Consider the following 230,686-nt stretch of genomic DNA (forward strand, 5'->3'; position numbering starts at 1 on the left):
ATCAGCCTGGCCTTGGTCGGGAACTGATGCTGGATCGCCCCCATGCTCATGCCCGTGGCGTCGCGGATCACGTTCATCGTCGCGCCCGAATATCCCTGTGCGCACAGCACGTCGCGCGCGGCCGCAAGCACCCGCGCCCGGGTGGTCGCGCGGCGCTCGGCATGGCTGCGCCGGATGGGTGCCTGAACGGTCATCAGCCATCGCTATCACGAAATACAATATGATCAACCTGTTTATGCTTGCGCAAATAAAAGTAGGTTGTATTAAATTTGATTCGCAGGCGAGATCGCCGCAACGCCGCAGGGAGGGCGCCAATGATCAGGATCCGGAAATTTATGGCCGCAGCATCGGTGATCGGCCTGTGCCCGTTCGCGCCGACGCCCGGCCTTGCCCAGCAATCGTTGGAAACACGGGCGGAAACCCCGGCGGACGATGCGGGGGAAATCATCGTCACCGCCAACAAGCGCGCCGAAAGCATCCTGGACGTCGCGGGCGCGATCAGCGCATTCCGCGGCGACGATCTGCTGAGGAACGGCATCACCAGCATGGCCGATTTCGCGGGACAGACGCCGGGTGTGCAGTTCAACGCGGGCTTCAGCACCGGCACGCCCGTCATCCGGGGCATCAACACCGGCGCCGACTACGGCCAGTCGGTGGGCATCACCGTCGATGGTGCACCGATCGGGCCGAGTTCGAGCTTCCAGGCCGGAGGCGCGAGTTCGCTCGATCTCGATCCGATCGATCTGGAGCGCGTGGAGGTACTCAAGGGGCCGCAGGGCACGGTCTATGGCGCCAACACGCTGGCCGGGCTGATTTCCTACACCTTGCGCGAACCCGATCTCCAGACGCCGAACGCGGTTCTGCGCGCCGGGCTGGGCGGCACCGAAGGCGGCGGCACAAGCTGGTCGGCGCGCGGGGCGGTAAGCGTGCCGGTCGTCGCTGATCGGCTGGCCTTGCGCATGTCGGGCTTTTACGATCGCCGCGCGGGCTTCGTCGACAACGAGATCACCGGCGTCACCGACCAGAATCGCTGGCGCAGCCTGGGCGTGCAGGGATCCGTGCTGTTCAGGCCGACCGACCGGCTCCGCATCTTCGCGGCGGGTTTCTACCAGCGGCAGAACCAATATGCGCAGGATCAGGTGATCTATGGGGCGGACCGCACCCCGCGCGACAGCGATCTCGTCTATAACGATTATCTGGTGCCGGGCACCAATCGCCGGACCAGGCTGGCGATCGGCAAGGTCGATTATGATCTCGATTTCGGGAGCCTGACCTCGGTCACATCCTATCAGCATCTGAACGCCAATCATGTCGTCCCGCAGAATAGCGGCACGCTGAACCTGATCTTTGTGAACGTGCTGCCGCTGCTCGGCGGCGTGACGATCCCGGCACCCGGGCTGCTCAGCAACGATACAAACAACGATTTCAGGAAGTTCACGCAGGAAGTCCGGCTGGCGTCGACAGGCGGCGGCCCGCTGAGCTGGCTGGTCGGCGGCTATTACACGCGGGAGCGCAGCCGGCAGGAACAGTCGGTGAATGCGCGGACGACCGATGGCGCGCTGGCGTCCGCGATCAACCCGACCCTGATGGTCACCGTGCCCACCCGGCTCGCCGAATATTCGGCCTTCGGCAACCTGACCTATGCCTTTTCGCCGGCGTTCGACCTGACCGGCGGCATCCGCGTCGGCCGGATCGAGCAGGTCAACCGAACCTTGCTCGGCGGCGCCAATGCCGATGCCTATCGGCTGTTCTTCGTCTTCAACGGCCTGGGCGCCGGGCCGCCGGCCGATACCGGCGCGCAAAGGGGCGCGAAGACGGTCGCGACCTATCTGGCGACCGCGCGCTATCATTTCTCGCAAGACGGCATGATCTTCGCGCGCTTCGCGACGGGCTTCCGCCCCGGCGGCCCCAACTTCCCCGTCCCCGGGCTCACCCCGGTCTATGATCCCGACCAGACGTACAATTACGAACTGGGCCTCAAGACCAGGTTCTGGGGCGGGCGCGGTTCGATCGACGTCACCGGCTATTATCTGGAATGGAAGAATTTCCTCGCCTTCGCCAGCGCGGGCGGATTGAACGGGCTGGCCAATGCCGGCGATGCGCGCGTCCAGGGCGTGGAGGCGGCGGCATCGCTGCGGCCGATCGCGGGATTGAGCCTGTCGGGCACGCTCGCCTATTCGGACAGCCGGATCACCCGGGTCAGCCCGGCGGCGGGCATCGCCGCAGTCGGCGATCCCCTGCCCTATAATCCCAGATGGAGCGGATCGCTTTCGGCGGAATATCGCGCCCCGGTCGATGGCCGCTGGCAAGCGGTGGCGCGCGGCACCGCGCGTTTCGTGGGCGCGCGCAACAGCTCGCCGCGATCGAGCCTGGCCTTTCCCAATTATGTTCTGCCCGCCTATTCGCTGTTCGACGTCCATGCCGGGCTGGAAAGCGACCATGTCGATATCGACCTGTTCGTGCGCAACCTGACGGACAGGCGCGCGCAGCTCGCGGCCTTCACGCAGCTCGGCATCAACCAGGTCACCGTGCAGCAGCCGCGCACCATCGGCGCGGCGATCACCTTCAAATATTAGGATGGGCCGCTACACCATGACAGCAGGGAGCAGCGCATGACGGATAACGCCATTTCCTCCATTCCGGGCATCGAGAACTTCATCGTCACGCCCGACGGCCTCTGCACCGGCCTGCGCATTTCGATCGCGCGGCCGCCGCTGTCCGCGACCGGCGGGGCAGCCGTCCCGTCCGCGACCGTCTATGTGACCGACGCCGATTATTGCTTCGGCACCGTCGTCGAGGCGGCGCGGATGGGGCATTATGGCGGGGAGGTCAGCCCGGCGGTGATCGTCGGCATCGGCTATGCCGAGGAACGCGGCGATTATGCGTTCGTCGGCCGACGGCGCGGGCTGGATTTCTATCGCGGGCCGCGCCGATCGCTCGACCTGCCGGGGCTCGGAACGCTCGAGCTGGGTGGCGCCGACGCCTTTCTTGCAGCTCTGATCGACAGCGTCGTGCCGGAGGTGGAGCGCCGCGCGCCCGAAACGGCTGGCACGCGGCGCATGATCTTCGGCACATCGGCGGGCGGGCATTTCGCGGCGTTCGTGCTGACGCAACGCCCGGATGCCTTTGCGGGCTATGCGATGATGAGTCCCGCGCTGCTCGATTTTCCGCCCATGCCCGGCGACGCCCAGATGGTGGAGGCGGTGCAGGCCCTGCCGCCCGGCACGCTGCCGCCCGGCATATCGGTGTTCCTCTCGGCTGGCGCGCGCGAGGAGGAGCCGGGCGAAGCCGTCTCCGCCGCATCGATCATCAGCAATGCCTATCGCATGCGGACTGCCCTCGCCGCGCATGGCGTCGCGACCGAACTGGCGCTGTTCGCGGACGAGACGCATATCTCGGTGATGGGCGCGGCCATCGCGCGCGCGTTGCGCTTCCTTGTGCCGGCACAGGAGGCGCCGTCCTGGCAGGCCGCGCTCGAACGGACGCAATAGCGCGCCAGCCACCCGCGCACCTCGAACCCGGGAAAATCCCATGACGAAGAGCTTATCGGTCGCCCGCCCGGCGAACGACATGATCGACATGCGCTCGGCGCTTGCTGACGGGCGCACGACCCAGGCCGCTTTGGTGGAGCGCGCCATCGAACACGCGGACGCCGCCAACGCCCAGCTCAACTTCATCGCATGGCCGGCCTTCGAACGCGCCCGCGCCCAGGCGCAGTCGCCGCGCTCCGGCCCGCTCGCCGGCATCCCGACCTTGATCAAGGACATGATCGACGAGAAAGATATGCCGGCAAGCTGGGGCGCCACGGTGCTGCGTGAACATGTGCCGCAGCAGGACGGTCCCTATACACAGGCGATCGCCGATGCCGGGCCGATCTCGATCGCGCGCTCGACCATGCCCGAACTGGGGCTCAACGTCGCGACGGAATCGCCGCTGGCCGGGCCGACGCGCAATCCCTGGAGCCTCGATCACGCACCCGGCGGATCGTCGGGCGGGGGATCGGCGGCGGTGGCGGCGGGCGTCGTGCCCGTCGCGCATGCCAGCGACGGGCTTGGCTCGATCCGCCATGGCGCCGCGCCCTGCGGTCTGGTCGGCCTCAAGCCGTCGCGCGGGCGCAATATCGGCGACGAGGCGATGCACGGCTTCACCGATCTGGGCGTCAATGGCTGTGTCAGCCGCACGGTGCGCGACAGCGCCGCCTGGCTGGAAGCGACGCAGACGCGCGATCCGGCCGCAGCCTTCCCGCCCGTCCCGTTCGTCACCGAACCGGTCGACAGCGCGCTGCGCATCCATTGCCATGCCCCGGTCATGCGCACCGGCGCGGCGCCCGACGCCAGCGTGGCCCGCGTCTTCGCGGAGACAATCCGCCTGCTGGAGCGGCTGGGTCACCATGTCGATGACGGCCGATTGCCGTTCGACGGCCCCGTCACGATCGCCGCGCTCAACGACTTCATCGAAGGCCGGTTCACCCGCCAACTCGATGTGCTTGCCGCGCATATCGGCATTCCGATCACACCCGCGGATCTCGAATATCGTTCAGCCACCCTGGTCGCGGCGGGCAAGCGGATCGACGATGCGCGCTTCGCCGACGCGACACGCACGATGGAACGCGCCGCGATCGCCTATCTCGCCGGCTTCGAGACATGCGATATCTGGATGACGCCGACCTTCGGCACGGAGATCGTGCGCATCGGCGTGTTCGGCCCCGATGGCGCATGGCAGGACCAGCGCGATCACCTGGTCGATTATGCCGGCTATTGCTGGATCGACAATTTCGCGGGCACCCCGGCGATCAGCCTGCCCATGGGTTTCAGCGACACTGGCTTGCCCGTCGGCATCCAGTTCGCCACCCGGCCGGGCGGCGAGGCGCTGCTGCTGGCGCTCGCCCTTCAGCTCGAAGCCGCCCTCCAATGGTGGCGCCGCACGCCGCCGATCTGGTTCGGGGATGATCCCTATTAGTTTCCTTCAAGAGAAACTGTCTTGACGCCGCGCCGGAGCCTGATAGTTTCCACTAACCGAAACCATCAGGCTCCCGACCATGCTTGCCCAACCCCTTGATCGCATGTTCTTCGCGCTCGCCGATCCGCAGCGCCTCGCCATGGTCGAGCAATTGAGCGCCGGCCCGGCCACGGTGAAGGCGCTCGCAGCCCCCTCGGGCATGCGGCTGCCCTCCGCGGTCAAGCACCTCAAGGTGCTGGAGGATGGCGGCATCGTCGCATCGCGCAAGATCGGCCGCGCCCGCACCTTCAGCATCAGGACCGAGGCGCTGCACCTGATCGGCGACTGGGCGCGCGATCGCGAAACCGCGTGGAACAAGGCGTTCGACCGGCTCGCAGCCGCGATGCTGGAACTACGGCAAGAGGAGGATGGAGAATGACGACCGACCCTGTCGCGCATCACAGCTTCGTGATCGAGCGCGAATTGCCTGGATCGCCGCGCCAGGCCTTTCGCTTCTGGAGCGATCCGAAGCTCAAGGATCGCTGGAGCGGATGCCATGCCGACTGGACGATCCTGGAGGATGCGTTCGATTTCCGGCCCGGCGGCCTGGAGATCAAGAGATGGCGCACACCCGAGGGCGAAGAGCTGACCTTTCATGGCCATTATCTCGATATCGTGCCCGAACGGCGCATCATCTACGCCTATGAAATGAGCTTCGGCGGCGTGCGCCTGTCCGCTTCGCTCGTGACCATCGAACTCAGCCCGGGCGGAAGCGGCACGCAAATGAAATTCACCGAACAGGCGGCCTTCCTGACGGGCGACGGCGCGCGCGAGCAGCGCCACCTGGGCACGCAGGACGGCATCGACCGGCTGGCCGATGCCGTCGCCACGAGCCTGCAAGATGCAGCATAATGCCCGCCGGGCCGTTCTCGCGGCGGCGGCGATCCTGTCGCTGCTCGGCGCCGCGCCCGGCCGGGCGCAACCTGCGCCGGGAAGCGGTTATGCGCAGGTCGGCCCGCTCCGCCTCTATTACGAGGTGCACGGCAAGGGAAAGCCGCTGCTGATCCTGCATGGCGGCGGATCGACGATCGACACCAGTTTCGGCGCGATCCTGCCGATGCTTGCCGCCCGTCGCCTCGTCATCGCGCCCGAACAACAGGCGCACGGGCATACCGCGGATATCGATCGCCCGCTCTCGTTCAGCCGGATGGCCGACGACACCGCCGCGCTGCTGCGGCAATTGGGCATCGACAAGGTCGACATTCTGGGTTTCAGCAATGGCGGCAGCGTCGCGATGGAGTTCGCGATCCGGCACCCGGAACTGGTCGATCGGCTGGTGCTGGGATCGGTCTATTATCGCCGTGACGCGATCCGGCCGGAATTGCTGCGATCGTTCGAAACCGCCGATGCGCGCAGCATGCCGGACATCTATCGCCGCGCCTATCTGAAGGTCGCGCCCGATCCACGCAGCCTCGATATGCTGACGCCCAAGCTGATGCGCAACCTGCTCGGCTTCGAAGGATGGAGCGACGCGCAGCTCGCTTCGATCAAGGCGCCGACGATGATCGTGCAGGCCAATGACGATGTCGCCCCGCTGGATCATGTCGCGCAGATGGCCCGGATCATCCCCGGCGCCCAGCTCGTCGTCCTGCCGGGCGGCCATGGCGCCTATCTCGGCGAGGCGATGGCGGCGATTCCGGAGAGCGAATTGCCGGTCCATGCGATGGAGATCATCATGGAATTTCTGGACGCGAAACCAGGATGATAAGCAAAGTGGACGGGCGAGCGAAAAGCCCGGCAAATAGCCCCTCCCCCTCCATCTGGCGGTAGCTGGAGGCGCGACTTTTCCGCAGTGACCGGCCATGACATGGCTTCATTCCTGCCCATCGCGCATGGGCGTCGCTACCGCCGGGGATCACGGGCTCGGCGCGGTTCGCGCATGACCGGCACCGGATCGCTGTTCGACCCGTTCGATATCGGCGGACTCAGGCTGCGCAACCGTTTCGTCATGTCGCCGATGACGCGCAGCTTCTCGCCGGGCGGCGTGCCGGGCGAGAATGTGGCCGCCTATTATCGCAGGCGGGCCGAAGGCGGCGTCGGGCTGATCGTGACCGAGGGCACCGGGATCGACCACCCCGCCGCGATCGACCATGGCGATATTCCCAGGATCGGCGGCGACGCCACCGCCGGCGGCTGGAGCATGGTCGTGGAGCAGGTCCACGCGGCAGGTGGCCGCATCTTTCCGCAGCTCTGGCACCAGGGCCCGTTGTTCGGGGCGCTCATCGGCGCATCGCCCCCGCAGCAATTGCGTCCATCGGGCCATTGGGGCTCGCCCGGCGTGCATTCGCTCGATCCCGATTATGTCGAACGCGCAGGGCCGCCCGGGCGCGCGATGAGCGAGGAGGATATCGCCGATGTCGTCCATGCCTATGCCCGCAGCGCCCGCGCGGCGAAACGGATCGGCTTCGACGGCATCGCGATCCATGGCGCGCACGGCTATCTGATCGACAGTTTCCTTTGGGAAGATACCAACCGGCGCGACGATCGCTGGGGCGGCGACCTGACCAGGCGCAGCCGCTTCGCGGTGGAGACGGTGCGCGCCATTCGCGAAGCGGTGGGCGAAGGCTTTCCGATCCTGTTCCGCTTCTCCCAGCACAAGTCGCAGGATTATCGCGCCCGGCTCGCGCAAGACCCGGATCAGCTCGAAACCCTGCTCGGCCCGATCGCCGATGCCGGGGTCGACATCTTCGATGCGAGCACCCGCCGCTTCTGGGACGCCGCCTTTGCGGGACCCGACCTCAATCTTGCCGGATGGGCGAGGAAATTGACGGGCCGGCCCGCGATGATGGTCGGCGGCGCCGGCCTGCCCCCAGGCCCGGCTGACGGGCAATGGCCAGCGGGCGCATCGGGCGCCGACACGATCGCGCGCGCCGCCGAATGGATCGCACGCGGCGATGTCGACATGATCGGCGTCGGCCGGGCACTACTGGCCAATCCCGATCTGGTCCGCCGCGTGGCGGAGGGTCAGCCGCTGGAACCCTTCGATCCTGTGCTGACCCGCACGCTTGTCTAAAGCAGGGATGGGTAAAGCAACGCCAAGGGTCCAGGCGGAACAAGCCCCCTCAGGCGAGCAGCGCCACGCTGTTGAGCACCAGCCTGACGAGATCGGCCTGCCGGCTGACGCCCAGCTTCGCGAACACATATTTGCTGTAGGTCCGCACCGAGCTTTCGGCGAGGCCGAGCGCCGCCGCCGCTTCGGCCAGGCTCATGCCGTTGGCGAGGTGCATGGCGAGCCGCGCCTCGGTCGGGCTGAGGCCGAAGATGCGCCCGACAAGCTGGTCCGAAGCCAGCCGGCGCGTCGCCGCCTGCGAGACATAGACGATGACGGCCGGGTAGACGTCTCCGCGCGTCTGGTCGGAGCATTCGACGCTCCGCACCAGCAGGCCCAGGTCGCTTTCCTCTCCCTCCACCTTCAGCGCGTCGATGAAGCTGGCCGCCCCATTCCGGCTGCGGTGATCCAGCGCTTCCCTGACGAGCGCCTGGAACTGCGCATTCGCCTGGCTCGACGATATGGCCAGCCGCCCCCGGTTGATCAGAAGCTGGGGAATGTCCTCCACCATCCGGCTGGCTTCCATGATCGCGCCGGTACCGTCGAGGATCACCGTGCCGATCGACATCCTTTCCAGCGTATCCGCCAGCACCATTTCACGCGATCGTGCCTGTTCGAGCTTGGCATAGGTTTCCAGCGCGCGTTCCAGATGGGGAATCAGCCGCTGGAGGCAGGCCTTGTCGGCGCGATCGAAATTGCGCTTCGACGGGCCGTTCATCAGCCCCATGCCGCATTTCCAACCGCTTGGTTCGGATACGAGTATCCCGAGCTGATATTCGATGCCGAACGGCGCCATCAATTCGGTGTAGAAGCTCGTCTTCACCAGCTCCTCGCGCGCAATCACCTCGTCCAGGATGCGCACGTCGCCCGAACGCGTCAGCGCCTTGCCCAGCGGATCCAGGTCGCAGAGCCGCAGGCGCGAACCGCGCACCGCCTCCGCATCGTCGCCCTGCCCGCCGCTTTCCCAGATGACGAGTTGCGGCAGGTCTCGGGAGAAGTGGCGCAGGGTCATGGCGGCGACATCGCTGCCCAGATGACTCCGCAGCCGCTGGAGAAAGCCCTTCCAGGGCTGTTCGTCGAGCGGCCCCTGATAGACGAGCGCGACAAGCTCCTCATAGGCTTGCGACCAGTCCTGATCCGGGGCGGCCGCCCCCGCGCCCGCAATGTCGTCGTCCGTCATCGGCCTGGCTCGTCGCGCGCGATCGTCTGCTTGCGATCGGCAACGCGGCATGGTGCCGCCGCCGATCGTCGCAGGACTGATCCGTGGCCAGCCCGATGTCAACCGATGCGCCGAACCATCGGCGCTATTGCGCGAGATAGCCGCCATCGATCGCGAGTTCGGTGCCGGTGACGAAGCTGGCTTCGTCCGATGCCAGGAAGAGCACGCCATAGGCCACTTCCTCGGGCTCGCCGAGCCGGCCGAGCGGCGTCGCCTCGATCGCCCGGCTCGACCCGGCCGCCACGCCCCTGTTCTCGAGCGCGCCCTGCGACATCGGCGTGCGGATCCATCCGGGAAGGATCGAATTGACGCGGATGCCGTTGCGCTGGGCGGCGCAGTGGAGCGCCGCGGACTTGGTGAGCAGGTGGACGCCGCCCTTGCTCGCCACATAGGCGGCGGTGTTCGGGCTGCCGACCGCCCCGAGGATCGACGAGAAATTGACGATCGAACCGCCGCGCCCGTTGCGGCGGATCGCGCCGATGCCATGCTTGATGCCCAGGAAGGTGCCGTCCAGATTGACGCGCATCATCGCGCGCCATTGATCCAGGCTCAGCGCCTCGACGGTGCCGAGAGGTTCGCCGACCGCCGCATTATTGATCAGGATGTCGAGCCCCCCGAATGCGGACACGGCCCGATCGAGAACCGCGATCCAGCTATCCTCCTCCGCAATGTCATGCCCTGCGAAGATGGCGGCGCCGCCCGCCCCGCATATATCGGCGGCGACCCGTTCGCCGGCATCCGCGCGGATGTCCGTGACGACGACGGCCGCGCCCTCGCGGGCGAGCAGCCTAGCCGAGGCCGCCCCCATTCCCGATCCGGCGCCCGTCACCAGCGCGACCTTGCCCTTCACGCGATCAACCATCGATATCCGTCCTCGACAAGGTGGAATGAACCATCGGCTTCATGCGCACTGCGCGCGCGAAACGGCGGTGATCGTCGCCCCGCCATCGACGGTGACGATCTGTCCGGTCATGCCGCGCGACGCGTCGGAGGCCAGGAACAGCGCCGCCGATGCGATATCGGCCGGATCGATCAATCCCAGCAAATGGCGATCCATCCAGCTCGACCGGATCTTGCCATCCGCCGCATATTGCGCGACGCGTCTTGTGCCGGTGGCGCCCGGCGCGATCGCATTGACGCGGATATTGTCGGCCGCGAGCGACACCGCCATCGATCGTGTCAGCGAAGCGACCGCGCCTTTCGCCGCGGTATAGGCGTCATAGCCCGGATGGCCGGCCAGCGCGGCGGTCGAGCTGGTGTTGACGATCGCGCCGCCGCCGCCACGGCGCAGCACACCGATGCCGTGCCGGCAGACCAGCCAGGTGCCGAGCACATTCACCTCATAAGCGGTCCGGAACACGTCCAGCGGGGTTTCCGTTACCGGCCCGTCGGCGGCCGAGGATCCGCCGGCATTGTTGTAGAGGATGTCGATGCGGCCGAATTGAGCCTCCGCCTCGGCGATCGAACGCGCGACGCCGTCGTCGCTCCGCACATCGGTTTCCATGAACAGGCAGCGATGGCCCGCCCCGCGCAATTCCTCCGCCAATGCCGATCCACCATCGGCATCGACATCGGCGATCACCACCGCCGCGCCCTGCCCTGCAAAGGCCCTGCACGCCGCCTCGCCGATGCCCGCCGATCCGCCCGTGATATAGGCGACCTTGCCCCGAAGCGTCATGCGCCCGGCCGATCGTAGAAACCCGGCGAACGCTCCAGATGCAGGCGCGTCAGCTTGCGGAAGGAGATCAGCCACCGACCATCCACCTTGCGGTAGGTCTCGTGATAATGGCCATGGCCGTGCATCATTTCCCGGCGCTCTCCATCGCTCCACCACAGCCGGTCCTCCATCGCCCAGATGCCGCTGGCCTCGGTTTCGGACAGCAGGGTGATTTCCGGATTATGGCCGTGATGACAGGTGGTGAGCGGCACCGGCCCCTCGATGAAATCGCGGATACGGGCGATCATCTCGGGAATGCCGACATAGTCGTAGACCGGGGCATTTTCGTCGGGCGTCGCGGCGCCGGGATGGTCGCCATAGGTCTGCCCGCGAACATCCCCGGTGTGGCAGGCGGCGTAGAGATCCCAGTCCTTCATATCCAGCGCGCGCAACCGCGCCGCGAAAAGCTGATGGATCTCGACAATGTCGGCTAATCGATGCGGTTCTATCGTCACGCGCCCTCTCCTGGATTGTGCGGGATGATTGTCGCGGCCGAAGCGCCTTCGATATCCTCAAACGGGGATGCCCGGTTCAAGCGGAGCCGCCCTGTGCTTTCATCCATAAATGGGGATTCTTGCCCCGCCCTTGCCCGCATAGGCTCGAATCGTGGCGCCCGGTCCGACCGGGCAGCAGAAAAGAACAAGGGGAGAGGGAAATGAGGTCGAGCCTGTTTCTAGCGTGCACGGCACTGATCGGCGCGATGCCCGCGCCCGGCCGGGCCGCGACGGATCCGCCCGGCGGCGATGCGCCGGAGCTGGAGGAGATCATCGTCACCGCGCAGAAGCGCGTGGAAAAGGCGCAGGACGTGCCGATCCCGATGAACGTGCTGGGCGCCGCCGCGCTGGAACGCATCGGCTTCACCGACATCACCGATCTTGTCAAGGAAGTGCCGGCGCTCCAGTTGCAGCCCTTCAACTATTCGAGCAGCGTGGTGGACCTGCGCATTCGTGGCGTCGGATCGCTCAACACGATCTCGGTCAGCAACGATCCCGCCGTCGGCCTCTATATCGACGACGTCTACGTCGCCCGCTCCGCCGGGATCGTCATGGACATGGGCGATGTCGAGCGGATCGAGGTCCTGCGCGGGCCCCAGGGCACGCTGTACGGCCGCAACACCATCGGCGGCGCGGTCAAGTTCATATCCGCCAAGCCGACCGGCACGTTCGGCGTGAACGGGACGTTCGATTTCGGCAATTTCGGCCATGCGCGCGCGCTCATCAACGTCAACCTGCCCAAATTCGCCGAATTCTCGCTGAAGCTGAGCTATCTGCGATCCGGTTTCGAAGGCTGGGTGAAGAACCCCGGCACCGGCCGGGATTTCGGCCGGCGCGATCGCGAGGGCGTCCGGGCCGCGCTGCGCTGGACGCCCGATCCGGACATGACCGTCGATTATGTCTTCGATCGGGGCACGCAGGACGGCACCGCCAATCTCTTCCAGACCGGTTTTCCCCGCAAACGGGTCTCCCCGCCGATCGCGACCGCGATGCGGGACGATTTCACCGCGAGCGGGCACGCGCTCACCATCGACTGGCGCGCGGGCGCCAACATCGCGCTCAAGTCGATCACCGCCTTCCGGAAGATCCGCACGAACGCGGTCACAGACACTGCGGGCGCGTTCTTTTCGCTACCGATCACCGGCTATACCGCCGTCCACCAGAAACAGTTCAGCCAGGAATTACTGCTGACCGGCGATGCCCCGGACGCGTCGGTGCGCTACACGCTGGGCGCGCTTTTCTTCAAGGAAAGCGGGCGGACGCGGTTCGGCATCGCCACCGGCTTCCCCACCCCCTTCTTCTTCCTCGATCCCGGCCGGGCCCGCAATGTCGCCGCGGGCATCTATGCGAACGTCACCTGGACGCCGCCGCTGCTCGATCGCCGGCTCGACATCACAATCGGCGCGCGCGCATCCTATGACGATCGCGAGGCCGCCGGCGGCGTGACCGCGTTCAGCCGCGCATCGACGCATTCGAGCAGCTTCGATCCGTCGCTGACGCTCGACTATCGCTGGAGCGACGACATCCACAGCTATGTGAAGATATCGCGCGGCTATCGCACCGGCGGCTTCTCCTTGTTCGACGAGGATCTGAGCGCCTTCGATCCCGAACATATCGTCAGCTATGAAGCCGGCCTGAAATCGACGCTGCTGAACAAGCGCCTGTTGCTGAACGTCAACGCTTTTCACAATGATTACAGCGATATCCAGGTTTCCGATATCGTGCAGACGCCGAACTGCCCGTTCGGATGCGCGTCGACAGTCAATGGCGGCAGCGCCGATTTCGACGGGTTCGAGGGGGAAGTGGAGATCCGTCCGGCCGCCGGCCTGCGGCTGCAGGGCAACCTTGCCTATCTCCACACCAGCGGCAGCGTCATCTTCCTCAACGCACCGAAATGGAGCTACACGATCGGCGGCGAATACAGCGTGCCGCTGGCATCGCTCGGCACGCTGTCCGCACTCGTCAACTATGCCTATGCGGGCGCGCAGGTCAGTTCGACGACCGGGGCGATCGCGTTCCCGAACAACGGCCGGGGGCTGTTGAATGCACGATTGGGCCTGTCCGATATCGATATCGGCGGCGTCAGGACCAACATCGCGCTCTGGGCGAACAATCTCACCGACAAGGATTATACGGTCTATTCCAACAGCGGCGCGCTCATCTTCGGCGCGCCCAGGACCTATGGCCTGACCGTGCGCATGTTCTATTGAGAGGGCGGTTGCGATGATCGACGACATGGGAACGATCCGGGTCCGGCCGATGACGATACCGCTGCCCGGCTGCCTGAGCGCGGCGGCGAAGGCCCAGTGGATCAAGGCCGTCTTCAACCCGCCGCCGCTCGATCCCCGGCTGCCCATCGCCGAGCAGCGGGCGGCGATGGACCGGATCTTCTACGCGCCCCGGCTGGAGGCGGCGAAGGCGCTGTATCCGGCGCGGATCACGCCGGCGGAGATGGGCGGCGTCAGGGTCGACATCGTCGAACCGGACGGCGCCCCCGGCGATCGTCCGGACGATCGCGTGCTGATCTGCCTGCATGGCGGCGGCTTTCGGATCGGTGCGGGCATGGGGGCGCTGCTGGAGGCGATCCCGGTCGCGGCGACAAGCGGGATCAGGACCGTCGCCATCGATTATCGCATGGGCCCGGAACATGAATTCCCCGCCGCCAGCGAGGATGTCACCGCCGTCTACCGCGCATTGCTGCAATCCCACGATCCCGGCCGGATCGGCATCTACGGCAATTCGGCCGGGGGCGTGCTCACCGCCATGTCGACCGCCTGGTTCGCGGAACAGGGCCTGCCCGCCCCCGGGGCGCTCTGCATCATCTCGTCGCCCGCCGACAATGTCTGGGGCGGCGATTCCCGCTATACCGTCCTCCCGCTGGTGGGATGGCCGGCGCCGGCGGCCACCCCCAACCCGCCGTCCACGGGCATGCCCTATGTGCGGACGGAGGATCTCCATGCGCCGCTGGTGTCGCCCGCATTCTTCCCGGAGATACTGCGCGGCTTTCCCCCGACACTGTTCGTCTGCGGCACGCGCGACGGCGCGGTCAGTTCCGCGATCGCCTCGCACAGCCGGTTCGTCGACGCCGGCGTCGATGCCACGCTCGAACTCTGGGAGGGCATGGGGCACGGCTTCGTCTTCGATGACGTGCGCGTTCCCGAGGCGATCGAGGCGCTTGAGCTGATCGTCCGCCATTTCACCGAACATCTGGGGCCCGCGCGGCCTCCCGCCCCCGCCGGATCGGACCGGACATGACCGACGAAACCCAAGCCGGAACCGCGCCCGCCCTGTCGCGCGTGAACGAACAGGGCGCCGCCCATATCCAGCCCTTCGACGTGCCCGTTTCCAGCTATTGGAGCGACGAGGCGCGCCGGGCCTTCATCGCGCGATATCGCGATCCGCCCAAATGGATAGGCGACGATATCGGCGCGACACGCCAAAGGGCGGATGAATTGCTCTATACGCCGCATCTCGCGCGCCACCGCGAACGCTATCCTTGCGCGATCGACGAAGAGATGGTCGGCGGCGTCCGCGTGGCCGTGGTCACGCCCCTTTCGGGCATATCCGCGCATAATGAAGGCCGCATCCTCGTCAATCTTCATGGCGGCGGCTTCGAGATCGGCGCCGGGCTTGGCGGGCTGGTGGAGGCGATCCCCATCGCCGCCACGGCGGGCGTCAGGGTGATGACGGTCGATTACCGCCAAGGGCCGGAGCATCGCTTTCCGGCCGCAAGCGAAGATATCGCCTCACTCTACCGGGCACTGCTCGAACGCCATCGCGCCCAGGATATCGGCATTTTCGGATGTTCGGCCGGCGGAATGCTCGCCGCGATGTCGGTCGCGTGGTTCCTGGAACAGGACCTGCCGGTGCCGGGCGCCATTGCCCTGCTGTCCGCGATGGCCACCACCCGGTGGTCCGGCGATTCCCGCTTCTGGGGCTTCGCGCTGACCGGGGAAGCGCCCGATCCGGGGAACAGCGATCACTGGTCCAGCTATCTGGAGGGCGTCGATGCCGAAGACCCGCTGGTCTCGCCGGATTTCTTCCCCAAGCTATTGGCGCGATTTCCGCCGACGCTGATCGTCGGGGGCACGCGCGACTTCGCCTTCTCCGCCGCCGTCGAGAGCCACCGCCGCCTCCGCCGCGCCGGCGCCAGGGCCAGGCTGCATATGTGGGAGGGCATGTGGCACGCCTTCTTCAACAATTCGGATCTACCCGAATCCCGGCAGGTCTACCGGGTTGTCGCCGACTTCTTCGCGAAGGAACTGGGCGGGCGCTGATGCCGGATCGTGATGAGCCGGGCTTATCCAGGCTTGCCAGGCACCAGCATCGTCCGCGCCCGCACCACCGCGTCGACCGCCCGCTTGCTGAAGGGCAGTTTTTGCATGCGCCCGGCGAGCCAGGGGCCATATTGGTCGCGATAATGCGGCGATGACGGATCGGCGGACTGGCCGGGCAGATTGACGTACAGGCTCTCGTCCCAATTGCCGACATCGATCACCTGGAGGTAGCTGGCGCCGCCCGAGGTGCGATAGCCCTGCTTCGCCGCCACCCAGCGCGCATTGACCGTGAAATTGTCGCCGGGCGATTCCCCGCCCTCGATCGGCGGGAAGGCGGCGGCGATTTCGGGCAGGCGCGACAGGGGGTGCGCGATCCGCACCCTGTGCAGCGCGCCCCAGCGCCAGCGCGCGGGATCGTCGCCCATCAGCTTTTTCGCCTCCGCCCAGGCCGCCGCCAGCGCCTCGCCAAACAGCCGGTCGCGCGTCGCTGCCCGGTCCGGCCCGAAACGCGCATCGGGATCGCGCATCAGCCGGATCAGCTCGCCCGCCGCGATCGACGGCACCAGCGCGCGCGCCTGTGCCGGCACGATCGCGTCGAGCACGCGCTTGCCGAGATCGGCCCACAGGATCTGGAACAGCGCCGCCTGCCCGCTGTCCGCGTCGAGCCGCCCGTTCCAGCCGCGCAGCATGTCCGCCGCCGGTTTCGCGGCGGCGGGGGGCGCCGGCGGGATCAGCGCGCAGAGCTGGCGCGCGGGCGTGGACATCACATCCTGCTGCAAGGCCGCGCTGTCGGCCAGCGTGTGACGCGACTGATCCTTCAGCACCGCGACGATGCGTTCGTAGCGATAGGGTTCGCGGAAGGAGAAGGCGAGCGGCCCCTGCGTCTTCGAATAATCGGCGGGCAGATTGTCCTGGTTGGCCGTCGCGAACCAGCCCTTGGCGGGGTTGTAGTCGCGCGGCAGCTTCTCCGCGCCGTAACGCCCCGTCCAGTCGTAGCGGCCGTCGCCGGGGGCGGGCAGCAGCCCGTCATGCCCGCCGCCGCGGATCGGCGCCGCGCCGATCACCTGCCAGCCATGATTGCCGTCGATATCGGCATAATGGAAATTGGTGGGCGACGGATGCCATCTGAACGCGGCGCGCAGGCTCTCCCAGTCGCGCGAGATGTTGATCGCGATCATCGAGAAGCCGTCCATCGCGCCCGGCATCATCGTCACGCTGGCGAGCGCGGTCGCCCGCCGCCGCTTGGGATCGTGAAGCAGCACCGGGCCATGCACCGAATAGCGCAAGGTCACACGGCGCGGTTCGGCGCCCTTGATCGCGATCGCCTCCTCGACGATGTCGAACCGTTTCCAGCCGCCGCCATGGCGGTAGCGTTCGGGATCGGCGGGATCGAGTTCGAGCACGAACAGGTCGCTCTGGTCGTTGTGCGAATTGGTGCGGCCGAAGGCGAAGCGATCGGTATGGCCCTGCATGATGCCCGCCAGTCCCGGCGATCCGCCGCCGATCACGTCGAGCCCCGGCGCGGTCAGATGCGCGACATGGCGCGGCGCGAAGCCGCCGATGCCCAGATGCGGATCATTGGCCAGGATCGGCCGGCCGGTGGCGCTGCGCCCCGGCCCCACCGTCCACGCATTGGATCCGGCATTCGCCCCCTCAATCCGCGCACCCGCCGGATCGCGCACGTCGCGCACCGGGCTGGGCGTGGCGCCGAACGGCAGGCCGCCTTCCACCTGCGCGAGTATGCCCAGATCCGCCTCCGATATCGCCGCCACGTCCAGCCCTTCGGGCACGCGCAACGTCCAGGCCGGGCGCAACGGCGCGACGAGCGTATCGAGTTCGAGCATGTTCAGCGCCGCCAGCCGCGCGCGGCGGATCTCGTCATCGACATTGCCGATCGAAGCGCCACGCTCGGTGACGATGTCGCGCACGTCCCAGCGCATCGGCGCGGCGCCCAGGATGCGATATTCAGCAGGCAGCAGCGCAGGATCGGCCATCACCTCGTCGATGCGGGCGTTGATGCCGGCGACATAGCCCCTCGCGCAGGCCAGGACCTCGGCGGGCAGTTTCGCCAGTTCGGCATCCAGGTCGCCGCGATAATGGAACAGCCGTTCGGAGTGATCGTGTGCGGCAAAGGCCGGGCCGAACGCCTCGGCCAGCCGCCCCATGCCGCGCCTGTGCCCCAGGTCGAGCTGAAACAGCCGATCACGCGCGACCACATAGCCCTGGCCGAAAAAGGCATCGGCCTTGCTCCGGGCGCGGATGTGCGGAATGCCCCATTGATCGTCGAGGATCTCGATCGGCCCGGCCGCGCCCGTCACCGTCCGGGTCTTCACGCCCGCGTCCACCTTGCCCGCGCGCAGCGCCGAAAGCGGCATCAGCGCCGCCAATGAGCTTCCCGCCAGGAAGGCGCGACGGTCGAATTTCATGGCTGGTCCCTCCAATGGCCGGCGCGGCGCGCCGGTCGATGGACGGGCTTCGCGCCGGGCCGACGCTATCCAAAGCGCCCCGGCCATCCCATAACCAAGCACTGGCAAACCTATGCAGCAGGGCTATCGCGCCGCGGGCGCGGAACTCGACTCATGCAGGATCCGCGATCGGCCCGCACCGCGCTCTGGCGAGCCGATTGCGGATGCATGCGCATCCTCCAAATAGCGTTTTGCGCAATTATGTTGCCTTTTTGCATCGGTTTCGGCGTAGTCCATACCCCCGGGTTATGGATGATGTAACGCAAAGAAACCCCTTCGGCTTGACTTGACCTGCCCGGGGCCGGACCATCGGGGCGGGACAGATGCCACGCCGACATAAGGGAGAAATCCGACGGCCCGTCCCGCCGAAACGGCGCGGCGGACAGAGGAGAGAGATCATCGGGCTGCCGCCCGTAAGAAATTGCAAAGAAATGCAAATCAAGAAGCGGCAGCGCACCCATTGCGACTCCGGCAAATGGCCGGGCGCATCGTGTCAGTATCAAGGGGGATTACCATGCAGTTTACCACGCACCATGCCGGCCGTCAGGTCCGCCGCCTCGCAGCGCAGGCCAGCCTGGCCGCGATCGCGCTGGCCGGGCTGATGCCCGTCGCCGCCCAGGCGCAGACCGAGGAGCCGCAGGCCGAAGCCGCGCGCGACGACATCATCGTCACCGGTTCGCGCATCCGCCGCGACGGTTTCGAAGCGCCGACGCCGGTGACCGTGGTTTCGCAGGAAGAATTGCAGAACCAGTCTCCGTCGAACAACATCGCCGATATCGTCAACCAGTTGCCGGCCCTCGCGGGCTCCACCCGCCCGTCCAACTCGCGTCTCAACCTGTCGAGCGGTCAGGCGGGCATCAATGCGCTCAACCTGCGCAACCTGGGCGAGACGCGCACGCTCGTGCTGCTCAACGGCCGCCGTTCGGTCGGCTCGACGATCACCGGCCTGGTCGACGTCAACACCATCCCCCAGGCGCTGATCAAGAGCGTCGAGATCGTGACGGGCGGCGCTTCGGCCGCCTATGGTTCGGACGCCGTCGCCGGCGTCGCCAACTTCATCCTCGACAATAAATATACCGGGCTGAAGGTTTCGGCCGACAGCGGCATCACCACCTATGGCGATGGCTTCAACTATTCGTTCAGCGCAGCGGGCGGCATGTCGTTCGCGGACGGGCGCGGCCATATCCTGCTGAGCGGAGAAGTCGCGCATCGCGACGGCATTTTCGAGGTCGATCGCCCCTGGAACCATACCGGCTATGTCCGCATCCAGGATCCGAACTGGACGGCGAGCAGCACCACGCCGCAATTCCTGATCCGGCGCCAGGTGGGTGCCGCGAACTCGACGCCCGGCGGCCTGATCACGGGTTCCAGCGGCGGCGTCGCGAACCGGCTGCGCGGCATCTATTTCGGCGATGGCGGATCGATCAACCAGTTCGTCTATGGCGGACTGACCTTCCCGTCGCCCACCGGCAGCGCCGCGCCGACGCTGACTCAAGGCGGATCCTGGCGGGTCAATGATTCCGGCCGCCGCATCGGCCTCGATCCCGAAGATGACCGCTACGGCCTCTTCGGGCGCCTGAGCTACGAGGTCACCGACAATATCGAGTTGTTCGCCGAGGCCTCGTACAACAAGCAGAAGGTCTTCTTCAACGCGGGCCCGAACCTGTCGACGGGCATCACGCTGCAGGCCAACAACGCCTTCCTGATCAACACGCTGGGCGCCGCGCAGCTGGCTGGCATCAACACAGTGACCCTGGCGACCACCGCCGCCGACCTGCCCTTCCGCGCGGTCGACAACCGGCGCGAGGTCCAGCGTTACCTGATCGGCGCCGAAGGCAAGTTCGAGGCATTCGGCAAGACCGCAACCTGGGATATCTACGGCCAGTACGGCCGCGCCAAGATGCGCGAGCAGCTTCGCAACATCATGCATGTCAACCGCATGAACCAGGCCACGGCGGCGGTGTTCGCGCAGGCGGGCAATCCCGGCGGCTATGCCGTGGGATCGATCCAGTGCGCGATCAACGTCGATGCCGATGCGACCAACAACGATGCCAATTGCCGGCCGCTCAACCGGCTGGGCATCGGCGTCGCCGATCCCGCGGCGATCAACTATGTGCTCGGCAGCCCGTATCGCGACGAAGTGGCGGAACAATATGTCGCGGGTGGCAACCTGACGCTGACGCCGTTCGCCACCTGGGCCGGCGATGTCAGCATCTCGACCGGCGCCGAATGGCGCAAGGAGAAGATCAGCGGCTTCGTGCCCGCCGAATTCCAGCCGATCATCAACGCCAACGGCACCACCACGAACCGCTGGTCGGTGGGCAACTATCTGCCCACCAACGGCGACTACAGCGTGAAGGAAGCCTATCTCGAAACCGTGGTGCCGCTGGGCCTCGGTCTCGAATTCAACGGCGCGGTGCGCGCGACCGATTATTCGACCGCAGGCTATGTCACCACTTGGAAGCTGGGCGCGACCTGGCAGCCGATCGAGGACATCCGCGTCCGCATCACCCGGTCGCGCGACATTCGTGCGCCCAACCTGAACGAATTGTATCAGGCGGGTGCCGCGAACAGCGACTCGGTTCGCAACCCGGCCTATAACCCGGCCGATCCGTCCAAGGGGCCGGCGACCTTCGGTTATTCGGCGACGGTGACCGGAAACACGGCGCTGAAGCCCGAAAAGGCGGATTCGTGGAATATCGGTGCGGTGGTCACGCCGCGCTTCATCCCCGGTTTCGCCTTCTCGGCCGATTATTTCCGTATCGACCTGAAGGACGCGATCGATACCCTGTCCGCGCAGGAAATCATCAATCGCTGCTATGAAGGCATCCAGGCCTTCTGCGATGCCATCACCGACGATCCGGCGCGCTCGGCACCCGGCCAGCCCTACAAGCTGTTCCGCAGCCAACCGTTCAACTTCGCGAGCAAGCTGGTGCGCGGCATCGATTTCGATGCCTCGTACCGTCTGCCGCTCGATCAGTTGTTCGACAATGCCAAGGGCATGTTCACGCTGCGCGGCGTGGCGACCCGCTATATCGACAACATCACCGATACGGGCGTCGCCGGCGTCGTGCCGCTCAACACGGTGGGCGTGAATGGCGGTCAGTACAGCACGCCCAAGTGGATCTTCCGCGCCAGCGCCAGCTATGACGACGAAAGCTTCTCGGCAACCGTCGTCGGTCGCGGCGTCAGCTCGGGCAAATATGCCGCCAACGGCATCGAATGTCAGACCGGCTGCCCGCTTTCGACCACGCAGTTCCCCACCTATGACGACAATCATGTGAAGGGTACGTTCTACGTCGATCTCAACATCGCGCAGAAGGTGAACATGTGGGACAAGGGCGAAGGCCAGTTCTTCATCAACGTGACGAACCTGTTCAACAAGAGTGCGTTGCTGCTTCCTGAAACCGGCCTTGCCGCGAACAGCACGTTCTCGGATCTGCTCGGCCGCAGCTTCCGCGTCGGCTTCCGCGTACAGCTCCGCTGATACGACTATCGCGGCGCGTTTCGCCAAACGCGCCGCGGATTGCCTTACGGCTCCGTTCCGCACGGAACGGGGCCGTTTCTTTATCCGCGCTTGATCGGCAGGCGGCATCCCGACATCCTCGTGCCGAAACCCGACCCCGGAGATCACCGATGCTGTCGTTCCTGCTTGCGCTCGCCGCGCAGCACCCCGCCCCGCCGGTAGAAAGCCAACCCGTTCCCGTCGTCAGCGAGAATGCGGACACCGGTGCCGAACTCGCCACATTGCGGCTATTCTTCGCTGATCTAGAAATTTGCCGGAAATTTCGCCTCGATCATGCAGAGGGCAATCGGCCCATCTCGCGCGAAGCGCTCGGCGCGATGGGGTATGACAAGGAGAAGCGCGAACAGATGTGGAAGCTGTGCGTGGCGTTCGACACCGGCTGGTTCGCGGCGCGCGAACAACCCGCCAAGGAGGAATGATCGGGACAGGGCCGTATCGCTCCCACGCTCCCCGCCTCATTCCCCGTCTTCGACGGGCACTTTCCAGATGATCGCATTGTCGGCGTCGATCGGGCGCCCATCCTCGGTCCGCACGTCGAGCCGGACGGGCTGGCCGGTATCGCGTTCGACCAGCCTGGAATGCGCTTCGCCAGCCGCGAACAGGTGGCGCTCGCCCCATTGCCGCAACGCCACCATGACCGGGAAGAGGTCGCGGCCCATGCCGGTCAGCCGATATTCCTGATGCGCACCGCCATCTGGCGCGGGGATCGCCTCCAATATGCCGCGTTCGATCAGGGTCCGCAGCCGATCGGACAGGATGTTCCGGGCAATTCCAAGGCTCTTCTGGAATTCGCCGAAGCGCGCGAGCCCGTCGAACGCATCGCGCACGATCAGCAGGGACCACCAGTCACCGATGGCGTCGAGCGATCGCGCGCTGGGGCAATAATCGCCCTTGAAGCTCTTCCGCCTGACCATGCCATTCCTTCCTGAATGCAATCATGGTTGCATGATAAAACCATTCTGCTATCGATCAAATGGTTTCATAATTAAACCGATTCGAGGCTGATCATGCCAATCCAGGACGGCGCGGCGTGCGTCGCCGCCGATGCGAACGCGTGCGTGCGAAACATCGCGCCGCCTCCCTCCAGCCGGGTAACCGGCCTTTCTCCGGGGCTGACCTTGCTATTCGCGGTCGCCAGCGGACTTGCGGTCGCCAACGCCTATTTCGCGCATCCGCTTCTCGACGTCATGGCCGCCGATATCGGCCTGTCGCCCGCTCATGCCGGGCTGATCGTGGCGGTCACGCAATTGGGTTACGGCCTGGGGCTGATCCTGCTCGTTCCCATTGGCGACCTTATCGACCGCCGCCGGCTGGTGATCGCCCAGTCGCTGCTGTCGGTGCTCGCGCTGATCGCGATCGCGTCCGCAGCCAGCCCGGCGATGTTGCTTGCGGCGATGGCGACGATGGGCCTGTTGGCGGTCGCCACCCAGGCGTTCGTCGCATTTGCGGCAAGCCTCGCATCACCCACCGCGCGCGGTCAGGTCGTCGGGGCTGTCACCAGCGGCATCGTGATCGGCATTCTGCTCGCACGGACCATCGCGGGGATGCTCACCGATATCTGGGGATGGCGCTCCGTCTATATGGCATCCGCTCTGTCGACGCTTCTGATCGTCGCGCTGCTTCACAGGGAATTGCCACGGCTGCCGAAGCCAGCATCGTCGATGCCCTATGCGAAACTGATCGCATCCCTGTTCGCACTGATCGCAACCGAACGCGTGCTGCTCATCCGCGGCCTGATCGCGATGCTGATCTTCGCCGATATCACCACGCTGCTGACGCCGCTGGTGCTGCCGCTCAGCGCCCCGCCCTTTTCGCTGTCGCACGGCGCGATCGGCCTGTTCGGCCTGGCCGGTGTGGCGGGCGCGCTCGCCGCCGGCCGGGCGGGGCAATGGGCGGATCGCGGTCACGCGCAGCGCGTGACCGGCATGGCGCTGCTGCTGATGGTTCTGGCCTGGGGAGCGATCGCCATGCTGCCACGCTCGATCCTATGGCTCGTTATCGGGGTCGTGATCATCGATTTCGGGCTTCAGGCCGTGCATGTCACCAACCAGGCGATGATCTATCGCACCCGTCCGGACGCGCAAAGCCGGCTGACTGCGGGCTATATGCTCTTCTACGCGATCGGCAGCGCGCTCGGGTCATCGTCCTCGACATTCGTCTACGCGCATGCCGGCTGGAGCGGGGTATGCACGCTGGGCGCCGGCATCGCGCTGGCGACGCTGCTCCTGTGGGCCGCAACGCTGCGCGCGATGCCCGCCGGCGCCACGCACGCGCTTTAACCCGGCATGGAAGGCCGCGTTACGAAATGTTACACAGGTATTCGCGACACCAGGGCCCCCAGATGGTAACGCCTTGCCGATGCATCTCTCTACTCTTCGCCTGCCGCTTGCTTGGCTGACAGTCGGTGCGGTGATCGCCGCCCCCGCGATCGTTCCGGCCGCCATGTCCCCCATCCTTGCCGGCCTGCTCTTCATCTGGCTGCTCGGCATCATCTTCTGGTCGGCCTTCGGCGTCGTCCATGAAGCGGAGGAACTGGCAGAAATACTGGGCGAGCCATTCGGCACGCTGGTGCTGACGCTGTCGATCGTGATCATCGAAGTCGCACTGATCTCGGCGGTGATGCTCAGCCCCAATGCCGTGCCGACACTGGGGCGCGACACGATGTTCGCGGTGCTGATGATCGTGCTCAACGGCGTCGTCGGCCTGGGGCTGCTGGTGGGCGGGCTGCGCCATCATCAGCAAAGCTTTAACCTGCAAGGCGCCAGCGCCTATCTGGCAGTCACAATCCCGCTCGCCGTCATCGCGCTGGTCCTGCCCAATTTCACGACATCCAGTGCGGGCGGCACATTGTCCCCTCTCCAGTCGGGCCTGTTCTCGCTCCTCACCATCGCGCTCTACGGCCTCTTCCTCTGGCTCCAGACCGGGCGGCATCGCGGCTTCTTCCAGCCCGAAGGCGTCGGAGAGGAATGGCAGGATGCAAGCGCGCTTCCGCATGTCGAGCATTCCGGTTCGCCAGGCCGGCACGTGCTGCTGCTGATCGCGAACATCCTGCCGATCGTCATCCTCTCCAAAAGCCTGGCGAAGCTGCTCGATGCGGGGATCGAGGCATTGGCCGCGCCGACCGCGCTGGGCGGCATCATCATCGCCATGATCGTGTTCACGCCAGAGGGGATATCGGCACTACGCGCGATCGCGGCGAACCAGTTGACCCGCGCGATCAACCTCTGCCTGGGCGCCGCCACCTCCACGCTGGGGCTGACGGTGCCGGCCGTGCTGCTGATCGGCCTGCTCAGCGGGCAACCCGTCATCCTCGGCCTGTCCGCCGCGAACATGGTGCTCCTGGCGATGACGCTTGTGCTCAACGGCGTCACCTTTTCAGGCGCGCGCACCTCCATGCTCGAAGGTGCGGTCCATCTCTCACTGTTCGCGACCTTCCTGATCCTCGTCTTCAGCCCTTGATCCGGGGCTCAACGTCACCAGGCGTAGCGCACCGATGCCATCACCGTCCGCGCCGCACCGTAATAGCAGCTATTGTTGAACGGACAGGCCGTCACATGCTTCTTGTCGAGCAGGTTGGCGGCATTGACCGCCAGGGTGACGCCCTCCATCGCCGATGAGAGGCGACCGAGATCGTAACCGATCAGCGCGTCGACCAGCAGGAAGCTCTTGGTGGTGAAGCGCTGGAACGTGGTGACGTTGTTGATCACCGCATAGCTGGTCGTGCCGTCCGATCCGCCGACATAGCGCGCGCCACCGCCAAGCGTGAGGCCGGCGAGCCCGCCCGAGACATTGCCCGACTTGCCGAAATCATAGGACAGGAAGGTTGACGCGATCCATTTCGGCGTGCCGAGCTGGCGGGTGCCGGTGGTGGTCGGCGTGCCGCTGTTGGTAGCGGTCGGCGCCACGGCGGGCGTGCCCTGGGTGATGATCGCGTCGGTATAGCTGAGCGCGGCCACCACATCGAAGCCGGGCACCACTTCGCCCCGCCCTTCCAGTTCAGCGCCGCGCACGCGGACCTCGCCGATCTGGATCTGGGCATTGGCCGGAATGCCGCCGGTGCCCGCGCGCGGATCGCCGACCGGCACGTTCTGGCGGCGCAGGTCGTAGACCGACAGGGTGAACAGCGCATTGGTGCCGGCGGGCTGGTATTTGATGCCCGCTTCATATTGGCGGCCCGTCACCGGATCGAAGGGTTCGCCCAGATAGGTCGTGCCCGCCTGCGGTTCGAACGATTCCGAATAGCTGACATAGGGCGAGACGCCGAAGGGGAATTCGTAAAGCGCGCCCAGCCGCATGGTGAAGGCGGTCTGCGACAAGGTCGTCACCGCGCTGTTGCGCTTGTTGAGCGTGATCTGATCGTACCAGTCGTAGCGGCCGCTGGCGATGAGCTGGAGGCGACCGATCTCCATCTGATCCTGGATATAGATGCCGGTCTGGTCGCGCTTGCCGAAGGTGTTCACATAGGCGGAGGAGAGCTGGGTCAGGTCGAAGCTCGGCAGCACCCCGCCATAGACCGGCGCGAACAGCTTTAGATTGGGGATGCTGGTCAACGGATTGGCGGAAACGCCGGTGTTGAACTGCTGGACATTCTCGCCCGCGATATGCTGGTAATCGACGCCAACCAGCAGATTATGGCGGATTCCGCCCGTCTCGAACTTGGCGTTCAGATTATTGTCGAGCGTCAGCGTGTCGAAATCCTCGTCGGCGCCGCCACCGCCGCGGATGATCGTCGTGAAGTCGCTGTTGCGCGCGGCGCCCGTGCCCGTCGTCGCGAAGCCGCCGACATAAAGCTGGCGATAGCTGAGCTTGTTGTTCTGGAACCGCGCGCTGGACCGGAATGCCAGATGCTCGTTGAATTCATGGCGGAACAGCGCGGCGATCGATTTGGCGCGGTGGTCGTAACGCTCATAGCCCGGATCACCGGTGTTGATGTTGCGCGGCAATTCGCCGCCCGGATTGGGCAACACCGATCCATAGGCGGGCACGCCCGAATAGCCGCCGCCGCTGGGCGAACGCTGATAGGTTGCGATGATCGTCAGGCTGGTCGCCGGATCGGGCGCGAAGGTCAGCATCGGGCTGACATGCCAGCGCTCCGCGAAAGTGCCCTGGGTCAGACCGTCGCTCTTCTGCCAGCCCGCAACGATCCGCGACAGGATCCGCCCTTCGGCATCGAGCGGCAGGTTGATGTCGCCCGCCGCGCGGAAACTGTCGTAATTGCCCGCCTGCAATTCGAACCGGCCCGACGCCGTCGCCTCCGGCATCTTGCTCGTCAGGTTCACGAGGCCGCCCGGCGTGGAATTGCCGTAGAGCACCGATGCCGGCCCCTTGACCACGTCGATATGGTCGATCCGGTTGAAATCGATCTGCGGCATCGAATAGGGTCCGGCGAGCAGGCGCATGCCGTCCAGGAAGACGCCAGGCGCGAAGCCGCGCAGGATCAACTGGTCGTACCGCGTCACCATGCCGCCGCGCTGGTTGGGCGAGACGCCCGCGACATAGCCCAGCGCCTGGTTGATCGACTGGACGTTGCGGCGCGTCAGTTCCTCACTGTCGATGATCGTGATCGTCTGCGGCGTCTCCATCAGTGGTGTGTCGGTCTTGGTGCCCGCGCCGGTCTGCTTCTCGCGCAAGCCGGTGACGATGATCGTGTCTGGACGCGACGTCTCGTCGGCGCTGTCGTCGGGCGCCTGCTGCGCATGAGCCGCGATCGGCGAAAACAATGCCAAAGCGGCAATCAGCGCGCGGCCCGAATGGACAATTCGCCGCCCCCGGTTCGAATTGACGATCACGATGACACTCCATGTTGATAACGATTCGCAGTTGCTGCTAAAGAGCATGATGTTGCGACGCAAGAGTCGAAACCGAACGGGGCGGGAAAAGGCGTGAGAAGCGCGGGGACATCGAAAGGGCAGGCACAATCGCCGCGCACCGGCGCGGGCTGGGCCATGGCCGCGCGCGCGATCACGGCGCTGGTCGGCAGCTATGCCGCGGCATCAGGGCTTGCCGCGCTGCTCGCGCGGCTGCTGCCGGTCGCACGCGTCGAAGCGACGGGCTGGGCGTTGATCCTGTCCTTCCTCTTCTATGCCGTGATCGGCCTGTGGTGTTTCCACGAGCCACGCCTGGCGCGTGTCGCCGGGCTCGTCTGGGGGCTGGCAGCACTTTCGACAGGCGGCGCCATGCTGCTGGGCGTGCGGCCATGAGCGGCAAAGCGGGCAAGGAAACCGGCCTGCGCCAGTCGATGGCGTGGATTCACACCTGGCTGGGGCTGCTTGCAGGATGGATCCTGTTCGCGATGTTCCTGACGGGCACCGCCAGCTATTTCCGGCCCGAGATCACGCGCTGGATGCAGCCGGAGATCGCGCTCCAGCCCGCATCGCCCGAGCACGCCGCCAAGACCGCGATCATCCATATGCAGGCGATGCATCCGCATGACGAGCAATGGACGATCTACCTGCCCGACGCGCGGACCACGGGCACGCGGATCTTCACGCGCGCCCGCGAAAATCCCGATCCCAAGGCGCCCAAGCCACCACGCACGCCCGAGATCCGGCTGGATCCGGCAACGGGCGCGACACTGGTCGCCCGCGAGACGCGCGGCGGCGAACATTTCTACCGCTTCCATTTCCAGCTCCAGATTCCGCACCCCTGGGGCCGCTGGCTGGCCGGGCTGTGCGCGATCTTCATGCTGACCGCGATCGTCTCCGGCGTGATCACGCACAAGCGCATCTTCGCCGATTTCTTCACCCTGCGCTGGCGCAAGGGGCAGCGAAGCTGGCTCGACGCGCACAATGTCTCAGCGGTGCTCGTGCTGCCCTTCCACGCGATGATCACCTATACCGGGCTGATCACGCTGATGCTGATGTACATGCCCTGGCCGATCGCCGCCAATTATGCCGAACCCTCCTCCTTCACCGCCGAGGCCTATGGCCGCGACGAGGAGACCACGGCTTCGAGTCGGCCCGCTCCGCTGACCGACATCGCGTCCTTGGTTCGTGCAGCGACCCGCGAATGGCATGGCGGCCAGCCGTCGCGGATCACCGTGCTCAATCCCAATGACGCGGCAGCCAGGATCACCGTCGCGCGCGACGGCGCGGACACCCTCAATGCGCGCGGCCAGTCGATCATCTATTCGGGCGTCACCGGGGAGCGCCTCTCCGCCTCCGCCCCGCCCGGCCCCGCGATCGAGACTGCCGGCGTGATGCTGGGCCTGCATCTCGGCCATTTCGCGAGCCCGGTCCTCCGCTGGGCCTATTTCCTGCTGGGGCTCACCGGCACCGCGATGGTCGGCACCGGACTGATGCTGTGGACCGCCAAACGCGGCAAGCCGGGCGCCCTGCCCTTTTTCGGCTACCGCCTGGTGCAGCGGCTCAACATCGGCTCGATCGCCTGCCTGCCCGCGGGTATGGCGGCGTTCCTGCTCGCCAACCGGCTGATCCCCACGACACTGCCTGGCCGACAGGACATGGAGGTCGCGGCGATGTTCTGGGTGTGGTTCGGGCTCGCCGCGGTCTCGCTCATCCGCCCGGTGCGGCGCGCGTGGATCGAGACGCTGACGATCGCAGGGGCGATGTGCGCGGCGGTACCGGTGGTCAACGCGCTCACCACCGATCGCGGACTGATGCATTCGATCATGGCCGGCGACGGGCTGTTCCTGGCGTTCGACATCGTGATGCTGGCGAGCGCCGCTCTGCTTGGCTTCGCCGCATGGCAGGCGGCGCGCAAGCCGGTCGTGATACGGCGAACGCGCCGTGCGCCGGCCTCCACCACACCACGTGAGGTGGCAGATGCCATTTGAGATCGCCTGTCTGGGCTATGCCGGCCTTGCCAGCTTGGCGCGTGCCAGCCAGCGCCACCGCAAGACCGTGCCGCACGGCCCACGCGCCTCGCAGCGCTCCGCGCGGGCCATGGGCTGGGCGCTGATTGCCGCCTCATGCATCGCGGCGTTCCTCCGCTTCGGCCCCTTTCAGGGCAGCGTCGCCTGGATCGGCCTGCTCAGCCTGAGCGGTATAGCCCTGGTCCTCGCGATGTCGCGCTGGCCCGACAAGGCACTGCAGGCCTGGCTGCCGGCGCTCCTGCTCGCGATGCCGCTGGCGCTGGCGTAGACGCGCTCGATCTCCATCCCACCCGTCACCCCAACGCAGGCTGGGGTCTGCCAACCAGATCGGGCTTGATCCTGTGAAAGGCCCCACCAGCCTATGCTGGGGTGACGTGCTGGATGTGGAAGGGCAAACACCGTCGCTCCAGCCTTCGCTGGAGCGACAGGAAGGAGGAGGTGTGAAAGCCCCCTCCCCGGCCCACATCAGGCCGCCGCTAGCGCCTGCTCCAGATCCGCCACCAGGTCGTCCGGATGCTCGATGCCGATCGACAACCGGATGGTGGATTCAAGCACGCCGATCCGCTCGCGAACCTCCACCGGCACCCCCGAGTGCGTCATCGTCGCCGGATGGCTCGCGAGTGATTCCGTGCCGCCCAGGCTGACCGCCAGCTTCATGATCCTGAGTGCATTGAGAAAACGGAACGCCGCCGCCTGGCCGCCGAGGATATCGAAGGCGAAGGTCGATCCCGCTCCGGTGCATTGCGCGGCGAAGGCGCGGCCGGTGGGCGTGTCGGGCGCCGCGAACGGCAGATAGTGGATCGCGGCCACCTTCGCATGGCTGGCCAGATATTCCGCCACAGCGCGCGCGTTCACCGCCGCGCGCTCCATGCGGATTCCGAGCGTCTCGAGCGAACGACCGAGCATCCAGCAGCTATGCGGATCGAGCTGGGTGCCGATCGAGCTGCGCAACTGCTTGATGCGCTTGACCAGAGCCGCCGACCCCAGCGCGGCGCCCGCGATCAGATCAGAATGGCCACCGACATATTTGGTCAGCGAATAAAGCGAGACATCCGCGCCATGCTCGATCGGGCGCTGATGGACGGGGCCGAGCAAGGTATTGTCGCACGCCAGCACCGGACGATGGCCCTGGACTTCGCCGATCCGGTCCGCGATCCGCGCCATCATCGCCAGGTCGACCAGGCTGTTGGTGGGATTGGCCGGCGTCTCGATCAGGATCGCCGACACCCGCCCCTTGGCGCAGGCGGCATCGGCAGCGGCCTGGACCGCCGCCTCGTCGAGCCCGTCCGAGAATCCGACGCCCGAAATATCCATCTCCGCCAGCGTCTTGGCGATCAATGTTTCGGTACCGCCGTAAAGCGGCTGCGAATGGAGGATGACGTCGCCAGGGCGCACGAATGCCAGCAGCGTCGTGGCGATCGCCGACATGCCGGAAGAGAACAGCGCGCATGCCTCGGTCCGCTCATAGACCGCCAGCCGATCCTCGACGATCTCGCTATTGGGATGGTTGAAGCGCGAATAGACCAGGCCCGACTGGCGCCCCGCCGGCGGTTCCTTGCGGCCCGACGCATAGTCGAAGAAATCGCGACCCTCCTCCGCCGAACGGAACACGAAGGTGGAGGTGAGGAACACCGGCGGCTTCACCGCACCTTCGGACAATTGGGGATCATAGCCGTAATTGAGCATCTGGGTTTCGGGATGCAGCGGATGATCGCCGATATGCGTCTCGTAAGGGTGCGGCGCGGTCATACTCTCTCCTGGAGTGGCTAGTGGACGATGCGCGCAATTTATCGACGATCCTGGCACAGGTGCTTGCCAATTCGGCCAATCATGCGCATGGATTGAGCAACGTCCATCAACATTAGGCCGAATATGCAGCAGAAAATTGCTGATCCGATCGATCGCCGAATCCTCAAGGCGCTGATCGCCGATGCGCGGATCAGCAATGCCGATCTCGCCGAGCGCGTCGGTCTGTCCCCCTCGCCCTGCCTGCGCCGCGTCCGCCGCATGGAGGAAGCCGGCGTCATCCGCGGCTATACCGCCCGCGTCGATCCCGCGGTGGAAGGCTGGACGATGAGCGCGATCCTCGTCATCCGGCTGAGCCGCCAGCATGAGGACGAGATCGACATGTTCGAGGATGCGGTGCGCGGCTGGGACGAAGTGATCGAATGCCATCTCGTCGCCGGCACGCCCGATTATGTGCTGAAGGTGATGAGCAGCGGCCTCGACAGCTATGAGCGCTTCATCAAGGAAAAGGTCGCCCGGCTGAAATGTGTCGCATCGATCGAGACCAATTTCGTGATGAGCACGATCAAGGAGCGGCGGGTTTAGACGACATCATAACTGACTGTAATAATTATCCATCCCACACGCGTCACCCCAGCGCAGGCTGGGGTCTACCAACCAGATCGCGCCTTATCCTGTCGCAGACCCCAGCCTGCGCTGGAGCGACAGGGTAACCCGAGCTCTCCGCCAATCGCCTGCCCCTGCTGTAGACACCACCGCAATCTCGCTTATCCTCCCGGCCATCCACCCAACGGAGCGCTTGCCATGATGCGTTTCTCCAGCATCCTTAAAGCCCTGCTCTGCGCATCGCTCGCCACGGGCGCCCACACCGCCATCGCCAAGGCACCGCCCAAGAAACACGTCGTGCTGATAGGCGGGCGGGAAAGCCACGCGCCGGGTGAACATGCCCATCCCGACGGCATCCGCGTGCTGAAGGCGCTGATCGAAACCTCGCCCGACCTTGGCGGCGTCACCGTCGACGCCTATCCCGAGGGTTGGCCGGACGACCCGGCAGTGCTGGAGCGCGCCGCGACCATCATCTGGTATTTCGACGGGCTGGCGCGCCATCCCCTCAACGATCCGGCGCGGCGCGAACAATTCGGCCGGCTGATGCAGAAGGGCGTTGGCCTTGTCACGCTTCACCAGTCCTCCACGCTTTCGCCCGATGACCGCGCCATTCCCTTGCCCGCCTGGCTCGGCGCCGCACGCTATGGCATGCTCAACCGCACCGACGAGCTGGCCGAGTTCACCCCCGCCCGCCATCCAACCACGCAAGGCGTGCGCCCCTTCCGCTACAAGGACGAATTCTATCCCACGCTGCGCTTCGACACCGGCCATGGCCGCTCGGTGCCGGTGCTCAGCGGCCCGCTCGGCATCCAGTTCCAGTCGGGCAAGACCGTCACGATCGAGCCCGAAACGCGAACCGTCGCCTGGGCCTATGAGCGCGACGGCGGCGGCCGCGCCTTCCTGTTCACCGGCGCCCATTATCTGAGCGCATTCGACGAACCCGACCTCCGCCGCATTCTGCTCAACGCGATCGTCTGGACCACCGGTATGCCCGTGCCCGAAAACGGCGTCCGGTCGCTCGCGCCCGCGCAAACAACGGGCTCCGCTCAGCCGCGATAGGGCGTCCCGTCGCGGTGACGATAGCCCGGCTCCCCCGGCCGGGCGACCATGTCGATATCGGGATAGTCGCACGCATCCACGCCCGGCCGGCGCGAACCGAGTTCGAGATAGATGGCATCGCGCTCTCCCCGGTTCTGCAGGCAATGGCCGTTGCGCACCCCAGCCTTCCAGCCGATGCAATCGCCAGCGACAAGGCGGTGATCGCCATCCTCCTCGACCGCGACCACCTCTCCCTCCAGCACCATCACGAATTCGTCCTCATGGCTGTGCCAGTGGCGCTGGCTGGACCATGTGCCCGGCGGCAGGCGGACGAGATTGACGCCGAAATCGGCCAGCCCGACAGCGTCGCCCAGCCGCCGCCACGTCGATCCCAGGCAGATCGCGCGAAAAACTTCGGGATAGTCGCATCCGGCTTCCACGGGCACCGATGCGATATCGATCCTGGGCATTGCATATCGCTCCTCTCCATATCGTCGACATCCAACCCGCAACGGCGCGATCGGATCCGGCGCCGGCGATGATCAGTAGCTGGTCGTGAAGCCGATCAGGCGAAAGGCGAATGCCGTCCATAGCAGGATCGCGGCGGACATGACGAGGGCGACGTTCCACAGCCGCATCGGCCAGGCGTGGTCGCGCGCCCATGCCAGTCGCAGATTCCAGAGCGACGCGGCAAAGGCGGCCGGAAAAACGAGCAGGCTGGCGATCTGCATGAACCAGAGGATGACGTCGATATCGATCGGCAATGACTGCGCACCATGTTCGTTGACTGCGGCGCTGATCGCCACGCCCCATCCAACGAGCGTCAGCAGCGCCAGTGCCGCCATGATCCGGATCGTCAGATAGGCGCGCCGTTCGGTCGGCTGCAGATCGAGCGATGCGCCATGGCGGCGGCGGACCAGCGCGGCGACGGGCCAGAGGATCAGCATCGCCGCGAATGCGCAGAACGCGCCATACAGGCCGGGGACAAGCCAGGCGGCCGATGCCCACCATGGCGCCCGATCGAACACGGTGATCGGCGCGGCGCCATCGATGCTGAAGCGCACGGGTCGCCCCGCCTCCAGCTTCGCCGCCAGCCGCTCGTCGCTATCGGCATCGCGCCAGACGAAAGGCGCGATCTCGATCCATTTGCGTGGGGCGCCGTTCGGTCCCTTGAACGGGGCCTCGATCGATCCGTCATGTCCGGCGTCGAGCGTGAGCTGCGAGAAGAGATTGACGATCCTCATGAAATTGCTGTCCCAGCGCCTGGAACTGATCCAGTTGCCCGCCATCATTCGCGCGTGGAGCGCCGCCGTGCCCGGATCGATCGGCCTGCCGCCCGCCTGCCGGGAGAAATAGCGATCGGCGAAGCCCGTTCGCACCGCGTCGATCAGCGCCGCCGAACCACCCGCGACGCCATTGCTGTTCACCGCAACGAACACGCCGATGTTCTGGTCGAGGAACAGATTGAGATCGGTATGGAAAGCACCGGTATCGCCGCTATGCGCGATCACCCGCTGGCCGTTGATGTCATTCTCCCAGAAACCCAGCACCATGCGGTGCAATGGCGGCAGCAACGTCATCGGCGTGCCATGCATCGCCATGGCGGTTTGCGGGCGCAATATCGTGCGGTCACCCAAAGCTCCGTTCTGGAGATGCGCGATCATGAACCGCGCCATATCGCCCGCCGTGGCAGTCAGCGCGCCCGCCGGCGGCAGCCCGATGATCTCGAAAGGTTTGGGCATTCCGTCGCTGGTGTCATAGCCTTGAGACATGTCGCCGCGCCAGGCTGGGGGAAGCGGCTGGCGGAAGGTCGCGTGAGTCATGCCCAGCGGCGCGAAGATATGGCGCTCCACATAGGATTCGAACGGCTCGCCCGAAACGCGCTCGACGATATAGCCAGCCAGGGCGGCGCCATAATTCGAATAGGCGGGGGTCGTACCCGCCTTGTAGATCCGCCGCGGCTGAATGGCCTTCAGTCGCGCGCCAAGCGGAACGATATAGGCGGGATCGGTGAAGACGACGCCCTTGGCGGTTTCCTCGAAACCGGCGCTATGTGTCATCAGATGGCGCAGGGTCACGGGCCCGTCCGGGCGCCGCGAAATCCGGAAGTCGAGATAGCGATTGATATCCATATCGAGATCCAGCCTGCCCTGCTCGACCAGTTGCATGATCGCGGTCCAGATGAACGGCTTGGCGAGTGATCCCATGCGGAACAACGTCCGTTCCGGCAGCACCGGCCGTCCCCTGGCGACGTCGCCATGGCCGTAGCCCTTCTGGATCAGGACCTGGCCGTCCTTCACGATCACCACCACCGCACCGGCGACGCCGCCCCGTTTCAGCGCGATCGGCACCAGTCCGTCGAGCCAGGCCTCCGCGTCGATCCGGTCGAGCGGCCGCAACATGCCCGGATGCACGGGCGCAGGCGTGGGCAAGGCCTCCGCCAATGCAGGCTGGGCGACGAGCACCAGCATCCAGAACAGGACGGACAGGATCTTCGACATGATGCTCACTCGATTTCCGCAAGAGCCCCGCCAAGCGAGGCTGGAACGGCGACGCCGGCAACCGGCATTGCCGCGATGGGCCGGGGCCGTTTCAGAACGACGCGCGAATACCAGTCGTGAAATAGCGGCCGACAATGTCGTAATGCACCGGATTAGGGTTCAGCGGCGGCGCGCGGTCGAACAGGTTGTTGACGTTGCCGAACCAGCTCAGTCGACGCTTGGCATCCGAAAGGATCCGATATTCGAAGCCGAGATCGACATAGGTCCGGGCATCGATATGATTGTTCGCGATCGAGAGGTTCTTGTCGATCGCGCCGCTGCCGACATAGCGTGCGCGCAGATTCACCGTCAGGTCGCGATCACTGTAGGTGGCGCTCGCTACGCCGCGCCAGCGCGGCACCGCCAGCACTTCGGATCCGAGATCGCCCAGCGCATCGATCCGCGAAACACCGTCGTCATTGATATATTTATCGACATGATTGGCGATCAGCCGGAATTGGATGCGCCCGGGGAGCGTTGACGACAGGGCCGTGAGGTCGGTCTCGTAGGATAGCTCGAAATCGATCCCACGCGCCTCGAAACGGGCGAGATTGATGAGCGCGGCATTGGTCGAAACGATGTTCCCCGCCCCGTCGCGCGCGATCAGTCCGCACAGATCGGCATTTCCGCCCACGCAGCGATTGACGATATCCTGCGCCGAGATCGCCTTGATCGCGCCGCTGATGTCGATCGAATAATAATCCACCGACAGATTCAGGCCCGGCGCCCATTTCGGCGAATAGATGGCGCCGAGCGTCAACGTGTTCGCGGTTTCAGGCTTCAGATCGCGGTTGCCGCCGGTGAACTGGACGATCTGGACCTGCGTGTCCTTCACCGGATCGAATATGCTGGTATGCAACGTATCGCGTGCCGAGAAGAGTTCGGAGACGTTGGGCGAGCGAATATCGCGTGACCGGGTCGCGCGCAGCCGCAAATCGTCGGTCACCTGATTGGTGAGGCCGATTTTCCACGAAAAGATACCGCCGCTGGTGGAATAGTCGCTGAAACGGACCGCGCCGTTGAGTTCCAGCGCCTTGAGCAGGGGCGCGTCCTTGACGAGCGGGACGACCGTCTCGAAAAATCCTTCGCGAACCGAAACCCCGCCCGAAAGCCCCGAGGCGTTGATCGAGGCGAAGCGCAGCCCGGCCGACAGCGGATCAATGGTCAGCCGCGCCGATTCCCGTCGCCATTCCGCGCCGGCCGCAATCGAAACCGGCCCCGCCCAGAGCGAAAACGGCTCGCCGCGGATGCTTGCGGCCGCGACATGGAGTTGTCCCCTGGTGTTGGCGAACAGATCCCCCTGGATATAGCGCAGGGCTTCAGCCGATGGAGCGCCCTCGCCGAACAGGTTGATGGGCACACATGCGGTGGAGGGCACGGTCAGCGCCGAACGGCAGATCGGCTGCCCCGTCATCGGGTGGATCACCGAATCCACCGACTCCAGGAAATTGGATGCGATCCGCAGTTTCTGAAGCTGCACGATCGATCGTGTCACGCCATAGGTGTAATACGCGTCCCATTTCCAGCCTTCGCCAAGGCTGCCGTCGAGGCCGATCGTGCCCTGCGTCGATCGGCGCCGCGTATCCGCGCGCACCAGTCCGAAATCGGCATTGTATCGGCCCATGATGAATCCCGCCTCCGTCGGATCCTGGCCCGGTGCGACGATCGCCGCGCGCACCGCGGCCGGCAGGAAAGCATTGTCTGCGCGGATGAGCAGATCGGCGAAGTTGGAATCCGGCCGCGTGTCGGAGACGCTCCTGACATCGGCATGCGACGCATCGAAGGAAAGGCGGATATCGTCGCCAAGCGCATAGGTGGCCCGGCCATAGGCTGATATCCTGCGGACCGGCGCGGACAGCGCGGAACCGGTATCGAACGACGGCGCGTCGTCGCTCGTCGTATAGGCACCCGAAACGATCGCGCCATAGCCGAACGGCGCCAGCGCGCCGCCGGGCAGGAACTGCTGGCCCGCGAGCGGCCCCGACAGGATCAGCCCGCCTCGGCTCAGGATCGAGAAACCCACATTGGGCACGGTCACGAACAGCGGCTGCCCATTCTCTTCGGTCGCATCGGGATCGCGGATCAACGCCCAGCGCCCCACCCTGCTCCGGCTGGTCTTGGGCCGGATGGCGCTGGTCTCGACATAATCGGCGGCAACGCTCAGATGACCGCGCCCATCCGCGAAATCGGTGCCGAAGGAACCACCGAGCTTATATTCGTCACCGTCGCCGCGTGACGACACGCCATATTGCGCAGTCAGGTCGAGCCCCTTGCGGCGATCGTCAAGGATGATGTTGACGACACCGGCCACCGCGCCCGACCCCCAGGCGGCGGACGCGCCCCCGGTCACCACCTCGACGCGTTCGACCAGCGAAAAGGGCACGTCGTTCAGGTCGACCGTGCCGCCGCTGCCACTCGATATCGGCCGACGGCCGTTGATCAGCACCAGCGTCCGGACCGAACCGAGACCGCGCAGATCGGCGGTGGCGGAGCCGGTATTGGTTGTGGTCGTCGTCGTGGTCGGAGAGTCGGTCGACCGGAATTGCGGTATGTCCGCCAGCACATTGGCGATATTGGTCCGCCCGCCCTGCGCCAGTTCGGCGGGTCCGACCACGGTGGTGGGGGTCGGCGCGACGAAACCGTCCCGCCTGATGCGCGACGCGGTCACGACGATCTCTTCGTCCGTCTCTTCGCCGCTCCGCGCCTGCGCGGTCTCTTCGATGGATTGCGCCATGGCCGGGCCGGCCAGAAGAGCGCAGGATAGCGGCAGCGCACCGGCCCAGGCGGCTCGTCCTCCACGGCGCATACGGGTCATCGATCTGGTCTTCATGAACCTCTCCCTGTTTTCTGATGTGATCATGCTGATGCGCGGCGCGGCCGTCGGTCGTGGCGAAACACCGGCGTGCGCAAGACTTGCCAGCCATCATCGGCTGGCGCGACAATGATGTGCGAATTTACTTAAGCAGACGCCGAATTTGATTTCGGATCACAGCCTACTCATGCTTTTTTTAGGATAGGTTTCGAGAAAACCGCGCAAATGACGACATGATTTTCCGATCACATATCGCGATCGAAAACATCATCTCGCACGCCTTCTTCTGCAAAGGCGAGAACGTCGCCTCCCCTTTTCTGACATAGGGATTCATCGATCCTCTCCAGGATGAAATTGAACCTTGCCCGAGGCCGCCGAATCTCCCGCCGGGTAGGCCTGATCCTTGTTTACAACCGCCTGCACCATTTACAATACATTTTTGTTGCGTAATGATGGTGGCGTCGCCGATCGGCGATAACGCGGTCCGCGCCTTGGTGGAGCGCCGCCCGGCGCGACAAGGGAGAGCGATTTGAAGATCTATTATGGTGGCCTGTCGACCGAGACGAACGCCTTTTCCCCAATCCCGTGCGGTGTCGAAGATTTCGTCGATTCGGGGCTGCTGACAGCCGACAGGCCCGATACCGACCTCGTCTTCGAAGCCGTTCATGCCGTCGGCGGCACCGTAATAAGGGGCCTCAACCTGATCGCACAGCCCGCCGGTCCGGTGACCGCAGCCGCCTATGAAGCGCTGACACGCGCGCTGATCGACGACATCGCCGCGCTCGGCCCGTTTTCCGGCATCATCCTCAATCTGCATGGTGCCATGGCCGCCGAAACGGTATCGGATTGCGAGGGCGATATTCTGCGTCGCGTGCGCGCGCTTGTCGGCCCCGGCGTCTTCATCGGCGCCGTGCTCGATCCGCACAGTCATCTGACCTCCGCCATGCTGGGGCATGCCGATGTGCTGATCGCCTATCGGGAATATCCGCATACCGACATTGCCGATGCGACGGCGAAGCTGTTCGATCTCTGCGTCCACCGCCTGTGTCTGGGTATCGCCATGCTGCCCTGCGTCTTCGATTGTGCACAGATCGACATCTACTACACCGCCGCTGCGCCGATGCGCGATCTGCTGGCGGAACTCGAGCTGATCGAAGAGGATCCGGAGATCCTCTCCATATCGATCATCCATGGTTTCCCCTGGGGAGACAGCGCCGATCTGGGCACCAAGATCCTCGTCTATGTCCGATCCGACATCGAACGCGGCCGTGCGCTGGCGGCGGATATCGGCAACCGCATGATCGGCCTGCGCGGCACATGCGGCCCGAAGCCGCTGGATGCCGGCCAGGCGATTTCGATCGCGCGCGAACTCGACGGCATCGTCGTGATGGCCGATATCGCCGACAATGCGGGCGGCGGCGCCCCCGGCGACTCCACCTTCCTGCTCAAATCGCTGCTCCAGCATCCCGGTCCGCCGAGCCTGATCGGCGCGATCTGGGATCCCGTGAGCGTCGGCCTGGCGTTCAAGGCCGGCCTCGGCAACCGGATCGCGCTCAGGATCGGCGGCAAGGTCGGCGCCTCGTCGGGCGATCCCGTCGATATCGTCGGCAAGGTGGTCGGCTTGGCGCGGGATCATCGCGAAACCGCGCCCGGCTATGGCGACGTGACCATCGATTTCGGCGATGTCGCGGCAATCCGCATCGATAGAATCACGATCGTGATGTCGACGCTGCGCAGCCAGGTCTTTTCCCCCGATATCTTCCGGGCCGTGGGTATCGCGCCAGAGGAGATGAAGATCATCGCGGTGAAGAGTACCCAGCATTTCCGCGCCGGCTTCGATGCGCTGGCCGATCATGTGCTTTATGTCGATACGCCGGGCGCGCTGTCGCTGCGTTTCGAACGCCTGCCTTATCGCCATGTCCCAAGAACGCATTGGCCCCGGCTGGAGGGCGCGGCATGACAGTCGCACTTCGCGTGCCCAAGCCGTTGATCCCACTGTGCAGCGCCATCGGCATCTCGTGCGGCGTCACCGTCCTGCTCATCACCGTCTTCAGCTATCTTGCCCTGCCGATGGCGCGCGATCTGCGGATGACGCCGGCCGAAATCTCCGGCGCGATCAGCCTGCATATGGGGTTGCTGATCTTTGCGCTGCCGGCCGCCGGCATGATCGCCGACCGGATCGGCGCCCGCGCGACGATCATCGCCTCGGCACTGCTCTATGCTGGCTGCCTCTGGTGGATATCGACACTCCCGCCCGGCCGCCTCGGCATCTATCTGGCCTTTGCGTTCGCGGCGATCCTGGGCGCCGGCGCATCGCCCGTCACCTATATCAGGCCGATCGTGGAACGGTTCGAGCACAACCGCGGCATGGCGCTGGGCATCGCCCTGTCCGGTGTCGGCCTGGCAGCCATGGTGTTGCCGCACATCGTCGAACCGGCCGTCGCCGCACAGGGCTGGCGCAGCGCGGTGCGGCTGCTCGCCGCCATCGCGCTGGCGGCAGCGCTGATCGGTGCGCTGGCGGCGGGCGATATGCGGCGAAAACGAGGCGCCATCGCGGGCGAAGGAAACGGCCATTCACTGGGCGAGGCCGCACGAACGCCCGCCTTCCTCATCATGGCCACCGCGTTCCTGCTGTTCGGCATGGCGCTGGCGGGCGTGATCGCTCAACTGGCCCAGATCTGGGATCGGCTGGGAATCGATGCGCTCAGCGCCTCGGGCTTTCAACTGGGCATCGGGGCCGCGACGATCGGCGGCCGACTGCTGGGGGGCTGGCTCATGGATCGATATCCGGCAAACGCGATCGGGGCGATATTCGGCGTGATCGGCGCCGCCGGGCTACTCATGCTGGCCGGCCTTCCCGACCAGCGCGCGGCCCTGATTGGCGCTTCTCTCGCCTTCGGCCTGTGCATGGGGGCCGAAAGCGACGTCGCATCCTATCTCGTCAGCCGCTTCTTCGGCCTGGCATATTTCTCCCGCATCTATGCGATGCAGGCCGCCGCCTTCATGGCCGGCGCCGCGATCGGGCCTGTGAGCGCCGCAATCCTCGCCCAGGCGCTCGGCTATTCCGCCCTGGTGGTGCTGGCGGCCGCGGCATTGCTGCTTTCGGCGCTGCTGCTCGCGCTGTTGAGGGCCCCCTCCAGCACCAGGGTGGCGACACCGTCGACATAGGCTTCGTCGATCTCGGTTTCGCCAAAGAACTGATGGAAGAACATCGCGCCCGAAATCACTTCGATCAGCATCGGCGCATTCGTGTTGGCACGCAGTTGCCCCTTGTCGATGCCGCGCTGAAGCACCGCCGTGGCGATCGCGCGACGCTGGCGCACGATCTCCATCGTCGCGGCGCGCAAATCCGCATCGACCGCCATTTCGGCGATGAGAAAGCGGAAGACGCGGCCAAGCCGGCGATCCGCCACCAGCTTCGCCATCGCCCGCACCATCTGCCGGAGATCGGTGATCACATCGCCCGTATCGGGCGGTGTCGGATAGGTGTCGGCGTAGACGTCCCTGATCGCCGCGATCACCACTTCGTTCACCGTTTGCCAGCGGCGGTAAAAGGTCGAACGCGGAATGCCCGCATGCGCGGTGATCTTGTCGACCGTCAGTCCGCTGAAACCGACCTCGATCAACAGGTCGATCGCGGCATCAAGCATGCGCTTCTCGACCGCGGCATCCTTCGGCCTGCCTCTTGGCTTGAGTCCAGCGTCCATCTTCCTCGCGCCCGTCCGTGCAGGATTGAAAATTTCGTTTCAGTTCAGTGCAGCCCTAACCCGGCACCGATGTTTTCGCCACTCCTGTGGAGCGAAATTTGACATTTCGCTACTTTAATGTAGCGTAAATATGCTCAGTGCGATCGTGCCGTCGCGGCCCGGCACAGCGGCCCAGACCCCAGAAAAGAAGGAACAGCTCCGTGACGAAAGCCCTCGCAAAACGGATATGCCGATACGCCCTGTTTATATCGGCGATAGCGCTGCTGCTCTTCGCCGTCTGGCTTGTCGGCGCATTATGGACGCGATCGCAGATCCAGAGGATCAATGCCGGCATATCCGAAATCTACCGGGCCGATGGCGTCGCCGATCAGGGCTATGTGACGATCGGCGGCGTCCGCCAATGGATCACGGCGCGCGCCATGTCCAAGGGCCAGCCGTTGCTGCTTTATCTGCACGGCGGCCCGGGAAGCGCGGTCAGCGATTTCTCCTACGCCTTTCAGAAGCCGTGGGAGGATTATTTCACCGTCGTCCAATGGGATCAGCGCGGCTTCGGGCGATCGGCGATCGATCTCGACAAAATGGGCCCCGTCACCAAAGACCAGTTGGTTGCCGACGCGATCGAACTCATCGAAGTGCTGCGCAAGCGCTATCGCCAGGACAAGGTCATCCTTGTCGGCCATTCCTTCGGAACGATCATCGGCGCCAGCGTCGCACGCGCGCGCCCCGATCTGCTGTATGCCTATGTCGGGCTCGGGCAGGTGACCAATTGGCCGACGCTTTTCCAGGACAGCAAGGACGCGATGCTCGCGATCGCACGAGCCTCCGGCGACAAGGATTTCGTCGCACGGCTGACGCGCATTCCTCCCGGCCCGCCCGCCGCCAATGTCGAAGCCTTTGGCGAATGGAGCGGCACAATCCAGGCGGAGGCCGCACCCAAGGGTTATTTCTGGTACAATGCCAGAAGCGGCGAGGATCTCGCGCGGCGCACGTTGAGCTGGCCGCTGCTGTCGCCCAGCGTTTCGCTTCGCGAATTCGCATCGACGCTGTTTCGCGACGACTCACGGAAAACTAGGCTGCCGCTGGTCCGTTCGGTCGCCACCTGGGATTTCCGCAAGGATCTGGGCAGGCGCTTCGACGTGCCGATGATCTTCGTTTCGGGTCGCCATGACCTGACGACCCCCGTCGGCAAGGCGGCCGAACTGGAGCGGGAGATCGACGCACCCTATAAGGCGATGAACATCCTGCAGCATTCGGCGCATGTCATGTTCCTCGAAGAGCCCGCACGACTGCTCAAGATATTGACGGATGAGGTGCTGCCGCTCGCGACGGCTCCGGTCCCTGCGCCGGCGCGACAAAGGACCAGCCAATAGCGAAACTCCGGAAAAGCCGGACGTGCGCGCAACCGGCTCGGCGGCACCCATCATATCTAGGATATAGCCAGCGCTTCTCCCACCCCCGTAAATCCCGACACGTCAGACGGTCCGAAGGCCGCGGCATCGCAGCGGAAATTTGCGAGGAATTGCAGGGAGAAACGAGAATGAACGCGCACGCCCCCATCACGCCGCTGGCCGCGATCGCGCTCGCGGCGCTGCTGCCCGCCACCGCCGCCTCCCAGACGGCGGAGACCGCGCAGGCGGAAGATCCCCTGGGTGGAGAGATCGTCGTCACCGCGCGCAAGCGCAGCGAACGCGCGATCGACGTGCCCGCGTCGCTCAACGTGTTTTCGGGGGAAAACCTCCAATCGAGCGGCGTCACGACGATCGCGGACCTGCAATATCAGACGCCGGGGCTGAAAGTGGCGGTGGGCGGCGGTTCGACGCGCATCTCGCTGCGCGGTGTGGGCACCAATATCGCGGCGGGCGGTCCGTCGGTTGCGGTCCATCTCGACGGCATCTATGTGCCCAATACCCGGCTCGCCATTGCGGAGATGTTCGACGTCGATCGCGTCGAGGTGCTGAAGGGACCGGAGGGCACGCTCTACGGGCGCAACGCCACCGGCGGCGCGATCAACATCATCTCGCGCGCGCCCGGCGACAATTTCGCGGCCGACGGCTATGTCGGCTATGGCAGCCGCGACCTGATGACCGCGCAGGCGGGCGTCACGGTACCGCTGGGCGAGCGCGGCGGCCTGCGCCTCTCCGGCGCCTATGCCGATGACGACGGCTATACGAAGAACATCAACGCCGCAGGTGGCGAGATCGACGATCGCCATTATGCCGGACTGCGCTTGCGCGGCCATTATGCGTTGACCGATACGCTGACCGCCGATTTCACCGCGCAATATGCGCGCGACAAGGGCACGACGGGCTTTGGCGGCAGCAACAATCCCGACTCCCCGGTCTATGCTGGCATCGCGCCGCAGCGTGAAAATCCGCGCCGTGTCAATTTTGACGTGCCGCCGGAATTCGACCAGAAGGCGCTGCTGCTTTCGGGCACGCTCACGCTCGACCTGAGCGGCGTCACGCTCAAATCGGTCACCGGTCATATCGACTATTCCACGCGCGAGCGCAGCGATGTCGACGGCGCGGGCGGGCTGATCGCCTATGTCGTCTCCGAAGTGGATTCCGGTTTCTTCTCGCAGGAATTCCAGATTTCCGGTGGCCGCCCCGGTGCGGTCTCCTGGACGGCGGGCGCCTACTATGCGCGCGAGACCTTCGGCGGATTCGGCACCGAGATCGATTCCGATTATCCCGTCGTCGATCCCTATGTTTACACCGATGTCACGCAGCATCGCGTGAGCAAGAGCCGGGCGCTGTTCGGCGAGGTCACGGTGCCGCTTTCGTCCCGCCTGTCCGTGCTGGCAGGCGCACGCTACACACGCGAGCGGCAGGTGAGCGAAGGCGTCTTCGCCGCGCCGTTGTTCCTGCCCGATCCGATCGCGCTGCGGGCAGTGGCCAAAAGCGACGCCTTCACACCCAAATTACTCGTCGAATACCGGCCCTATGACGGCGGCAAGCTCTATGCGAGCGCGACGCGCGGCTTCAAGAGCGGCGGCGCCAATCTGGAGACGACCGCCACCGTCTTCCGGCCCGAGCGGATCTGGGCCTATGAGATCGGCAGCAAGAACCGCACCGCCGACGGCCGCGCCGAATTCGGTATCGCCGCATTCTATTACGATTATACCGATCTTCAGCTCCGCACGACCTTGTTCACGCCCCAAGGCATCTTCACGCGCATCACCAACGCCGCCAGCGCCTCGATCCTCGGGCTGGAACTCTCGGCGATTGTGCGGCCCGCCGAGGGGCTGTCGCTCGATTTCAACGGCGCCTGGCTCAAGACCAGGCTCAAGGACTTCATCTCGCCGGTCACCGAAGAGAGGGTGATCGGCCTGCCGATGCCGCTGACCCCCAGGCTCAGCTTCACGGCGGGTGCGCAGTACCGGCTGGACATGGGCGCCAGCGGATCGATCACCGCACGCGGAGAGGTCAGCTACCAGTCTTCGGTCAATTTTCCGCAATTCACCGATTTCGAACGCGAGCGCCAGGCGGGCTATGCGCTGCTCAACGCCAATCTGCGCTACGATCTGCCCGGTGGGCGCATGCATGTCGCGCTGATCGGCCGCAACCTGACGAACCGCCTCTACAAGACGCAGCGCTTCTACTACGCCGGCTTTGCCGACACCGAATTCTACGGCGCGCCGCGCACGGTGGAAGCCCGACTGGGTTTCAGTTTCTGAGGGATGACGACTATGGCGATCGCGGCGAAACCCTTCGACTATCCCTATGACGGGCGGCTCGATCCGGCACGGACGGCGCTGCTCGTCATCGACATGCAGAACAACTATCTCGCGCCCGACGGCTATTTCGCGCGCAGGGGCTATGATCCGGCACCGTTGCGCGCGATCGTTCCCATGCTTGCCCGACTGGTCGACGCCACGCGGGCGGCGGGCTGCCGCATCGTCTGGACGCGGCAGGGCAATCGCGCCGACCTGGCGGACGCATCCCCCTACGATCTGTGGCGCGCGGCGCGTGCGGGCATCGTCTTCGACGGCGAAGGCGATGCCGCCGCCTTGCTGCGCGGCACACCGGGCTTCGATATCGTTGACGAACTGCGCCCTGCCCCCGACGACATCATCGTCGACAAGACCGCCAACGGCGCCTTCTGCCAAACCGATCTGGACATGGTGCTGCGCACGCAGGGCATCACTCACCTGCTGTTCAGCGGCATCACCACCGATGTCTGCGTCCACACCACGCTGCGCGAAGCGGTCGACCGCAAATATCAGTGCCTGACCGTCACCGATTGCTGCGCAAGCGGCGACGCCTATGCACACGAAGCGGCGATCCACATGATCACGGTGGAAGACGGCATCTTCGGCACGATCGCCACTGTCGATGCGGTGATCGCGGGTCTCGGTTCGACACACGCGGGATAACGCCGAAACGCTTGCGCGGAGCAGTAAGGAATGACCCACCCAGCGATCGACGCCCCCTCATCCTCTTCTCTCCATCGCCTTGTCCGACCGCAATGCCGGCGCGACGCCGGACTTGCATCAGCCGCAATGCCGAGCTCTGTTCATCGGGCGGGCCATGTCATGGACATGTCGTTCGCGGATGCGGGGACGAAGATGGAGCAGGATCGAAACGAAACGAAGCTCGCTGCGGTGTCCGAAGCGGGCGCACGGCTGATCGATGCGATCGCGACACCCGGCGGTCTCGCCGCGCTCTGCGCGGAACTGGGCGCAATCTGCACCTTCCAGAATTTCATCGTCTATGTCTTCTGTCCTGATGCACCGCCGGTGCTCATCCAGTCCAATCGCGGCATGCCGCTGATGCGCGACAGCATGGCGGGCTATATCCAGGGGCTCTATGCGCTCGACCCCTTCCACCGGCTGACGCTGGAGGGCGCTTCCGGCCTTTACCGGATGCGCGACATCATGCCGGAGGCCTTTCCCCAGTCCGAATATTATCGCCGCTTCTACAAGTTCACCGATGTGTCGGACGAGTTGCGCTACATCGTCCAGCCCGATGCGGCACGCACCGTCCATATCTTCATCGAACGCGAAGGTGGCGCCGCCTTTTCGATGGACGAGATCGCGCGGCTGCACGCCGTCGCGCCCTTCGTTCTACGCTTCGTGGCCGCCCATATCGCCTGGGCCGATCAGGGCCAAGCCGAACGCCCTGCGCCAGCCCCCGCCTTCGACCTGCGCGAAAAGGTGCGGATGATACAGCCGGACGTCCTCACACCGCGCGAAGTCGATACCGTGGAACTGATGCTCAAGGGCCATTCGACCAAGTCGATGGCGCGCGTGCTCGGTATCGATGCCGGCACCGTCGCCAATCACAAGCGCCATATCTACGCCAAGCTCGACGTGCATTCGCAGGCACAATTGTTCGACCTGTTCCTGCGCAGCCTGTCAGCTTGACGGCACCCGGCGCGACGGACATGCCTTCTCCGCCTTGCTGGAGACGATATGAAACGCGCCGCGTTGCTTTTCCTGGCCCCGTTGACCCTGCTCACCGCCGCCACGCCGCAGGCCGCCAAAGGGCCTGATATCCGCACCGACGATGTCACGCGCTTCTATGCGCTTTATGATGCGACGGGCGGCAAACCGACCGCCGAGCAGCTCCAGCGCGGTTATCTGGACAAGGGCAGCGCCGGCCTGGCCGAATTCGCGAAGCTGCGCACCATCACCGGCGAGCGCATCGCCGCCGCGATTGCGCAGAACCCCGCGATGTTCGAGAATGCGCGCCACTGCACCGCAGTGCTGCCGCAGGTGGAAGCGCGGCTCGCGCCCGCGCTGGCGAAGCTCGCGGCGCTTTATCCCAAGGGCGTCTATCCGCCGGTCACGCTCGCCGTCGGGCGCGGCAAGACCGGCGGCACCGCCAATGCGTCGGGGGTGATGATCGGCCTGGAAACATTATGCGCCTTCGATTTCATGGAGCCCGATCCGGAGGATCGCTTCGTCTACGTGATCGCGCACGAATATGCCCATGTGCAGCAGCCCGCCGCGCAGGTGGAGAATCCCGACGAGAGCGTACTGACCGCCGCGCTGACCGAGGGCGCCGCCGAATTTGTCGGTGAGCTGATTTCGGGTTCGGTCAGCTATCGCCATCTGATCGCGGCGACCAAGGGCCGGGAAGCCGAACTGGAAGCCGCCTTTCTGGCGGACAAGGACAAGAAAGCGCTGGGGTCGGACTGGCTCTATAATGGCCGCGGCACGCCCGAACGCCCAGGCGATCTCGGCTATTGGGTGGGGTATCGCGTCGCCAAGGCCTATTATCGGAAAGCGAAGGACAGGCGCGCTGCGCTTGGCGAGATCATCGAAATGCCCGATCCCAAGGCCTTTCTTGCCGCGAGCGGCTGGAAACCCGGCATGAAGCTGGATTAGGAGCCACCTGCCCCGCCATCGCAAGGCGCGGGCTCGCAAGCCTGGCCCTGTTCCGCCATCACGCGCTGGAATTCCGCGGTCAGCCTTTCCAGCACCGGCTCGTGGCCTTTTCGCAAAGGTGTCCCCAGATGGAGATGGCGAAGCTCGTCCATGAACGCCGCCCATAAGGCCGGCCCGCCTTCTTCCAGCAATTGCTGCCGGATCGCCAGCGGCGGCGTCACTGGCAAATGGCGGCGCCCCCATGCGCCCAGGGCGACGAGTATCGGCACCAGTTCGATCGCCTTTTCGGTCAGGCTGTAGACCGCTTTTTGCCGGTGGGTCGGATCGTCGGCACGAGTAAGCAGGCCGTTGTCGACCAGCTTCTTCAGCCGGTCCGACAGGATGTTCGATGCGATGCCCTCGTCCGATCGCGAAAGCAATTCGCGGAAATGCCGGCGATTGCCGAACATGATGTCGCGCACGATCACCAGCGTCCAGCGATCGCCCAGCAATTCGACGGTCAGGTTGATCGGGCAGCCGGAACGGATCACTGTCATACTACTTGCAATATACAACTGGTTGCGATAGCCGCAACTGCTTGCAAAGCACAATCAGTCAGGAGATCATCATGGGCAAGGTCAAGGTCGCCGGTTTCGCGCTTTCGCTCGACGGTTTCGGGGCGGGGCCGGACCAGAGCCTGGAGGATCCGCTGGGCAAGGGCGGCCGATCCCTGCACGAATGGGCCTTCGCCACCCGCACCTTCCGCGAGATGTTTGGCGAGCAGGGCGGCGAAGAGGGTGTGGACGAGCGTTTCGCCCGGCAATCGATGGCGGGCTTCGGCGCCTTCATCCTGGGCCGCAACATGTTCGGCCCCGTTCGCGGCGACTGGCCCGACAATGAATGGCAGGGCTGGTGGGGCGACAATCCCCCCTATCACGCGCCAACGTTCATCCTGACGCATCATCCGCGCGCGCCGATCGAGATGGAGGGCGGCACCGTCTTCCATTTCGTGACCGACGGGATCGAGGCGGCGCTGGAACGCGCGCGCGAAGCGGCGGGAGAGCTGGACGTGAAGATCGGCGGTGGCGCGGAGACCGTCCGCCAATATCTGCGCGCCGGCCTGATCGACGAGATGCATCTGGCGATCGCGCCAGTCCTGCTCGGCCGCGGCGAAGCGCTGTTCGCCGGGCTCGACCTTCCGGCGCTCGGCTATCGCGTCGCCGAAAGCGTGGCGGGCGAACGCGCCACCCATGTTGTGATCACGCGATAGATCCTTATCACAATTTCACTTGACGGCGGGGGCGGTAGACGGGTTTCGACGCGGCATGATCCGCTCTGGCCCAGCCACCGCCATCGGCGCCGTCGCCATCCTGCTCTGGGCGAGCCTCGCCACGCTCAGCATGGGGGCCACCGCCTATGGTCCGCTGCAATTGATGACCGCAGCGTTCGGCATCGCCTTCCTGGCCGGCGCGCTATGGCTCGCCGCCACCGGGCGCACCGCGCTGCTCGATATCCGCCGGCTGCCGCGCGCCTTCGTGATCGAGGCCGGACTGTCGCTTGCCGGCTATCACCTGCTCTATTTCCAGGGGCTGCGCGCTGCGCCAGCCGCCGAGGCCAATCTGATCAATTATCTCTGGCCGCTGCTGATCGCGGTGTTCGCCGATCGCAGCCGGATCCTGCGCACCCTGCCCGGCGCGCTGATCGGCTTTGCCGGGGTGGCGCTGCTGCTGTACCAGCCCGGTGGCTTCGCACGGCCCGAACCGGGCCATGCCGCAGCCCTTGCCGCCGCGATCGTCTGGACCCGCTACAGCATCCGCAACGCACGCTATGCGGCGATCCCGAGCGAAGCGCTGATCGGCATCTTCGGCCTGGTCGCGCTGATCGGCGGCGCCGCGCTAGCGCTGGGCGGCTCGCCCCTGCCCTGGCCGGGCACGTCGCAGGCGCTGATTATCCTCGCCATCGGCATCGGGCCGTTCGGCCTCGCCTTCCTGGCATGGGATCTCGGCACCAAGCACGGCCGCGTCGGCCTGCTTGGCATCCTCGCCTTTGCCGCGCCCGTGCTCTCCACCTGCCTGCTCGTGCTCACCGGCCATGCCGCGGCGAGCGGGCGGCTGGCCATCGCCTGCCTGCTGGTCGCTGCTGGCGCCGCGCTGGCCGCGCTCGCGGGCCGGCGCCCCACCCCTTCGCCTCAAGCCTGAAAAGGGATTCCCGATGCTGCTCCATATGTCGACCTGGCCCGAGATCACCGCCTTTCTCGATCGATCGCAGACCGTGGTGATCCCGATCGGATCGAACGAGCAACATGGCCCCACCGGGCTGCTCGGCACCGACTGGCTCTGCCCCGAGATCATCGCGCACGAAGCGCAGCGCGACAGCGATATCCTGGTCGCTCCCACCTTCAACATCGGCATGGCGCAGCACCACCTTGCCTTCCCCGGCACGATCTCGCTGCGCCCCTCCACCTTCATGGCGGCGATCGCGGACTGGGCCCGATCGCTGGCCGCACACGGCTTCACCCGCCTCTATTTCTTCAACGGCCATGGCGGCAATGTGCCGACGATCGAGGCGGCGTTCTCGGAGATCTATGCGGAGGCGAGCTTCGCCCGCCGATCGCTCGGCTATACGCTGCGCCTGCGCAACTGGTGGGACCTGCCGGGCGTCGCCAAACTCGCCGAACGGCAATTCCCCAAGGGCCATGGCAGCCATGCGACGCCGTCGGAAATCGCGATCACGCAGTGGCGCTACCCCGATCAGATCAAGCAGGCCGCCTGCGATCCGGAGATCGCATCCAGCGGCCCGGTGCGTGAAGCCGCCGATTTCCGGCAGCGCCACCCGGACGGACGCATGGGTTCGAACCCGCTTCTGGCAACGCCCGAAGCGGGTGGCGAACTGGTTGCGACCGCGGTGCGCGGCCTGGCGGAGGATCTGCGCGCGGGCTGGTAGCCCGCGCGGGATTATTTACGGTTCTTGCGGGCGGCGTAGCGCGCGTCTCGCGCCGCCTTCTGTTCGGCTTCACGCCTGAGCGCCACTTCGGCGGCATCGGCATCGGCCTGGACGGCAGCGGCGGCGCGTGCCGCGCGTTCGGCCTTCTGCGCTTCCTCGCGCAACCGCTTCGTTTCGCGCTTCTCGGCTTCCGCCGCTTCGCGCCTCAGCTGTGCGGCAGCGCGCTCGGCAAGCTCCGCCTCGGTCGGGGCGGGCTTTGCGCGTAGCATGTCGAGCGCCTTCTGCTTCGCCTGGCGGGCGAGTGCATTACGTTCATTGAAACCGGGGTCCTTATAGGATGCCATGTTTCTCCTTTCTCTTTCAGCATCATCGTGCACCAGGCGCGCCAAGCAGGCTCGCGTTTGCGATCGGATGATCCGCCTTTGGGATATGTTTTCCGATCGCAACAGCGCACGGAGCCATAGCGCGAGAACAGGCAAACGTCGCTCAAAGAGCGTCATTTCCGTCGCAAGCGACGATGGTACGTCCTATTTAGGCGATTGGGGCCGGAAAGCAACAACGCCGTCCGCCATCGACGGATTCCCGCTACCGGCCGAACATGCCTGCCATCAACCCGGTTAGGATCGAACCGCCCCCCAAAAAGCACCCTTTGTCTGCTGTGACTTCCGCGCCAACAGGTGGTTCCACCTGCCTCGAAATCACTCTAGCGATGCCTGGGTTGCTTGAAATACGGCGCCTCATTGCCAAAAATAACCGCCCATTCCGCCGGCTCAAGCGGCAGTTGCGTACGCAACAGCGCATAATACTGGTCGGGCGTATAGATCGCCGGCCAGTCCGATCCCAGCACGAAGCGGTCCATGCCGATCCGGCGCATCACCTTCACGAAAGACGCCGCTAGCGCAGGATCGGTCTTGTCGTTCACCACAACCAGGGCCAGTTCGATCCGCAGGTTCTTGGTGCCCCTGGCCCGTTTCGCGATCGCATCGCCATAGAGCGACAGCGCGTCGACCGTGGCCTGGTCGAGTTCGCCCCAGCTACCGCCATGCGCGATCTGGACGGGCACGTCGCCCATGCCCGGCAGCACCTGCTCGATAAAGGCGTTCGCATCGTCGGTCGTATAATCCTTGGCATTGCGAACATGGATCGCGATCGGCAGCGCGTTGCGCCCTGCAAAGGCGAAGACAGCGGCGAGTTTTTCGAGATCAGCGTCCGAACGCGGATTGAAGCCGCTATTCGCCAGGTGCAGCTTCAGCCCGCTGACGCCCGGCCGGTCGCGCCAGTAGTTCAGTTCGTCCATCGCGTTGGATGCAAGCGGATTGACCGAGATGAACGCCTGGAGCCGGCCGTGCGAGGCCAGGCCGGCCGCGACATTATAGGCATTCTCCTGCCGCGTCAGTGCCGGCATGTCGGCGGGCGTTGGCTGCATCAGCGGTGACGAGAACATATAGGCGACCGACAACAGGGTGCCCTGGCGGACCCCGGACTTGTCGAGCACCGCCAGAGCGTCGGCCCCACTGCGTTCGCTCATCAGATCGTCGGACATGCCCTCGAACAACTCGGGCTTGGTGGCCTTGATCCGCTTCAGGCTGTCCGTGATCGCCGGCCCCTGGATATGCATGTGATAATCGCCGATCGCCACCGGCGCAGCGGCCGGCTTGTCCTCGGCATGCGCACCGATCGCCCAGGCGGCCGCGAAAAGCGCGACGCCATAGGCCAGGCCAGACCTCATCTTCAATTTCGTCATCGGATTGCTCCCCTTCGATCGCATGTCCCGGCATCCATGGCCATCAGGCCAGAACGCCGATCCAGTTTTAATATTTTACCTAAACAAACCTATTTGGATTAAAATGTCTTCGACAATGAGACACCGAAGGTTCGCGGCTGGATGATCGCGATGCGCTGGATCGCGCCGGTGCCCGAATTGCTGAGAAAGGCGCGTGTATCGCCGACGTTGCGGACATAGATGTCCAGTGCGTAACCCTGGTGCGACAGGCCGGCCCGCAGGTCCACCGTGTCGTAGGAGGGCAGCACGAAGCGCGGGATCGCGGCACTCGCTGTGAAGATCTCCAGCCGGCTGCCGACATGGCGGTAATTGGCGCCGACATAGCCGTTCCAGCTTTCGGCAAGGGCGAAGCCGTATTCCGCGCCGAGCAGCCCCGCCCATTTCGGCGTGTTCGGCAGGCGATCACCCGGATTGGCGAAGGTCGGCGCCGCCGATGCGGAACGCGTATAGGCGTCGGTATAGGCGATATTGCCGTTGATCGTCAGGCCGGTGACAGGCCGGAGGACGAACGATCCCTCCACGCCCTTGCTGCGCGCCTTACCGCCGTTGCGGTAGAAGTTGAGCCCGGTGACCGGATCGGTCCCGCGGATCTGGACATCGTCCCAATCGATGAAGAAACCGGCGAGGTCGAGGCTGAGCATGCGATCGAACAGATCGGCCTTGGTTCCCAGTTCGTAGTTGATCACCTTGTCCGCGCCATAGGTGGCGAACGGGCCGGTCAGCCCGGCATTGGGGCCGCCGGGCCGGAAGCCGGAGGCGACACGGGCATAGACCATCAGCGTGTTGCTGATCCGGAAGCGCGGATTGATCGAGAAGGTGAGCTGGTTTTCCGAGGACGAGGCCGGGATCACGCCCGCACCGGTCAGCAGCCCATCGGTGATCGATTGGGATCGCTGGCTGTTATGGCTGTATCTGAGTCCCGCCTGCACGTCGAAACGCTCGCTCAGGTTGAGCGTCAGATTGCCGAAACCCGCAATCTCCTCGTACCGCGTCGGGCCGTCGACCGACAGCAGCAGCGGAACCGTGGGCAACACCGCCCCCGTCGCGCCGTCCAGATTGCTCGTTTCCTGGTGCAGCGTACTGGTTTCCCGCGTGTAATAGGCGCCGACCTGCCAGCCGAGCAGCCCCGACGCGCTGGAGGTGAGCCGCACTTCCTGCGTGAACTTGTTGGCACCCAGTTGGGAGACGAGCCCGCCCCCCGCCCCGGGCACACCGAAGAATTGCGTGATGAGCGGTCCCAGCACCGGCGAATAATCGACGACGCTGCTGAAGCGCCGGCGGCTGTAGCTGGTGTCGGAGACGAGTTCGAACCCGTCGAAATCCCCCTTGATCGCGAGATCAAACAGCCAGAGCGACGCGTTGGATCTGTCGGTGCCCGGCACCGGCGCCGAAACCAGGTCGCCACCGATCGGCCGTCCGGTGACGGGATCGACATCGATGACCGGATTGCCCCTGATGCGGATCCGCTGGTGCAGCGCGGACAGGTTGACGCTGATCGTCTCGGTCGGCTTCAGCGCCAGCGCCACCCGGCCGCCGTCGTAGAGCGAGCGGTTGCGATCCTTACGCCCGCGCGCAGGATCGTCGAGGAATCCGGGATCGACTCGGTGAAAACCGCTGGCGGTCACCGCCGCCGTCTCGCTCAAGGGCAGGTTGATGCGGCCACGCGCCGACACGCCGACATCGCCGCCGTCGATCGCGGTGGCGCCGATCTCGACCCGGCCGCCGACATTGTGGAAATCGGGCGCCTTGTTGACGAACTTGATCAGCCCGCCAAGGCTGGCCGCGCCGTAAAGCGTGCCCTGCGGCCCGCGCAGCACCTCGATCCGTTCCAGATCATTGGGATCGAGATCGGGGATCGAATTGCCGCCGCCGAAAAAGGTGCTCGTGGTGACCGGCGTGTCGTCGATATAGACGGCGACCGTGGGATTGCCCGATCCGGTGGTGATGCCGCGAATGCTGACGCCCGATTGCGCGCCGCCCGTGGCGTTGTTGGTGACGTTCAGGCCGGGCACGCGCGCGGCATAATCCTCCAGCCGCACTTCGCCGTTGCGCGTCAGCGTATCGCCCTTGAGCGCGGTGATCGAGAAAGGCACGTCGAGCAGCCGCTCGTTGCGCTTGCCGGCGGTGACGATGATCTCGCTATCGGCAAATGGGTCGGCCTCCGCGGTTTCGGGCGCGGCCTCGGCCGGCGCCACCGACGAAGTCGGGCGCTGCGCCTCGCCATATCTGAGGATGATCATCGACCCGTCGTCGCTGGCGATCGACAGGCCGGTGCCCGCGATCATCGCGCGCAGCGCCGCGCGGGCATCCAGATTGCCCTTGATCGCATGCGTGCGCACGCCGCGCAGCCGGCCGGTCGGTGCGGAGATCTGGATGCCCGCCTGACGCGCGAATTGCGGGATCGCCTGGCGCGCATCCTGCGCCGGCACGTCGAAGCGGCGCTGTTGCGCATAAGCGGGCTGGCCCAGCGCCAGAGCCGCGATCGCGCAGGCGGCCGCCAAGGTCGAAATAGTCTTTTTCCGTGTCATATCCGTCCCCCCAGAGCCCGCTTGCTGCGGGCGTTCGGGCCTAGACGCGCGGCCGATTCCAAATCCGCTATCCGCTACTGAAAAAAATTTGAAATATATCCGGGGGCGAACCGAAGGCAGCGGAAATACTCTGGATTGCGCCGCCGCTTCACCCGCAATGCCTCTATCCTGTCATTCCCGCGCATGCGGGGATGACAAGGAAAGACGGATCGAAGCGTCAGCGCGACAGCCTCACCTCGCCCGGCCCGATCGTCGCTTTCAGCTCCAGGCTCGCGGCCGCCGCCTTTGCAAAGGTGACGGGATCGTTCGATGCGAACAGGCCGGTGATCTCCTCACGGCCGATGCCGGGATCCTCGATGATGATCCGCGTATCGCTGTAACGGCCGAATGCGGCGGCGGCCTGGGCCAGCGGCTCGCCTTCGAAGGCGATGCGGCCACTGCGCCACGCGGTCTCGCGATCGACCTCGGTCTGCGCGATCGCGACCGGCTGCGCCACCGCATGGCTGGTGACGATGCGCATGTTCGCGGTCATCCGCACCGGCCGGTGCGTCGCTGGTTGCGCCACCTCGACAATGCCTTCGCGCACCAGCACTTCCACCGGCGCGTCGTTCAGCCGCTTCACCGAGAAGCTGGTGCCAACCGCGCGGACGGAGGTGCCGCCGGCCTCGACGATGAACGGGCGCGCGGGATCCTTGGCGACATCGAACAGCGCCTCCCCCTCCTCCAGCGTCACCGTCCGCCGCGCATCGGCGAAGGCGACGCGGATGCGCGAGGCGGTGTTGAGCGTAACGGCCGATCCGTCCTCCAGCGTCACCACGCGCATCTCGCCCAGCCTGGTCTCGTAAACCGTGTCGCGCATCATCAGGCCGAGCCCGACCGCGCCCAATGCGGACGCCGCGACCGCCGATCCGCCCAGCCAGAACATGCGGCGGCGCGTGATCGGCGTGGCGGCGGACGGCTCCGCCTGCGCAAAGGCCTCGGGATCGAAATCGGGGCCGAGCGCCTTCGCGCTGTTCGACTGGAGCGCGACCGCGCGCATGCGCATGAACGCACCCAGCCGGCGCGCATCGCCCGCGATCCACGCGTCCAGCGCACCCTCGTCCGCCGGAGAGAGCGCGCCGCGATCGATCCGCGCCGCCCAATCGGCCGCGACGGCGTCAATCTCCTGGCTTGTCTCTCTGTGCATAAGTCCCGGCATTTCCTTCCGTTGTTTCCCTAGACGCGCCAGCGTCCGTTTTTCCACCCCTGCCGAGGATATCGGCGAGCCGGCGAAAGCCCTTGCTCATCTGTTTTTCGATCGTGCTTTCGGCGATGCCCAGTTCCCGCGCCACTTCACGCTGCGACATCGCCTTCACCCGGCGCAACACGAACACCTCGCGCGTTCGCGGCGGCAATTGCGCGATCGCCTCGGCCAGCTTGCGCAGTTCGTCGCGATCGGCGGCGACGGTTTCGGGATCGGGCTCGTCGGACACGAAGTCCATCGCCTCGAGCTGCGTCATCGAATGCATGGGCACCACGCGGGCATGGCGGATATGGCTGAGGATCACCGACCGCGCGGTGGTGATGAGGTACGTGCGCGGATTGCGGATCTCCTCCACCGACTGGGTGGTGCTCAGCCGCGCATAGGTCTCCTGCACGATATCGTCGATATCCAGCCCGTCCACCGGCCGCCGCGACAGCCAGGCGCGCAAGGCCGGCTCGTGCGGAAGCACGTTGCGGGCCAGCCACAGGGCGCGTTCGTCATAGCGATGCATAGCCCGCCAATTGATACGAAACCGCGCCCGCCGACAAGAGCATCGGCACGCGCGCATGGACAGCGCCCCCAATGCTATGACAATTAGCCTTTCCGAAAAGCGTCTGGGAAGGATTGATGAGCGAACGGACGCCGCGACGGCGGCTACGCCAGAACGAACCGGTCGGCACCCGCAGCCTGATCCTTGAGGAAGCGATGCGCCTGATCGCGCGCGACGGCGTCGAGGAGATGCGCCTGAAGGATATCGCCGATGCGGTCGGCATCCGGATTCCCTCCATCTACCGCCATTTCGAAAACCGCGAGGCGATCATCGCCGAGCTCGCACGCACGATGGTGGAGGAACTGGCGCAGTTCCTGAGCCCCGATCCCGCGCTCGATCCGGTCGCATGGATGGAAAGCTGGGCGCGCGGCCTCGTCTGGTTCTTCGCGAACAAGCCTGCCTATGGCCGGATGATCCTTCGTGACCTGGCGACGCCGGGCGGTTTCGGCCCGATCTCGACCGCGCTGGGCGCGGTCGAGGATACGCCCCGGCTCGACGGCGTCTCGCGCATGGTCGGCGCGCTGCGCGCCGCGCATCGGCGCGGCACCGCCGATGGTGTGTTCACGGCCGATCCCGATCCCGGCTTCTTCTCGATGATGTTCGGCACCGTGCTGGTGTCGCTCGTCTGGCCCTATTCGGGTTCGGCCACCGCGATCGGCGTGGCCGAACTCGAAAGGCTGCAATCGCGCGCGGCGTCGCTCGCACTCAGCCTGCTGCGATAGCGGCGATCACCAGGCGAGCTTGGACCGGGCGAGGATCATGCTCGTATCCGCCCGGCCGACCGGCACCACATTGGCGGGCCGCGCGGGCACCTTCGCGCCCGCCGGCCAGCCGTCGCGAACCTCGACCAGTTCCACCTCAAGCTGCCCGCGCGTACCCGGTGCCACCGTCAGCGTCACCGGATCGGTCCCACTGGCATAGAATGGGAATTGCGACCATTTGCCCGCGCTGAGCTTGCCCGGCAGCGGCCGGCCCTCCAGCGTCAGGCCCGCCATATCCGCTAAAGGCTTCATGAAGATCTGCAAGTAACGGCCGCCATTGGCATTGGCGACGCGCAGATTGATCCGCCGCGCGGCGCCCTCGCCGGCCATCGACAGATCGAGCATCGGGCGAACGAACGCCGATTGCCGCCCATGTGCCGCCAGCAGCGGATCCTTGAACAGCGGCTCCATCGGCCGGCGCTTCGCAGTGCCGCCATCCTGCTCCAGCACCGATTTCGTCCAGCCGAAGGGATCGAGCTTGGTGCTCACCCAATAGCTGGCGCGCTTGTCGATATCGGTCAGGTAAAAGGCCTGGACCAGTTCGGGCGTCGCCGATGTCGGCGTGCGCCCATGGATGCCGGTGAACACGCACAACAGCACGCCGGCCGCAAGCACGGCCGCCCCCGTCCAGGCAGATCCCCTGAGCGACCAGAACAGCGGCGCCAGCCCAAGCGCGGCCAGAGCGACGAAGGGCGTGACGATCATCGGCAGCATGGGGCCCAGCAGCACAAAGAAGCCATAGCTCTGCGTCGCCATCAGCCCGATGAGCAGGGCGGCCGCAACCGCGATGCCCGCCAGCGCAGACGTGCGCGACGCGCGTTCGGGCGCGAGCACGAGCAGCGCCGAGACGGCGGCCAGCGGCAGCAAGGGCCAGACTAATGCATGCGCGCCATTGGGCAGCGCAATCTGGAGCGCGACGGTGAACAGCGCGACCAGCGCGACCGCGCCCGCGAAGAACCCCGCAAGCCCCGCCGGCCGGCCGAAACTGACAAAGGCGAGCAGGGCCGCGACCAGCCCCACCGCCATCGCGACCAGGCTGAAGCTGCCGAGCACGCCGCACAGCAATCCCGCCCCGAGCAGCCAGAGCGCGGCCGCGCGACGCTTGCCATCGGCAGCCGCGCGCAGCAGCAGCACGCCCGTGCCGCCCGCGATCAGCCCGGCGGCGGCCAGCAGCCAGCCGAATTGCGCGATCAGCGCATAGGGCGAGGCGACGTCCTTCAGCAGGAAGGACGCCAGACGCAGTTCGACGAGCAGCGCGGTGGCGATGCCGAGCAGCAACGCCAGCAATCCGCCGGCACCCCGCGCCGCCTCTTTCCATGCGATGCGGCGCCGGGCAATGCCCAGCCCCAGCGCGCCGAAGGCGGTGCCGACCGCGACGAGCGCGAGCAGCCAGCCGAACCATGAGGGATAGGAGACGAAGGTCAGGCCCAGCAGATCGGCATAGACCATCTCGTCGAGGCTCTTGGGCAGTGTCCCCGCCTGCGCGAAGGCGCGCACCGTCGGCAGCACCTGATCGCCCATATGCTGCAGGCTGCCGACGCTCAGGCTCTCCGGCGTCGAGACCGGGGTGTGATAGGCCATCTGGTTGCCGGCAAAGGCGAAATTCAGCCCAGCATAACCCTTCATCAGCGGGATGGTGAGATCGGTGTCGTTGGGCATCCGCTTGTAAAGCGTCGCGGTGAGCGAATCCGCCGAGGGTGATTGCACGACGTCGCGATAGACCTCGATCAGCCCGCGGCTGTTGGGGCTGGTCTGGAACATCTGGCTGCGGCCATTGTCGCCGCGCGCCTCCAGGTTGATCACCAGACCGATGCGGCCGCGCAAAGGATCGTCATGGAAAAAGGCGCTCGCGCCGAGCAGCCCGGCTTCCTCGCCATCGGTCATCAGGAAGATCACAGAGCGCTGCAGCCCGCCCGACGCCTTGAGCGCGCGCGCCGTCTCCAGCGCGACGGCCACGCCCGACGTGTCGTCGCCCGCGCCCGGCGAATGCGGCACGGTATCGTAATGCGCCATCACCATCACGGCGGGCAGTTTGGGATCGCGACCTTTCAGTTCGCCGACGATGTTGCGCACGCGGCCGGCCAGCGCCAGATCCTTGAAATGCGGATGCGTCGTGATCGCGGTCTGCGTGCGCATTTGCGGATCGAGCCCCAGCGCCTGCATGCGCGTCATCAGATAGGCGCGGGTCTGCTCGATCTCCGCCGAACCGATCGGATGCGGACGCACCGCGATCGCGCGGACATCGTCCATCGCGCGTTCGGCCGAGAAGGCGCTGGCCGGCGCAGACCTGGGCGCGGGCGCCGGCAACGTCGTCGTGCCCCAGGCGAGAGCCAGGCCGATCGCGAGCGCGAGGCCGATCAGCAGCCAGTTGAGCGCCCCGCCCGTTCCGGCGTCCGCCTTCGTTCCCTGAGACACCTGATCCATCTTCCCGTCACCTTCATTGTCGCGACCCGCGCGGCGGATGCTAATCCAACTAGCTTGCCCGCCGGCGATCGTACACCCTACAATACCGGCCATATCGGCCGCCATCGCCGGCGATGGGCGGGGCATGCCATGCGGCTATATGGCCGGGGCCGATCAGCGCCCGCCGTTCGCCCCGGCGTCCGCCTTGGGAAATGCGAATGCGGCGAACGCGAAGCGGATGCCACGTGCCAGCGCGGCGGCCACGGTGCTGACATGGGTTTCGCCCCCGAAAAGCGCGAAATCCGCGACGAAGCCCGATCCGGACGGCAACTTCGCCAGACGGCCGGCCATTTCGCGGGCATTCTCCACGGTCCGTGCCTCGCGAACATATTGGGCATAGCCGGCACGATCGGCCTCGCCCGGCAACGGCAGGTCGAGCACCGTCTCTTCCAGTCCGCCGACGGTGATCAACAGCCTGGGCCCCTTGCCGCCTGCCGCGACGCGGCGCGCGAAATCCTTCTCGCGCGCCAGCAGATCGCCACCGCCCCAATAGATTGACGGGCTCGCCGCGACGATCGTGCGGAAGCTTTCGGGATGGGTGAAGGCAACGTCGAGCGCGAAGCGTCCGGCCAGCGAATGGCCGAACAATGCGGTGTCCGACGCGTCGATCCGGTAACGGCGCGCCAGTTCGGGTTCGAGTTCGCGCTTCAGGAATTGCAGGAAACGCGCAGCACCGCCGACGGGCGCGCCGCCCATCTGGCGGGCGACCAGCGCCTCCGCCCCCTTGGGCGCGTCGGGCGTCAGGTCCATCACCCGCTGCAACCGGCGGCGCTCGCGCGTGGCGGCGGGATCGTCGCCCAGCGGATAGCCAATGGCGACGACCAGCGCACCGCGCGTTTCCATGCCCAGTTCCTGGATGCGCGCCATATCGGTCGCCGCACCGAAATATCCGTTGCCGTCGAGGACATAAAGAACCGGAACGCCCGCCGCAGGCACGCCGGAGACCGGCTCCGCGACCGAGATCCTGTAGGTTGCCCCGGTCGCTTCGGAACGCATGTCCCATTCGGCGGAGCCTGGCACGACCGCGCCGGCCTGCCCCGCCGGCAGTGCGGCCGCGATCGCCGGATCACCGAGTACACACAACTGCGCGGTCATCAAAGCTAATGCGATTCTGGTTTTTGTCTTTGCCACCACCCCAAAAACTCCTCTTCACTGGCCGATTTACGAATTTAAGCTAATTTATATAGCCTAATGCTGGGCAAGCCGATTCGATGCGGCCCGCATGAGCGCAAGACAATCGGGATCATCCGAACCCTGTGCCGATCCCCGCGCCGGCCATCAGCGCGCGCGCACCGGCATTTTCGAAACCAAGGGTTTTGCCGCGCTCGATTGTCGTCGGAGCAGGAGGCACATGGTCGAGCGCAGCGAAGTCAAATCATGGTTCTGCCGGGAAGTGCTGCCGCTCGAGCATGTCCTGACGGCGTTCCTGCGCCGCAACTGGCGGACGGGCGAGGACATCCCGGACTTCCGGCAAGAGGTCTATGCCAGGGTCTTCGCGGCCGGATGCCAGGAACTTCCACGCAATGCCCGCGCCTTCGTCTTCACCACGGCGCGGAACCTGCTGATCAACCATGCGCGCCGCGCGGCGATCATCTCCTTCGAACTCGTGGCGGATCTGGAGGAGGTTCCCGCCCCCGCGGAGGAACTGACGCCTGAACGCCATGCTGTCGCGCGCGACGAACTGCGGCATGTGCGCGCCGCCGTCGCGCGTTTGCCGGCGCGCTGTCAGGAGATTGTGATGTTGCGTAAAGTCGAGGGCATGTCGCACCGCGACATCGCCGCACATACCGGCCTCAGCCTGAAGACGGTGGAAGCGCATCTGACGCGCGGCATGCGCGGCCTGGCGGACATGATGCGCGAGGGAATCGAACCCGCCGATCCGGGCACGGTTCATGGCGCCGGGGCACGGAGCCGGGGCGCATGAAGACGGCCGCGATCATCGAGCAGGAAGCCGCCATGTGGCTGGCCCGCCAGGACGGCGGCGACTGGAGCGCGGGCGACGACGACGCGTTCGCACGCTGGCTGGGCCAGTGCATCGAGCATGAGGTTTCCTTCTACCGGCTCGAAAGCGCCTGGCGCGCGGCCGATCGGCTGACGGCGCTCAGGGCGCCCGCCCGCGCGACCGCTCGCCCCCGGCGCCTGCACGTCTGGTGGCCGATGGCGGTCGCGGCATCGCTGCTCCTGCTCTGCGTGCCGGCGCTGCTCCTCCATCGATCGACGCAGGTCACGGCGCCCGAACGGTTCGCGACGGCGCGCGGCGGCCATTCGGCGGTGCCGCTGGCCGACGGATCGCGCGTCGAGCTCAATACCGACACGGTGATCCGCGCGGAGATCGCGAACGACCGGCGCCGCGTGTGGCTCGAACGCGGCGAGGCCTTTTTCGATGTTGCGCACGATCCGGCCAGGCCTTTCGAAGTGCTGGCGGGCTCGCATCGCGTGATCGTCGTCGGCACAAAATTCTCGGTGCGGCGCGACGGTGTGGATATGCGCGTCAGCGTGCTCGAAGGGCGCGTTCGCGTCGAACCCGTCCAGCCGGCCGTCGCGGGCGTGGCCCCGCTCAGATTGCTCGGCCCCGGCGACCAGGCGATGGCGTCGGGCACGAACGCACTGATCCTGCCCAACTCGCAGGACCGTGTCACGGCCGCGCTGGGCTGGCGGACCGGCACCCTGCTGTTCGACCGGACGGCGCTGGCGGACGCCGCCGCGGAATTCAACCGCTATAATCGCAGGCAGTTGCGCATCGGATCGGGCGCGCTGGACCGGATGACGATCAGCGGCCGGTTCGACGCCGACAATGTCGATGCCTTCGCGCGCCTGCTGGGCAAGGCTTATGGCCTCAGGATCCGCGAAACCGCCGACACGCTGGAAATCAGCGAATGAGGACCAAGGGTAATCCGCCCCTCGCCTGTCCAACCTTGCAGGGCCGCCCTGGAGCCGCCCGTCAAAAGGGGGGAAGACCGATGAATTCCAGCCATGTATTTCGCAACATCCTGGCCGCCGGCGTCGCCGTCATCGCGGTATCGACGCCAGCGCACGCGCAGGACCGCGCATTTTCGGTTCCGGCCGGCGATCTCAAGACCGCGCTCGACAGCTTCAGCCGCCAGGCCGGCATCCAGATCATCTACAAGCCCGACGAGGTGAGCGGCGCCCGGACGAGGGGCATTCGCGGCGTCGTGGCGGCGGACGCCGCGCTCGCCCGGATCCTGGCGGGCAGCGGCTTCGTCGCCGAACGCGATTCCTCCGGCGCGATCGCGATCACTCGCGCCACGGAAACGCAGGCGACGGGCGCGGCCGCCGAGGACGAGCAGGATGCCGCGATCGTCGTGACCGCGTCGCGCGTCGAACGCGCCGGCTTCGCCCAGCCGACGCCGACCACGGTGCTGGGCAAGAGCGAGATCCGCCAGGCCGCGCGCGCCAATCTCCAGCAGGTGCTGAACGATCAGCCGCAATTCCGGCCGACGATCAATCCGGCCGTCACCGTCGGCGGCACGCTGACCGGCGTGGCGCCCGTCGACCTGCGCGGGCTGGGCAATGTCAGGACGCTGGCCTTGCTCAACGGCCGCCGGTTCGCCGGCGAGAACAACCTGAATTTCGTGCCGACCGGCCTGGTCGAACGCGTCGAGGTGGTGACCGGCGGCGCATCCGCCGCCTGGGGATCGGGTGCGGTCGCGGGCGTCGTCAACATCATCCTGAACGACGATCTCGACGGGTTTTCCGCCGGCGCGGCCAGCGGCATCTCGTCGCGCGGCGACGCAGCCCGCCTCAGTTTCGACGCCAGCTTCGGCACGCGCTTCGCCGGCGGGGCCGGCCATTTCATGATCGGCGCCGAATATGTCGATGACAATGGCATAGCGGACCGCAATTCGCGGCCCAATCTCGGCAGTTCTGGCATCGTGCGCGTTTCGCCGGGCAGCCTGACCGATCTGCGCACGCAACTGGCGCGCGACGTCAACGCCTATCAAAGCCATGGCGGCGTCATCGCCAGCGGCATACTGGCGGGGCAGACCTTCAATGACGACGGGACGCTGCGCCCGTTCAGCGGCCCCAATGCGCAGGGCGTCGGCGGCAGCGACGCCGTCGGCCTGTACGACGATCTTTACGCCGCCTCCCCCTTCGAACGCTTCAACGCCTATGCCCGTGCCAGCTACGAGATCGGGAACGCCAAGCTCTGGGCCGATGTCGCTTATGGACGAGCGACCTCCAGCTATGTGTTCTTTCCCGATTTCCTGATCGCACCGCTGACGATCCAGGCAAGCAACCCGTTCCTGTCCGCCGGCATCCGCAACCAGCTCGCCGCCGCCGGCCAGACCAGCTTCACCCTGTCGCGCGTGTTCATGGACGTGTTCCCGATGCGCTTCGGTTCGGTCCGCGAAAACAAGGAAGGCGCGATCGGGATCGAAGGCCGCTTCGGCAAGGACTGGAAATACAGCGCACATTACAGCCATGGCGAAGTGGACACGCGCTCGCGGTTCGAGAATTCCAGGATCGCCGCCAATTTCGCCAGGGCGATCAATGCGGTTTCGAGCAACGGCCAGATCGTCTGCGCGGTGAATGCCGATGCGATCGCGAGCAACGACGATCCCGCCTGCCGCCCGATCAACCCGTTCGGTGAAGGCAACAATACGCCCGAAGCGCTCGCCTATGTGCGCGGCACGCAGGTTTCGAATGTCGTGACGAAGCTGGATTCGGCGGGGTTCGAGATCCAAGGCGACCCCCTGTCGCTCTGGGCCGGCCCCGTCACCATCGTCGTCGGCGCGGAAGCGCGGTGGGAGGAGCAGATCGGATCGCGCGGGACGCTCGACGCCGCCGGCGCCTTCGGCCTGCCGGGTTTCGGCGCGCCCGTATCGGGCGGGTTCAGCGTGAAGGAGGGCTTTGGCGAGATCGTGGTGCCGCTGATCAATGCCGAAGGCGCGGTGAAGGCGGATCTCAACGGCGCGGTCCGCTATTCGGATTACAGCACCAGTGGCGGCATCTGGTCGTGGAAGGCCGGCGCCACATTGCGGCTGTTCGACGATCTGCTGCTGCGCGCCACCCGATCGCGCGACATCCGGTCGCCCAATGTCAGCGAACTCTTCTCCAATCGCGCGATCGGCATCGGGCCACTGGTCGATCAGGATACGGCCGGCCGCACCGGCACGCCGGGCTATAATCCGAACCCGGCGCAGGTGACGACCTATGGCGGCGGCAATCCCGATCTGGTGCCGGAGATCGGCAAGACGCTGACGCTGGGCGCATCCTATGCGCCTTCCTTCCTCAAGGGCTTCGACATCTCGGTCGATTATTACGACATCAAGGTGAAGGGGGCGATCGCCACGCTCTCCGGATCGAACCTCACCTTGGCATGCGCACGCGGCAGCGCTCCCGCCTGCGCGCGCATTACCCGCGACGCCACCGGCACGGTGACGCAGGTGCTCTCCAACGCGCAGAACATCGCGAGCTTCGAAACGCGCGGCCTCGATTTCGAGGCGTCCTATTCGGTCGCGCTGGACCGGATCGAGGCGAGCCTGCCGGGCACGCTCCGCTTCCGCGTGCTGGCGACCTATGTCGACCGCTTCATCTTCGATACCGGCCTCACCCGCGTCGATACGGCGGGCGATGCCGGCGACGCCACCGCCAACGCCATGCCGCACTGGCGGGGTGTGCTCAGCGTGAATTACCAGAATGACCGGCTCGGGCTCGACGCCCGGCTGCGCTATATCGGCGGCGGAAAGTTCAACCACCTCCTGACCACGTTGATCGACAACAGGGTGGATGCGCGGACCTATGTCGACATCGGCGCGCAATTCAAGGTGGCCGATCGTTTCACGCTGTTCGGCAACGTCAGCAATCTGTTCGACGTCAAGCTGCCGATTACCACCACCAGCAGCATCTATTACGACACGGTGGGCACCATGTTCACGGCCGGGGCACGGGTGAGTTTCTGAACGGGCCAGCGCGACCGCAAAACCCAATCGTCATGCCGGCGAAAGCCGGCATCTCCCGCAAGGCAAGGTGCGATCTGGCCGGGAGATCCCAGCGTTCGCTGGGATGACGCGGGTTGGGCGGAGCCCTTCCTCAGCCGGCCTCGTCCGGATCGACGCGCATCGCCACCCCCGGCCGGGGCGTCTCGTTCACCCGCAGTTCGAAGATATCGGGCCGCGCATAATGGCCGACGACATCCAGATCGTAGCGCGCACCGGCCAGTTCCGCGACATCGATCGTCGCGGTGATCAGCGCCGTCTCCATCTCGATCGGGCCTGCGAGCACATCGCCCAGCGGGCCAACGATCATGCTGCCGCCACGGATCAGCGGGCGATCCGCCTCCCATCTGTCGGCCTGCGTGCCCAGTTCTCCGGGCGAGGCCATCACCTGGCAGGCGCTGACGAGGAAGCAGCGCCCCTCATGCGCGATATGGCGCATGGTGCTGCGCCAGACGTCGCGATCGTCGACGGTGGGCGCGCACCAGATCTCGACATTCTTGGCATACATCGCCGCGCGGAACAGCGGCATATGATTTTCCCAGCAGATCGCGGCGCCCAGGCGGCCCGCGCGGCTTTCGACCACCGGCATGGTCGATCCGTCGCCCTTGGCCCAGATCAGCCGCTCCAGCCCCGTTGGCATCAGCTTGCGATGCCTGGCGACGAGCCCCCGGCCGGGCTCGATGAACAAGGCGGTGCAATAGAGCGTCGATCCCGCGCGCTCGATCACGCCGAGAACGATCGCGGCGCCCGTGCGATCGGAGAGGCCGGCCAGCGCCGCCACTTCGGGCCCGTCGAGATCGACGGCATTGGCATGGTAGCGCGCGAACGCCGCCCGCCCCTCGGGCAGGCGATAGCCCAGCCGCGTGCCGAAATCCTCGCCCTTGGGATAACCGCCGAGCAATGCCTCCGGCATCACCACCAGCGACGCCCCCGACGCGGCGATCTCCGCCTCGAAGCCGAGAATGGCCTCCAAAGTGGCGGCCTTGCCGCGCGGGTCCGAGCCGATCTGGAGAGCGGCGACAACGGTGGTTCTCATGTGGCGGGCTTAACTTCGCGGCATATGGGGTCAAGCGGTGATTGGACGGCTTGACGAACTGTGATGCCAGATAGTGGATGCGCGGGATCCACATGCCATAAGGGCATCGTACCGAACGAGATCGATAGCGAACATTCTCAATGAGCCGGAGCGACTGCTGGTCCATCCTGAATCTGGAACCGACCGAAGATATGCGGGCGATCAAACGCGCCTATGCCCGGGCGCTCAGGGCGATCGACGTCGATCGGAATCCCACTGCATTCGGCGAGCTACGCGACGCGTTCGAGGATGCGAAGTTCAGGGCGCTTTATGGCGACTATGACGATTGCGATCTCGAAGACGAACACATGTCGGACACCGAGGATGATCCGTCCGTACCGAATCAGCCCGGCACTCCATATCGTGAAGCCCCAAGGGAACTGATCGATCCGGGCGATCTCGAACTGGCGCCCGCCGGCATCGATGATCGGTTCGCGCGGTTGGACAGGCTGCTGTTCGAAACCGACGAAGCTGCTCCGACCGATATTGACGATGCCGTCCGCTCGATCGTTTCGAACAATCATATGGGCGATCTCGATTTTGCGATCGATACCGAAAATCGGCTTGCGGCCGTGCTCGCCGAGGCGGTTCCGCGATCCGATCCCGCCCTGGCCACGGCGATCAACGCTTTTGGCTGGCATCGCCGCGAGCGCGATTGGAAGCTCAGCCCGGCCGTCGCACAGGTCATGCAGCGCTATCGCGACTGCTTCTATCTGGCGAAGATTGCGAAACCGGACAGTTTCTATCGCAATGCCTATCGACGGCTTGCAAAGCCGCCGCCAGGGCACTGGTCGCCGGCGCACTGGTTCGGCCTGTCCGCTATACGCGACCTGCTCAGCGAGATCAGAAGCGAACACCCCACGGTCGAGCTCTACCTGAACCCCGACTCGGTTCTGTGGTGGGAAGGACGCGCCGCACCGATGGCGTCCGGTTCCAGGACCATGATCGCCGGGCTGATCGCGAAGGCGGCCGCCGCTGTTGCCGGAGCGATGCTGTGGGACACGCATCGATTGTGGGGGGCGCTGATCGGTATCTGGGCAGCCACGGGCTGTCAGAGCCTGATCATATTCCTTGTTCGCACCTATGCGAACGCACGGGTGAGCGCTCTCATCGCCTCGCCGGACGAAGATCGGCGTGCCGTCGCGCTCGACATTTTCTGGCTGGCCGGACTACCGACCATTGCGCTGTTATCGACGGCGATTCCGTTTACGCTGGCGGGTATTCTTCTGCTTGGCCTGATGGCGATCGGGCTTGCCGCGCTGGCAACAATACGCGGCATCGTACCCGGTCGCGCCAATGAGTCGGGCGGAGCGCTCTTCCCCTTTCTCGCATCGACCTGGTGGCTGGCGGCCTATGTCTTCATTCCCCGGCCATTATGGTGGCAAGGCCTGATTCCCGTCCTTGCTCTGTGCTGGGCGGGGTTTTTCGGCATTGGACGGATCGGCAAATATGTCGACACGATGCATCTATGGCATCATCGCACGGCGATTGGTGCTCATATGCTGCTGGCGCCGATAGCCGCCATCGCCGTGCAAGGTTATCCGGCGCTCGGAGCGGCAGCCGTATCGGCGTGGACGGTCGCGCACTATGGTCTTTCGGCCCGGCTCGCGTCCTGGCAGCTCTCGCTGCCCGCCTTCTATATCATCGGCTTCGTCATCTACCAGATCCTGGGCTTTACCGCCCGCGCCGATATGCCTCATCTGACGATGACGATCCTCGCCTGCCTGCTCGTCGGCACCGGCACCATCCGCCTCATTCTGATGTGGCGGGAATTGCGGCTCGCATGATCATCACGCCCGCGCCATCGCCCCGTCGAGCCAGGGCAGGCGCCGGTTAAAGCTAGGCGCAACGATCCAGCAGTGGCGTCGCCTGCCCGGTGCCCGGCGGACCGAAGGGTTGTGCGAAGGTGAAGGCGTCCTCACTCGGCCCGCGTTGGCGCAGCAGCTCCAGCCGCGCCTTGCCTTCGGCCGGCGTCGGGCGATGGCCGGCGGGAACCCACCAGAGCGTCATGAAGAATTCCATGCGCTCGAACCATTCCTTGCGGCGGCGCATGATCTCCAGATGCGCGGGATCGCGATAGGTAAAGGCCGCGAGCGCGTCGATATCGGTCCAGGTCGACATGTTGACGATCATGTCGGGATCGTCGAACGCCTGGATATCGGTGGCGTTGCCGCCCTCCCCCACCAGCCGCCAGACGAAACCGGGGGTCGCTTCCGCGATCGCGTTCACGCGGTCGAGATTGGCGATGAAATCGGCATTGACCGGATCTGCCATCGGCACGCGGAACCGCGCGATGTTGATCTGCGCCAGGTGATGGTCACGGGTTTCGGGCACGGCGTCCTGCTCTCCAGCATCGATGGCGCAGCAATGCACATCCCCGGCGACCTTGCATAGCCGTCCACGTCTGATACCGCTTCGGCCCCCGCAATCATCGCCTGGCCAAACCATGCCGATCGCCGTCTTCGGACTGATCCTGTTCGCCGCCCTTTTGCACGCGACGTGGAACGTGATCGTGAAGCGCGGCGGAGACACGCTGCTGACGACGGTGCTGGTGACGACCTCAGCGGCGCTGGTCGCGGCGGCCGCGCTGCCGCTGCTGGCCGCGCCCGCCCCGGCAAGTTGGCCGTTCATCGCGGTCTCGGCGCTGTTCCAGATCGTCTATTTCATCCTGGTCGCCGCCGCCTATCGCGTCGCGGACATGAGCCAGGCCTATCCGCTGATGCGCGGCGCGGTGCCCCTGCTCGTCGCGCTGGCGAGCGCCGCCTGGATCGGCGAGCCGCTGTCCGCATCCGCATGGGCCGGCGTGGCGGTGCTGTGCGCGGGCATTTTCGGCATGGCGGCGGACGGGCGGCACGGCGGCAACCGGGCGGGGCTGCTGCTGGCATTGCTCAATGCGGTGGTCATCGCGGGCTATACGGTGATCGACGGGCTGGGCGTGCGGCGCTCGGATGCGCCCGCCGCCTATACGATGTGGATCTTCCTGCTGACCGGCCTGCCGCTCGCCGCCTGGGCACTGCTGGCGCGGCGGCGCGCCTTCATCGATTATACCGCGCGCAACTGGCATCTGGGGCTCGCCGGCGGCATCGGCACGCTGGCATCCTATGGCCTGGCGCTGTGGGCGATGACGATGGCGCCGGTGGCGGTGGTCGCGGCGCTCAGGGAGACATCGATCCTGTTCGGCGTCGCGATTTCGGGCCTGGTGCTCAAGGAACGCGTCAGCGCCGCACGGATCGCGGCGGTTTGCGTGATCGCGGCGGGCGCGGCCATATTGCGGATGAACTGAAATGCGGACGATGAAGATGCAGAGATCGATCGCGGTGCTGATCGCACCACTGCTGCTGGCCGCCTGCTGGGAAGGGGAGCCCTGGTACGCCACCAGCGAAGGCCAGGCCGCCATCCCGCCGGGCGACTATCGCCTGGTTGAGCCAGGCGCGCCGCCGGAGGGCGACGAGGTCCTTCGCGTGGCCATGAACGACGATGGCAGCCAGTCGATCACCGCCGAAACGCCGTGGCGCATCGTCAGCGTGCCCTTCGGGCCGGCCGCCGACCGGCGCTATCTCGTCCAGACCCAGAAGATGGACGGCAAGGGACATGACGACGGCGCGCTGTTCCTGCTGCTGGAGGTGCGCGAGGAACGCTATATGGTCACCGTGCTGCCCTGCGGCGGATCGGTGCGCGCCGCGGTCGAGCGCGCGGGCGGCTTCGTGGCGACCGATCCCAACAGCGCATCGACCTGCAATTTCACCGACCGGCCGTTGCTGGAGGCGCAGTTGAAGGCCTTTCTCGTCACGCCGGACCGGAAGGAGCCGGATATGGAACTGGTTCGGGTCGCCCGCTGACCGGACGTGAAGCGGCGCGGCTGCGGAACGCGTTTATTCAATCCATAGCCAATGGTCGATGAACATCAAAAATACACTATTCCGGTCCAAATTCTCGACATGAGCAAGACAGTCCTCAAAATCGTGTTGGCCGGTTGTTCTACAATGCTTTGGACATCGACCCATGCGTGCACGGTAGCGCGCGCGCAAACTTCCAATCTGATGACAACATTGCCGAACAATCTTGCAGTTTTACTAGCGAAGAAACCCAACCCCCTTGTTCTCGATATAGAAGTGACCAGCGTGCAGCCCATCGATGGATGGAAGGCGTTCTTGACGGCGCGCGTCAGATCCGTGCTGCTCGGGCATTTCTCGGGCCGTGATATCACCATCGAACATTCGCGCCCAACAAGCTGCGATCAGACGCCGACGGTCGGTGAGTCCGGCATTATCGGGGGCTGGATGGTCAGCAACAAATCCAGCGGCGTGCGTTTGGTAACGCCAACTCTCGGCGACTGGATCGGCGAATAGCCTTCGCAAACGTCAAGGAACAAGGCTCAAGCTTGGGAATCCATGGCATCGACAGCTTTTCGCGCCGATGCCATATCACCGCCCGGGGAGAATGGACGATGCGGTTTTCAGCGTTTGCGGCAATTCTGGGTTTCGCTTCTCCGGCAACCGCGCTGGCGCAACCTTCGCCGCCCGCGACGCCCGATCCCCTGCTCGCCCCCTATGTGAAACCCGGCATTCTCGCGAAACTGCCCGATGGCCGCCGCATCCACCTGAAATGCCTGGGCAGCGGATCGCCCACCGTGATCATGACGGCGGGGCTCGGCGACTGGGCGCAGACCTGGCGCAACGTCCAGCCTGCGGTCGCGCGCGACAATCGCGTCCGGGCCTGCGCCTGGGATCGCGCGGGCTTCGGCTTCAGCGACGGCAGCAGGATCGAACAGGGTGTCGACACCACCACCTCCGATCTCGAAGCCGCGCTCAAAAGCGCCGGCATCAAAGGGCCCTACATCCTCGTCGGCCATTCGATGGGCGGCTATGAAACGCTGCTGTTCAAGGATCGCCACCCACGGGAGGTGATCGGCATGGTGCTGGTCGATCCCAGCATCCCGCACCAGGAAGCCCGCCAGAAAAAGGCAGCCCCCGCGCTCCCCGTCTTTGCGGAGGAAATCTATGCGGGCATGCGGAAGAAAGCGCGCGATTGCGCGGCGGCGGTGGCGAGCGGCACGCTGACCCCGACCTCTCCCGACCCCGAAGAGTGCCTCGCCTATCCGCCCACTTACCCGCAGGCGCTCACCAAGGCGCTGAAGACGCGCGACATGGATCAGGCGCGCTGGGCAGCGACGATCTCGCTCACCGCCAATTTCGCGCGCAGCACCGAACTGGTCGCCAAGCCCGCGCGCAATTACGGCGCGATGCCGCTCATCGTCCTGTCCGCCGGGAAGATGCAGCAATTGCCACCGAACACGCCCCAGGCCGTATTCGACCAGATCCCCGCCTTCCAGGCCGATCTCGCCCAGGCGCATCGCCAACTGGCGGCGCTCTCGTCACGCGGCGAAAACCGCCGCGTCGCCGACAGCGCCCATTATATCCAGGACGAACGCCCCGATCTTGTGATCGCCGCGATCCACGATGTCATCGCGGGGCACGGAAAACGGCGCGATAACCCATTCAAGGCTGGTTCGCGTACGCCTTGACCAGATCGTAGAGGAATTCGCGGCCGACCATCACCGATCGGATCGCCCGGCGTTCGTTCAGGCCGTGGGCGCCATTGCCGTCGGGATCGCCCCAGCCGCCGGGCACGCCATAGGTGGGGATGCCGATCGGCGCCAGGAACGTGGCGTCGGTGGCGCCCGTCGACATTGACGGGATCAGCGGCACACCGGGAAAATAGCGCGCGACCAGCTTTTCCGCAGGTCCCATGATCTTCGGGTCGAGCGGCGGGGTGACCGCGATCGGGCGCAGCCGCCCGACCAGCGTGACGCTCACCTTGGGATCGCCGATCGCCTTTTGCAGCGCGGCGCGCGTCGTATCCTGGTCCTCGCCCGGTATGATCCGGCAATTGATCGTCGCCTTGGCGCGCTGCGGCAGCGCATTGGCGGCGTGCCCCGCCTCCGCCATGGTCGCGACGCAGGTGGTGCGCAACATCGAATTGAAGCCGCGATCCTTCGAAACGATCGCCTCCGCCGCCTTGTCCGCCGGATCCTGCGCGAGCCGCACCATCGCCTGGCCGAGTTCGTCGCTGCGCGCCGCCCCCGCCTTGGCGAAGAAGGCGCGCGTCGTATCGTTGAAGCGGATCGGGAATTTATGGGCCCGCACCTTCACCAGCGCGTCGGCCAGTTCGTAGATCGCATTGTCGTCGACCGGGATCGAACTGTGGCCGCCGGGATTGGTCGCCTCCAGATCGAAGCTGCGATTGGATTTCTCGCCCACCTGCATCGATTGGGTGACGACCTTGCCCGTGCCGTCGGTACGGCCCCCGCCCCCTTCGTTGAGCGCGAATTCCGCCGCGATCAGGTCTGGCTTGTTCTCCGCCAGCCATTGCGCGCCGTTCATCCGCGCGCCCGATTCCTCGCCGCAGGTGAGCGCCATCTTGATCGTGCGCTTCGGCTTGAAGCCGTCCTTCTTGAACCGCGCCATCGCATCGACCCAGGCGGCGACCATCGCCTTCATGTCCGATGCGCCGCGGCCGTAATAATAGCCATTTTCCTCGATGAACTTGTACGGATCGCGCTCCCAGTCCGCGCGCCGCGCATTGACGACGTCGAGATGGCCGAGCAGCAGCATCGGCTTCGCCGTCTTCGACGTACCCGGCAGCACCGCGACCAGCCCGCCGTCGAGCGGGAATTGGTCGAGCTTGAACAAGGTCAACTGATCGTCGGCATAGCCCGCCGCCTTCAGATGCGCCGCCATCTTCTCGGCCGCCAATGTGCAGCTTCCCGTCGCGACCGACGTGTCGGTCTCGATCAGCTCCTTGTAGAGATCGCGGAACGCGACCTGATCGGGCCGCAGCTCGGGCGACTGCGCCAGCGCCGCACCGGCGGAGGAGATGAGCGCGCATGCGCTGACGGCGGCGAACAGATGCTTCATCGGTATTCCCCCGGATCGATTGGCCGAGCCAAGGGCTATGGGGCGGCCGCGCGGCTGTCAAACGGGTTGCGCGCGCCCTCTTGTTGCCCCCTCCACCTGTCATCCCCGCGAACGCGGGGATCCAGCTATTCCGTGAGACATCCGGAAAAGAAGAAGAAGCTGGATCCCCGCATGCGCGGGGATGACACGGCAAAGAGTAACCCGGACTGTGGAGCGCCGCCCCTCACCCCTCGTAAACCGTCCTGCCCCCCGTCACCGTCCGCAGCACCTTGATGCCGATGATCTTCTCCGGATCCGCCTTTTGCGGATCCTCCGCCAGCATCACGAAATCAGCGAGCTTGCCCGGCGTGATCGATCCCTTGATCGCTTCCTCATGATTGGCGAAGGCGCCGTTCCAGGTGCTGATCCGGATCGCCTCCGCCACGCTCACGCGCTGCTTCGCGCCCCAGGTCTCGCCGTTCCAGCCCTTGCGCGTCACCATGCCCTGGATGCCCATCAGCGGCGCGAACGGGCCGGGGAAATAATCGGAGCCCGCCGCCGCCGGGATGCCGGCATCCAGGAAGGACCGGAACGCCATGCAGTGATCCATGATCTCCGCGCCGTAGAAGCCGAACTTGTCGGTGTTGTAATAGGCATAGCTGGTGAAGGGCGCCGGGATCGCGCCGATGGCCTTGATGCGGCGCACCAGATCCTCGTTCACCATCGTGCAATGCGTGATCTTGGGCCGGCTGTCCGCCACCGGCATTGTGGTGAGCGCACGTTCATAGGCGGTGAGCGTCGCGGCGATCGCGCGATCGCCATTGGCATGGCAGTTGAGCCTTATGCCCGCGCGGTGGACGCGCTCCACCCAGGCGTTCAGAGCATCCTGTGTTTCCACCAATATCCCGTAATTGGGCGGGTTTGATCCGACATAGGGCCTGGACATCGCCATGGTGCGTTCGGAAAAGGATCCGTCCACCGCATGTTCGGCGGTCGCGCCCAGCCGGATCCAGTCGTCACCGAAGCCGCTCTTGATGCCGTTCCGGATCATCCCGTCCAGCAGGTCGCCCGCCACTTCGAAGCTGACGCGGTGGCGAAGGTCTCCGGCGGCGCGGACGGCCTGCAGCGCGACGAGATCGTCATATTGCGCGGTGCTCGATTGCACACTGGTGACGCCGTAGCGGACAAGCTGTTTGGAGAAATGCGCGGCGGCGGCGCGGGCGCGTTCCTCCTTCTGCGCCGGCGTGAATTCGGGCGCCTTGCCGACGGTGTAGAATATCTGGTTGGCGCGTTCGGCGGCACGGCCGGTCAAATCCCCCCTGGCGTCGCGGAAATATTCGCCGCCCGGCGGATTGGGTGTATCGCGCGTGATCCCGGCCAGTTCGAAGGCCTTGCTGTTGTACCAGCAGGTATGGCCGCCGCGATGGCGCACGCGGACCGGATGCTCGGTCGAGACGGTGTCGAGATCCTGGCGGGTGAGCGGGCGCCCATCCTTCACCTTGGTATCGTCGTAAAAGGCGCCGTCGATCCACACGCCCGGCGGCGTTTCCTTCGCGCGCTGGCGCAACCGGTCGAGGATCGTCGCGATCGTCATGAACTCGACCTCGAACGGATTGCCGACGACGACGTCGTACAGCGCCGCATGGCCGCTGGCATGAATATGCGCGTCGATAAAACCGGGCACCACCGTCGCGCCGGCCGCGTCGATGCGCTGCGTTGCAGGGCCGGCATAGCCCTTGATCTCGTCATTGGTGCCGACCGCGACGAAACGCCCGTTCTTGACCGCGAAGGCCTGCGCGCCCGGCTGTTCGGGATCGACCGTCCAGACATTGGCGTTGAACACGATCAGGTCCGGCGCCGCCGATCCCCGCGCCCAGCCGCTGCCGGGCAGGCCGATCATGCCCATGCCGAAACCCGCCCTCGCGATGAAATCGCGCCGGCTGTGGATCAAGTCACCCATCATTGCCCCCTCGCATCCGTGCCCGTGCCATCGCCGGGCCGCTTCGCATCAGTGATAACGCGATCGCGGGCGCTGTCACGTGGCCGTCGCGCCGATCCACGACATGAGCGGCAAAAGCTCAGTCGCTGATGCCGTCGCGTCCGGCGATCACCATCAGTGTGGCGGTGAGATAGGCGACCAGCCGTTCCTTGCCCTCGCTCTCGGCGACGATATCGGTCTGCGCGAAGATCAGCGTCCTGCCCGCCTTCACCACCCGCCCCCTGGCGCGGATCAGCTCGCCCGTTGCGGGTGCAAGCAGGTTGATCTTGAATTCGGTGGTGAGCACGCCGCTGCCCGCCGGCATCACGCTGAGCGCGGCATAGCCCGCCGCCGTATCGGCGATCGCGCTCAGCGCGCCGGCATGGACGAAGCCGTGCTGCTGCGAAACGGACGGCCGTGGCCGCAGCAATATCTCGACGGCGCCCGGCGAGACATCGCCGAGTTCCGCCCCCAATGTGGCCATCAGCCCCTGCTTGGCGAAGCTTGCGGCGACACGATCCGCGGCCTCCGCTCCGCCGTTTCGATCATCTGCCCGATGCGTATCCATCACCCAGCGGTGGCAGGAAGCGCGCGTCGCCGCAATGGCGATGACGCCCGGCGGGACCGATCGCCGCCACGCTCAGAAGCGGACGCCCATCGTCGCCATCACGTTGCGCGGCGCCGCCATGAAACAGTCGCCGCGCGCCAGGCACGACGCGAAATAGCGCTTGTCGAGCAGGTTGGTCGCGTTGATGGCGAAGCGCCATTTGTCCCACGTGATCTCCGCCAGCGCATCCACCGTCGTGCGAGACGGCGTAACGACCGTGTAGAGCGTGCCCGCCGGGATGGCGGGATTGAGCCCATAGGGATCGAGCCCGCCAGTCGACTTGCTCTTGCCGCTATGGACGACGCCTGCGCCCAGCCGCAGCCGCGCGCCGTCGGCGACGCCGAAGCTCTTGGTCGACCAGATCGACGCGGTGTGGCGCGGCATATAGTCGAGGCTGGTGTTCACCTCGGACCGCAGCTTGCTGTATCCGTAATTGACCAGCAGCTCGAAATCGCCGGGCAGCGTATGGCTCGCCTCGATCTCGATACCCTTGGTCTTCAGCTCGCCCGATTGGGTGGTGGCGCCGTTGCTCAGATAGAGTACGCGGTTGCGCTCCTTGATGTGGAAGGCGGTCACCGTCACCAGCGTATTGCGCCCGGGCTGCCATTTCACGCCCCCTTCGAACTGGGTGCCGGTCTGCGGCACGAAGGGGTCACCGATGCTGCCGTCCGGGTTGGTCAGCGAGCCGGCGATCGGCAGGAAGCTTTCAGTGTAACTGAAAAAGGGCGAGAAGCCCGCGCCGATCTCGCCGATGACGCCCGCGCGGAACGTGGTGGCATTGTCGGTGTTGCCCGACGATCCCGTCACATGGTCGCGGCGTGCGCCCAGCACAACGGAGACGCGGTCGAAGAAGCGGATCTGGTCCTGCACATAGATGCCGAGTTGCTTCTGCGACTCGTAGAAGAACGGCCCACTGGGATCATAGGTGAGCAGCGCATCATAATCGATGTCGTAAAGGTCCACGGTTTCCGGCGTCGTGACGGCATAGCGCTTGCCGACCCTGTTCCAGCTATAATCAATGCCGACGAGCAGCTTATGCTCGATATTCGCACCGGTGTTGAAGCTGAACTGCAGGTTGTTGTCGGTGGAAAACACGTTCATCCGCGCGTCGCTGGCGTCGGCGGTCATGCCGATCGTCCGGCCGTCGGTACCGTAGACCGAGAAAGGATTGGTCGGATAGCTGTAGCTGTCCGCATAATGCGTGAAATATTCGAGGTCGCTGTCGATATAGCGCGCCTTCAGGCTCAGCCGCACGGCGTCGGAGAACTGGTGGGTGATGGCGGCGCCGCCCTGCAGCGAGCGGCCGTTATAGCGATCCCACCCCGCCTTGCCGACAAAGGTGTAGCGATCGAGCCGGCCGCCGGGATTGCCCGGGTTCGGGCGGAAGGTGCCGACGATCGGCAGGAACTGCGACGTCGATCCGGTATCGTCCTCCTGATAGAGGCCGGTCAGCACGATGTCGGTCGCGGGCGTGGGCTGCCAGCGGATCGAGGGCGCGAACATCACGCGATCGTCGGGCACGTGATCGACATAGGTGTCTGCGTCGCGGACGCGGCCGACCGCGCGGATCGCCAGCGTGTCGGACAGCGCGATGTTGATGTCGCCCAGCGCCTCCTTGCGGTCGTAGCTGCCATAGACCAGGTTCAGCTCGCCGCCCGTCCGGAACTCCGGCGTCTTGGAAACGAGATTGACGAGCCCACCGATCGATCCCTGGCCGAACAGCACCGAAGCCGGGCCGCGCACGATCTCCACGCGCGAGAAATTATAGGGGTCCGAGGTGATGCTGGCATAATAGGAGAAGATGTCGCGCATGCCGTCGCGGAACTGCAGCGCATCGAGCCCGCGGACGTTGAAGCCGTCGACGCGCGTGTCGCGGCCATAGGGATTGGCGAGTACGCCGGCGGCATATTTCACCGTATCGCTGATGCTGATCGCGCCCTGCGAGATGAACTGTTCCGATGTGACGATGGTGATCGGCTGCGGCAGCTCGACCAGCGGGGTCTCGGTCTTGGTGCCGGCAATGGCGCCGGTGACGACGATATCGTCCTGGTCTTCGCCAGCAGGCACATTGTCGTCCGCCCATGCCGCCTGGCTGACCAGCGCGCCCGCCAGCCCCGCCATAAGGATCATTCTCGCCATTTCGCGCCCTTTTTATTCGCTGAGTCCGGAATTCGGCTCGAACTATATTATTGCGAAGAATTATCAATAGCATTTTTCTTGCTAATGAAACGCATCCGATTTACCCCGGCCACCATGCGCGATCAGATGGAAGCAGTGCGGCCCCGCTCCCGGCGCCGATGGGCGCGGATCCTCCTCGCCGGGCCGGGCGCGATCATCGTGGCACTGACGCTGCTGGCCGGCATGCCGCTATGGTTGCCCGGCGGGGCGGCCGGCATCGACAATCTCGCCTTCCCGCTCGTCTTCGCCCCGCTGATCTGGGCGATGCTGTTCTTTCATGCCTGCCTCGATCGCAGCATCGCCCGCGTGGCGCTGGTCGCCGCCGCGCTTTTCCTGGTTCATGGCGGGCTGATCGCATCGCGCTTCATCGGCCAGGCGCCGGTTACGGAGAAGGCCGGATGATCCATCTCAAGAAGGATGAGACCAAGGCGATGGTCGCGGTGCACGGCTGGTCCGGCATCCTGCTCGGCCTGCTGCTCTATGCCGTGGTGCTGACGGGCACCGCCGCCGTCTTCGCGCAGGAAATCGGTGCATGGTCGGCGGGCCATGTCACCACGCTTTCCGCCTTCGAAAAACCGATCGACGGCAGGGTCCGCCAGCTCTCCGCAATAACGCCGCCCGAATATCGCGAGGCGGTCAACCTGTTCGAGATCGGCGATCATGGCCTGGGCGTGTTCTTCCACCGCGACGAGATCGACGCGAAGGGCATGCCAACGGAGCGTGGCATCTATTATCAGCTCGACACGTCGGGCCACCTCCTCCGCACAGTAAAGGGCTTCAGCGAGGATATCTTCGGCCCGCGCAACGACGATGCGCTCAGCAGTTTCCTGGTCGACACCCATGTCCGCCTGCATGTGCCCAACCCCTGGGGCCTGTTGCTGACCGGCATATTGGGCCTCGCCATGCTGGTCGCTGCGATCTCCGGCCTGCTGATCCACCGGCATCTGTTCAAGGACATCTTCACCCTGCGCCGCCGCGCCAATCCGGTGCTGGTCGACCGCGACAGGCACAGCGTAGCCGGTACTTGGAGCCTGCCCTTCGCCTTCGTCCTCGCCTTCACCGGCAGCTTCTTCTCCTTTTTCGGCACCATCGGCGTGCCCGTGGTCGCGATGGCCGCGTTCGGCGGCGATGTGGAGGCGTTGAGCGAGGCGGTGTTCGGCAACCCCGGCACGCCCGATCCGCGCCCGCTTGCCATCGGTAATCTCGATCGCATCGCCGCCGACGCCGTCCGCCGCACCGGCGAGGCGCCCACCTTCATCGCGGTCGAGAATTTCGGCCGCGCCGATGCGCAGGTGACGACCTTCCACAATCCGAAGGCCAGCGATATCGAACCCGTCTCGCTGCTCTATCATGGCGCGACCGCGACCTTCGAACGCGCCAAGCCGACCGTGGGGACGCGCCCATCGGCGGGCGGAACGATCGCCGGGATCATGGGGCCGCTGCATTTCGGCAATTTCGCGGGCCTGCTGTCCAAGGCGATCTGGTTCGGGCTGGGCTTCGCCGTGTGCTACGTCACCTTCACCGGCATGCGGCTCTGGGTGGTCCGGCGCAGGGCGGAAGCACGCTCGCTCGCCTGGCTGGAACGCTCGCTGACGGTCGTCGGCTTCGGCCTGCCGCTCGGGCTTCTCGCGTCCGCCGCCGGATTCCTGGTCGCGATGCCGCTCGGATCGGCGGTGTACTGGACGACAGCCGCATTTCTGATCGCATCGACCGCCGCGATCCTTGCGGGCTTTTTCGCGCGCTCGAACGAGGCGCTCACGCAGATGCTCAAGGGCGCGACCGGCGCCGTCGCGCTCATCCTCCCCCTGTTGCGTCTCGCGATCGCGGGCGGCCCCGGCTGGAGTGAGGCCGTCGCGGTCGGCCAGCCGATCATCGCCGCGCTCGACATCGCCTTCCTCATCGCCGGCGTCTGGCTGCTCCATGGCTGCTGGACGGCGTTTCGCACGCCGGACCGGCCCTTTCCGGCCATCGCCGCGGCGGCCGACGCATGACGATGATCTACACGGCGCTGGGCGCCCTCGCCCTCTCGGCCATTCCGATCATGCTCCTGTGCATGGGCGATCCGAAGCGTCGGCGGACCATCGGTATCAAGGGCGACGGGATGGCCACAAGGCAGCGGCGTTTGCTCGCGGCGGCCGCCTGCATTCCTGGCGTCGCCTGCATATGGGTCGGCGATGCACCGGCCTTTCTGATGTGGCTTGGCGGATGCGCATTGCTGGGCTGGGCATTGGCGGCCTGTTTTCGGGGCCGTGGCGAGCCCGGATAGGATCATCCGGCGGGAAACCGATGCCCGCCTTTCGAGCCAAGGCCCTAGAGCGGGCTGCGCGAAACATGAACCACGCAGCCGACTCTAGATGTTTGTGATCGCATCGTTTTTACGGAAAATCGGTTCCCACTTTTCCGCACGATGCTCTAATGCGTCCAGTCGAACGTCAGCGTTTCGAAATGCCAGCGCAGCTGCGCGGGGGACGCACCGTCGACATCGTTGACGCGCCGCAGCACCGCCTTGCCCTCGATCCGCACCGGGCGACTATCCTTGTCCTTGCCCGTGATGGTGACGGGCGCGGTGTAATAGCTCGAGCCGGCGGCGCCCTCCATCGTGCCATCGGGAACGGCGACCATGGTTTCGCTCAGATCCGCGAAATTGGCGGCGAACGCCGTTCTGCTCCACTTTCGCTTGTCGGTCGGGCCGAGCATCGCCCAGGCCCGCTCATAATCGCTCCGCTCGATCGCGTGCGCGAAGGCAAGCAGGATGTTGCGCGCACCCTTGACGCCGGCTTCGGCCTCCGGGGTGAGTCTTGGCGGCCCGGCGTCCGCACCCGACGCTCCCGTAACGGCCGGGTCCTCGCGCGACGCCGCCGTTTCCAGGCCGGCATTCGTTTCGGTGACGGGCGGCGCGACGGGTTCTTCCGGGCTTCGGCTTCGCTCGCACGCCAGCAGCAGCAGCGATACGGGCGCGAGCGCCGTGCAGATCTTCATCCTGTCCATGCGCTTCAGAACCACAAAGGCCATCCGGTCGTTCCATCGGCGCGGGCACCCCTGCCCCACCCCGACATATGCCGAACCCTGTCCGCCTTTCGCAGATAGCGGCTTGAGGTCGGCGCGCCTGCTCGCATAGACCAATGCTATCGCAGGGAGGGGCCGGAAATGACGACAAGACGGGATTTCGTGAAAATGTCGGGAGGCGCGGGCATCGGCCTGGCGCTGGCCGCAGGCGCCGCGCGTGCGGCAGCGCCTGCCGGCAAGGCGCGTGCGCCGATGCGTATCCTGATCCTGGGCGGCACCGGTTTCATCGGGCCCTATCAGGTTCGCTACGCCGTCGAGCGCGGCCACAATGTCACCGTCTTCAATCGCGGCAAGCGGCAGGCCGATCTGCCCGCGGGGGTGACGCATCTTCAGGGCGACCGCAACGGGCAGCTCGACGCGCTGAAAACCGGATCCTGGGATTGCGTGATCGACAATTCGGCCACGAACCCGGATTGGGTGCGCATGTCGGCCGGGCTGTTGCGGGGCCGCGCCGGCATCTACCAATATGTCTCGTCCGCCAGCGTCTATTATCCGTTCCTGACGACGAATATCGACGAGAACGTCAAGCCGCGCCTGGAAGCGATCCCGCAGGATCCGGGCAGCACCTTCGGGGTCAGCAAGGCGCTTTCGGAGATCGAGGCCCAGAAGGCCTTCCCCGGCAAGGCGATGATCGTGCGGCCGCATTATATCGTGGGGCCTGGCGACACCACCGATCGCTTTCCCTATTGGCCGCAGCGCGTGGCGCGCGGGGGAGAGGTGCTGGCGCCGGGCCGGCAGTCGGACCGCGTCGAACTGGTCGACGTCCGCGACCTTTCCGAATGGATGGTGCGGATGATGGAGGACCGGACGACGGGCATCTTCAATGTCGCCGGCCCGCGATCGTCGCTGTCGATGGGCGAGTTGCTCGGCGGCGTGCGCGCGGCGGTGAGCACGGACAATCCGCTGCAATTCACCTGGGTCGACGATTACGACTTCCTGGACAAGCACGAGGTGACGAGCGCCGTGCCCTGGGCGCTGCCGCGCGGCAATGCGCTAGGCTTCTCCACCGTCAATTTCGACAAGGCGCTGGCGCACGGCCTCACCCATCGCCCGCTGGCCGAAACGATCCGCGACACGCTGGCCTGGTGGAACTCGGACGCCGTCTCCGCCGAGCGGCGCACAAAGGCGAGCTTCGCCATCACGCCCGAAAAGGAAGCGGCGGTGCTCACTGCCTGGAAGGCACGGGCCGGCGCTTGAGGAAATGGCCGGCAATTCAACCGCCGGCGAAAGATTCCGATTGTGACAACCGCCGCCGGGACCATGTCCCGGCGGCGGCGATCCGCAGGTTTCAGAGACGATCCGGTTCAGATTGAACCAGGTCGTCTCTGAATATCCTTTGTTGACCGTGGTTCCCGAGCCGGCAGATGTTGCCACCTGCCTCGGAACCACTTTAGAAGTTGAAGCGCACGCCGGCCGTGAACTGGCGACCGATCACGTCGAACAGTTGCCGGGGGGCTGCATATTCGTCGTAGCCGGTGATCGGCGGCATCTTGTTGAACGCGTTCAGGACCGAACCGAACAACGCCACCCGGCCATCTTCGCCCGGACGGAACAGCGTCACTTCCGCGCCGAGGTCGAGATAGAAGCGGCCCTTCACCCGGATCGGATCGCTGATCGGCACCAGCGGCTTGTCCGAATCGATGTCGCGGGTCACGCGGCCGCCGCTGACATAGCGGCCGGTGGCACTCACCCGGAACGCGTCGTTGCTGAAGTCCAGGATCGTCGAGGTGCGGATCCGCGAGGTGCCGCTGGGACCGTCGATCGCCACCTGCGCCGTGGTGCCGGCAAGTTCGGTGATCTCGCCCTGCGACCCGATCAGATCGAGTTGGTCGACATAGGTCGCCAGCTGGCGGATGCCGAGCGTCCCGTTGGCAAACGGGAAGCTGTAGGCCGCCTCGAAGTCGACACCCTGCGTCTTGATGCCCTGGATGTTGGCGGGCGCGAGCAGGATGTTGGTGATCCGGCCCGGCGACAGTCCGTTGGTGCTGGATTCGCGCGAGATCAGCGAACAGAGCGCATTGTTGCCGTTGAAGCACTGGTCGAGGATCGCGCCGGTGCCCAGCGTCGAGATCGCGCCGTTGATCTTGATGTTATAATAATCGAGCGAGATCCGCATCCGCGGTGCCGGCGACAGGACGAGGCCGGCGGTGAACGTGTCGGCCTTTTCCGGCTTCAGGCCGGGATTGCCGCCCGAGGTGGTTGTCGCGGTGTAATTGTCCGGACCGACCACGCCGTTGAGGTTGGGGACCTGACGGGCGCGATCGCTGACCGTGAAGACCAGTGTCTGGCCCTTGGCGAACAGCTCCTGCAGGTTGGGCGCGCGGATGTCGCGCGACCGGGTCGCACGGAACCGGACGACGTCGTTCACCTCGTAGTTCACGCCGATCTTCCAGGTCTCGACCTGGCCGGAGGTCTTGTAGTCGGTGATACGGCCGGCGAGGTCGAGTTCAAGGCGCTTGCCGAAGCTCTGGTCAGCGAACACGGGCACCAGCATTTCGCCGAACGCTTCCTTCACGGTTTCCTCACCCTTGAACGGCAGCGTGTTGCCGACGCGCAGATAGGTGCCGCCGGTGGGCGTACGCGATGCCGACAGCGGATCCGAGCGGACGTCGGTCGTGAACTTGCGCCAGTGGACGCCGCCCGCGACGGCGAGCGGCCCGGCGGGAAGCTGGAGAAGTTCGCCGCGAACGATCAGGTCCGCGCTTTGCTGGACCTGATTCCAGTCACGCAACGACGGGGCGAGGATCTTGGCGATCGCCGCCGCCTGTTCGCCGGGCGCGATCGGACCGAACAGGTTCAGCGGAATACAGCCATTGTTCGGATTGGTCAGCGTCGAACGGCAGATCGGGTCGACGACACCAGGGGTGTTCGGATTGTCGATCGCGTCCACCGCATCGCGCCAGGCCTGCGTGATCCGCGTGCCGGCGAAGACCGTCTTGTTGCGGCTCTTTCCGTAGGCATAGGACAGATCGTAGCTCCACGAGCCGGCGATGTCGCCGCGCAGTCCGGCGATCGCCTGCCAGCTCCAGGCCTTCTGGTCGAAATAGCCGCGGCCATAGTCGTTGAGGGTACGACCCATGGTGAAGCTGGTGACGCCCGGATTGGCATTCAGGATTGAGCGAACCGACGCCGGAATGAAGACGTTGTCTCGCTGGATCGTGATCTGATCGTTGCCGATGATGCTGTCGCCGCGCAGCTTGGACTGGCCATAGCTGAAGCTGCCATAGGCGGTGGCGTGCGGGGAGAATTCGAACTCGGTCGCACCGAACGCCGCCCAGCGCTTATAGGGCTGTTCGAGCACGAGATCACCCGTGGCCGCAACGCCGGTGCCGCCATTCTGGGTGCCGCCTGCCTGAAGCGTGCCATAGTCGAAGCGGCGCGTCTGGCCGCCGGCCAGGAATTCCGTACCGATCAGACCAGCGGGATTGCCGCCCGCCACGCTGTTGATCACGCCGCCATAGGCCGACTCGGAAAGGCGTGCGTCATCGACCAGGATATAGGCAGGCTCGTTGTTGGTGAGCGTATAGGCCGGGTTGTTGATGACGCTGTGATTGGACCAGGGGCGACGCGAAACACGCTTGATGCCCTTGTTCTCGGCGATTTCAGCGCCAAGCAGCAGGTGGCCGCGGCCATCGCCGAACTTCGTGCCGTATGCGATCGAACCGAGATAGTTCTTGTGATCTCCAAAGTCGCTCAGACCGTATTGCGCGCTGCCGCGAACGCCATCGAGCTTGTGGTCGAGCCGGAAGTTGACGACGCCGGCGACGGCGTCCGAACCATAGGCTGCGGATGCACCGCCGGTCACGACTTCGACAGAGCCGATCACCGCCTGCGGGATGATGTTGACATTGACGACGCCTTCGGGGCTCGACGGCACATAACGCTTCCCGTCGATCAGGGTCAGCGTGCGCAGATAGCCGAGGCCGCGCAGATCGAGATAGTTCGCGCCCGCCAGCTTGGACAGGTTGGTGGTCGCCGCAGGCGTGATGCTCGGCTTCAGCGCGGGCATCTGGTTGAGCGCGTCGGCGATATTGGGCGCCGCGACGCGCTCGAAATCGGCAACGCTGACGACGGTCACCGGCGTCGGCGTATCGAATCCGCTGCGGGCGATCTGCGAACCCGTGACGATGATGTCTTCGGCCGAAGCGTCCGCCGAGTCACTCGCGGCGGCTGCGTCCTGGGCCAGCGCCGGCGAGCCCATGAAAGCCAGCGAGAGCGCGGCCGTGCCAAGGAGAGCGCGCATCATGTCCCGATGGCGCACCGAATTCGTCACGTTTCTCATTGAAATCCCCTCTTATTTCGGCATTGGGCGATCCGCTGCGCCTCAACCGCGCCTATTTCTCCATTTTGCAATAATTCGCAAGTGAATTTTCCGTCATAGAGAGAATTTTCTGATTAAGAAAATCGCAAGCTACGGCTGTCGACCGTGATAACAGGCTTCCGATGTCCGGCACCTCGCTGGCGGATCGGACAGGCGGCCTGCGTAAGCGATTGTGTTTGTGCCGTTTCTACGGAAAACCAATTCCTGCGCCCACCGTCGTAAAGACAGGCCATTTCCGCGCGAGGGGCGGGACAGGGCAGGTCCGACGCGAAAAGTGCACTAGATGCGCCGGTTCACCGGAATCGATATGCGCGCGATGCGCCGCGCTTCAGCCTTCGGTTCCGTCGGCGTCGCCACCACCAGGAACGCCCGCGCATGCCGCCCGCCCTATGCACGTCGTTCCGGCGACAGAGGTGTCACGATCCGTGGCGGAGGGCAATGTCGCTCTTTCGACCAGCCACCGTCCTCACCCGAATGGCGTCGCGAACTCGATCCGGATCCCACCGGGAATGAAGATCAAGAAATGCCGCGTCGCTGAACCCGGCCGGATCGGGCCGGGCGCTGCATCCACCACCACACCCGGATGCGCGCGCGCCTTGGTCCACACGGCCTCCAGCGCCTCGTCATCCGCTACCGCGAGCGACAGATGGTGAAGCCCGATATTGGCGCGCCGATCGAACGCGCGGGCGGTCAGCGGATCGGCGGCGCGCCACAGGGTGAGCAGGATCCTGCCGTCGGATACGAAGATCGAGGGGTAATCGGGTACCCCGCCGACCTCGTCGAAACCGAGCAGGCCGCAGAAAAAGGCGCGCGCCTGATCGAGATCAGGAACGGTGAGGCCGATATGATGAACACCGCGCGTGAGCTTTTCGGTCAAGGCCGATCTCCTTCCAGTTTTGCGATATGCGCGCGCAGCCGCGCCAGTTCGGCGAACAGCGGCTGGGTGGCGTGGCGGACCTCCGCCTCGGTGAAGCGCGGCGTGATATGCTGCGGGCAATTCCAGTCGAACCCGATCACGTCGATCAGGAAAGCGCGTTCAGGCTCGGCGGCATGATCCGGCGCCATCAGCGCCGCGATATCGGCGGGATCGTCGCTGCCATGGGCATGGCCGATCAGCTTCAGCCGGCGCCGATTGGGATAATCCATCAGGAACAGCGACACCCGGTCGTCGGCGGCCAGATTGGCGGCGGACAGATATTGGCGGTTGCCCCGATAGTCCGCGAAGCCGATGCGATTGCCCGCGATGTGCCGCAGGAACCCGGCCGGGCCGCCGCGATGCTGAACATAGGGCCAGCCATCCTCGCTGACGCTCGCCATATAGAAGCTGTCGCGCGAGCCGATGAAATCGAGCTCTCGGTCGGTGAGCACGTCCATCTCGCCCGCGCCCGCCTCCATCCGCGCATAGGATGTGCGCGATCCCGCCGCCTGTTGCAATGCGCGGGCGCCGTCGCCGAACATGGTGTGGAGATAGGTCTGTGCCATGTCGACGATCATATCGCGTTGCCACACACGCGATAATCATGGAATATTCGTGTTCACTATTTCACCTGGAGAAATAATGGACCGGTTCGAAGCCCTCTCGGCATTTGTCGCGGTGGCCGATCTGCGCGGCTTCGCGGCCGCCGCGCGCGCGCTAGGCACCTCACCGCCCGCCATCACCCGGGCGGTCGCCGCGCTTGAACGCCATCTGGGCGTGACGCTGTTCCACCGATCGACGCGCGCCGTATCGTTGACTGACGAGGGCGCGGCGCTGCTCGATCGCGCGCGCCGGATCCTGGCCGATCTGCGCGAAACCGAACAGGTGGTGACGGGCGGGCGTTCGGTGCCACGTGGGCAGTTGTACGTGACAGCGCCGGTGATGTTCGGACGGCTGCATGTGCTGCCGGTGATCGAAGCGCTGCTTGCCCGCCATGATGGGTTGAGCGCGCGGATGATGCTGCTCGATCGCAATGTTCGCATCGTCGAGGAAGGAATCGACGTCGCGGTGCGGATCGGCGCGCTCGCCGACAGCGCGTTGCGCATGATTCCGATCGGATCGGTGCGGCAGACGATCGTCGCCAGCCCCACCTATCTTGCAGAACATGGCGTGCCCGCCGCCCCGGCCGATCTGGCGCGCCATCGCTGCATCACCGGCAGCGGCGTGCGCGTGGGCGCCGCCTGGCCGTTCGGGATGAAGGGGGAGACCGTGGTGGAGGTGGTCCCGCGCCTGACCGTCAACACGATCGACGCGACGATCGCGGCGGCGGAGGCGGGCCTGGGGCTGTCGAATGTGCTGAGCTATCAATCGCGCGACGCGATCACCGCCGGGCGGCTGGTGCCGGTGCTGACCGACCACGCCCCACCACCCATGCCCGTCAGCCTTCTCTACGATTCCGGTCGCGCGGCAATGCCGGCGGTGCGCGCGTTCATCGAGGGAATGCGCGAGCGCGCACGTCAAAAGGCCTGGGAATAATCCCTGAAGGCACCCTCGTGCCCCTTCAATTGCCCACTGATACCAACCCCTGAAGATTGTCCATCGGCAGCAGACCGCTGGTGACCTGCTGGCGGCGCGCGATGTTGAAGGCGACCAGCGTGTCGATCTCATAGACGTCGATCCTGCCTTTCAGGCCGACAAGCTGGTACAGCCAGCGCCCATTGGCGCTGATCGCGAGATCGACATAGCCGTCGGCATTGGCGAGCGGACTGGCAGAGGCCGGATCGGCGGCGATTCCGCGCGCAACGATCTCGCCGCGCGCGATCGTGCCGTCGTCATGCAGCCCATAGCCCGATATCGTCGCACCCGCCGAAGCCGCGACCCAGAAGGTCGAATAGATCGGCGAATAGACGAGGAAGCCTGCCTGGGTCGGCCCCGAACTGACCGACGGCCCCAGCGGATAATCCTGCGAACGGGGCAGGAAACTCCCATCGGCGGCAATTTCCCAGGTCGAGACCGAAGCGGTCTGCAGCGCGCCGAAAGTGGCGGAGGGAACGCCGGTCGACGACACCGTCCGCGCCTCCGCCGCGATCACGAACTGGCGGCCGCCCACCCGCCAGGTCTCGATTCCGATCGCATTGGGCAGGTGCCGTCCCGCCGCATTGCCCAACAGCGTCGACATGCCGGTGCCCGCAGGCGTCGCGACAAGCGTGCCGTCGGCCTGGATGCGGAAGCTCGATATCTCGGCGGCCGTCGGCTGCGGGATCTGGGGCGACGCGGCGTTTAGCGAGGATGCGATCAGCCATGCGCCATCGGGCGTCACCTCCAGATCCGCCGGACGCGCGCGCAGGCTGAGCGAGAAGCCGGCGATGCGCGTCAACTGGCCGGTCGCGGGGTCCAGGCGCATCGCGGTGATGTTGCCGCTCTGGTTCGGCGGCGCGGTGAAGCTGCCGTCCTCATCGGCATTGGCGACATAGACGACGCCGTTCGCATAGGCGAGGCTGACCGGCGCGGTGCCGCCGCTCGCTTCCACGTCCAGCCGCGACAGGCTGTAGTCATTGTTGATGCGGAAGCTGGTGACGTCATTGGTGCCGGCATTGACCACGATCAGGAAGCGATCGTCGACCGCGATGATCGAATCCTCCGCGATCAGCGAATTCAGCCGTGGCGGTGTGGAGGAAAGGCTCGCCCGGCCGATCCCGCCCGTCTCATAGGCGCCGAGCGGATCGAGCGTTCCGTCCGCCCGGCGGCCGAAACCCACCACCCAATTGCCCCCGGGGCCATTATTGTTCGTGCCCGCATAGACCGCGCCGACATGGGTGACGGGCGGTGGCGGCGGCGGTGGTGGTGGTGGTGGTGGTGGTGGTGGTGGTGGTGGTGGTGGCGTTGGCGTCCCCGGCGAAACGATGGTGCCGCCGCCCGCCGGCGTGCCGTCGCCGCCGCAAGCAGCCAGCAGCAGCGTGATCGCCAGCGCCGCCGCCGGCATGGTCGGGATCGTATCGCGTTGCATGGACACCCCCTGATTTTGCCCCGTCTTGTCAGCGCCGCGCGTGTCAGGCCATGATGGAGAACCGATGATTCCATGATGGACGGAAGGGTTGGGCACGGGTGACGGGGCCGCTCAATCTGAACAGGCTGATGCCGCTGGCAGATTTCTCGCTCGGCGGCGCGACGATCAGTCCGTCGACGCGCCATATCAGCGGGCCGGCGGGCCGGATCGCGGTCGAACCCCGGATGATGCAGGTGCTGATCGCGATGGCGGAGGTTCCCGGCGGCCTGGTCACGCGCGAAAGCCTGCTGCAGCGGTGCTGGGGCGGCGCCGTCGTCGGCGACGACAGCCTCAACCGCGCCGTCGCCGGGCTGCGCCGCGCGCTGGGCGAGGCAGTGGGCGAAGCCGTGCGGATCGAAACCATCTCTGGGGCGGGTTACAAGCTGACCGTCGCGGAGGTCGCCCGTGATACCGCCGACGATGCCGGCGATCGCGCAATCGAGGGCGGCTGGCAATCGTGGAAGCTCGGTCTTCCAATCGTCGATGACGACGCGATCGCGCAGTTGCGCGCGGCAGCGGCGGCCCAGCCCGGTCGTGCCGATGTGCACGGCATGCTCGCCCTGGTGCTGCGCAATGCCGCCGAATATGCCGATCTCGCCCAATGCCCGGCGCTGGTGCGCGAATGCGAACTTGCCGCGGCACAGGCATTGGCCCGCGACCCGCGCCAGATCCACGCTCGCGCGGCGCTGATCGGCCTGCCGCCGCTTTATGGCGACTGGACGGCGCGGCGCGCCGGGCTGCGCGCCGCGCTCGCCGAAAATCCCGATAATTTCGCGGCGGAGCACGATCTTTGCATGCTCGAAATGGCGACGGGGCGCCCGTCCGTCGCGGCGGCGCTCAGCAGCCGGCTGATGACGATCGATCCGCTCACCGCGACGCTGCATTACAAGCAGATCTACCAGCTCTGGTCCGTCGGCGATCTGGCGGGCATGGACCGGATCGGCGATCGCGGCATGCAGCTATGGCCGCGCCATCCCGCGATCTGGCTGGCGCGCCTGTGGAGCCTGGCCTTCACCGGGCGTGTGCGCCAGGCGATGCAGCAACTGCGCGAAAGCGAAGCCCGGCCCGATCTGCCGCAGCCCTCGATCGAAACCTTCGCACTCACGCTCGATGCGCTGGCCAATCCCGAAGACCGCGCGCGGCAGCTCCGCGCGGTCGAACGCAATCTGCGTGCCGCCGAACTCGGCCCCGCGCAAAGCGTCGCCGCGACGATTCATCTTTCCGGCCTTGGCGAGGCCGACGCCGCGCTCAGCGTGGCCGAGGGCTATTTCGTCCGGCGCGGCACGATCAGCGTCGGCGTCTACAAGACCGTGTCCGATCCGTCGGTGACGGACCAGCATCGCCGCGTTACGCAAATGCTGTTCCTGCCCGTCTGCGCGCCCTTGCGCGCGCATCCGCATTTCCTCCGCCTGTGCGCCGATATGGGGCTCGCCGCCTATTGGGAAAGCGCGGGCATCGCGCCCGATTTCCTCGACCGATAAGGTCTGCCGCGCCGGCGCGATTCACAATTCGCGCGGCAGCTTGTAGGACGCCTGCATGGGCGAGCGCATGTTCACGATGGTTTGCGAATATCGCGGCGGCACCTATGTTTCGCAGGTGCGGGCGATCGATCCGCCGGGGGCGATCACGGCCTGGGCAGCGCTTCTCCGCAAGGAGCGCCGCGTGCCGCGTTCGTCAGCCTATCTGGCGCGCGCGGTTTCAGCCAATATCGCGCGGGGTGATCGCCCCGTCGCCATGGATGGGCTCTCAGGCGTCTGGTGCTTCACGGCACTGTGCGGCGGCGACCTGATGATCCTGGACATTGTGGACTCGGTGCCCGCGCCCGAGTGACGGGCCAGCGAGAGGAAATCATGCTCCGCCAGGCCGGATCACCGTTCATCCTTCGGTGCGGCGGCGGCGGCGGCCGCCTTTTCCAGCTCTTCCAGCAGCTTCGCCGATTCCGGATCGTTCCCGGCAGGCCGATAGACCACGCCACCGTCCCAGTTCCAGCGCCCGATCCCTTCCCCGCACAGGCCATTTTCCGCGCAGCCGAGCACATGGTCGATCTGGCTGCGAATACTGCGCACCATCGCGCAGTTGGCGCGGGAATCAACCTCCAATATTGTTGCAGGCTGCGGCTCCATCACCCTGATACGGGACAAATAATCGTCAAGCGTCTCACGCGAGATCACCGCGCGATTCCAGAGTAGCGAACCGTCGGCCCGGATACGCAAGCGGTTACGATCGAGCAGATGCCAGCCGGTGCCAGGCCTTTGCCATCCCGGCAACGGCGTGGAGCACGACGTCGCATAGCCCTCTTTCGTCGCGCCGCCGCCGAGCAGCAACAGGCAGGCGGTGGGCAGAAGGAAGCGGAACACCATCGCATGACGATCGCGCGAACCGGATCAGGATGCAATGGCAACCGCCCGATATGGATCAGTCGGCGCGATCCAGCCTGACGTCCTTCGCCTCGAACATGTCCTCGTCGAAGCTCACGACCAGCATGTGCGATGCGGGCTGATCGATTATGAAGAAACCATCGGGATAGACCGTGCGCAGAAATGCCGCCGATCGCACCAGCGCGGCGCTGCGCACCAACAGGCCCGGCTCCGAATCCATCGCCCAGCCGATCACCACGGCCATGTCGGCGGGCCGTGCGAACGCCGCGATTATGTTCGCGAGCGTGCCCGCAACGGCTCGCCGTTCCCCGCCACGCCGGCGTAGCTCCGCCACCAGCGCCTCATGCCGTTCGTGCGACAATGGCGAAACCGCGACACCCGCCTCCGCCCACCGAGCGACAAGGCCGGGCAACAGCTTTTGCCTGGATTGCCGATCAAGCAGCAATAATATCCGGGCCTGGTTCGCTGTGGTCATCGCCCGAGTCTATCGCAAAGCGCACCCTGGCAACCAGCCGTTAGTGCGGGTCCAGACTGGATATGACGCGGGCACGCGGCAAGGGGCCCGCCGCCAGCCGCTGAACCGGGCGGCGGCGAAGCGCCCCGCCCGGCCCCGGCTTATTTGAGCTGGGTGGTGACCGGCAGCTCGCTCTTCATCGCCGCCGCCGCCTTTTCGGCGCCTTCCATCGCGCGCAGCACATTGCCGCCAGCCAGCTTGGCGACATCGGCGTCCTTCCAGCCACGGCGCAGCATTTCGGCCATCAACGCGGGATAGGTGCTGGCATCGCTCAACCCTTCGGGCAGTTCGTTGCCAGTGCCGTCGAAATCGGAACCCAGGCCGACATTGTCGACGCCCGCCACCTTCGCGATATGATCGATATGGTCCGCGACGTCGCTCAGGCTCACCTTGGGCCGCGGGTTCTGGCGCTCCCACTCCTCCATCGCGGCCTTCGCCTTTTCCGGCTGGCCGATCAGCAGGCCGCCAAAGGGCGGCATGTTGAGCCGGGCGCGCTGGGCGCCACGTTCCGCATCCCAGCGACGGAACGCCTCGGTGACATAGGATGGCGCGTAATTCACCATCACCACGCCGCCATTCTTGGCGACCAGCCGCAACGTCTCGTCGGACACGTTGCGCGGATGATCCGAGATCGCGCGCGCGCCGGAATGCGAGTAGATGACGGGCGCCTTCGAAATGCGCAGCGCGTCCTGCATCGTCTCTTCGCTGACATGGCTCAAATCGACCAGCATGCCCAGACGATTGAGTTCGTGCACCACGGCTTCGCCGAACGGCGTGAGCCCGCCATGCTTTGGATTGTCGGTGGCGGAATCGGCCCATTCGATCGTGCGCGAATGGGTGAGCGTCAGGTAGCCGGCGCCCAGTTCCGCATAGGTGCGCAGGATCGACAGGTCGCCGTTGATCTGGCCGCCGCCCTCGACGCCGATCATCGAAGCGATCCGCCCCGATGCGTGGATGCGGCGAACGTCGGCGGCGGTGCGCGCCAGCGCGAAATCATTGGGGTAACGCGCGACGATATTCTTGACGAGGTCGATCTGCTGGAGCGTTTCCATCACCTGCTCCAGCCCGGGCAGGTTCGCCGAGACATAGACCGACCAGAACTGACCGCCCACCATGCCCTTGCGCAGCAGCGCGATGTCGGTGTTGTACGGAACCGGCTTCTTGTCCCAGCCCTCGCGCAGGTCGAGCGTCCAGCGCGCATCACCCTCGCGCTCACGCATCGTTTCCGGCCAGTCGTTATGGCCGTCGATCAACGGCGTCTTTTTCAGGATCGCCGCGACGCGCGCGCTGTAATCGGTGGAGGGTGCGCCATTGCCGAGAAGCAGCAGCGCAAGCGGTGCGAGGAGCCAAGCCTTTTTCATGGCGCCCTCCATAAGACGCGATGTTACACTGTTGCAATCACCCGCGCGGCCTCGACGAAAATAAGCTGTGCGAGGGCAAGACCGGAAGAGTCTCACCCCCATCATTTCTCCTGCTCGCGCCGCCCCCGGCCTATTCCTTCATATCGATCCTGTAGCTGCATCCCGCCAGCACCTTGCCCGGATGCGTGGTGACGGTGGAGACGTTGAGCGAGATGCGCGTGGTGCCCTGGAACGCCTCCGATCCGCCGTCGAACGCCGCTTCCGTCACCACGCGCTCGCCCATGAACTTGCCGGGCGCGTCGATCACCGGGGGCACATCCAGTTCCTTCGCCAGCGCCTGCGGCGTCACGCCGGACAGCACCGCCATCAGCCCCGAACTGCTGAACGCCACCCGATCGGTCGTGCGGCCGAATATCTCGATCGGCGCGGCCAGCCGATATTCGGAGAGGAAGGGATTGTCGCGCTTGACCGGCGTCATGCCGTAATGCCGCCGCGCCTCCGCATTGTCGTAGAACCAGAGCGCGAAGCCGTTCCATGTCGGCACGTCGGGCAATTCGCAGGCGATGATCTCCGCCAGCGTGTGGCGCGCCGGATCGACGGCCTCCTCCTCGTCCTGCGCGGCGGCAGGCGCCGCCGCGAACAGCGCCAGCGGCAGGATGGAAAGGAGGGGGCGGAATTTCATGACGGTGACGATCCTTGCGGCGATGCCCGGCCCAGCGCGCGGCGCGCGACCGGACCGAAGCGCATTCAGGCGAGCGTGACGAAGATTTCGGCCTCCAGCACCCATTCCCCCCGGCTTTCGCGCCATTTGGCGCTATAGGCGCCGGACGCCAGCATCCGTCCATCGGCGGCGGATACGCTCTGCCAATGGCCATGCTCCATCGCGATGGGCTCGACCGGGGACATCAGGATGGTCTCGGGCGTGCGCGTGTAGATCGCCCGCGCAGGAGCGGCGAATTCGCGCTTCCACGCCTGCAACTGCGCCTTGCGGCCGGACAGGATGGCGCTGTCGGTGCCGGTGACGAGCACCGCATCCTGCGCCAGGATCGGCCCGATCGCGGCCAGGTCGCCATCCGCCAGCGCGCGATTGAACGCGGCGCGGCGCATGCGGATGGCGAGATCGGCGGGAGAGGTCATGCGGAACTTTCGGCGATTGGAGAGATTTCCAGTCAGATGACATCATCTGACGACGCGGAAATAGCGATAAAACAAGAAGCTGGAGGGTTGATCTGATCAACCCTCCAAGCCTGGAGAGCCCCCCCTTAACGCCGTCGCCGACAAAATCGAAGCGTCATTGCCGGGGCACGGCGATCCGATGCCGGCACAATGTCTCGCGGTCAGCCGCCGCTTCAGCCATCAGGCAAGATGATCAGCCAACCAGGCACCGCCCCGCCCGTCAGGTCCAAGTTGCGACGACCGGCCATGATCCGGCCGCGCGCGTTCCTGTATGATGGCGCACCGCTTCGATATCGGAGCCGTTGTCGATTTGAGGATCATGCCGTGTCTCGGCCATCGATGAACATTGGGGCCGCCGCCCCTCCCCTCGCCCCGGAGCTTGCCGTGCGGGGCTTCGTCCGTCCGGCGCCCGGCACGATCGATTGGCTGCCCGCGCCCGGCCCGGATCCGGACTGGACGGACTTTGCGGGCTCATGGGATCGGCTCGGCCTCGATCGCTACATGGCCGATGGCGGCCGCTATCGCCGGCGTCGCCACGCCGCCCTGGCGATCGCGCCCGACGCGATCGTGCGCAAGCCGCACCAGCCCCATTTCCAGAGCCGCGACTATAACCGGCTCAATGGAGACATTCAGCGCTGGTTCGAACCGATGGACGACGCCATCGTCGACAGCCCGATGATGCGGCGGCTGCTGCGCGGCGCGACGACCGCCTTCGAAGCCGCCGAAGCCAAGGCCGGGGCTGTGCACTGGCATGTCGAACTGCACCAGTTCCGGATCGAGGCCACGGCGCAGGAACCCGGCCGCCCCACGCCGGAGGGCATGCACCGCGACGGCGTCGATTGGGTGCTGGTGATGCTGATCGACCGGCTGAACGCCGCAGAGGGCGTGACCGAGATCCAGATCGACGGCCGGCCGGAGATCGACCGCTTCACCCTGGCGGCGCCGGGCGACGCCGTGCTACTCGACGATCACCGGGTGATGCACGGCGTGACGCCGATCCGCCCGATCGACGCGGCGACGCCGGCCTGTCGCGACGTCTTCGTCGCGACATGGCGGGCGGAAGGCGCTGAATTTCGGTGACATTGCGCAATGTTGATGGTCGGCTCTCGTCCGATCTTTTTTTGCATTGGACGACAACAACGGACATGATCAGCACCACGGCCTGAATGACCGGAGCTGGGCCGGGTGCCGAATGGCAGCTTTCAGACCGAGCTGAGCAGAAGCGGACGTTCGAACCGCCGACCCGCTCGGTGTAAACGAGTTGCTCCGGCTATCGCGTAGATTGGAGTCGCGCCGTCGCTGTGGCCTCCTCGCCTGATCAACGCCACCGCTGGCCCGCAGGTTGCGCCAGCAATCATGGCTCGTGATGACATCGACCAATAGCCCAAACAGGACAAGCTTGTCCCAATTGGAAAAATGCTTGACTTGGGAGATTACGACAACCTAGCCTATTTGCAGAAAAAGACGGAGCGAATTGCAACTGGGTTCGCACGGGGAAGCCGGGATTTCGGCAAAAAGGGAGGGCTATGATGATCCGTCGTTACGTTTGCTTGCTCGGCATGCCGGCGCTTATCGTCTTTCCCGGATCCGTGGCGATCGCACAGAGCGCGCCGAGCGCCCAAAGCGCCCAAAGCGCCCAAAGCGCCCAAAACGGACGCTTCGATCTTGCGAAGACGCAAGCGGTTCTGACCACCCTCATCAAGCGATCGCTCGCCGAAAATGGCATTCCGTCGATGTCGATCGCGTTGGTTCGCGACGGCAAGATCGTTTGGGCGGCGGCGTTCGGCTACGCCAATATGGCCACCCGCACGCCCGCCACCACCGATACGATCTACAGCACCGGCTCATCGTTCAAGTCGGTCACCGCGACCGCCGTCATGCAGCTCGCCGAGCAAGGCAAGCTCAAGCTGGACAGCCCGATCAACAATTACCTGGGCGACGACACGGTGCAGGACCGGCTGCAGAGCGAGAAGCCGGTGACGTTCACCAACCTGCTGTCCATGTGGTCCGGGCTAATCGGCGGCGCGAATACCGAGCCCATCTGGGGCCGGAAATTGCCGAAGACCATGGAGGAATTCACCGGCAAGCTCTACTCGATCCGGGCAGCCGAAACGAAGTGGGAATACAACAATTTCGGCTATGGGACGGCGGGTCTTCTGGTGCAGAAGATCTCGGGGGTCGAGTACGAGAAATACGTGGTCGACAACATCCTGAAGCCGATCGGCGTGACGACGCCTCATCCGGTCTACCCCTCGCCCGACATGGTCGAGCGGATGGCGCTGCCGTATTTGGCGGGTGGCTCGCTTGGTCAGCCCGTGCCGGCGGCACAGGTGCATTTCGACGTGTATCCGGCCGGCGACATATATCTGCGCCCTGCCGACATGGCGCGCTATCTCATCGCGCAACTCAATGGCGGCGTCGTCGATGGTCAGCGGATCCTGTCGGAAGAGTCGGTGCGCGAGATGCACAAGCCGCGCTTTGGCGGCGACTATGGCTTCGGGTTCTGGAGCGTGCGTGATCCGGTCTCCGGCCACACCATGATCCATCATGGCGGGGCCATCCCGGGCCAGCGAGCATTCCTGGTCGGCGATCTCGATGCCAAGGTCGGCCTCTATTACATGACCAATTCCGATTCCCTGCCCGATGAGGCTCCGCCCGCCTGGTCGGATGTGACGGATGCAGCCCTCAAGCTGCTGCGCGGAGAGGATTATACCATCCCGGCGGAACGCAAGGGCATCGCCGTGAACGAAAAGCTGCTCGACAGCTATGTCGGCACCTACGACATGGAGCACGGGAGCTTCGTCATCAGCCGCGAAGGTCGCGCCCTCGTCATTCAGCAAAAGGGCAATCCGGGAAAAAATGAACTGCTCGCGGCAACCCCGGAGCGCTTCTTCCTGCGGGGCAGCAGACGCACGGTTACCTTCGAAGGCGATGGCGGCAAGATCGACCGGCTCGTCATGGAGATCGGCAGCAGACGCATGACAGCGACCCGCGCCAAGTAGCTTGGAGCGTTCTGCCCTGCATAATGGAGAGCTTCCAGGATTGGCGGCGGCGGTTCAGCATTACGGTGACAGTGCACTTGATCCATTCAAGCGTAGGGAGCCACAACCTCCTTCGATTGAGTACACTGATGTCCGCCTTGCAGCGCGCCGTATCTCGCGTCGAGAGAGGGCGAATTGCCTCAAGTCTGCAGAGATCGCCATCGGAGTCTTTCCCTCGCCGGACTATTCTGATTCAGGCGTCGAGCATGAGCAGATACGATTTGACCGACTTCGAGTAGCGCATGATTGAGCCGCTGCTGCGACGGGTTGGAGCGGATCTGCAACCCTCGCGCGCCCTCCGCACGGTCGTCGCCGATCTTGCTGCACTGCGAGTGGATGACAGCCAAGGTCATCTTTGGCACTGTGCACATGCCGTTGGTCGCGGCTCGCTGGCTCAAGCCATTGATCCACACTGTCCGTCTCGATAAATTGGGGGCTTCGATGAGGTATAACTCGGCACTTGTCGCCATGGCTGCGATGCTGGCCATCGCATCTCCGGCCGCTGCGGCGGCGCCGACCGCTTCCAAAACTGTCGATGTAGCGCAGGCGAAGCAGAGGCTGGTCGAGAGTTTCGCACGCCTTGCGCAGCAGACCGACGGCACCACCGGCGTCGCCATCCAGCGGATCGGCGGCGGCGACGTGATGACGCTGAACGCGGGTACGCGCTTTCCGATGGCGAGCACGTTCAAGATCTCCGTCGCGGGCGCAATCTTCTCGCTGATCGACAGCGGCAAGCTGACGCTCGACCATATGATCACGGTCGATCCTGCGCTGGTCGTCCCGTCCGACGGGATCGCCGACCAGCTGCCGCATCGAGGCGTATCGCTGTCTGTCCACAATCTGCTCGAGCTGATGCTGACGCGCAGCGACAACACCGCGACCAACGTGCTCTCCGAAACGGTCGGCGGTCCGGCTGCGGTGACCGCATGGCTGCGCTCGATCGGGATCACGGGCATGCAGGTCGATCGCGATACGAGGCGCATCCGTCCTGATGGAACCCCGTTCGACCTCGTCACGAGCAACAACAGCACGCCCGAAGCGATGCTGAACCTGCTGCTCGCCATCCGGGCGGGCAAAGCGGTCAGCGCGACGAGCACAAAGGCGCTGATCGAGATCATGGAGCGCTGCCACACCGGCGAAGCGCGTCTGAAGGGGCTGTTGCCGCCGGGCACCGTGGTCGCGCACAAGACGGGCACGTTGCGGGACGTTGCCAATGATGTGGGTTTCGTGGCGCTCCCGGACGGAAATCAGTTCGCGATCGCCGTATTCGTGAAAGGCGACACCAAAGGGCCCCAGACCCAGGAGCGCGTCATCGCCGAAATCTCTCGCGCGGCATACGACTATTTCATGCTTCTCGGGCGATAAGCCCGCCCCCTCGCCGCGATGACGGACGACAATGCGCCACGCGACGAGCCGCCACTTCTTCGGGCGGTCCGGCATGCGCTTCGGGGAGAATGGAACGAAGCGCACGCGATCGCTCAGGACGACATGACGGCCCCTGGAGCATGGGTTCATGCCTGGCTCCATCGGATCGAAGGCGATCCCGGCAATGCCGGTTATTGGTACCGCCGAGCGGGGCGCCCCGCCTCCGCCGGAACGACAGAAGAGGAGGGACGCGAAATCGCATCCTTCCTGCACGCCCGCGAAGCCGGAGACTGATCGCCACAGCATCACGAGCCGGATGCGACTGAGATATCGGCAGCAAGGCCACCTTCTGCAGCGTTTGAACGCCCCAAGCCATTGGCCAGGTTGCAGGAAGGAAAACGGCCGGTCTGCAAACGCCCCAAGTCCGGTCATCCACTCCCTTGAAAGGCAGTCTAAAAAGCCGGCGTTTCGAAAGCACAATCATGATATGCCGGCACAATGAAGTCAGTCGCGCTCCTTGCGCTTGCCATTGCGCTTCCCTGCCTATCCAGCCACGGGGAGGCACGATCCGCCAACGATGCCGATTGTCGCAGCGGCATTTTTCCCGCTCTGGCGGCCGGCAATTTCTCAGGATCTTTGGACTGCCGCCGGGACGATCTGAAGATCAGTAAAGTGGGCGAAATCATCGCCGGTCGCCATGTCTTCCAGATTTACGATTATCGGTATCGCCTGGCTCCAGCCTGCTCGGAATGCGCGATCCACGGAGGGCAGAGAATTATCATAATGAGCTCCGGTCGTTATATTGGGCAATACAAACCCAACGGCGCTCATGTCGCCGTTGAGAAAACCTCGCTCATTCTATCGCCCAACGCAAAAAGCGATCATCGCATAGCAGTCAATTTTGCCCCGATTGGCCCTCCAGGTCGAGTTTGGTTCGACGGAGAGGAGCTGATTTTGTTCCGCTAGTGCGGGGCAGTCTCCCACTCCGCCCCCCTAGAACCGCCGCGTCAGCACCAGCCCGATCGTGCGCGGATTGGGCGGGTTGTTATAGGGATCATAACCCAGCACGCCGTCCACGATGCGCGGCGGCTGGCGATCGAACAGATTGGCGACGACGATCTGCGCCTCGCTGTCCGCCAGCCAGCGCGCCGATGTCAGGCGGCCGAGATCGAGGCCGAGGAACAAGGACGCCGTGGTGAAGGATCCGATGCTGCGCACCGGCCGGCCCGGCCGGTCGTCGGTGAAGCCGTCGACATGGTTGACCACCGATCCGATCGAGACGCCGCCGCGCCCCCAGGCGATCGTGCCGTTCAGCCGCAGGTCGGCGGGCTTGGCATAGCCGTCCAGCCGCGAAATCGCGGTCGATCCGCCGGCCTTCAGCGACAGGTTGAGGATATACTGCCCGCTCAGCTTCACCATCGCGCTGCCGCCCAGCAGCGGCCCGCGCCAGGCGAGATCGAGATCGAGGCCATCGGTCGCCTCCACCGCGAAATTCTGCGCGCGGATGTCCGCGATCAGTTGCACGCGAGAAAGCAGGTCGGCGGGCACCTGGCCGGCGGAATCGAACATGGTCAGTTCGCCGCCATTCACCCATGGCACCTCCGCAAAGCGGCGGAAGACGTCCGGATTGTCCAGTACCTCGCGCACCGCGTTCAGGCCGGGCTGGGCGATGTTGAAGATCTGCAGGTCCTCCACCGACAGGCTGTCGTCGGGCGAAGGCGTGCCGACGCGCCCGGAGATCCTGATCCGGTAATAGCCCGCCTTGATCGTCAGGCCGGGCGCGAATGCGGGGGCCAGGTCCATGCCCAGCGTGAAGGTTTCGGCATTCTGCGTCTTGAGATCGGGGTTCGCGCCCGCGCGGAACATCACAAGCGCCTGCCCCGGCGCCAGCGCCGGATCCTGATATTTGGGATCGAGGAATCGATAGTCGTACAGCCCGAACGAGACCTGTTCGGCGATGCCGATCGTGCTGCGGAAACGCGGCACCAGGAAGGATCGGGCAAAAGTGCCGCGCAGCGCGATCGCGCGATCGATCTGCCAGCGCAGCCCCAGCTTGGGCGAAAGCGCGGTGTCGAAACCCAGATCCTCATGGCGCGCGGCGACAGACAAGGTCAGCGATCGCATCAGCGGCACCGCCTGTTCCGGCCCGACGACCGGCACGTTCAGCTCGCCGAAGATCGACTTCACCTTGCGCGTGCCGCCGCTGCGATTGAAGAAGATCGTCGCATCGGTGCGCAGCGCCTCCTCCCGATACTGGAGCCCGCCCGCCGCCAGCACCGGCCCGCCCTGCAGCGTCATCAGCGCGGCCTGGCCGCGCAGTTCGGCGACGAACAACCGGTTCGTGGACGCGCGCGTGCTGGGCGGGCGCCCCACCCGGCTGGAACTGCTGTCGGTATGGGTGCGGTGATAATCCACCGTCAGGTCCAGCGCGGTCGCGCCCTGCCCCTGCCAATGCGCGCCGCCATAGATCGACACGCCCGTCGTCCGCGTGCTGAACAGCCGGTTATAGGCGGGTTCGTCGAGGTAGAGCTGGCGCGAACTGCGGTCGCGCTGGAAGCGTGAGGCATCGACCGAGACGGTGAAGTCGCCCGCCTCCTGCCGCACGCCGCCGTACAGGCCGGTCAGCCGCTCGTCGGGAAGCTGGGTGATCTGCAGCCCCTCACCCGCGACATCCACGGGATCGCCGACAAAGGGCGAGCGCTTCTGGTACATCGCCATGCCGTAGACGCTGCCGCTGCCCCAGGAATGGCCGGCGAGCAGGCTGGCCTGCAGGTCCGCCTTGCCCGTCTGCGTCGCGATCGCGCCGCGCACCTGCATCTCCACGCCCTCGCTCGGCCGGCGCGTCACGATATTGACGACGCCCGCCACCGCATCGGCGCCATAGGTGGCGGATGCGCCGTCGGGAATGATGTCGATCCGCTCGATCAGCATCGCCGGGATGACGGAGACCGTCGGCGCCTCGGTCAGGCCCACAGACGGCATGCGCCGGCCGTTGAGCAAGGTCAGCGTCGCATCCGAAGCGAGGCCGCGCAGCGCGAACCCGGCGAAACCGTCGAACTGGTTGAAGCTGGTCGCATCGCCCAGCGGACTGCCGATGCCCGCGCCCGTCGTCGCGAATTCGCTGAGGTCGCCCGTGAAATTCTGTGGAATGGTCAGCATATATTCGGAAACGGCGCCCGATCCCGATCGCACCATATCCATCCGGTCGTGCGTATGGACCGGGCTCGCGACATATTCGCGGGGCAGGCCGCGGATCAGCGATCCGGTGACGACGATATCCCCGCTGTCCGCCCCACCCGCATCCGCTTCCTCACCCGCGCGCCGCCCCGCGCCGTTTTCGCCGGCGGGATCCCCGGCCGCCTGCTGCGCGGCGGCGGGAACGGCGCAGGCGCCGACAAGCGAAAGCGCCGACAGCGCCCGGAAAACCAGTTTGCTCAAGAAAACCCCCGATGAAACCCTGACACGAATCAATGTTATATTATAACATCACATATCCTGAGCCGAGGACATGTCAATCCGGCCTTTTCCCTGTCGGGCGATCGGCCGCGATCGCATCGTTCGGGCCGAACAATATCCGGAATGAAGCGCATCCGCGTTATGCGCTTGCCACTCCCCCGCCGCCGCCATAGCAATCGCCATCCTTCATGCCCAACGATGGAACGTCATGCGCACCCTGCCGATCACCCTCGCCGCCCTTCTTCTCAGCACCACGCCGCTTTCGGCCAAGCCGGCGGACAAGCCCGACGACAATGCCCAGGTGCTGCGCATCATCGATGAAGGCACCAACCGGTCTCAGGTGATGCAGACCGCGCAGCACCTGACCGACGTGATCGGCCCGCGCATGACCAATTCGCCGGGCATGCGGAAGGCGGAGGCCTGGACGCAGGAGAAGTTCCGCGAATGGAAGCTGGCCAATATCCACAAGGAAGGCTTCGCCTTCGGCCGGGGCTGGTGGATCGAGAAGTCGAGCGTGCGCATGGTCACGCCGCGCCCGATCCAGCTGACCGCCATTCCCATCGCCTGGACGCCCGCGACCAAGGGCACGCTCAGCGCGCCGATCATCGTCGCGCCAATGAGCAAGCCGCAGCATTTCGAGAAATGGCGCGGCAAGCTGGCGGGCAAGATCGTGCTCGTCTCGATGCCCGGCGAGGGATCGGAGCCGGGCAAACCGGCCTTCCAGCGGCTGAGCGACGAGGAACTGGGCAAGCTCGACAGCTATGAACAGCCCGACTGGAATCCCGACAAGCTGGCCGAATGGATGAAGCAGGCGCGCTTCGAGCGCGAACTCGCCGATTTCCTCGCGCGCGAAGGCGCTGTCGCCTATGCCACGCGCTCGCGGCGCGACGGCAAGCTGCTCCATGGCGAGGGCTATCTCCACCGCACCGGCGAGACGCCCGCGCTTCCCGGCGTCGAGATCGCGGCCGAGGATTATCGCCGCCTCGCCCGGCTCGCGCTGGTCGGTGACGCGCCGACGCTTGAGATCGACAGCCAGGTCCATTTCGACGACAGCGACCCCCAGGGCTACAACATCATCGCCGACATTCCGGGCAGCGATCCGAGCGGCGCCTATGTGATGGCCGGCGCGCATCTCGACAGCTGGGCGGCGGGCGACGGCGCCGCCGACAATGCGGCGGGCTCCGCGATGATCATGGAAGCCGCGCGTATCCTTTCCGCCATGGGCGTGAAGCCGAAGCGCACGATCCGTTTCGCGCTGTGGTCCGGCGAGGAACAGAGCCTTTACGGCAGCATCGCCTATGTCGAACAACATCTGGCGAAGCGCCCCGCACCCGACCGCAAGCTCGATGCCGGCGAACTCTATTACAGCTGGGCGACGCGCTTCCCGATCACGACATTGCCCGGGCACAGGAATCTGGCGGCCTATTTCAACCTCGACAATGGATCGGGCAAGATCCGCGGCATCTATGCGGAGAACAACCAGGCGGTGGTGCCGATCTTCCGCCAATGGCTGGAACCCTTCGGCCCGATGGGCGCGTCGAAGGTCGTCATCCAGAAGACCGAGGGCACCGATCACCAGTTCATGCAATCGGTGGGCATCCCGGCCTTCCAGTTCATCCAGGATCCGCTCGATTACGGCAGCCGCGTCCATCACAGCCAGATCGACACGTTCGATCACCTGAAGGCGGAGGATATGCGCCAGGGCGCGATCATCCTCGCATCCTTCCTGCTCAACGCCGCCAATGCGGACAGCCCGCTGCCGCGCGGCCCCGTGCCCACCCAGCCCAATGTGACCGATCCCTTCGCCTATCCCGATCCGGATCGGGATCAGTAAAGGGCGGGACATTCGCGAACCCGTTCGGGTTGAGCGCTCACTCAGCCCGAACGGATGTGGGAGTTCCGCTCCCGGCTCGTCAAAGCTCCATCCAGCAACCGTCTGAAAGTCGGGCATTCCATATGGCTCGGCGCCGGGCAGGCGGCGGCGTGGCGGAGGCCGTCGCGCATCGCGGTGAGCCGGCGGATGGTGCCGTCGAGTTCGTCGGCCTTGGCGGAGAGCAGGCCCCGATCGATCCGTGGATTGCCGTCCGGCCCGAACAATTGCCCGATCTCCGCGAGCGAAAGCCCGCCCGAGCGGCCGAGTGCGATCAACGCCAGGCGCTGGAGCACGGCGGGATCGAACAGCCGCCGCAGCCCGCGCCGGCCGATCGAGGCGATCAGCCCCTGTTCCTCATAATAGCGCAACGTCGAGGCGGGCACGCCCGATCGTTTGGCGACCTGTGCTATATCGAGCGTTTCCATGCTTGACCTCAAGTCCACTTGAAGTGGCAGACTGCATCGCACGACTCGCAATGGCAATCGAAAGGATGCGGACAATGGGTGATCAGGTGAGCGTGGCGGCCGACCAGCAACAGCTGTGGAACGGCGTCGCCGGAAAGGGCTGGACCGAGGCGCAGGCGGTGCTCGACGCGATGTTCGCGCCGTTCGAGGATCTGTTGGCGGAGATCGTGCCGGGCACACCCGACGGTCCGCTGCTCGACATCGGCTGCGGGACCGGCGCCACGACGTTGGCGGCGGCGCGCACGGCAGGCGCCGCACGCCACTGCACCGGCATCGACATTTCGGAGCCGATGCTGGCGCGAGCACGGGAACGGGCGCGCGAACACGGCATCGATGCCGATTTCATCCGCGCAGACGCGGAAACCCATCGCTTCGAACCCGGCGCCCATGCGCGGATCGTCTCGCGCTTCGGCGTGATGTTCTTCGGCGACCCGGTCCGCGCCTTCGCCAACCTGCGCGCCGCCTGCATGGCCGGTGCGCGGATGCGCTTCGCCGCCTGGCGCGCACCGGCGGAAAATCCGTTCATGACCACGGCCGAGCGCGCGGCCGCGCCGCTGCTGCCCGCGCTTCCCAAGCGCGATCCCGACGGCCCGGGACAGTTCGCCTTCGCCGATCCGGACAAGGTGCGCCGCATCCTGGACGAAAGCGGCTGGTCGGTGATCGGGATCGCGCCGGTCGACATTCCCTGCACCCTGCCCGTGCGCGAGCTGGACGGCTATTTCACGCGGCTGGGGCTGTTGCCGCTTGTTTTGCCATCGCTCGATGCCGGGTTGCGCGCGCAGGTGATCCGGACGGTCCGCGACGCATTCGCCCCGTTCGTCGATGGCGAGCAGGTGCGCTTCACCGCCGCCTGCTGGCTGGTCGACGCGACGGCATAGCGCCTGGGGAAATCGCGACACACTTGTCACTCCCGCTCGGGATCCGCCCGCCCCTAAACCGCTCGCGCACCCGCCGCCATGGCGGCGCGATCGGGAGGCCGGCGATGACGGGCATCATGGCATGGATGGAACAGCGGGCCGGACGGGCCGCACACGGGCTGAGCCTGGCGGCCGCTCCGGCATTCGCCGCGATGGCCTGGATCAGCGCGATCGGCACGCCGCCCATCCCGCTCTGTTCGGCGTCCGCCGCTCTTCCGATCGACGCCATGGCCTGGATGTACGCGTTGATGTGCCTGTTCCATCTGCCGCCATGGCTGAAACGAACAGCGCGCGGCGCGCACCCACACGCACCGGATCAAGGAGAGAGACAATGACCCATCGTATCGCTTCGCGCGAAGACTGGCTGGCCGAGCGCAAGACGCTGCTCGCCCGCGAACGCGCGCTGACCCATGAACTCGACGCACTGCGCGCCGAACGCAGGCAACTGCCCTGGGTGCGGATCGAAACACCCTATGTCTTCGAGGGGCCGGACGGCCCGGTCTCGCTGGCCGGCCTGTTCGGCGATCGCAGCCAGCTTGCCGTCTATCATTTCATGCTAACGCCGGGATCGGACCATATCTGCCCGGGCTGTTCGTTCACCGCCGACCATATCGATGCGGCGCGGCAGCATTTCGAACAGGCCGATCTCTCCTTCGCTGCGGTGTCGCGCGCATCGATCGAGCGGATCGAGGCGGTAAAGGCCCGGATGGGCTGGCGCTTCCCCTGGGTCTCCTCCGCCGGCAACGATTTCAACTTCGATTTCGCGGTGTCCTTCACCGACCAGCATCGCGCCGACGGCACCGCCATCTACAATTATGGCACGGTGATCCGGAACAGCCCGGACATGTTCGGCGTCAGCATCTTCGTGAAAGACGATGAAGGCGCCATCTTCCACAGCTATTCCACCTATCATCGCGGCACCGAGTTGCTGATGGGGGCGTTCAACTGGCTGGACCTGACGCCCAAGGGCCGCAACGAGACAGGCGGGACGATGAGCTGGGTGCGGCTGCACGACAGCTATTGAACGGTCACCGGCGGATCGGCGGATAAAAGAGGGGCGGCCGGAATGACCGCCCCTCGATGTCGCAGGCACCTCACGTCTCCGTGATCCCCCACAGTCACGCCAGGCAGTCCAGAACCCGGCGCGGGGCCTGCGGCGATCAACCATGGGCTCGGTTGCGCCATAGCCGCAAAGATCGCCGCGCAATCTTGAAATAACGTTAAGATGCAACACTAAATAGTTGATTTTAAAGATATATACCTAAAGATATATTCAGTCGCCGACACGTTTGAGCGCCGTGCCCAACAGCGTCATCGACGCGATCCTGCCATCCGGCCCCATGGTGAAGGGCACGAATTGCGGCCCGGCGACATCGGCGACGCTCGGTTCGGCACGCAGGCGGAACAGCCCCGGTTTCCAGGGTTCGAGCGCCGCCGAAAAGGCGCCCTCGCCTTCGAACGCCAGCCGGAGCCCGCCGCCCTCGGCACGCACCCGGACCACGCCCGATCGCCCGGCCTTGTCCTCATAGGATCCGGCATAGGGCTCGAGCGGTTGCGCGGCAGGCGCCGGGCCGCGCGCCGCCAGCAGATCGCGCTCGCGCTTCGCGATCGCATCCTTGACCGATCGGGCGCGCGCCAGCGCCTCGCCCCGCCAGTCGCGATCGGGGGCCTTGAGCAGGCGGTCCATCACATGAAAGACGATCGCCTTGTGCAACGTATAGCCGTCCCCCACCGACTGGAATCCGTTGGCGAGCACGACCACGCCGATCCTCTTTTCGGGCAGCATCGCGGCATAGGCGGGAAAACCGATGATGCCGCCGCCATGCGCGACATAGCCGAGATCGCGATAACGGGCATTCTGCCAGCCCAGCGCATAGATTTCTCGCTGCCCTTCGAAGGGAAACTGGCTGCGCCCCTTCAGATTCTGCGGCGCGTGCAGTTCCGCGACGGTCTCGGCGCGCAGCACCGCCGCGCCGTTCACACGCCCCTGGTTCAGATGCGGCACCAGCCATTTCGCCATGTCGTTCGCGCTGGAGACGACCGCCCCCGCGCCCGCCGCATTGTCATAGCTTTGCCACGCCATCGGCACCATGGCGCCATCGGCCCCGATACCGTGCGGCATCGCGACATTGCCGTCCTTCGCGCGCGCCAGATCGGCCCTGCCCGAAGGCGCCTTGCCCATGAATGTGGGGGTGGCGTCGGCGGCGTCCCACAGATCGAGCACGCCCGTCCGGCTGCGTGCCATGCCCAGCGGGCCGAACAGCCGCGTCCGGACGAATTCCTGCCAGCTTTTGCCCGACGCCGCTTCAACCACTTTCTGAGCAACGCCGTACATCAGGTTACTGTAGAAGAATGAATTCCGGAACTCGCCGGCTTCGGGCGCAGTGCGCAGCAACGCCATCGCTTCGTCCGGCGTCATGATGCCGAGCGCGAACCAGAAGGAATCGGCGATGCCCGTGCGGTGGCTCACCAGGTCGCGCACCGTGACATGGCTGGTCAGCCAGGGGTCGCGCAGGCGGAAAGCGGGCACATGGTCGATCACCGGATCGTCCCAGCGCAGCTTGCCGTCGTCGACCAGCAGGCCGAGCGCGGCGGCGGTGAAGGCCTTGCTGGTCGATCCCACCTGGAACAGGGTATCGGCATCGACCTTTTCGGTCCTGCCCTTTTGCCGGACGCCGAATCCCCTAGCGTAGAGAACCCTGTCCCCTTCCACCACCGCGACCGCGACGCCGGGAAAGCGCCAGTCGGACCGGACCTGTTCGACATAGCGGTCGAGATCGGCCAGGCGCGGATCGATTTCCTGCGCGGACAGGGGACCGAACTGGACCAGCATCCATGCGGCGAGCACCACCCGCGCGAACCTGCCTGTCGTGACTTGCATCATGCGCTCCACTCCGACTCAAAGAATTTTCGCTATCGAATACGACACTCTCTATGCCCGCAAGGACGCGCGTAAATCCAGCAATTAATCGCAACTATGCGGTGACGATTGCCAGTCCATGGAGTTTCGATTACGAAAATACCAGGATGGAGATGCGATGATGAAGAGTGCGCGTGGCTATGGCTTTCTCCTGCTGTCGGCGATCGTCTATGCGGTGAACATCATCGACCGGCAATTGCTGCCGCTGATGGCCGAAGCGGTGCGCAAAGATATCGCGCTGTCCGACTGGCAGATGGGGCTGCTGACCGGGATCAGCTTCGCGGCCTTCTACGCGCTCTTCACCCTGCCCATCGCCTGGATCGCGGACAGCGGCAATCGCCGCAACCTGGTCGCGATCTGCCTGGGCGTCTTCAGTCTGGCGACCGCAGCCTGCGGTTTCGTCCAGAATTTCGCGCAGCTCGTGATGGCCCGCATGGCGGTCGCGATCGGCGAAGCGGGAACGACCCCCGCCTCGCTTTCCATGCTGGCGGATACCTTCCCCGATCGAAAGGGCTTCGCATCGGGTGCCTTCACCGCCGGCGGCAATCTGGGCCTGCTGGGCGGGGTGCTGCTGGTATCGGGCATGGCGAGCCAGATGGGCTGGCGCGCGACCTTCGCGATCACAGGACTGCTCGGCGTGGTCACGGCCGCGATCTATATGCTTGTCGTGCGCGAGCCCGTGCGGCTCAGCCCGGTCGTGCGGCAGGATTACCGGCAGGTGCTGCGCCGGCTGGGCGGCCATTCCAGCTTTCGCCACACGACGCTTTCCATGATCGGCATCCTGTTCTTCACCAATGCCACCGGGGCATGGACGCCCGCCTTCCTCGCGCGGGCACACGGCCTGTCGATCGCCCAGGCCGGGCTGTTCGTCGGCCTCACCTCCGGACTGATCGGCATGATCTGCGTGCTGCTGACCGGCCCGCTGATCGATCGGCTGGCACGTCGCGACATTCGCTGGATGGGCTGGCTGCCCGCGATCGCGCTGACGATCATGATCGCATCGATGGCGATCGGCGTGCAGATCGAGGACACGCGCATCGCGCTGCCGATCCTTGCCATCGCCCCGTGCCTCGCGCTCGTTCCGCCAACCTGCATCTTCGCGGTGTTGCAGACCGCCATTCCCGCCGGACTGCGCGCATCGGCTACAGCGATGCTGTTCCTCGCAGCCAACCTGCTCGGCATGGGCATCGGGCCGACGCTGGTCGGCGCGCTCAGCAGCTATTGGGAAACGTCGAGCGCGCTCAGCCTGCGCCCCGCGCTGTTCTTCGGCATATTGCCGAGCATCGTCGGAGTCATAGCCTGCCTGTTGCTGGCGCGCACCATCGCCGGCGATGTCCGCACGCTTGCGGATGTGTCGCCCCCCGCACCTTGATATTATTTGTCGGTTTTGTGACCGTCCGTCGTCTACCTCTTGAGCGCACGGGGCATGTCGATCCCCGGCGGCACGTCGGGGGGAGCATATATGACGAAGCTTGGTTCGGTGATGCGGGTCTGCACGGCGATTGCCGCGCTCGGATGTGTCTCGGCCGCCGCCGCGGAGGAGCCCGGCTACAAGCCGGCGCCCGGCGAGCTCGATCGGCTGATCTCCGCCCCGCTCACGCCGCACATCCTGCCTGCCCCCGGAAAGGGTCGCGTCGCGATCGTCGCCCAGCCCTATGGCGTGCGCACGATCACCGAACTCGCCGAGCCTGAACTCCGCCTCGCCGGTTTCCGCTTCAATCCGGACACCTGGGCGCGCGGGCGCGAGCCATGGACCGTCACCTATTATCGCAGCCTGTCGCTGATCGATCTGTCCGATGGCCGCACGCGGGCCATCAGTGGCCTGCCTGCCACCGGCCGCATCACCAGCGTCGCCTGGTCGCCCGACGGCGCCAGGGCCGCGGTCAGCGTCGCCGGTTATGACGATGGCCGCCGCCACGGATTGTGGCTGGTCGATGCCACCACCGCCAGCGCGAAGCGGATCGACGGGATCGACGTCAACAGCGTGCTCGGCGCGCCCTGCACATGGCTGAGCAACAATGTCATGCTCGCCTGCCTCGCCGTTCCGGCGAGCCGCGGGGCCGCGCCGGTCGCCTCGGCCGACACGATCGCGCCCGCGATCGAAGCCAATGACGGCAAAGCCGCGCCGGGGCGGACCTATCAGGACCTGCTAAAGACGCCGCTCGACGAAAAGCTGCTCGACCATCACATGGCGACCGAACTCGCGCTCGTCGGCACCGACGGCACGGTCCGGCGGATCGGGCGGGCCGCGCTGCACGATCGCGTCGCGCCGTCGCCCGATGGGCAATGGCTGCTCGTCAGCGAACGCGTGCATCCTTATTCCTATCAGTTCCCGCTCGATAAATTCCCGCAGCGGCTTTCCGTCTTCCGTCTTGCCGACGGCAGCGTCACCAAGGTCATCGAGAAGCCGCTCGAGTCCGAGGTTCCGATCGCGATGGACGCCGTCGGCCCCGGCCCGCGCGCGGTGGAATGGCGGCCGGATGCACCGGCGACGCTGGTCTGGGCCAATGCGCTCGACGGCGGCGATCCCGCCCGCGCCGTGGCCGAGCGGGACGAACTCCTCACCCTCTCCGCGCCGTTCACCGCCGCCCCGGCCAGCCTCGCCCGGCTCCAGGCCCGCTTCCATGAACTGAGTTGGAGCGCCGACGGCAATGCGCTGATCGAGGAAAGGTGGAGGAAGACGCGGCTGCGCCGTCTGTCGACGCTCGATCGCGCAGGGCTGCGCACGCTCTACGAAGGATCGAGCGAGGACGGCTATGCCGATCCCGGCGCACCGCTGATGACGGTCAACGCCCAGGGCGCGCCCGTGATGGCGGATGCGGGCAAGGGGAAGATCTGGCTGACCGGTACCGGCGGCACGCCGGAAGGTGACCGGCCCTTCGCGTCCCGGCTCGATCTCGCCACCGGTGCGCGCAGCATCGCCTGGCGGTCGGCCGCCGACCGCTATGAGGAAGCGCAGGCGCTGCTTCCCGACGGCCGCCTGCTCGTCCGCCGCGAAAGCGCGACGGTGCCGCCCGATTATTATCTGGTCACGCCCGGCGGCCGCGCGACGCGGCTGACCCATTTCCCCAACCCGTTCGGCACCACCGCGCTCGCCCAGAAGAAACTGCTGCACTATAGCCGCGCCGATGGCGTGCCGCTGACGGCCACGCTTTACCTGCCGCCCGATTATAAACCCGCGGACGGCCCGCTGCCGACCGTGCTTCATGCCTATCCGGCGGAATTCAAGTCGCGCGAAACCGCCGGGCAGGTAAAGGGATCGCCCAACCGCTTCCCGGTCTACGGCTTCTACCAGCTCTACCCGCTGCTCGCCTATCGGGGCTATGCGGTGCTGTTCAACACGGCGTTGCCGGTGATCGGCGAAGGGGCCAGCGAGCCCAATGACAGCTTCGTCGAGCAACTTGTTTCGGGCGCCAAGGCCGCGATCGACGAGGGCGTCCGCTTGGGCGTCATCGACCGGGCGCGCGTCGGTGTGACCGGCCACAGCTATGGCGCCTTCATGACCGCGAACCTGCTGGCGCATTCGGATCTGTTCAAGGCCGGCGTGGCGCTCAGCGGCGCCTATAACCGCACGCTCACGCCCTTTGGCTTCCAGAACGAGGCGCGCACCTATTGGCAGGCGCCGGCGCTCTATGCCCGCATGTCGCCCTTCTCCTTCGCCGATCGGATCAGGCAGCCGCTCTCGCTGATCCACGGCGCCGCCGACGACAATATGGGCACCTTCCCGATCCAGACCGAGCGTTTCTATGCCGCGCTCAAGGGCCATGGCGCCACCACCCGGCTGACCATGCTGCCGTTCGAGGCGCATCGCTACGATGCCCGTGAGTCGCTGGGCCAGGTCGTGTGGGACTGGGATGACTGGTTCGGCCGCTATCTGAAGGACACCAGGTAAACCTGCCCGGGATCCCATAGGAAACCCCGGACAGGCTTCCGCTCGATTGCACCGCGCTTTAGACAATGGTCCAATCCCATATGGACTCGCCGGAGACTCACGCCATGGATCGTCGCAACTTCGTCATCGGCGCCGCCGCCGCATCGCTGGCCGGCACCCTGCCCGTCCGCGCCATGGCGGCCGCGACCACCAGCAAGGCGGACGCCGATCTGCGCGCGATGCTCGATCGCTTCTTCTATGCCCGGCTGGAGGAATCGCCCGAACAGGCGACGCGGCTCGGCCTCGACACCGGCCCGCGTGCGGCGCTCAAATCGAAGCTCGACGACGAATCCGCCTCGGCGCAGGCGCGCGCGCTCAGCCGCGCCAAGGGCGAGCTTGCGGAGCTGGGCAAGGTCGATACCGCCAGGCTCTCGCCAGCCGCGAAGATCGACCATGAAGTCGTCACCTATCAGCTCACCCAGTCGATCGCGGGCGCCGAACGCTTCCGCTACGGCAGTTCCATGGGGCGCTTCGCCCCCTATGTACTGAGCCAGCTCACCGGCCCCTATCGCGACGTGCCGGATTTCCTGGATTCGCAGGTGCGCGTGCGCGACGCGGCGGAGGCCGACGCCTATCTGGCGCGGCTGGAAGCGTTTCCGGGCGCGATCGACACCAGCAGCGAGAGCCAGCGCGCGGATGCGGCCAAGGGCGTGTTCGCGCCCGACTATATCCTCGACACGACATTGAAGATCCTGGCCGCCGCCCGCGAAAAGCCGGCGGACCAGACGGTGATGGTCGCGAGCTTCGCCGCCAAGCTGAAGGCGGCGAACCTGCCGGCGGACCGCGTCGCCCAGGCGACGGCGATCGTCGATCAGAAGGTGTTTCCGGCGCTCGATCGCCAGCGCGACCTTGTCACCGAATTGCGCGCCAGGGCCGTGCATGACGCGGGCTGCTGGCGCCTGCCCGATGGCGACGCCTATTATGCCGCCGCAGCCGAGGCGGCGACGACGGTGAAGATGAGCGGCGACGAGATCCATCGGCTCGGTCTCGAACAGGTGAAGGAGATCAGCGCCAGGATCGACACGATCCTGAAGGGCGAGGGCATGAGCCAGGGCAGCGTCGGCGACCGGCTGGTCGAGCTCAACAAGCGCCCCGACCAGCTTTTCCCTAATACCGACGAGGGCCGCGACGCCCTGCTCGCCCAGCTCAACCGCCAGATCGAGGCGATGCAGCCGCGCCTGTCCGAAGCCTTTTCGGTGCTGCCCAAGGCGCCGGTCGAGGTGCGGCGCGTGCCGCCGACGATCCAGGCGGGCGCACCCGGCGGCTATTACCAGAACGCCTCGCTCGACGGCTCACGCCCGGCCATCTATTTCATCAACCTGCGCGACACGTTCGACCGCCCGAAATTCGGCCTCGCCACCCTCACCCACCACGAAGCGGTGCCGGGCCATCACCTGCAGGTGAGCGTGGCGCTGGAAAGTCCGGAGATCCCGATGATCCGGCGGCGCGGCTTCTTCAGCGGCTACTCCGAGGGCTGGGCGCTTTACGCCGAACAGCTCGCCGACGAGATGGGCATGTTCAAGGACGATCCGCTGGGCCAGGTCGGCTATCTCCAGTCGCTGCTGTTCCGCGCGACGCGGCTGGTGGTCGACAGCGGCATGCACGCCAAGCGCTGGAGCCGCGAACAGGCGACCGATTACCTGATCGCCACCACCGGCATCGCGCGCGGCCGCAGCCAGGGCGAGATAGACCGCTACACCGCCTGGCCGGGCCAGGCGTGCAGCTACAAGGTGGGCCACACCGTCTGGACGCGGCTGCGCGCCGAGGCGCAGAAGCGGCCGGGCTTCACCCTGAAGGATTTCCACGCCGTGCTCTCCGACGGCGCGATGCCGCTCGCCGTGCTCGAACGCGTGGTGCGGCGGCGCTGGTCGATCGCTTGAGTTAAGCCCAGGGAAGGGCGTTCGGTTCTTCGCCGCAAGATTGTGAACTGGCGGCGCCGTTCTCCCTTTTCAGCGGAACGGCGCCGCACCCGCTTCAGAAGCTCTCGCCCACCATCTCCTCGCTCTTCGCCCACAATGCACGGGCATTGTCGGGATCGATTGCATAGCCGCGCACGCCGCCACGGATATCGTCGCCCTCGACGATCTCGGCGACATGGCAATCCTCGCAATAGCGGCCGCCCACCGTCTCCGGCGCGGCGACGATGCCGGCCCAGAGCGACGTCGCGGCCCCTTGCGGGATCGACTTCCAGGTGAAGGCCGGCGCGCTGTCGGGCTGGGTTTCGTCGATCGAAGCGATCAGGCGGTTCAGATCCTCCTCGCTCATATGGCGGGCAAGCTCGGTCTGGATCACGCCGGGATGGACGGCGGCGGCGCGGATGCCGCGATCCTTGTGGCGCCGGTCGAACTCGACCGCGAACAGGGCGTTCGCGGTCTTGGAACGGCCATAGGCGACGAACTCGGCATAGGGCGTGCGTTCGAAATTGGGATCCTCCAGATCGACATCGGCGAAGCGATGCCCGGCCGAAGCCAGGCTGACGACGCGGGAACCGGGCCGCAGCAGCGACGCGATCCGGTTGATCAGCACGAAATGGCCGAGATGATTGGTGCCGAACTGGGTTTCGAAACCATCCGCCGTCTCGCCCTTGGGGCAGGCCATCACGCCGGCATTGGCGATCACCACGTCGAACGGCCGCCCGTCCGCGACCAGCGCATCGGCGGCGGCGCGAACGCTGGCGAGCGAGGCGAGATCCAGTTCGATCAGTTCGATGCCGCCGCCATTGGCGGCCTGGGCACGCACCACTTCGGTCGCGCGGCGCGCCTTTTCCAGATCGCGTGCGGCGCCAACCACCTGAGCGCCATGCGCGGCGAGCGCGCGCGCCGTTTCCACACCCAGCCCGGCCGACACGCCGGTCACCAGGACGCGCTTGCCCGACAGGTCGATGCCCGCCAGCACCTCGTCCGTGGTCGATTGCTCTCCGAAAGTCGCAGTCATATCGGTCTCCTTGATTGCTCGCCGTCATCTGGTTTCGCGCGCCGCGATCCGCGCGCCCGATCGTGTCGAACTCTTGCCCGATCCTCTCAGCGATTGCGCGACGAGTCGGCGAAACGCTTGTTTCGCGCGCGCATCACCCCAATGTTGCGATCATGCAGGAACAGCTCGACCGATTGCGCGACATGGCGCTCCGTCATTGCAGCCCCGGCAAGATGGCGACGCCGATCCCGCGTCTCGCCATCCATATGGGCCAGGAACGCACAATCCTGTCGCCCGCCCTGTGCGAACCCATGCTGTGCCTGGTGCTGCAGGGCGCCAAGACGGTGACGATCGGCGACCGGCTGCTGCGATACGATCCTGCCAGCTATTTCGTCGCGACGCTCGATTTGCCGGTATCGGGCTGCATCATAGAGGCGAGCGCGGACCACCCCTATATCGGCCTCAGCATGAAGCTCGATCGCGACTGCCTGACCGCGCTGATCGCCGAACTACCCGATCCTAGCGATACCCCCGCCCCCGGCTTCGCGGTGAGCGCGGTGACACCGCAGCTTCTCGATCCGTGGCTGCGCCTGCTCACGCTGCTTGACGAGCCCCGCGACCTGCCCGTGCTGGCGCCGATGCTGGAGCGCGAGATCCTGTACCGCGTGTTGCAGGGGCCGCAGGGCAGCATGATCCGACAGGCCGCGATGGCGGACAGCCGCCTGTCGCGGGTGCGCCGGGCGATCGGCTGGATCCGCGCCAATTTCGATCGCCCGCTGCGCGTGGAGATGCTGGCCGAACTCGCGGGCATGAGCCCGGCATCCTTCCATCGTCATTTCAAGACGGCGACGGCGATGAGCCCGCTGCAATATCAGAAATCGATGCGGCTGCAGGAAGCACGCCGGCTACTCATCGCCAATGCCGAAGCCTCGCGCGCGGGCTATGCCGTTGGCTATGAGAGCGCGTCGCAGTTCAGCCGGGAATATGCCCGCATGTTCGGCACCCCACCTGCGCGCGATGCGGAACGCCTGCGCCGGCTGGGGCCGGGCGAAGCGGTTGCGAACCTGTTGGCCGCAAGCTTCGGGAAGCCGCTGCCGGGATGAGCGCCTAGACCTGATCCCCAGGCCGGGATGCACCGGCTGGCCGGAATGAGGAAACACCATGTCGCTTTGCTACAAGACCACCGAGTCGCCTGTCGGCACGCTGACGCTGGTGGCCAGCGACGCGGGGCTCGTCGCGATCCTGTGGCCTAACGACCGGCCGGGCCGCGTACAGCTCGGCCCATTGGCCGAAGATCCCGATCACCCCGTCCTCGTCGAAACCGCGCTCCAGCTCGATGCCTATTTCGCGGGCACACTGACGCGTTTCACAATGGACCTGGATTTCCAGGGCACCGATTTCCAGAAACAGGTCTGGGCGGCCTTGCTCACCATCCCGTTCGGGGAGACACGCAGCTATGCGCAGATCGCGCAGCAGATCGGTCGCCCCGCCGCCGTGCGTGCGGTCGGCGCCGCCAATGGCCGCAATCCGCTCTCGATCGTCGCCCCATGCCACCGCGTCGTCGGATCGAACGGCGCGCTCACCGGTTTCGCCGGCGGGCTCGATGCGAAACGGCTGCTGCTCGACCTGGAAAGCACGCCGCGACTGATGTGAGGGGTTGGACTGGCTTCTCCCCAAGACAAGAAAATCCCCCGAAGCCGAGCTCCGGGGGACTCTCCACTGCCACCTGTTGCGGCGTCGGGCTCAGCGGATGGCGTTGCCGATCACAGCGCCGATGATCCCGCTGACCAGTGCGACCATCACCGCATCGTTACCCGACTGCACCCACTGGTAGCCGCGCGGTGCGGCGTTCAGGTGATAGGCCCGGGGATTGCTGATCACCCGGTAATTCTGTGCCTGGCGGCGGTCGAAGCGCTGGCCCTTGGCCCAGCGATGCTGGCCGTAGCGATAGTCGTTCTGCGCATAGCGGCGATCATTCTTGCGGACGACGGTCTTGTTCTTCACGACCGTGCGGCCGTTGGATCCGTAATGCACCGTCTTCTGTTCGACGCGCTGCTGATAGGGCGCCGCCTGTGCCTGGCTGGCGACCAGCGGGCTGGCGATCATGCTGGTTGCGGCCAGCGCCATCAGAAACTTTTTCATCGTTCGTTCCTCTTGTTCCGGCGCCTTCAGCGGCGTCGAAAACAGAAATAGGCGGCGACTGTCGCAAGGATGTGCCGGGAACGGGCGAATATGTCGGAAAGTGTAACAGCAATTACACCGACAGGAGCAGCCCCCCTCCCGCCGCGATGCCGAGCAGCGGCAGCACACCCAGCCGGAACCGGAAGAGCAGGATCGCTGCGCCGACGCCAAGCAAGCCGGCCCGCCAGTCGAAGCTCGACCAGTCGGGCAGATACAGCCGCAACGGCCCCCATCGGCCTTCGCCGACGGCTGCGAACAGCACATGCAGCGCGAACCACATTGCGAGATTGGCGATCACGCCAACCACAGCAGCGGTGAGCGCAGCCAGCCCGCCCTGCAAGCGGGGCGCCCGCTCCAGCCGCTCCATCCACGGCGCCATCGCGAAGATCCACAGGAAGCAGGGCGCGAAGGTGACCCAGGTGGTGAGTGCCGCGCCGATCATCCCGGCGACGAGCGGGCTGAACGGATCAGGCGCGCGGAATGCGCCGAGGAATCCGACGAACTGCGTGACCATGATCAGCGGCCCCGGCGTGGTCTCCGCCAAGCCGAGCCCGTCCGCCATCTCGCCCGCGCTCAGCCAGTGATAGGATTGAACCGCCTCCTGCGCCATATAGGCGAGCACCGCATAGGCACCGCCGAAGGTGACGATGGCGAGTTGCGAGAAGAAGCTGCCGATCCGCCAGAGCACATGATCCGGCCCCAGCATCAGCAGGATCGCAAGCATCGGAGCCGCCCAGACGAACAGCCAGCCGAGCACGGTACGGATGGTTCCGAGGACGAGCGCGCGACGCGATCCGAATGGCGAGGCGGCCTGCCCGCCATGTTGCGCATGGGCGCCCAGCCAATCGGGGCGCCACGCCGCGACGATCATGCCGAGCGCGCCACTGCCGAGCACGACCAGGGGGAAAGGCAGGTCGAGAAGGAACAGCGCGACGAAGGATGCGATGGCGAGCAGTGCCTTGAAACGCGTATCGAGTGCACGCCGGCCGATCCGGATCAGCGCCTGCGCGACAATTGCGAGCACCGCCGCCTTGATCCCCAGGAACAGTGCCGCGAACCAGCGGAGATCGGCGGCATAAGCGTAGAGGATCGAGAGACCGAGAATGACCAGCGCACCGGGCAGCACGAACAGCAGCCCCGCAGCCAACCCGCCCTTCAGCCCGTGCAGCCGCCAACCGATCCAGGTAGCCAATTGCTGCGCCTCCGGCCCCGGCAGCAGATGGCAGAGGTTGAGCGCGCGCAGATACTGCCCCTCATCGACCCATCCGCGCTTCTCCACGATCTCCTCATGCATCAGCGCGATCTGCCCGGCGGGCCCACCGAAGCTGACAAGGCCAATACGGCCAAAAACACCCACCATGTCCCGGAATTGCGGTTGCGTCATCAATACGTCCCCAACGGCCCAGAAGAGCCGGAAATGCCGCAACGCTTGGGCGGGGACGCCTGATCGGGAGGTTGCCTTGCCCCGAAATGTCATCATAGCAGCGCCGGGGACGCGGCTTCAAGTCGTTGCGACGGCATATTGATCGCAACGCGAAGCTGTGACAAAGACGCTGGCGATGACGTACTTTACCACCTCGCATAAGGGCTATTGGCGCTTCCGGTAGGGAGCGGCGCGTCATCATTCATGACCATCGCCGCCGGGTACGGTGAGCGCATGGGTCCAAGCGAAAATTCACCTGCCGCGGCGGCCTTCGAGAAAGGCGAACCGTGACACATCATCTCGAAATCACCACGCCGCGCAGCACGATCGCGCCGCTCGGCGATGCCGATGCGGACGAGGTCCAGCGCATCACCGACGCGTCGGTCACAGCGCGCGTCTCCTTCCTGCCCACCCCCTTCACACTGGATGATGCGCGGGCGCTGATCGCGGAAAGCGCCGACCGCTGCTTCCATGGCGTGCGAGATCGGACAACCGGTGAGCTGCACGGCGTGATCGGCGTGCATGAACGCCCCTTCGGCGCGGTCGAGATCGGTTACTGGTTCGCGGCCGCCGCGCGTGGCCAGGGACTGGCGACCGAAGCGGTGGAAGCGACGCTCGCCACCCTGGAAGATCTGCCCGGCTGCAACGGGATCGAGGCGGAATGCGAACTCGACAATCGTCCGTCCTGGAGCCTGCTCGAAAAATTGGGCTTCCGCGCAACCGGCGATGCCGGCCAGCGCCCCGAACGCATGCTCATGCGCTGGCATGGCCGGCCCGGGATCAGGATCGATGTATGCTAGGATGATCTCCAGCCGGATATCCGGCTGGAGATCATCTGGATCAGGCGAAAGTGATCTGGTTGATGCTGGAGATGCCGAGCAGGGTGACGGAGCCGCCCTGTTCGAGGTTGAGGCGCAGGTCGACGATGGTGTCGCCATTGGTGTCGGCGGCGACGACGCTGAGGATATCCATGCCGTCGGCGAGATCGACCACGTCCTGGCCGGGCGTATAGTCGGTGATGACGTCGTGTCCGTCCTGGAAGTTGATCAGGAACACGTCCTTGCCCGCCCCGCCCGTCAGCGTGTCGTTGCCCGCGCCGCCGATCAGCGTATCGTCTCCGCCCATGCCGTTCAGGCTCTGGTTGCCCGCGAAGCCGTAGAGCCGGTCCTCGTCCGCCGTGCCGGTGAGCACGCCGCCGCTCCCGCGGCCGCCGCCCACCACTTGCACGCCATCGACGATCGCGGTGACGGTGAAGGTGACGGTGGCGGTGCTGGTGAGCCCGCCCGCGTCGCTGACGGTGTACTGGAAGCTGTCGGTCAGCGTCTGGCCGGGGCTCAGCAGGTCGAACGCCGCTGCGTCCGCGACATATTTGAGCGACTGGCTGGCGGCGTCGAAGATCACATGGCCGCCCGTGCCCGCGCCGTTCACCGAGACGATCGTCAGCGCATCGCCGTTGCCGTCGGTATCGTTGCCGATCAGCGTAGACCAGAGATTGGCGCTGGTCTTGCCCTCGTCGATCGCCAGCGCGTCGGCGACCGCCACCGGCCGGTCGTTCACCACCACGGTCAGCGCCTGCTCGGTGAAGAGCCCGCCGGCATCCGCCGCGCGCACGGTGAGGCTGTAGCTCGGCCGGCTCTCGAAACTCGCGGTCGTGCCCGTGGTCGTGATCACGCCGTTGGCGTCGATGTGGAACAGCCCGGCATCGGCGCCCGACAGCGACCAGATGATCGTGTCGCCATCCACATCGCTCGCGGATGCCGTGCCCACCACCGCGCCTGCCGCCGCGCCCTCGTTCACCCGGTCACTGTCGATGACAAGGTCCGCCGGCTTGTCGTTGACCGCGTTGACCGTCAGGTTGACGGTGGTGACATTGCCGTTGTCGGCACCGTCATTGGGGCGATAGGTGAAGCTGTCCGCGCCATTGTAATTGGCATTGGGTGTGTAGGTGAAGCTGCCGTTCGGGTTCAGCGTCAACGTGCCATGCGTTGGCCCCGTCACCAGCACGGCATTGAGCGTATTGCCCTCCACATCGCTGTCGTTGCCCAGCACGCCCGGACCGCTGACGACCAGCGGCGTATCCTCGTCGGTCGAATAACCGTCATTCACCCCCACCGGCGCGTCGTTCACCGCCGTGATATTGATGGTCTGGTTCGCCGATCCGGTGAGCGCACCGCCGGTTCCCGTATTGCCGCCATCGTTGATGCCGACGGTCAGCACCGTGCTGGCCGGCGGCGCATCGGTGTCGGCGGTGAAGCTGACGCTGCTCGTCGCGTTGGTGCTCAGCAGATCGTTGATCTGCGCCAGCGTGCCCGTGAGCGTCACCGTGCCCGTGCCGCTGCCCGAGACGTTCGCGCCGCTCGTACCCGCGCTCACCGTCAATATGCCGTAACCCACGCCCAGCGTCACCGTCACGTTGCCGCCGCCCACATCGGCATCGGCGACCGAGACCGTGCCCTTCAGATTGAGCGCCACCTGCTCGGTCGCCGCATAGGCGCTCGCCGAAACCGCCGCCGTCGGCGCATCGTTGATCGCAGTGATATTGATGGTCTGGTTCGCCGATCCGGTGAGCGCACCGCCGCTGCCCGTATTGCCGCCGTCGTCGATACCGACGGTCAGCGTGGTGCTGGCAGGTGGTGTATCGGTGTTGGCCGTGAAGCCGACGCTGCTGGTGGCGTTGGTGCCCAGCAGGTCGCTGATTTGCGCCAGCGTGCCGGTGAGCGTAACGCTGTTCGTGCCGCTGCCCGAGACGTTCGCGCCGCTGGTGCCCGCCGTCACCGTCAATATGCCGTAGCCGACACCCAGCGTCACCGTGATGCTGCCGGTTCCGGCATCGATATCGGCAACCGAGACCGTGCCCTTCAGGTTGAGCGCCACCTGTTCGGTCGCCGCGTAGGCGCTCGCCGAAACCGCTGCCGTCGGCGCGTCGTTCACCGCCGCGACATTGACGGTGCTGGTGACCGTCGTCGTGCCGCCATCGCCATCGGTCAGCGTCCAGCTGATCGTGCGCGCGCCGGCACTCGGCGCATCGCCGCCCGAATTGGCATAGCCGATCGTGCGGAGCAGCGCCTGTACCGCGCCGACCGGCGGGGCCGGACGGCCATCGGGATCGTAGAAATTGAAGGTAAGCGCAGAGCCGCCTACGCCACCGCCCGCGACCAGGCCGATCTGGGTGCCGTTATAATAGACCTGGCGATCGCCGCCCGGAAGCAGGGCGCCCAGCGTAATGACCGCATCGGGGATGATCACCAGTTGATCCTGCGCGGTCACGAGGCCGCCGGTGATCGAGACGGTCAGCGTGCCGCCGTCGAAATTGGTGCTGTCGGCATCCGTGATCGCGGCATTGCCGCTCGCGTCAATCAGCAGCGAGCCATTGCCTTCGGTCCAGGTGACGCTGTCGCCGTTCAGGTTCGAGATCACCGGCACATCGTTGACTGCCGTAATATTGATGGTCTGGCTCGCCGATCCGGTCAGCGCACCGCCGCTGCCGCTATTGCCGCCATCGTTGATGCCGACGGTCAGCAGCGTGCTCGATAGCGGCGTATCGGTGTTGGCGGTGAAGCTGACGCTGCTCGTCGCGTTGGTGCCCAGCAGATCGTTGATCTGCGCCAGCGTGCCGGTGAGCGTGACGCTGTTCGTGCCGCTGCCCGACACATTCGCCCCGCTCGTGCCCGCCGTCACCGTCAATATGCCGTAACCCACGCCCAGCGTCACCGTGATGCTGCCGCTGCCGGAATCGTCGGCGACCGACACCGTGCCCTTCAGGCTGAGCGCCACCTGTTCGGTCGCCGCATAGGCGCTCTCCGAAACCGTCGCCGTCGGCGCATCGTTGACCGCCGCGATCGTGATGGTCTGTGTCGCGGGCGTGGAAGGCTCAGCATCGCCGGGTTCCTGCGCGGTCACGGTCAGCACCGTGCTGGCGGGCGGCGCATCGGTGTTCGCGGTGAAGCTGATGCTGCTGGTGGCGTTGGTGTTCAACAGATCGTTGATTTGCGCCAGCGTGCCGGTGAGCGTCACCGTGCCCGTGCCGCTGCCCGACACGTTCGCGCCACTGGTGCCCGCCGTCACCGTCAAGATGCCGTAACCCACGCTCAGCGTCGCTGTCATGGTGTTGCCGCCGATGTCAGCATCGGCAATCGAGACATTACCCTTAAGATTGAGCGCGACCTGTTCAGTCGCCGCATAGCTTGGCCCCGAAAGTGAAAAGGCGGCAGAACCCCCATTCTGTGGCGGTATCCAAGCGGACGGATTGGCGAAGTTGTTGCTCAAATGAACACCATCAACGCCAAGATCGGTGGACGTCTTCATCCACCAGATCTTCGAACCGTCATAGCCGGATCCCCAGGCCCCTTCGTGCAAAGCGATGAAATAGCTGCCGGCCTCAAGCGTCACGCCAAGGTCGATCGTCGCCAGGATGACATCGTCGGTGCTGCCGCTAAAGTTCAGGCCAGTGTCCACGAGGATCGGCGAGCTGTCAGATCCGGTCAGTAGCAGCGTGCCGGGAGCACCGTTTACCGATGAATAGATGCCCCAGCTCAGCGTACCACTAAAACCGTCCAATATACCATTGTCAGGCTGGACATTATCGTTGAGCGCGGCGGTGATCGTCGTCAGCGTGCGACGTTCGGAAAGCGTGAAACTCTCCGCAGTGACATATTCGGACAGATTAAAAGCATCTGTGAGATTGATCCCGCTCTGGTTGAAGAACGTGCCAGGTGCGGCGATATAAATCGAAGGTGCGATGGTCATCCAATGTCTCCGTAAGAAAGCTCAATGGTCGCCATGGCCATGCCCCCCATTGATGCGGCGAGGAATCGGCCCTCGCCGCTTCGCGGGCAACTTCGTATGTGAGATCAATACGTTGGTCGACTGGAATTGAGTATAATATTTACCCAGAAACAGGCACTCAGCACCGTACTGCAAACGGTGCCGCCCACCCGAGCGGCACCGACCATCGGTATCCTCACCCCTTCCGATCGACCCGGATCGACAGCTCGACATCGTCGGCGAAAGGCACCGACAGATAGCCGCGCGCCGGATCGCGCACGCGCGCCAGATAGTCGGGCGACCAGTCGGCATTGTCGGCCAGGATCAGCGCGCCCGGCGCCAGGACAGGTTCGACGAGATCGAGGATCGCGGGATAAAGCCCCTTGGCGCCGTCGAGCAGCAGCAGGTCGACCCGTTCGGGCAGGTCGCGCGCCAGCGTATCGAGCGCATCGCCTTCGCGGATCTCGACCAGATCGTCGAAGCCCGCTTCCGTCACGGTTTCGCGCGCGGCCGCGACCTTGCCGGGTTCGAACTCGCTGGAGATCAGCCGCGCCCCGCCCACTTCGCCCCAATTGTCGCGCAGCGCCGCAGCGAGATGCAGCGTCGAAACGCCGAATGAGGTGCCGAATTCGACGATGTTGCGTGCGCGACTGCTGCGCGCAAGCATGTAGAGCAGCCGCCCCGTTTCCCGCGAGACCGCGAGATGCGCGTCCTTCATCCAGGTGTAGAGATCGAGATAGCCCTCCTTGTCCGCCATCATCGCGGCGCGCTGCGCTTCGGGAATGGCCTGGATCTGGCTTTGCACCCTGGCCGTCGATGCGTCGGCATCGGCGAACAGCCGGTCGAGCAACGCCGAAAGCGGCGCCTGCATAAGCGTGTTCATCATGGATTTTCTTCCTGACTGATTGACGTGCCGGCCGGGCAAGCAGAATATGCGACGAATTCGTCACATTTCCTATTCGCGTTTCGGAAGCAGTCCATGACCGCACCACGAAAACCCCGAATTTCCTCGCGCAAACAGCCGCGCCAGGCACGTTCGACCCAGTTGGTCGCCGACATATTGCAGGCGGCGGTTCAGGTTCTGGCGGCGGAGGGTGCGGCGCGCTTCACCACCGCCCGCGTCGCCGAGCGCGCCGGAGTCAGCGTCGGTTCGATCTACCAGTATTTCCCCAACAAGGCCGCCATCCTGTTTCGCCTGCAGGCCGACGAATGGCGCGACACCACCACGATGCTCCGCGCGCTGCTCGAAACGCCGGGCCAGCCGCCGATCGAACGGCTGCGCGCCGCGATCCGTGCATTCTTCCGCTCCGAATGCGAGGAGGCGGCGATCCGGACCGCGCTGGCCGACGCCGCCCCGCTCTATCGCCACGCGCCCGAGGCGCGGGCGCATCGTCGCGCCGGGCTGCGTACACTGATCGCCTTCTGGCGCGAAATGTTGCCTGACACGCCACGCGAGCAGCGCCGGCGGATTGCCGACATCATCACCATATCGCTGGGCGCGATCGGCAAGACGATCTCGGAGCGGCACTGGCCGTGCGATGCGGTCGACGCCCATGGCGATGCGGCGGCGGACATGGTCGCGGCCTATGTCGATCGGCTTTCGACGGCGCCCCGCCAGGGTTGAGGTCAGCCCGTGCGATCGCCCTCGTCGCCGGCGCTTCCTGCCCGCTCCACCGCGCGATCGGCCGCCGCGATCAGGCGCCGGCCCATTTCGCGCGCCGCGCGCGGCGTCAACGACAGGGCAATACCGTTGGGGCCATCGATCATCACCTCTCCGCCCTCGACGGTAACGGCACCCGACGTGTCGAACGCTGTGTTGCTATGCATCGCCTTACGCTCCACCTGCCCCGGCATGGCGGAAACCTTCGGCGAAACAACAGGTTCCGTCAGCGCGGGAAACCGCCGAGATGGAGATAGAAGGGATCGAACTCGGCGGCGGCGGCCAGCCCGTCGGGGTCGAGGATCTCGACGGTCTTGGTCTTGAACCGCGCCAGCCCCGCCTCGCGCAACTGGCGCAGCACGCGGTTAACATGCACATTGGTGAGGCCGCAGGCATCGGCGATATCGGTCTGGCTGAGCGGCAACTGATAGCTGTTGCCGGTCGTGCGCTCGACCACCTTCATCCGCGCATGGAGTTCGCACAGCAGATGCGCGACCCGTTCTTTCGCGGTGCGGCGCCCCACCGTCAGCACCCATTCGCGGTGAAGGGCCGCGTCGAGCAGCGTGCTCAGCCACAGCATCCGCGCAAGGTGCGGATGCGTCTCGGTAATGGCGCGAAGGCCCACATGCGGGAAGAGAGCGATGCGCACCGGGGTCAGCGCCACCACGTCATGCTCCAGGCTCTGGACCAGGAAGCTGTGGAGATCGACGAAATCGCCAGGCACGTGCAGCGCCACGATCTGCCGCCTTCCGTCCGAAAGCGTGCTCTGCCGCGCGACGATGCCGTCCAGCAGCAAATGACTCTGCGTCTGCGGCCGGCGCTCATGCACGAGCACCTCCTTGGGCTTCGCCTCCCGAAAGCCGGCACAGGCGCGTTCGAGCGCCTGTTCCTCGTCGTCGGATACCACATCGCGGCAACGCAGTTTCAGAAACTGCGCCGCAAGTTCGCCACGGGTCGCCTTGCCTGTCTCGCTTGCCACGCCGCACCATAGGCAATTCTCGGCAGCGATACGAGCATCTATCGCGGGTGAGCGTGACGTCGCAGAATCCCGGCGGAGGGCTTTATCGTGCGGACCTGGCTGGTGCGATCGACATCGACCAGACCGAAACGTTGGCGATAGCCGAACAGCCATTCGAAATTGTCGAGCAGCGACCAGTAGAAATAGCCGCGTACATCGGCGCCGTCGGCGATCGCATCGCCCAGACCCCCCAGCGCGGCCATAATAAAGGCGCCGCGCCGGTAATCATCCTCACCCGGATAGCCGTTCTCGGTGACGATCATCGGAACCGGCCAACGACTGGAAACCCAGCGGCACACTGCACCCAGCGCTTCGGGTCTATCCTCCCATCCCATCGACGTGAGCGGCGCGCCCGCCGCCGGCCCGGTGCCGCCATCGGCACGCGACATGGTACGCGAATAGGTCTGGATACCGATGAAATCATCTTCTGCCGCCGCATCGAGGAACGGCGCGTAGAAATAGGCCTGGCGTGCGTCGCGATAGGCTTCGCCGCCCGGCTCGGCGCTCTCCTCCGAAATCGCCAGCGTCATGCCGACGGGCACGTCGGGCCGCACCGCCTTGATCGCGTCGCGCCCCGCCGCGTGCGCCCTGCGGCCATTGTCGAGGATCGTCGCTTCATCGGCGAACAGGAAAAAGGCGGAGAGCGGTGCCCCCAGCGCCCGTTCCGCCGCGACGCGCTGATCCGCGGTCGCGAGGTTCTGGAAATAACGGCCGGCCATGATCGGCAGGTTGAGTTCGTTGATCGTGCAGGCCAGCGCCATGCCATCGAGCACGGTGGCGGCGCGATGGCAATAATCGCCGAAGCGCTCCGGGAAATCGGGCGCGGCGAAACCGCCCATCCGCGCCAGCCAGCGCGGCTGGGTGAAATGGTGGAAGGTGACGACGGGCGCGATGCCCTGCGCCAGGCAAACATCGATGCAGCGCCGGTAATGATCGAGCGCCGCCGTCGAGAAAAAACCCGGTTCCGGCTCGATCCGCGCCCATTCGATCGAAAAACGATAGGCGCCAAGGCCAAGCGACGCGACGATCGCGACATCCTGCGCGAAGCGATGATAGTGATCGGCCGCATCGCCCGACGGCTCGGCGAAGAGCGAAGGCACGGCATGTTCGAGCGCCCAGCAGTCCGAATTGACATTGCCCCCTTCCACCTGATGCGCGGCGGTGGCGGTGCCCCAGAGGAAATCGGACGGAAACGATGCGCCGCTCATTTGCGGAACGCCGGATTGGCGAAATTGAAGATATAGGCGCGGCGACGGCGATCGGCCGTGCGGTTGCCCGATGTGAAGTGCGGGGTTCCGTAATTATGCACCGTCGCACCGCCCGCGCGCAGCGGACAGGCGACCGCCTGGGCCAGATCGAGTTCGCCCTCGTCGCTGATCGCCAGCAGGCGCTGCGTATAATCCGCCTCGCCCGCCGCGACATGATGCTCGAGCATCGGCGCGTCATGCACGCCGGGCACGAAATGCATGCAGCCATTCTCCTCGTCGACATCGTCGAGCGCGAGCCAGAACTGCACGACCTGATCGCTCGGGATCGCCGCACCCGCCGGCGCGAAGGGCATTTGCGAATAGGAGAAATCCTGATGCCAGGGCGTCACCGCCTGCTGGCCCGGTTCCTTGTAGATCAGCATGTCGAACACCGGCACCGGCGCGTCGACGCCCAGCAACCCCTTCGACAATTCGCGCGCGGCATCGAGCGCCGGATTGTCGCGGAAGATCGGATGATAGGCGGAGGGCAGCATGATCTGCCGGGTGATTCGGCCCAGCGGATTGTCGGTGGCGGTCACATCGATCCGGCCCGCCAGCATATCGTCATAAACCGCGCCGATCGCGGCTACGGTCGCGGCATCCGCCAACCGGGGGATGACCAGGAAACCGTCCCTTCTGAACCTCTCGATCGCGCAGGATTCCATCGTCTTCCTCTCGCCAGCGGGCCCGTTCGATGCGGCAGGCCCTTACCGAATGCGCAAAGACTAAATCGAACCCGTTGACATAATCAAGAATTAGATAGAATTTATGCGTATTCGACCATTCAATATAGAGTTGGCGAGCATAGGAGGGATCATGGGACGGTGCCGTGGACGCGCGATCAAGGCGCTGATTGCTTCGCTTTCCGTCGTGGGTGCCGGCGGCGTTTTCGCGTTGCCAGCCCAGGCGCAGCAGACCGACGAGGATGCGGCGCGCACCGGCGAGATCATCGTGACCGCGCAGAAGCGCGAGGAAGCGCTTCAGGACGTGCCGATCTCGATCGCGGTGGTCGGCGGTGAAACGCTCGACAAGCTTCAGCTCAATGCCGCGACCGACCTGCAATATATCGTACCCGGCCTCTCCTCCCCCGCCCAGTCGGGCCCTCGCAATTTCGGCTTCTTCATCCGCGGGGTCGGCACCAACACCTTCTCGTCAGAAACGATCGAACCCAGCACCGCTTATGTCGTCGACGGTGTGGTGATGGGGCAGAGCGGCGCGACCCTGGTCGACCTGCCCGATATCGCGCGGATCGAGGTGCTGCGCGGGCCGCAGAGCACATTGTTCGGCAAGAATGCGAGCGCGGGCGTGATCAACATCGTCACGCACCGGCCATCGGACACACTCGAATTCCGCGCCGGGATCAGCGCCGCATGGCCAAATGACGATATCCACGCCTATGGTTACCTGTCCGGCCCGCTGGCGGACTCGCTGCGTTTCTCGGTTTCGGGCCGGCGCAGCGTGCGTGAAGGCTATATCCGGAACCTGCCCGATGGCCGCCGTTTCAACAATCGCGACGAATATGGCTTTCGCGGCAAGCTGGAATGGCAGCCGTCGGACAGGCTGCGCGCGACCCTGATCGGCGATTACTGGAAGAGCAACGCCAATTGCTGCATCTGGACGGTCGAGCGCTTCGCGACGCCGGGGCCGCCGGCGACCGCGCCGTTCCTGTTCGAAGCCCCGGCGATCGCCCGGCTCGGCATGAATCCGGGGCGCGGCAACCAGTTCCAGACCATCAACGGCGACGTCTTCGCCAAGGTGAAGAGCTATGGCGCCTCGTTCCAGCTCGACTACGAGCTGGGCGATCACACCCTGACCTCGATCAGCGGCTGGCGCGGCTTCGAGACGCTCGACGGCCTCGATTCCGATTCCTCGACCGACAATTTTCTCGACGTCAATTTCGGCAAGCACAAGCAGGACCAGATCTCGCAGGAGCTGCGCATCGCGTCGCCGACCGGCGGCTTCATCGACTATGTCGCCGGCCTCTATTATTTCCGCCAGACCGTGGACTCGTTCACGCGCCAGCTTTTCCCCGGGCTGTTCTTCCTCCCCTTCTTCAACCGCGAAGTCTATGTCGACGTCGCAACGCGCAACATGGCGGCGTTCGGCCAGGCCAATCTGCACCCGACCGACCGCCTGACGCTGACCCTGGGCGCGCGCTGGCTCACCGAGAAGCAGACGGTGGGTAAGAGCCGCACCGACACGCTGACGCTCGCGACCGACAGCGCGCGCGTCAGCGGCAAGGACGATGCGCTGACCTGGCGGCTGGGCATGGAGTATGAATTCACGCCCGATATCATGGCCTTTGCGGCCGTGACGCGCGGTTACAAGGGCGGCGGTTTCGACAGCAACATCGCGGTCCAGCCGCTGTTGCCGGTGGGGCCGGAGCGTCCGACCAGCTACGAGATCGGCCTGCGCACCAGCGTCCCCGATGCCGGGCTCACCTTCAACGTCACCGGCTTCTATGCCGATATCAAGGGTTACCAGACCGCCAGCCGCGATCCGATCGCGCTCACCTTCCCGCTCACCAACGGCGATGCCAAGACCAGGGGTTTCGAGGCGGAACTGAGCTGGCAGCCGGTGAAGGGCAAGGATTTCTACCTGACCGGCGGCGTCGCCTATACCAACGCCGAATGGGGCGATTTCCCGGGGGCGCCCTGCGCGGGCGGGCAATCCGCCGCGCAGGGCTGTATCGGTGGCGTGCAGGACCTGACGGGCAAGCCCCTGCCCTTCGCGCCCAAATGGGCGTTCAATATCGGCGCGGACTATGCCCAACCGATCGGCGGTGACTTGAAGATCGGCGGCACGATCAATTACAACTACCGCTCGAAACAGATGATCGGCTTCCCCAACGCCGTCGACGCGATCGAGCCCGGCTATGGCCTGCTCGGCGGCGCGATCAGCCTGGGCGACGTGAACGACGCCTGGAAGGTCTCGGTCTTCGGCAAGAACCTGACCGACGAGAATTTCCGCACCTTCGCGTTCAACAGCTCGAACGGCACGCTCAACCAGTATCGCGTCTACGAATCCCGCCGGATCATCGGCGTCGCCTTCGATGTCGCATTCTGAACCGGGCAACACCAGTGACGGAAGCACAAGCGCCACGGCTGCTGGCGGGCATCAGCTTCCTGACGCCCGCCGAACTGCCCGACTGGTTGGCAGGGCCGCGCGGCGACCGTGCCACCGTCTATGCCGCGTTGAAGGCGGCAGGCTATGAGGCGATCCAGACGCTGGAGCCACAGGCGGCGATCGATGCCGGGCTGATCCCGAGCGGGCTGATGCGCATCTTCCGCGACGTCGGGCAGATGCGCGAACAGGCGCGACATTGGCGCGATGCCGGATGCGATTGCTCGACGGTCCAACTCGGCGACGGCTTCGAAAGCGACGACGAGATGCTGCGGCTGGCGGAGGCGATGCTCGATATCGCACAGGTGCTGAACCACCCCATCTATCTGGAAACGCACCGCGCGACGATGACGCAGGACATCAAGCGCACGCTCGACCTGGTCGAACGCCTGCCGGAGCTTCGCTTCAACGGCGATTTCGGCCATTGGTATATCGGTCACGAACTGACCTATGGCGACATGGACATGAAGTTCGAACGGATGCGGCCGGTGTTCGAGCGTACGCGCTTCATGCATCTGCGCGTCTCGTCCAACGCATTCGGCCAATTGACCGCGAGCGACCCGGCCGAAGCACGGCACCTCGACTATTACCGGCGGATGTGGACGGCGAGCTTCGAGGGATTCCTGCGCGACGCGCGGCCCGGCGACTATTTCGCGGTCCATCCCGAACTGCTGCCGGCGCACGCCTGCTATCCCAGGATGCTGCCCGACGGTGGCGGCGGCTGGCGCGAGGAAAGCGACCGCTGGACCGAATCCGCCTTTCTGATCGAGGTCGCGCGCCAATGCTTCGCCGACGCCCAGGCGGCGCTCCGGCCCGGCCGCTGATGCGCGGGCTCGCGATCCTCGCGTTCATGCTGACCGCCGCCTCGCCCCCCGCCCATGCCCGTACGCTCGATGGCGCGCCCATCGTCGCAAGACCGCCCGCCGGCGCATTGGAGGGCCGATCGCGGGACGGGATCGATGCGTTCGCGGGCATTCCCTATGCCGCCCAGCCGATCGGCCCGCTGCGCTGGCGCCCGCCCGCCCCCGCCCCGCGCTGGCATGGCGTGCGCAGCGCGATGGAGTTCGGCAAGGATTGCCCGCAGGTCCGGTTCGAGGGCGACAAGACCCCGTCGACCCAGCCGATGGGTGAGGATTGCCTGGCGCTCAACATCTGGCGCCCCGCCGGCGCGCACAAGCTGCCGGTGATGGTGTGGATCCATGGCGGTGCCTTCGTCGCGGGATCGAGCGCGTCGCCCACGCTCGACGGCGCCGATCTGGCGCGGCGCGGTGTCGTGCTTGTCAGCTTCAACTATCGGCTGGGCCGGTTCGGCTTCTTCGCGCATCCTGCGCTCACCGCCGAAGCGGGCGGCAAACCGCACGCCAATTTCGCATTTCTCGACATGATCGCGGCGCTCAAATGGGTAAAGGCCAATATCGCGGCGTTGGGCGGCGATCCCGGCAACGTGACGATCTTCGGCGAGTCCGCCGGCGGCGCCGCGGTCGATTTCCTGATGGCGTCGCCACTCGCCAAGGGGCTGTTCCACAAGGCGATCGTCCAGTCCGGCGCCAATCGCGAACCCTATGCGCGGCTGGGCGTCGATCGTCCCACGCGCATCTCGGGTGAAAAGGCGGGTGCCGCCTTTGTCGCGCAGGCCGGCTCCCCAAGGGCCGACGCCGCCGTGCTGCGCGCGATCCCCGCCGACCGGGTTCAGGGCGGGCTCGCCATGTGGGATCTCCAGCCCGACCGTTTCAACGGGCCGATCATCGACGGGCGAAGCGTGGTCGACGATCCGGTCTCGCGCTTCGCGGCTGGCAAGGTGCCGCGCATTCCCTTCATCATCGGATCGACCGGCGCCGAACTGAGCCAGGAGGCGTTCGCGCCCGCACTGATGGGGCTGATCCGGGGCCAGGTCGATCCGGCGAACCTGGCGGGGCTGCTGCGCGCCTATGGCGATCCGCCCGAGCCCGCGCTGATCGACGATTATTTCTTCGGGGAAGCCGCGCGCGGCTTCGCGCGGATCATGCACGCACATGGGGCGCCCACATGGCGCTATCTGTTCGATCATGTGACGGCGGCCGAGCACGCGACGCGCCAGGGCGCCAACCATGCCTCCGAACTCGCCTATCTTTTCGGCACGCTGCCCGACGATGCCGCGCCCGCCGACCGCAAGACCGCGCGGCTGATCGGCGACTACTGGACCAGTTTCGCGAAGACCGGCGTGCCGGGCGCCCCCGGCCTGCCCGCCTGGCCGCGCGCGGGCACCGGCGATCCCCTGCTGCTGTTCCGCGACGGAGCCGCGTCCGCCATCCATGACGGCAATGCCGCACGGCTCGACGCCGTCGAACGCACCATGACCGCGCGCCGCGCGAGAGAGGCGACACCATGACCGGGCACCGGCTGAGCACCGCGAAGAAGATCGGCTTCACGCTCGGCGACTATGCCAGCAATCTCTATTGGCAGAGCGTCTCGATCTTCCTGCTGTTCTTCTACACCGACGCGGTGGGCATTCCGGCGGCGACCGCCGGGCTCATCTACATGATCGCCTCGATCGTCGACGCGCTGCAGGATCCGGTCATGGGCAGCATCGCGGATCGCACGCGCAGCCGCTATGGCCGCTATCGCCCCTATATCCTGTTCGGCTGCGTGCCGCTGGGCCTGTCGTTCATCCTGCTCTACTGGCGTCCACCCTTCGAGGGCGCCGGGCTGGCGCTGTGGATGCTCGCCACCCACATCATCTTCCGCACCGCCTATACGGTGGTCACCATCCCCTATACCTCGCTGAACGCGCGGCTCACCGACAGTTCGGACGAACGCTCGACCATCGCGGGCTATCGCATGGTCTTCGGCGTGCTCGCGGCGCTCACCATCGTCTATTTCACCTATCCGCTGGTCAGCTGGTTCGGCGGCAGCGGATCGACCCAGGGCTTCACCTGGGCGGCGGCGGTGTTCGCGGTGGTCGCGACCGCGATTTATCCGCTGGTCTATCGCATCACCAGCGAGCCGCCCGAAAGCGCGGTGGCGGACGTCAAGCTCGACCTTGGCGGCTATTGGCGTGCGCTCAGGAGGAACCGCGCCTTCTGGATCCTGATCCTCGCCACCGTCTCCGCCTTTGTCTGCTCGGTCGCGCTCGGCAAGTCGGTGCTCTATTATTTCAAATATTATCTCGACGACGAAGCCGCCTCGCGGCCCGCGCTGCTCGGCATGTCCGCGGTCGGGCTGGTGGCGATCCCGGCCTGGGTGTGGATCACTAAGTTCATCGGCAAGCGCAACGCCTGGTTCGCCGGGACCGTCCTCAACCTCGTCATGCTCGCGATCTTCGCCACGCACGAATTCGATTCACCCTGGCCGATGACGATCTGGCTGATCGCCAGCAGCATGGGATCGCTGGGGCTGGCGCTCACCTTCTGGTCGATGCTGCCCGACACCGTCGAATATGGCGAATGGATGACGGGCGAGCGCACCGAATCCTTCATCTTCGGCCTGTTCCAGTTCTTCCTGAAAGTGGCGCTGGGCGTCGGCGCGGGCGTGTTCGGCTGGCTGCTCGATTCGGTCGGCTATGTCGCCAACGCCCCGCAGACGCCCGAAACGCTGGCAGGCATCAAGGCGATCATGATCTGGCTGCCCGGCGCCGGCATGATCGTGGCCGGACTCGCCATGTTTTTCTACCCCATCCGCCGCGGCGATCATGAGGCGATCGTCGAGAAACTCGCCGCACGCCGCCGGTCCGCATCGCAAAATTCAGTCGATGATTAGCATTTGATAGAAAATTGATCGAAAATTGGCTTTTCGAATCTGATTCCATATTATAGAAAGGCGTAAAGGAGAGGGCTATGGATGCCGGTGCACGCCTTGCGGCCTGGAATGATCGGGGATTCTTCGTGCTGCGCGGGCTGATCCCGCAGGCCGATGTCAAAGCGGTCGAGGACGAGGTGATCGCGCGGATCCGCGCCAACCCGCCCGAGGATCATCCGGACGAGACCATCTATGCGGCCGGCCCCAACTACGCGATCTTCCCGGAAAAGGAGCCGAGCTCGAGCGCGGTCAATCCCGAGGACCGGATCGCCAAGGTATTCAACTGCCATGCCGAGGGGCTGTCGCGCACGGTCGCAGAAAGCGACGCGATCGTCGACGTCGTCGAAGCGCTGCTCGGCCCCGATATCGATTGTTTCCAGAGCCAGTTCATCTTCAAGAATCCCGGCGTGATCGGCCAGCCCTGGCACCAGGACAGCTATTATTTCCGCTTCGACCGCCAGCCCCAGGTGGGCGTGTGGCTGGCGCTCAGCCGCGCCACGCTGGACAATGGCTGCCTGTGGGTGCTGCCGGGATCGCACACCGGGCCGATCCATGCGCATGTGCCCGATCGCCGGCCCGCCGCGAACCGCGCCTATACCGAGATCGTCGACCAGGACGACAGCGCACGCCAGCCCGCGCTGATGGAGCCTGGCGACGTGCTCTTCTTCCACAGCTATCTGATGCACATGTCGACCGACAATGTCGCCGACGAGCGCCGCGCGGCGATGGTCTATCATTATGGCCGCGCCGGCACCCGCCCGGTGAGCGCCGAGGCCGCCGCCAGCCTGAACCCCGTCAACCGCTGGATCCCCGTCCGCCGCAAACCCGCCGAGGCCGCATGACCTTCCCCGCGCATCGCATCCATCCCCGCAACCATGATTTCTCTTGGCAGGAGGCGTCGGACGACGGGCTGCGCCGCCTGACCCCGGCCGAAAAGGCGCAGTTCGACGCACAGGGCTTCTTCGTGCTGCGCGACGTGTTCAGTCCCGCCGAACTCGACGCGGTGGAAACCGCGATCGATCCGCTGGAGCAGGCGCACGAGCAGCAATTGCGCGCCAATGAGGGACGCAACGCCATCTCGTCCGCCGATGCGATCACCTTCACCGGCCATATCGTCGCCAAGTCCGGCGTCCTGCGCGATTTCGCGGCGCATCCGGCGATCGCCGATGTCTGCCACGATCTGATCGGCGGCGATGTCCGACTCTATTGGGACCAGTCGGTCTACAAGAAATCGGGCAAGCCGCAGGAATTCCCGTGGCACCAGGACAATGGCTATACCTTTGTCGAACCCCAGCAATATCTGACCTTCTGGATCCCGCTGATCGATGTCGATGTGGAGAATGGCTGCCCCTGGATCGCGCCGGGCATGCACCGGCTCGGCACGCTCGAACATTGGGTGACGCCGATCGGGCTCAAATGCCTGGAGGACGCGCCCGATGCGGTGCCCGCCCCCGCGAAACGCGGCGACGTGATCGTCTTTTCCTCGCTCGCACCACACCGCACCGGCCCGAACCTGCGCGCCGGCACCGTGCGCAAGGCCTATATCCTGCAATATGCGCCCGATGGCGCCGAAGCGGTGATGCCCGACGGCAGCCGCATCGCGCAGACCGAGCCGAGCCGGCAATTCCCGATCCTGAAGGATGGGGCGCGGATATGAACGCGGCCGATCTGGAACGCAACGCCGCCGCCTTCCGGCGCGACGGCTTCGTCCATGTGCCAGGCGTGCTCTCCCCCGACGAGCTTGCGCGCTACGGCGCGGCGGTCGACGCCGCCGTCGCCGCACGCAAGGCGGGCGACACCCGCGCGCTCGACGAGAAAAGTCCGTACGAGCAATCCTTCCTGCAATGCCAATATGTGTGGGAGGATTTTCCCGATATCCGCCCGCTCACGTTCCACCCGAAGATCGGAGCGCTGACCGCAGCCCTGCTCGGTGCGAAGCGGGTGCGGCTGTGGCACGATCAGGCGCTCTACAAGGAAGCCGGCGGGCGCGAGACCGAGGCGCATCAGGACCAGCCCTATTGGCCGATCGCCGAGAGCGACACCGCGACGGTCTGGATCCCCTTCGAAGGCGCGGACGACCATACCGGCTGCATGGGCTATGTGCCCGGTTCGCACCGCGGCGAGGCCGAGTTCATCGACATCTTCGGCACGCCGGGCGACGGCAAGCGGCTGGAGGCCAAGTTCGCGGATACGCCGCCCGTCTTCATTCCCTGCGCGCCGGGCGACGTGATCTTCCATCACGGCTATACGGTGCACATGGCGAAGGCCAACCGGTCGGACCGCACCCGCCGCGTCTATACCGCAATCTATTTCGCCGACGGATCGCATCGCGGCGGCGAACGCGCGCACCCTTCGGTCGATCGCGACGGCATCGCGCAGGGCGCGGTGATCGACGGCGGCGCCACGCCGATCACCTGGCCACTGCCCGACGGCAGGCTGCCCGAGCCCGAACCCTGGCCGGAAGCAGGGCTCGAATGGCGCGAACGGGCCGAGCGGCTGGGCATCATTCCGAAGCGCGCATGAGCATCCAGCACATCCGCCAGCAAGGCGCATTCTTCCTCGACGCGGCCGGCGGCCAGATGATGTTGCGCGGCGTCAATCTGGGCGGCGACTGCAAGGTGCCCTGGCCCGACGGCGGCACGCAGTTCCCAACCGATTTTTCCGATCATCGCACGGTGTCGTTCGTCGGCCGGCCGTTCCCGATCGAGGAGGCCGACGAACATCTCGGCCGGATCGCGGGCTGGGGCTTCAACACACTGCGCCTGCTCACCACCTGGGAAGCGGTGGAACATGCCGGCCCCGGCCTCTACGACAGCGACTATCTCGACTATTTCGCAGAGGTCGCGCGGGTCGCGGGCACGCATGGCCTGTATCTGTTCGTCGATTTCCACCAGGATGTGTGGAGCCGCATGTCGGGCGGCGACGGCGCGCCAGGCTGGGCGTTCGAGGCGGTGGGGCTGGATTTCACGCGCTTCGACGCGGCCGAGGCCGCGCACGTCATGCAGGCGCGCTACGATTATGCCAGCACCGAGAAATTGCAGGCCGCCTATCCCCAGATGAGCTGGGAATCGAACTACCGCCTGCCCGCCAACGGCATCATGTGGACCCTGTTCTGGGGCGGCCGGCTGTTCACCCCCGATTTCACGATCGCGGGCGAGAACGTCCAGGATTTCCTACAGAACCGCTATCTCGGGGCGATGGACCAGGTCGCGCGCCACCTGGTCGGCCTGTCCAACGTGATCGGCTTCGACACGCTCAACGAGCCGGGCCTGGGCTGGATGGGCGAGGCGCTGAGCTATCGCCATCTGGCCCCCAGCGAGGCGCGGCCCGATCGCCCGCGCGTCGGCCCCGCGCTGGCGCCTCTCGATGCGCTGGCGATGGCGCAGGGCCTGTCGGTGACGGTGCCGGTGCTGACGCGCGATGCCGGCGGCGCGGCGGTGCCGACAGGCACGCGCAGCTTCAACGAGAAGCGCGTCCGGATCTGGCGCGACGACGCCCCCTGCCCCTTCGAGCGCGCGGGCGCCTATCGCATAGACGGCGACAGCGCGGTGCCGATCGACGAGGATCATTTCCGCCTGCATGGGCAGCAGCGTCTCTCGATGCCCGAGCACGGCTTCGCGCCCTTCTTCCACAAGGTCGCGGCCACGATCCGCCGCCACCGGCCAGACTGGTCGATCTTCGCGGAGATGGATCCCTTCGCGCATGTCGCGGGACGCAACTTTCCCGCCGACCTGCCCGAACGGACGGTCAATGCCAGCCATTGGTACGATGTCGGCACGCTGTACCTGAAGCGCTTTGATCCCGAGAACCATCGCGACGTGATGACGGGCAAGGCCGAATGCGGGCTCGACATCATCGGTGCACGCTATCGGGACCAGCTTGCCGGCCTGGCGAGCGAGGCGGAAAACTTCCCCGGCGGCGCACCGACGCTGATCGGCGAATTCGGTATCCCCTACGACCTGTCCGAAGGGGAGGCCTATGACCGTTGGGCGCTCGGCGAACGCGACGGGTTATGGGAGCAGCACGAAGCCGCGCTGTCGCTGATGTACGACGCGATGGACGCGCTGGGCCTGCACTCCACCCAGTGGAACTACACCGCGTCGAACCGCAACGACCTGACGATCGGCGACGGCTGGAACCAGGAGGATCTCTCAATCTTCTCGCGCGACCAGCGGGACGATCCCGCCGATCTTTCTTCAGGCGGCCGCGCGGTGGCGGGTTTCAGCCGGCCTTATGCGCGGCGGATCCAGGGACGGCTGGGCACGATGCGCTTCAATCGCGAGAGCCGGTCGTTCCGCGTCGATTTCACCGCCGACGCCGCGATCGGCGGCGCGACCGAGGTCCATGTGCCGCGCGTGCATTATCCCGCCGGTTTCACTGTCCGCTTCGAAGGCCTGCCGGGTGAACTGGCGATGTCTCCGGAACGGCAATGCGTTTCGGTTCGGGCGCTGGCATCGGGCCCGGCCTGGCTGGCAATCGAGCCGGTCTGAAGTGCCGCCCCACCCCGTCGTTCCGGTGAAAGCCGGAATGACGGTTTAGCCCGTCTAAGCGGCCACGACCGCACGACGGCGCGGGCGGCGCACCGTTTCCTGGTTGCGCAGCGTCTCGATGATCGAATTGCGGATCGGCTGGCCGGTCGCGAAATAACGATCGATCAGCGCGAGTGTGCGATCCTTGTCGCGCGAGACCAGCGCATCGACAATTTCGCGATGCTCGGCATGATGGTCGCGGTCGCGATCGCTGGCAAGATCGCCGAAGAGATTGACGTAACGCTCCAGCCGGAAGCCGATATCGCCGAGCAGCTTCAGCATCAGCGGGGAATCACAGCCTGACAGGAGCTGGCCGTGAAACTCCCAATAGGCACGCTGCCATTTCTCTCGCGCCTCATGGTCTCCGCCGGGCAGGACGACCTGCGCCTTGGACGAGCGGTGAAGCTGGACGACCACCCGCTCCTCCCATGCCTCGTCACCCACATCCATCGCGACGCCGATGGCCAGCTTGTAGAGCCGCTGATAGGTGGCGAGCACATCGTCGTAATCTGCGAGCGAGACGGGCGCGACGCGATAGCCCTTCAGATGCTCGTGCACCACCAGGCCGCTTTCGGACATCAGGATGATCGCCTCGCGCACCGGGCTATGGCCGACGCCGTAGAATTTGACGAGATGCTCGACCTTCAGCCGTTCCAATGGCTCGAACACGCCACGGACGATATCGCGCCGCAGCCAATAGGCGGCCATTTTCGCGGTGCTGAGCGACGGATCGGCGGGCGCCGCAACACCGGTGTCGCGGAACGTCGATATGGATGGCGTGCTGCTCGTCACTCTGCCCCGTTCGCCTCGGTTTCCCCGGCCTCCACCATCACCCTATGACATCCGATGCGGCTCCGAAAGGCAAGCGCCCACACCGGACATCGCGGAAAACCAGCGCTACAGGCTGGGGTCGATCAGATATTTCTCGCCCGTCGCCTTGTTCTGATAGGCTTGGACAGTTTCGGGGTTCAGTGCCTCGGCCAGGCCGATGGTGCTGGTATAATGGCTGGCGAAGGTGGTCTTGAGCTCGTCGAGCACGCGCTGGCGCATCCGCCCGACCACCTCGGGCCCGGCCTTCGCCATGAACGGCGTCAGCAACCAGCCGCCCACGCCCCAGGACAGGCCGAAGGTCCGGTCGATGATCGTCGGGCCGGTATCGAGCATGCCGTAGATATACACCTGTTTCAGGCTGTTCGATCCGTAGCGGCTGAACGCCGCGCCCCGGCTCGCCACCACTTCCATCGCATGCAGGATCTGGCCCGCGAGCTTGCCGCCGCCGATCGCGTCGAAACCCAGCGTCGCGCCGGTCGCCGCGATCGCCTCGACTAGCTTCGCCTCGAAATCGGGCGCACTGCTGTCGACGATCCATTCGGCGCCGATATCGCGCAGGATCGCGGCCTGTTCCTCGCGGCGGACGATGTTCACCAGCGGAATGCCGTCGGCCAGGCAGATGCGGTTTAGCATCTGGCCGAGATTGGAGGCGGCGGCGGTATGGACGAGCGCCGTGTGACCTTCCGCCTTCATCGTCTCGGTAAAGCCCAACGCCGTCAGCGGATTGACGAACAGCGAAGCGCCGTCCGCCGCGCTCGCGCCTTCGGGAAGCACCACGCAATCGCGCCCGCGCAGCTTGCGATACTGGGTATACATCGCCCCACCGAGCATGCCGACGGTCTTGCCCAGCATGTCGGAAACATCCGCGCCGGCGCGCACGACGACGCCCGCGCCTTCATTGCCGACGGGCATCGATTCGCCCATGCGCGTGCGCACCGCGCCCAGCCGGCGCTCAGGAATCGTCAAGGTCAGCACCGGCCGCTCTGCAGTGCCGCCCGCGCGCATCGTCGCCATGTCGGCGGGGCCCAGCAGCAGGCCGAGATCGGATGGATTGATCGGCGCCGCCTGCACCTGGACGATCACTTCGTCGGCCTGGGGTTCGGAAAGCGTCACGCTTTCCAGGCTCAGGCGCAGATCCCCCTCCTCGGTCACCAGCGACCGGATTTCCAGGCCCTCGAATGCGTCCGTCATATCCGTCTCCATGATCAGTCTCGAATTGCTACTTTCCTCATACGTCACTGACGGGCGAGCGCAAGCGTCGCGCGCCGGGCGGATCGTGTAGCCATTGGAAGCGGAGCGGATATTGGCGGACATATGGCCGCCTGGCATGATCCGGCGATGTTTGCGCAGATCAGCATCGATCCCGTCCGCACGCGCGAGGATCTGGCCGATGTCGCGACGCTGTTCCGTGCCTATGCCGCCTCGCTCGACGTCGATCTCGCCTATCAGGATTTCGCCGACGAGCTTGCCAGACTGCCCGGCAGATATGCGCCGCCGCAGGGCGCATTGCTGATCGCGCGGAACAGCGAAGGCGCGCCGCTGGGCTGCGTCGCGCTGCGGCCGATGCAGGATCCGGCGCGCTGCGAGATGAAGCGCCTGTTCGTCGCCCCCGCCGGGCGCGGCCTTGGCCTGGGGCGCAGGCTGGTCGACGCGCTGATCGGCGCGGCACGGGGCCTTGGTTATCGCGAGATGTGGCTCGACACACTTCCCACTATGGCCGCGGCGCAGGGTCTTTACCGGGCGATCGGTTTCGCGGTCGCCGATCCCTATTATGCGACACCCGTCGCCGGCACGGTGTTCATGCGGCGGATGCTGACGGATTGATGGCAGCGCCGGAACAAGGCTTGCTTTCGCCGCGCATTATTGCAGTCTCCACACCGTCATTGCGGGAGGGCGAGGCTGTGCAATTTTCGGACCCGGCGGTTGCGGCGGTCTTCGCTGATTATGAACGGCGCGCGGCGAAGGATGCCGCGCGCATGGCCGCATTGGGCGACGCCGTCGGCGCGCATATCGACGAGTTCCTTCTGCCGATCGGCCCCGATACCGGCCGTTTCATCCACAGCCTGATCCTGGCCAAGCGCCCGGCGCGCATCCTGGAGCTGGGCACCAGCTATGGTTATTCGACGCTGATCCTGGCCGATGCGGCGCGGCAGGCGGGCGGGCGGCTGATCACCATGGACCTGGCCGACTACAAACAGGCGCATGCCCGCGCGATGATCGAACGCGCCGGCCTCGCCGATGTCGTCGAGTTCCGGCTGGGCGATGCGGTGACGATGATCGCCGACGATCCCGGCCCGTTCGACCTGATCCTGCTCGATATCTGGAAAGACTTGTACATTCCATGCCTGGAGGCCTTTCTTCCCAAGCTTTCGGACGAGGCGATCGTGGTTGCGGACAATATGGTCGAACCCGTCACCGCGCGCGCGCAGGTCCGCAGATATCGCGAGGCCGTCCGCGCCGTTCCCGAACTGCATTCGGCGCTGCTGCCGATCGGCAGCGGTATCGAGCTTTCGGTCCGCTGGGCCGCCGATAGCGCCAAGCTGTGATCGCGCGGCTGCACCGGCTGTCGCGCCGGATCCCCGGCCCCGGCTGGATGATGATCGCGCTGGTGCTGGGTTTCGCCGCCGGCACCGCGATCGGCGCCGGCCGTGCCGAGGTTGTCGCCGCCGCGCGGCTGGTGGGCGGCATCTGGCTCGATGCGCTGCGCATGACGATCGTGCCGCTGGTCTTCGCGCTGGTGGTGACCGGCGTCGCCGACCTGGCGACGAGCGAGGATCATGCCGATCGCCGGATCGGACGACGCCTGCCCCTCGTTCTGGTCGCCATGCTGTTCATGGCGGGCATCGTCGCAGCGCTGATCGTGCCGCCGCTGCTGGCGCTGTTCCCGCTTTCGCCGGACGTGGTGGCCGGGCTGCGCGCGAACATCCCCGCAGCCGCCCCACCGCCCGCCCCCACCGCCGCCGAGGCGATCGCCGCGCTGATGCCGATCAACGTCGTCGCCTCCGCCGCGGCAGGTGCGATCGTGCCGATCGTCGTCTTCGCGCTGATCCTGGGGCTCGCGCTCGGGCGCATCGATCGCGCACGCGCCGCCGCGACGCTGGCGCCGTTTCGCGGCCTTGCCGATGCGATGGTGGTGATCGTCACCTGGGTGCTGCGCGCGGCCCCCATCGGCATCTTCGCGCTGGCGTTGACGATCGGCGCCACCGCCGGGGCGGGCGCCGCGCTGGCGCTGGGCCATTATATCATGATCCAGATCGCGGTCGCACTGGTGCTGACGATGGTCAGCTATCTGCTGGTGCGCGGTTTCGGCGGTGTACCGATCGGGCGCTTCGCCCGCGCCATTGCGCCGGCACAGGCGGTTGCGGCCGGCACCCAATCCTCGATCGCCACATTGCCCGCGATGCTCGCCAGCGCCGCGCGCATCGGCGTCGCCGAGCGCGATGCGGCGGTCATCCTGCCGCTGACGGTCGCGGTGTTCAAGGTGACCGCTCCTTCCGGATCCTTGCTGTTCGGCCTGGCGCTCGCCTGGATGACGGGCGTGCCGGTGTCGCCGCTCCAGCTTGCGGTCGCCATCCCCATCGCCGTGCTTTCGACATTGACGATCCTGGGCATGCCCGGCGTGGTCAGCTTCTTCGCCGCCGCCACGCCCACCGCGATGGCATTGGGCGCACCGATCGAACTGCTGCCGATTCTGCTGGCGGTGGACACCATTCCGGACATGTTCCGCACCACCGCCAATGTGACCGCCGACGTCGCCGTCACCGCGATGGTCGCGCCACCCGATGGGGGGGTTGGGCAGGAAATCTGAGGCCTGTGCGCATCGTCACAAAGCGTCCGATCGAATCCTGCCAGATCCTGTCCTGCCCGGCGCGTATGTTTGCCGGGCAGGTAGAGGAGGTCATGATGAACAGGCTTATCTTCCGGTCGGCGGCCGTTTTCGCGATCGGCATTTCCGCCACCGCCTATGCCGGCACCGTGGTGACCGGCGGACGTTGCACGCAAAAGCAGATGGCGAACAAGCTCACCAACTGCGAAACCAGCAGCTTCACCAACAGCGCGGGCCAGACCGGCTATAAATGCACCTGCACCGACAAGTTCGTGGCGCTCAATCCCGATCGCGTGGAGAATATCCGCGAGCGCAGCGTACCCGACATCCAGCCGCGCTAATCGGAATTTGCCCGGAGTAGAAGCGCTTATCTGACATATGTTGCACAGTCCGGCGAAATTCAGCAGTCTGGCGGCGGACGTGCACGACAATGGCTGACGACGCCTTTCTCCGGGCCGATTACGAACGGCTGCGGCTTACCTTCCAGGCCATGGGCAGCGGCCTGTGGGACTATGACATCGCGAACGACCGACTATTCTGCAATGCGCGCTGGTACGAGATATTGGGGCTCGATTCCAACTCCAGCCCGATCAACTCGATCGCCGAATTCCGGCACCATATCCATCCTGAGGACGTCGATTCCGCGACCGCCGTCGACTATGACAAGGTGGCACAACTGATCGCGAGCGACGGACGCTATCACAATGAATTCAGGATCGTCCGGCCATGCGGCGAGGTCCGGTGGGTGCGCTCGGTCGCCTGCGTCATCCTGGACAGCGCAACGCAGCAGCCCCGCGCGGTGGGCTGCATCACCGACATCACTGAATTCCACGCCGGCAAGGCGAACAACGAACTACCGGCGAAGCAGCCGGCGACCATTCCATCAGCGCCGGCAGCACCGGCGATCAGCGACCGCGAGCGCGAATGCCTGCGCTGGGTGAGCGTGGGCAAGACAGCGTGGGAAACGGCAGTGATCCTGGGCCTCAGCCGGCGCACCATCGAATTTCATCTGAACAATGCAGTGCGGAAACTCGGCGCCTCCAACAAGGTTCATGCAACGACCACCGCGATTCGCTTGGGGCTGCTCTGAACGCCGCTGTCGCCCGTCGGAGGCGCCGTCACCCAAAAACGCCGGGCGATCTCTATTGTCAATAACAGCCGGGATTCACCCCGAAGCCTCGTAAAAATCCGAGTTTCAACCTGACAGTCCGGCTAGGCAGGTGGGTCGTATGGTTAACGAGTATGTGGTGTAGTGTTCGCGCGTTCGATCCGGGATTTAAGGGCGGTTCAGGTCGCGCTTCGCGATGCGCTTGAGCAGGCCGAGCATTATGGCGATCGATCGATCTGGGCCGGTATCGCCACGGCACTCGGCAGCGTCGGCGCCGAGATCGGCCGGCTGGAAGGCAGCCAACGACAGTCGGATGCACCCGCAGCCCCCTCCTCGACCGCATGGCAAGCGAATGGTGCGCCTTCGATCGCCGAACTCGCCGATTTGATCCTGGCGGCACTGGTTTCCGCCGAAGCGTTGGGCCGCGACAATACGGCGTTGATCCTCAACGACGCGCTGATCAGTGTCACCGGCAAGGGGATTTCGCCGGAAGGCTGGCCTCAGGCCTAGAATATCCTGGCCAGATTACGAAAACTCGCAAGAGTGGCCGGCATTGACAGTTGCTTGGCGCTTGCATTGGAGGCGCAAAGCCAAGCATGGCCACCAAGTGGAAGTTCGTTTCCAACCATGCGGGAGAGCCGGATGCGTTTTATTTCTGTCGTTGCGATGACGATATGCCTCTCCGCTTGCGCGGGAACGCCGTACCAAAAAATGGGAATTGGCGGCGGCTATGACGACAAGAAGGTCACGGAAACCAGCTGGGGTGTCGAATTCAAGTCCAACGTGGCCTCGATCGAGGGTTTTGCCGAACAGGCCGCGCTCTATCGCTCAGCCGAGATCGCGCGGAGCAAGGGTTTCCCATATTTCGCGATCACTTCTGCCAGCGTGGGCTTCCATAGCTACGGTTCAGGCGTGGCCGGTGTAAGCGTGTATGGCACCACCAGGGGGCAAACAGCGCGTCTCAGCGCCGTAGGATTGATGAAACAGGACGACATATTCGACTGCGCCACGGAAAACGGGGTGAATTGCGCAGTTCTGGAAACCGAAGCCGTATTGCGGGACTATGACGAAGTCATGAAGATGGCCGGCCGCAAACGGCCAAAGAGCAACCGCTGATCTGCGCGGCCTGATTTCCCGCGAGGCAGGTCGATGGAAGCAGGATCGGCGGCGGATTGAGTTCGGGCTCACCTCACTCGGCCTCGATGTCGGCCTCTCGCAGTTGACGGGCAAGCGCGGCGTCCGGCAGCGCTTCCAGATCGAGCATCGCGCGATAGGGATCCCCGGTCAGGCCAAGCACCGAGGCAAAGGCGGACTCGGTCTTCATGCCTGTGCGACGCCTTGCCATCACCACGCTGCGCAGCCCTTCACCGCCCAGAGCGAGCAGCCGCTGTTCGACGCGGAAATGCCGCCAGCCTTGCTGGTGCGCGACCGGAACAGCCTGCCCGAAGATTTCGAACGGCCAGCCATGAAGCGCGAAGCCGGCAATGATAGCCCGTCCGCCACCTATCCATTGCCGCATCGCGAAGCCCTCGGCATCGCCGAACGCGTGCCATAAGGCGGCGGCGAAAACGTCCGGCGCGGGACAATGACAAAGGATGTCGATATCGCTCGTCGGCAGGTCGAGCCCGAGCGGCAGCGTGCCCGCGACATGCGGATCGAAGGCGGACAACCGCTCCAGCACTCGCGACCGCACGATCGCCTCCCGATAGTCCGGCCTGGTCATGATCCCGCTCTAATCGAGTGACGGATGGTACGAAAGGCGCCGGTTTCGGCGCGTGCCGTCCTGACGATCAACGCTTTGTGCCGTTCGGCAAACCCGGCCCTTGTCCAGCGACGGCGAAGCCCCCTATCACGACAATGACCGAGGACGGCGATGCCGCGACGACAGGATGAGGGGGGATGATGACCGGAACGACCCTGGACGAAACCGAACGGGCGATCGTGGCAAAGGTCGCGCGGCGGCTCATCCCCTGTCTTGCAGTCCTCTATTTCGTGTCGTTCCTCGACCGGGTGAATGTCGGCTTCGCGGCGCTCACCATGAACCAGGATATCGGCCTGTCGGCGAGCGCCTATGGCTTCGGCGCCGGCATCTTCTTCCTGGGTTATTTCATCTTCGAAGTGCCATCGAACCTGATCATGAAGAAGGTCGGCGCGCGACGCTGGATCGCACGCATCATGATCAGTTGGGGACTGGTCTCCGCCGCGATGGCGTTCGCCAGCGGCCCCGTCAGCTTCTGGTGCCTGCGCTTCCTCCTCGGACTGGCCGAGGCCGGCTTCTTCCCGGGCATGATCCTGTATCTCACCTATTGGTTCCCCAAGGAGACGCGCGGCCGGGTGATGGGCGGCTTCCTGATCGCCATCCCCCTTTCAAGCGCGCTGGGCGCACCGCTGTCGACGATGCTCCTCGAAACCAGCCTGTTCGGCCTGAAAGGCTGGCAAACCATGTTCATCGTCGAGGGGCTGCCCGCCGTGCTGCTCGGCATCGCCGTGTTCTGCCTGATGCCCGACGGGCCGCGCGACGCGAAATTCCTGTCTCCCGAAGAACGGGAACGACTGGCGGCCGTGCTCGAACGCGAAGGTACACAGGCGACGCACGCCTCGCTGCGGGACGGGCTGATGAGCGGCGCGGTCTGGCGTTTCGCGCTGATCTATCTCGGCCTGGTCATCGGGCTCTACGGCTTCGGTTTCTGGGCGCCGCAGATGGTCAAGTCGCTGGGCACGCTTTCCACCCTGCAGGTCGGGCTGGTCACGATGGGGCCGTTCGCGCTGGGGGCGATCGCCATGCACATCTGGGGCCGGCGATCGGATCGGTCGGGCGATCGCAACCTCGCGCTCGCGCTACCCGCCTTTCTCGGCGCCGCCGGTTTCGCCGCCAGCGCCGCCTCCACCGACCCCGTGCTCACCATGGCTGCTTTCACCGTCGCGGCGATCGGCATCTATGCGTCGCTGCCCGTCTTCTGGACCCTGCCCACCGCGATCCTGACCGGCACCGCGGCGGCCGGCGGGATCGCGCTGATCAACTCGATCGGCAATCTCGGCGGCTATGTCGGCCCCGTCGCGGTCGGCTGGCTGCGTGATCAGACCGTCAGCTATTCGGGCGGCATGATCGCGCTCGGCGCCGGGCTTGCCTGCGCGGGCCTGCTGGCGCTGACCGGCCGGCGAGCAAGCGTCGCCGCCTGACCACGGCTCACCCCCGCGCGCAGATACCGTCGGGCGCGAGCGCACGGAAACGCGTGTCGAAATCCGCCGCGATCTCGGCAAGCGTTACCCTGCCCAAAGTCTCCATCAATAGCGCTTCCGCCGTACGAAAGGCATCGGCCATCGATGCGTTGACCGCCTGCTCGACCAGGCATTCGGGCGCGTCGGTCGCCGGGCCGATCGCGAAGATGCCGGGCTCACCCACCGCACGGTGGATATCGAGCATGGTGATGGCGCCCAGCGGCCGTTCGAGCGTCCAGCCGCCGCCATGGCCCTTTTCCGAACGGACATAACCCGCGTCGCGCAGGCCCGCCATCGTCCGACGGACGACGACGGGGTTGGTGCCCAGCATCTTCGCCACCGCATCCGAGGTCACCGGCCCTTCCATCCGATCCATGTGGATCAGGACGTGGAGCATCCTCGACAATCGTCCATCCCGCTGCATCTTCCTTCAACCTCCGTCCGATCCCGCCGCACCATACACGCAACTTTCAATGTTGCGAAATTGCAAATGCGATGCAATACGCAACTTCATAAGTGCCATGAGTCGCGCCGCTGGCGTCGACTGAAAAATGGAGGTTCGAATGATCCACGACGTTATCGTCATCGGCGGCAGCTTTGCCGGGCAATCGGCCGCGATGCAGCTCGCACGGGCGCGACGCGACGTGCTGCTCATCGACGCCGGACTGCCGCGCAACCGCTTCGCCGAAGCATCGCACGGCTTTCTGGGTCAGGATGGCAAGGCACCGCAAGCAATCGTCCGCGAGGCGACCTGCCAGTTGCTCGCCTATCCCACCGCGCGCATCGTGCAAGGTGAGGCGCTGTCGGCCATGATCGAGGAGGATGCGATCCAGGTCACGCTTGCGAACGGCGAGGCGCATCGCGCGCGCCGGCTGATCCTGGCGACCGGACTGACCGACGAACTGCCGGCAATCCCGGGCATGCGCGAGCGCTGGGGCGCGACCGTGCTCCACTGCCCCTATTGCCATGGCTATGAAGTGCGCGACCGCCGGCTGGGCATCGTCGCCAACCATGCCAAGTCCGCGCATCAGGCGGCGCTGATCCCCGATTGGGGCCCGGCGACCTATTTCACGCAAGGCGCGTTCGAGCCCGATGGCGACCATCTGGCGCTGCTTGCCGCGCGCGGCGTGACGATCGAGCGCACCCCCGTGGTGGAGCTGCTCGGCGACGCGCCCGCGCTTTCGGCCGTCCGCCTGGCCGACGACCGGATCGTTCCGGTCGAAGCGGTGTTCACCGCGCCGGCGGTGCGCATGACCAGCCCGATCGCCGCGCAGCTCGGCTGCGCTTTCGAGGATGGGCCGATGGGCCCCTATATCCGGACCGACCCCATGGGCGCGACCTCGGTTCCGAACGTCCATGCCGCGGGCGACGCGGCCAGCCCGATGCACAACGCCACGCTGGCCTCGGCATCGGGCGTGCTGGCGGGCGTCGGCGCCCATCAGTCGCTGGTGCTGGCGGCGGGCCGGACCTGATCCGGCCGCGCCGTCAGGTGTCGATCACTTCTTCGCCTGTGCCGCCAGGATCTCGTCGATCATGGCGACGAGCTTGTCGCGGCTCAGCGTATAGGCGGGCTGGCTGGTGTTGAGCTCCAGCGTCCGCTCCATCATCACGCGGATCACCCGGTCGACCGTGGTCTGATCGGGCGCCGCCATGTAGTGGATATAGGGCTTCTCCATCGTCAGGAAACGATAGACCTGTTCCGCGACGTCGGTGGGATCCTTGCGCTTGGCTTCGGCTTCCCGCACGCCCGCGAGGATCTTCTTCTGTTCGTCGTTCAGCGGCTGGTTCAGGTCGTGATGGCCGGTGAGCTGCTGGATCACCACCTTTTCGCGCGCGTGCGACTTGAACGAGCCCGGATCGACGATGCCCGACAGGACACCCGTATCCTTCAGTTCGAGCGCCAGCGTTTCCGCATAGGCCTCCACCGCGAACTTGCTCATGCTGTAGGCGCCGCCCGAATGGCCGACGGCGAAGCCGGAGAGAGAACCGATGATCGCGGTGCGCCCCTTGCTTTGCTTGAGCATGGGAATGAAAGCCCGGTTGAGCCGGACGGGGCCCATCACGTTGATGTCATACTGCCATTGCACATCCTGGTCGGAAACGGTGGCGAGTTCACCCGTCACGGCGACGCCAGCATTATTGATCACGCCGTAAAGCCCGCGCCCCTGCGCCTCGACAAACTTCGCGGCGGCATCGATATCCGCCTGCTTCGTCACGTCGAGCCGGACGGCGGTGACGTTCGGCATCGCGTTCAGCGTCTTCAGATCCTCGTCCTTGCGCGCGCCGCCATAGACGTGGAAACCGCGCGCGGTCAGATATTGGGTGATGGCAAGGCCGATGCCCGAATTGGCGCCCGTCACCAGTACTGACCGGCGCTTGGCGGCGTCCTGCGCCAGTGCCGCCTGCGAAACGGCCAACATGGCAAAGGCCGCCAGAAGAAGTTTCAATCGATGCATCACGCTCCCCTTTTCCTATGGTTGTCACGTCGGCAAAGCGCCTCGACCGGCATCATATCTCCAATCAGGACATGAGCGATCCAGGTAGCCACGGGATTTTCCAGGCGTAAAGGAGTTTGCCCGGCCAGTAAACCGGGCGATCCGGCACGCTTCGTCGACCGAATGGTGCCCGCAGCAATTGTTTGACGCGGGCCATTTCAGGCGTCATGTTTTCCATCTGGGATAAAATTGGGGAGAGGAAGGATGGACCGTCGCGTCTTTCTGGGATCGCTTGCGTCGATCCCGTTCCTGCCTTCGGCCGCGCATGCATGGCTGGCCAAGGCACCTGCCGGCAGCGCCCTGCACAGCCGTGCGATCACTGGAGCCCGCCGGCCCGTGCCGGTGATCGGCATCGGCACCTCGCGCCGCTACAACGATCCGCAGACCGACGAGCAGATGGCGGCGCTGAGCGCCTCGATCGCGCGCTTCGTCGAACTGGGCGGGCAGATTATCGATACCGCCCCTGCCTATGGCCGGGCCGAGGACGTCGTCGGCCGGCTCGTCGAGCAACTGGGCGTGCGCGACAAGCTGTTCCTCGCAACCAAGGTGGGCGTCGATGCGCGCGCCGAAGGCATCGCGCAGATCGAACAATCGTTCAAGAATCTGCGCACGCGCCATATCGACCTGATCGCCGTCCATAATCTGCGTAACCTGACCGACCAGCTCGCGATCCTGCGGGAGCTGAAGACCGCTGGACGGATCGGCGCGCTCGGCGTGACGACATCGTCCGACACACAATATGCCGATCTCGAAGCGGCCATGCGGCGCGAGCCCATGGACGTGATCCAGATCGACTATGCACTCGACAATCGCGGCGCCGCCGATCGTATCCTGCCGCTGGCGCAGGAAAAAGGCATGGCGGTGATGATCAATCTGCCGTTCGGGCGCGGCCGCCTGTTCCAGGCGACCGAGGGCCGCCCCCTGCCCGATTGGGCGAAGGAGATCGGGGCCACGACATGGGCGCAGGTTTTCCTGAAATATATCGTGTCGCATCCCTCGCGGCCGATCGCGATCCCCGGCATGGCGCAGGCGCGCTATGTCGACGACAATCTGGGCGCCGCGCGCGGACCGCTGCCCGATGAAGCCATGCGCCGCCGGATGGAGCACTATATTGGAACACTCTGATGCCCAGGCCCAGCCGGGTCTGCTCGCGCGGCTGATCGTCGCGCGTCGTGAAGAAGTGCCCGCCGTGATCGGCGGCTTCCTGCTCTTCTTCCTGCTCTTCGCCAGCTATTTCATGCTACGACCGGTGCGCGAGACCTTCGGCATCGCCGGCGGCGTCGACAATCTGCAATGGCTGTTCCTGGGCACCTTCCTCGCCACCCTGGTCGTAGTGCCGCTCTATGGCGCGCTCGCCGCCCGGTTGCCGCGCCGCTCGCTGCTGCCGGTGACCTATATCGTCTCTGCCCTGGTGATGTTCGGCTTTGCGATCGGCCTGCTGACAGACCCCGAGAATGTCTGGGTCGCGCGCGCCTTCTATATCTGGCTGTCTGTGTTTAACCTGTTCGTCATCTCATTGGCCTGGAGCCTGATGGCCGACATCTTCAGCGTGGATCAGGGCCGACGGCTGTTCGGCCAGATCGCAGCGGGCGCCAGCGTCGGCGGCCTGACCGGGCCGCTGCTCAGCACCTTCCTGGTCAAGCCGCTCGGCCATGCCGGGCTGCTGATCCTCTCCACCGCGCTGCTGCTCGCGACGCTTATCTGCGCGCGTTACCTGATGAAATGGCAGGAACGTCACGGCGAGCATGACCCGGCCCGCACCTCCACCGGAACCAGCATGGGCGGCAGCATCTGGGCCGGCATCACGCTGATCCTGCGTTCGCCCTATCTGATCGCGATCTCGATCTTCGTCATCCTGTTCACCTCGGTCTCGACCTTCCTCTATTTCGAGCAGGCGCGCGTGGTGGAGGCGACCTTCACCGACAAGGTGCAGCAGACCCAGGTGTTCGGCGCGATCGACGTCGCCGTCCAGTCGCTCACCGTGCTCATCCAGATCTTCTTCACCGGGCGGCTCGCGCGCCGGCTGGGCGTGACGGTGCTGCTGACCGCGGTGCCGGTGACGATGATGTTCGGTTTCGGCCTGCTCGCGCTGGTCGCGACCTTCCCCGTGCTGGCGGCGGTGATGATCGTGCGCCGCGTCGGCGAATATGCGCTGGTCAAGCCGGGCCGGGAGATGTTGTTCACCGCCGTCGATACCGAGACCAAATACAAGGCCAAGAACGTCATCGACACCTTCGTCTATCGCGGCGGCGACGCGATCTCGGCCTGGGCCAACACCGCCATCGTCGCGATCGGATCGACGGGTGCGGCGGCGGTCGCCGGCGCGCTCATCGCCGCGCTCTGGGCATGGCTCGGCCTCTATATCGGGCGGCGTCACGACGGGGCGACGCGTGCGGGCACAGCCGGCGCGGATGGCTGATGCAGGATCGTCCGACGCCATCGCATTCATTCGAGTTGATATTCTCCGATCGGGCCTGCAATTTCCGTATCGGCTGAATCGGCTGTCCGGAGCGCGCGTCATGCGCCGCTCCGGCAACATCAACGAACGGGGCGGACAATGGCAGGATTTGATCGAACGACGACGCGCGCGCTGACGGGAGCGGTCGGCGCCACGATCCTGCTGGCCATGGGGGTTTCGACGCCCGTCATGGCGCAGGTTCCGCCGGCACCACTCACCACCACCGCCGTCCCCTCCGCCCCGATCGCGGACGGTTTCACGCTCGCGCTGGCCGGGGACATCATCTATCTGCGGCCGATGCTGGCGACGCTGGAGCGCCAGGCGCCCGATATCCTGCAGGTGCTGCGCGGCGCCGACGCCACCTTCGGCAATTTCGAGACCACCGCGATCGACCTCGCGCGCTTCAAGGGCAGCCCCCAGGCCGAATCCGGCGGCACCTGGCTGTTCGCCGCGCCATCGACGGTCAACGATATCGCCGCGATGGGCTTCGATATCCTGAGCCATGCCAACAACCACGCCACCGATTGGGGCGCGGAAGGGTTGGCGGAAACGCTCGACCATCTCGACGCCAACAAGCTGGTCCATGCCGGCACCGGCGCGACCATGACCGCCGCGCGCGCGCCGCGCTATCTGGATACCGCGCATGGCCGGATCGGGCTGGTCGCCGCCGCCACCAGTTTCACACCGATGTCGCGCGCCGCCGATCCGCAGGGCGAGGTGCCGGGGCGGCCGGGCGTCAACGCCATCCGCTCGATCCGCGCCGGCGTGGTCTCTCCGGAAAATCTGCGCATGCTCGCGGGCATCGCCGGCAGCGATCCGGCCAAGCCGGTGACGCTGATGGGCAATCGCTATATCGGGCGAGAGGGTGCGCCGGCGAAGCTCAGCTACAGCTACGAGATCAACGAGAAGGACCAGCAGGCGAACATGACCGCGGTGCGCCAGGCGCATCAGAACGGCAATCTCGCCATCTTCTCGCTCCATCATCACGAACCCGGCAACGAAAGCGAGGAGCCCGCCGATTTCGCGCAGCCCATGGCGCACAAGATGGTCGACAGCGGCGCGGACGTCGTCGTCGGCCATGGCCCGCACCAGTTGCGCGGGATCGAGATCTACAAGGGCAAGGTGATCTTCTATTCGCTGGGCAACTTCGCGATGATGAACAATTCGCTCGACCAGTTGCCCGCCGACGTGTTCGACCAGTTCAGCGTCGATCCGGGCGCCACCACGGTTCCCGAACTGCTCCAGTCGCGCAACACGCGCAGCTTTTCCGATCCGCGCTTCTACGAGGCGGTGGTGGCGAAGATCACCTATGCCGGCGGCAAGGCCAGCGAAGTCCGCCTCCTCCCGATCGAGCTTGGCGTGGAACTGGCCGGCGCCGCGCGCGGCGTCCCCAGAACCGCCAGCCGGAGGATCGGCCAGCGCATCCTGGAACGTTTGCAGCGGCTTTCGGCCGTCTACGGCACGAAGATGGCGATCGAGAACGGCGTGGGCATCATCCGGCTGCCCGCCAACTGAGAACCGGGCGCGCATCACAAAGGGGGAAAGCGATGAAAAGGACGATGCTCCGCCTGATACTCGCCGCCACGGCGCTGTCGGCCCTGCCCGTCGCAGCGCAGGATCGCGGGCCCGATGCGCCGCCGATCGCGGATCGCAGCGCGTATCTGCCGCCTTCCGTGCCGACATCGGACGATGTGCTGCGCATTCCGGTTCCCGCCGACCATAACGCACCCGAGGGATCGTTCGTGCTGGTCGGCGGACGGCTGTTCGACGGCACCGGCGCGGCGGCGCGCCCAGCGACGATCGTCGTCCAGGGCAAGAGGATCACAGCGATCCTGAAACCGGGCGAACAGGGCTGGCCCGCCGATGCCGTCGTCTACGACGTCACCGGCAAGACGGTGATGCCCGGTCTGATCGACCTCCATACCCATCTGACCTATGTCGACCAGTTCGATGCCGGCTATGGCGAGGCGGTGTCCAGCGGCGCGGATTCCGCGCTGCGCGGCATCCGGCGCATGAACATCTTCCTGCAATCGGGCGTCACCAGCGTGCGCGACGTCGCCTCGCATGGCGACACGCCCTTCGTGCTCAAGCGCTGGCAAGCCGATGGCCGCATCGCCGGCCCACGCGTCTTCGCGGCCGGCCAGCTCATCACCGCGACCGGCGGCCATGGCGCGGCGCTGAACAAGGCTTCACCCAGCCCGATGGATTCGGTGCGCGAGGCATCCGGCCCCGATGGCTGGCGCGAAGCGGTGCGCGTCCAGTTCAAGCGGGGGGCGGACCTGATCAAGCTGGCGAGCGAATATTCGCAGGCCGAGATCGACGCGGCGGTGTCCGAAGCGCATTCGCTTGGCCTGCCCGTCACCGTCGATTCCGAGACCCAATATATCGACATGGCGGTAAAGGCCGGGGTGGATTCGATCGAGCATCCCCTGCCCCGGTCGGACGCCGCGATCGCGCTGATGGCCAGGCGCGGCATCGCATCGGTGCCCACCCTGATCCCCTATCGCATCATCCAGCGCAGCAGCGGCGGCTATTTCGGATCGACCTCGCGCCGGTTCGAGCTCAACGAGACGACGATCCTGGAAATGCTGCGCAAGATGAAGAAGGCGGGCATCAAGCTGGGCGTCGGCACCGATCTGATCACCAACTGGATCGATTACATGCCGAACGCCTATATCGAGGAGCTGAAGGGTTTCGTGAAGGTCGGCTATTCCAACAGCGAGGCGCTGGTGGCGGCGACGAAGACCAATGCCGAGATCCTGCGCATGGCGGACCGGCTGGGCACGATCGAACCCGGCAAGCTGGCCGACATCATCGTGATCGACGGCAATCCCGACCAGGATCTGGACGCGCTGGCCAAAGTGACGACGGCCTTCGTCAACGGGCGGCTGATGCTGCGCGACGGCCGTCTTTTCATGGCCCGGCACGTGCCGGTTCCGCTTCCTCAACCCGCGCGCTGAACCCGCTCCGGCCATCGCCCACGCTCCACGGGCCGCCGCATCACTTGATCGAGGTCAATGACGGCGGCTCCGTTCCGGGCTAGAAACGGTCATCGGATCAAGACCGAGTCCCGACGGATCGCCAATTTCTGCGGATCGCGCACCGTCCTCACCCGGATTCGAACGATGCTCTGGAGCGGGGGGAACCGCGATGGAGACGATGATGGCCGAAGATGGCACCGAATATTTCCGAAGACGCGCCCGCGAGGAGCGTGAGCGCGCCGATGCGGCCGCCGATTCCTGTGCGCGCCGCGCTCATGAACGCATCGCGGCCGAATATGAGCGGCGCATCCGCCACGCAACCGAACCCAAGCCGCGCCCGGTGGCGGGATGAGCGCGGCCGCACCGGTCCGCGAGACCCGCGCCGTGCTGCTCCAGCGCGCAAAGGAAGCGATGCGCAACGCCGAAGCCGAGACATTGCCGCACCGCGCGCGCATTCACATCGCCGCCGCCGAAACCTGGTTGCGCCTGGCCGCCCGAAAGCCCGCCTCGGACCCCGCCGCGCCAGATCCGATGGGATGATGCCCGCCGCCCCGCCACACCGGGCGGGTGCGGCGGATGAACCACGTTCATCGAAGTGCGCTTGACATTCTCCAATTCGAACAGGACGCTCCCGCTTAGAGAAAATTTCTGAGCAGCAGAAAAAGGGGGAGCGAATATGCTGAAGCAATGGCTCAGCGGGCTTGCCGTCGTGGCGGCGGCCGGCGCACTGGTGGCGCAGGTGCCTGACAACAAACAGCGGACACCCGCCGAACTCCAGTCACCACCTGCCGCAACGCCCGCGGTGCCGGATACGAGCACGTTCAACAAGACCGATGTCGACGCCTGGCTCGACGGTTTCATGCCCTATGCGCTTCAGCGCGGCGACATCGCCGGCGCGGTGGTGCTCGTCGTCAAGGACGGCCAGGTGCTGACGCAGAAGGGCTATGGCTATGCCGATCTGAAATCGAAGCGGAAGGTGGATCCGGAGACCACGTTGTTCCGGCCCGGATCCATGTCCAAGCTGTTCACCTGGACGTCGATCATGCAGCTCGTCGAACAGGGCAAGCTCGATCTCGACGCCGACGTGAACACCTATCTCGACTTCAAGATCCCGCCCTATGACGGCAAGCCGATCACCCTCAGGATGATGATGAGCCATGTCGCAGGCTTCGAGGAGGCGAGCGGCGGGCTGATCGTGCCCTCTCCCGCCAGCTATCCGCCGCTGGGCGACAAGCTGAAGGAATGGATCCCGGCGCGGATCTTCCCACCGGGCACGACGCCCGCCTATTCCAACTATGCGACCGGCCTTGCCGGCTATGTCGTCGCGCGGGTGAGCGGCCAGCCCTTCGACGAATATCTGGAAAGCCATATCTTCGGCCCGCTCGGCATGCAGCATACGACGATGCGCCAGCCGCTGCCCGCGAACCTGAAGCCGCTGATGGCGACGGGTTACGACAAGGCGTCGGGCGCGGCCAAGCCGTTCGAGATCGTCACGCTGCCGCCTGCCGGATCGGGCAGCGCCAGCGCGCCCGACATCGCCAAATTCATGATCGCGCACATGAATGACGGCCAGGGCCTGATGCGCCCGGAAACCGCGCGACAGATGCACAATTCGCCGCTGCACGTCTTCCCCGGCGTGCCGTCCATGTCGCTGGGCTTTATCGAAGTGCTCAATCACGGCCGGCGGATCATCTCGCATGGCGGCGACACCGCCTGGTTCCACACCGGCATGTGGATGATCCCGGAGGCGAAGTCGGGCCTGTATGTCTCGATGAACAGCGCCGGCCGCGACGGCGCGACGGGCGCGATCCGCGAAGCGCTGCTCGCCGAATTCATGCGACGCTACTTCCCCGCGCCCGCGCCAAAGGATCCGCCGCTCGACAAGGCGCGCGCGATCGCGGACGGGCAAGCAATGGCGGGCACCTATGTCGCCAGCCGCCGTTACGACAGCGGGCTGCGCAAGGCGCTGACCTTCTTCTCCCAACAGGTGGTGAGCACCGACAAGGACGGATCGCTGAAGGCGCCCAACTGGCTGAACGTGGGCGGCGGCCCCGATCAATGGGTGCATATCGGCCCGTTGCTGTGGCGCAATGCCGAAACCAACGAGGTGATGAGCGCCAAGGCCGAGAATGGCCGGGTGACGATGATCGCGCAGAGCTTCCCGGCCTCGGTCGCGATGCGCGTGCCCTGGTATGAGAATACGAGCTGGCTGCGCCCAGCGATCATCGCCAGCCTGGTCGTGCTGTTGCTGGCGGCGCTCGCCTGGCCGATGGGCTGGGTGCAGCGGCGCTATTATGCGGCGCAGCGCGCGACCGCCACGGGCCGCACGCTCGGCATCCAGCGCTCGGTCGCCGGGCTGTCGGCGGCAAGCCTGGTGACGATCGGCATCTGGTTCAATTTCCTGACCACGATGCGCGGCCAGCCGATGGGCGGCGGCGTCTATGCGCTGCAGGCGGCGACGGTGATCCTGTTGCCTGGCCTGGCCGGCTTCGCACTCGCGCGGCTGTGGCAATCGTGGAAGGGTGGATCGAAGCTGTCGATCGGCTGGAGCACACTCATCGCGCTGGCCGCATTGATCGTGCTGTGGGGCGCCCTGGCCTTCCACCTGATCCATATCGGCATCGAGCAGTAGGGCACGACCGGCGCGCGTGCTCGCCACGCGCGCCGGCGAGGTGTCAGCGTGTCGCGATCGCCACCGCGGCGCCGGCGATCGCGGTGCCGCTGGCGCGGTTGAGCGTTTTCAGCGCGCGCGGACTGGTGAACAGTCGCCGCGCGCGGACCGCCAGGTAGATGTAGATGGAGAAGACCAGCCCGAGGATGGCGAGCGTGGCCGCGACCAGTTCCAGATAACCGAGCAAGGTGACGCGCGTGAGGTCCATCAAAGTGGGCAGCAGCGCGATATAGAAAACCATCGTCTTGGGATTGCCCATGGTCAGCGCCAGCCCGGCGAAGAACAGCCGCACCGGGTTCTCGCGCCGCTCGTCGCGTTCGACCTCGCCCGCAGAAACCGGCGCGGTCCAAAGCTTGTAAGCGAGATAGGCCAGATAGGCGATGCCCGCCCATTTGATCGCGACGAACAGCCCGTAAAAACTCTGGGCGAGCGCAGCCAGACCGATGATCGCGAACGACAGCCAGACGACGTCGCCCACTGCCATGCCCGCGGTGAAGGGCGCGGCGCCATTGGGGCCGCGCCCCAGAACCCGCGCGATGATCGCCGCGATGCCCGGTCCCGGCGAGGCGGCTGCGACAAGCAAGGCGATCGAGAAGACGGCGAGTCCGGCGAGATCCATGACGATGCTCCATGACGACAGACAGAATGCGGCGGCGGCCCAGCCCATAGCCTGATCAATCCGATTTTGCATGGGCCGATGATATGCGCAAGCATGGCTGCAACGGGCAGCACAATCCGAAAACCTCGCGCCCACGGCAGATCGCGTCAAAGCCCGCGATGCACATCCCGCAGAAACACCGGCAGATCGTTCGCAGGAGAGGCCGCAGGCACCTGATACAGCATGTCGCCCACGAAACCGCGATGATAGGTGCCATGATTGACGATATGGAGCAGGATCTCCTGCCGCGTCATGGCGCCCCGGCCACCACCAACGAACTCGAAGTCGACGGTTTCGTACAGCGCCTGCCCGGTCAGCCGATCCGCATAGGCGACATACCAGCGATCCATCGCCTGAACAGCTTCCCACAGGGCCGAAAGCGGCGGCGTATCCTCGGTATTTCGGGACGTATAACTATGGGGCCGGCCCTCCAGATGGGCTCGGAAGATATCATCGACGACAAGGACGTGGTTCAACGTATGCACCATGTTGCCGAAGCGCGTGGGCCTTGCGCGCAGCGCCTCGCTTTCCGGCAGCGCCATGACCGCGTCGAAGGTGATTCCGTTCGCCCAGGCCTTGTACCGGGTCAGCATACGGACCGTGGCGACGGCATCGTCGGTGCATTGCTGGCCGATCATCGCCGCATCCCTAGATATTTTCGAGGATCGTAGAGAGCGCCTGCAACCGTGCCGGATCGCGGCGATAGAAGGTCCATTGCTTGATGCGTTTGCCGGTCACCAACCCGCAGCCCTGCAAGATGCGCATATGCTCGCTGAGCGTCGACGCGTTGACGCCGAGCTTCTCCGCGATCAATTGACCGCATACGCCATCGTCGACGAGATCACCGTCGCGCTGTGGCGGGAAATGGGCGGCGGGATCCTTCAGCCATTGCAGGATGAGCAGCCGCCGATCATTGGCCAGTGCGCGAAACAGTTCAACCTCAACCATATCGTTATTTTGCCAATCAACGAAATGAGTGTCAATGTGATCGCACCCGCTGAAATCGCTCTCTTTTGTGGGCGCCCAGATACGCGTCGTTAACCGCCGCGACCTAGGATTCGGGCATGACGAGCCCCCATGACCGTCGTTCCGTCCCGCCGCGCGTATCCCGGTGGCGCTGGCCAGGCCCGCAGCTTCCGATCCCGGATGCCGTCTATCGCGAACTGATCGACATGCTGTTCAGCATGCGCTTGCCCATCGTCGCGATGGGCGCGGTGTTCGCGGGTGTCGCGGCGCTGCTGGGGCTGCGGTTCGGCGATCCGGTGATGATCGCGATCGCGATATGCACGAAGCTCGTGGTCGTCGCCCGCTTCGCCAGCATCACGCGCTATCACCGGCCGAACGGCCGCTGGACGATCGACGAACTGCATGTCTGGGAACGCCGCTATGCGCTGGGCAATTATCTGTCCGCGCTGCTGCTGGCCGTATTTAGCGTGCGCGTACTCACATCGCATGTGCCGTTGCAGCAGCTTATCGCGGTCAGCCTGATCTTCAGCTTCGGCGCCGGGATCGTCTCACGGATATCGATCCGGCCCAGGATCTGCGTCATCAGCCTGCTGATCGCCACGGTTCCCACGGTGATCGGCCTGGCCACGCATGCGACCAGCAAACACGACATCCCGCTTCACGCCGAGCTGTTCGCGATAGAGGCGCTGCTGGTCGCGATGATCACCGCGCTCAGCCTCGATACCGTCCGCCATCTCCATCGTTCCACCGTCGAGCATCTGACCACCAAGCACGATCTGGCGCAGCTTGCGACGCAGGACGCGCTGACCGGCCTGCCCAACCGGCTGATGCTGCGCGAGCGCTTCAACGAAAGCATCCTGCCGGTTTCTCGATCGTCGGGTCAACTCGCGCTGCATTTCCTGGATTTGGACGGATTCAAGGCGATCAACGACATTTACGGCCATCCCGCCGGAGACGCGGTGCTCAAGGAGGTTTCCGTCAGGCTTACCGCGATGATCCGCGAAAGCGACACGGTGGCGCGCATGGGTGGCGACGAATTCGTCGTGGTTCAGGGCGGCATCAAGGACGGCAGCGAGGCGGACCTGCTCGCCCGGCGGATTATCCGACGGCTAAGCGCGCCCTATAACGTCGACGGTCAGGAGATGCATATCTCGGTCAGCGTCGGCATCGCGATGGCGCCCGAACAGGGGCTGGACCTGGAACACCTCGCCTCCTGCGCCGATTCCGCGCTCTACCGCGCCAAGCGCGGCGGCAAGGCCCAGCTCCATTTCTGCACGCCTGACGAAGCGCTGGCGATACGCAGCGGCTGATCGTGCCCGCCGCGATGGCGCCATGGAGCCCGCGATGATATCCGTCTGAACCCATGCGCATCGCCGTTTTCGCCACCAAACCCTATGACCGCCGCTTCCTCGATCTCGCCAACGCCGCGTTCGGGCATGAGCTGCGCTATTTCGAGCCGCGCCTGGACGGCGAAACGGCGGGGCTGGCGGCCGGGCACGACGCCGTTTGCGTCTTCGTCAACGACCGGCTCGACGCCCCGACGCTCGAACACCTCGCGACACTCGGCGTGCGCCATGTCGCGCTGCGCTGTGCGGGTTACAACAATGTCGATCTCGCGGCCGCCGGGCGGATGGGCATCACGGTGGTCCATGTACCCGCCTATTCGCCAGAGGCGATCTCCGAATTCACGATCGGGCTGTTGCTGGCGCTCGATCGCAAGATCCACCGCGCCTGGGCACGGGTGCGCGAGAATAATTTCGCGCTCGACGGACTGATCGGCCGCAACCTGGCGGGCCGCACCGCCGGCGTGATCGGCACCGGCCGGATCGGCGCACTCGTCGCCCGCACGCTACGGCTGGGCTTCGGATGCGAGGTGCTGGCCAGCGACATCGTCGAGGATCCGGCGCTGACGGCGATCGGCATACGCTATGTGCCGCGCGACACGCTGATCGCGTCGAGCGACATCGTGACGCTGCATTGCCCGCTGACGCCGGACACGCACCACCTGCTCAACGCGACGAGCCTGGCGACGCTGCGGCCCGATACGCTGATCGTCAACACCAGTCGCGGCGCGCTGATCGACACCGCTGCGCTGATCCAGAGCCTGAAGGCACGGAGGGTGGGCGGTGTCGCGCTCGACGTCTACGAACAGGAAGCCGATCTGTTCTTCGAGGATCTGTCGGACCAGATCGTCGAGGACGACATATTCCAGCGGCTGCTGACCTTTCCCAATGTGCTGGTCACCGGCCATCAGGCCTTCCTGACCGAGGAAGCGCTGACCGCGATCGCGACGGTGACGCTGCAAAGCCTGGCCGATGCCGAGGCCGGGCGCCCGCTCGCCCATGCGCTGGGCGCAGAGCGGATCGTGCGCGCCCACGGGAAAAAATGAGCGCCGGGCGATCGGCATGATCGCCCGGCGCCCCATATTTCGTACCGGCCGTCAGAAACGATAGTTGATCGTCGCCGAGACCGCCGAAGAGTTGAACCGATCACCGGTGCGGCGGAAATCGGTGCCCTTCGCACCGTTGCGTATAAAGGCGTTGCCAGCGGCGCCACCCGCCGCATTCACGCGATATCCGTCATCCTTCAGGCTGGTGTAGATATATTGGAGGCCGAGGGAGAGGCCGCCACCGAGACGCTGCTCGACACCGCCGCCCAGCTTGTAGCCCCAGGCGTCGTCATTGCCGTTGGTAGCATAGGTCGGCGCACCGGCAACGCCGGTATTGGTCGTCTCGAAACGGTTCTTGATCTTGGCCCAGGCGCCGCCGCCTGTCACGAAGAACAATGTGTCGCCCGTCGCAAGACCGGCACGCAAGCGCAGGCCGGCATTGCTGCCGAGCTTGCGCGTCATCACATAGCTGTCGGGTCCGGTGCTGAACGCCGAAACGCTGTCGCGAATGTTCGACATGTTATATTCAGCGACCGCGCCGAGCACGAGGCTGCCCATCTGGACATCGTAACCGGCGTGGACGCCCCAATCGATCTTGTTCCGATCGTCCGCGCAACCATCCTTCGGCGCCCTGCCCTTCGCCTTGCCGCCACAGAAGCCAGGCGAGAAGATGTTGGTGCTGGGAGCGGCGGCGGTCGCGACGGTATCGCCGAACTTGCCGTCGAGATTGGTATCGAACTCGATCTTTTCCTTCTTGTCGTTGGGCTGGAAACGATAACCGCCCTGGACGCCGACATAACCGCCGGTCCAGCTTTCATCCGATTGCGCGAAGGCGGGAGTAGAGGCGGCGGCGCCCGCAACGACGAGCGCGACCGCAAACACGGATACTGATTTCATGATACGCTACCTTTTTAAGCTACAGGGGAACCACGGGGAGCCGCCCTATTCGGCCTGCTCCGTTCCCGGTGCGTAATGAGCGCCATTTTCAATGAACGGAAAATGAATATAAATCAGCATATTAAATGCAAAATACAATAAATGATGATATCAGAAAATATCGAGAATGTCTGTCAAACTCTTCAACCAAATATCGAAGCACCTTATGGACAACGAAAGACACCACACCTCCAAATGATAGACACCAACTTCACGAATACATTTCAAAATCCAGTGACCCCCTCCGATCACCCAGAGTGATTTCGAGAAATCGGTGCGCTCGCGTCACTCGCCGGCAGACAAGCCTGAGCCTGCTCCGGTCACTACGGCGCCTTTCCATGGACATGTATCTCACCAGACCCACTGGCTGGGTCGCACGGAATGCTGCACAGTTCCGTTCATGACGCTTCTCTGGCTCATGCTCGCAATCGCAGTGGCACCGCTGATCGCGGGAATCCTGCTGCTGAAGCCGGCCGGCGCGACCATATCGCACAGCTTCAGGGCAACGGCCACCTCTGCCCTGCTCTGCGCGCTCGCCTTCAATCTGACATTCTTCTGGCAGGAACTCTGGCTGGTCCTGCCCAAGGCGCTGGTGCCGGGGCTGCACCCGATCCTTTATCATAACGATCATAACTGGAGGGGCACGGCCCCGATCGCTGAACTGTTGCAGGGCAGCGGCGCGATCGCGACGCTGACGAGCGGCCTCTTCTTCCTGATGCTGGCGGGTTGGCGGTCGTCGACCACATGGCGCGCCTTCTGCTTCTGGATGGCGTTCCAGGGGCTGTTCCAGGCGCTGACCCAACTCGCGATCGGCACGATCCTGCCCGGCAACGATGTCGGCCGCGCTCTCGCCTATCTCCAGCTCGGCGCCGCTGCCAGGATGGCGCTGCTTGCGCTGGCCGTCGCCGCAACGGCGGCGGCGGGCGTCGCGCTGGCGCGCATCGCTCCGGCGCAGGCCGATGCCGATGGATATGACCGGCGCTTCGCCGCCTGGGCGCTGATCATCGTGGTCGCAGCAATTCCGCCGATCATTCCCTTCCGCCTGCCGCGCAATCCGATCGAGGTCGCGCTGATCCCGCTGATCGTCAATCTCACCGGCGCGGCCTGGCTGGTGCTGGGCGCGGCGCTGACCCGGCGGACGGATGTGGCGGCCGCGACGCCGTCTGCGGGACCGACAGGGCCGGCGCTAGCGCTTGTGCTGTTGCTCGCATTTTTCCAGCTGGTGCTGAGGCCGGGCATCGCCTTTTGATTGAATCGCAGGCCTCGTCGTGCGGATTCTGACGCGGGATTGGGCCTGATCCCGGGCGAGAATTCAGCGAAGCAGATACAGCATGATCGCCAGCGGGAGCGCCAGGGCCAGGCCGCTCCCGAGGATCGCCACGATCCATGCGGCGGCGCGGCCGAAGCGCCCCTCCACCAGTCGGATGACATCCTCCAGCAATCCGATGACCGGGCCGTCCATGGCGCGATCCTGAACTTTTTTTCGCGCCATGTCACGCGCGCCGATCCCCGCTCGTCATGCAATCGGAACCAAGGAAAGGAACACCGATCATGACGACCAAGCTCGACCCGTTCGCCGCTGCCCCCTCGCTCATGAAGACCTGGATGGGCACGTCGCTCGCCGTCGCCGCCAGCCTGGAGCCCAGCCTGATCGAACTGGTGAAGATCCGCGCCTCCCAGATCAACGCCTGCGCGAACTGCATCAACATGCACACGACCGAGGCGCGCGCGAAGGGCGAGACCGAGCAGCGCATCTACCTGCTTTCCGCCTGGCGCGAAGCGCCCTGCTACACCGATCGCGAGCGCGCGGCGCTCGGCTGGACGGAGGCATTGACGCGGCTGTCCGAAGGGCACACGCATGAAGCCGCCTATGACGCGCTCAAAGCGGAGTTCAGTGAGGAGGAGCAGGTGAAGCTGACCCTGATGATCAACGTCATCAACGGCTGGAACCGCCTGGCCGTCGGCTTCGGCCTGTGGCTGGATATGGCGCCCGCCAAGGCCGCCGCCTGATGACCGATATGGACACCGATATGGGGATGGAACACGCGGCGGAAAGTTTCGATCCGCTGCGTCCGCGCCTCGTCCGCGTCGCCTATCGCATGCTCGGCTCGGTCGCCGATGCCGAGGATGCGGTGCAGGATGCCTTTATCCGCTGGATGGGCACCGACCGGGCGCAAGTGCGCGAGCCCGAAGCGTTCCTGCGTCGCACGGTGACGCGGCTCTGCCTGGATCAGCTCAAATCGGCGCGGCGTCAGCGCGAAACCTATATCGGGCCTTGGCTGCCCGATCCGATCGTCGAGGAAGAGGAGGACGAGGATGTCAGCCTGCCGCTGATGCTCGCCCTCGAACGGCTCTCGCCGCTCGAGCGCGCCGCCTTCCTGCTGCACGACGTGTTCGGCCTGGGCTTCGAGGAAGTCGCGGCCACGATCCAGCGCGATCCTGCCGCCTGCCGCCAGCTCGCCAACCGCGCACGCGCGCATGTCCGCGAGGCGCGCCCGCGCTTCAAGCTGGAAAAGGCGCACGGGATGGAGATCGCCAACGCCTTTTTCGCGGCCTCGCGCAGCGGCGACATGACCGCGCTCGGTGCGATGCTGGCGGCGGACGTCAGCGTCCATTCGGACGGCGGCGGCAAGCGCCCGGCGGCGGTGCGACCGGCGATCGGCTATGGCCAGGTGATGACGCTGCACAAGGCGCTGGCGGTGCTGTTCCGTAAATATGGATCGGAACTCGTCCATGCCGGCTTCATCAACGGCCTGCCCGGCTTCGTCACGCGCGAGGCCGATGGCGAGCTCCAGACCACCGCGCTCGATATCGAGGATGGCAAGATCACCGCGATCTACGTGATGCGCAACCCGGAAAAGCTGAAGCATCTGCATTGAACTCCTGGCGGTTGGTACCACGGGTTCTACCCGCTATCAGCGGCTGCATGACGAGGATGCCGATGCCCCAGCGCTTCACCACTCCGGATATACGATCCCGGCTATGCCTGATCGCGGAAAGCCATGAACGGCTGACCGGCCGGCCGCTCGCGCCCGATACAGTCGATCCGACGGAGGCATTATGGATCGCGCCGCGCGTGATCGTCGCGCATGGCACGGAAGCCGATCCGATCTTCTTCTTCGGCAATCGCGCGGCACTCGACCGGTTCGAGACGACGCTCGACGCCTTCACCGCCATGCCATCCCGCCTCTCGGCCGAACCCATGTTGCGCGAGGAGCGCCAGGCATTGCTCGACCGCGTCACCCGCGACGGCTTCATCGACGATTATTCGGGCATCCGCATCTCGGCGGGCGGACGCCGCTTCCGCATCGAACAGGCGACAGTGTGGAACCTGATCGATGCACAGGGCGCGATCCATGGGCAGGCCGCGACCTTCAATCGGTGGATTGACTTGCCCGACACCGCAACCGGCACCACGCATCCCAGCTAAGCGAATTGCGCGACCGGATCGGCGAAGACGAAACCCCTCGATATCGCGGATTCTGATCGGACCATGACGGACGACGCGCACCCCGCGCATATCCGTCGAACGATCGGATCAATGATGAAGCACGCGGACCTCCTGCTCAGACGGGCGATGCTGTTCGACGGATCGGGCACCGCGCCGAAGCGGGGGGATCTGGCCGTGTCGGGGGAACGGATCGTCGGGATCGGCCAGCTTTCCGGCTGGACGGCGGAGCGCGACATCGACTGCGCCGATCTGGCCCTGGCTCCCGGCTTCATCGATACCCATACGCATGACGATCGCGCGTTGCTGGGCGCGCCGGCCGACATGACCTGCAAATTGTCGCAGGGCGTCACCACCGTCATCACCGGCAATTGCGGCGTCAGCCTGGCCCCGCTGGTCTCAGCCACACGACCGGTCGCGCCGCTCGACTTGCTGGGCGACGAGCGCTGGTGGGTGTTCGGCAGCTTCGCCGCATATCGGGATGCGCTCGCCGCCCGGCCGCCCGCAGTGAACGCGCTCGCATTCGTCGGCCATATCAGCTTGCGCGCGGCGGTGATGGGTGACGACCTGTCACGCGCCGCCGATGAAACCCAGATCGCCGCGATGCGGGGGCTTCTCGCCGCCTCGCTGAGCGAAGGGGCCGCCGGCTTCTCCACCGGTCTCGCCTATCCCCCCGCCACCGCCGCCACGACGGAGGAGGTGATCGGCATCGCCGCGCCACTGGGGCCGGCGGGCGGACTCTATATCACACATCTGCGCGACGAGGGTCCGCGCGTGATGGAAAGTATCGAGGAAGCGCTCGCCATCGGCCGGTCACTCGATTGTGCGGTGGTCCTGAGCCATCACAAATGCGTGCTGCGCGAGAATTTTGGCCGATCGCGCGACACGCTGGCGCTGATCGAGCGATCGGCCACCCAACAGCGCGTCGATCTCGACGCCTATCCCTATGCGGCGTCATCGACCGCGCTGCTCGTCGAGTTGCTGAACGACGATCTGCCCGTGCAGGTCACCTGGTCGCTCGCCGAGCCCGATGCCGCCGGCCGGATGCTCGCCGATCTGGCGGCCGAATGGGGGCTCTCGATCGCGGATGCCGCCCGGCGCCTCCAGCCGGCGGGCGCGGTCTATTTCTCGATGGACGAAGGTGATGTACGGCGGATCCTGACGCATCCGCGCACGATGATCGGCAGCGACGGCCTGCCTCACGATCAGGTTCCCCATCCCCGGCTATGGGGCACTTTCCCGCGCGTGCTCGGCCATTACGCCCGTGATCAGGGGCTGTTTCCGCTGCAAACCGCGATCCGCAAGATGACCGGCCTGCCGGCAAGAGTATTCGGCCTGCCCGATAGAGGCGTCTTGCGAACCGGTGCCTTCGCAGATCTCGTGCTGTTCGATCCCGCCACCGTGATCGATCGCGCCACCTTCACTGATCCGACTCAACCGGCGACCGGCATCGTGGAGGTCTGGGTGAACGGCGTCAGCAGCTACACACCGGCTGGCGGCGTCACCGCATCCCCGGCGGGCCGCCTGTTGCGGCGCGAACATCCGGCGTAAGGAAGGCCCGGCGGAGGAGGATTCGCGGAGGTGATCGATCATGATAGCGACGAGACTGACCGATAGCGGCACCGCGCTGATCGGCGACATCATCGATATCTCCGCCGACCTTCTCCGGAGCGTCGCCAGCGATGATGCGCTCGACCGCCTTGGCGAGGCGCTTCAGAAAGTCTGTCCTTTCAACGATTTCATTGTCTTCCTGTATCGGCCGCAGTCACGACCGCTGATCCTGACGACCAATCTCGGCATGGAATGGCTGAGCGATCGTCTGTCCGACTACAGTGAGGGCTTGTATCTGCTCGACCCCTATCAGCAGACGGCGATCGCCGGGGAGAGCGGGTTCCATCGCCTTTCGGACATCAGCCCGGAGGAATATTTCACCTCCGAATATTATGATCACTTCTACAAGCACACCAATATCGTCGAAGAGACGCGCTTCGTCATCCCGCTCGACCAGGGCGGATCGTTGCAGGTGCTCGTCGCCCGCGCGGGCGACGCCGTGAAGTTCCAGGACATCGAGCTGGACCTGTTGAAAACCTTCCATCCGCTTGTTTCGGAATATTGCCGAACCCATCTGAGCCAGACGAACCGGCAATATGGCGGTTCACCGCATGATGCAGCGAGTTTTGACCTGCGCGACAAGATCGCCACCCTGCCCGGCGCACAACTGACCGCGCGTGAGATCGATACGGTGGAACTGATGCTGAAGGGCCATTCGACCAAATCAGTAGCGCGGGTGCTGAGCATCGACGACGGCACCGTTTCCAACCACAAGCGCAATATCTATCAGAAGCTGAACATCCATTCGCAGGCGCAGCTCTTCAATCTGTTCCTGGAGAGCCTGACCGGCGCCTGATCCGCGAAAGCAAAAAAATCCAGGCCCGCGCCGGTTCGGACAAAACCGGTACGAGCCTGGAGTTGGCGCGGACGAATGGCGCTCCGCGCCAGGGAGGTTCAGAAATCGGTGCTCCAGCCGATCAGGTGGTAGACGATCGCCACCCAGAGGATGATCAGCGCTGCGGCGACCAGGACGATATTCCACACCCGCGCCGGCCAGGGCGCCGATTTCCAGTTGCCCGCCAGATTCCACACCGAAGCGGCGAACAGCGTCACGAAGGAAAGCGTGCCGACGAACTGGAGAGCATGGATGATCGGATCGTGCCGGCCGTCGAGCTTCCCGATATTCTCCATCATCGCGGGCAAAAGCATCGCCCATCCGGTCAACACCCCCAGCACCGGGATCGCCGCGATCCGGGTGATGCGCCACGGCAGCGCACGCGACGGGGGATGTTTCGCCGCGACCGCATAATAGCGCCGGGCGAAAGCCGCGAATGCCCAGCCCAGCAGCGTCAGCGCGAGCACGGCAAGGCTGGCGAGCAAGGCCGGGCGCAGCCATGTCGCGGATTCATGCCAAGGCACACGAATGAAGATCAGCATGCCCGCCGACGGATCGACGCCGAAGCGGCGCACCTCGCCGCCCCGCGCATCCGCAGCCAGCAGCACCGCGCTGTCGCGATCCTTCCAGACGAAGGGCGCGATCTCGTCCCAGACCTGGGTCTGGCCGCCCGGCCCCTGGAGGAAATCGGCGCTGATCGATCCGTCCCGGACGGTGACGGTCTGCTGTTGGACGAGTTGCAGCGCCTTGAGGAAGCTGCTCCAAGACCGGCGGCTCATCATATAGGTGCCGGCCATCATCCGGGCATGTTCGGCGGCGACGGCACGAGGCAGCGGCGTCACCTGCCGGACGGGCGCGGGATAATAGCGGTCCATGAACGCGTCGAACACTTGGTCGCGCGCGGCGCCCGCCGCATAGTCGCGGCCGCTGCTGTTGAACGACACGTATACGCCGGTGCGGCTTTCGGGGAGCAGGAACATCCGGCTGTGAAAGGTCAGCGTGTCGCCGCTATGCTCGACGATCATCTGGTCGTTGGTGTCACGGCGGAAAAAGCCGAGCGCGACGGGGTTCAGTCGCGGGAAGATCGGCAATGTCGTGCCGAACATCGCACGCGTCGTCTCCGGCTTCAGCAGCACGTCGCCGGCAAGCTGCGCGATCATGTAGCGGCCCATGTCCCCGCCCGATGCGGCGAGCGCGCCGGCGGGAGCAACACCGATCAGATCGTAAGGCTGCGGTTCACCCGTGGCGAGATCGTAGCTTTGCGACATGTCGCGGCGCAGATGCTCAGGGAGAGGCTGACGGAAGGTCGAGCGCGTCATGCCGAGCGGCGTGAAGATCCGTTCCTCGAGATATTGCTCGAGCGGCTTCCGCACGATCCGCTGGATGATATATCCGGCCAAGGTCGTACCATAGTTGGAATAGGCCGGCGTCGTTCCCGCCGGATAGATGCGGCGGGGAATCCACCGCTTCAGATAGGCTTCGGTCGAAAGCAGCTTCTTCGGATCGTTGGTACCGAGGCCGATCAACGCTTCCTCGAAGCCCGGCGTGTGCGTCATCAGGTTGCGGATCGTGACGGGCTTTCCATCACGATCGGGAATGCGGAAATCGATATAGCGGTTCACATCATCGTCGAGCCCGACCCGGCCGGTTTCGACGAGATGCATCAGCAAAGTGAAGGTGAAGGTCTTGGAGATTGATCCGGGCCGGAAGATCGTCGTCTCCGGATCGACCGGGATCCGGCGCTTCACATCGGCAAAACCATAGCCTTTTTGCGTCACGACCTTGCCGTCGCGCACGACCACCACGACGGCGCCGGCGATATTGCCCTGCCGGATCATGACGGGCAACAGTCCGTCGAGAAACGCGGATGCGTCCTGCGCATCGAGCACAGGCGCAGCCCGGATGACGGGAGACGAGGCCGGTGCGGCTTCAGCCGGAGGCGCCGGAGCGCGGACAGGCGCCTGCGCCATCAGCATCATCGCCCCGGACAGCAGCCCGAACAGCCCCGCCAGTTTTCGCATCCACATCGATTCTGTCTCCCTCATCGCTCCCCCTCTCACCCCGACCAGGTCCAGTCGGTCGCGGATTTGCGGCAGCCGCCATTCTTGTTTCCGGTCCATGCCCGGCCGCGAACCACGCGACCGGTCGCCGCGCCCGTCGCCTTGCCGCCCTCGAGTGCGAAGCGTCCGTTGATGATGACGTCGCGAACGCCGGTCGAAAGCCGGTGCGGATCGGCAAAGGTCGAATGATCCTGGATCGTCGCCGGATCGAATATGACAATGTCCGCGAACTTGCCGGGCGCCAGGCTGCCGCGATCGGTGATCGACAGGTTGGCGGCGGGCAGCGAAGTCAGTTTACGCACCGCTTCCGCGACCGACATTGTCCGGTCTTCACGCACATATTTCGCGAAGATCCGCGCGAAATTGCCATAGGATCGCGGATGGGCGCTGGATTTCAGGAACACGCCCTCGGGCGCGGGCGCGGCGCCGTCGGATCCGAAGCTGACCCAGGGCAACGCGGTCTGACGCCGAACATTATCCTCCGACATCATCGTATAGGCGATCTCGACGCGCGATCCGTCCTCGACGACCAGATCGATCGCTGCTTCTTCGGGCGTGACGCCGCGCATCGCCGCGACTTCGCTCAGCGTCTTGCCCGTCAGCGGCTTAAGTTTTTCGGACTTGAAGGCGAGCAGGCGCGTGCCGTCCGGCCCGGCGGCCAGATAGGCGCTTTCCCAGTCCTTCGGCTTCACCCGCATCTCGGCTGCGACGCGTGCGCGGATCTGCGGATCCTTCAGTCGCCCGATCCACGCTTCCAGCCCGCCATCCTGCACCCAGGGCGGCATCGCCGCGTCGAGGCCCGTCGCGCCCGCGGTATAGGTATACATGTCGGCGGTGATCCGCGTGCCCGCAGCGCGCGCCGCCTCGACCTTGCCGATCACCGCGTCGAGCTTGCCCCAATTGTCGCGGCCCGATTGTTTCAGGTGGTAGATTTCGGCGGGCGCGCCCGAGCCCTTGGCGATCTCGATCGTCTCGTCGACGGCCTCCAGGATGCGATCGCCTTCGCTGCGCATATGCGCGATATACATGCCGCCGCACTGCGCCGAAGTCTGCGCCAGCGCGATCAGCTCGGACGTCGTCGCATAGGAATCAGGCGTGTAGATCAGCGCCGTGGTCACGCCGAGCGCGCCGTCCTCCATCGCCTTGTGGACCAGCCCCTGCATGGCGCGGAGCTGTTCGCCAGACGGCTTGCCGCTGCCTTCGCCCATCACATTGACGCGGACGGTGCCGGCGCCGACGAAGCTGGCGATGTTGGGCGCGATGCCCTTTTTCTCGAGCGTGCGCAGATAGCCGTCGAGCGTGGTCCAGCCGATCGGATATTTGATGTCGCCCTGGCGCTGCTGGCCCAGGCGGATCATCTCGGGCGAAAGCGGTCCCATGCTCCCCTCTCCCATCACTTCCAGCGTGACGCCCTGAGTGATGTCGCTCAGCGCTCGCCCATCGGCGAACAGCGATTCCTCAGGGTGAGCGAGCATGTTGATGAAGCCGGGCGCGACCGCCTGGCCATCGGCATCGACGGTCCGCACCGCCCGTCGCTGCGGCGCGCGCGGGCCGACATAGACGATCCGGTCACCCTTGACCGCGACTTCTCCGGCATAAGGTACCTTGCCCGATCCGTCATAAATCATGGCATCGGTGATGAGCACGTCATAGGCCGGCTTTTCGGCGGCCAGTGCCGGCTGCGCGGCCGCGATCACGGCAAGGCTGGTCATCGCTATCAGGCTGGATTTCATGCGGCATTCCTCTCGACAGGCTGGTGGGCTGCCGGGCATGCGCCTTCGAACGACGCACGCCGCGGCCCTTCCTCGCTTGTCTAATATTCCGCGCCCAAAGTCAGGCCGAACGTGCGCGGGCGAAGCACCGCCGTGCCCATCGCGCCATTCGGATAGCGGCCGACCCCCGCGACATCGACGATACCGCGACTGTTGCCGAGATTCTTGGCGAAGGCCTCGATCGAGAAACGATCGAAACGGACGCCGCCACGCAGATCGACCACTTCGTAGGATGGCAGCATGCGCTGGCGGCCGGTGACGGCGGTATAGGCGGGGTCGAAATCGGCCGGCTGTTTGGACAGGAAGCGCAGCGAGCCGCCGAGATAGGCGGTGGCGCCGCTTCCCAGCGTCCATTCATATTGCCCGTCCAGGCCGATGCTGACCTTGGGCGTGAACGGCAGGCGATCGCCCGATCGGCCGCCGACGACCGGATCGGTATCGTCGGTCAGCCGCGCACGCGCGTAAGCGCCGTTGACCGAGATATCGAAACCCGGCCCCGGCCGGAAGGTGGAGGTGAATTCGAAGCCGTCGCTTTCCGCGCGGCCGCCATTGGCGGTCAGCCCGACGCCGTTGACGCGCGCGAAGAGCTGGATGTCCTTCCATGCGAGATGGAAGGCGGCGAGATCGACGGTGAAGCGGCGATCGGCGGTCTCCGCCTTCACCCCGGCTTCATAGCTGACCAGCGTATCCGCCTTGAACTGCGTCGGCGTGCCGGCCGGCGTACCCGGCGCCAGCACATTGGGGCCGCCCGGGCGATAGCCCTTGGAGACGCGCGCATAGAGCGAGACATTATCGTTGATCTCGAATTTGGGCGCCACCGAATAGGTGAAGACATTCTGCGCCGAGCGCTCTTCAGGATAGCCGATCGAACCGCCGACCAAGGCGCCTTCGAGATCCTGGCTCGCGCTCTGCTCGTTCCGGCTGTAGCGTCCGCCCAGCGTGACGTCGAAACGATCGCCGAAATGGACGGTCGCGTTGGCGAAACCCGCATATTCCTTGTAGATCGAACCGAGCCGGGCCTTGGCGAGCAGCGGAATGCCCGTGATCTGATCGACCGTGCCGGGCGCCGCCGCGATATAGGTCTGGTCGAGCAGGCCGGTTTCGCGCGTATAATAGCCGCCGACCAGCCATTCGACGCGATCGTTCGGATGCGACGACAACCGCACTTCCTGCGTGAACTTGCGCTGTTTGGTCAGGTTGTGCGCATAGACATCGGCGGGCACGCCGAATACCGCGCCGATCAGCGCCCCATATTGCGGCGTCAGTTCCTGCCGGTTGTCGACATCGAGCGTGGACCGGCTCGTCGAGGACAGCAGGTCGGCAAAGCCGAGATCGAGGGTGATCGTCGCATTGTAGATGCGGTAGGACAGGTTGGTGAAGGCGGGCACGTAGCGCGCCTGGGTCAGCCCGCCATAAAGCGGCGAAAGATCGTCGGCATTCGCCTCGACGACATTGTCGGTGTCGGTGCGGATATCCTGGAGCACGGCGGAAGCACGGATCGACAGCGTCTCGCCTGGCTTGAACAGGGCAGAGATGCGGCCGCCATAGCTCGTCACATCATTGATGTTCTTCGCCACGTCGGAGCCCGCGGTGCCGACGGAATCGATATAGCCGCCCGTCTTGCGGTAAAAACCCGACCCGCGCACCGCCAGCGTCTCGCCCAGCGGCAGATTGAGGACGCCGGCCGCGCCATGGCTCATGTCGCCGCCATCGGTGGTCTCGGCCGTCGCCCGCGCACGCGCGGAGAAACGACGGACATCGGGCGCCTCGGTCACGAACTTGACGACACCGCCCAGCGAACTCGCACCGTAAAGCGTGCCCTGCGGCCCGCGCAACACCTCCACCCGCGCGATATCGAGCGTATCGACATCGGCGGCATAGGAACCGCCATCGACCAGCGAGGTGCTCGATCCATAGGGGGTTTCATCGACATAGGTGGCGACCGTCGCGCCACCGCCACCGGTGTTGATGCCGCGCAGGGTGAGCCGCCCCTGCCCCGCGCTGCCGCCGTTGAGTTGCAGGCCGGGAACAAGCTTCAGATAGTCGCGGAAACTGGTCGCCTGCTGGCGTTCGAGCGCTTCCGAAGAGACGACCGACACCGATTGCGGCACGTCGATCAGCAACTGTTCGCGCTTCTGCGCGGTGACGATGATGGTGTCATCGCCGGCGGGCGTTTCGGGCGGCTGGGCCAGTGCCGGCGCCGCACAAAGCAGCCAGCCGAGCGATGCCGAAGCGGACAGGACGGCCTTGATCGTTCGCATTGTCTTCCCCTCTGATCGATGTTGTTTTTCTTGGTCGTTTCACGCGGCCGGTTCGATCGCGGCCGCCAGCCTGGGCTGGGCCGGGAACCAGGCCTTCATCCGTGCGATCGCCTCCTCCACCAGCGGCGTCGCCACCGCGAAGCTGATGCGGATGAAGCGGCCGCCATCGACAGGATCGAAATCCACGCCGGGCGCGGTGGCGACCCCGGTCTCGTCGAGCAGTTTTCTGCAGAAACCCAGGCTGTCTTCGGTCAGGTGCGCGATCGACGCATAGATGTAGAAAGCGCCATCGGGCGGTGCGATCGCGCTCAGCCCGAGCGCCGGCAGCGCATCCAGCAACAGCTCGCGATTGCGCCGGTAGGTCTCCACATGGCCGTCGAGTTCCGCCGCGCACTCGAATGCCGCAAGGCCCGCATGCTGGCTGAGCGAGGGCGGTGTCAGGAACATGTTGCCCATGCGTGCGCGGGCGCTGGCCACATGATCCTCCGGCACCACCAGCCAGCCCAGTCGCCAGCCGGTCATGCAGAAATATTTGGAGAAGCTGTTCACGACGAACGCATCGTCCAGATATTGCAACATCGAATGCGCGGGCTCCCCGAAGCTGAGGCCCAGATAGATTTCGTCGGAAATCACGCGGATGTTCCGATCCGCGCACAGCCGGGCAATACGCGCCATCTCGTCCGGCGCGATGATCGTCCCGGTGGGATTGGCGGGACTGGCGACGATGATGCCGTCGGGCACGGGATCGAGCGCGGCGATCGCATCGGCGGACAGGGTGAAGCGCTGTTCCGCGCCGCATTCGATCTCCCGCACCCGCATATGCAGCGCGCGCAGATTGTTGCGATAGGCGACATAGCCCGGGCGCGCGATCGCGACGGTTTTCCCCGGCTCGAAACCGGTGGTCAGCGCCAGGATCAGCGCGGGCGACGCGCCGCAGGTCAGGATGATCCGTTCGGGGCGGATATCGACGCCATGGGACTGGCGGTAATGGAGCGCGATGCGCTCCTTGAGCGCGGGGCTTTCCCAATAGCCGAGCGGATCGGCGTCAAGCACACGGTGCGCGACCTCGATCGCCGCCCTGGGCGCCCCGGTCGAAGGTTGGCCGAACTCCATGTGGATGATCGATCGACCCGCCGTTTGCAGCGCAATGGCATGGCGGCTGATGTCGATGGTATGAAAAGCTTCTATCGTCGCGGTCACGTCGGCCCTCCCTTGACCATGATCTTTCCGGGGCGACCGACGATCGACAATCTCACAGATTACAGGGGTTCCATCCCGGCTGGAGTTGCCGTTGCCGAGGCGTCTATGGTTTTTTGCACGGTTGTTGCGCGGGCGCCGGCTGGGTAGCTGTCGGCATATCGCGCGCGGCAAGATGCCGCGAGATTGGGGAGAGAGAATGGCATCCGCAGTGAAGGATCCGCAGGCGCCTCGCGCCGCCAGCCTGGACGACAGATGGACCGTCGACAGCGGCCGGATCCTGCTCAACGGCACCCAGGCGATCGCGCGCGTCCTGCTGGCGCAACATGCCATCGATGCGCGCAACGGGCTGAATACCGCCGGCTATATCTCCGGCTATCGCGGGTCGCCGCTCGGCAATGTCGATACGACGCTCTGGTCGGTCGCCAAACGCCTCGAAAAGGCGAACATCGTCTTCCAGCCCGGCGTCAACGAGGATATCGCTGCGACCGCGGTGCGCGGCACGCAACAGATCGGCGCGGTGCCGGGGCCGAAATATGACGGCGTCTTCGCCGCCTGGTACGGCAAGGGGCCGGGCGTCGACCGGTCGGGCGATGCGCTGAAGCACGGGAATTTCGGCGGCGCGCACCGCCATGGCGGCGTCGCCATCTTCTATGGCGACGATCATGCCGGCAAATCATCGACGATCGCGCATCACAGCGAGCAGGCGATGGCCGCCGCCTTCATTCCATCACTCTATCCCGCCAATGCCGCCGAGATCCTCGATTACGGCCTGCTCGCCTATGCCATGTCGCGCTACAGCGGATCATGGGTGGGCATCAAATGCGTAACCGAAGTGGTCGAACAGACGGTTTCGGCCGATATCGACCTGCCCGGCTTCGCGCCCATCATACCACCCTATCCCGCATTGCCGCCCGAAGGCGTGCATGTTCAGTCCGGCGTCTTCAATCCGCTGGGCGAAGAACTGATCGTCGCCGATCATCGCCTGCCGCTGGTGCAACGCTTCGTCCGCGCGAACCGCATCGATCGCGCCCTTTTTCGCGCCAAGGCGCCGCGCCTGGGCATCGTCACCGCTGGCAAAAGCTATAGCGACACCCGCCAGGCGCTGGAACTGCTGGGACTGGACGACCGATCGGCGGCACGGATCGGCCTGTCACTCTACAAGGTCGGCTGCATCTGGCCGCTCGAACCGCAAGGCATCGCCGAATTCGCGGGCGGCCATGAAACCATCTTCGTCGTCGAGGAAAAGACGAGCTTCGTCGAGGCGCAGATCGCGTCGATCCTGATCAACCTGCCCGAGCGCCCGCGCCTGATCGGCAAGCGCGACGAGGACGGAGCGCATCTGATGTCGTCCGCGATGCCATTGGAACCGATCGCGATCGCGCTGGCGATCGCCGAGCGGCTGGAACGGCTGGGCATCGACGACCGGAGAATCCGCGCCGCCCGCGAGGCGCTGGCCCCCAGGGCCGCGACGAGCGCGGGCAATGCGGTATTGCCGCGCCGTGCGCCCTATTTCTGCTCGGGCTGCCCGCACAGCCGGTCGACCAAGATCCCCGCCGGCAGCATCAGCATGACGGGCATCGGCTGCCATACCATGGCGACGTTCGTACGGCCGAAGGAAGCATTGCTGCCCACGCATATGGGCGCGGAAGGCACCAACTGGATCGGCATGGCCCCGTTCAGCGAGACCAACCACATCTTCCAGAATATGGGCGACGGCACCTATTATCATTCGGGCTTGCTCGCGATCCGCGCGGCGATCGCCTCCGGCGTCAACATCACCTACAAGATCCTTTACAACGACGCCGTGGCCATGACCGGCGGCCAGCCCGTCGACGGCCCGATCTCGGTCGCCGAGATCGCGCAGCAGGTGGCGCATGAAGGCGTGCGCACGATCATCCTGGTCAGCGACAATCCCGATGCGCATCGCGGCAATGCCGAATTGCCCGCCGGCATCCGGATCGAGCACCGCGACAGTCTGGACAACGTTCAGCGTGAGCTGCGCGAGATCCCCGGCTGCACCGTGCTGATCTACGAACAAACCTGCGCGGCAGAGAAACGGCGGCGGCGCAAGCGCGGCCTCTATCCCGATCCGCCCAAGCGGCTCTTCATCTCCAAGGCGGTGTGCGAAGGCTGCGGCGACTGTTCGGTCCAGTCGACCTGCGTCAGCCTTGCCCCCGTCGAGACCGAGTTCGGCACCAAGCGCCGCATCGACCAGTCGAGCTGCAACAAGGATTATAGCTGCCTGGGCGGCTTCTGCCCCAGCTTCATCACCGTCCATGGCGCCGAACCGCGCAAGCGCGAGCGGCTCGATTTCGACACCGCCCTGCTCGACGGGCTGCCCGACGCGCCGATCGCCCCCATCGCGGGCGGCACCTACAACATCATGGTCGCCGGCATCGGTGGCACGGGCGTGATCACCGTCGCCGCGATCATCGGCATGGCCGCGCATCTGGAGGGTCGCGCGGCATCGATGTTCGACATGACCGGACTGGCGCAGAAGAACGGCGCGGTGTTCAGCCATATCCGGCTGGCAGACGCACCCGAACGCATCGCCAGCCAGAAGATCGGCCGGCGAGAAACCGACACCCTGCTCGCCTTCGACCTTGTCGCGGCGCTCGCTGACGAAGCCGCCTCCACGCTGGAACCCGGCCGCAGCCGCGCGCTCGTCAATGGCGATGTCACGTCGACGGTGGCGTTCCAGTTCGATCGCAACGCGACGGTCGACGGCGGCGCGCTGGCGCAAAGACTGACCGCCTTGATCGGTGAGGACGCGATCCTGCGCATTGACGCGACCGCGCTGGCGACCGAGATCCTGGGCGACAGCATCGCCGCCAATCTGTTCATGGTCGGCGTCGCCGCACAGCGCGGCCTGCTGCCTATCGGCACCGCCGCGATCGAACAGGCGGTCACGCTCAACAACACGGCGGTCGCCTTCAACTTGACGGCCTTCCGGCTCGGCCGGCTCTACGCCGACCAGCCGGATCGGGTGACGGCGATGCGGCGCGGAGAGGCAACGACGCAGCCCGATCATTCGCTCGACGCAGTGATCGCGGGCCGCAGCGCACATCTGGCCGACTATCAGGGCGAAGCCTATGCCCGGCGCTATCGCGATCTGGTTGAGCGCGTCCGTCAGGCCGAGCAAGCCGCCCAGCCAGGCAGCGACGCGCTGACCATGGCGGTCGCGCGCAATTACGCCAGGTTGCTCGCCTACAAGGACGAATATGAAGTGGCTCGTCTGCTGACGCATCCATCGCTTCAAGCGGAACTCGACCGGACATTCGCCGATGGCGCGAAGCTATCGTTCAATCTGGCGCCGCCGATGCTGCCCGGTCGTACGCCGGACGGCCGCCCGCGCAAGCGCGAATTCGGCGCGGCGAAGCTGCGTCCCTTCCTGAAATTGCTGGCATCAGCCAAGCGGCTGCGCGGCACCGCCTTCGATCCGTTCGGCCACACCGCCGAACGCCGGATGGAACGGCGCCTGATCAGCGATTATGAAGGACTGGTGGAAAGCGCATTGCAGCGGCTGACGCCAGAAAATCATGGATCGGCAGCGCAGTTGCTGAGCCTGGCGGACATGATCCGTGGCTTCGGTCCGGTCAAGGAAGCGGCGGTCGCGACCTATCAGGCGAAGATCGCCGAGCATGAGGCAGCCGCTTGACGTGACAACCGGCGCAGAGCAGGCCGCCCTTCAGCTTTGAGCCGAGGATTTCAGATATGCCCGTCACGATATCGCTTCTGGGCCTTCCGACCGACGTCAATTCGTCGCACCTGCGCGGGCCGGCGACAGCGCCCGCAGCGATCCGGGCGAGCCTTGCGTCCGGATCGTCCAACATGTGGTCCGAAAATGGCTGGGATCTGGAAAGCCAGGGACTGCTGCGCGATCGCGGCGATGCGGCGCTCACCGAAACCCCGGCCGATCTGGATATAATCGCCAATGCGGGGGCCGATCTGTTCGCGGAGGGCGCCGCGATCTTCCTGGGCGGCGATCATTTCGTGACCTGGCCGATCCTGGAGGGACTGCGGCGTGCGGGGCACCCCGCCCCGCATCTCGTCCATATCGATGCGCATCCCGATCTCTATCCCGATTTCGACGGCAACCCGCACTCGCACGCTTCCCCCATGGTGCGGATCATGGAGCGCGGACTGGCGGCGAGCCTCACCCAGATCGGCGTGCGCACGATCAACGCTATACAAAAGGCACAGATCGAACGCTATGGCGTCAACGCCTTCACCGCGCGCCAATATCCTGCGGCGATGGCGGCGCTGCCCAAGGGGCCGACCTATATCTCGATCGATCTGGACGGTCTCGACCCCGCCTATGCGCCCGGTGTATCCCACCACGAACCCGGCGGACTGTCTGTGCGCGAAGTGCTCGATATGATCGACCGACTGCCCGGCCCGGTGATCGGCGCGGATATTGTCGAGCTCAATCCGGTCCATGACATCAACGGCATGACCGCAGCGGTCGCGGCCAAGTTCGTCAAGGAAATCGCGGGACGAATGGCGCAGGATCAAGCGGCCAAGGGCTGACCATTATCGAACTGAGCCAGGCTGGGCTTATGTCGCTACCACCAACAACGCCGCTCGGGCTGAGCCTGTCGAAGCCCTGCCGTTTCTTGTGCTCAAGCAGAAGGACGGGGCTTCGACGGGCTCAGCCCGAGCGGTTCCAGGAATTGCGTGCTATTCCGACGTCGCATAAGCGGCGGCGACAGGCTCAATCCTGCGTGACGAAGCCCGCCTTGCGAATGGCGGGGCGGTTCCTCAGCCGCTCGACAAGCGCATCGCCGGCACCGTCGGCTGCGCGGTCGAATTCGAGCCGCACCCGCATCCGCGCGCCCGCGGAATCGATCGCGATGCCGAGCGGCATCAGTGCATGGGCACGCACCAGATCGAGCAGTTCACCGAGGAAGGGGGCATCACGTTCCCCCTCGACATCAAGGCGCAACAGGCGCTCGCGCGGGATCTTCGGCGGACAGACGGGGGACGGAAAAGCCGGACGCAATGCGCCGGACGCGGACATGACGGTCATGACGGAACTCGCTTGAACGAAGGAAAACGCTTTGGCCCGCTCAGGGGCACATTGATGGCCGGATCAGCCGATCCGACCGCGCATAATTCGGACACCGGATACCACGCACAGCATGCCGGCGCCGATGCTAAGTCGCATCGCGCATCCGTTCACAGCCATGGCAGCGCCCTTCGGCATCAGCTTTCGTCCAAGTCCTTCATTCGAGGAACGCAGGGTCCCTACACCATGCGCACGCAAAAGTGAAAATCAAATATATGTGTCAGCGCGCAACATAGCCATGGCCGAGCGCAAGAAAGGTCTGCCGCCGCCGCACACGTTCGTCCGCGCCGAAATGCCAGACATCGGTGAAACGAACGCGGCGGGCGTCGCCCTCGGCGCCTACCCCGCGAAACTCGCCCAGCGCGACGACGCTCTCGTCATCACCCCAAAGCTGCTCGATGGCATGGACGCCGCGGATCTGCCGTTCCTCGCGGAAGAAGTGCGAAATCTCCGAAATCCCCGAATAGGTGGCGTCGGCGCGCTCATAGACGGCGTCGGGCGCGAACAGCGCGAGCACCCAATCGAGATCGACCCGGTCTATATGCGCATAATAATCCCGGATCACACCTTGCCGGGGTTGTGTCGTGCCCATCTTTCCTACCTGGATTGCGGTTGGTCCTGACGGGATATCTACGAACGGATGCCGGGTAATTGCATCGACGAACATTCGCAATTATCGATGAAATGAGTAATATCATGACCTGATTTTGGCGATTCCAAGCATGACCATATCCCTGGACCAGACCGACCGCGCAATCCTGTCGCTGCTGCAACAGGACGGATCGCTTTCGATCGCCGAACTTGCGGACCGGCTGGGCATGACGCCGCCGCCCTGCTGGCGGCGCGTGAAGCGGCTGAAGGACGAAGGAATATTGCAACGCCAGACCTGGATCGTCGATCCGGAGGCGATCGGGATCAACCTGATCGTCTACGCCACCATCCGGCTGGCCGCGCACGACGCCTCCGCCACCCAGCAATTCCGCGACCAGATCAAGGCCTGGCCCGAGGTGCTGGAATGCTACATCCTGCTCGGCGCGATCGACGTGCTCGTCAAGATCGCGGTCAAGGACATCAAATATTACGAGGAATTCTTCTTCAAGAAGCTGTCGCAGCTTCCGGGCGTCAGGGAAGTGAACTCCAGCGTCGTCGTGTCGGGCATCAAGGACACGACCGCGCTGCCGCTGGATTTCATCTAGAAGGAGCTACCGCCCCTTCCCCCCGAACCGGGTTCGAAGGCTCTGCAACTCGCGTTGCGACACCGGCGCCAATCCGGCGGCGGCCTTCCCCTCGCGGAGCCGCTTCCGGTCCCGTTCGGACGGTTCGACCCGGCGCACCCGCACCTGGGCATGGCCCTGCGCCTTGATGCCCAGCTGTTCGGCCGCCCCGCGTGACAGGTCGATGATGCGCTGCGCCTGCGCGAACGGCCCGCGATCGTTGACCCGGACGATGATCCGCCGCCCGGTATCGAGCGCCGTCACCTCGACATAGGTCGGCAGCGGCAGCGTCGTATGCGCGGCGGTGATCCAGCCGGGGCGGAATTTCTCACCATTGGCGGTGCGGTTTCCGGACTCGCTGCCATACCAGCTCGCATAGCCCAGCACGTCATAGGCGGGCGCGGCGGCAGGCACATAGGTGGTGCCGCGCACCGAATAGGGCGGCCCGATCCGGACCGGCGTATCGCTGACGTCCCGGAAATTGCCGCCTGCGCACGCCGAAAGCATCAGCAACGCCGCTGCGCTCGCAAACCGGATCATCGTCGGATGCCACTCCATCGATCCGCCACTATAGCAAGCCACGCAGAATGTGAATCGCGCGATCAATCCACGGGCATGTCGAGCCGCGCGAGATCGACCGCGAGATGGCGTGACGCCCGCCAATAGGCGAAGATGGCGCAGATGCTGGCACCGACACCGGCGAGCAGCGCATAGCGCAGGGAATCATTACCATAATAGGGTGCCAGCGTATCGCTGAGGATGCCGATCACCTGCGGCCCCAGCCCCAGCCCGATCAGATTGCCGATGAAAAGCTGGATCGCCGCCGCCCGCGCGCGCATTCGTGCCGGCGCCAACATCTGGATGGTGGCGATGCACGGGCCGATATAAACCGCGCTCACCGACAGCGGCACGACCGCCGCCGCGATGGCGACGCCGACATTCGGCGCGAGCAGGAACAGCGGCCAGAACGGCAGGGCGAGCAAGATGCCGACAATCGGCACGCGCATATACCAGCGCACATCGCGCCGGCCGAGCCAATCGACCATCATGCCCGCCCCGAAGGTGCAGATTCCGCCCCCGACCCCAAGGATCAGCGCGAAGACCGTCCCCACCTGCTGCGTGTCCAGGCCATGCGAGCGCATGAGGAAAGCCGGAACGAAAGTCGCGACGCCATAACCGGCAAAGGCACTCAGCCCGCTGCCAAGCACCAGCCAGCAATAGGCACGCTGGCCGCGCATGAAACGGACACTCGCGGCCAGTGTCGGCGTGTCTCGCACGGGTGATGACTGGCGCTCCGGTTCCCGCCCCTTCATGAAGAACAAAGGGGCCAGCATCAGCCCGGGCACCCCCGCCCACAGGAACGCCGCGCGCCAGCCGAAGCGATGCGCGATCCAGCCGCCAACAAGAAAGGCGATCATGATGCCGATATTGACGCCGACGGCATAGAGCGCCTGTGCCCGCCCCCTCGCCTCCGGCGGATAGAGATCGGTGATCATCGACTGGGAGGCCGGACCGGTCCCTGCCTCCCCGACGCCCGTCAGCACGCGCGCCGCCACGAGCTGCCAGAATTGCGTGACCAGCCCGCATGCCGAGGTGGCCAGACTGAAACAGAGCAAGGCCGCGCCGATGATATGCGCGCGGTTGCGGCTGTCCGCCAGGATCGCGATCGGAACACCCATGGTGGCGTAGAACAGCGCGAAGGCCGGACCGGCGAGCAGCCCGAGCATCGCGTCGCTGAGCCCGAAATCACGCTTGATCGGTTCGAGCAGGATGGCGAGGATCTGGCGATCGATATAATTGACAGCGTAGGTCGCACTGAGAAGCACGAGCAGCAGCCCTCGCTGCCCATGCCCGCCTGAGCTCACCGTACCCATATCACCTCTCCGCCCGTTACCGTCTGCCACTCTAGCCCCGCAGCGAGGCGCGACCATGCAGGAACGAGCGCGCCCTTCTCATCGCGGGCCGGGGCGGTGCCGGATGCCGGAACCGTACAGATGCGGATCGCTCCGGCTAAGCGCCGCCATCCCGGCTGCGCCACCAAGGCGGATGATCAGATGCAATCGAGGATCCGAACCATGAACAGCCCCTATCTCCTCTTTCTGGGAGACGCCAATCTCGTCGGCATGGACAAGATGGGCGCCGGCATTCGCCAGTGGCGCGGCGAATTGTGCCTTGCGCAGTTCCGCCTGCCAGGCTGCACCGCCGACCTCGACTTGCCGGAAATGCGGCCGGCCGAAGCGTTCGCCCAGGGCGCCCGAACGATGATCGTGGGCGTCGTCAATGTCGGCGGCTTCATCCCGGAGACATGGATCGCGAGCATCGTCGAGGCGCTCGAAGCGGGCCTCGACGTGGCGTCGGGCATGCACAAGCGGCTCGCCGACATTCCCGCGATCACCGAGGTCGCCGCCCGATGCGGCCGGACGATCCATGATGTGCGTGCGCCGACACGCGGCTTCGCGCCCGGCACCGGCGTGAAACGTGGCGGCAAGCGCCTGCTGACCGTCGGCACCGACTGCGCGGTCGGCAAGAAATACACCGCGCTCGCGATCGAACGGGAGATGCGCGGACGCGGACTGGCGGCGGATTTCCGCGCAACCGGGCAGACCGGCCTGCTGATCGCCGGCAGAGGCGTGGTCATCGATGCCGTCATCGCCGATTTCGTGTCGGGCGCCGCCGAATGGCTCTCGCCCGACGCCGCCGACGACCATTGGGATATCATCGAAGGCCAGGGATCGCTGGCGCACCCCGCCTATGCCGCGGTCACGCTTGGCCTGATCCATGGCAGCCAGCCCGACGCGCTGGTCGTCTGCCACGAGCCGACCCGGCCCACGCTGCTCGGGCTCGATTATCGCGTGCCCGGCATCATGGAATTGGCCGAAATGGCGACAGCGGCCGCCAGGCTGACCAATCCCGCCGTTCGCGTCGTCGGCGTCAGCATCAACAGCAGCGCATTGCCCGCCGAGGAAATCGAACCGCTGATCGCACGGATCGAAGCCGAAACCGGCCTGCCCTGCTGCGATCCGCTTGTCCACGGCCCCGCCAGGATCGTCGACCGGCTGCTCGACTGACCGGTTCAACTCGCGGTTCGCGCCCTGGCGACATCCTGCCGCCTGCGCGCGAACCGCCCCGCCCGTGCGGCATTGCGCGTCGCGATCGGTGAAGAAGCGAACGTCGCCCTGAATGCGCGCGTGAAGCTCGCCGGATGCTCATAACCCGTTTCCAGCGCGATCTCGATCATCGACATATTTGAATCGACGACAAGATCGAGCGCGAGGTCCATCCGCAGCCGATCGCGGACATTGCAGACGGTATCCCCGTAAAGCTGCCGAAAACCGTGCTGGAGCCGCCTGCGCGACAACCCCACCTCCGCCGCCAGATCGTCGACGCGCACCGGCGATTGCAGGTTGGCGCGCAGGATCTGCATGGCGCGCTCCAGTTTGCGAAGATCGGCTGGAGACAGGCGCTCGCCCAGATGGACATGCGCCGAATCCGCCATCGCGGCGAGCACATGACAGATCAATTCCATGACCTTCGATCGCATATAAGCCGTACGGAACGTGCCCTCATAAGGGCATTCCAGCAGATGCACCGCCGCCAGCGACACGGCCGGATGCGTGACCGGCACGTGCCGCGCGCGAAGCTCGGCATCGCCGTCCAGAAACGCCTGCATGTCCGCCGGCAGCTCGGACGGATCGATGCCGGTCTCGTCGCGGAAACGTTCGCAGTCGATGATGATGCTCAGCCAACGCAGATGCTTGCCCGGCTCGTAGAAGGTTTCGACCACGCTCCCCTCGCGCAGGCCGTAGACGGTGCAGAACCCCCTGCTCATCGGATCGGCCGGCGCTGCGCCACGGGGATCGGCGAACGGGATCACGCCGTCGACGATGATCGACATGACGAGATGATCGGTCATGCGATGGCAACGCGGCGTCGGCATCGCCGCCACCATGTCCGTCACGATCAGGCTCAACCCCGGACCGAGTTCGTGAAAATCCCAGCCGCCGCGCGCGATGTTGATGTCGTAATCATAGCGAAAGCCCGCCTCGCCCAGCGGCTTGAACCAGCCGTCGTCGGCGACCGGGGTCCTGAGGCCCGTGTCATGGACCGAGCGGGACATGCGCTTCATGTCCTCGATGCTGCGCGTCACCGGTATCCGGGCGCGAATATCCGCATGCGCCATATGCCATCCCCTGCAGGCCGCCGGTTCCGCCGGCGGCATCATCGCGTCCCGCACTCTCACGAGCCGGACGCCATGTTACAGATTAAGGACGGATCGCGCGACGACTTAACTGAAACGGTCGTCTGGTTTGCAGATCGGCACAAACACGCAGCGCGAACCGCCGGATCACGGCGACATCCTTCACCAATCGGGTCGACGGCTATGCTGGGACCGCACCGCCGCGCGATGCCGCAAATCGCCTGCACGCTTTCGCAAAGCCGGCTACGAAACGGACGCCCAATCTTCAACCATCGCCCAACCCGACTCAACTCAATGAAGCCGGGAAACGGGCGGCCACACCTTTTCAGGGGGAGTAGAAAGATGGTTGTTCGTTCTTCGGTCACCGCGATGGCCGCAATGCTTGCCGCCGGCGCTTCGCCGCCCGTGATGGCGCAGGACGATACATCGCGCGACCGGGCGCCCGCCGCCGAAGACATCATCGTGACGGGTTCGCGCCAGACGCCAGGCAACAAGACGGAGGTTTCGCTGCTGGAAACGCCGCAGAACATCCAGATATTGTCGGCCAAGCTGCTGCGCGACCAGGGCGCCAATCTGCTGGAGAATGCGCTGCAGAACGTGGCCGGCGTGATGACCGGCAGCTATGCGCGCTCATACGACTTCTTCCGCATCCGCGGCTTCGACGCGAGCAGCTACACCTATGTGGACGGACTGCCGCGTGGCGTCGCGATCAATGTCGAGCTCGCGGGACTGGAGCAGGTGGAGGTGATCAAGGGCCCCTCCTCCGTACTCTTCGGCCAGGGTTCACCGGGCGGCCTCGTCAACCTCGTCAGCAAGCGCCCGACGCGTGACGCACATGTCGAGGTCACCGGCAGCTACGGCAGCTACACCTCCTATTCCACGATGGTCGACGTCTCCGGCCCCCTCAACCAGGGCGGCAATCTCTATGGGCGGATCGTCACCAATTACCGGAACGACCGCAGCTTCATCGATTTCCATCCGGCGACGCGGCGGCTGTATGTGGCGCCCTCGCTCACCTGGGACATCGGCCCGTCGACCAAACTGACCTTCCTGGCATCGCTGTCGCGCGACTGGAGTGAGCTCATTCCGGATCAGCCGGCGGCGGGCCTCGTCTATGCGGGGCCGCTCGGCTTCTATGACCGGTCGGTCTATATCGGGGATCCGGACAACAAGGGTAAGATCGAGCAGACCTTCATCACCGCCGGCTTCGAATTCAAGCACAGCTTCAGCGACGCGCTCTCCTACTACAACAATGCGCGCTACTCCTATCTCGACCTCGCCTATCTCAATCTCTACCAGCCGCTCGCCTTTGACCCTGCGACCGGCCTGCAAACGCAATATGGCAACGACTCTTTCGAGAAGCGGCGGATCTATTCGATCGACAACGGCTTCCAGATCGACATGGCGACCGGCCCGCTGCGCCATCGCGCGACGATCGGCATGGAATTCCAGCGCCGCGAATTGCCGTCACGCCTCGCGCTCGGCTTCGCACCACTGTTCACTTTCAACGTCTACAATCCGGACTACAATGTCTTCATCGCGCAACCGCGCAGCTATTCCAGCGCCTATACCGAGTCCGAGGCGTTCGGTTTCTATCTGCAGGACACCATCACCCTGGCGCCCAAGCTCAATCTCACGCTCGGCGCGCGCTACGACACGGTGAAGATCAACGACGCCGACTATGACAAGCTGTCGCCGCGTGCCGGCCTGACCTATGAATTCCTTCCCGGGGCCTCCGCCTATCTGAGCTTCGCACGCTCCTTCCTGCCGCAGCCGGGCTATTATGATCTCGCCGGCGATCCGGTGGTCCCGGAGAATGGCGAGGCCTATGAAGCCGGGATCAAGTTCGCGGCACCCGGAGGCCGGATGAGCGGCACCGCCGCCATCTACCAGATCACCCGCTCCAATGTCGCGACGCCCATTCCGAACATGCCGGGCGTCTATGCCGTGACGGGAAAGCAGCGCAGCAAGGGCTTCGAGCTCGACGGCCAGTTCGAAGTCATGACGGGCCTCCAGCTCATCGCCAGCTATGCCTATACCCATGCCACAGTCGTCGCGGACAATGCCGTACCCGCCGGAGAGACCGTGATCGGCGTGCCTCGTCATCAGGGCAGCCTGTGGGCGCGTTATGCCGTGACCGACGGACAGTTGAAGGGATTGAGCGTCAGCCTGGGCGGCAGCGCATATTCGAAGCAGCAGGCTTCGCTGCCGAACACCTACAAAATCCCCTCCTATGCCCTGGTGAACGGCAATATCGCCTATAATTCCGGGCCGTTCTCGGCGCAGTTCAACATCAACAACATCTTCAACAAGAAATATATCTCGGGCGCGTTCGGCGATCTGTTCGTGGTCGGCGGCGAACCGCGCATCTGGCGCGCGACATTCGGCTGGAAATTCTGATCAACCCCGACGGCTTTGGGCCGCGACAAGGGGCGCAGCGATCACCCGATCACTGCGCCCCTTTCCGTTTTCAGAACAGGATGAAGGCCGAAACCGCGAAACGGGTTCCGCCATGACGAGCACCTTCCAGCCGCGACCGGCCTGCATCGACATTCGCGTCGGACAGGTTCGCCGCCAGGCTGATCCGGCGCAGCTTCGCCGACAGGCCCAGCTTCCAGTCCTGATAATCATCCGCCGTACCACGCGCGTCGAAAGCGCCGAGATGTCCGGAAAGCGACAATGGCACGCCGCGCACTTCACCCAGAGGCAGGCGCGTATCGAGGTAGAAATAGCTGTTCTGGCCCGGCAGATAGTGATGCCAGGAATGGAATATGCCGGCTCTTGCCGTCAGCTTGCCGATGCTGGCTCCGGCCGAGACCGTCAGTTCGCCGAAATCCCTGTCCTTCGCGCCTGGCGATGCACGGTACAGATATCCCGCATCGATGTTCACGCCCCCGAATGTCCGATTGACACCAAAAAAGGGGGTCAGCGCGATACCGGTCTCGTGCGTCTGATCCGAACGATAATTGGCCGCCAGCACGCCGACGAACGGTCCATCTTCATGATTCCATTTAGCCTCGCCGATGATCGACGGATCCCCGGCGGTCTGCGAAAGACCGCGCCAGACCCGATCACTGACCAAGGTGATGCTCGCGGCCGTTTCCGATTCCGCAGCATATGCCGGTTCCGCCAATCCCCACGCCAGCAGCACCGCCGCCGGCAAAAAACCCCTCCCCATTTCCAGATCCTCCTTCTGTCACTTGGAGAACCAAGATTCGCTTAGGATGCGCCACACCGCTTCTCGCATCGGGAATTGCCTTGAGCGCTTCGTTCACGACAGGCTTCGCATCCGGCCCTGCACGTCAAGCCGGGCCACGGTTCGATCAAGCCGATCCCGCAAGATCCGCTATGTTCGGCCATGAGTTCAGGATGGCGAGGTGTTGAATGACGTGTCTGCGCATGGTCATGATTTCGATCGCCACGGCGCTGCTGGCTTGCGCACCCGCGAATGCCCAGCAGGAACGCGCCACGCCCGAACTGCACGACATCATGCTCGATGGCCGGGCCTTGCATCTGGAAGTGCGGCGTGGACGCGCCGATGCGCCGATCGTCGTGCTGGAAGCAGGCGCCACGCTGGATTCGCGCGAATGGATGCCGGTCATCAGCCGGCTGCTGCCCCGAACCGACAGCACCATCATCACCTATGATCGCGCCGGCATGGGCCGCAGCCAGCCGCTGGGCAAGACCTATGACATCAGGAACGAAGTGGCGCGCCTGCGCCGCGCGCTCCGCCGGCTGGGCCTCCGCCGCGATCTCGTGCTTGCCGGGCACAGCTATGGCGGCTTCCTGATCCAGCTCTATGCCCGGCGCTATCCAAAGGACGTGGCGGCGCTCGTCTATGTCGATCCCAATACGGTGACGGGGCTGGACGGGATCGGCGGAGCCGAGCGTTTCCGCACCTCGATCCTGGCGGCGGTGCGCGGCGGCACCAACCGCTTCAACGACGTCCCGCTGGCGGAAGCCTATGTCAGGACGATGACGACGATGATGAAATATCCCGCCCCATGTGGGATACCCGTCACCGTGCTGACGCAGGGCGCGCCGGATCGCGTGACCAACGATCCGGCATTGATCCGCTGGCGGGACGGGCATCTGAGCCTGGCGGAACGAACGAACGCGAAACTGATCTATGCCGCGAAGAGCGGCCATATGATCCCCGACGACGAACCCGAACTCGTCGCCACGGCCATCGCGGAAACGTTGCGAGCGGTGGCTGAAACGCCCACCCGCAAACCGATACCGTGCCCTAACAGACAGCGACCGGCCGATCGCGGCGGTCGATGATATCCGCGATATCAGCGCTTGCGTGAGGCAAGGTAATCGGCGGCCGTCGTCGGCCCTTTCGTGAAGGTGTCGCTATGATCCGCGATGAATTTGCGAATCTCGAAGAAGAAGTCCGCGCCGGATGGCAGGCCGCTCTTCTCCCATGCCTTGTCGAGCGCCGCCGCCTTGTCCTTCGGCGTTTCCGCAGGCTGGATCAGCATGAAATCCCAGCTTTCGCCATCGCTGTGCACATAGAGTTGCCGCGGCGGCAGCCCGGCTTCGACATTCACCGCGTCCGTGCGCGCGATGAATTCCAGGAACGCCGCCTGCTGGCCCGGAGCGATCCGATAAATCTCCACCAGACTTTTCGGGAACTCCCGAGGCGGGGCAGCGGGTTGCGACATCGCGGGTACGGCGAGCATGAGGGCGGCAAGCGCCGGAAATGCGGCGAGGCGCATGATTGGTCTATCCCTTTCGCGGACGGCGCGCCGGAGCCCGTTCAAAGGGCGCCGGCGCAGGTCGTCGGTCAGAACTTGCGCGTCACCGTGCCGATCACCTGTCGTCCGGCGCCGAAGTTGCAGCCGGCCGGCCCCGAGCAGCGCGCCACATAGCGTTTATCGAGGATATTCGATCCGTTGATCGCGAAGCGCCAGTCGGGCGTGTCGTAATGGATGATCGCGTCGAACAGGGTTGCGCGCTCCCCGTAATAGACCACCGGGTTGAACGCGCCCGGCAGGCTGCCCGCGCTCTTGCTGGTGTAGCGGCCACCCAGGCCGAAGCCCAGGCCACCAAGCCCGCCCTGCTGGATCGTATAATCGACGAACAATGACAGCTTGTGCTTGGGCGTTGTCGGCAGCGGCGAGCCGACCTCCCCAGCGAAATTCGCCTTCTTCACTTCGCTATTGTTGTAGCTGTACGATCCGTTGATCGAAATCTGATCGCGGATACGCGCGACCAGTTCGATCTCCCCGCCCCATACTTCCACCTCACCGCTTTGCGTGCCGAACACCGGCGTGATCGAGGGCTGCGTGCTCACCACATTCTTCTGCTTGATGTCGAACATGGCGGCGGTGACGAACAGCTTGATGCCGTCCCCAAGCCCCCGCGCATCATATTTGATGCCGCCCTCGATCTGCTTGCCGCTGCTCGGCTTGAATTCCTGGTTGGTCACGCTGTCGATGCCGAGCACCGGCTCGAACGAGGTCGCATAGCTGATATAGGGCGCGAAGCCGCTTTCGGTGACATAGTTCGCGCCGACCCGCCAGGTGAACTTGTCCTGCTTGGTCGACTGGCTGATGGCCAGATTGGCGATCTTCACCCAATCATAGCGTCCACCCAGCGTAACATAGAGATCGCCGAAGCGAAGCTGATCCTGGCCGTAGATGCCGGTCTGCTTCAGCCGCTGATTGTTGAACGCGGATGGATAGCCCGGTTCATAGGTCGTCTGCGGCGCGTGGACCGGATTGAACAGATCGATGGTATTGGCGAAGATGAAACCGAAATCGGCCTTGTTGTAGACGTTGCGATAGTCGACGCCGATCAACATCTTGTGCGAGATGCTTCCCGTATCGAACTTCGCATCGATCCGATTGTCGGTCGCGAAGCTCGATACATGCTCCTTGTAGCTGAAGTTATATTGCTGAACGGTGCGGTAATAGCTGGGCAGCGCGGCGTTGGTGGTGTTGATCAGGCCACCGCCACCATAGATGCCCGTCGGCGTATCCTCGTCATACGCGCTCCACTTGGTATTCGACTTGAACGCGACCGCATCGGAAAACGCGTGCGAGAAATCCCAGCCCAATGCGTATTGGCGGCGCTCATAGACATTCGCGGGATCGCCGAGATTGGTGCTGCGCTTGACCTTGCCAAGCGGGTTGGACAGCAAGGTGCCGTAAACCGGCAGGAAGCCGTTGGTATCGCCCTTCACCTTGTCATATTGATAATAGGCAAGCCCGGTCAGCTTGGTGCGATCGCCCAGATGCCAGGTGACCGTCGGCGCCGCGGTCAGGCGCTGGGCCGAGACGAAGTCACGTTCGGAATCGCGATCGCGATAAAGCAGCGTGAAGCGAGCATCGAGCGAGTCCGACACCGCTCCGGTGACGGTCGTGGCGAGTTGCTTGTAATCGTCCTCGCCATATTTCAGGCTGATCTCTCCGCCGAAATTGCTCGAAGCCCGCCGCGAAGTCTGGTTGTAGATGCCGCCTGGAGGTGCGTTGCCATAAAGCACCGACGCCGGCCCTTTCAGAAGATCGAAGGATTCGAAAGCGTAGAGATCGACGCCGACCGAGAAGATCGAGGTCGAGATCGGCGCGGCCAGCCCGTCGATATATTGCTTGGGCGTGAAACCCCTGACGGTGAAGAAATCGAAGCGGAGATCAGGCCCGTAGTTTTCGCCGAACACGCCCGAGGTGTAGCGCACCGCCTGCTGCGCATCGATGAAGTTGAGCAGATCGATCTGGTCGCGGCTGACGACCGAGATCGACTGCGGCGTCTCGATGAGCGGTATGTCGGTCTTGTTCGCGGTCGCGCTGCCCTCCGGCACGTAATTGCGCGCGGTGACGACGATGACGTCCTCGCCATCGACGGTGGTGCGCGTCGTCTCCACCGTCGCTCCGCTTTGGCGGGCCGCAGCGTCCTGCGCCATCGCCGGCGTCCAGATGAAACCCGCGAAAGCGACGCCGCCCAATAGCGTCAGCCGCGATGCCCGATAATTAAAAGCCATGCCTACCCCCTTTTGACGATATGTTGTTAGGAGACCTCTCCAGATTATGACGGAAAGATTACGCCTACCGCGCGGGGGCCGCGCTGAATCACAGGTCGAATGCTATAGCGATCAGGCCACGTTTAAGAATCTTTCGCAATAAGCGATTTTCAGCGGCCGTTGACCGCCATTCCCAGCGTGTCGGCAAGCCAGGCCGAAGCCTCGGCCAGCGCCCGATCGGCAAGCGGCGCGATCGAGACGGCTTCGAGGAAACTGTGCGTGGCGCCGGGATAGATGCGCAGCGTCACTGCCGAACCGGCTTCCGACAGGCGCGCGGCCATGATGCGGTTCTCGTCCGCCAGCACGTCGCATTCCGCGATCGCGATGAAGGCGGGCGGCAACCCCGCCGGATCGGCGCGCATCGGGCAGGCGAAGGGATCGTCGAGATCCCCGGCATCGCGCGCATAATTGGCCCAGAAGACCGCCATCTCGGCGGTGGTGAGGTTGTAATCCGGGCCGTCGTAGCGACGATAGCTCGGATGGACCGGCCGGCTGTCGAGGGCACCGTAATTGACCAGCATCGCGGCCAGGACGGGCTCGCCCGCCGCGCGCAGCCGGAGATTTGCGGTGATCGTCATATTGCCGCCCACCGAATCCCCCGCGATGGCGATGCGCGACGCATCCAGGCCCAGCGCCGCACCCTCGGCGCGAAGCCAGCGGATCGCCGAGACGATCTCGTCCAGCGCGACCGGGAACTTCGCTTCGGGCGACAGGCTGTAATCGACCCCAACCACGGCGACCCCCGCGCGTGCTGCATATTCACGCATCAGCCGATCATGAGTGTCGAGGCTGAACATCGTCCAGCCACCGCCATGGATATAGACCAGTATCGGCATGTCGCCCCGGTCTTTCGGCCGGTGGATACGGATACGCACGCCATGCGGCCCAACCCGACGCTCCTCGGTCGAGGCCATGACCGGCCCGCCCGCCGCCCAGGGCGCACGCACATCCTCCGCGATGCGCCGCCGCTCGGCGAGCGGCAGCCTGTCGAAATCGGGATAGCGGCCATAGGCGGCGGCCACGTCGCGCTGGAAACGTCGGATGTCAGGGTCGAGATCGTCGATAATCTGTGAACCGTCATGCATCGATCAGCCCTCGGCGAAGGCGCGACCGAGACGGGAATTGCGAACGCCGTAGAGCAGGTAGAAGGCAAGACCGAAGCACAGATACACTCCCAATATGATGGCGGGCACCCACTCACCGACACTGGCCTTGTGGATGATGTCGAGGATGACCGGACCGATCATCAGAACGCAGAAGAGCAGCGCGAGCACGGGCACGACGCCCAGCCAGACGCCACCGATCCGCACGCCGCCGAACGGCACGCGAAACGGACGCGGCAGATCCGGCTGCGTGGTCCGCAGCCACATGACGCTGATCGCAACCGTCGCGAAGACGAAGCCGGTGCCGATGCTGACGAGATCGCCGAGCATCGAGATCGGCAGGAAAGCGGCGGCGATGCCCGCCGTCAGCGCGACGAACCAGGTGCCGTGGTGCGGCGTCTGGAAACGGGCATGGACGCGGCTGAACAAGGGCGGCAACAAGCCGTCGCGCGACATGGCGTAGCATATCCGCGAATGCGCATAGGTGTTGACCATCAGCACCGAACAGAGGCCGGTCAGCGCGCCGACCTTGATCACCAGTGTAAGCGTCGGCAGGCCGATCGCCTCCACCGCGACCGCCACCGGATCGGGCACGTTGAGCAGGCGATAGGAAACGAGCCCGGTCAGCACCGCCGCCACCGCCATATAGATCAGAGTGGCGATCGTGAGCGCGCCCAATATGCCGATCGGGATATCGCGCTGCGGCTTGCGCGCCTCAAGCGCGGCGGTCGCCACCGCCTCGAACCCCAGATAGGCGAAGAACAGGATCGATGCGCCGCGCAGCACGCCCTGCCAGCCATAGGTAAAACCGCCCTGGTTCTCCGGAATGAAAGGCCGCCAGTTGGCCGGATCGACATGCGGCGCGCCAAAAGCGATGAAGGCGATCAGCACGCCCACCTTCACCGTCACCATGACCGCGTTGATCGCCGCCGATTGCGAGACGCCACGCACCAGGATCAGCGCGAAGAAAGCGAGCGCGCCCGTCGCGACCAGGTTGACGCCGCCGCCGGTGACGAAATGCGTGCCCGCCTCGCCCGCTTCCGGCCGCATGAACGGCGTCGCGATCATCGCGGGCACATGCACGCCGAAATCGCCGAGCAGACTGACCAGATAGCCCGAGACCCCGACCGCCAGCGCCGATCCGGCAAGCCCGAGTTCGAGCATGAGCATCCAGCCCAGCCCCCAGGCGAACGCCTCGCCCAGCGCGGCATAGGCATAGCTATAGGACGCACCCGAAACCGGCAGCGTCGACGACAATTCGGCATAGCAAAGCCCGGTGAAGGCGCAGGCGAAACCCGCGATCACGAACGAGAGCATCACCGCCGGCCCGGCATAATTGGCCGCAGCCGTGCCCGTCATCACATAGACGCCCGCGCCGATGATGCAGCCGATGCCGATCAACACCAGATGTACCGGGCCGAGCACGCGCCGCAGGCCGTGATGCTCGCTGTCTTCGCGGACATCGGCGAGCGGTTTGCGGATAAGGTAGCGATTGCGCGCGCGAGTCATCGATCCCCCCTCAGACTCGGACCGGCTGACCGGCGGTGTCGGCGGGCGCTTCGGCGGGTTCGGCCGGCTTGCCGACGGCTTGGCGCATCGCCTCCACGAGGGCCGGATCGGTCAACCCCGCGACGATCTCGTCGAAGGTGCCCGAGGCTTCGTCCTGACCCAGCTTGAAACGGGCATCCGCCGCGATCACATGCGCGCGAAAGGCGATGATGTGGGGCAGAAGCTGCTCGACGCGCGCGCCCATGCGATCGATGGTCCATGCGCCGGGCGCGGTGCCTTCGAGCGCGGCGGCCAGGCGCATCACCGCGTCACGCGTCTCGTCGGGGACGAACGCGATCTCCACCTCGAACTTCGCCACCGCATAATTCCAGGTGGGCCCCCATGAGGGATTGGAGACGAGGCGTGGCGAAATATAGCCCTGCGGCCCCTGGATCAGGATGATCGCACGCGGATCCGCAACCAGTGCGTCGACATGGCGGTTGGCGCGCGCGAAATGCCCGAACAGCGCGAGGACGCATCCGTCCTCATCAAGCTCGGCCAGCAGCGGCAGCGGCGTCGCGGCGAAGCCGCCCGCTCCGTTCGAGACGATCCAGCCGAGCGGATATGCCGAAATCAGGGCGTGCACATCGGCCGGATCCCGTGGAACGAAACAACTCATGCCTTCCCCCTGCGCATACGACGGCGCGTCACCCAAAGCGCCAGCCCGACAACGACCATCGTGATCAGCCACAGCCCGATCGCGGCGACGGCGATCCTGCCCGCCAGCCCGCCCATCTCTCCGGTGTGAAGCGGAAACAGCCCGTCGACGAACGCGCGGCGCGGCGGCGCCTGGACCGCATCGAACCGCCCGACGACCTGCCCGTTGACCGCGCTGACGAACACGGTCGTCGCGCCATAGGCGCGGCGGGCCTCATCGGGCTGGGTGACGCGAATGCGCCAGACCGGCCGATCGCCATCGGGCGGATAGATCGCGGCAAGCCTCGCTTCGGGGAAGCTGGTCAGCGCCGTCCGGGTGGCACTGGCCAGCCCGACGGTCGCGGCGCCTCCGGGGCTGACGGCGGGCGCTTCGATCGCCGGCGGCGCTACCGCCGCATCGACGGCACCGTCGAAGCTCAGCAACACGCCCGCGCCGATCATGGCGGTCGCGGGCAAGGCCACCCACAATCCAAGCGCGCGATGCCAGCCATAATATCGCACGGCCGGCGCACCGGAACGCGGTGGTCGCAATGACCGCAGCCATTGCCCGCGCCTAGGCCAGGCGACGGCAACACCGGCAAGGATATTGGTCAGCAGAAGCAGGCCGCTGATGCCGAGGATCCGGCGCCCCGTCTCTCCCCCCATCAGATCGTGATGGATCGTGACCAGCGTGCCCACCCAGCCCCCCTTCGCGGCGCCGCGATCGACGTCGCTATCGCGCAGGACAGAGCCGCCGCCATCGATACGGACGCTCCGGGCAAGCGCCGGATCATCCGCACGGATATGAATGTCGTAGCGATCCGGGGCGCCCCCGGTCGTCCAGATCGAACCGATGGTCTTGCCCGATCCCGGCGGCGCGAGATCGACGGCGCGGCGCTCGATCGCATCGAGATCGGTCACGCGATGCGCGCCCGCGATCATCGCGTCCTCGATTTCCCAGTGGAAGACGATCAAAACCCCGGTCAGCGCCTGGATGCCCCAGAACGCCGCGGCCGCCAGCCCCGCCCATCGATGCCAGCGCGCCAGCGCGGCCCTCATCGCGACGCCTCCGCCGCGATGAGGCAGTGCGACCAGCGGCGCTGGCCGCATCCTGTCGATCGTCCTTTCATCGCATCAGGATAGGCGAGCAAAAGCCTTCCCGCTGGTGCGATTGGGCCATTGGCTATTCCATCAGGGCACGTTCGCGTCGATCAACCATCGTCCGAACGAAGCGCGAGCAAGACCTGATGCATCCAGGTCCATTCGTTCGTGGCCGGGGCATCCGCCGCTTGCCCCTGCAATGTCGCCATCAATTGCCGGTAGCGGGCAGTGCGGCCATGATGGTTGTCATATTGGCGAAGATGCCAGTCGAGAAACGCCCCATCCGGTACACGCGCCATCGCCGCCGCCGACCGCCTCAGCCAGTCCCGCCCAATCTCCCGCCCCTGTCCGGATCCGGGATCGATGCCTGCCGCCATCGCCGCGCGGATGGCGCCGTGAATCTGTTCGGCTGCCGCGCGATAGGCGGCAGGATCGAAATCGCCGCTCCACATATCCGCCATTTCCGCCCGCAGTTCCGCGATGAACGCGGGATCGGCCAGCATCGTGGCGAGCTCGCTCCATGCCTCTATCTGTTCGGGTGTCGGATTGTCCGGCAATTCGGGCGTACCGACATCGACCAGGCGGTCGCGCCAGCCATCGTCGATCGCCGCCCCTTCCGAGATCCGCTCGACAAATTGTTCGACCAGCGCGGCCATCCGCGCATTGGACAAGGTGGTCATCATCCATAATCTCCTGAGATCGGCATCCGTGGGATCATGGGAACGAAGCGTGGCGCGCAGCACCGCCGCCACCCGGCGGCGGGCCACGATCTCGGCATCGAGTATCTCGAGGCGCGTGCGCAGGACCTCCGCTAGCGACATTTGACGCGCAAGCAGCTTGCCGATGTCCTTCAACCCGACACCCGCGCCGCGCAACGCGCGGATCAGATCGAGCCGTGCGAGATCGAGATCGGTGTAAACACGGTAGTTGCTGACCGTCCGCGTCGTCGGCGGCAACAGGCCCTTGTCCGAATAGAAACGGATGCGCCGGACCGACAGTCCGGTGAGCCGCGCCAATTCGCCGATGCCGTAACGCTTCATTCCCATGGCGATTCGCTACCGTCTCCACCTGATGGAGGGTCAAGCGCCCGACAGAAACCCCTGGCAGATCGCGCGCATGGCGTCGCGATCACCGGGCAACAGCGTGTCGCAGATCACATAGCTGTAGATCATGAACGCCCGCGCCGGCGCCTGATCGGCCGGCACGCCATTGGCGATTGCGACGGACTCGAAATAGGCGAGCCGCTGGCGATCGATTTCCGCCAATGCGCGCGCGGCACGATCATCGGTCAGCGCCCAGGTGCGCATGGCAAGTTCGATCGAAGCGCCCGTTCTCGCCCGATCGGTCTGCGAGATGGTGAAGAGCCGCGCCAGCCGGCCCTGCGGACTGGCATCCATCGCGCCCAGTTCGGCGACCAGGCCGGTGGTGGTGCGCTGGCGCCAATAATCGATCATCGCCTCCAGAAAGGCGTCGCGCGACTGGAAGCGCGTATAGAACATGCCCTTGGTGACGCCCAATGCCTCGGCGACCAGTTCCACCCGCACGGCATCGATCCCGCCCACCGCCAGGATCTCGAGCGCGGCGATGAACCAGCGCTCCGCGCTCAGCTTGGGCTTCGGCCCCGGCTTGGACCTGACCGGCACACCGGGGATGTCGGGCTGCAAGGGAAGAGGTGGAAGCGGATTCACGGTCGATCCCTGACTGGAAGGCGATGGCCTAGGACGGGCGGTGGCGAAGGTCAATCTTCGCGCGCATATATCATACGTATAAGGATGAATTTATCGACATTTCTCCACTATGATTGACAATATACACAACCAGACGCATTTCTATCTCATACGGTATCGAATCAGATAGAACCGGGAGGGGAATGATGAACCAAGATCGATCGGCGCTGCTGCGCGCGTTGCTTGCAGGCACCGCTATCTGGGGCGGGCTGGGCGCCGCCCCGGCGCTCGCGCAGGCCGAGGCCAGCGATGCCGCCGGCTTCACCGAGGCTGAGGACATTGTCGTCACCGCCCGGCGGCGCGAGGAAAGCCTGAAGGACGTGCCGATCTCCGTCACCGCCTTCAGCGCCAACACGCTCGATCTGCAGGGCGCCCCGGACATCACCGCGCTGCAGCGCTCGACGCCCAACCTGACGCTCCAGGTCTCGCGCGGCACCAATTCGACGCTCACCGCCTTCATTCGCGGCATCGGCCAGCAGGATCCGCTCTGGGGTTTCGAGCCAGGCGTCGGCCTGTATGTCGACGATGTCTATGTCGCACGGCCGCAAGGCGCGGTGCTCGACATTTTCGATATCGAGCGGATCGAGGTGCTGCGCGGACCGCAGGGCACGCTTTACGGCCGCAACACCATCGGCGGCGCGGTCAAATATGTGACGAAGCGGCTGGGCGACAAATTCAGCGGCAAGATCCGTGGCGAGGTCGGCACCTATGGCGAATATAACCTGATCGGATCGGTCGCCGTGCCGCTGGCCGACGGCATTTCGCTGGGTGCGGCGGTCGCCTGGTACAATCGCGACGGATTCGGCAAGAACCGCTTCACCGGCGCCGAAACCAACAACAAGGATGTGCTCTCCGGCCGGCTTTCGCTGGAACTGACGCCGAGCGATGCAATCTTCATCCGTCTCGCCGCGGACCGGACCGAGGACAAGTCCAACACTAATCACGGCCATCGCGAGGTGCGCGAACCCAACAGCAACACCGCCGTGCTGCCCGGCCGCTACGATACGCTCGCCGGCCTGGGCGACGCCAACGAGGTGGTGACGCAGGGCATCTCGCTCACCGGCGAATGGCAGGTTTCGAAGGCGATCACCTTCAAGTCGATCACCGCCTGGCGCGATGGTCATTCGGGCGGCACCGGCATCGATTTCGACGGCACGCCCAAGCCTTATCTCGATGTGGCCGCCAACGGCACCGTCTACAAGGATCGCCAGTTCAGCCAGGAATTCCAGGCGCTGATCGAGACCGATAGGCTGCAGGGCGTGATCGGCGTCTATTATCTGGACGCGCGCGCCAGCGGCGCGTTCGACACGATCCTGGGGCGCGGCCTGGTGCCGGAAGCAGTGCTCGTGCCCACGCCCAGCGCCGCGACCGCGCTCAGCCAACTCACCAGCGGATCGGTGGACACCAAGAGCTTCGCGATCTTCGGCGATCTCAATTTCGACATCAGCGACCGGCTGAAGATCTCCGCCGGCGCACGCTGGACACGCGACAAGAAGGAAGGCGTGGTCTTCAAGGCCAATTATTTCGGGACGATCGGCAGCCCGCTGATCAAGCCCTATGTCCCAGCCCTTCCCGCGCCGTTCAACGTCCCGCAGATCCTGACCGACTATACCAACGAGCGGACCTTCAGCGAGTTCACGCCGCGCGTCAGCCTGACCTGGGAAGCCAGTGACGCGGTCAACCTCTATGCCGCCTATGGCCGGGGCTTCAAATCGGGCGGCTTCGACATGCGCGGCGACGCCACCGCCACGCCCGACACCAGGAACGGCTATGACGCCGAGATCGTCGATTCCTACGAGGTCGGGCTGAAGGGCGATTTCCTCGACGGGCGTTTCCGCGTCAACGCGGCGTTGTTCTACACCGATTATCAGGGCCAGCAGGTGACGACACAGGTGCCCAAGGTGACGCCGCCGCCGGGTGTGGTGAGCTTCGTCGACAATGTCGGCAGCTCGCGCATCTACGGCGCCGAGATCGAGGCGACGGCGATCCTCAGCCGCAACCTCAGCGCCAATTTCAGCTTCGGCTACACCAACGCCAAGTTCAACGAGTTCCTGGTCTATGATCTTGTCACCGGCAAATATGTCGATGTCGCCGATCAGCGCAGTTTCCAGAACACGCCCGAATTCAACGGCAGCGTCTCGCTCAACTGGCAGGCCGACCTGGCCGGCGGACGGGTGGCGGTGGTGCCGTCATTGTCCTTCCGCAGCGACGTGCACCTGTTCGAGATCCCGATCCCCTCGATCGACCAGGACGGCTATGCGCTCGCCGATCTCAGCATCACCTGGACCTCGCCCGACACGCGCTGGCGGCTGGGCGCGCATGGCCGCAACCTGTTCGACATCGCCTATCGCACCGGCGGCTATAATTTCCCGTCCAACCAGTTCGCCCAGTCGGTGATCGGTTTCTACGGGCCGCCGCGCACCTTCCGGCTTTCGGCCGAATATCGGTTCTGAACATGGCGGACTTCGCCGAGCGGCGCTGGCGGTCCGGCGACGGATTGTCGCTCTACGCTCGCGACTACGCCGCCGCCGCCGGCCCCGCCCGCCTGCCGGTGATCTGCATCCACGGGCTGACGCGCAATTCGAAGGATTTCGCGCAGCTCGCCCCCTGGATCGCCGGACAGGGGCGCCGCGTGCTGGCGGTGGACGTGCGCGGACGGGGCAGATCGGATCGCTCGCCCAATCCGATGCGCTATCGCCCCGCAGTCTATGCCCGGGACATGTTCGCGCTGATGGACGCGCTCGGCATGGCGCGCGCGGTGTTCGTCGGTACGTCGATGGGCGGCCTGATCGCGATGACTGCCGCGATGATCCGCCCGCGCGCGGTGGCAGGCATGGTCCTCAACGATGTCGGGCCGGAGATCGCGCAGGAGGGCGTGGACCGGATCGCGGGCTATGCCGGCAAGCCGGTGACGATCGAGAACTGGGACGATGCCGTCGCCTATCTCAAGCGAACCAGCGCTGCCGCCTTTCCCGATTTCACCGATGTCGACTGGCGTGCGGTCGCGGACCGCAGCTTTATCGAGGACGAGACGGGCAAGCCCGTGCTCGATTACGATCCGGACATCGCGATCCCGTTCAGCAAGCGCCCGCCGCCACGGCGGATACCCTTTGGCTGGCTGCTTTTCCGCCATATCGCACGCCGCCGCCCGATGCTGTTGCTGCGCGGCGCCTTGTCGGACCTGATTTCCACCGAGATCGCCGCACGCATGCGCCGCACCGCGCCGCATATGGCATTCGCGGAAGTGCCCGGCGTCGGCCACGCGCCCTGGCTCGACGAGCCCGTGGCGCGTGAGGCGATCGGACGCTTCCTCGAAACCGCCCCCTGATTATCCAACGCCACAAACAAACCGTTCGGACTGAGCCTGTCGAAGTCCTGCCTTTCTCAGCGCTCAGTGCATAAGAAAAAACAGGACTTCGACAGGCTCAGTCCGAATGGGAACTCGGTCATCGAGAGCCTAGCTCCCGGACGCCGCCTTCACCTCGTCGGCGCGCACCTGATCGACCACCTCACGCACCGCCTTGATCACCAAATCCGGCCGCTGATCCTGGACGAAATGACCCGAATCCGGCACGATCTCGTGCCGCGACCGCGTCGACCAGCTTGCTTCCTCCGCCTGCAGCACCTTCCAGATCGCCTGGATCTTGTCGGCCTCGGCACGCGTCAGCCCCGTCCCCGCGAGGATCTTGTCGGAATAGGGTTCGGCGCCGGTCAGCACCACCAGCGGGCGATGGCCCAGAGTGCGCAGCTTGCCCGCCTGCGCGAAGATGTCGTTGAGCGAAGCCGCTTCCTTCATCGATCCGGCAATCGTCTGCGGCTGATAGGCGGCGCTGACCACTTTGGTCCGTTCCGACATGCCCGGAATATCCGACGGCGGCGCGACCGCGCGCAAAAGCCCGGTCCATGAGGTCGAGATCACCAGGTCCTGCAGCCAGTTGCTGCCCGACGCATCCATCTTGGGATTGGCCATCCGCTTCACCTGGTCGGGATGCGAGGTGTCGACGAACACCACGCCCTTCACCGGATCGCCGTATTTGCGGACATAGTTCATGATGTACGGCCCGCCCAGCGAGTGGCCGACCATCACCAGCGGCCCGGTGATGCCTGCCGCCTTCAGCAGGGCGTGGAGATCGTCGGACACCGTTTCGCCATCCTGCTTGCCCGGTGTCGGATCGCTCCACATCACGCCGGCACGATCATAGGCGCAGGCACGCGTCGTCTGCGCGACGACATCGTGAACCCGATCCCAGCTCAACGATCCGCCGCTGTCGAGCCCGGTTTCGAAGATGACGGTGGGAGAGCCCTTGCCGCGGCAATCGATGTGCATCTTGCGGCCGCCGATATCGACCAGTTGGCCACGCGCGGGATAGTCGCGTGTCGCCCGATACCGCGCGATCTGCTCATAGACGATGCCGACGACCAGCAGCGTCACCAGCAGCCCGCCTAGGCCGATACCGATCCGCTTCAGCCAGCGCAGGGCCCGCCGCCCCCTGGTGATTTCCGCCATTGCCCGCTCCCCTTCCTGCATGCCCGCCGCATGCATTCCATCTAATCGGAGCTAATCACGAATTTTCCGGTCGAGCAATTATTTTCTTATCAGGATCAAATCTCCAATATCACGGTCAACTTCCGCGGAATTTGGACCTTTCACAACCGAACTCGTTATCCTGATTTGAAAAGCCACTCCGGACGGGGCAATCGCGGATCCGATGCAATTCCGTCGCCGCTGATCTATACTGCCGCCCACTCGATCGGGAGCGACGACCATTACCGCACGTGCCACACCTTTGCCGACTGGCCTTCGCGATGCGATCCGGAACTTTTGCACGGAGGGCGATGCGCTTGCCGCGAACGGCTATTATGACGAGGCCATCGCCGATTATCGGCGTGCCTGGGCGCTCGTCCCAAGCCCGCAGACGCTCTGGGCCGAATCGGTCTGGGTGATGGGCGCTCTGGCCGACGCCTGTTTCCTTTCCGGCAAGTTCGTCGAGGCTCGCCAGGCGCTGGAATATGCGATGCGATGCCCGGGCGGCCCGGCACAGTCCTTTCTCAATCTCCGGCTCGGCCAGATCCTGTTCGACACAGGCGAAGAGGATCATGCGGCCGAAAAGCTGCTGAACGCCTATCGCAGTGCCGGGCCGGACATCTTCGTGACCGAGGACGAACGCTATCTGGCCTTCCTGAAAGCACGCGGCCTGATCGACTGACGCGGATCAGCCGGCGACGGGCAGACGGATCGCCCCGTCATCCTCGCGTTCAAACGCGCCATAAGCGATCACCGCGCTCAACGGCAGCGCCGCATAGAGATGCGGAAAGAGCTGGCCACCGCGCGACGGCTCCCAGCGAACGGCATCGCCGAGCACGGCAAGATCGACCGCCGCGATCGTGAGGCCATCCTGGCCCGCGAAATGCTTGTCGATCGTCTCGGCAAGCTGGGCCGCCGTCGACATATGGATATAGCCGTCGGCGACATCGATCGGCGCGCCTTCGAAGCGGCCGTCAGTCTCCAGCCGGGCAAGTTCCCCGGCACGGAGAACCTTGTAGGCAATCGGATCGGTCATCTCGTCGAACCCTTCGATCAGATTATCAGTTGCACGCCAACGATGATCAACGTCACCGCCAAGATCAGCCGCAGACGCCCCTCGTCCACGCGCGACGCCGCCAGGCTGCCGATCACGATTCCCGGCACGGAGCCGAGCAGCAGGGATGCCAGTAGCGAAACATCGACATTGCCCATCCACCAATGCCCGATGCCGCTGACCAGCGCGAGCGGCACGGCATGCGCGATATCGGTGCCGGCGATACGGCTGATCGACAGGCGGGGATAGAGCGCGAGCAACACCGTCGCCCCGATCGCGCCGGCCCCCACCGATGTTAGCGCCACCGCCACCCCGATCACCACACCAAGCAAGATGGTCAGCGTCGTCGTCCGCACTTCGCCGCGATCGACGCGATGCGCGCTCGACCAGGCGAGGATCTGCCGTCGGAACACCAGTGAAAGCCCGGTGGCGAGCAATGCCAACCCCAATGCGACTGTGATGAGATGCGCCGTCGCGGCGGACGGTCGCCCCATATGCGACAGGACAAGCAGCGACAGGCAAGCCGCGGGCAGGCTGCCGGCGGCGAGCCGACCGACGATGCGCCATTCGACCGAACGGCGCCAGCCATGAACGGCGCTGCCGACGCTCTTGGTGACGGCCGCATAAAGAAGATCGGTCCCCACCGCCACGGCCGGATGGAAACCGAAGAGTAGCACCAGGATCGGCGTCATCAGCGATCCGCCGCCAACCCCGGTCATGCCGACAAGAATGCCGACGAACAGCCCGGCCAGCGAATAAAGCGGGTGGATCGCCGTCATCGATACTCCCGCCGCCCCCGGTTCACGTCACGCCATGGCGGCAGCGACGACGCCCGCGCGAACCGCACGGGCGCCGATGCTCATAATCAGCGCGCGCGAACGACTCAATGCGCCTTGGGAGCCACGCATTTGACGAACTTGCCATGTCCGTCGCGGCACCGCCCGGATGCGCCGGCGGGCGCGGGCTTGACGGTGGCGCATTCGATGAACTTGCCGTGGGCGTCGCGGCATTGCGCGGCGCTGGCCGCCGCCCCGGTCAGCGTCAGCATTGCGGCGCCGGACAGGATCGCGGCCGAACGGAAGATGCGGTGCAATGTCATGATCTTGTGCCTCCTTCTCCCCCGCCCGGATGATCCGGGCAAGGCAGACATCATGGCAGTCGTCACCCCACCTCATGCTGGCGGCGACATGACCTTTTGTTCATCGGGAAGACGGGACATCACGGCACCTTGCCTTCATTCTCCGCCGCCTTCATCGCGCGGCGTTCAGCGAACCACTGGCTGAGCATCGCGGCGGTGCAGCCGGTCTGGCCGCCCGACCCCACCACCGAACAGCTATTGGGCCGGGTGAAGCGGGTGAGCGTGTTCATCGTATCGACACGACTGCCCCAGGCCATTTCAGCGGGCGCATCTTCGGGTTTCTCGTCGCGGAACCGCTTGGGAATGCGGAACCGGTCGCCCTCCGGCAACCGCGCGCAGACGACTATCTCTTCGGGATCGTCCGATTGCGGGCAGGGATCGTTGCCGAAGACGGTGATCTCGATCGTCTGCTTCTGCGGCGGCGTTTCCGCCCCTGCGCTGGCCATCGCCGATAGCGCCAGGGCGGCGGCAAGCGCGGATGCCGCCGGGCGGCGCAACCTGTCGATCGGGATCATCGCATCACGCTAACGATGCAACATGTATGGGAGATGTCCAATTGTTGCAGCCGGGTAACGCCGCCCAGCGAACCTTCGAGGCTCAAGCGATCGTGTTCACCAGCCCACCCTCCGCGCGCAATGCCGCGCCATTGGTGGCCGAGGATCGCGGGCTGGCGAGATAGGCGACCAGATTCGCGATTTCCTCCGCATCGATCATGCGCTGGATCAACGAGGATGCGCGCGCGCTGGCGAAGAATTCGGCTTCGATCTCAGCGATCGGCGCGGTGGGATCGCTTGCCTGGCTACGCAGGAAATCCTCGATCCCCTCCGAGCGGGTCGGCCCGGGCATCACCGAATTGACGGTGACGTTGGTGCCGCGGGTCAGTTGCGCCAACCCGCGCGCGATCGAAAGCTGCGCGGTCTTGGTCGTGGCGTAGTGAATCATGTCGGCGGGCACGGCCAATCCGGATTCGCTGGAGATGAAGATGATCCGCCCCCAGTTGCGCTCGAGCATTTGCGGCATATAGGCGCGCGACAGTCGCACGCCGCTCATGACATTGACCTCGAAGATATGGCTCCAGTCGGCATCGGTGATGTCGCCGAACGGCTTGCTTTCATAGATGCCGAGATTGTTGACCAGGATGTCGACACGATCCACCGCCGCCGCCAGCGCCGTCGCGCCTTCGGCGGTCGCGGCGTCGGCCAGCACGCCCTCCACCGCCACCCCGCCTGACGCGCGGATATCAGCGATCGCCGTATCGAGTTTCGCCTGTGTCCGCCCCGCCACGATCACCTTAGCGCCCTCGCGCGCCAGCGTGCGGGCGATCTCCAGCCCGATGCCGGCGGTTGCGCCGGTCACGAGTGCGGTCTTGTCGTTCAGTTGCAGGTCCATGGCATGTCTCCGATGCGTGTATCGGCCGCCATGTAGGAAGGCGACGGCAGCAAGACTATTTCACGATCGGGACAAGCATCTGTGCGCCCGGCTCATCAATCGCGCGGCCCGGATCGGCTTCCCTCTCCAGGCCGGAACCGCAACCTGATGCGCGTGCCGCCGGTATCGACTGGCTCGACATCGAAGCCGATGCCATCGCGGTCGCAAAGTCTTTTGACGATCGACAGGCCCAGTCCATGCCCCCCGCTTCCCGCCCCCTTCGCAAAGGGGGTGCCGGCGATACCCGCGAGATCGGGCGCGATGCCCGGCCCGCTATCGGCGATAACCAGCGCATCGCCAGCCATCGCGATCGACAGACGCCCACCCGATGCGTGCTGGAACGCGTTGCCGATCAGATTGGCAAGGATCAGCGATAGGCCGGTCCGGCTCGCCCGGACCATCCGGTCCTCTCCCACCGCGATCATCACGTCGCGACCACCGCCGCCGAACCGTTCGCTGGCATCGAGCACCGCCTTTTCGATCAACGGCAACAACGCGATGCTGTCCGTCGCGGCGCCCACATTCTCCTCGCGCGCCAGTTCGAGCAGCAGGCCGATCGTGCGTTCCATATCCTCGCCGGCATGGGCGATCCGCGACAGTGGCGCGGTCACCTGAGGCGACAAGTCGCGCCCGGTCGCGATCAGTTCGGCCGCGCTCCGGATCACCGCCAGCGGGGTCCGCAGTTCATGGCTGGCGTCGCGCGTGAAGCGGCCTTCGCGATCGACAAAGGCATGGATGCGACCAAATGCGCGCTCCAGCGCACTCGCGAGCACGCCGATCTCGTTGGCGGGAAAATGCGCGGCGGCGATGGCAGGCACGCGATCGGGCGGCGTATCCGAGACAAGGCGCGCCAGCCGGGTCAGCGGCTCGGTCGCGCGGCTCGCCAGCCAATAGCCGATCAGCCCGGTCACGGCGAGCAGCCCCAATGTCCAGACCGCCAGGAAGATCAGCATCTCGCGCCTGAGCGGACGCACGACCAGATGCCGGCTGACCTCCGCGACGGCATAGGCGGGATCCGCCCGGCCCGGCACATCGAAGCGCATCACATGATAATGGCGCCCATCGTCCCCCGGAAATTCGATCCGCTCCGGCTCAACGCCATAGTGGCGGGCCAGATCGGCCGGAAAGGCCGAGGGATCGGCATGGATCGCGATATAGTCGCGCCCCGGCCGGTCGAAACGCCGATGCGCGATCCAATAGGCCTGCTGGTGCGTGGCCTCGCTCCGCAGCGCATCGTGGAACAGGCTGTCTTCCACCGAATATGCGAACAGAAAGGCGAAAAAGCCGAACAACAGGCATGCGGCCCCCGTCGTCGCCAGGAAGCACAGGATGATGCGCCGCCTGAGGCTCGAGGCCTGTCTCACGGCCCGGGCCGCAACCGAAAGCCGATGCCGTGCACGGTTTCGAGCATGGCATGACCGAACGGCTTGTCGAGTACCTGCCGCAACAGATGGACATGCGCGCGCAAGGCGTCGGAATCGGGCGGATCCTCGCCCCAGATCCCGCGGCTCAGCTCGAAACGCGGCAGCGGTCGCGGATGCGCCTCGACGACAAGCAGCAGGATGCGATAGGCGATCGGCGTCAGACGCAATTCCTGCCCCTCTCGCCGGGCGGTGCCACGCTGGCGGTCGATCTCGAGACCGCCGATCGCGATTACATGATCGGCGCCCAGCCGATGGCGCTGCGACAAGGCGCGACAGCGTGCATCGAGTTCGGCGAGCGCGAAGGGCTTGGCCAGATAATCGTCCGCGCCCGCTGCGAAGCCCTGCAGCTTGTCGTCGAGCGTGTCGCGCGCCGTCAGCATCAAGACGGGCACATGCCGGCTTGCCCGCTCCCTGAGCGCCGCGCACAAGGCGATGCCGTCGAGCCCGGGCAAGGCAAGATCGAGGATGACGACATCGCAATGCGCTTCGATCGCCTGCGCCAGCCCATGGCGGCCATCGGAGGCGAAATCGAGCCGATGCCCTTGCGCCTCCATATAGTCGGCGATGTTGCGGGCAAGCGCGTCATTGTCCTCGATCAGCAATATGTCCAGGCCCGGGCCCATGGGCGCGCTCACTCCCCGATCGCGGTCAGCAATGCCCTGGCTTCCTTCATGTCGGGCGATTGCGCCAGTATCTTTTCGACGCGCGCACGCGCCGCCGCCGTCCGGCCCAGCGTCCGTTCGGCCTCCGCCATCGCAAGCTGGAGCCTGGGATGCGCGAAATGCGGCTCGGCCAGCGTCATCACCATCAGGGAATCGGAAAGCGCTTTCTCGCCGGCGCCCGGCCGGCGCGCGCTATAGACCCCGTACATGCCGATCAGCGGCATGTCGTAGAGCGCGGGTTCGCGGGCGAGCGCGGCGCGGGCCTGGTCGGCCTTTCCGGCCAGCGCCTCGACGACCAGCAACAGGCTGCGTTCGTCGGCCCAGGCCGTGCGCGGCGCCGGGGTGCGGCCCATCGCACGGAGCGTCGCCTCCGCCGTGAGCGCGGTCGAATAGGGATTCTGCCCGGTGACGATGCGATCGTCGGAGCGCACGAAGGGCAGCATCATCGGCGCGCCGGCATACAGGCCGCCCGCCCCGCGCAACGCGTCTTCGAGCAGGAAGGGATAGTCTTTCGCCCAGCGCTTGCCGAACATCGCCTCCTCCTCGTTGGTGAAGCCCGTCACCCCCCGCCCCGCGACCAGCCGCGCACCGCCGGGCCGCAGCACCGCGACCAGCGCCGCCGGGCCATGGCAAACCGCCGCGACCACGCCGCCCGCCGCATGGACGCGCCCAAGCAGGGTCCGCAGCGCCGGATCGGCGGGCAGGTCGAACATCGCGCCCTTGCCGCCGATCACGAAGACCGCGGCATAGTCCTCCGGTTTCAGATCGGCGGTGGCGCGCGTCGCGGCGAGCATCGCCATCGCCGCGCCGTCGGCGAGCAGGCGTTTGTTATAGGGCTTGTCGCGATCATGTTCGTCGGCCTCCACCCGGCCGCCTTTCGGGCTGGCGACGTCGATCGCCAGGCCATTGTCGCGGAACACCGCATAGGCCTGGGCGAATTCGTCGAATTCGAATCCGGGCTGGGTCTTGCCACCGTCGCGTCCATGGCCGCTGACGACCAGCAATATCCTCGCCCCCGGCGCGGCTTGGGCGGCGATCGGCAGCATCGTGGAGAAGGCGAGGAGAAGAAAAAGGACAAGTCTGGGCATGGCGCGCTCCGCATTCGGGTGGATGCGGCCGGGCTAAAACGGCGCCCGTCAAATGAGCGTCAAATCAGGGGAGAGGTATTTGACGGTCGCTTGACACGCGGCCGCCTATCGCGGCCGCCATGCGCGGTCTTTTCCTTCGCCTCGCCATCGCGATCATGTTCTCCGCCCTGCCCTTCACCGCGCGCGCGGCCAGCGATCCGGCAATCGAGATCCGCGCCGCGCTCGCCGACGAAGAACTCGCCGGCGCCACCTGGAGCCTGATCGAGAACGGCAATATCCGCACTGCCGACCGTGACTGAACTTACATCCAGCTTTTCCGCGATGGAATCGGCGGATTCGAACGCGATGCCCCCGCGATTGTTCAGGATGAAATTGGCGATCGCCCGCTCCGCCGGAGTGAAATCACGAAGGCTGTTTTCAAGCCGCTGCAACAGGTCAAGCGATGTCCCGGCACCACCATCCACGGATCGTCTCTCCACATATATCCCGATGCTCAACGAGAATATGAGGAAGCTCCTTACCGATGCCGGCACGCTCAAGTCGCTGGAACTGGTCGAACGCGCCGAAAAGGGCGACGATATCGACTATAGCTACAACGCGAGCTTTTCCGGGCGCGCCGCGAAGGTGAGCTATGGTCTAGCGCCAGGCGACCAGGTGACCCACGTCTCAATCCGGTAGGAGAAGCTCGAAAACGAGCATTGCCGGCTCGCTCGCTATCCGCCCTGGGAAAGTCCCAGTTCGGCGAGCGGCGGACGCCCTTGCCGATAATGATCGGCGACGCGCGCGGGATCCAGGCCCAGCGCCGCGAGCTCGCGGACCTTGCGCAGCAGGAGCTGGCTTGGCGGCGTGCTGATCTCGCGTACGCTATCGCTCAGCAGATTGGATCTCAGCACGATCCAGCGATTGCCGGCAAGGCGCGTCACCAGCCCTTCGGCGCGCATGGCCTGCACCTGCCGCCAGGCGGTGGCATAGGGAATTGAAAGCGCCGCGGCCAGTTCGCGCAAGGATGTGCCGATCCGAAGATCGTCGGGCGGGATTTCGTTGGCATATCGCCGGCTCAGAACCGGATCGTGCGTCACATTGCGTACCGCGACCACGGTCAATGCGCCCCACAGAAGGAACGCCAACAGGCTGCGTCCAGTCGGGCGATACGTGTCTATCGGCAATAGCAGTATATCGAGCGCGCGCCCGATGATGTCGCCGATCTCGAAGCGAGGCGCTTCGCCGATCGGAAAGCCGATATCGCAGGTCGCGTGGATGTCCCCGATCAGCCGGAGAAACAGGTCGTGCACGCCGAGATAATAGCATCTCACCAGAACTTCGTTTTCGGCGGTAACGGCGAGCGCGACGCCCTGATCCGACGAGGCCAGCACACCGCGATCGATGAGCAGATTGACGCGGCGGCGCGTCGTTTCCGGAGCGCTGCCGAGCGACAACGCCATTTTCCGCATCGTGATCGCCCGCGTCGGCCGGGCGGGCGGCGCCAGCACCCCACCCGCCGTCCAGTCTGGAAGGCATATCCGCGCGACGATACCAAGATTGACCCCGAGCATCGGTTCGTAGGGCAATAGTCCGGCGGTCAGCCGGTTCGACGCCATCGCCATTTCAGCCCGCAATCGGGTCAATTGTCGCAATGGTGGATCGACGACGGAATCGGGCACATGGCCGGTTTGCCGCATCACCTGCCGAGCGTCCACCGCTGCGCGCCCTTCGAAACAACCAAGCCCGAAACGGGACGCATCGCCCAATTATCCATTTTGGGGCGCTTCCTGTTTCACCTCTCCCTCATCCACAGTTATCCGAACTGACGCGGGAAATGGCGGTGGGGGCCATGCCGTGATCTGGGGGAAGTGGCGGTTTGCTCGCCTGCTGGCGCGAACCGCCCTTGGTGGGGGGCAATGTGTCTGGTCGCGCATGAGTGCCTTGGCGTGTGTGGGGCACGCTTGGCTTTCGCCGCATGATTGCAGATACCGGCGCAGCTCCGGCAGCCTGAAGGCCGCCGGAGCACCCTTCACCCCTGAAACCGGATCGTGACCGACGCGGCGCTGCGGTCCGCCTCGCCATGATGGACGGCCTCGATATTGTTGCCGTCGGGATCGATCAGGAAGGCCGCATAATAGCCGGGATGATAAGTCCGCTCGCCCGGCGCCCCATTATCCTTGCCACCGTTTGCGAGGCCCGCCGCATGAAAGGCATCGACCATCGCGCGGTCGTACGCCTGGAAGGCGAGATGATGGCGCCCGGTAAGCTGGCCTAATGCCGCCGCGCTGTCTGCGGTCGAGACGAACAGTTCGTCCGCCCAGAAATAATCGTCGGCGCTGCCGCCGATCGGCACGTCGAGCACCGCGAAAATCGCTTCATAAAAGCGGCGGCTGGCCGGCAGATCGGCAACCACAAGCTGGATATGATCGATCAACCGACCGCGATGGAGTTCCTGCGCTTCCACGACATGTCTCTCCTTGCATCGCGGCCGGGCGTTTCCGCCCGGCCGTGACGCTTCAACGAGGCATGGAAGCGCGTGTTCCGGCGCGGCTTGCGCCTAGAAGTTCACCTTGGCGCCAGCCGTGAAATAACGGCCCATCTGGTCGTAATGCACCTGCCCCGTCGTGGTGAGCGGCGGATCGCGATCGAAGACATTGTTGATGCTGCCGAACAGCGTGAAGCCGTCCACCTTCACCTGAGCGCCGATATCGAGATAGGTGCGCGCCGAGATCGCGTTGTTCTCGATGTCGAGCAGGTGATTCCACACGCCGCCGCCGACATAGCGGAGGCGCGCATCGGCGCTGAACGCCTCGTCATTATAGGCCACGCTGAACGAACCGCGCCATTTCGGCGTGCCGAAGGGCACGGCCTCACCGACATCGCCGACATATTGAATCTTGGTAATGCCGTCATAGGTGGTCAGGCTGGGCACATAGGTGGCAAGCGCACGGAAGCGCAGCGTGCCCGGCATCGACGCGGAGATATTCTCCATCGGCAGCGAATAGGATGCTTCGAAATCGACGCCGTGAGTCTTGTATTCGGCCAGGTTGACGAAGGTCGCGTACACCTCGGTCACGCGGTTGTTCGGCCCGCCGCGCACGATCTGGCTGCACAATGCCGCATTGCCGTTGAAACAGCGGCTGACGATGTCCTGCCCGCCGAGCGTGGCGATCGCGCCCTTGATGCTGATGTCGAAATAATCGACCGACAGGTTCAGACCGGGAATGAAGGACGGCGAATAGGTTGCGCCGATCGTCGTGGTCTGGCCGATCTCGGGGTCGAGCATGGAATTGCCGCCGCCATAGGTGATGATCTCATAGGAGGATTGCGTCACCGGATCGGCGATCGTCGAGCGCGTGGTCGAGCGCAGCGTGAAGAGCTCGGAAAGGCTGCCCGAACGGATATCGCGCGAGCGTGATACGCGGATCAGCAGATCGTCGAAGATCCGATCGGTGAGGCCCAGCTTCCACGACCAGACGCTGCCGGTGTTGCTGTAATGGCTGTAACGCGCCGCTGCACTGAATTCGAGCTTGCTGAAATCCTGATCGAGCAGCGGCACCGCGATCTCGCCGAACCCTTCCTTCACGTTGAAGGCGCCTTCGAGGTTCGAGAAGTTGAAGGTGGAGAAGGCGCGCGCCGCCGAAAGCGGATCGAGCCCGCTCGACGTGATCGACTCCCAGCGCGCCTCGGCGCCGACCGCGATCGAGACAGGCCCCGCCCACAGCGAGAAGGGATCGCCGCGCAGGCTGACGCCCGCCGTATCGAGCTTGGTCGTGTTCTTGACGTGCGCCGCGTTCGAAAAGGCATAGGCGACCGCCGCCGGATCGGCCCTGCCTTCGCCGAAGATGTTGAGCGGGCGACATGCCGTGTTCGGATCGGTCAGCGCGACACGGCAGATCGGCGCGCCGCCGAGCGGGTTCGCGACCACATCGATCGCATTGGCGAAGTTGGTGGCGACCTTCTGGTTGAGATAGCCGCGATCGTCGCCCAGTTCGCCATGGCCGTAATAGGCGCTGTAGCGCCACTTGCCGTCGGCGAAGGATCCGTCGATGCCGATCGCCGCGTCGATCGTGTCACGCACATAGCCAAAGGTGCGGTACCCATAATCCTCGAACACGCGGCCCATGCGGAAGCTCGTCTGGCCCGCGGCGATCAACTGGTTGCGAACGGCTTGCGGCAGAAAGGGATTGTCGCGCGAGACCGTGATGTTGTTGCGGTTGCTCTCGGCATAGAAGGGATATTGCGCGGACATGCGCGAATAGCTGCCGTCGATCCAGAGCTTCGCATCGCCCACTTCGAAGCTGGCCCGCGCATAGACGTTGATCCGCTCGTGCGGGGCGGCAAGCGCGGTCTCGTCGCGCAGGCTGGTGCCCTCGCCGCCGATCATCACCGAGTCATTGGGTTTCCGGACGCCGAAAACGAAGGGACGCAACGTGCCGTCGCTGTTGAAGGTCTGGCCGGCAAGCACACCCGAGGTGATCAGGCCGCCGATGCTTGCGTCCGCATAATTCACGTCACGGGCGATGGAGTAGACATGCGCCGAACCCGTTGGGTTGGTGTAGAGTGTCGTGCTGCCGAGATTGCGGCGGGAATCGCGATCGAGCACACCCTTGTCGTCCAGATACTGCGCGCCGATCATGAAATGACCCGCACCGCCGGCGAAGCTGGTGCCGAAGCTACCTTCGAAACCGTACCGCTCGGCGTCACCACGTGAGGAGACGCCGGCCGTCGCGCCAAGCGTCAACCCGTCGAGCGTTTCGTTGAGCAGGATGTTGACGACCCCGCCGACCGCGCCCGACCCCCAGGCGGCGGATGCGCCACCCGTCACGACCTCGACGCGCTGGACCAGCGCCTGCGGCACGGTGTTGAGATCGCCGGCGCCAGTGAAGCGACGGCCGTTGAGCAAGGTCAGCGTGCGCGTGCTGCCAAGGCCGCGAAGATCGGCGGGAGAAGAGCCCGAGGCCGTGCCCGAGAAATTAGTGACGGGAGATGTGCTGGCACGAAACTGCGGCAGATCGTTGAGCACCTGCGCGATGCTCGGCCGATTGCCGATGCGCAGATCGGCGCCGCTGACCACCGTGGTCGGCGTCGGCGCGCTGAAGCCGGCGCGGTCGATGCGCGAACCGGTGACCAGGATTTCGGCATTGGCATCTTCATCCGCGCCGTCGTCGACGGGCAGGCTAGCCGGCGTTTCCTGCACGGGCGCGGCGCTCATCCGCGTCGCCTGCGGCGCGACCAGCACGAGCACACCGCGATCGGCGCGGCGGACGGAGAAGCCGGTCCCCGAAAGCAGGATGTCGATCGCGCGATCGGCGGCGTGATTGCCCTTGAGCGCCGCGCTCTTGCGGCCGCGCACCATCGCGCCGCTGAAGGTCACCTGCTGGCGCGAGGTGCGCGCGAAGGTCCGCAGCGCCGACGCCAGATCCTGGGCAGGAATGTCGAAGCTATAGGTCTGTTGCCGCTGCTGCGCCGCCGCGCAGGCAGGCGCCGCCATCGTCGATGCCAGAACCGCCCCGGAAACCGCCCAGAGAAAAATGTGACGCGACATACCCGATCAATCCCCCAAATTCTGCCCGGCAGAGCCCCCGCCGTGGAGGATTAGACGCATCATGCGGAAAACTCCGCCCGCCGGGCACGAAAATTTCCCGATTTCCGTCCGGTTTGGCATGATGGCATAGGCTAATCGCCTAAGCGGATTGATTTTTCCCGACCGCCGCAGCTGCGGGCATTTATCGTTCGGAAGCGATCGCCACGGTCTGACCCTCCGGCGTGATGCGGACGGGCAGCGTCTCGCGCACGCCGACGATGAAGGCATCGACATCACCGGTGTTGAACACGCCGTTGATCTCCAGCTTCGCCGCGCGCGCGTCGGTTAGTTCGATCTTGCGCGTCGAATAGCGATTGACGCGCTCCACCGCGCTGTAGAGCGGTTCGTCGATAAAGGTGAGTTGCCCGACCTCCCAGGACAGCGATCTCGCGAGATCGGTCGGCGCCACCGACGCCGTCGGCTGCGACATGTTGGCGACGAGTTCGCTGCCGGGCCTGAGCAACCGATCCGCGGCGCCCCCCTTGCCCTTCAGCCTGACGGGCACCGCCACTGCGCCCGACGCCGCCTTCTCCATCACCGCGACCTGGCCTTCATAGAGCACGACATGCATCTGCCGGCGCAACAGTTCGACGCTGAACGAGGTACCGGTCGCGACCACCGTCTTGTCGCCCGCCGCCACGCTGAACGGTCGGAACGGATCGCGCGCGACGTCGAACTTGGCGCGCCCCTGGCGCAGCACCAGCACGCGCCGGTCCTTTTCGAGCCGCACATCGACGCGCGTCGCCGCGTCGAGCGAGATGCGTGATCCGTCCGCCAGCACGACGAGGCGGCGCTCGCCGACGGCGGTTCGATAAATGTCGGGCTGGCTCTGCAACCACAGCACGCCTGCGACAAAGGCGAGGACCAGGCAGGCGGCGATGCTCCAGAGCGCGCGGCGCGATCCCGACGGGGCGGACCAGCGCGCCTGGTTGCGCCTGCGATAAGTCGCCAGCGCGCGTTCGCGCACCTCGATGAATTCGGGCGTCGTGGCGGCGGCGCCGAAGCGTTGCCACACGCGCACCGTACGTTCGAACGCATCGAGATTTTCCGGATCCGCATCGATCCAGGCATCGAAGGCGGCCTGCTCGTCGATCGACAGCGCCCCTTCTGACAGCCGAAGGCACCAGGTGCCGGCTTCCTCCAGCCGGGCCTGACGGCCCGTTTCGACGACGGAGAGGCTCATCGATCGTCTCCGAAGCGCTCAGTCAGCAACACCATCGCGCGGGTCAGATGCTTTTCGACGGTGCGCACCGCGATGCCGAAGGTGTCGGCGATCACCTCCTTGCTCATATGCTCCAGCCGGTAGAGCGCGAAGATCGCCTCGGTCGTCTCGTCCATCTCGCCCAAAGCCTGGCGCATCGCGACAATCGAATCGCGCCCCGCCGCGATCCGGAAGGGGTCGATCGGATCGACACCCAGCCCGTCGGCGTCGCTCAGCATCTGGCGATATTCGGTGCGCACCTTCGCCCGCCGCGAACGATCGCGCAGCAGATTGGCCGCGGTCTGGAACAGATAGGCGCTGCCCGATTGCATCGTCATGTCGGGATGGCCGGCCAGACGGGTGAACACTTCCTGCGTCAGATCCTCGGCCTCGGCATGATCGGCGATGCGGCGCAGGAAAAACGCCATCAGCGCCGGCCGATATTCACGGCTCAGCCCGATCACGTCGCGCGCATTCTCCCCCGATATCGCGCCTTCGCCCGGCATGCCCCCAGCCCTTTGCTGAAACTCGTACCGCATTAGACGCGCGGCACGCGGTTTTTCGCACGATGATCGAAAATTTGATCGATCGCCCGCATGGCGGGCCGCTTCCGCGCTACATCACGCGCCGCTCCGCGCGCAAGTCGGCCGGGGGTGCCCCCGCCCCTCAACCTTGCTATGCCGCTGGACATGATCGACAGACGCACCGCAATCCAGGGCCTGGGCGCATTGTCCACCGCGCTTGCCCTGCCCTCCGCCATCGCCGCCGCTCCCGCCCCCACGCGCAAACCGCCGCGCCTGCGCGCGGGCGACACGGTCGGGCTGGTCGAGCCGGCCGGCTTCACCGACGACGAATTCGATCTGGCGCTGATCGTCGAGACCGTGAAGGCGATGGGCCTGGTGCCAAAGCCCGCGCCGCACCTTGCCGATCGCTACGGCTATCTGGCAGGCGAGGACAAGGCGCGCGCTGCCGACCTCAACGCCATGTATGCCGACAAGAGCGTGCGCGCGGTCTTCGCGGTGCGCGGCGGATGGGGATGCGCGCGCATCCTGCCCCATCTCGATTTCGGGCTGATCCGCGCCAATCCGAAGCTGCTGCTCGGTTTCAGCGACATCACCGCGCTCCACCTGGCCTTTGCGGCGCGCGCGGGCTTCACCACCATCCACGGCCCCAATGCCGCGAGCTCCTGGGGAAAACTGTCCTGGGACGCATTTCGCGAGATCGCCTTTGACGGGGCGACGCCGGTCTATCGCACGCCGCAGGGCACCGACGACCGACTGGTCCAACGCAGCGGCAGCATCCGCACCTTCCACCCCGGCAAGGCGAGCGGGCGGCTTCTCGGCGGCAATCTGACGGTGCTCGCCGCATTGATGGGCACGCCCTATCTGCCCGATTTCGACGGCGCGATCCTGTTCCTGGAGGATATCGGCGAGGCCGAATATCGCATCGATCGCATGCTGACCCAGCTCGCGCTCGGCGGCGTGCTCGGTCGCGTCGCCGGCGTCGTTTTCGGCCAATGCACCGATTGCCGATCCTCGGGCGGCAATCTCGGCGGGTTCAGCCTGTCTCAGGTGCTGAAACAGCATCTGGAGCCGCTGGGCGTACCGGCATTCCAGGGCGCGCTGATCGGCCATATTCCAAACCAGTTCAGCATTCCCGTCGGCGTCCGCGCAGAGATCGACGCGACGGCGGGCACCATCGCCATTCTCGAATCCGCCGTGGCCTGAGCACGCATGCACAACGCCGTCGCGACCATCGCCGCTTTTTCGCTCCTGCCGATGCTGGCCGCATGCGGCGGCGGCGCGCCCTGCCCCGGCCCCCGCGCCGAATGGATCACAGCGGCTGCGTCCGCCTCCGCCCCGGCGCCGGACCAGATCGACACGATCACGCTCGACGCCCACGATCGCATCCTCTGGAACGGCGCGCTCATCTCCGAAGAACGGTTGCGCAATACACTCAGCCTGGCCGATGCCGACGGACACACGGTCCGGCTGGTCCCACAGCCTGGCGCCACCTGTCCGATGATCGGCAAGCTGCGCGTGGCCATGGAACGGGCGCTGGCCTGCAGCAAGGGCCGTTGCCTGGAAGTCTCATCGCCCCCCTCCTGATCCGCGCACTGTGGATAAGAATGTGGACAGGTTGTGGATCGATGGCTCGATTGGCTTTCGTGCAGTCACAAGCCTATGAGGCCGCATGCATCCGAGACCGTCCCAGCCCACCGACGCCGACCGCCTGTTCCAGGTCTGGCACGATGCCGTGAAGGCGACGCATCACTTCCTGTCGTCGGAGGATTTCGATGCAATCGCGGGTGACGTCCGCAATTACGTCGCCGATGCATCCTTCTGGGTCATCGACGATGAAGTCGGGCAGCCCGCCGCATTCATGAGCCTTACGGGCGCGCATATCGACGCGCTGTTTGTCGATCCCGTCGCGCACGGACGCGGGATCGGGCGGGCGCTGGTGGTTCATGCCCGGCAGTTCGCCGAGAACGGCGTGGTGACCGTCGACGTCAACGAACAGAATGAAGGGGCCGTCGCCTTTTACGAACGCGTCGGGTTCGTGGCTTTCGATCGCTCGGCAGTGGACGATGCCGGCCGGCCCTATCCCCTGGTTCACCTGCGCCAGTCGATCAATCGCTGATCGCATCGGCGGCAAGCAGCGCGGAGGCGGCCGCGAGATCCTCGCTCGCATGACCGACCGATTTGAAGACGGTGATCTGATCGTCGCCGGTGCGCCCGGGATGACGATCGAGGATCAGATCGGCGAGCTCTCCGCCAAATCGCGCTTCGGTCAGCGCGCCGCTCGCGAACGGTCCGATCAGGTCGCCCGCCTCCCCCCGCGCCGCCTTCGAGAAATCGGCGAAGACGAAGGACGCGCGCCTGAACACCTCGTCATCGGCCTCGCGCATATCGGGCTGGAACCCGCCAACCAGATCGACATGCACGCCCGGTGCGAGCAGCCGCCCGGCAAGCACCGGGCTGGTCGCGGAGGTGACGCAGACGACGATGTCCGCATCCTCGACATCCTCCTCGCGCGCCACACGCGCGGGCAAGGCCTGCCCCTTCAACTCCTCGACCAGCGCTGCCGTGCGCGCCGGCGACCGGCCGAGAATGGCGATGTCGGTGATCGGGAAGTTTGCCGCATAGGCCGATGCGAACTCCTCCGAAAGCCGGCCCGTTCCGATAATCACCAGCCGGGCGGCATCGCGACGCGCGAGATGGAGCGCCGCCAGCACCGAGGACGCAGCGGTCCGTTTCGCGGTCAGTTCCTCGCCGTCGACCAGCGCGATCGCTTCGCCCGAACGCCCGTCGAACACGATATAGGCCGCGTTGATGCGTCGTTCGGCATCGGGAAAGAATGTGACCAGCTTCACCCCGATCAGATGCCCCGCCCGCCAAGCCGGCATCGTCAGCAGCGCGGCATCGGTCTGGCCGGGCACGGGAATCACGTGCCGCTGCCGCAGCGGCACGGTGATGTCCCCGGTTATCCCATCGCGGATGGCCGCGATCAGGGTCGGCCAGCTTAGCGCTGAACGAACATCTTCGGCTGAAAACTGGCGCATATGCAGATCATTCTCCCCAGACGGCGCGATAGAGCGCCATCCAGTTCGCGCCAAGCAGTTTGCGGATCGATGCCTCGTCGAAACCGCGCTCCGCGAGCCGACGGGTAAGATTGATCATCGTCCGTGGCGTCTCGATCCCGGCGGGGTAATAATAAGGCGGCTTGGGATAGGTGTCCGCGCGCCAGATCCCCGCCGCGATCGCCTGATCGTAAATGGCGACCGCCGCCTCGTCGCTCACGATCGGCCACTGCATCGATGCATAGTCGAGCCCGAGCCCGACATGATCGATGCCGATCAGCCCCGCGATATGGACGATATGATCGATGAAATGGTCGAGCGTCGGACGCGCCGAATCATGGACGAAGGCCGGAAAGCCGACGACGCCGACAACGCCGCCATTGGCCCCGATCGCCTTGAGCACCTCGTCCGCGACATTGCGGTTGGAGGGATGGACGGCGGCTGCATTGCCGTGCGAGATCACCACTGGCGAGGACGAGGCCTCGATCGCCTCCAATGTGGTGCGCGCACCAGTATGCGCGCAATCGACGACGATCCTGGCATCGTTGAGCGCCGCCACCATCTCCAGGCCGAAATAGCTCAGACCGGAATCGGTGCGTTCGCTGCCGCCGTCGCCCACCCGGTTGCGCCGATTATAGCAAAGCTGGATCACCTTGACGCCGAGTTCGCCATAAATCCGCACATATTCCAGATTATCCTCGATCGGATCCGTGCCCTGGAAATGAAGCATGATACCGGTCTGCCCGGCAGCTTTCGCCGCGACGATATCGGCCGTGCTGCGGATCAGCCGCATGTCCGCGCGGCCGGCGACGAACGCATGCCACGACGCGATCGCCTTGAACGCGTAGTTGGCGTCCTGCACCCAGGCGACGGTGGGCGTGACCACGGTGACGCCGCCCTCGCGATACCAGTCCACGTAGCGCGTCTCGTAGGTGATCGGGCAGACCGCATCGATAATGATGGTTTCGGCGTGAAGCGCTTCGATATCCATGACGGTCCCTTTCAGCGCCGCCGTCAAATATCGATTTGGAATAATCGATCTGGCCGCACGGCGGATTTAGGCAGCATTTCCCTAATTTACTGCGCCTATCTTGCCGACTCGTCAAGTTTCGATTACGAATTTTCTGGAAAAATCGAGAGGCGTGATGCAAAATAACGGATATCCGGCACGACGGTGCCGCCGCACCGCGCGGGCGCCCGCCTCCGGATCGCGCACGCCGGCGTGCGGCCCGCGCGCCATGTCAGATGATGAGATCCTCGATCACCGTCGGGTAGCTGGCGACCTCCATCTCGATCAGCAGGATCGTGTCGGGCTCGCTGATCGAGATGTAGCGATGCCCCATGCTCGAATCGAAGACGACGCTGTCCCCCTCGCGCAGCCGGATCGGCGCATAGGCCTCGGTCTGGAGTTCGAACTCGCCGCTGAGCACATAAATGAATTCCTGCCCGGGATGGCGGCGGAACTCGACGAGTTCGCGATCGGGATGCTGCTTGATGCGCGCGCGCAGGAACACCTTGTTCATGCCCGCCAGCCCATCGGCGAGCACTTCATATTCGATATCCTGCGCCTGGAAGCGCGGGCCGGTGCCGGCGCGCGTCACCGCGCGGCGGGATCCGCTGGCCTCGACATGCGGTTCGGGGCTGGTGAAGGCGGTGACGGGCAGGTTGAGCCCGCTCGCCAGCTTCACCACGCTGGAGAAATTGAGCTTGGTCAGCCCGTTCTCCAGCTTGGACAGGGTGCCCTGCGAGATTCCCGTGCGCGCCGCGACTTCGGTCAGCGTCCAGCCTTCGCGCTTGCGCAGCGCTTTCAACCGTGCGCCGATCGTGCCGTGCGCGAGCGACGTCGTCATGCCAATCCTCTCAGCGTCCAGAAACGAGCAGAACCTGTCCTGTATCGTTCATTGCGCGCTGATTCCAAATGAAAACACAATCGGGAGCCGAACATGACCCATGATGAATATGTCGCGCACGATGCAATGGGACTGGCGAAGCTGGTCGCCGACCGGCAAGTATCGGCATCCGAGCTGCTCGACGCGGCACTTGCCCGGACCGCCGCGGTCAATCCGGAAATCCACGCGCTCAACCATCTTTTCGAGAACCGCGCGCGCGCGGATATCGCGAACGGCCTTGCCGCGGGTCCGTTTCACGGCGTCCCCTTCGTCCTGAAGGATCTCTACATGGCCTATGCCGGCGAGCCGACCGCGAACGGATCGCGCTTCTGGGCGGGCAATGTGCCGGCACACAGTTCAGAACTGTTCGAGCGCTATCGCCGCGCCGGTTTCGCGATCTTCGCCAAGAGCGCCACGCCCGAACTCGGGTACAGCGCGACGACCGAGCCCGCCAACACCCCGCCGACGCGCAACCCCTGGGATCTTTCGCGAACGGCGGGCGGATCGAGCGGCGGCGCAGCGGCGGCCGTCGCGGCCGGGATCGTGCCTCTGGCGCATGCCAGCGACAGCGGCGGATCGATCCGCATTCCGGCATCATGCTGCGGACTGTTCGGATTGAAGCCGACGCGCGGCCGGATGCCGATGGTGCCGGAGCGCGGCGAATCGAGCGCGGGGCTCGGCACCGCCCATGCCGTCAGCCGATCGGTGCGCGACAGCGCCGCGCTGCTCGGCGTCTCGGCCGGCCCGGATCTCGGAGCGCCTTATGGCATTGCGCCGCCCATCCGCCCCTGGCTCAGCGAAATCGGCGCCGATCCCGGCAGGATCCGCATTGCGCTGATCGTCGACCTGCCAGGCGAGAACCCCGCCCATGCCGACTGCCGCGATGCCGTGCAGGATGCGGCGGCGCTGTGCGAAACGCTCGGCCATCATGTCGAACCCGCCAGCCTGCCGATCGACCGCGAATTGCTTGCCGCCGCCTCCTCGGTCGTCGCGGCGACGCTCGTCCGCGCGCTCGTCGACGGCCGAGCGCATGCGCTCGGGCGTAAGCCCCGCGATGGCGAACTCGAACCGCATGTCGTCGCGCTTGTCGAAGCGGCGCAGACCATCGGCAGCGCCGATTATCTGCGTGCAACCCAATATTTCCAGAAAGTGAGCCGTGACCTTGCCGCCTTCCAGTCGCGCTATCCGCTCGTCCTGAGCCCGGCGCTTGCCCAACCGCCGGTGCCGCTGGGCACGCTGACCGGCGCGGTCGCCAACATCCGGTCGCTCTCGACCAGCTTCGCGCCCTATTCGGCGATCGCGAACATCGCCGGTATTCCAGCCATGTCGGTTCCGCTGTTCCGCAATGGCACGGGCCTGCCGATCGGCAGTCAGTTCATGGCGCGTTTCGGCGACGAAGCCCTGCTCTTCCGCCTCGCCGCACAGCTCGAGGCAGCGCGCCCCTGGAAGCACGTGCTGCCAGCCTTATCGAAAGCGGAAGGATGCTGACGCACCCGCATCTTGCACCGCTCAAGCCCCGCACGGGCTGATAGCTGGATGCGATGAGTCGGGCTCATCGCATCCAGCTATCACTCCCCCAGGAAGGTCTTCAGAATTTGAAGCTCGCGCCGATGCCGTAGGTCGCGGGATCGCTCACCACCGCCGAAACCGCGCCGCCGAAGCGGAAGGCCATGACGATGTAGCGATTGTCGGTGAGGTTGCGGCCGAAGGCATAGACTTCGAGGCCATTGTCGAGCTCGACCCCGGCGCGCGCGTCGAGCCGGTGCCAGCCGCCCGTGCTCACCTGCCGCTCGTTCGCGGCGGTGAAATAGCTGTTCGATTCGAACGCATAGTTGGCATTGAGCTTCAGCTTCACGCTGTCGCTGACCGGCGTCGCATAGTTGACGCCGAAACCGCCCGTCCAGCGCGGCGCCTGGTTGAGCTGGTTACCCGCACGGTCGGCGGTCGGCGCGGGCGTGCCCACGCATTGCGCGTCGTTGTTCTGCGGCGTGCCGGTGGTGATGCCTTCGCAGAAATCGGTGTAGACGCCCTTGGAATAAGTGATCTGGCCCGTCAGCGTCAGCCCCTCGACGGGATTGATGGTCAGGTCTGCCTCGATCCCCTTGACGCTGGCGGCGCCCGCATTCTCGATGCGCGAGATCAGCGAGGTTATCAGCCGGCGCAGCTGCAGGTCCTTATAGTCGTAATAGAAGGCTGCGGCGTTGAGCGTCACCTTGCGGTCGAGGAACTGCGCCTTGACCCCTGCCTCATAGGCCCAGAGCTTCTCCGCGCCGAAGGTGTTGAGCGCGCCGCCCGCGCCCGGCTGATAGGCGAAGCCCGGCGACTGGTAGCCGAGGCTCGCCTTGGCATAGAGCAGCACGTCACGATCGGGCTTGTAGTTGAGGCCGAAGGACGGAAGGATCGCGGTGTCCGAAACCTTGCCGATGATCGGCGGATATTGGCCCGGCGTGCCCGCCGTCGAATAGTCGATCGAGAAATCGCGTTTCTCGTAATTGAGCCGCGCACCGCCGACCACGGTCAGCGTATCGGCAAGATCATATTCGAACTGGCCGAAGGCGGCGAGCGCGGCCAGGTCGCTCTTGGCATGCGGGCGCGGATCGGCGCGCAGCGCCGTCTTGGTATAGGCGACGGGATTGACGCGCAGGAACACCTCCGCCTTTTCATTGTAATAGTTGGCGCCGACGGTGAAACGCAGCGGGCCGGCATCGTAGACGCCGCGCACCTCCTGGTTGAACGTGTCGTTCTTGTTGATGAAGACCGGCTGGATCGACGTCGCCGTCGTCGCGTCGATATCGTAGACCGTGAAATAGTTGAACTTGCGATAGCTCGAGATCGACGTGATCGTGAAATCGTCCGACGCCTCGGCATTGATCGTCAGCGCGACGCCGCCCGTTTGCAGCCTTGTGCGGATCTGATCCTCGAGATTGGTCGACACGGTTTTGGTGGCGAAGACGGCGCGGCCGCCGACCAGCGTCGCCGGGGTGAACAGGTCTTCCGATTTCTTGCTGGTATAATCGGCCGAAAGCGTCGCGTCGAAGCCGCCGCCATTGTCGTAGCGCAGCTTGGCGCGGCCGGTATAGGAAGAGGCGTCGCCGATGCGGCTGCCCGTCACCGTGTTGCGGTAATAACCGTCATGCCCGCTCGCCGAACCCGAGATGCTGGCGGAGAAGCCGCCGCCGATCGGACCGCTCAGATAGCCGCCCACCGCGATGCTGTTGAAATTGCCATAGCTCGCATCGACGCTGCCCTCGAAGCTGTTGCCGGGCTGATGGGTGACGATGTTGATCGCGCCGGCGGTGGCGTTGCGGCCGTAGAGCGTGCCCTGCGGGCCGCGCAGCACCTCCACCCGCTCGATGTCCTTGAGCCCGAAAAAGCCCGCATCGGGCTTGGACAGATAGACTCCGTCCAGATAGACCGCCGTCGCCTGGCTGGCGCCGATCGGCACGGGCTGGCCGGCGATGCCGCGCAGCGAGACGAGATTGGTCGAATTGACGCCGGCGAAACCGGAGATCGAAAGACCGGGCACGCTGCCCTGAAGATCGTAGACCGTCTGGATGTTGCGATCTTCCATCGTGCTGGCGCTCAAGGCGCTGATCGCGATCGGCACGTCCTGAAGCCGCTCGGCACGGCGCTGCGCGGTGACGATGATGTCGCCCTCCACCGCCTCGGGCGCCTGCGCGGCATCGGCCTGCGGCTGGGCGGCATCCTGGGCGAAGGCCACACCCGGCGCGGAGCCGGCCAGCAGCAGGGCCAGCGCGAAGCGGCGGGTCGACGGGCGATGATTCATAGATGTGCGCATTCAATCCTCCCACGCTCGTCTCTCGAGAGCTTGCGCAAACCCTAGTCCCGTCGATCGCGAACCGCCCCATGATGAGTTTCGCTGCCGTCCATCGGAGAAACGCATAGGTGGCATTCTGGGCCCTGCGCGTTGTGCCCGACCAAAACTCTTCGCCGAGGCATGTTGAAGTGGAGAAAATATCGAAAACCCCGTCGCTCCAGCGAAAGCTGGAGCCTATGCGATCCTTCCACCTCAGCGATTGCGGCAGGCACTGCATGGGCTCCGGCTTTCGCTGGAGCGACAAGAAATGGGATCAACGGCGAGTTTCCTCAACCGGCCGCCAGATGATCCCGATACCGGTCGCGCAGCACTTTCTTGTCGATCTTTCCGGTCGCGGTCAGCGGCACCTGGGTGATCACCACCGCATCGGGCATCCACCATTTGACGATGCGCGGCTCGAGAAAGGCGAGCACCGCCGCCTCGGTCACCGTCTCGCCCTCATGCGGCTCGATCGCGAGCAGCGGGCGCTCCTCCCATTTCGGATGATAGACGCCGACGACGGCGGCGATGCGCACGCCGGGACAGGCGACCGCGATATTCTCCAGGTCGATCGAGCTGATCCATTCGCCGCCGGACTTGATCACATCCTTCTTGCGATCGGTGATCCGCATGAAGCCATAGGGATCGATCGTCGCGATGTCGCCGGTATCGAACCAGCCATCGGCATCCGCCGCGTCCTTCTCCGCGCGGAAATAGCGCTGCACCGTCCACGGCCCGCGCACGAGCAATGCGCCGGAGGCCTCGCCGTCATGCGGCAGGTCGCTCCCCTCCTCGTCGACGATGCGCAGTTCGATGCCGAACTGGATCCGCCCCTGGCGCGTCCAGATCACCTCGTCCATCGCATCCTCGCCTTCGGCGGCGAGCTTGGGCGTGGGGGTGGAGACCACGCCGATCGGGCTGGTCTCGGTCATGCCCCAGAGCTGGCGGACCTTGACGCCATAACGCTGCTGGAAACTCTCCGCCATCGCGCGCGGCACCGCCGATCCACCGATGACCAGCGTCTGGAGCGCGCCGGTATTGCCGCCCGTCCGCTCCAGATGCGCGAGATACATGGTCCAGATCGTCGGCACGCCACCCGAAAAGGTCACGCCTTCGGCCTGGATCAGCTCGTCGAGGCTCGCGCCGTCCATCTTGTCGCAGGGCAGCACCAGCTTGCAGCCGTTGATCGGCGCGACGAAGGGCAATCCCCAGGCGGTCGCGTGATAGAGCGAGCTGCACGGCATCACGCAATCGAACGCGGAGAAGCCGAATGCGCCGGTAAGCCCG

General features: G+C 65.4%; 206 protein-coding genes (2 of these 206 cut by a window edge). 110 read left to right on the forward strand and 96 right to left on the reverse strand.

Going from position 1 to position 230,686, the window contains the following annotated elements; translation table 11 throughout:
• Positions 1–194, reverse strand: partial view of a TetR/AcrR family transcriptional regulator gene (locus tag ACODTA_RS06995; protein WP_489065110.1) — the 5' end (the start) only. Its footprint begins 427 nt before the window's first position; the window shows 194 of its 621 coding nt (coding positions 1–194); its start codon is at positions 192–194; the stop codon falls past the left edge of the window.
• A 141-nt stretch (positions 195–335) separates the two neighbouring features.
• On the opposite strand from ACODTA_RS06995, the gene ACODTA_RS07000 reads away from it, so the two are divergent.
• From ACODTA_RS07000 to ACODTA_RS07030, 7 genes are all read left to right on the forward strand, one after another.
• Positions 336–2,576 carry a TonB-dependent receptor gene (locus ACODTA_RS07000; RefSeq protein WP_489065112.1) on the forward strand — a complete coding sequence of 747 codons (2,241 nt, stop codon included), beginning with the start codon at positions 336–338 and terminating at the stop codon, positions 2,574–2,576.
• 36 nt (positions 2,577–2,612) lie between these two features.
• A complete protein-coding gene (locus ACODTA_RS07005; protein WP_489065114.1) occupies positions 2,613–3,491 on the forward strand; it encodes an alpha/beta hydrolase in 879 nt (292 codons plus the stop codon).
• Positions 3,492–3,531: 40 nt separating this feature from the next.
• Complete coding sequence (locus ACODTA_RS07010; RefSeq protein ID WP_489065116.1) at positions 3,532–4,959, forward strand: amidase family protein; 1,428 nt, start codon at positions 3,532–3,534, stop codon at positions 4,957–4,959.
• Between the two features lie 79 nt (positions 4,960–5,038).
• A complete protein-coding gene (locus tag ACODTA_RS07015) occupies positions 5,039–5,377 on the forward strand; it encodes an ArsR/SmtB family transcription factor (RefSeq protein ID WP_489065118.1) in 339 nt (112 codons plus the stop codon).
• Positions 5,374–5,850, forward strand: coding sequence for an SRPBCC family protein (locus ACODTA_RS07020; RefSeq protein WP_489065120.1), 477 nt, complete (start codon positions 5,374–5,376; stop codon positions 5,848–5,850). The genes ACODTA_RS07015 and ACODTA_RS07020 overlap by 4 nt, the downstream gene beginning before the upstream one ends.
• Positions 5,840–6,703, forward strand: a complete 864-nt coding sequence (locus ACODTA_RS07025) for an alpha/beta fold hydrolase (RefSeq protein ID WP_489065122.1) — start codon at positions 5,840–5,842, stop codon at positions 6,701–6,703. The genes ACODTA_RS07020 and ACODTA_RS07025 overlap by 11 nt, the downstream gene beginning before the upstream one ends.
• Positions 6,704–6,877: 174 nt before the next feature.
• Complete coding sequence (locus ACODTA_RS07030; protein ID WP_489065124.1) at positions 6,878–8,011, forward strand: oxidoreductase; 1,134 nt, start codon at positions 6,878–6,880, stop codon at positions 8,009–8,011.
• 49 nt (positions 8,012–8,060) lie between these two features.
• Here the strand turns inward: ACODTA_RS07030 and ACODTA_RS07035 are convergent, their stop codons facing one another.
• The 4 genes from ACODTA_RS07035 to ACODTA_RS07050 form a co-directional block, all read right to left on the reverse strand.
• A complete protein-coding gene (locus tag ACODTA_RS07035; protein ID WP_489065126.1) occupies positions 8,061–9,227 on the reverse strand; it encodes a helix-turn-helix transcriptional regulator in 1,167 nt (388 codons plus the stop codon).
• A gap of 124 nt (positions 9,228–9,351) precedes the next feature.
• Positions 9,352–10,128 carry a glucose 1-dehydrogenase gene (locus ACODTA_RS07040; RefSeq protein WP_489065128.1) on the reverse strand — a complete coding sequence of 259 codons (777 nt, stop codon included), beginning with the start codon at positions 10,126–10,128 and terminating at the stop codon, positions 9,352–9,354.
• A gap of 39 nt (positions 10,129–10,167) precedes the next feature.
• On the reverse strand, positions 10,168–10,944 hold the full coding sequence (locus ACODTA_RS07045; RefSeq protein ID WP_489065130.1) for an SDR family NAD(P)-dependent oxidoreductase: 777 nt from the start codon (positions 10,942–10,944) through the stop codon (positions 10,168–10,170).
• The gene (locus tag ACODTA_RS07050; protein ID WP_489065132.1) at positions 10,941–11,438 is read right to left on the reverse strand and encodes a nuclear transport factor 2 family protein; all 498 of its coding nucleotides are present in this window, start codon (positions 11,436–11,438) and stop codon (positions 10,941–10,943) included. Before ACODTA_RS07050 ends, ACODTA_RS07045 begins: the two co-directional genes overlap by 4 nt.
• Positions 11,439–11,638: 200 nt before the next feature.
• On the opposite strand from ACODTA_RS07050, the gene ACODTA_RS07055 reads away from it, so the two are divergent.
• From ACODTA_RS07055 to ACODTA_RS07065, 3 genes are read left to right on the forward strand one after another with little or no spacing between them, the layout of a single operon-like run.
• A complete protein-coding gene (locus tag ACODTA_RS07055) occupies positions 11,639–13,687 on the forward strand; it encodes a TonB-dependent receptor (RefSeq protein ID WP_489065134.1) in 2,049 nt (682 codons plus the stop codon).
• Positions 13,688–13,700: 13 nt separating this feature from the next.
• Positions 13,701–14,732, forward strand: coding sequence for an alpha/beta hydrolase (locus tag ACODTA_RS07060; protein WP_489065136.1), 1,032 nt, complete (start codon positions 13,701–13,703; stop codon positions 14,730–14,732).
• Positions 14,729–15,754: an alpha/beta hydrolase fold domain-containing protein gene (locus ACODTA_RS07065; RefSeq protein WP_489065138.1), complete on the forward strand. Its 1,026-nt coding sequence runs from the start codon at positions 14,729–14,731 to the stop codon at positions 15,752–15,754. Before ACODTA_RS07060 ends, ACODTA_RS07065 begins: the two co-directional genes overlap by 4 nt.
• A 23-nt stretch (positions 15,755–15,777) precedes the next feature.
• Here ACODTA_RS07065 and ACODTA_RS07070 read toward each other — a convergent pair whose 3' ends face one another.
• On the reverse strand, positions 15,778–18,180 hold the full coding sequence (locus tag ACODTA_RS07070) for a penicillin acylase family protein (protein WP_489065140.1): 2,403 nt from the start codon (positions 18,178–18,180) through the stop codon (positions 15,778–15,780).
• A gap of 553 nt (positions 18,181–18,733) precedes the next feature.
• On the opposite strand from ACODTA_RS07070, the gene ACODTA_RS07075 reads away from it, so the two are divergent.
• Both ACODTA_RS07075 and ACODTA_RS07080 read left to right on the forward strand, forming a co-directional pair.
• Positions 18,734–21,706, forward strand: coding sequence for a TonB-dependent receptor plug domain-containing protein (locus ACODTA_RS07075; protein ID WP_489065142.1), 2,973 nt, complete (start codon positions 18,734–18,736; stop codon positions 21,704–21,706).
• A gap of 149 nt (positions 21,707–21,855) precedes the next feature.
• Entirely contained in the window at positions 21,856–22,164 is a 309-nt protein-coding gene (locus ACODTA_RS07080; RefSeq protein WP_489065144.1) for a hypothetical protein, read from the forward strand.
• 36 nt (positions 22,165–22,200) lie between these two features.
• On the opposite strand, the gene ACODTA_RS07085 is transcribed toward ACODTA_RS07080, so the two are convergent.
• Positions 22,201–22,659: a winged helix-turn-helix transcriptional regulator gene (locus ACODTA_RS07085; protein WP_489065146.1), complete on the reverse strand. Its 459-nt coding sequence runs from the start codon at positions 22,657–22,659 to the stop codon at positions 22,201–22,203.
• A gap of 93 nt (positions 22,660–22,752) precedes the next feature.
• Here ACODTA_RS07085 and ACODTA_RS07090 point away from each other — a divergent pair, with 93 nt between their 5' ends.
• Positions 22,753–24,024, forward strand: coding sequence for an MFS transporter (locus tag ACODTA_RS07090; protein ID WP_489065148.1), 1,272 nt, complete (start codon positions 22,753–22,755; stop codon positions 24,022–24,024).
• Positions 24,025–24,103: 79 nt separating this feature from the next.
• Positions 24,104–25,204: a calcium:cation antiporter gene (locus ACODTA_RS07095; protein WP_489065149.1), complete on the forward strand. Its 1,101-nt coding sequence runs from the start codon at positions 24,104–24,106 to the stop codon at positions 25,202–25,204.
• A gap of 14 nt (positions 25,205–25,218) precedes the next feature.
• Here ACODTA_RS07095 and ACODTA_RS07100 read toward each other — a convergent pair whose 3' ends face one another.
• Positions 25,219–27,534 (reverse strand): TonB-dependent siderophore receptor, encoded by a 2,316-nt coding sequence (locus ACODTA_RS07100; protein WP_489065151.1) that lies wholly within the window; start codon positions 27,532–27,534, stop codon positions 25,219–25,221.
• A gap of 93 nt (positions 27,535–27,627) precedes the next feature.
• Between ACODTA_RS07100 and ACODTA_RS07105 the strand changes: the two genes are divergently transcribed.
• From ACODTA_RS07105 to ACODTA_RS07115, 3 genes are read left to right on the forward strand one after another with little or no spacing between them, the layout of a single operon-like run.
• Positions 27,628–27,945 (forward strand): hypothetical protein, encoded by a 318-nt coding sequence (locus ACODTA_RS07105; RefSeq protein WP_489065153.1) that lies wholly within the window; start codon positions 27,628–27,630, stop codon positions 27,943–27,945.
• Entirely contained in the window at positions 27,942–29,540 is a 1,599-nt protein-coding gene (locus ACODTA_RS07110) for a PepSY-associated TM helix domain-containing protein (protein ID WP_489065155.1), read from the forward strand. Before ACODTA_RS07105 ends, ACODTA_RS07110 begins: the two co-directional genes overlap by 4 nt.
• Complete coding sequence (locus tag ACODTA_RS07115) at positions 29,530–29,847, forward strand: DUF3325 domain-containing protein (protein WP_489065157.1); 318 nt, start codon at positions 29,530–29,532, stop codon at positions 29,845–29,847. Before ACODTA_RS07110 ends, ACODTA_RS07115 begins: the two co-directional genes overlap by 11 nt.
• A 197-nt stretch (positions 29,848–30,044) precedes the next feature.
• Here ACODTA_RS07115 and ACODTA_RS07120 read toward each other — a convergent pair whose 3' ends face one another.
• The gene (locus ACODTA_RS07120; protein ID WP_489065159.1) at positions 30,045–31,328 is read right to left on the reverse strand and encodes a cystathionine gamma-synthase family protein; all 1,284 of its coding nucleotides are present in this window, start codon (positions 31,326–31,328) and stop codon (positions 30,045–30,047) included.
• A 123-nt stretch (positions 31,329–31,451) separates the two neighbouring features.
• Between ACODTA_RS07120 and ACODTA_RS07125 the strand changes: the two genes are divergently transcribed.
• Entirely contained in the window at positions 31,452–31,910 is a 459-nt protein-coding gene (locus ACODTA_RS07125; protein WP_489065161.1) for an Lrp/AsnC family transcriptional regulator, read from the forward strand.
• A gap of 219 nt (positions 31,911–32,129) precedes the next feature.
• The gene (locus tag ACODTA_RS07130; protein ID WP_489065163.1) at positions 32,130–32,990 is read left to right on the forward strand and encodes a ThuA domain-containing protein; all 861 of its coding nucleotides are present in this window, start codon (positions 32,130–32,132) and stop codon (positions 32,988–32,990) included.
• Here the strand turns inward: ACODTA_RS07130 and ACODTA_RS07135 are convergent.
• From ACODTA_RS07135 to ACODTA_RS07145, 3 genes are all read right to left on the reverse strand, one after another.
• Complete coding sequence (locus tag ACODTA_RS07135) at positions 32,978–33,439, reverse strand: cupin domain-containing protein (RefSeq protein ID WP_489065165.1); 462 nt, start codon at positions 33,437–33,439, stop codon at positions 32,978–32,980. The genes ACODTA_RS07130 and ACODTA_RS07135 overlap by 13 nt on opposite strands.
• A gap of 72 nt (positions 33,440–33,511) precedes the next feature.
• Positions 33,512–35,470 (reverse strand): serine hydrolase domain-containing protein, encoded by a 1,959-nt coding sequence (locus ACODTA_RS07140; protein WP_489065401.1) that lies wholly within the window; start codon positions 35,468–35,470, stop codon positions 33,512–33,514.
• A gap of 91 nt (positions 35,471–35,561) precedes the next feature.
• On the reverse strand, positions 35,562–38,339 hold the full coding sequence (locus tag ACODTA_RS07145) for a TonB-dependent receptor plug domain-containing protein (protein ID WP_489065167.1): 2,778 nt from the start codon (positions 38,337–38,339) through the stop codon (positions 35,562–35,564).
• A 511-nt stretch (positions 38,340–38,850) separates the two neighbouring features.
• Here ACODTA_RS07145 and ACODTA_RS07150 point away from each other — a divergent pair.
• The gene (locus ACODTA_RS07150; RefSeq protein ID WP_489065168.1) at positions 38,851–40,281 is read left to right on the forward strand and encodes a M81 family metallopeptidase; all 1,431 of its coding nucleotides are present in this window, start codon (positions 38,851–38,853) and stop codon (positions 40,279–40,281) included.
• Positions 40,278–41,489, forward strand: a complete 1,212-nt coding sequence (locus ACODTA_RS07155) for an MFS transporter (protein WP_489065169.1) — start codon at positions 40,278–40,280, stop codon at positions 41,487–41,489. The genes ACODTA_RS07150 and ACODTA_RS07155 overlap by 4 nt, the downstream gene beginning before the upstream one ends.
• Here the strand turns inward: ACODTA_RS07155 and ACODTA_RS07160 are convergent.
• Positions 41,381–42,028, reverse strand: coding sequence for a TetR/AcrR family transcriptional regulator (locus ACODTA_RS07160; RefSeq protein WP_489065170.1), 648 nt, complete (start codon positions 42,026–42,028; stop codon positions 41,381–41,383). The genes ACODTA_RS07155 and ACODTA_RS07160 overlap by 109 nt on opposite strands.
• A gap of 200 nt (positions 42,029–42,228) precedes the next feature.
• On the opposite strand from ACODTA_RS07160, the gene ACODTA_RS07165 reads away from it, so the two are divergent.
• The 5 genes from ACODTA_RS07165 (at position 42,229) to ACODTA_RS07185 (ending at position 48,359) form a co-directional block, all read left to right on the forward strand.
• A complete protein-coding gene (locus ACODTA_RS07165; RefSeq protein WP_489065171.1) occupies positions 42,229–43,398 on the forward strand; it encodes an alpha/beta fold hydrolase in 1,170 nt (389 codons plus the stop codon).
• Between the two features lie 167 nt (positions 43,399–43,565).
• Positions 43,566–45,704 (forward strand): TonB-dependent receptor, encoded by a 2,139-nt coding sequence (locus ACODTA_RS07170; RefSeq protein WP_489065172.1) that lies wholly within the window; start codon positions 43,566–43,568, stop codon positions 45,702–45,704.
• Between the two features lie 12 nt (positions 45,705–45,716).
• Positions 45,717–46,403: a cysteine hydrolase family protein gene (locus ACODTA_RS07175; protein WP_489065173.1), complete on the forward strand. Its 687-nt coding sequence runs from the start codon at positions 45,717–45,719 to the stop codon at positions 46,401–46,403.
• Between the two features lie 159 nt (positions 46,404–46,562).
• Positions 46,563–47,393 (forward strand): helix-turn-helix transcriptional regulator, encoded by an 831-nt coding sequence (locus tag ACODTA_RS07180; RefSeq protein ID WP_489065174.1) that lies wholly within the window; start codon positions 46,563–46,565, stop codon positions 47,391–47,393.
• A 48-nt stretch (positions 47,394–47,441) separates the two neighbouring features.
• Positions 47,442–48,359: a DUF2268 domain-containing putative Zn-dependent protease gene (locus ACODTA_RS07185; protein ID WP_489065175.1), complete on the forward strand. Its 918-nt coding sequence runs from the start codon at positions 47,442–47,444 to the stop codon at positions 48,357–48,359.
• On the opposite strand, the gene ACODTA_RS07190 is transcribed toward ACODTA_RS07185, so the two are convergent.
• Positions 48,356–48,895, reverse strand: coding sequence for a winged helix-turn-helix transcriptional regulator (locus ACODTA_RS07190; protein ID WP_489065176.1), 540 nt, complete (start codon positions 48,893–48,895; stop codon positions 48,356–48,358). The two genes, ACODTA_RS07185 and ACODTA_RS07190, sit on opposite strands and share 4 nt — an antisense overlap.
• A gap of 71 nt (positions 48,896–48,966) precedes the next feature.
• On the opposite strand from ACODTA_RS07190, the gene ACODTA_RS07195 reads away from it, so the two are divergent.
• Genes ACODTA_RS07195 through ACODTA_RS07205 form a run of 3 tightly spaced genes read left to right on the forward strand, consistent with a single transcriptional unit; the run spans position 48,967 to position 51,281 of the window.
• Entirely contained in the window at positions 48,967–49,608 is a 642-nt protein-coding gene (locus ACODTA_RS07195) for a dihydrofolate reductase family protein (RefSeq protein ID WP_489065177.1), read from the forward strand.
• A 55-nt stretch (positions 49,609–49,663) separates the two neighbouring features.
• On the forward strand, positions 49,664–50,536 hold the full coding sequence (locus ACODTA_RS07200) for a DMT family transporter (RefSeq protein WP_489065178.1): 873 nt from the start codon (positions 49,664–49,666) through the stop codon (positions 50,534–50,536).
• Positions 50,537–50,549: 13 nt separating this feature from the next.
• Complete coding sequence (locus tag ACODTA_RS07205) at positions 50,550–51,281, forward strand: creatininase family protein (protein WP_489065179.1); 732 nt, start codon at positions 50,550–50,552, stop codon at positions 51,279–51,281.
• An 11-nt stretch (positions 51,282–51,292) separates the two neighbouring features.
• On the opposite strand, the gene ACODTA_RS07210 is transcribed toward ACODTA_RS07205, so the two are convergent.
• The 5 genes from ACODTA_RS07210 to ACODTA_RS07230 all read right to left on the reverse strand — a co-directional run bounded on the left by ACODTA_RS07210 (position 51,293) and on the right by ACODTA_RS07230 (position 57,346).
• Positions 51,293–51,625, reverse strand: a complete 333-nt coding sequence (locus tag ACODTA_RS07210; protein ID WP_489065180.1) for a DUF6481 family protein — start codon at positions 51,623–51,625, stop codon at positions 51,293–51,295.
• Positions 51,626–51,984: 359 nt separating this feature from the next.
• Positions 51,985–53,025, reverse strand: coding sequence for an amidohydrolase family protein (locus tag ACODTA_RS07215; RefSeq protein WP_489065181.1), 1,041 nt, complete (start codon positions 53,023–53,025; stop codon positions 51,985–51,987).
• Between the two features lie 98 nt (positions 53,026–53,123).
• Positions 53,124–55,592, reverse strand: a complete 2,469-nt coding sequence (locus ACODTA_RS07220; protein WP_489065182.1) for a TonB-dependent receptor — start codon at positions 55,590–55,592, stop codon at positions 53,124–53,126.
• Between the two features lie 217 nt (positions 55,593–55,809).
• Positions 55,810–56,778 (reverse strand): FecR family protein, encoded by a 969-nt coding sequence (locus ACODTA_RS07225; protein WP_489065183.1) that lies wholly within the window; start codon positions 56,776–56,778, stop codon positions 55,810–55,812.
• Positions 56,750–57,346, reverse strand: coding sequence for an RNA polymerase sigma factor (locus ACODTA_RS07230; RefSeq protein ID WP_489065184.1), 597 nt, complete (start codon positions 57,344–57,346; stop codon positions 56,750–56,752). The genes ACODTA_RS07225 and ACODTA_RS07230 overlap by 29 nt, the downstream gene beginning before the upstream one ends.
• Before the next feature lie 116 nt (positions 57,347–57,462).
• Here ACODTA_RS07230 and ACODTA_RS07235 point away from each other — a divergent pair, with 116 nt between their 5' ends.
• Complete coding sequence (locus ACODTA_RS07235) at positions 57,463–58,107, forward strand: TetR/AcrR family transcriptional regulator (RefSeq protein ID WP_489065185.1); 645 nt, start codon at positions 57,463–57,465, stop codon at positions 58,105–58,107.
• A 6-nt stretch (positions 58,108–58,113) separates the two neighbouring features.
• Here ACODTA_RS07235 and ACODTA_RS07240 read toward each other — a convergent pair whose 3' ends face one another.
• Together ACODTA_RS07240 and ACODTA_RS07245 are read right to left on the reverse strand one after the other, a co-directional pair.
• The gene (locus ACODTA_RS07240; protein WP_489065186.1) at positions 58,114–60,570 is read right to left on the reverse strand and encodes a M20/M25/M40 family metallo-hydrolase; all 2,457 of its coding nucleotides are present in this window, start codon (positions 60,568–60,570) and stop codon (positions 58,114–58,116) included.
• A 153-nt stretch (positions 60,571–60,723) separates the two neighbouring features.
• Positions 60,724–61,704 (reverse strand): alpha/beta hydrolase, encoded by a 981-nt coding sequence (locus tag ACODTA_RS07245; RefSeq protein WP_489065187.1) that lies wholly within the window; start codon positions 61,702–61,704, stop codon positions 60,724–60,726.
• Between the two features lie 127 nt (positions 61,705–61,831).
• Between ACODTA_RS07245 and ACODTA_RS07250 the strand changes: the two genes are divergently transcribed.
• The 3 genes from ACODTA_RS07250 to ACODTA_RS07260 all read left to right on the forward strand — a co-directional run bounded on the left by ACODTA_RS07250 (position 61,832) and on the right by ACODTA_RS07260 (position 66,533).
• Positions 61,832–62,533 (forward strand): RNA polymerase sigma factor, encoded by a 702-nt coding sequence (locus ACODTA_RS07250; protein WP_489065188.1) that lies wholly within the window; start codon positions 61,832–61,834, stop codon positions 62,531–62,533.
• A complete protein-coding gene (locus ACODTA_RS07255; RefSeq protein ID WP_489065190.1) occupies positions 62,530–63,489 on the forward strand; it encodes a FecR family protein in 960 nt (319 codons plus the stop codon). The genes ACODTA_RS07250 and ACODTA_RS07255 overlap by 4 nt, the downstream gene beginning before the upstream one ends.
• An 80-nt stretch (positions 63,490–63,569) precedes the next feature.
• Positions 63,570–66,533, forward strand: coding sequence for a TonB-dependent receptor domain-containing protein (locus ACODTA_RS07260; protein ID WP_489065191.1), 2,964 nt, complete (start codon positions 63,570–63,572; stop codon positions 66,531–66,533).
• Between the two features lie 130 nt (positions 66,534–66,663).
• On the opposite strand, the gene ACODTA_RS07265 is transcribed toward ACODTA_RS07260, so the two are convergent.
• Positions 66,664–67,605: a carbon-nitrogen hydrolase family protein gene (locus ACODTA_RS07265; RefSeq protein ID WP_489065192.1), complete on the reverse strand. Its 942-nt coding sequence runs from the start codon at positions 67,603–67,605 to the stop codon at positions 66,664–66,666.
• Positions 67,606–67,745: 140 nt separating this feature from the next.
• Between ACODTA_RS07265 and ACODTA_RS07270 the strand changes: the two genes are divergently transcribed.
• Positions 67,746–69,431 (forward strand): J domain-containing protein, encoded by a 1,686-nt coding sequence (locus ACODTA_RS07270; RefSeq protein WP_489065193.1) that lies wholly within the window; start codon positions 67,746–67,748, stop codon positions 69,429–69,431.
• Positions 69,432–69,483: 52 nt separating this feature from the next.
• Here ACODTA_RS07270 and ACODTA_RS07275 read toward each other — a convergent pair whose 3' ends face one another.
• Positions 69,484–69,978, reverse strand: coding sequence for a DUF3291 domain-containing protein (locus ACODTA_RS07275; RefSeq protein ID WP_489065194.1), 495 nt, complete (start codon positions 69,976–69,978; stop codon positions 69,484–69,486).
• A 112-nt stretch (positions 69,979–70,090) separates the two neighbouring features.
• Between ACODTA_RS07275 and ACODTA_RS07280 the strand changes: the two genes are divergently transcribed.
• The 4 genes from ACODTA_RS07280 (at position 70,091) to ACODTA_RS07295 (ending at position 73,168) form a co-directional block, all read left to right on the forward strand.
• The gene (locus ACODTA_RS07280) at positions 70,091–70,927 is read left to right on the forward strand and encodes an EamA family transporter (protein ID WP_489065195.1); all 837 of its coding nucleotides are present in this window, start codon (positions 70,091–70,093) and stop codon (positions 70,925–70,927) included.
• A gap of 16 nt (positions 70,928–70,943) precedes the next feature.
• On the forward strand, positions 70,944–71,483 hold the full coding sequence (locus tag ACODTA_RS07285; RefSeq protein WP_489065196.1) for a hypothetical protein: 540 nt from the start codon (positions 70,944–70,946) through the stop codon (positions 71,481–71,483).
• A gap of 99 nt (positions 71,484–71,582) precedes the next feature.
• On the forward strand, positions 71,583–71,993 hold the full coding sequence (locus tag ACODTA_RS07290; protein WP_489065197.1) for a hypothetical protein: 411 nt from the start codon (positions 71,583–71,585) through the stop codon (positions 71,991–71,993).
• A gap of 98 nt (positions 71,994–72,091) precedes the next feature.
• On the forward strand, positions 72,092–73,168 hold the full coding sequence (locus tag ACODTA_RS07295) for an alpha/beta fold hydrolase (protein ID WP_489065198.1): 1,077 nt from the start codon (positions 72,092–72,094) through the stop codon (positions 73,166–73,168).
• Here the strand turns inward: ACODTA_RS07295 and ACODTA_RS07300 are convergent.
• From ACODTA_RS07300 to ACODTA_RS07315, 4 genes are all read right to left on the reverse strand, one after another.
• Positions 73,143–74,561: a M20/M25/M40 family metallo-hydrolase gene (locus ACODTA_RS07300; RefSeq protein WP_489065199.1), complete on the reverse strand. Its 1,419-nt coding sequence runs from the start codon at positions 74,559–74,561 to the stop codon at positions 73,143–73,145. The genes ACODTA_RS07295 and ACODTA_RS07300 overlap by 26 nt on opposite strands.
• Positions 74,562–74,784: 223 nt before the next feature.
• Positions 74,785–76,500, reverse strand: coding sequence for an amidohydrolase (locus ACODTA_RS07305; RefSeq protein WP_489065200.1), 1,716 nt, complete (start codon positions 76,498–76,500; stop codon positions 74,785–74,787).
• Between the two features lie 118 nt (positions 76,501–76,618).
• A complete protein-coding gene (locus ACODTA_RS07310; protein WP_489065201.1) occupies positions 76,619–77,086 on the reverse strand; it encodes a PaaI family thioesterase in 468 nt (155 codons plus the stop codon).
• Positions 77,087–77,158: 72 nt separating this feature from the next.
• Complete coding sequence (locus tag ACODTA_RS07315; RefSeq protein WP_489065202.1) at positions 77,159–79,264, reverse strand: TonB-dependent siderophore receptor; 2,106 nt, start codon at positions 79,262–79,264, stop codon at positions 77,159–77,161.
• A 114-nt stretch (positions 79,265–79,378) separates the two neighbouring features.
• On the opposite strand from ACODTA_RS07315, the gene ACODTA_RS07320 reads away from it, so the two are divergent.
• The 3 genes from ACODTA_RS07320 to ACODTA_RS07330 are packed head-to-tail and all read left to right on the forward strand — an operon-like array spanning position 79,379 to position 81,569.
• Positions 79,379–79,705, forward strand: coding sequence for a hypothetical protein (locus ACODTA_RS07320; RefSeq protein ID WP_489065203.1), 327 nt, complete (start codon positions 79,379–79,381; stop codon positions 79,703–79,705).
• Entirely contained in the window at positions 79,702–81,294 is a 1,593-nt protein-coding gene (locus ACODTA_RS07325; RefSeq protein ID WP_489065204.1) for a PepSY-associated TM helix domain-containing protein, read from the forward strand. The genes ACODTA_RS07320 and ACODTA_RS07325 overlap by 4 nt, the downstream gene beginning before the upstream one ends.
• The gene (locus ACODTA_RS07330; protein ID WP_489065205.1) at positions 81,291–81,569 is read left to right on the forward strand and encodes a hypothetical protein; all 279 of its coding nucleotides are present in this window, start codon (positions 81,291–81,293) and stop codon (positions 81,567–81,569) included. The genes ACODTA_RS07325 and ACODTA_RS07330 overlap by 4 nt, the downstream gene beginning before the upstream one ends.
• Before the next feature lie 146 nt (positions 81,570–81,715).
• Here the strand turns inward: ACODTA_RS07330 and ACODTA_RS07335 are convergent, their stop codons facing one another.
• Positions 81,716–82,315: a hypothetical protein gene (locus tag ACODTA_RS07335; protein ID WP_489065206.1), complete on the reverse strand. Its 600-nt coding sequence runs from the start codon at positions 82,313–82,315 to the stop codon at positions 81,716–81,718.
• 135 nt (positions 82,316–82,450) lie between these two features.
• Here ACODTA_RS07335 and ACODTA_RS07340 point away from each other — a divergent pair, with 135 nt between their 5' ends.
• On the forward strand, positions 82,451–83,566 hold the full coding sequence (locus tag ACODTA_RS07340) for an NAD-dependent epimerase/dehydratase family protein (protein WP_489065207.1): 1,116 nt from the start codon (positions 82,451–82,453) through the stop codon (positions 83,564–83,566).
• Positions 83,567–83,759: 193 nt separating this feature from the next.
• Here ACODTA_RS07340 and ACODTA_RS07345 read toward each other — a convergent pair whose 3' ends face one another.
• From ACODTA_RS07345 to ACODTA_RS07355, 3 genes are all read right to left on the reverse strand, one after another.
• Positions 83,760–86,615 carry a TonB-dependent receptor domain-containing protein gene (locus ACODTA_RS07345; protein WP_489065208.1) on the reverse strand — a complete coding sequence of 952 codons (2,856 nt, stop codon included), beginning with the start codon at positions 86,613–86,615 and terminating at the stop codon, positions 83,760–83,762.
• A gap of 541 nt (positions 86,616–87,156) precedes the next feature.
• Complete coding sequence (locus ACODTA_RS07350) at positions 87,157–87,567, reverse strand: VOC family protein (protein WP_489065209.1); 411 nt, start codon at positions 87,565–87,567, stop codon at positions 87,157–87,159.
• Positions 87,564–88,172, reverse strand: a complete 609-nt coding sequence (locus tag ACODTA_RS07355; RefSeq protein WP_489065402.1) for a pyridoxamine 5'-phosphate oxidase family protein — start codon at positions 88,170–88,172, stop codon at positions 87,564–87,566. Before ACODTA_RS07355 ends, ACODTA_RS07350 begins: the two co-directional genes overlap by 4 nt.
• A 76-nt stretch (positions 88,173–88,248) precedes the next feature.
• On the opposite strand from ACODTA_RS07355, the gene ACODTA_RS07360 reads away from it, so the two are divergent.
• Positions 88,249–89,142 (forward strand): LysR family transcriptional regulator, encoded by an 894-nt coding sequence (locus tag ACODTA_RS07360; RefSeq protein ID WP_489065210.1) that lies wholly within the window; start codon positions 88,249–88,251, stop codon positions 89,140–89,142.
• 25 nt (positions 89,143–89,167) lie between these two features.
• Here ACODTA_RS07360 and ACODTA_RS07365 read toward each other — a convergent pair whose 3' ends face one another.
• Complete coding sequence (locus tag ACODTA_RS07365; RefSeq protein ID WP_489065211.1) at positions 89,168–90,613, reverse strand: lactonase family protein; 1,446 nt, start codon at positions 90,611–90,613, stop codon at positions 89,168–89,170.
• Positions 90,614–90,711: 98 nt separating this feature from the next.
• Here ACODTA_RS07365 and ACODTA_RS07370 point away from each other — a divergent pair, with 98 nt between their 5' ends.
• Positions 90,712–92,133 (forward strand): winged helix-turn-helix domain-containing protein, encoded by a 1,422-nt coding sequence (locus ACODTA_RS07370; RefSeq protein ID WP_489065212.1) that lies wholly within the window; start codon positions 90,712–90,714, stop codon positions 92,131–92,133.
• 55 nt (positions 92,134–92,188) lie between these two features.
• A complete protein-coding gene (locus tag ACODTA_RS07375) occupies positions 92,189–92,482 on the forward strand; it encodes a hypothetical protein (RefSeq protein WP_489065213.1) in 294 nt (97 codons plus the stop codon).
• Positions 92,483–92,520: 38 nt separating this feature from the next.
• Here ACODTA_RS07375 and ACODTA_RS07380 read toward each other — a convergent pair whose 3' ends face one another.
• The 5 genes from ACODTA_RS07380 to ACODTA_RS07400 all read right to left on the reverse strand — a co-directional run bounded on the left by ACODTA_RS07380 (position 92,521) and on the right by ACODTA_RS07400 (position 96,042).
• Entirely contained in the window at positions 92,521–93,012 is a 492-nt protein-coding gene (locus tag ACODTA_RS07380; RefSeq protein WP_489065214.1) for an ExbD/TolR family protein, read from the reverse strand.
• 55 nt (positions 93,013–93,067) lie between these two features.
• Positions 93,068–93,505, reverse strand: coding sequence for a hypothetical protein (locus ACODTA_RS07385; RefSeq protein WP_489065215.1), 438 nt, complete (start codon positions 93,503–93,505; stop codon positions 93,068–93,070).
• Between the two features lie 140 nt (positions 93,506–93,645).
• Positions 93,646–94,905 (reverse strand): dipeptidase, encoded by a 1,260-nt coding sequence (locus ACODTA_RS07390; protein ID WP_489065216.1) that lies wholly within the window; start codon positions 94,903–94,905, stop codon positions 93,646–93,648.
• 130 nt (positions 94,906–95,035) lie between these two features.
• Positions 95,036–95,587 (reverse strand): hypothetical protein, encoded by a 552-nt coding sequence (locus ACODTA_RS07395; protein ID WP_489065217.1) that lies wholly within the window; start codon positions 95,585–95,587, stop codon positions 95,036–95,038.
• 65 nt (positions 95,588–95,652) lie between these two features.
• Positions 95,653–96,042 (reverse strand): nuclear transport factor 2 family protein, encoded by a 390-nt coding sequence (locus ACODTA_RS07400; RefSeq protein WP_489065218.1) that lies wholly within the window; start codon positions 96,040–96,042, stop codon positions 95,653–95,655.
• 378 nt (positions 96,043–96,420) lie between these two features.
• Here ACODTA_RS07400 and ACODTA_RS07405 point away from each other — a divergent pair, with 378 nt between their 5' ends.
• From ACODTA_RS07405 to ACODTA_RS07425, 5 genes are all read left to right on the forward strand, one after another.
• Complete coding sequence (locus tag ACODTA_RS07405) at positions 96,421–97,161, forward strand: 2OG-Fe dioxygenase family protein (protein WP_489065219.1); 741 nt, start codon at positions 96,421–96,423, stop codon at positions 97,159–97,161.
• A 449-nt stretch (positions 97,162–97,610) separates the two neighbouring features.
• Positions 97,611–99,083 carry a serine hydrolase gene (locus ACODTA_RS07410; protein WP_489065220.1) on the forward strand — a complete coding sequence of 491 codons (1,473 nt, stop codon included), beginning with the start codon at positions 97,611–97,613 and terminating at the stop codon, positions 99,081–99,083.
• Positions 99,084–99,389: 306 nt separating this feature from the next.
• On the forward strand, positions 99,390–100,487 hold the full coding sequence (gene bla, locus ACODTA_RS07415) for a class A beta-lactamase (protein WP_489065221.1): 1,098 nt from the start codon (positions 99,390–99,392) through the stop codon (positions 100,485–100,487).
• Positions 100,488–100,505: 18 nt separating this feature from the next.
• The gene (locus tag ACODTA_RS07420; protein ID WP_489065222.1) at positions 100,506–100,781 is read left to right on the forward strand and encodes a hypothetical protein; all 276 of its coding nucleotides are present in this window, start codon (positions 100,506–100,508) and stop codon (positions 100,779–100,781) included.
• Between the two features lie 204 nt (positions 100,782–100,985).
• On the forward strand, positions 100,986–101,453 hold the full coding sequence (locus ACODTA_RS07425; protein ID WP_489065223.1) for a hypothetical protein: 468 nt from the start codon (positions 100,986–100,988) through the stop codon (positions 101,451–101,453).
• 27 nt (positions 101,454–101,480) lie between these two features.
• Here ACODTA_RS07425 and ACODTA_RS07430 read toward each other — a convergent pair whose 3' ends face one another.
• Positions 101,481–103,925, reverse strand: coding sequence for a TonB-dependent receptor plug domain-containing protein (locus tag ACODTA_RS07430; RefSeq protein WP_489065224.1), 2,445 nt, complete (start codon positions 103,923–103,925; stop codon positions 101,481–101,483).
• Positions 103,926–104,151: 226 nt separating this feature from the next.
• On the opposite strand from ACODTA_RS07430, the gene ACODTA_RS07435 reads away from it, so the two are divergent.
• Positions 104,152–105,777, forward strand: coding sequence for a M20/M25/M40 family metallo-hydrolase (locus ACODTA_RS07435; protein ID WP_489065225.1), 1,626 nt, complete (start codon positions 104,152–104,154; stop codon positions 105,775–105,777).
• Between the two features lie 41 nt (positions 105,778–105,818).
• Here the strand turns inward: ACODTA_RS07435 and ACODTA_RS07440 are convergent, their stop codons facing one another.
• A complete protein-coding gene (locus ACODTA_RS07440; RefSeq protein ID WP_489065226.1) occupies positions 105,819–106,241 on the reverse strand; it encodes a helix-turn-helix domain-containing protein in 423 nt (140 codons plus the stop codon).
• 74 nt (positions 106,242–106,315) lie between these two features.
• Here ACODTA_RS07440 and ACODTA_RS07445 point away from each other — a divergent pair, with 74 nt between their 5' ends.
• The 3 genes from ACODTA_RS07445 (at position 106,316) to ACODTA_RS07455 (ending at position 108,221) form a co-directional block, all read left to right on the forward strand.
• Positions 106,316–107,158 carry a class I SAM-dependent methyltransferase gene (locus tag ACODTA_RS07445; protein ID WP_489065227.1) on the forward strand — a complete coding sequence of 281 codons (843 nt, stop codon included), beginning with the start codon at positions 106,316–106,318 and terminating at the stop codon, positions 107,156–107,158.
• A gap of 125 nt (positions 107,159–107,283) precedes the next feature.
• Entirely contained in the window at positions 107,284–107,532 is a 249-nt protein-coding gene (locus tag ACODTA_RS07450) for a hypothetical protein (RefSeq protein ID WP_489065228.1), read from the forward strand.
• Positions 107,529–108,221: a DUF899 domain-containing protein gene (locus ACODTA_RS07455; protein ID WP_489065229.1), complete on the forward strand. Its 693-nt coding sequence runs from the start codon at positions 107,529–107,531 to the stop codon at positions 108,219–108,221. Before ACODTA_RS07450 ends, ACODTA_RS07455 begins: the two co-directional genes overlap by 4 nt.
• A 249-nt stretch (positions 108,222–108,470) precedes the next feature.
• Here the strand turns inward: ACODTA_RS07455 and ACODTA_RS07460 are convergent, their stop codons facing one another.
• The gene (locus ACODTA_RS07460) at positions 108,471–110,078 is read right to left on the reverse strand and encodes a serine hydrolase (protein ID WP_489065230.1); all 1,608 of its coding nucleotides are present in this window, start codon (positions 110,076–110,078) and stop codon (positions 108,471–108,473) included.
• Positions 110,079–110,238: 160 nt separating this feature from the next.
• On the opposite strand from ACODTA_RS07460, the gene ACODTA_RS07465 reads away from it, so the two are divergent.
• From ACODTA_RS07465 to ACODTA_RS07475, 3 genes are all read left to right on the forward strand, one after another.
• The gene (locus ACODTA_RS07465; protein ID WP_489065231.1) at positions 110,239–111,489 is read left to right on the forward strand and encodes an MFS transporter; all 1,251 of its coding nucleotides are present in this window, start codon (positions 110,239–110,241) and stop codon (positions 111,487–111,489) included.
• Between the two features lie 90 nt (positions 111,490–111,579).
• The gene (locus ACODTA_RS07470) at positions 111,580–114,009 is read left to right on the forward strand and encodes an alpha/beta hydrolase family protein (RefSeq protein WP_489065232.1); all 2,430 of its coding nucleotides are present in this window, start codon (positions 111,580–111,582) and stop codon (positions 114,007–114,009) included.
• Positions 114,010–114,113: 104 nt separating this feature from the next.
• Positions 114,114–115,928, forward strand: coding sequence for a DUF885 domain-containing protein (locus tag ACODTA_RS07475; protein WP_489065233.1), 1,815 nt, complete (start codon positions 114,114–114,116; stop codon positions 115,926–115,928).
• Positions 115,929–116,022: 94 nt separating this feature from the next.
• Here the strand turns inward: ACODTA_RS07475 and ACODTA_RS07480 are convergent, their stop codons facing one another.
• The gene (locus ACODTA_RS07480) at positions 116,023–116,982 is read right to left on the reverse strand and encodes an SDR family NAD(P)-dependent oxidoreductase (protein ID WP_489065234.1); all 960 of its coding nucleotides are present in this window, start codon (positions 116,980–116,982) and stop codon (positions 116,023–116,025) included.
• Between the two features lie 152 nt (positions 116,983–117,134).
• Here ACODTA_RS07480 and ACODTA_RS07485 point away from each other — a divergent pair, with 152 nt between their 5' ends.
• Both ACODTA_RS07485 and ACODTA_RS07490 read left to right on the forward strand, forming a co-directional pair.
• The gene (locus ACODTA_RS07485; RefSeq protein WP_489065235.1) at positions 117,135–118,064 is read left to right on the forward strand and encodes an AraC family transcriptional regulator; all 930 of its coding nucleotides are present in this window, start codon (positions 117,135–117,137) and stop codon (positions 118,062–118,064) included.
• Between the two features lie 58 nt (positions 118,065–118,122).
• Positions 118,123–118,614 carry a methylated-DNA--[protein]-cysteine S-methyltransferase gene (locus ACODTA_RS07490; RefSeq protein ID WP_489065236.1) on the forward strand — a complete coding sequence of 164 codons (492 nt, stop codon included), beginning with the start codon at positions 118,123–118,125 and terminating at the stop codon, positions 118,612–118,614.
• Between the two features lie 90 nt (positions 118,615–118,704).
• Here the strand turns inward: ACODTA_RS07490 and ACODTA_RS07495 are convergent, their stop codons facing one another.
• Positions 118,705–119,103, reverse strand: a complete 399-nt coding sequence (locus ACODTA_RS07495) for an RcnB family protein (protein ID WP_489065237.1) — start codon at positions 119,101–119,103, stop codon at positions 118,705–118,707.
• A 112-nt stretch (positions 119,104–119,215) separates the two neighbouring features.
• The gene (gene chrA, locus ACODTA_RS07500; protein ID WP_489065238.1) at positions 119,216–120,526 is read right to left on the reverse strand and encodes a chromate efflux transporter; all 1,311 of its coding nucleotides are present in this window, start codon (positions 120,524–120,526) and stop codon (positions 119,216–119,218) included.
• Positions 120,527–120,852: 326 nt separating this feature from the next.
• Between chrA and ACODTA_RS07505 the strand changes: the two genes are divergently transcribed.
• On the forward strand, positions 120,853–121,365 hold the full coding sequence (locus ACODTA_RS07505) for a GNAT family N-acetyltransferase (protein ID WP_489065239.1): 513 nt from the start codon (positions 120,853–120,855) through the stop codon (positions 121,363–121,365).
• A 40-nt stretch (positions 121,366–121,405) separates the two neighbouring features.
• Here the strand turns inward: ACODTA_RS07505 and ACODTA_RS07510 are convergent, their stop codons facing one another.
• Together ACODTA_RS07510 and ACODTA_RS07515 are read right to left on the reverse strand one after the other, a co-directional pair.
• The gene (locus ACODTA_RS07510) at positions 121,406–125,311 is read right to left on the reverse strand and encodes a cadherin-like domain-containing protein (RefSeq protein WP_489065240.1); all 3,906 of its coding nucleotides are present in this window, start codon (positions 125,309–125,311) and stop codon (positions 121,406–121,408) included.
• A gap of 214 nt (positions 125,312–125,525) precedes the next feature.
• Positions 125,526–126,215: an O-methyltransferase gene (locus tag ACODTA_RS07515; protein WP_489065241.1), complete on the reverse strand. Its 690-nt coding sequence runs from the start codon at positions 126,213–126,215 to the stop codon at positions 125,526–125,528.
• Positions 126,216–126,308: 93 nt separating this feature from the next.
• Here ACODTA_RS07515 and ACODTA_RS07520 point away from each other — a divergent pair, with 93 nt between their 5' ends.
• Complete coding sequence (locus tag ACODTA_RS07520; protein WP_489065242.1) at positions 126,309–126,953, forward strand: TetR/AcrR family transcriptional regulator; 645 nt, start codon at positions 126,309–126,311, stop codon at positions 126,951–126,953.
• Positions 126,954–126,955: 2 nt separating this feature from the next.
• On the opposite strand, the gene ACODTA_RS07525 is transcribed toward ACODTA_RS07520, so the two are convergent.
• From ACODTA_RS07525 to ACODTA_RS07540, 4 genes are read right to left on the reverse strand one after another with little or no spacing between them, the layout of a single operon-like run.
• Positions 126,956–127,156: a hypothetical protein gene (locus tag ACODTA_RS07525; RefSeq protein WP_489065243.1), complete on the reverse strand. Its 201-nt coding sequence runs from the start codon at positions 127,154–127,156 to the stop codon at positions 126,956–126,958.
• Between the two features lie 59 nt (positions 127,157–127,215).
• Positions 127,216–127,968, reverse strand: coding sequence for a Crp/Fnr family transcriptional regulator (locus ACODTA_RS07530; protein WP_489065244.1), 753 nt, complete (start codon positions 127,966–127,968; stop codon positions 127,216–127,218).
• 38 nt (positions 127,969–128,006) lie between these two features.
• Entirely contained in the window at positions 128,007–129,215 is a 1,209-nt protein-coding gene (locus ACODTA_RS07535; RefSeq protein WP_489065245.1) for a glycoside hydrolase family 1 protein, read from the reverse strand.
• Entirely contained in the window at positions 129,212–129,919 is a 708-nt protein-coding gene (locus tag ACODTA_RS07540) for a phytanoyl-CoA dioxygenase family protein (protein ID WP_489065247.1), read from the reverse strand. Before ACODTA_RS07540 ends, ACODTA_RS07535 begins: the two co-directional genes overlap by 4 nt.
• Before the next feature lie 151 nt (positions 129,920–130,070).
• On the opposite strand from ACODTA_RS07540, the gene ACODTA_RS07545 reads away from it, so the two are divergent.
• The 8 genes from ACODTA_RS07545 (at position 130,071) to ACODTA_RS07580 (ending at position 140,641) form a co-directional block, all read left to right on the forward strand.
• Entirely contained in the window at positions 130,071–132,320 is a 2,250-nt protein-coding gene (locus ACODTA_RS07545; RefSeq protein ID WP_489065248.1) for a TonB-dependent receptor, read from the forward strand.
• A 14-nt stretch (positions 132,321–132,334) separates the two neighbouring features.
• The gene (locus tag ACODTA_RS07550; RefSeq protein WP_489065249.1) at positions 132,335–133,201 is read left to right on the forward strand and encodes a hypothetical protein; all 867 of its coding nucleotides are present in this window, start codon (positions 132,335–132,337) and stop codon (positions 133,199–133,201) included.
• Positions 133,201–134,745, forward strand: a complete 1,545-nt coding sequence (locus ACODTA_RS07555) for a carboxylesterase/lipase family protein (protein ID WP_489065250.1) — start codon at positions 133,201–133,203, stop codon at positions 134,743–134,745. Before ACODTA_RS07550 ends, ACODTA_RS07555 begins: the two co-directional genes overlap by 1 nt.
• Positions 134,742–136,112, forward strand: a complete 1,371-nt coding sequence (locus ACODTA_RS07560; RefSeq protein WP_489065251.1) for an MFS transporter — start codon at positions 134,742–134,744, stop codon at positions 136,110–136,112. The genes ACODTA_RS07555 and ACODTA_RS07560 overlap by 4 nt, the downstream gene beginning before the upstream one ends.
• A gap of 77 nt (positions 136,113–136,189) precedes the next feature.
• The gene (locus ACODTA_RS07565; protein ID WP_489065252.1) at positions 136,190–136,993 is read left to right on the forward strand and encodes a phytanoyl-CoA dioxygenase family protein; all 804 of its coding nucleotides are present in this window, start codon (positions 136,190–136,192) and stop codon (positions 136,991–136,993) included.
• Entirely contained in the window at positions 136,990–137,808 is an 819-nt protein-coding gene (locus ACODTA_RS07570) for a phytanoyl-CoA dioxygenase family protein (RefSeq protein ID WP_489065253.1), read from the forward strand. Before ACODTA_RS07565 ends, ACODTA_RS07570 begins: the two co-directional genes overlap by 4 nt.
• Positions 137,805–138,674, forward strand: coding sequence for a phytanoyl-CoA dioxygenase family protein (locus ACODTA_RS07575; protein ID WP_489065254.1), 870 nt, complete (start codon positions 137,805–137,807; stop codon positions 138,672–138,674). Before ACODTA_RS07570 ends, ACODTA_RS07575 begins: the two co-directional genes overlap by 4 nt.
• Positions 138,671–140,641 (forward strand): cellulase family glycosylhydrolase, encoded by a 1,971-nt coding sequence (locus ACODTA_RS07580; RefSeq protein ID WP_489065255.1) that lies wholly within the window; start codon positions 138,671–138,673, stop codon positions 140,639–140,641. The genes ACODTA_RS07575 and ACODTA_RS07580 overlap by 4 nt, the downstream gene beginning before the upstream one ends.
• Positions 140,642–140,695: 54 nt before the next feature.
• On the opposite strand, the gene ACODTA_RS07585 is transcribed toward ACODTA_RS07580, so the two are convergent.
• Both ACODTA_RS07585 and ACODTA_RS07590 read right to left on the reverse strand, forming a co-directional pair.
• Entirely contained in the window at positions 140,696–141,472 is a 777-nt protein-coding gene (locus ACODTA_RS07585; protein WP_489065256.1) for a GntR family transcriptional regulator, read from the reverse strand.
• 105 nt (positions 141,473–141,577) lie between these two features.
• Entirely contained in the window at positions 141,578–142,702 is a 1,125-nt protein-coding gene (locus tag ACODTA_RS07590) for a zinc-binding dehydrogenase (RefSeq protein ID WP_489065257.1), read from the reverse strand.
• Positions 142,703–142,825: 123 nt separating this feature from the next.
• Here ACODTA_RS07590 and ACODTA_RS07595 point away from each other — a divergent pair, with 123 nt between their 5' ends.
• From ACODTA_RS07595 to ACODTA_RS07625, 7 genes are all read left to right on the forward strand, one after another.
• Positions 142,826–143,335, forward strand: a complete 510-nt coding sequence (locus ACODTA_RS07595; RefSeq protein WP_489065258.1) for a GNAT family N-acetyltransferase — start codon at positions 142,826–142,828, stop codon at positions 143,333–143,335.
• 77 nt (positions 143,336–143,412) lie between these two features.
• Positions 143,413–144,057, forward strand: coding sequence for an O-methyltransferase (locus ACODTA_RS07600; protein WP_489065259.1), 645 nt, complete (start codon positions 143,413–143,415; stop codon positions 144,055–144,057).
• On the forward strand, positions 144,054–145,319 hold the full coding sequence (locus ACODTA_RS07605; protein ID WP_489065260.1) for a dicarboxylate/amino acid:cation symporter: 1,266 nt from the start codon (positions 144,054–144,056) through the stop codon (positions 145,317–145,319). The genes ACODTA_RS07600 and ACODTA_RS07605 overlap by 4 nt, the downstream gene beginning before the upstream one ends.
• A gap of 95 nt (positions 145,320–145,414) precedes the next feature.
• Entirely contained in the window at positions 145,415–145,678 is a 264-nt protein-coding gene (locus tag ACODTA_RS07610; RefSeq protein ID WP_489065261.1) for a hypothetical protein, read from the forward strand.
• A gap of 89 nt (positions 145,679–145,767) precedes the next feature.
• Entirely contained in the window at positions 145,768–146,427 is a 660-nt protein-coding gene (locus tag ACODTA_RS07615; protein WP_489065262.1) for a helix-turn-helix domain-containing protein, read from the forward strand.
• A 162-nt stretch (positions 146,428–146,589) separates the two neighbouring features.
• Complete coding sequence (locus ACODTA_RS07620) at positions 146,590–146,955, forward strand: hypothetical protein (RefSeq protein ID WP_489065263.1); 366 nt, start codon at positions 146,590–146,592, stop codon at positions 146,953–146,955.
• A 54-nt stretch (positions 146,956–147,009) separates the two neighbouring features.
• Positions 147,010–147,561 carry a CC0125/CC1285 family lipoprotein gene (locus tag ACODTA_RS07625; RefSeq protein WP_489065264.1) on the forward strand — a complete coding sequence of 184 codons (552 nt, stop codon included), beginning with the start codon at positions 147,010–147,012 and terminating at the stop codon, positions 147,559–147,561.
• A gap of 73 nt (positions 147,562–147,634) precedes the next feature.
• Here the strand turns inward: ACODTA_RS07625 and ACODTA_RS07630 are convergent, their stop codons facing one another.
• Positions 147,635–148,168: a DUF4269 domain-containing protein gene (locus ACODTA_RS07630; protein ID WP_489065265.1), complete on the reverse strand. Its 534-nt coding sequence runs from the start codon at positions 148,166–148,168 to the stop codon at positions 147,635–147,637.
• A 179-nt stretch (positions 148,169–148,347) separates the two neighbouring features.
• On the opposite strand from ACODTA_RS07630, the gene ACODTA_RS07635 reads away from it, so the two are divergent.
• A complete protein-coding gene (locus ACODTA_RS07635; RefSeq protein WP_489065266.1) occupies positions 148,348–149,625 on the forward strand; it encodes an MFS transporter in 1,278 nt (425 codons plus the stop codon).
• 7 nt (positions 149,626–149,632) lie between these two features.
• Here the strand turns inward: ACODTA_RS07635 and ACODTA_RS07640 are convergent, their stop codons facing one another.
• Complete coding sequence (locus tag ACODTA_RS07640) at positions 149,633–150,088, reverse strand: Rrf2 family transcriptional regulator (protein WP_489065267.1); 456 nt, start codon at positions 150,086–150,088, stop codon at positions 149,633–149,635.
• Between the two features lie 142 nt (positions 150,089–150,230).
• Between ACODTA_RS07640 and ACODTA_RS07645 the strand changes: the two genes are divergently transcribed.
• Positions 150,231–151,136 carry an NAD(P)/FAD-dependent oxidoreductase gene (locus tag ACODTA_RS07645; protein ID WP_489065403.1) on the forward strand — a complete coding sequence of 302 codons (906 nt, stop codon included), beginning with the start codon at positions 150,231–150,233 and terminating at the stop codon, positions 151,134–151,136.
• Between the two features lie 24 nt (positions 151,137–151,160).
• Here ACODTA_RS07645 and ACODTA_RS07650 read toward each other — a convergent pair whose 3' ends face one another.
• On the reverse strand, positions 151,161–152,084 hold the full coding sequence (locus tag ACODTA_RS07650) for an SDR family NAD(P)-dependent oxidoreductase (RefSeq protein ID WP_489065268.1): 924 nt from the start codon (positions 152,082–152,084) through the stop codon (positions 151,161–151,163).
• Between the two features lie 279 nt (positions 152,085–152,363).
• Between ACODTA_RS07650 and ACODTA_RS07655 the strand changes: the two genes are divergently transcribed.
• The 8 genes from ACODTA_RS07655 to ACODTA_RS07690 all read left to right on the forward strand — a co-directional run bounded on the left by ACODTA_RS07655 (position 152,364) and on the right by ACODTA_RS07690 (position 160,230).
• A complete protein-coding gene (locus ACODTA_RS07655; protein ID WP_489065269.1) occupies positions 152,364–153,284 on the forward strand; it encodes an aldo/keto reductase in 921 nt (306 codons plus the stop codon).
• The gene (locus ACODTA_RS07660) at positions 153,271–154,578 is read left to right on the forward strand and encodes an NTP/NDP exchange transporter (RefSeq protein ID WP_489065271.1); all 1,308 of its coding nucleotides are present in this window, start codon (positions 153,271–153,273) and stop codon (positions 154,576–154,578) included. Before ACODTA_RS07655 ends, ACODTA_RS07660 begins: the two co-directional genes overlap by 14 nt.
• A complete protein-coding gene (locus tag ACODTA_RS07665; protein ID WP_489065272.1) occupies positions 154,571–154,753 on the forward strand; it encodes a hypothetical protein in 183 nt (60 codons plus the stop codon). Before ACODTA_RS07660 ends, ACODTA_RS07665 begins: the two co-directional genes overlap by 8 nt.
• On the forward strand, positions 154,717–156,132 hold the full coding sequence (locus tag ACODTA_RS07670) for a CapA family protein (protein WP_489065273.1): 1,416 nt from the start codon (positions 154,717–154,719) through the stop codon (positions 156,130–156,132). Before ACODTA_RS07665 ends, ACODTA_RS07670 begins: the two co-directional genes overlap by 37 nt.
• A gap of 32 nt (positions 156,133–156,164) precedes the next feature.
• On the forward strand, positions 156,165–157,577 hold the full coding sequence (locus tag ACODTA_RS07675) for an amidohydrolase family protein (RefSeq protein WP_489065274.1): 1,413 nt from the start codon (positions 156,165–156,167) through the stop codon (positions 157,575–157,577).
• Positions 157,578–157,779: 202 nt separating this feature from the next.
• Positions 157,780–157,950 carry a hypothetical protein gene (locus tag ACODTA_RS07680; protein ID WP_489065275.1) on the forward strand — a complete coding sequence of 57 codons (171 nt, stop codon included), beginning with the start codon at positions 157,780–157,782 and terminating at the stop codon, positions 157,948–157,950.
• A complete protein-coding gene (locus tag ACODTA_RS07685) occupies positions 157,947–158,138 on the forward strand; it encodes a hypothetical protein (protein ID WP_489065276.1) in 192 nt (63 codons plus the stop codon). The genes ACODTA_RS07680 and ACODTA_RS07685 overlap by 4 nt, the downstream gene beginning before the upstream one ends.
• Positions 158,139–158,274: 136 nt before the next feature.
• A complete protein-coding gene (locus ACODTA_RS07690; protein WP_489065277.1) occupies positions 158,275–160,230 on the forward strand; it encodes a serine hydrolase domain-containing protein in 1,956 nt (651 codons plus the stop codon).
• A 43-nt stretch (positions 160,231–160,273) separates the two neighbouring features.
• Here ACODTA_RS07690 and ACODTA_RS07695 read toward each other — a convergent pair whose 3' ends face one another.
• From ACODTA_RS07695 to ACODTA_RS07705, 3 genes are all read right to left on the reverse strand, one after another.
• On the reverse strand, positions 160,274–160,888 hold the full coding sequence (locus tag ACODTA_RS07695; protein ID WP_489065278.1) for a LysE family translocator: 615 nt from the start codon (positions 160,886–160,888) through the stop codon (positions 160,274–160,276).
• Positions 160,889–161,034: 146 nt separating this feature from the next.
• A complete protein-coding gene (locus ACODTA_RS07700) occupies positions 161,035–161,565 on the reverse strand; it encodes a DinB family protein (protein WP_489065279.1) in 531 nt (176 codons plus the stop codon).
• 10 nt (positions 161,566–161,575) lie between these two features.
• A complete protein-coding gene (locus ACODTA_RS07705; RefSeq protein ID WP_489065280.1) occupies positions 161,576–161,875 on the reverse strand; it encodes an ArsR/SmtB family transcription factor in 300 nt (99 codons plus the stop codon).
• 116 nt (positions 161,876–161,991) lie between these two features.
• Between ACODTA_RS07705 and ACODTA_RS07710 the strand changes: the two genes are divergently transcribed.
• Positions 161,992–163,203: a diguanylate cyclase domain-containing protein gene (locus tag ACODTA_RS07710; protein WP_489065281.1), complete on the forward strand. Its 1,212-nt coding sequence runs from the start codon at positions 161,992–161,994 to the stop codon at positions 163,201–163,203.
• A gap of 53 nt (positions 163,204–163,256) precedes the next feature.
• On the forward strand, positions 163,257–164,282 hold the full coding sequence (locus ACODTA_RS07715; protein ID WP_489065282.1) for a 2-hydroxyacid dehydrogenase: 1,026 nt from the start codon (positions 163,257–163,259) through the stop codon (positions 164,280–164,282).
• A 51-nt stretch (positions 164,283–164,333) separates the two neighbouring features.
• Here the strand turns inward: ACODTA_RS07715 and ACODTA_RS07720 are convergent, their stop codons facing one another.
• Complete coding sequence (locus ACODTA_RS07720) at positions 164,334–165,179, reverse strand: outer membrane protein (protein ID WP_489065283.1); 846 nt, start codon at positions 165,177–165,179, stop codon at positions 164,334–164,336.
• Between the two features lie 439 nt (positions 165,180–165,618).
• On the opposite strand from ACODTA_RS07720, the gene ACODTA_RS07725 reads away from it, so the two are divergent.
• Positions 165,619–166,467 carry a hypothetical protein gene (locus tag ACODTA_RS07725; protein WP_489065284.1) on the forward strand — a complete coding sequence of 283 codons (849 nt, stop codon included), beginning with the start codon at positions 165,619–165,621 and terminating at the stop codon, positions 166,465–166,467.
• A 63-nt stretch (positions 166,468–166,530) separates the two neighbouring features.
• Here ACODTA_RS07725 and ACODTA_RS07730 read toward each other — a convergent pair whose 3' ends face one another.
• Entirely contained in the window at positions 166,531–166,680 is a 150-nt protein-coding gene (locus tag ACODTA_RS07730; RefSeq protein WP_489065285.1) for a hypothetical protein, read from the reverse strand.
• Between the two features lie 89 nt (positions 166,681–166,769).
• Between ACODTA_RS07730 and ACODTA_RS07735 the strand changes: the two genes are divergently transcribed.
• The 5 genes from ACODTA_RS07735 to ACODTA_RS07755 all read left to right on the forward strand — a co-directional run bounded on the left by ACODTA_RS07735 (position 166,770) and on the right by ACODTA_RS07755 (position 171,073).
• Positions 166,770–167,228: a carboxymuconolactone decarboxylase family protein gene (locus ACODTA_RS07735; protein WP_489065286.1), complete on the forward strand. Its 459-nt coding sequence runs from the start codon at positions 166,770–166,772 to the stop codon at positions 167,226–167,228.
• The gene (locus ACODTA_RS07740; RefSeq protein WP_489065287.1) at positions 167,228–168,097 is read left to right on the forward strand and encodes a sigma-70 family RNA polymerase sigma factor; all 870 of its coding nucleotides are present in this window, start codon (positions 167,228–167,230) and stop codon (positions 168,095–168,097) included. The genes ACODTA_RS07735 and ACODTA_RS07740 overlap by 1 nt, the downstream gene beginning before the upstream one ends.
• Before the next feature lie 47 nt (positions 168,098–168,144).
• Complete coding sequence (locus tag ACODTA_RS07745) at positions 168,145–168,648, forward strand: MEKHLA domain-containing protein (protein WP_489065288.1); 504 nt, start codon at positions 168,145–168,147, stop codon at positions 168,646–168,648.
• 114 nt (positions 168,649–168,762) lie between these two features.
• Positions 168,763–170,217 carry an N-acyl-D-amino-acid deacylase family protein gene (locus tag ACODTA_RS07750; protein ID WP_489065289.1) on the forward strand — a complete coding sequence of 485 codons (1,455 nt, stop codon included), beginning with the start codon at positions 168,763–168,765 and terminating at the stop codon, positions 170,215–170,217.
• Between the two features lie 40 nt (positions 170,218–170,257).
• Positions 170,258–171,073: a helix-turn-helix transcriptional regulator gene (locus ACODTA_RS07755; protein ID WP_489065290.1), complete on the forward strand. Its 816-nt coding sequence runs from the start codon at positions 170,258–170,260 to the stop codon at positions 171,071–171,073.
• Positions 171,074–171,171: 98 nt separating this feature from the next.
• Here the strand turns inward: ACODTA_RS07755 and ACODTA_RS07760 are convergent, their stop codons facing one another.
• The 4 genes from ACODTA_RS07760 to ACODTA_RS07775 form a co-directional block, all read right to left on the reverse strand.
• Positions 171,172–173,157 (reverse strand): serine hydrolase domain-containing protein, encoded by a 1,986-nt coding sequence (locus ACODTA_RS07760; protein ID WP_489065291.1) that lies wholly within the window; start codon positions 173,155–173,157, stop codon positions 171,172–171,174.
• A gap of 11 nt (positions 173,158–173,168) precedes the next feature.
• On the reverse strand, positions 173,169–174,905 hold the full coding sequence (locus tag ACODTA_RS07765) for an N-acyl-D-amino-acid deacylase family protein (protein WP_489065292.1): 1,737 nt from the start codon (positions 174,903–174,905) through the stop codon (positions 173,169–173,171).
• 80 nt (positions 174,906–174,985) lie between these two features.
• A complete protein-coding gene (locus ACODTA_RS07770) occupies positions 174,986–177,205 on the reverse strand; it encodes a TonB-dependent receptor (protein WP_489065293.1) in 2,220 nt (739 codons plus the stop codon).
• Between the two features lie 39 nt (positions 177,206–177,244).
• Entirely contained in the window at positions 177,245–178,405 is a 1,161-nt protein-coding gene (locus tag ACODTA_RS07775) for a pyridoxal phosphate-dependent aminotransferase (protein WP_489065294.1), read from the reverse strand.
• A 196-nt stretch (positions 178,406–178,601) separates the two neighbouring features.
• Between ACODTA_RS07775 and ACODTA_RS07780 the strand changes: the two genes are divergently transcribed.
• Together ACODTA_RS07780 and ACODTA_RS07785 are read left to right on the forward strand one after the other, a co-directional pair.
• Positions 178,602–182,063: an indolepyruvate ferredoxin oxidoreductase family protein gene (locus ACODTA_RS07780; protein ID WP_489065295.1), complete on the forward strand. Its 3,462-nt coding sequence runs from the start codon at positions 178,602–178,604 to the stop codon at positions 182,061–182,063.
• Between the two features lie 56 nt (positions 182,064–182,119).
• Entirely contained in the window at positions 182,120–182,935 is an 816-nt protein-coding gene (locus ACODTA_RS07785) for an arginase family protein (protein WP_489065297.1), read from the forward strand.
• Between the two features lie 184 nt (positions 182,936–183,119).
• Here ACODTA_RS07785 and ACODTA_RS07790 read toward each other — a convergent pair whose 3' ends face one another.
• Together ACODTA_RS07790 and ACODTA_RS07795 are read right to left on the reverse strand one after the other, a co-directional pair.
• Positions 183,120–183,434, reverse strand: coding sequence for a hypothetical protein (locus ACODTA_RS07790; protein ID WP_489065298.1), 315 nt, complete (start codon positions 183,432–183,434; stop codon positions 183,120–183,122).
• Positions 183,435–183,693: 259 nt separating this feature from the next.
• Complete coding sequence (locus ACODTA_RS07795; protein ID WP_489065299.1) at positions 183,694–184,065, reverse strand: nuclear transport factor 2 family protein; 372 nt, start codon at positions 184,063–184,065, stop codon at positions 183,694–183,696.
• A gap of 130 nt (positions 184,066–184,195) precedes the next feature.
• Between ACODTA_RS07795 and ACODTA_RS07800 the strand changes: the two genes are divergently transcribed.
• Positions 184,196–184,669, forward strand: coding sequence for an Lrp/AsnC family transcriptional regulator (locus ACODTA_RS07800; RefSeq protein WP_489065300.1), 474 nt, complete (start codon positions 184,196–184,198; stop codon positions 184,667–184,669).
• Positions 184,670–184,675: 6 nt separating this feature from the next.
• On the opposite strand, the gene ACODTA_RS07805 is transcribed toward ACODTA_RS07800, so the two are convergent.
• Positions 184,676–185,227 carry a septal ring lytic transglycosylase RlpA family protein gene (locus ACODTA_RS07805; protein WP_489065301.1) on the reverse strand — a complete coding sequence of 184 codons (552 nt, stop codon included), beginning with the start codon at positions 185,225–185,227 and terminating at the stop codon, positions 184,676–184,678.
• A gap of 62 nt (positions 185,228–185,289) precedes the next feature.
• Positions 185,290–186,561 carry a spinster family MFS transporter gene (locus tag ACODTA_RS07810; protein WP_489065302.1) on the reverse strand — a complete coding sequence of 424 codons (1,272 nt, stop codon included), beginning with the start codon at positions 186,559–186,561 and terminating at the stop codon, positions 185,290–185,292.
• 201 nt (positions 186,562–186,762) lie between these two features.
• On the opposite strand from ACODTA_RS07810, the gene ACODTA_RS07815 reads away from it, so the two are divergent.
• Complete coding sequence (locus ACODTA_RS07815) at positions 186,763–187,755, forward strand: N-acetyltransferase DgcN family protein (RefSeq protein WP_489065303.1); 993 nt, start codon at positions 186,763–186,765, stop codon at positions 187,753–187,755.
• Between the two features lie 5 nt (positions 187,756–187,760).
• On the opposite strand, the gene ACODTA_RS07820 is transcribed toward ACODTA_RS07815, so the two are convergent.
• Positions 187,761–188,867, reverse strand: coding sequence for a helix-turn-helix transcriptional regulator (locus tag ACODTA_RS07820; RefSeq protein ID WP_489065304.1), 1,107 nt, complete (start codon positions 188,865–188,867; stop codon positions 187,761–187,763).
• Positions 188,868–189,227: 360 nt separating this feature from the next.
• Here ACODTA_RS07820 and ACODTA_RS07825 point away from each other — a divergent pair, with 360 nt between their 5' ends.
• Positions 189,228–191,285, forward strand: a complete 2,058-nt coding sequence (locus ACODTA_RS07825) for a TonB-dependent siderophore receptor (RefSeq protein ID WP_489065305.1) — start codon at positions 189,228–189,230, stop codon at positions 191,283–191,285.
• A 70-nt stretch (positions 191,286–191,355) separates the two neighbouring features.
• Here ACODTA_RS07825 and ACODTA_RS07830 read toward each other — a convergent pair whose 3' ends face one another.
• Positions 191,356–192,063, reverse strand: a complete 708-nt coding sequence (locus tag ACODTA_RS07830; RefSeq protein ID WP_489065306.1) for a TorF family putative porin — start codon at positions 192,061–192,063, stop codon at positions 191,356–191,358.
• A gap of 227 nt (positions 192,064–192,290) precedes the next feature.
• Here ACODTA_RS07830 and ACODTA_RS07835 point away from each other — a divergent pair, with 227 nt between their 5' ends.
• Positions 192,291–193,169, forward strand: coding sequence for an alpha/beta fold hydrolase (locus tag ACODTA_RS07835; RefSeq protein WP_489065307.1), 879 nt, complete (start codon positions 192,291–192,293; stop codon positions 193,167–193,169).
• An 11-nt stretch (positions 193,170–193,180) separates the two neighbouring features.
• Here the strand turns inward: ACODTA_RS07835 and ACODTA_RS07840 are convergent, their stop codons facing one another.
• The 8 genes from ACODTA_RS07840 to ACODTA_RS07875 form a co-directional block, all read right to left on the reverse strand.
• The gene (locus tag ACODTA_RS07840; protein WP_489065308.1) at positions 193,181–193,606 is read right to left on the reverse strand and encodes a hypothetical protein; all 426 of its coding nucleotides are present in this window, start codon (positions 193,604–193,606) and stop codon (positions 193,181–193,183) included.
• 68 nt (positions 193,607–193,674) lie between these two features.
• A complete protein-coding gene (locus ACODTA_RS07845; RefSeq protein ID WP_489065309.1) occupies positions 193,675–195,870 on the reverse strand; it encodes a TonB-dependent siderophore receptor in 2,196 nt (731 codons plus the stop codon).
• Between the two features lie 149 nt (positions 195,871–196,019).
• On the reverse strand, positions 196,020–196,994 hold the full coding sequence (locus tag ACODTA_RS07850) for an alpha/beta hydrolase (protein WP_489065310.1): 975 nt from the start codon (positions 196,992–196,994) through the stop codon (positions 196,020–196,022).
• A 3-nt stretch (positions 196,995–196,997) separates the two neighbouring features.
• Entirely contained in the window at positions 196,998–198,521 is a 1,524-nt protein-coding gene (locus ACODTA_RS07855) for an amino acid permease (RefSeq protein WP_489065311.1), read from the reverse strand.
• 10 nt (positions 198,522–198,531) lie between these two features.
• Positions 198,532–199,179: an FMN-binding negative transcriptional regulator gene (locus tag ACODTA_RS07860; protein ID WP_489065312.1), complete on the reverse strand. Its 648-nt coding sequence runs from the start codon at positions 199,177–199,179 to the stop codon at positions 198,532–198,534.
• Positions 199,176–200,255 carry a PepSY-associated TM helix domain-containing protein gene (locus ACODTA_RS07865; protein WP_489065313.1) on the reverse strand — a complete coding sequence of 360 codons (1,080 nt, stop codon included), beginning with the start codon at positions 200,253–200,255 and terminating at the stop codon, positions 199,176–199,178. The genes ACODTA_RS07860 and ACODTA_RS07865 overlap by 4 nt, the downstream gene beginning before the upstream one ends.
• A 152-nt stretch (positions 200,256–200,407) precedes the next feature.
• Positions 200,408–201,343 (reverse strand): MerR family transcriptional regulator, encoded by a 936-nt coding sequence (locus ACODTA_RS07870; RefSeq protein ID WP_489065314.1) that lies wholly within the window; start codon positions 201,341–201,343, stop codon positions 200,408–200,410.
• A 33-nt stretch (positions 201,344–201,376) separates the two neighbouring features.
• On the reverse strand, positions 201,377–201,985 hold the full coding sequence (locus ACODTA_RS07875) for a TetR/AcrR family transcriptional regulator (protein ID WP_489065315.1): 609 nt from the start codon (positions 201,983–201,985) through the stop codon (positions 201,377–201,379).
• 185 nt (positions 201,986–202,170) lie between these two features.
• Here ACODTA_RS07875 and ACODTA_RS07880 point away from each other — a divergent pair, with 185 nt between their 5' ends.
• Both ACODTA_RS07880 and ACODTA_RS07885 read left to right on the forward strand, forming a co-directional pair.
• Positions 202,171–204,477 (forward strand): TonB-dependent receptor, encoded by a 2,307-nt coding sequence (locus ACODTA_RS07880; RefSeq protein WP_489065316.1) that lies wholly within the window; start codon positions 202,171–202,173, stop codon positions 204,475–204,477.
• A gap of 2 nt (positions 204,478–204,479) precedes the next feature.
• Positions 204,480–205,352: an alpha/beta fold hydrolase gene (locus tag ACODTA_RS07885; protein ID WP_489065317.1), complete on the forward strand. Its 873-nt coding sequence runs from the start codon at positions 204,480–204,482 to the stop codon at positions 205,350–205,352.
• A 129-nt stretch (positions 205,353–205,481) separates the two neighbouring features.
• On the opposite strand, the gene ACODTA_RS07890 is transcribed toward ACODTA_RS07885, so the two are convergent.
• The gene (locus ACODTA_RS07890; protein WP_489065318.1) at positions 205,482–206,531 is read right to left on the reverse strand and encodes an alpha/beta fold hydrolase; all 1,050 of its coding nucleotides are present in this window, start codon (positions 206,529–206,531) and stop codon (positions 205,482–205,484) included.
• A 280-nt stretch (positions 206,532–206,811) separates the two neighbouring features.
• Here ACODTA_RS07890 and ACODTA_RS07895 point away from each other — a divergent pair, with 280 nt between their 5' ends.
• Positions 206,812–207,231, forward strand: coding sequence for a hypothetical protein (locus ACODTA_RS07895; RefSeq protein ID WP_489065319.1), 420 nt, complete (start codon positions 206,812–206,814; stop codon positions 207,229–207,231).
• A 6-nt stretch (positions 207,232–207,237) separates the two neighbouring features.
• On the opposite strand, the gene ACODTA_RS07900 is transcribed toward ACODTA_RS07895, so the two are convergent.
• The 8 genes from ACODTA_RS07900 to ACODTA_RS07935 all read right to left on the reverse strand — a co-directional run bounded on the left by ACODTA_RS07900 (position 207,238) and on the right by ACODTA_RS07935 (position 213,343).
• The gene (locus tag ACODTA_RS07900) at positions 207,238–207,585 is read right to left on the reverse strand and encodes a DUF952 domain-containing protein (RefSeq protein ID WP_489065320.1); all 348 of its coding nucleotides are present in this window, start codon (positions 207,583–207,585) and stop codon (positions 207,238–207,240) included.
• Positions 207,586–207,602: 17 nt separating this feature from the next.
• Positions 207,603–208,382: a sulfite exporter TauE/SafE family protein gene (locus ACODTA_RS07905; protein ID WP_489065321.1), complete on the reverse strand. Its 780-nt coding sequence runs from the start codon at positions 208,380–208,382 to the stop codon at positions 207,603–207,605.
• Between the two features lie 104 nt (positions 208,383–208,486).
• Positions 208,487–208,702: a hypothetical protein gene (locus ACODTA_RS07910; protein ID WP_489065322.1), complete on the reverse strand. Its 216-nt coding sequence runs from the start codon at positions 208,700–208,702 to the stop codon at positions 208,487–208,489.
• A gap of 119 nt (positions 208,703–208,821) precedes the next feature.
• Positions 208,822–209,256 carry a hypothetical protein gene (locus ACODTA_RS07915; protein ID WP_489065323.1) on the reverse strand — a complete coding sequence of 145 codons (435 nt, stop codon included), beginning with the start codon at positions 209,254–209,256 and terminating at the stop codon, positions 208,822–208,824.
• Positions 209,257–209,338: 82 nt separating this feature from the next.
• Positions 209,339–210,130: an SDR family NAD(P)-dependent oxidoreductase gene (locus tag ACODTA_RS07920; RefSeq protein WP_489065324.1), complete on the reverse strand. Its 792-nt coding sequence runs from the start codon at positions 210,128–210,130 to the stop codon at positions 209,339–209,341.
• Between the two features lie 95 nt (positions 210,131–210,225).
• Positions 210,226–211,533 carry a sensor histidine kinase gene (locus ACODTA_RS07925; protein ID WP_489065325.1) on the reverse strand — a complete coding sequence of 436 codons (1,308 nt, stop codon included), beginning with the start codon at positions 211,531–211,533 and terminating at the stop codon, positions 210,226–210,228.
• A complete protein-coding gene (locus tag ACODTA_RS07930) occupies positions 211,530–212,228 on the reverse strand; it encodes a response regulator transcription factor (RefSeq protein ID WP_489065326.1) in 699 nt (232 codons plus the stop codon). The genes ACODTA_RS07925 and ACODTA_RS07930 overlap by 4 nt, the downstream gene beginning before the upstream one ends.
• The gene (locus ACODTA_RS07935; RefSeq protein ID WP_489065327.1) at positions 212,225–213,343 is read right to left on the reverse strand and encodes a type 1 glutamine amidotransferase domain-containing protein; all 1,119 of its coding nucleotides are present in this window, start codon (positions 213,341–213,343) and stop codon (positions 212,225–212,227) included. The genes ACODTA_RS07930 and ACODTA_RS07935 overlap by 4 nt, the downstream gene beginning before the upstream one ends.
• A 119-nt stretch (positions 213,344–213,462) precedes the next feature.
• Here ACODTA_RS07935 and ACODTA_RS07940 point away from each other — a divergent pair, with 119 nt between their 5' ends.
• Positions 213,463–213,642, forward strand: a complete 180-nt coding sequence (locus ACODTA_RS07940) for a hypothetical protein (RefSeq protein ID WP_489065328.1) — start codon at positions 213,463–213,465, stop codon at positions 213,640–213,642.
• A 205-nt stretch (positions 213,643–213,847) separates the two neighbouring features.
• Positions 213,848–214,021 carry a hypothetical protein gene (locus ACODTA_RS07945; RefSeq protein ID WP_489065329.1) on the forward strand — a complete coding sequence of 58 codons (174 nt, stop codon included), beginning with the start codon at positions 213,848–213,850 and terminating at the stop codon, positions 214,019–214,021.
• Positions 214,022–214,056: 35 nt separating this feature from the next.
• Here ACODTA_RS07945 and ACODTA_RS07950 read toward each other — a convergent pair whose 3' ends face one another.
• Positions 214,057–214,947 (reverse strand): hypothetical protein, encoded by an 891-nt coding sequence (locus ACODTA_RS07950; protein WP_489065330.1) that lies wholly within the window; start codon positions 214,945–214,947, stop codon positions 214,057–214,059.
• A 57-nt stretch (positions 214,948–215,004) separates the two neighbouring features.
• Between ACODTA_RS07950 and ACODTA_RS07955 the strand changes: the two genes are divergently transcribed.
• Positions 215,005–215,151, forward strand: a complete 147-nt coding sequence (locus ACODTA_RS07955) for a hypothetical protein (protein ID WP_489065331.1) — start codon at positions 215,005–215,007, stop codon at positions 215,149–215,151.
• 203 nt (positions 215,152–215,354) lie between these two features.
• Here ACODTA_RS07955 and ACODTA_RS07960 read toward each other — a convergent pair whose 3' ends face one another.
• From ACODTA_RS07960 to ACODTA_RS07975, 4 genes are all read right to left on the reverse strand, one after another.
• A complete protein-coding gene (locus ACODTA_RS07960) occupies positions 215,355–215,789 on the reverse strand; it encodes a VOC family protein (protein WP_489065332.1) in 435 nt (144 codons plus the stop codon).
• Between the two features lie 93 nt (positions 215,790–215,882).
• Entirely contained in the window at positions 215,883–218,873 is a 2,991-nt protein-coding gene (locus ACODTA_RS07965) for a TonB-dependent receptor (RefSeq protein ID WP_489065333.1), read from the reverse strand.
• 181 nt (positions 218,874–219,054) lie between these two features.
• A complete protein-coding gene (locus ACODTA_RS07970; RefSeq protein ID WP_489065334.1) occupies positions 219,055–220,095 on the reverse strand; it encodes a FecR family protein in 1,041 nt (346 codons plus the stop codon).
• Positions 220,092–220,619, reverse strand: a complete 528-nt coding sequence (locus ACODTA_RS07975; RefSeq protein ID WP_489065335.1) for an RNA polymerase sigma factor — start codon at positions 220,617–220,619, stop codon at positions 220,092–220,094. The genes ACODTA_RS07970 and ACODTA_RS07975 overlap by 4 nt, the downstream gene beginning before the upstream one ends.
• Before the next feature lie 183 nt (positions 220,620–220,802).
• Here ACODTA_RS07975 and ACODTA_RS07980 point away from each other — a divergent pair, with 183 nt between their 5' ends.
• The 3 genes from ACODTA_RS07980 to ACODTA_RS07990 all read left to right on the forward strand — a co-directional run bounded on the left by ACODTA_RS07980 (position 220,803) and on the right by ACODTA_RS07990 (position 222,753).
• Positions 220,803–221,840 (forward strand): S66 peptidase family protein, encoded by a 1,038-nt coding sequence (locus ACODTA_RS07980; protein ID WP_489065336.1) that lies wholly within the window; start codon positions 220,803–220,805, stop codon positions 221,838–221,840.
• A 6-nt stretch (positions 221,841–221,846) separates the two neighbouring features.
• A complete protein-coding gene (locus ACODTA_RS07985; protein ID WP_489065337.1) occupies positions 221,847–222,221 on the forward strand; it encodes a hypothetical protein in 375 nt (124 codons plus the stop codon).
• 85 nt (positions 222,222–222,306) lie between these two features.
• Entirely contained in the window at positions 222,307–222,753 is a 447-nt protein-coding gene (locus ACODTA_RS07990; RefSeq protein ID WP_489065338.1) for an acetyltransferase, read from the forward strand.
• On the opposite strand, the gene lhpI is transcribed toward ACODTA_RS07990, so the two are convergent.
• The 3 genes from lhpI to ACODTA_RS08005 form a co-directional block, all read right to left on the reverse strand.
• Entirely contained in the window at positions 222,743–223,675 is a 933-nt protein-coding gene (gene lhpI / locus ACODTA_RS07995) for a bifunctional Delta(1)-pyrroline-2-carboxylate/Delta(1)-piperideine-2-carboxylate reductase (protein ID WP_489065339.1), read from the reverse strand. The two genes, ACODTA_RS07990 and lhpI, sit on opposite strands and share 11 nt — an antisense overlap.
• A 7-nt stretch (positions 223,676–223,682) precedes the next feature.
• Positions 223,683–224,684, reverse strand: a complete 1,002-nt coding sequence (locus ACODTA_RS08000) for a membrane dipeptidase (protein ID WP_489065340.1) — start codon at positions 224,682–224,684, stop codon at positions 223,683–223,685.
• Positions 224,685–224,934: 250 nt separating this feature from the next.
• Positions 224,935–225,543, reverse strand: a complete 609-nt coding sequence (locus tag ACODTA_RS08005; RefSeq protein ID WP_222993710.1) for a helix-turn-helix domain-containing protein — start codon at positions 225,541–225,543, stop codon at positions 224,935–224,937.
• Between the two features lie 93 nt (positions 225,544–225,636).
• On the opposite strand from ACODTA_RS08005, the gene ACODTA_RS08010 reads away from it, so the two are divergent.
• Positions 225,637–227,070 (forward strand): amidase, encoded by a 1,434-nt coding sequence (locus ACODTA_RS08010; protein WP_489065341.1) that lies wholly within the window; start codon positions 225,637–225,639, stop codon positions 227,068–227,070.
• A 100-nt stretch (positions 227,071–227,170) separates the two neighbouring features.
• Here the strand turns inward: ACODTA_RS08010 and ACODTA_RS08015 are convergent, their stop codons facing one another.
• Together ACODTA_RS08015 and ACODTA_RS08020 are read right to left on the reverse strand one after the other, a co-directional pair.
• Positions 227,171–229,381, reverse strand: a complete 2,211-nt coding sequence (locus tag ACODTA_RS08015; RefSeq protein ID WP_489065342.1) for a TonB-dependent receptor — start codon at positions 229,379–229,381, stop codon at positions 227,171–227,173.
• A 308-nt stretch (positions 229,382–229,689) separates the two neighbouring features.
• On the reverse strand, positions 229,690–230,686 hold the 3' portion of the coding sequence (locus tag ACODTA_RS08020; protein WP_489065404.1) for a long-chain fatty acid--CoA ligase. Its footprint extends 626 nt past the window's final position; only the last 997 of its 1,623 coding nucleotides appear in the window; the start codon falls outside the window, past its right edge — the gene reads right to left on this strand; its stop codon occupies positions 229,690–229,692.

Source organism: Sphingomonas sp. FG14 (assembly GCF_057809675.1).

Coding starts and splice junctions, on each gene's coding strand:
- ACODTA_RS07000 (WP_489065112.1), top strand. CDS start 336: ATGGCCGCAGCATCGGTGATCGGCCTGTGCCCGTTCGCGCCGACGCCC.
- ACODTA_RS07005 (WP_489065114.1), top strand. CDS start 2,613: ATGACGGATAACGCCATTTCCTCCATTCCGGGCATCGAGAACTTCATC.
- ACODTA_RS07010 (WP_489065116.1), top strand. CDS start 3,532: ATGACGAAGAGCTTATCGGTCGCCCGCCCGGCGAACGACATGATCGAC.
- ACODTA_RS07015 (WP_489065118.1), top strand. CDS start 5,039: ATGCTTGCCCAACCCCTTGATCGCATGTTCTTCGCGCTCGCCGATCCG.
- ACODTA_RS07020 (WP_489065120.1), top strand. CDS start 5,374: ATGACGACCGACCCTGTCGCGCATCACAGCTTCGTGATCGAGCGCGAA.
- ACODTA_RS07025 (WP_489065122.1), top strand. CDS start 5,840: ATGCAGCATAATGCCCGCCGGGCCGTTCTCGCGGCGGCGGCGATCCTG.
- ACODTA_RS07030 (WP_489065124.1), top strand. CDS start 6,878: ATGACCGGCACCGGATCGCTGTTCGACCCGTTCGATATCGGCGGACTC.
- ACODTA_RS07035 (WP_489065126.1), bottom strand. CDS start 9,227: ATGACGGACGACGACATTGCGGGCGCGGGGGCGGCCGCCCCGGATCAG.
- ACODTA_RS07040 (WP_489065128.1), bottom strand. CDS start 10,128: ATGGTTGATCGCGTGAAGGGCAAGGTCGCGCTGGTGACGGGCGCCGGA.
- ACODTA_RS07045 (WP_489065130.1), bottom strand. CDS start 10,944: ATGACGCTTCGGGGCAAGGTCGCCTATATCACGGGCGGATCGGCGGGC.
- ACODTA_RS07055 (WP_489065134.1), top strand. CDS start 11,639: ATGAGGTCGAGCCTGTTTCTAGCGTGCACGGCACTGATCGGCGCGATG.
- ACODTA_RS07060 (WP_489065136.1), top strand. CDS start 13,701: ATGATCGACGACATGGGAACGATCCGGGTCCGGCCGATGACGATACCG.
- ACODTA_RS07065 (WP_489065138.1), top strand. CDS start 14,729: ATGACCGACGAAACCCAAGCCGGAACCGCGCCCGCCCTGTCGCGCGTG.
- ACODTA_RS07070 (WP_489065140.1), bottom strand. CDS start 18,180: ATGAAATTCGACCGTCGCGCCTTCCTGGCGGGAAGCTCATTGGCGGCG.
- ACODTA_RS07075 (WP_489065142.1), top strand. CDS start 18,734: ATGCAGTTTACCACGCACCATGCCGGCCGTCAGGTCCGCCGCCTCGCA.
- ACODTA_RS07080 (WP_489065144.1), top strand. CDS start 21,856: ATGCTGTCGTTCCTGCTTGCGCTCGCCGCGCAGCACCCCGCCCCGCCG.
- ACODTA_RS07085 (WP_489065146.1), bottom strand. CDS start 22,659: ATGGTCAGGCGGAAGAGCTTCAAGGGCGATTATTGCCCCAGCGCGCGA.
- ACODTA_RS07090 (WP_489065148.1), top strand. CDS start 22,753: ATGCCAATCCAGGACGGCGCGGCGTGCGTCGCCGCCGATGCGAACGCG.
- ACODTA_RS07095 (WP_489065149.1), top strand. CDS start 24,104: ATGCATCTCTCTACTCTTCGCCTGCCGCTTGCTTGGCTGACAGTCGGT.
- ACODTA_RS07110 (WP_489065155.1), top strand. CDS start 27,942: ATGAGCGGCAAAGCGGGCAAGGAAACCGGCCTGCGCCAGTCGATGGCG.
- ACODTA_RS07115 (WP_489065157.1), top strand. CDS start 29,530: ATGCCATTTGAGATCGCCTGTCTGGGCTATGCCGGCCTTGCCAGCTTG.
- ACODTA_RS07120 (WP_489065159.1), bottom strand. CDS start 31,328: ATGACCGCGCCGCACCCTTACGAGACGCATATCGGCGATCATCCGCTG.
- ACODTA_RS07125 (WP_489065161.1), top strand. CDS start 31,452: ATGCAGCAGAAAATTGCTGATCCGATCGATCGCCGAATCCTCAAGGCG.
- ACODTA_RS07130 (WP_489065163.1), top strand. CDS start 32,130: ATGATGCGTTTCTCCAGCATCCTTAAAGCCCTGCTCTGCGCATCGCTC.
- ACODTA_RS07135 (WP_489065165.1), bottom strand. CDS start 33,439: ATGCCCAGGATCGATATCGCATCGGTGCCCGTGGAAGCCGGATGCGAC.
- ACODTA_RS07140 (WP_489065401.1), bottom strand. CDS start 35,470: ATGTCGAAGATCCTGTCCGTCCTGTTCTGGATGCTGGTGCTCGTCGCC.
- ACODTA_RS07145 (WP_489065167.1), bottom strand. CDS start 38,339: ATGAAGACCAGATCGATGACCCGTATGCGCCGTGGAGGACGAGCCGCC.
- ACODTA_RS07155 (WP_489065169.1), top strand. CDS start 40,278: ATGACAGTCGCACTTCGCGTGCCCAAGCCGTTGATCCCACTGTGCAGC.
- ACODTA_RS07160 (WP_489065170.1), bottom strand. CDS start 42,028: ATGGACGCTGGACTCAAGCCAAGAGGCAGGCCGAAGGATGCCGCGGTC.
- ACODTA_RS07170 (WP_489065172.1), top strand. CDS start 43,566: ATGAACGCGCACGCCCCCATCACGCCGCTGGCCGCGATCGCGCTCGCG.
- ACODTA_RS07175 (WP_489065173.1), top strand. CDS start 45,717: ATGGCGATCGCGGCGAAACCCTTCGACTATCCCTATGACGGGCGGCTC.
- ACODTA_RS07180 (WP_489065174.1), top strand. CDS start 46,563: ATGGACATGTCGTTCGCGGATGCGGGGACGAAGATGGAGCAGGATCGA.
- ACODTA_RS07185 (WP_489065175.1), top strand. CDS start 47,442: ATGAAACGCGCCGCGTTGCTTTTCCTGGCCCCGTTGACCCTGCTCACC.
- ACODTA_RS07190 (WP_489065176.1), bottom strand. CDS start 48,895: ATGACAGTGATCCGTTCCGGCTGCCCGATCAACCTGACCGTCGAATTG.
- ACODTA_RS07195 (WP_489065177.1), top strand. CDS start 48,967: ATGGGCAAGGTCAAGGTCGCCGGTTTCGCGCTTTCGCTCGACGGTTTC.
- ACODTA_RS07200 (WP_489065178.1), top strand. CDS start 49,664: ATGATCCGCTCTGGCCCAGCCACCGCCATCGGCGCCGTCGCCATCCTG.
- ACODTA_RS07205 (WP_489065179.1), top strand. CDS start 50,550: ATGCTGCTCCATATGTCGACCTGGCCCGAGATCACCGCCTTTCTCGAT.
- ACODTA_RS07210 (WP_489065180.1), bottom strand. CDS start 51,625: ATGGCATCCTATAAGGACCCCGGTTTCAATGAACGTAATGCACTCGCC.
- ACODTA_RS07215 (WP_489065181.1), bottom strand. CDS start 53,025: ATGACGAAATTGAAGATGAGGTCTGGCCTGGCCTATGGCGTCGCGCTT.
- ACODTA_RS07220 (WP_489065182.1), bottom strand. CDS start 55,592: ATGACACGGAAAAAGACTATTTCGACCTTGGCGGCCGCCTGCGCGATC.
- ACODTA_RS07225 (WP_489065183.1), bottom strand. CDS start 56,778: ATGCACAGAGAGACAAGCCAGGAGATTGACGCCGTCGCGGCCGATTGG.
- ACODTA_RS07230 (WP_489065184.1), bottom strand. CDS start 57,346: ATGCATCGCTATGACGAACGCGCCCTGTGGCTGGCCCGCAACGTGCTT.
- ACODTA_RS07235 (WP_489065185.1), top strand. CDS start 57,463: ATGAGCGAACGGACGCCGCGACGGCGGCTACGCCAGAACGAACCGGTC.
- ACODTA_RS07240 (WP_489065186.1), bottom strand. CDS start 60,570: ATGGATCAGGTGTCTCAGGGAACGAAGGCGGACGCCGGAACGGGCGGG.
- ACODTA_RS07245 (WP_489065187.1), bottom strand. CDS start 61,704: ATGACCGCGCAGTTGTGTGTACTCGGTGATCCGGCGATCGCGGCCGCA.
- ACODTA_RS07250 (WP_489065188.1), top strand. CDS start 61,832: ATGAGCGCAAGACAATCGGGATCATCCGAACCCTGTGCCGATCCCCGC.
- ACODTA_RS07255 (WP_489065190.1), top strand. CDS start 62,530: ATGAAGACGGCCGCGATCATCGAGCAGGAAGCCGCCATGTGGCTGGCC.
- ACODTA_RS07260 (WP_489065191.1), top strand. CDS start 63,570: ATGAATTCCAGCCATGTATTTCGCAACATCCTGGCCGCCGGCGTCGCC.
- ACODTA_RS07265 (WP_489065192.1), bottom strand. CDS start 67,605: ATGAGAACCACCGTTGTCGCCGCTCTCCAGATCGGCTCGGACCCGCGC.
- ACODTA_RS07270 (WP_489065193.1), top strand. CDS start 67,746: ATGAGCCGGAGCGACTGCTGGTCCATCCTGAATCTGGAACCGACCGAA.
- ACODTA_RS07280 (WP_489065195.1), top strand. CDS start 70,091: ATGCCGATCGCCGTCTTCGGACTGATCCTGTTCGCCGCCCTTTTGCAC.
- ACODTA_RS07285 (WP_489065196.1), top strand. CDS start 70,944: ATGCAGAGATCGATCGCGGTGCTGATCGCACCACTGCTGCTGGCCGCC.
- ACODTA_RS07290 (WP_489065197.1), top strand. CDS start 71,583: ATGAGCAAGACAGTCCTCAAAATCGTGTTGGCCGGTTGTTCTACAATG.
- ACODTA_RS07295 (WP_489065198.1), top strand. CDS start 72,092: ATGCGGTTTTCAGCGTTTGCGGCAATTCTGGGTTTCGCTTCTCCGGCA.
- ACODTA_RS07300 (WP_489065199.1), bottom strand. CDS start 74,561: ATGAAGCATCTGTTCGCCGCCGTCAGCGCATGCGCGCTCATCTCCTCC.
- ACODTA_RS07305 (WP_489065200.1), bottom strand. CDS start 76,500: ATGGGTGACTTGATCCACAGCCGGCGCGATTTCATCGCGAGGGCGGGT.
- ACODTA_RS07310 (WP_489065201.1), bottom strand. CDS start 77,086: ATGGATACGCATCGGGCAGATGATCGAAACGGCGGAGCGGAGGCCGCG.
- ACODTA_RS07315 (WP_489065202.1), bottom strand. CDS start 79,264: ATGGCGAGAATGATCCTTATGGCGGGGCTGGCGGGCGCGCTGGTCAGC.
- ACODTA_RS07320 (WP_489065203.1), top strand. CDS start 79,379: ATGCGCGATCAGATGGAAGCAGTGCGGCCCCGCTCCCGGCGCCGATGG.
- ACODTA_RS07325 (WP_489065204.1), top strand. CDS start 79,702: ATGATCCATCTCAAGAAGGATGAGACCAAGGCGATGGTCGCGGTGCAC.
- ACODTA_RS07330 (WP_489065205.1), top strand. CDS start 81,291: ATGACGATGATCTACACGGCGCTGGGCGCCCTCGCCCTCTCGGCCATT.
- ACODTA_RS07335 (WP_489065206.1), bottom strand. CDS start 82,315: ATGGCCTTTGTGGTTCTGAAGCGCATGGACAGGATGAAGATCTGCACG.
- ACODTA_RS07340 (WP_489065207.1), top strand. CDS start 82,451: ATGACGACAAGACGGGATTTCGTGAAAATGTCGGGAGGCGCGGGCATC.
- ACODTA_RS07345 (WP_489065208.1), bottom strand. CDS start 86,615: ATGATGCGCGCTCTCCTTGGCACGGCCGCGCTCTCGCTGGCTTTCATG.
- ACODTA_RS07355 (WP_489065402.1), bottom strand. CDS start 88,172: ATGGCACAGACCTATCTCCACACCATGTTCGGCGACGGCGCCCGCGCA.
- ACODTA_RS07360 (WP_489065210.1), top strand. CDS start 88,249: ATGGACCGGTTCGAAGCCCTCTCGGCATTTGTCGCGGTGGCCGATCTG.
- ACODTA_RS07365 (WP_489065211.1), bottom strand. CDS start 90,613: ATGCAACGCGATACGATCCCGACCATGCCGGCGGCGGCGCTGGCGATC.
- ACODTA_RS07375 (WP_489065213.1), top strand. CDS start 92,189: ATGGGCGAGCGCATGTTCACGATGGTTTGCGAATATCGCGGCGGCACC.
- ACODTA_RS07380 (WP_489065214.1), bottom strand. CDS start 93,012: ATGGTGTTCCGCTTCCTTCTGCCCACCGCCTGCCTGTTGCTGCTCGGC.
- ACODTA_RS07385 (WP_489065215.1), bottom strand. CDS start 93,505: ATGACCACAGCGAACCAGGCCCGGATATTATTGCTGCTTGATCGGCAA.
- ACODTA_RS07390 (WP_489065216.1), bottom strand. CDS start 94,905: ATGAAAAAGGCTTGGCTCCTCGCACCGCTTGCGCTGCTGCTTCTCGGC.
- ACODTA_RS07395 (WP_489065217.1), bottom strand. CDS start 95,587: ATGAAATTCCGCCCCCTCCTTTCCATCCTGCCGCTGGCGCTGTTCGCG.
- ACODTA_RS07400 (WP_489065218.1), bottom strand. CDS start 96,042: ATGACCTCTCCCGCCGATCTCGCCATCCGCATGCGCCGCGCCGCGTTC.
- ACODTA_RS07405 (WP_489065219.1), top strand. CDS start 96,421: ATGAACATTGGGGCCGCCGCCCCTCCCCTCGCCCCGGAGCTTGCCGTG.
- ACODTA_RS07410 (WP_489065220.1), top strand. CDS start 97,611: ATGATCCGTCGTTACGTTTGCTTGCTCGGCATGCCGGCGCTTATCGTC.
- ACODTA_RS07420 (WP_489065222.1), top strand. CDS start 100,506: ATGACGGACGACAATGCGCCACGCGACGAGCCGCCACTTCTTCGGGCG.
- ACODTA_RS07425 (WP_489065223.1), top strand. CDS start 100,986: ATGAAGTCAGTCGCGCTCCTTGCGCTTGCCATTGCGCTTCCCTGCCTA.
- ACODTA_RS07435 (WP_489065225.1), top strand. CDS start 104,152: ATGCGCACCCTGCCGATCACCCTCGCCGCCCTTCTTCTCAGCACCACG.
- ACODTA_RS07440 (WP_489065226.1), bottom strand. CDS start 106,241: ATGGAAACGCTCGATATAGCACAGGTCGCCAAACGATCGGGCGTGCCC.
- ACODTA_RS07445 (WP_489065227.1), top strand. CDS start 106,316: ATGGGTGATCAGGTGAGCGTGGCGGCCGACCAGCAACAGCTGTGGAAC.
- ACODTA_RS07450 (WP_489065228.1), top strand. CDS start 107,284: ATGGAACAGCGGGCCGGACGGGCCGCACACGGGCTGAGCCTGGCGGCC.
- ACODTA_RS07455 (WP_489065229.1), top strand. CDS start 107,529: ATGACCCATCGTATCGCTTCGCGCGAAGACTGGCTGGCCGAGCGCAAG.
- ACODTA_RS07460 (WP_489065230.1), bottom strand. CDS start 110,078: ATGCAAGTCACGACAGGCAGGTTCGCGCGGGTGGTGCTCGCCGCATGG.
- ACODTA_RS07465 (WP_489065231.1), top strand. CDS start 110,239: ATGAAGAGTGCGCGTGGCTATGGCTTTCTCCTGCTGTCGGCGATCGTC.
- ACODTA_RS07470 (WP_489065232.1), top strand. CDS start 111,580: ATGACGAAGCTTGGTTCGGTGATGCGGGTCTGCACGGCGATTGCCGCG.
- ACODTA_RS07475 (WP_489065233.1), top strand. CDS start 114,114: ATGGATCGTCGCAACTTCGTCATCGGCGCCGCCGCCGCATCGCTGGCC.
- ACODTA_RS07480 (WP_489065234.1), bottom strand. CDS start 116,982: ATGACTGCGACTTTCGGAGAGCAATCGACCACGGACGAGGTGCTGGCG.
- ACODTA_RS07485 (WP_489065235.1), top strand. CDS start 117,135: ATGCAGGAACAGCTCGACCGATTGCGCGACATGGCGCTCCGTCATTGC.
- ACODTA_RS07490 (WP_489065236.1), top strand. CDS start 118,123: ATGTCGCTTTGCTACAAGACCACCGAGTCGCCTGTCGGCACGCTGACG.
- ACODTA_RS07495 (WP_489065237.1), bottom strand. CDS start 119,103: ATGAAAAAGTTTCTGATGGCGCTGGCCGCAACCAGCATGATCGCCAGC.
- chrA (WP_489065238.1), bottom strand. CDS start 120,526: ATGACGCAACCGCAATTCCGGGACATGGTGGGTGTTTTTGGCCGTATT.
- ACODTA_RS07510 (WP_489065240.1), bottom strand. CDS start 125,311: ATGACCATCGCACCTTCGATTTATATCGCCGCACCTGGCACGTTCTTC.
- ACODTA_RS07515 (WP_489065241.1), bottom strand. CDS start 126,215: ATGATGAACACGCTTATGCAGGCGCCGCTTTCGGCGTTGCTCGACCGG.
- ACODTA_RS07520 (WP_489065242.1), top strand. CDS start 126,309: ATGACCGCACCACGAAAACCCCGAATTTCCTCGCGCAAACAGCCGCGC.
- ACODTA_RS07525 (WP_489065243.1), bottom strand. CDS start 127,156: ATGCATAGCAACACAGCGTTCGACACGTCGGGTGCCGTTACCGTCGAG.
- ACODTA_RS07535 (WP_489065245.1), bottom strand. CDS start 129,215: ATGAGCGGCGCATCGTTTCCGTCCGATTTCCTCTGGGGCACCGCCACC.
- ACODTA_RS07540 (WP_489065247.1), bottom strand. CDS start 129,919: ATGGAATCCTGCGCGATCGAGAGGTTCAGAAGGGACGGTTTCCTGGTC.
- ACODTA_RS07545 (WP_489065248.1), top strand. CDS start 130,071: ATGGGACGGTGCCGTGGACGCGCGATCAAGGCGCTGATTGCTTCGCTT.
- ACODTA_RS07555 (WP_489065250.1), top strand. CDS start 133,201: ATGCGCGGGCTCGCGATCCTCGCGTTCATGCTGACCGCCGCCTCGCCC.
- ACODTA_RS07560 (WP_489065251.1), top strand. CDS start 134,742: ATGACCGGGCACCGGCTGAGCACCGCGAAGAAGATCGGCTTCACGCTC.
- ACODTA_RS07565 (WP_489065252.1), top strand. CDS start 136,190: ATGGATGCCGGTGCACGCCTTGCGGCCTGGAATGATCGGGGATTCTTC.
- ACODTA_RS07570 (WP_489065253.1), top strand. CDS start 136,990: ATGACCTTCCCCGCGCATCGCATCCATCCCCGCAACCATGATTTCTCT.
- ACODTA_RS07575 (WP_489065254.1), top strand. CDS start 137,805: ATGAACGCGGCCGATCTGGAACGCAACGCCGCCGCCTTCCGGCGCGAC.
- ACODTA_RS07580 (WP_489065255.1), top strand. CDS start 138,671: ATGAGCATCCAGCACATCCGCCAGCAAGGCGCATTCTTCCTCGACGCG.
- ACODTA_RS07590 (WP_489065257.1), bottom strand. CDS start 142,702: ATGACGGACGCATTCGAGGGCCTGGAAATCCGGTCGCTGGTGACCGAG.
- ACODTA_RS07595 (WP_489065258.1), top strand. CDS start 142,826: ATGGCCGCCTGGCATGATCCGGCGATGTTTGCGCAGATCAGCATCGAT.
- ACODTA_RS07610 (WP_489065261.1), top strand. CDS start 145,415: ATGAACAGGCTTATCTTCCGGTCGGCGGCCGTTTTCGCGATCGGCATT.
- ACODTA_RS07615 (WP_489065262.1), top strand. CDS start 145,768: ATGGCTGACGACGCCTTTCTCCGGGCCGATTACGAACGGCTGCGGCTT.
- ACODTA_RS07630 (WP_489065265.1), bottom strand. CDS start 148,168: ATGACCAGGCCGGACTATCGGGAGGCGATCGTGCGGTCGCGAGTGCTG.
- ACODTA_RS07635 (WP_489065266.1), top strand. CDS start 148,348: ATGACCGGAACGACCCTGGACGAAACCGAACGGGCGATCGTGGCAAAG.
- ACODTA_RS07640 (WP_489065267.1), bottom strand. CDS start 150,088: ATGCAGCGGGATGGACGATTGTCGAGGATGCTCCACGTCCTGATCCAC.
- ACODTA_RS07650 (WP_489065268.1), bottom strand. CDS start 152,084: ATGTTGGCCGTTTCGCAGGCGGCACTGGCGCAGGACGCCGCCAAGCGC.
- ACODTA_RS07655 (WP_489065269.1), top strand. CDS start 152,364: ATGGACCGTCGCGTCTTTCTGGGATCGCTTGCGTCGATCCCGTTCCTG.
- ACODTA_RS07665 (WP_489065272.1), top strand. CDS start 154,571: ATGGCTGATGCAGGATCGTCCGACGCCATCGCATTCATTCGAGTTGAT.
- ACODTA_RS07670 (WP_489065273.1), top strand. CDS start 154,717: ATGGCAGGATTTGATCGAACGACGACGCGCGCGCTGACGGGAGCGGTC.
- ACODTA_RS07675 (WP_489065274.1), top strand. CDS start 156,165: ATGAAAAGGACGATGCTCCGCCTGATACTCGCCGCCACGGCGCTGTCG.
- ACODTA_RS07680 (WP_489065275.1), top strand. CDS start 157,780: ATGGCCGAAGATGGCACCGAATATTTCCGAAGACGCGCCCGCGAGGAG.
- ACODTA_RS07685 (WP_489065276.1), top strand. CDS start 157,947: ATGAGCGCGGCCGCACCGGTCCGCGAGACCCGCGCCGTGCTGCTCCAG.
- ACODTA_RS07690 (WP_489065277.1), top strand. CDS start 158,275: ATGCTGAAGCAATGGCTCAGCGGGCTTGCCGTCGTGGCGGCGGCCGGC.
- ACODTA_RS07695 (WP_489065278.1), bottom strand. CDS start 160,888: ATGGATCTCGCCGGACTCGCCGTCTTCTCGATCGCCTTGCTTGTCGCA.
- ACODTA_RS07700 (WP_489065279.1), bottom strand. CDS start 161,565: ATGATCGGCCAGCAATGCACCGACGATGCCGTCGCCACGGTCCGTATG.
- ACODTA_RS07705 (WP_489065280.1), bottom strand. CDS start 161,875: ATGGTTGAGGTTGAACTGTTTCGCGCACTGGCCAATGATCGGCGGCTG.
- ACODTA_RS07710 (WP_489065281.1), top strand. CDS start 161,992: ATGACGAGCCCCCATGACCGTCGTTCCGTCCCGCCGCGCGTATCCCGG.
- ACODTA_RS07715 (WP_489065282.1), top strand. CDS start 163,257: ATGCGCATCGCCGTTTTCGCCACCAAACCCTATGACCGCCGCTTCCTC.
- ACODTA_RS07720 (WP_489065283.1), bottom strand. CDS start 165,179: ATGAAATCAGTATCCGTGTTTGCGGTCGCGCTCGTCGTTGCGGGCGCC.
- ACODTA_RS07725 (WP_489065284.1), top strand. CDS start 165,619: ATGACGCTTCTCTGGCTCATGCTCGCAATCGCAGTGGCACCGCTGATC.
- ACODTA_RS07730 (WP_489065285.1), bottom strand. CDS start 166,680: ATGGACGGCCCGGTCATCGGATTGCTGGAGGATGTCATCCGACTGGTG.
- ACODTA_RS07735 (WP_489065286.1), top strand. CDS start 166,770: ATGACGACCAAGCTCGACCCGTTCGCCGCTGCCCCCTCGCTCATGAAG.
- ACODTA_RS07740 (WP_489065287.1), top strand. CDS start 167,228: ATGACCGATATGGACACCGATATGGGGATGGAACACGCGGCGGAAAGT.
- ACODTA_RS07745 (WP_489065288.1), top strand. CDS start 168,145: ATGACGAGGATGCCGATGCCCCAGCGCTTCACCACTCCGGATATACGA.
- ACODTA_RS07750 (WP_489065289.1), top strand. CDS start 168,763: ATGAAGCACGCGGACCTCCTGCTCAGACGGGCGATGCTGTTCGACGGA.
- ACODTA_RS07755 (WP_489065290.1), top strand. CDS start 170,258: ATGATAGCGACGAGACTGACCGATAGCGGCACCGCGCTGATCGGCGAC.
- ACODTA_RS07760 (WP_489065291.1), bottom strand. CDS start 173,157: ATGAGGGAGACAGAATCGATGTGGATGCGAAAACTGGCGGGGCTGTTC.
- ACODTA_RS07765 (WP_489065292.1), bottom strand. CDS start 174,905: ATGAAATCCAGCCTGATAGCGATGACCAGCCTTGCCGTGATCGCGGCC.
- ACODTA_RS07770 (WP_489065293.1), bottom strand. CDS start 177,205: ATGCGAACGATCAAGGCCGTCCTGTCCGCTTCGGCATCGCTCGGCTGG.
- ACODTA_RS07780 (WP_489065295.1), top strand. CDS start 178,602: ATGGCATCCGCAGTGAAGGATCCGCAGGCGCCTCGCGCCGCCAGCCTG.
- ACODTA_RS07785 (WP_489065297.1), top strand. CDS start 182,120: ATGCCCGTCACGATATCGCTTCTGGGCCTTCCGACCGACGTCAATTCG.
- ACODTA_RS07790 (WP_489065298.1), bottom strand. CDS start 183,434: ATGACCGTCATGTCCGCGTCCGGCGCATTGCGTCCGGCTTTTCCGTCC.
- ACODTA_RS07795 (WP_489065299.1), bottom strand. CDS start 184,065: ATGGGCACGACACAACCCCGGCAAGGTGTGATCCGGGATTATTATGCG.
- ACODTA_RS07800 (WP_489065300.1), top strand. CDS start 184,196: ATGACCATATCCCTGGACCAGACCGACCGCGCAATCCTGTCGCTGCTG.
- ACODTA_RS07805 (WP_489065301.1), bottom strand. CDS start 185,227: ATGATCCGGTTTGCGAGCGCAGCGGCGTTGCTGATGCTTTCGGCGTGC.
- ACODTA_RS07810 (WP_489065302.1), bottom strand. CDS start 186,561: ATGGGTACGGTGAGCTCAGGCGGGCATGGGCAGCGAGGGCTGCTGCTC.
- ACODTA_RS07815 (WP_489065303.1), top strand. CDS start 186,763: ATGAACAGCCCCTATCTCCTCTTTCTGGGAGACGCCAATCTCGTCGGC.
- ACODTA_RS07820 (WP_489065304.1), bottom strand. CDS start 188,867: ATGGCGCATGCGGATATTCGCGCCCGGATACCGGTGACGCGCAGCATC.
- ACODTA_RS07825 (WP_489065305.1), top strand. CDS start 189,228: ATGGTTGTTCGTTCTTCGGTCACCGCGATGGCCGCAATGCTTGCCGCC.
- ACODTA_RS07830 (WP_489065306.1), bottom strand. CDS start 192,063: ATGGGGAGGGGTTTTTTGCCGGCGGCGGTGCTGCTGGCGTGGGGATTG.
- ACODTA_RS07835 (WP_489065307.1), top strand. CDS start 192,291: ATGATTTCGATCGCCACGGCGCTGCTGGCTTGCGCACCCGCGAATGCC.
- ACODTA_RS07840 (WP_489065308.1), bottom strand. CDS start 193,606: ATGCGCCTCGCCGCATTTCCGGCGCTTGCCGCCCTCATGCTCGCCGTA.
- ACODTA_RS07845 (WP_489065309.1), bottom strand. CDS start 195,870: ATGGCTTTTAATTATCGGGCATCGCGGCTGACGCTATTGGGCGGCGTC.
- ACODTA_RS07850 (WP_489065310.1), bottom strand. CDS start 196,994: ATGCATGACGGTTCACAGATTATCGACGATCTCGACCCTGACATCCGA.
- ACODTA_RS07855 (WP_489065311.1), bottom strand. CDS start 198,521: ATGACTCGCGCGCGCAATCGCTACCTTATCCGCAAACCGCTCGCCGAT.
- ACODTA_RS07860 (WP_489065312.1), bottom strand. CDS start 199,179: ATGAGTTGTTTCGTTCCACGGGATCCGGCCGATGTGCACGCCCTGATT.
- ACODTA_RS07865 (WP_489065313.1), bottom strand. CDS start 200,255: ATGAGGGCCGCGCTGGCGCGCTGGCATCGATGGGCGGGGCTGGCGGCC.
- ACODTA_RS07870 (WP_489065314.1), bottom strand. CDS start 201,343: ATGGGAATGAAGCGTTACGGCATCGGCGAATTGGCGCGGCTCACCGGA.
- ACODTA_RS07880 (WP_489065316.1), top strand. CDS start 202,171: ATGAACCAAGATCGATCGGCGCTGCTGCGCGCGTTGCTTGCAGGCACC.
- ACODTA_RS07885 (WP_489065317.1), top strand. CDS start 204,480: ATGGCGGACTTCGCCGAGCGGCGCTGGCGGTCCGGCGACGGATTGTCG.
- ACODTA_RS07890 (WP_489065318.1), bottom strand. CDS start 206,531: ATGGCGGAAATCACCAGGGGGCGGCGGGCCCTGCGCTGGCTGAAGCGG.
- ACODTA_RS07900 (WP_489065320.1), bottom strand. CDS start 207,585: ATGACCGATCCGATTGCCTACAAGGTTCTCCGTGCCGGGGAACTTGCC.
- ACODTA_RS07905 (WP_489065321.1), bottom strand. CDS start 208,382: ATGACGGCGATCCACCCGCTTTATTCGCTGGCCGGGCTGTTCGTCGGC.
- ACODTA_RS07910 (WP_489065322.1), bottom strand. CDS start 208,702: ATGACATTGCACCGCATCTTCCGTTCGGCCGCGATCCTGTCCGGCGCC.
- ACODTA_RS07915 (WP_489065323.1), bottom strand. CDS start 209,256: ATGATCCCGATCGACAGGTTGCGCCGCCCGGCGGCATCCGCGCTTGCC.
- ACODTA_RS07920 (WP_489065324.1), bottom strand. CDS start 210,130: ATGGACCTGCAACTGAACGACAAGACCGCACTCGTGACCGGCGCAACC.
- ACODTA_RS07935 (WP_489065327.1), bottom strand. CDS start 213,343: ATGCCCAGACTTGTCCTTTTTCTTCTCCTCGCCTTCTCCACGATGCTG.
- ACODTA_RS07940 (WP_489065328.1), top strand. CDS start 213,463: ATGCGCGGTCTTTTCCTTCGCCTCGCCATCGCGATCATGTTCTCCGCC.
- ACODTA_RS07945 (WP_489065329.1), top strand. CDS start 213,848: ATGAGGAAGCTCCTTACCGATGCCGGCACGCTCAAGTCGCTGGAACTG.
- ACODTA_RS07950 (WP_489065330.1), bottom strand. CDS start 214,947: ATGGCGATGGCGTCGAACCGGCTGACCGCCGGACTATTGCCCTACGAA.
- ACODTA_RS07955 (WP_489065331.1), top strand. CDS start 215,005: ATGGCCGGTTTGCCGCATCACCTGCCGAGCGTCCACCGCTGCGCGCCC.
- ACODTA_RS07965 (WP_489065333.1), bottom strand. CDS start 218,873: ATGTCGCGTCACATTTTTCTCTGGGCGGTTTCCGGGGCGGTTCTGGCA.
- ACODTA_RS07970 (WP_489065334.1), bottom strand. CDS start 220,095: ATGAGCCTCTCCGTCGTCGAAACGGGCCGTCAGGCCCGGCTGGAGGAA.
- ACODTA_RS07975 (WP_489065335.1), bottom strand. CDS start 220,619: ATGCCGGGCGAAGGCGCGATATCGGGGGAGAATGCGCGCGACGTGATC.
- ACODTA_RS07980 (WP_489065336.1), top strand. CDS start 220,803: ATGATCGACAGACGCACCGCAATCCAGGGCCTGGGCGCATTGTCCACC.
- ACODTA_RS07985 (WP_489065337.1), top strand. CDS start 221,847: ATGCACAACGCCGTCGCGACCATCGCCGCTTTTTCGCTCCTGCCGATG.
- ACODTA_RS07990 (WP_489065338.1), top strand. CDS start 222,307: ATGCATCCGAGACCGTCCCAGCCCACCGACGCCGACCGCCTGTTCCAG.
- lhpI (WP_489065339.1), bottom strand. CDS start 223,675: ATGCGCCAGTTTTCAGCCGAAGATGTTCGTTCAGCGCTAAGCTGGCCG.
- ACODTA_RS08000 (WP_489065340.1), bottom strand. CDS start 224,684: ATGGATATCGAAGCGCTTCACGCCGAAACCATCATTATCGATGCGGTC.
- ACODTA_RS08005 (WP_222993710.1), bottom strand. CDS start 225,543: ATGACGACGTCGCTCGCGCACGGCACGATCGGCGCACGGTTGAAAGCG.
- ACODTA_RS08010 (WP_489065341.1), top strand. CDS start 225,637: ATGACCCATGATGAATATGTCGCGCACGATGCAATGGGACTGGCGAAG.
- ACODTA_RS08015 (WP_489065342.1), bottom strand. CDS start 229,381: ATGCGCACATCTATGAATCATCGCCCGTCGACCCGCCGCTTCGCGCTG.